The following is a 171,104-nucleotide window of genomic DNA, read 5'->3' as shown; positions in this document are numbered from 1 at the left end:
CCCATGCGAGGAAGCGTGAATATCCGGTATTAGCACCAATTTCTTGGAGTTATCCCAGAGCCGGGGGCAGGTTGCCCACGTGTTACTCACCCGTTCGCCACTAATCCACCAGCAAGCTGGCTTCATCGTTCGACTTGCATGTGTTAAGCACGCCGCCAGCGTTCGTCCTGAGCCAGGATCAAACTCTCCGTAGATGAATTTCGATCCAAGGCCGAGAACCAAGAGTTGGCACTCTCGATATCAATCAACCCAACACCCACCCCCCAAAGGAGGCGGGAATCAAACATATGGCACTGACTTTCGGCACGCTGTTGAGTTCTCAAAGAGCGGACGCGCAAGAACCCCAGCCTCACGGCCTTCGATGTCTTGGCTTGTTGTCACGCTTCGGCGCTTCGGGCCCGGCCTCGCGGTCGTCCCCGGCGCAGAAAGAAAGTTACGCCCCCGGTTGCGGCTCGTCAAACCCGGGGGGTCCTCCGAGTGGCCCGTCGGGGTGCCCCGGGGGCACATCGGCGGTGAACGCGCAGGTCGGACGCTTCCGGATCGGCGCCGTCTACGACGCAGGTCACGTGTCGAGGGCTTGTCCCGGGCGTGTCGGGCAGGTGTCGGAGGCGTCCGGAGGCCCCCTCGGCACCGCCCTGCTGGCGATTCAGAGGCCGAGCAGACCGTCGATCCCGATGGTGAGCCCGGGCCGGCGCTGGATCTCGCGCACGGCCAGCAGCACCCCCGGCATGAACGACGCGCGGTCGTAGGAGTCGTGCCGCAGGGTCAGCGTCTCGCCGGTGGCGCCCATGAGCACCTCCTGGTGCGCGACCAGACCGGCCAGGCGCACCGCGTGCACGGGGACCCCGTCGACCTCGGCGCCGCGGGCACCGGGCAGCGACGCGTCGTCGCGTGTGGCGTCGGGGGCCGACCCCATGCCGGCGGCCCGGCGGGCCTGGCCGATCACCTGTGCGGTGCGGGCCGCGGTGCCCGAGGGGGCGTCGACCTTGTCCGGGTGGTGCATCTCGACGATCTCCACCGACGGGAAGAAGCGGGCCGCCTCCGCGGCGAACCTCATCAGCAGGACCGCGCCGATGCCGAAGTTGGGGGCGATGAGCACGCCGAGCTCGGGCTTGGGCGCGAGCCACTCGCGGACGGTGGCGATCTTCTCCTCGTCGAACCCGCTCGTGCCCACCACGCAGTGGATGCCCTGGTCGATGCAGAAGCGGATGTTCTCCATGACCGACTCGGGCCGGGTGAAGTCGACGGCCACCTGGGCGCCGCCGTCGGCGACGTTGAACAACCACTCGCTGCCCTCGACCATCGCGACCAGCTCGAGGTCCTCGGCGGCGTCGACGGCCTTGCAGACCTCCACCCCCATGCGGCCGCGGGCACCGAGCACGGCGACCGACGTCAGCGGCGCCTCGGGCGCAGGGGTGGTGGAGGGGTTGCTGGAGGTCATGCCGGCACTCTCACCGGCACGGGTCACGGGCGCAAGCCCGCCGATCACCCTGCGGGACGGCCTCGGGCGACGGCCACGCGCGCGGCGGCCGCCAAGGCCCCCGCGGCCGGGGCTCCGCGGGCCGGGGCTCCGCGGGCCGGGGCACCGTGGGCCGGGACGCCGCGCCCGACGGACCACGGCGTCCCGGGCCTCACGCCGAGAGCCGGTCCAGGTCCTTCTCCCGGTAGGGCCCGACCACTGCCAGGGCGGTGGGCCGGGTGAGCAGGTCGGCGGCCACGACACGGACGTCGTCCGGGCGCACGGCGTCGAGCCGGGCCAGCACCTCGGGCACGGGGACGTACTCGCCGTAGGAGAGCTCGCTCTTGCCCAACCGGCTCATGCGCGAGCCGGTGTCCTCCAGGCCGAGCACCAGCCCACCCCGGAGCTGGCCGATGCCGCGCCGGACCTCCTCGTCGGTGATCCCGTGCGCGGCGACCTCGCCCAGGCACTCGCGGACCAGCCGCAGGACGTCGGGCACCCGCTTGGGCGCGCAGCCGGCGTAGACGGAGAACACCCCAGTGCCCGCGTAGTGCGTGAGGGAGGACCCGACGCTGTACACGAGCCCGCGCTTCTCCCGGATCTCCTGGAACAGCCGCGAGCTCATGCCTCCGCCCACCGCGGCGTCGAGCACGGCGGCGGCGAAGCGCGCGTCGTCGAGCCGGCCCAGGCCGACCGAGCCCAGCAGCAGGTGCGTCTGCTCGGTGCGTCGGTGGATGAGCCCGGTGGCTCGGTGCGGGGTCGTGCCCGCGCCCGGGTCCCCGGTGCGCAGCGGTTCGGGTCGTGCGCCGCCGGACAGGCGGTCGCCGAACGCCGTGCGCACCAGGTCGAGCACCTGCTGGTGGTCGACGCGTCCGGCGGCGGACACCACGATGGCCGGCGCCACGTACCGGCTGCGGTACCAGCCGTCGACGTCCTCGCGGGTCAGCGCCTCGATGGAGTCGACGGTGCCCAGCACCGACCGGCCCAACGGGGTGTCGCCGAAGAGCGTCTCGGCGAACAGGTCGTGCACCGCGTCGGCGGGCTCGTCGTCGCGCATGGCGATCTCCTCGAGCACCACCGTGCGCTCGGACTCGAGGTCCGGGGCGGTGTTGAGCGCCTCGGTGACCAGGTCACCGAGCAGCGTCACGGCCAGCGGGAGGTCGCTGGCCAGGACGTTGGCGTAGTAGCAGGTGTGCTCCTTGGCGGTGAAGGCGTTCATCTCACCACCGACGGCGTCCATGGCCGTGGCGATCTCGAGGGCCGTGCGCGAGCGGGTGCCCTTGAACAGCAGGTGCTCCAGGAAGTGGGAGGACCCCGAGACGGCGGGGGTCTCGTCGCGGGAGCCCACGCCGACCCAGATGCCCACCGTGGCCGACAGGACGCCGGGCATCACCTCGGTGATGACGCGCAGGCCACCCGGGAGCTCGGTGCGCTCGACGCGCCCGCCGAACTGGTCGACGTCGAGCACCTCGGTCTGCCCGACGGCCACCGGGGTGGGCAGGGCCGCAGCCCCACCCACCCCGGTGCCGTCCAGGCCGGTGTCAGCCGTGGTCACTCACCCGCAGGTGCAGCGGTCTCGGCCGGCTCCTCCGAGGAGGCACCGCCCTCGACGACCGGGACCAGGCTGATCTTGCCGCGGGCGTCGATGTCGGTGATCTCGACCTGCAGCTTGTCGCCGACGTTCGCGACGTCCTCGACCTTGGCGATGCGCTTGCCGTTGCCCAGCTTGCTGATGTGCACCAGACCGTCGCGGCCGGGCAGCAGCGAGACGAAGGCGCCGAAGGCGGTGGTCTTGACGACCGTGCCCAGGAAGCGCTCGCCGACCTTGGGCAGCTGCGGGTTGGCGATCGCGTTGATGCGGTCGACCGCGGCCTGGGCCGAGGGGCCGTCGGAGGCACCGACGTAGATGGTGCCGTCGTCCTCGATGGTGATGTCGGCGCCGGTCTCGTCCTGGATCGCGTTGATCATCTGGCCCTTGGGCCCGATGACCGCACCGATCTTGTCGACCGGGATGCGCACCGTGGTCACCCGGGGGGCGAACGGGCTCATCTCGTCGGGGCCGTCGATGGCCTCGAGCATGACGTCGAGGATGTGCAGCCGGGCCGCGCGGGCCTGGGTCAGCGCACCGGCGAGGACGTCGGAGGGGATGCCGTCGAGCTTGGTGTCCAGCTGCAGCGCCGTCACGAAGTCCTTGGTGCCGGCGACCTTGAAGTCCATGTCGCCGAAGGCGTCCTCGGCGCCGAGGATGTCGGTCAGCGCGACGTACTGCGTCTTGCCGTCGACCTCGTCGGACACCAGGCCCATGGCGATGCCGGCGACCGGGGCGCGCAGCGGCACACCGGCGTTGAGCAGCGACAGGGTGGAGGCGCAGACCGAGCCCATCGAGGTGGAGCCGTTGGAGCCCAGGGCCTCCGAGACCTGCCGGATCGCGTAGGGGAACTCCTCGCGGTCGGGCAGCACGGGCAGCAGGGCGCGCTCGGCGAGCGCGCCGTGGCCGATCTCGCGGCGCTTGGGCGAGCCCACGCGACCGGTCTCGCCGGTGGAGTACGGCGGGAAGTTGTAGTTGTGCATGTAGCGCTTGCGGGTCACCGGGTTCAGGGTGTCCAGCTGCTGCTCCATGCGGAGCATGTTCAGCGTGGTGACGCCCATGATCTGGGTCTCGCCGCGCTCGAACAGCGCCGAGCCGTGCACCCGCGGGAGCACCTCGACCTCGGCCGACAGCGGCCGGATGTCGGTGACGCCGCGGCCGTCGATGCGGACCTTGTCGCGCAGGATGCGCTGGCGGACGACCTTCTTGGTCACCGCGCGGAAGGCACCGGAGACCTCCTTCTCGCGACCCTCGAACTGGTCGGCCAGTGCGGCCTTGACCTCGTCCTTGAGGGCATCGGTGGCGTCGTCGCGCTCGGCCTTGCCCGGGATCGCCTGGGCAGCGGTGAGCTTCTCGGTGGCGTGGGCCTCGACGGCGGCGTAGACGTCGTCCTGGTAGTCCAGGAAGCGCGGGAAGTGGACCTCGGGCTTGGCGGCCTTGCCGGCCAGGGCCGACTGGGCGTCGCACAGCGCCTTGATGAACGGCTTGGCGGCCTCGAGGCCCTGGGCCACGACCTCCTCGGTCGGCGCGGTCGCGCCACCGGCGACCAGCTCGATCGTCTTCTCGGTGGCCTCGGCCTCGACCATCATGATCGCGACGTCGCCGTCGGGCAGCACCCGGCCGGCCACGACCATGTCGAAGACGGCGTCCTCGAGCTCGGTGTGGGTGGGGAAGCCGACCCACTGACCGTTGATCAGGGCCACGCGGGTGGCGCCGACCGGGCCGGAGAACGGCAGACCCGACAGCTGGGTCGACGCCGAGGCGCCGTTGATGGCCAGCACGTCGTACAGGTGGTCGGGGTCCAGCGACAGCACGCTGATGACGACCTGCACCTCGTTGCGCAGGCCCTTGGCGAAGGTCGGGCGCAGCGGGCGGTCGATCAGGCGGCAGGTGAGGATGGCGTCCTCGGACGGCCGGCCCTCGCGGCGGAAGAACGAGCCGGGGATCTTCCCGATCGCGTACATCCGCTCCTCGACGTCCACCGTCAGCGGGAAGAAGTCGAAGTGGTCCTTGGGCTGGCGGCCGGCCGTGGTGGCCGACAGCAGCGTGGTGTCGCCCATGGTGGCGACGACGGAGCCGGCGGCCTGCTTGGCCAGCCGGCCGGTCTCGAAGGTGACGGTGCGGGACCCGTAGGACCCGTTGTCGATCGTCGCGGAGACGGTGTACACGCCGTCCTCGTCGTAGTCGACGGCGTCGGTGGTGGGTGCGGACATCGTGTCCTCTTCCTGCGCCGCATGCGGCGGCGCCCTCTTGGTTCGGCGGCGGTGCTCTGTGGTCCCCGGGACCGGTCGTCGATCGAAGTCCTCGGGTCGCGGGGCTGGTGCCTGCCGCGTCCCGGGGACCACCACCGAGGACCGGGCCGTGCGCCGGAGGGCGCGGCCGGGGCCGGGCGGAGCCGCCTGGGCCCGTGCGGCGGGTGCCGCACGAGAAGAGGGGACCGTCTCCGCGGTGCGGAGCGGTCCCCTCGACGTGCTAGCGGCGCAGACCCAGCCGCTCGATGAGCGAGCGGTACCGGTTGATGTCGGTCTTCGCCAGGTAGTTCAGCAGCCGGCGGCGCCGGCCGACCAGCAGGAGCAGGCCCCGCCGGCTGTGGTGGTCGTGCTTGTGCATCTTGAGGTGCTCGGTCAGGTCGCTGATCCGTCGGGTCAGCATCGCGACCTGCACCTCGGGGGACCCGGTGTCGCTCTCGACCGTGGCGTACTCGGTCATGATCTGCTTCTTCGTCGCGCTGTCGAGCGCCATGTGGTGCCTCCTGGGCAGGTCACGTGTGGCCCCCGGTCGGTGTCACGGGGGCAGCATGCACACGCGTCGGTACGACCGACGCTGGGGCGAGGCTACACGGTGCCCAGGATGCGGCGTGCGTCGAGCACGTCGCGGTCCATCTGCTCGATCAACGCCTCGGGCCCGGTGTAGGCGACCATCGGGCGCAGCCGCTCCGCGAACTCGACGCCCACGTGCTCGCCGTACAGGTCACCGGACCAGTCGAGCAGGAACGCCTCCACCGTGCGGTGGGTGCCCTGGAAGGTCGGGTTGGTGCCCACCGAGACCGCGGCCGGGAACCGCTTGCCGCTGCGGCCGCGGCGGTCGCGGAGCACCAGGTGCCCGGCGTACACCCCGTCGGCGGGGACCGCGGTGTAGGGCGGGGACTCGACGTTGGCTGTCGGGTAGCCCAGCTCGCGGCCACGCTGGTCGCCCTTCACCACGACGCCGTCGACCCGGTGCGGGCGGCCCAGCGCGCGGGCCGCCGCGCCGAGGTCGCCGGCCGCGACGCAGGCCCGGATGTAGGTGGAGGAGATGGTGACCTCTCCTCCGCCGGCGGTGTCGGCCGCCAGATCCAGGCCCTCGACGGCGAAGCCGAACCGACGGCCCTCGCGGGTGAGCGAGGCGACGTCACCGGCGGCGCGGTGGCCGTAGGTGAAGTTCTCCCCCACCACCACGGCGGCGGCGTGCAGGTGCTCGACGAGCACCGTGTGCGTGAACCCCTCGGGGGACAACCGGCTGAACTCGGGGGTGAAGGGCAGCACGCACATGGCGTCGACGCCCAGCTCCCCCACCAGCTCGGCCTTGCGGTCGGCCGAGGTGAGGATGGCCGGGTGGGAGCCCGGCCGTACGACCTCGGCCGGGTGGGGGTCGAAGGTCAGCAGCAGGGCGGGCAGCCCCAGGGCCCGGGCGCGGCTGACCGCCGTGCCGATGAGCTGCTGGTGCCCGCGGTGGACGCCGTCGTACATGCCGACCGTGACGACCGCCCGGCCGAGGTCGCCCGGGGTGGCCTCCAGGCCGCGCCAGCGCCGCACGTCAGCCGGCGGTGACGGTGTGCCGCCAGCCGCGGTCGTCGGCGACCCGCCCGTGCTGGATGTCCAGCAGCCGCTCGCGCAGCGCCATCGTGAGCGTCCCGGGCGTGCCGTCGCCGACGGTGAAGTCCCCGGTGCGGGCCTTGACCTCGCCGACCGGGGTGATCACCGCGGCGGTACCGCAGGCGAAGGTCTCGGTGATCGAGCCGTCGGCCACCCCGGCGCGCCACTCCTCGACGGAGAACCGCCGCTCGGTCACGCGGTGGCCCATCTCCTGCGCCACGGTGATCAGCGACTCGCGGGTGATGCCCGGCAGCAGCGTGCCGGTGAGCTCGGGGGTGACCAGCTCGGCGTCGGGACCGGAGCCGAGGACGAAGAACAGGTTCATCCCGCCCATCTCCTCGACGTACTTCTTCTCCGTCGCGTCGAGCCACACGACCTGGTCGCAGCCGGCGGCGATGGCCTGCTCCTGGGCCAGCAGGCTGGCGGCGTAGTTGCCGGCGCACTTGACGTCGCCGGTGCCACCCGGGGCCGCCCGGATGTAGTCCTCGGACAGGTACACCGAGACCGGCTGGACCCCGCGCGGGAAGTAGGCACCGGCCGGGCTGGCGATGACGACGAAGAGGTACTCGGTGGCCGGGCGGACGCCCAGGAAGGGCTCGACGGCCAGCTCGTAGGGCCGGATGTAGAGGGTCTGGTCGGGGCCGGTGGGGACCCAGTCGCGGTCGGCGTCGACCAGGGCGTCGACGGCGGCGATGAAGCCCTCGGCGGGGACCGGCGGCATCGCCATGCGCACGGCACCGCGGGCCATGCGGGCGGCGTTCTGCTCCGGCCGGAACACCGAGACCGAGCCGTCGGGCTGGGCGTAGGCCTTCAGACCCTCGAAGATCGACTGCGCGTAGTGCAGGGCGGCGGTGCTGGGGTCCAGCTGCAGCGGCGCGTAGCCGGTGACCTTCGCCTCGGTCCAGCCCTGCCCGGCGACGTAGCGGGCCACGACCATGTGGTCGGTGAAGACCTTGCCGAACCCGGGATCGGCCAGCAGCTGCTCGCGGTCAGCGGCCGGGCGACGCGTGGCCTCCTCCACCACGAGCGGCACACCCTCGGCGAAGACCCGGGACGAGGTGCGGCTGTCGGCGAGGATGTCGGTCATGGCTCCCACTCGGAGATCGGGACGGCACCGGGTGTGCACCCGGCGTCCTGCACCCTAGTCCCGCCTGCTGACGGCGCAGGCGGGACCGACCTAGGGTCGGGTGCATGTCACCTGAGGTCACACCCTGGACGACGCCGGGCGTGCGCCGGGTGCGGGTGCGCCTGCACGGCCACGACCTGCACGCCCGCCTCGGCGGCACCCACGGGCCGGTGCTGCTGCTCGTGCACGGCCTGCTCGGGTCCGGCGCCAGCTTCGAACCGGCCCTGGCCGAACTGACGCGGAGCCACCGCGTGGTGGCACCGGACCTCATGGGCCACGGGCAGTCGGAGAAGCCGGCCGGGGACTACAGCCTGGGCTCGTTCGCCACGCAGGCCCGCGACCTGCTCACCGTGCTGGGCGTCGACGCCGCGACCGTGGTCGGGCACAGCCTGGGCGGCGGGGTGGCCCTGCAGTTCGCCCACCAGTTCCCCGCCCTGGTCGAGCGCCTGGTGCTGGTGGACTCCGGCGGGCTGGGTCGCGACGTCAGCCCCGCCCTGCGGGCGGTCACCCTGCCCGGCGCGGAGTACGTCCTGCCCGCCGTGTTCAACCGCTGGACGCGGGCCGCCGGCCGCCAGGTGCTGCGCCCGCTGCAGCGCTGGACGCCACCGGGTACCACGCAGGTGGTGTCGGGCCTGGACACCCTGGCCGACGCCGACTCCCGCGCGGCGTTCGTGCACACCGCCCGGGCCGTGCTGGACGCCGGCGGCCAACGGGTCAGCGCCGCCGACCGGGTCTACCTCGCCGAGGCCCTCCCGCTGCTGCTGGTCTGGGGCGGCGCCGACACCGTCATCCCGGTGTCGCACGCCCACGACCTGCACGCCCTGCTGCCCGGCAGCCGGCTGGAGGTCTTCCCCCGCGCCGGGCACTTCCCGCAGGTCGACGACCCCGCCCGGTTCGCCGCCGTCGTCGCCGAGTTCGTGGCGACGACGGCCGACGACGTGCTGACCCCCGCCGAGCGCGAGGACCGCTGGGCGGCCGCCGTGCGCGGGGCCACCACGGTGGACGACGTCAGCGCTTCGGCGACGCCTGCGTGACCACCTCGAAGGACCACACGTTCGACCCCGTGGCCGCCGGGGCCATCCCCGAGCCACCGCCGGCGTGCCCGCGGGCGAAGTCCTGGCCGTTCTGCCAGGCCTCGAAGTCGGCCTCGCTGCGCCAGCGGGTGTAGACCAGGTAGGAGTCGGTGCCCTCCACGGGGCGCAGCAGCTCGAACCACTCGAAGCCGTCGGAGGCCTCGACGGCCCCGGCACGGTTGCTGAACCGATCCTCCAGCCGCTCGCGGGCCTCGGCCGGCACGGTCAGGACGTTGATCTTCACGACGCTCATGGCCCCAGCGTGCCCGCTCGCCCGGCAGGATGCTCGGGGACGGTCGGCGAGGAGGGGGCTCTGCATGACGGTGGACCGCGCGTCGCGGGTGGTGCTCAGCCCGGACGGCCTCCCGGGGGTGCGGGACGCGGCGGCACGTGCGGTGTCGCGGTGACCCGCCCGGTGGTGGCGCTGAGCCGCCGGCTGCCGGCGGCGGCCGAGGAGCTGCTGGCCGGTGCGGCCGACGTCCGCACGCCCGGGGTCGACCGGCCGCTCGCCGCGACCGAGCTGCGGGAGGCGGTCGCCGGGGCCGATGCGCTGGTCTGCCTGCTGCTGGACCGGGTCGACGAGGCCCTGCTCGACGCCGCGGGCCCGCAGCTGCGGGTCGTGGCCACCGTCGCGGTGGGCTACGACAACGTCGACGTCGAGGCCTGCCGGCGGCGAGGCATCCGGGTCACGAACACCCCCGGCGTGCTCACCGACGACACCGCCGACCTCACGATGGCGCTGCTGCTGGGCATCACCCGGCGGGTGGGCGAGGGCGAGCGGTTGCTGCGCGCGGGCACCCCGTGGCGGTGGGACCTGGACTTCATGCTCGGCACCGGGCTGCGCGGGCAGCGACTGGGGCTGGTCGGGTTCGGCGCCATCGGCCGGGCGGTGGCCGTGCGGGCCGCGGCGTTCGGCATGTCGATCGCCTACGCCGCCCGGCACGACGCACCCGCCGACGTCGCCGGCCCGCTCGGCGCCCGGCGGTCGCCGCTGCCCGAGCTGCTCGCCTCCTCCGACGTCGTGTCGCTGCACTGCCCGCTGACGCGGGAGACCCACCACCTGGTCGACGCGGCTGCGCTGCGGGCGATGCGCAGCTCGGCCCACCTGGTGAACACCGCCCGCGGTCCGGTGGTCGACGAGGCAGCCCTGGTGGCGGCGCTGGACGCCCGGGAGATCCGTGGGGCGGCGCTGGACGTGTTCGAGGAGGAGCCGGCGGTGCACCCCGGCCTGCTCGGCCGGGACGACGTGCTGCTCACCCCGCACCTGGGCTCGGCCACCGAGCAGACGCGGGAGGCCATGGCGGTGCTCGCCGCGCGCAACGTGCTGGCGGTGCTGGCCGGGCAGGACCCGCCGACGCCGGTGGTCTGAGGCGCTCAGGCGGGGAAGCCGACCTCGACCTTCGCGGCCGGTCCGGCGTCGACGACCAGGGCGACCAGCCGGCCGTCGGGGTCGACCGCGGCGTGCAGGCCCGGCGTGCCGGTGGCCGCCACCCGCTTGCCGTGGCCCAGGTCGACCGCCTCGTCGGCGGTCACCTGCCGCACCGGGAAGACCGCCGCGGCGGCCTCGGTCAACGGGACGAACCCCGCTCCCCCACCCGCCAGCAGCGCGTGCGCGGCGTCGGCCACCCCGCAGGCCGCCGACTGGTCGAACGGTCCCGACCGGGTGCGCCGCAGAGCGGTCAGGTGTCCCCCGACCCCCAGGGCGGCGCCGGCGTCGCGGGCGATGGCCCGGATGTAGGTGCCGGTGGAGCAGGTGACGTCGACGTCGACGTCCACCAGGTCCGGGGTCGGCCGCCGGACCTGGTGGACGTCGAGGGCGTGGACGGTCACCGACCGGGGCGCGAGCTCGACGTCCTCACCGGCGCGCACGCGGTCGTAGGACCGCACCCCGCCGACCTTGACCGCGCTGACCGACGAGGGCACCTGCTGCAGCGGCCCGGTCTGCGCGGCCAGCGCGGCCCGGACGGCGGCCTCGGTGACCTCGGCCGCCGAGGTGGTGGTCAGGACGTCGCCCTCGCGGTCGTCGGTCACGGTGGTCTGGCCGAACCGGACCGTGGCCGCGTAGCTCTTGTCGTTGCCGGCCAGGTGGCCCAGCAGCCGCGTGGCGGCCCCGACCCCGAGCACGAGCACTCCGGTGGCCATCGGGTCGAGGGTGCCGGCGTGGCCGACCTTGCGCACCGACAGGGCCCGCCGGGCGATGGCCACGACGTCGTGGGAGGTCATGCCGGGCTGCTTGTCGACCACGAGCAGGCCGGGCGGGACGTCGGCGTCGGGCTTCTTCGGGCTCACCGCACCACCGTGGCAGAGGTCCACCGGTCCCCGGACACCCGGGCCAGGACGGCGACCAACCGCAGGGCGATGAACAGCGTCAGCCCGCTCCAGACCCCGGCCAGGCCCCAGCCCAGCGGAACCGACAGCAGCGACAGCGGCACGAACCCGACCAGCGCGGCGCCGATGGTCACGGTGCGCAGGTAACCGACGTCGCCGGCACCCATGAGCACGCCGTCGAGGGCGAACACCACCCCGGCCAGCGGCTGCATCAGCGCCAGGAACCACCAGACCACCGCGGCCTGGGCCAGCACGGCCGGGTCGCCGGTGAACAGGGGCACGACCCACGGCCGGGCGACCAGCAGGACGGCGGCGACCACGACCCCGGTGCCCAGGCCCCAGGCCACCACGCGCCGGGCTGCGACCCGGGCCTCGTCGGCCCGGCCGGCCCCCAGTGCCTGCCCGACCAGGGTCTGGGCGGCGATGGCGTAGGCATCGAGCACCAGGGCGAGGAACAGCCAGAGCTGCAGCGCGATCTGGTGCGCACCGAGCTCGGCGGTGCTGGAACGGGCCACCACGGCCGCGGCGACGGCGAACGCGCCCTGCAGCACGGCGGCGCGCAGCAGCAGGTCCCGGCCGATGGTGAGCTGGGCGAGCACGGCGGGCAGCCGCGGCCGCAGCGGTACGCCCTCCCGCCGCAGGGTGGCCAGGAACAGCGCGGCGGAGACCGTCTGCCCTGCGACGTTGGCGACGGCGGACCCCTCCAGACCGAGTCCGGCCGGGTAGACCAGCAGCGGGTTGAGCACCAGGCTCACGAGGCTGCCGGCCACGACGAACCGCACCGGCCGGCGCAGCTCGGCCACCCCGCGCAGCCAGCCGTTGCCGGCCAGCGCGACCAGCAGCATCGGCAGCCCCAGGACGGCGATGCGCAGCCAGCCCTCGGCGGCCTGCGCCACCGGACCGGGCCCGCCGGCCAGCAACCGGGTCAGCGGGCCGGCGGCGAACTGGAACGCCAGCACCCCGAGCAGCCCGGTGGCCAGCGCCAGCCAGGTGGCCTGCACGCCCTCGGCGACCGCCCCCGCCCGGTCGCCGGCGCCGGCGCGGCGGGCGGCCCGGGCCGTGGTGCCGTAGGCCAGGAAGTTCAGCAGCCCGACGACCGGGGCCAGCAGTCCCCCGCCGACGGCCAGGCCACCGAGCTCGACCGTGCCCAGGTGCCCGATGACGGCGGTGTCGACCAGCAGGTACAGCGGTTCGGCCGCCAGCACCACGAGCGCCGGCAGGGCCAGGGCAGGGACGGAGCGGTTCACAACCGGGCGCGGATGGCGGCGACGGTCTGCTCACGGTCCAGGTGGGAGGTGAAGCCGGCGGCCATGCGGTGCCCTCCCCCACCCATCGCGATCGCCACCGCGGACACGTCGGTGCCGCCGCGGGAGCGGAGCGAGACGTTCCATGCACCGTCGGGGGTGCCCTTGAGCACGCAGGCGACGTCGGCCTCCTCGGCGGAGCGGACGACGTCGACCAGGGCCTCGAGGTGGTCACCGGCCAGCCCGTGGCCCTCGGCCTCGGCGACGGTGGCCCAGGTCCACACCAGGCCGCGACCGGTCGCCCGCTCGAGGGTGGCCCGACCGGTGGCCAGCGACAGCAGGGCGAGCCACCCGAAGGGGGCGGTGTCGAACAGCCGCTGGCTGATGCGGGCGTGGTCGATGCCGGTGGCCAGCAACCGCGCGGCGAACTGGTGGGTGGCCGGGGAGGTGTTGCCGAACCGGAAGCTGCCGGTGTCGGCGGCCAGCCCGGCGTACAGGCAGGTCGCGATGTCGGTGTCGAGCTCCACCCCGAGCCCGGCGAGCAGGTCGGCGACCAGCACGACGGTGCCGGCGGCCTCGGGGTCGACCAGCTGCACCTGGCCGAAGCCGGGGTTGGAGGCGTGGTGGTCGACCACCAGGGAGGCCGGGGCCGCGGTCAGCACGGCGCCCAGCTCGCCGAGGCGGCGCAGGTCGGCCGCGTCGAGACCGACCACCAGGTCGGGGTGGGTCGGCACCTCGGTGGCGGGGACCAACCGGTCGGCGCCGGGCAGCCAGGCCAGCGAGGCCGGCAGCACGAAGGGGCCGGGGAAGGTCGGGGTCACCCGGGCCCCGCGGCGGCGCAGGCCCTCGGCGAGGGCCAGGGTGCTGCCCAGCGCGTCGGCGTCGGGCTGCACGTGCGCCGAGAGCACGACGCAGGCACCGGCGTCGGCCGCCCGGGTCAGGACGGCGACGGCGGTCTCCAGCGCGCCCACGGGTGCCATGTCGGTGCGGGACCGCTCAGAGGTCGGTGGGACCGCTGTCGGCGTGCGGCACCTCGTCGGGCTCCTCGCCGGGCGCTCCCCCGGCCACCGGGATGGCCGGGCCGCCGTCGGTGGGCTCGTCGGCGGCGATGGAGGCCGCGTTCACGTCGGTCGTGGGGTCGGCCTCGCCGGCCGTCCCGGTCCTGCCGCCGGCGGTGGGGTCGGCGTCGTCCGGGGAACCCGCCTGCGCCCCCGGCACGGTGCGACCACCCAGGGTCGACTCCGGCTGACCCTCCTCGGGCACGTTCGGGTCGGGGTCGACGGCCTCGGTGCCGGTGCGGTCGGTCACGGGGTGCTCCTCGGGGTGTGGGAGTCGAGCTCGGTCAGGTCGCGGGCGCGGCGCACGACGTCGTCCACCCCGTCGTCGTCCGCCCCGTCGTCGTCCTCGGCGTCCGGGCCGTCGTCGTCGAGCTCGTCGTCGTCCTCGTGGGGCTTGCGGTACGGGTCGGCGTCGCCGGCGTAGGCGGCACCGGCACGGGCGCGGGCCAGCTCCTCGTCGGCCAGCCGGGCACGTTCGAGGGCCTCGTCGAGCTCGCGGGCGGTCTCGGGGACCGCGTCGGCGACGAAGGTGAGCGTGGGGACGAACTTGATCCCGGTCTGCTTGCCCACCGTGGAGCGCAGCACACCGGTGGCGCTGGCCAGCGCGGCGGCGGAGTCGGCGACGGCCTCGGCGTCGCCGTAGACGGTGTAGAACAGCGTGACCTCGCGCAGGTCACTGGTCACGCGGGAGTCGGTGATGGTGACCATCCCCAGCCGCGGGTCCTTGATCTGCATCTCGATCGTGGCGGAGACGATCTGGCGGATGCGCACCGCCAGCCGGCGTGCCCGGGCCGCGTCGGCCATGGCTGGACTCCTACTCGTCGGGATGGGTCGTCATGAGTCGTCGCTGCTGGTGAGCTGACGGTGCGTGGACAGCAGGGTCAGCTCGGGGCGCTCGGCCAGCAGTCGTTCGCAGGCGTCGAGGACGTCGCCCACCTGCGCGGCGTCGCCGGCCACGGTGGCGACCCCGATCTGCACCCTGCGGTGCAGGTCGAGGTCGCCGACCTCGGCTGCGGCGACCGAGAACCGCCGCCGCAGCTCGGCGACGACGGGTCTCACCAGGGACCGCTTCTCCTTGAGGGAGTGCACGTCCCCGAGCAGCAGGTCGGCGGACAACGAACCGGTGAACACCGGCCCATCATCCGCCGACCCGCGGGTGCGGGCTACGCGCGGGGCTTCTCGCGCAGCTCGAACGTCTCGATGACGTCGTCGACCTTGATGTCGTTGTACGACCCCAGGCCGATACCGCACTCGTAGCCCTCGCGGACCTCGGTCGCGTCGTCCTTGAACCGGCGCAGCGAGTCGACCGACAGGTTGTCGGCGACGACCGCACCGTCGCGGATGAGCCGGGCCTTGCTGTTGCGCACGATCGTGCCGCTGCGCACCAGCGAACCCGCGACGTTGCCGATCTTGGGCACCCGGAAGACCTCGCGGACCTCGGCCCGACCCAGCTGCACCTCTTCGTACTCGGGCTTGAGCATGCCCTTCAGCGCAGCCTCGATCTCCTCGATGGCCTGGTAGATCACCGAGTAGTAGCGCACGTCGACGCCCTCGCGGTTGGCGAGCTCGGTGGCCTGGCCCTCGGCCCGGACGTTGAAGCCCAGGACGATGACGTCGTCGGCCAGCGCCAGGTCGATGTCGCTCTTGGTGATGCCGCCGACGCCGCGGTGGATGACCCGCAGCGACAGGTCGTCGCTCACCTCGATCTTCATCAGCGCCTCTTCCAGCGCCTCGACGGTGCCGGAGTTGTCGCCCTTGATGATCAGGTTGAGCTCGCGGCTCTCCCTCAGGGCGGCGTCGAGGTCCTCGAGGCTGATCCGCTTGCGCGCCGAGGCGTTCTGCGCGTTGCGGATGCGGGCCTGACGGCGGTCGGCGATCTGCCGGGCCGTGCGGTCCTCCTCCACCACGAGGAACGTGTCGCCGGCGCGGGGCACCGAGGTGAGGCCCACGACCTGCACGGGGCGGGCCGGCAGGGCCTCCTTGAGCTTGTCGCCGTGCTCGTCGAGCAGCGACCGGACGCGCCCGTAGGCGTCGCCGGCCACGATCGAGTCGCCCACGCGCAGCGTGCCGCGCTGGACCAGCACCGTGGCGACGGGGCCCCGGCCCTTGTCCAGCTTGCCCTCGATGACGACACCCTGGGGGTCCTGCTCGGTGTTCGCGCGCAGGTCCAGGGAGGCGTCGGCGGTCAGCAGCACCGCGGCCTCGAGCTCCTCGAGGCCCTGGCGCGTGGTGGCCGAGACGTCGACGAACATCGTCTCGCCGCCGTACTCCTCGGCGACCAGGCCGTACTCGGTGAGCTGCTGGCGGATCTTGGCGGGGTTGGCCCCCTCCTTGTCGATCTTGTTCACCGCGACCACGATCGGCACCTCGGCCGCCTGGGCGTGGTTGAGCGCCTCGACCGTCTGCGGCATGACGCCGTCGTCGGCCGCGACCACCAGGACCACGATGTCGGTCACCTTGGCGCCACGGGCACGCATCGCGGTGAACGACTCGTGACCCGGGGTGTCGATGAAGGTGATCGGCCGCTCGACGCCGTCGAGCTCGGTGACGATCTGGTAGGCGCCGATGTGCTGGGTGATGCCACCGGCCTCCTTCGCCACGACGTTCGTGTGGCGGAGGGCGTCCAGCAGCTTGGTCTTGCCGTGGTCGACGTGACCCATGACGGTGACCACCGGCGGGCGGGAGTCCCAGTCGTCCTCGTCGCCCTCTTCGTCACCGAAGGTGAGGTCGAAGGTCTCGAGCAGCTCGCGGTCCTCGTCCTCGGGGCTCACGACCTGGATGACCCAGTCGATCTCGGCGCCGAGCAGCTGCAGCGTCTCGTCGTTGACCGACTGCGTGGCGGTGACCATCTCGCCCAGGTGGAACAGGGCGGTCACCAGCGCGGCCGGCTGGGCGCCGATGCGCTCGGCGAGGTCGGTCAGCGAAGCACCGCGGGGCAGCCGGACGGTCTGCCCGTTGCCGCGGGGCAGGCTGACGCCACCCATCGAGGGCGCCGCCATGGAGTCGAACTCCTGACGCCTCTGCTTCTTGCTCTTGCGCCCACGGACGGGACCGCGGCCACCGGGACGCCCGAAGGCACCCGCGGTGCCGGCACCCGAGCCACCGCGACCGCGACCGCGACCGCCGCCACCGGGACGGAAACCACCGGCCGGAGCACCGCCGCCGCCACCGGGGCCACCGCCACCGGGACGGAAGCCACCGCCACCACCGGGAGCACCCGGGCGGCCTCGGCCGCCGGGCGCGCCGGGACGGCCGGCTGCGCGGCCGGGCATCATGCCCGGGCTCGGGCGCTGCGGCATCATGCCCGGGTTGGGGCGCGGCCCACCGGGACCGGCCGCCGGACGGGGGCCACCGGGGCCCGACGGCGGGCGCGGACCACCGGCGCCGGGCGCCGGACGGGGACCGCCCTGACCCGGGGCGCCCTGGGACGGCGCGCCGCCACCGGGCGCCTGCGGGCCGGGACGGCCCGGGGCAGCCGGGCGCGGGGCACTGCTGAAGGGGTTGTTGCCCGGCCGGGGGGCCGGACGCGGACCCGGGCGGGGGCCGCCGGGGCGCGGAGCACCCTGGCCGGGGGCCGAGCCGCCGGGTGCGGACCCGCCGGGGGCCGCCGGGCGGGGGGCACCCGGACGGGGAGCCGACTGGCCCGGGCGGGCCGGGGACGGCGCCGACGGAGCCTGCGCCGCCGGAGCCTGGGCCTGGGCCTGGGCCTGGGCCGCCGGAGCCTGCGCGGCCGGGGCCTGGGCCGCCGGAGCCTGCGGAGCCGGGGCCTGCGGGGCCGGAGCCTGGCGCGGGCCCGGACGCGGAGCCGAGCCGGCCGGCGGACCGACCGGTCGCGGACCGGGAGCGGGTGCGGCCGGGGCCGACGGCGCCGATGCGCTCGGGGCCGCGGGGGCCGCCGGTGCCGGGGCAGCCGGGCGGGGGGTGGGCCGGGGGCCCGGGGTGGGTGCGCTGGAGGCCCCGTAGGCCTCACGCAGCCGCCGGGCCACGGGGGCCTCGACGGTGGACGATGCGGACTTCACGAACTCGCCCTGCTCCTTGAGCTTGGCGAGCACGGCCTTGCTGTCGACACCGAGCTCTTTTGCGAGCTCGTGTACGCGGGCTTTGCCTGGCACGGGTCTCCTCAGTGGTGAGGCCGGCGGCTTGCCCGCTCGACCTCGTCGTCAGTGGTGCATGGTCATCGGTGCGACTTCACGGGTGGGTCATCCGAGGACGTCCTGCTCTCGACGAGCGGACCGGCCGGGTGCCGGTCCGACGGTTGGTGCTGTGCGCTGCCGGCCCCCGCCTGGAGGACGTGGTCCAGCAGCACGCCGGTGTCCAACGGAGCGCTGGTGCGCAGCGCCCGCGGGAAGGCCCGGCGACGGTCAGCCGCACGCAGGCACTCGGGGGTGGGGTGCACGGAGGCACCCCGTCCCGGGAGCCGCCGGCGGGGGTCCGGCACGAGCCGGGAGCCCTGCACGACGACGCGCAGCAGTTCCGTGACCGGAGCGCGTCGCCGGCACCCCACACAGGTGCGGACCGGGTTCGGCGTTTCGGCCATCGACGAGTCTAGCGCGCCGACGGCCCGCGGTGTTCCGGACGGCGCACGGGGCCACCCCGCTGGGGGCCGCCGCGCGGTGCACCGCGCCCGGGCAGGCCCCCGGTCTCCCCGGCCGGCCGCGGGGCCGAGCGGAGCGGGGCACGACCCTGGCCCGGGGACACGGTGTCGTCGGTCTCGGGCTGAGCGTCGCTGCGGATGTCGATGCGGCAGCCGGTGAGCCGGGCGGCCAGGCGGGCGTTCTGGCCCTCCTTGCCGATGGCCAGCGACAGCTGGTAGTCCGGGACGACGACGCGCACCGCACGGGCCGCGGGGTCCACCACGCGGGCGCTGGTGACCCGGGCCGGGGAGAGCGCCGAGGCGACGAAGGCGGCCTCGTCGTCCGACCAGTCGACGATGTCGATCTTCTCGCCGTGCAGCTCGCTCATCACGTTGCGCACGCGCTGCCCCATGGGCCCGATGCACGAACCCTTGGCGTTGAGCCCGGGCACCTTCGTGCGCACGGCGATCTTCGAGCGGTGGCCGGCCTCGCGCGCGACGGCGACGATCTCGACGCTGCCGTCGGCCACCTCGGGCACCTCGAGGGCGAACAGCTTGCGCACCAGGTTGGGGTGGCTGCGGGAGATGGTGACCTGGGGGCCGCGGAAGGTGCGGGCCACCGAGACCACGTAGGCCTTCAGCCGGCTGCCGTGGGGGTAGGTCTCACCGGGCACCTGCTCGGTGGGGGGCAGGTTCGCCTCGACCTTGCCGATGTCCAGCAGGACGGTGCCCTCGCTGTTGCGGCGCTCGTGGGCCTGCACGATGCCGCCGACGACGTCGCCCTCCTTGCCCACGTACTCACCGAAGGTCTTCTCGTGCTCGGCGTCGCGCAGCCGCTGCACGATGACCTGCTTGGCGGTGCTGGCGGCGATGCGGCCGAAGTCGGTGGGGGTGTCGTCCCACTCGTGCACGACCTCGCCGTCCTCGCCCAGCTCCTGGGCCAGGACGGCGACCTCGCCGCTCTTGCGGTCGATCTGCACGCGCACGTGCTTGGCGGCGCCCTCGGCGTGCCGGTAGGCGGTGACCAGCGCGGTCTCGATCGCCTGCAGCACGGTGTCGGCCGGGATGCCTTTCTCGCGCTCGACCGCCTTGAGGGCGGTCACGTCGATGTTCACTGTTCTCCTCTGTCCTGGGCCGCCGCGTCGGCGGACCCGTCGTGCTCGTCCAGCTCGTCGTCGACGTCGTCGGCGGTGAGCGATTCGTCGTCGGTCTCGTCGGTGTCGTCGGTGTCGTCGCCCTCGTCGGGGCCTTCGTGCACCAGGTGGGCGTCGCGGTGGCCGGCCGGCCGGTTGAACTCGACCTGCACCCGACCCTCGCCGAGCTCGGCCCAGGTGAGGGTGCGGTTGCCCGCGGCCTTGCGCACCTGGCCCTTCTTCGCCCCGCCCTTCTCCACGGCCAGGGTCACGCCGTCGTCGTCGACGGACACGACCCGGCCGATCAGCTCCTGCCCGTCCACCGCGGTGGTGACCAGCCGCCCCACGTTGCGCCGCCAGTGCCGGGGCAGGGTGAGCGGGCGGTCGACCCCGGGGCTGGTCACCTCGAGGACGTAGGGCGAGCGGCCCGGGTCGTCGTCCTCGGCGTCGAGCACCTCCGACAGCGCCCGGCTGACCTCGGCGACGTCGTCGAGGCTCACCCCGCTGTCGCGGTCGACGACCACGCGCACGACCGACCGGGTGCCGGCGCTGCGGACCTCGAGGTCCTCGAGGTCGTACCCGGCCGCGGTCACCACGGGGGTGAACCACCCGGTGAGGCGCGCGGTGGCGGCGGGACCGGACCGGGACGGCTGCGACGTGGGCACCAGGGTCCTCCTCGGGTGGGACAGTTGTCGGGTCGGCGATCGGGCCCGCAGGGGCCGGAGCCTGGGGCATCGGCCCCCGGACGCCGGCTCCGCGGAGGAGGGGCGGCAGGCGGGGCACCGTGACCGGAGGGACCACGGTACCGCCTGTCGACGACGGCTCGGCGGCCCGGCGCGGCCCGGCGGGCGCACCGGACGGCGGCCGTGCTGCCAGGATGTGCCCGATGTCCCGCCGCCCCGCCCGCCGCCCGGCCGTGCGCCCCACCGTCGTGGTCAGCCGCCGGACGCTCCTGGTCGCCGCCGGGGTGGTGCCGCTGGTGGGTGTGGTGGGCGGGTGCACCGCCGAGGCCCCCGGCGCCGACGCCGTCACCCCCGACCAGGTCGACCTCCTCGCCGACCAGGTCGCGGCGCAGGCGGCCCTGGTCGAGGCCGGCGCGGTGGCGTTCGCCGCGTCGCCCGAGCTGGCGGCCTCGGCCGCGGTGCTCGCCCAGCAGTGGCAGGAGCAGCTCGACCGGCTGCGGGCGGCCGCTCCGTCGGTGGGCTCCTCGGCTGTGCCGACGGCGGCGTCCTCGGGCGCCGCGCCGACCGACGGAGCCGCGGGGACCGACCCCCGCGCCGGACTGCGGGCCCAGGTGGCCGCCACCGCCGACTCGCACTCCTCTGCCTGCCTGGGCTTCACCGGCGCCCGCGCCGCGCTCCTCGGCAGCATCGCCGCAGGCCTGCGCGGCCAGGACGGGCAGCTGGCATGACCGCACCGTCCTCGGCACCGGGTGCCTCCGGCGCGCCGGCGTCGTCGGGTCGGTCGTCGGGTGCCTCCTCGGGCACGGCGTCGGGCACCGCGGAGCCCGGGTCGGCCAGGGCCGAGACCGCAGCCCTGCAGGACGCGCTGGCCGCCGAGCACGTCGCGGTGTGGGGGTACGGCACGGTGGGGGCTGCGCTGCCCGCGGCCGACCGGTCCGCGGTCGGCAGCTCGGCCGAGGCGCACCGCGACCTGCGTGACCGGGTGGCCGCCCTGCTCACCGCGCAGGGTGTGGACCCCGTGCCCACCGAGGCGGCCTACGCCCTGCCCTTCCCGGTGCTCTCCGCCGTCGACGCCGCCGCGCTGGCGGTGGTGCTGGAGGACGGCACGACCACCGCCTGGGTGTGGGTGCTCGACCAGGCAGCGCAGCGCAGAACACGCGAACTGGCCGTCGGTGCCGCGGCCGCGGCCGAGGTGCGGGCGGTCACCTGGCGGCAGCGGGCGGGCACGACGCCGGCCACCTCCGCCACCCCGGGCCTGCCCTGACCTGATCGGCACGACCCGACCGTCCCCGGCGCTCGTCGAGCGGGTCGGCCGCGCCGCGCCCATGATCGACCACATGTCCGCCGAGCCCGGTGCCGTGCCCGCCGACGATCCACTGGCCGCCCAGGAGCCGGGCCGCCGGTTCCCCACGGCCGGGGGTGCGCTGCCGATGCCGGGCACCGCAGACCTGCCCGAACCGCGTCCGCTGCGCAAGGTGCTGGGTCCCGGGGTCATCGGGGCCGGCATCGGCTTGGCGTCGGGTGAGTTCGTGCTCTACCCCTACATCGCCAGCGAGGTGGGGTTGTCGTTCCTGTGGGCGGCGTTCGTCGGGGTGACCCTGCAGCTGTTCATCAACATGGAGATCGAGCGCTACACCCTCGCCACCGGCGAGACCGCGCTGACCGGGTTCTCCCGGCTCTGGCGGCACTGGGGCCTGGTGTTCGGCCTGCTGACGATCCTGGCGAACCTGTGGCCGGGGTGGGCGACCAGCTCGGCCACGGTGCTCACCTACGCCGTCGGGGGCGGCGACGTCACGCTCATCGCGCTGCTGATGCTGCTGTCCATCGGGCTCGTGCTCACCCTCTCCCCCGTCGTCTACACCGCCGTGGAGCGCATCGAGTTCGTCAAGGTCGGCGCTGTGCTGGCGTTCGTCGTCATCGCGTTCGTCGCCGTGGTGGGTGCCGACGACGTCGCCGAGACCCGCCGGGTGGTCACCGACTTCGGCTCGGTCCCCAGCCAGCTCGGTCTGGCGCTCGTGCTCGGTGCGCTGGCGTTCGCTGGCGGTGGCGGCGGGCAGAACCTCGTGCAGAGCAACTGGATCCGCGACAAGGGCTTCGGCATGGGCGCCCGCATACCCCGGCTGGTCTCCCCCGTCACCGGGGAGGACCAGGCCAAGCCCTCGACCGGGTTCCTGTTCCCGGCCGACGCCGAGAACCTGCGCCGGTGGAGGGGCTGGTGGCGGGTCGCCAACACCGAGCAGCTCGTGAGCTTCTGGTTCCTGACCTGGCTGACCATCTCGGCCACGTCGGTGATCGCCTACGCGACCGTGTTCGGCGCGGACACCCCCGGCAACGACATCAGCTTCCTGCAGACCGAGGGCCAGGTGCTGGCCGACACGGTGGGCAGCTGGTTCGGCACCTTCTTCTGGTGGATCGGTGCGGTGTCGCTCTACGCGGCGGCGCTCGGCATCTGCGACTACACCGCCCGGCTGGTGGCCGACACGCTCAAGGTGAGCCACCTGGCCCGGTCGCAGCGGTGGAGCGAGAGCCGCATCTACTCGGCCGTCGTGTGGGGTCTGCTGGTCGTCGGGGCCGGTGTGCTGCTGTCGGGCTTCGACCAGCCGCTGGTGCTGCTGGTCATCAGCTCCGTCGTCGGCGGGTTCATGATGTTCGTCTACTCGATCCTGCTGATCCGGCTCAACCGCACCGCGTTGCCGGCCGCGATCCGGGTGCGCGGCTACCGGCTGGCCGTGATGGTGCTGGCCGTGCTCGTCTTCGGCGGCATCTCCGCGGTCATCGTCGCCAACCAGGTGGTCAACCCGGGCGGCTAGCGGTACCGCTAGCCGGCCAGGCCGGTGAGGAAGGCGTCGGTGACCGCGACGGCGGCGCTGCTGGACTGGCCGGCCTCGACGAGCACGGCGAAGGCGAGGTCGCCCTGCGGGCCGCCGAGCTGGTAGCCGACGAACCAGCCGTGGGAGTCCGGCGGGGTGTTCGACCCGAACTCGGCGGTGCCGGTCTTGCCGTAGACCTCGCCCTGACCGGCCAGCGCCCGGGCGGTGCCGGTGAGCACGACCTGGCGCATCATCGGCCGCAGCTGGTCGAGGACGGCCTGCCCGGGCCCCGCCGGTGCCGCGCCGGACGGGGTGGCACCGACCACCTCGACGGGGGCGGCCGGGGTACCGCTGGCGATGCCGGCCGCGACCAGCGCCATCTGCGCCGGGCTCATGAGCACCTCACCCTGGCCGATGGCGTCGGCCGCCTTCGTGGTGCCGGTGCTGGTGGCCGGCACTGCGCCTGCGAAGATGCCGACCGGCAGCTGCCAGTCCGACCCGACGCCGTAGCCGGCCGCGGCCGCGCTCAACGCGTCGTCGGGCAGGGTGAGGCCCTGCTGGATGAAGGTGGTGTTGCAGGACTGCGCGAAGGCCTCGGTGAAGGGCACGGTGCCGAGGTCGAACTGGTCCTCGTTCTCGAACTCGCGACCGTCGACCGTGGTGGTGCCCGGGCAGGGCACCGGGGTGTCGGGGGTGACCGCCCCGGCCGACAGCAGGGCGGTGGCCGTCACGGTCTTCATGCTGGACCCCGGCGGGAACTGGCCCGAGAGCGCGTTGCCTGCGTTGGCCACCTCGTTCGACGAGACCGCCAGGATCTCCCCCGTGCCCGGACGCACGACCACCACGTGGGTGGCCAGCGACTGGCCGGCCACGGCCGCGTCGGCCGCGTTCTGGACGGCCGGCACGAGCGGCGTCTGCACCGGCGTGCCGGGGACCGGGTCGGCCGAGCCCACGACCACGCCCGCGTCGCCGGTGGAGGCGTCGAGGCTGACCACGCGCACGTCGAACCCGGCCGTGCCGGTCAGCTGCTCCTGGTAGGCGCGCTGCAGGCCGGACAGCCCGAGCTGGTCGCCCGCGGCGTAGGCCGGGCTGCCGTCGTCGCCGGTGGTCTCCTCCAGCACCTCGGCGGTCGCGTCGCCGACCCGACCCAGCAGGGCCGAGCCGAACCGCGCGGTGGGGGCCAGCAGCCGGGTGGAGGTCGGGAAGACCGCGCCGGGCAGGTCGAAGACCTGGGCGCGGATGGCCTCGAAGTCGGGCCGGCGCAGGGTGATCACCGGGACGAACTGGCCCTCGCCGGCCGCCTCGACGTCGGCGGTGATGGTGCCCGGGTCGACGCCGGTCGCCGCACCCAGGGCGGAGGCCAGCGCCGCCAGGTCGGTGACCTGGGCCTTGTCGACGCCGACCGTGACCACCTCGGTCTCGGTGAACAGCGGAGCCCCGGTGGCGTCGGTGATCGCGGCCCGCTCGGGGAGCGACCGCGTGACCTGCAGGTGTTGCCCCTCCCCCAGCTCGGGGTGGACCAGGGTGGGTTCGGCGACCACCTGCCAGGTGTCGTCGGCCGAGGCGCGCACGAGGTCGAGGGTGGCCGTGTAGCTCCAGTCGGGGGCGGCCGACAGCGCCCACGTCGCCGTCCACTCCGCGGTGGCCGCGGTGTCGTCGTCGCCGGTGACGGAGACGGCACCCAGCTGCGCGGTCAGGACCGCATCGGGCAGGTCGGTGGCGGTCTGCTCGAGCAGCGTCGTGGCGGCGGCCGCGTCGTCGGTGTCCCCCGCGGCGGACTCGACGTCGCCGGAGCTCCAGGCGTCGAGGAAGCCCTGCGCGGCGCTGCGTGCGCCGTCGGCCGGGTCGTCGGAGCTGCAGGCGGCCAGCACCGGCCCGGCCAGGACGATCGCGGTGACCAGCAGGACCGTTCCCCGTCGTCCGTTCATGCCCGCACTCTGGCACGGGGCACCGACAGGACTAGAACAGGACCGAGGCGTAGGTGCCCGCGTCGCGGAAGCCCACCCGGTGGTAGGCCGCACGCGCGGCTGCGTTGAAGTCGTTGACGTACAGGCTGACCACGGGTGCGATGGCCCGGCGGGCGTACTCGACGACGGCCGCCGTGCCCGCCTGGCCGATCCCCCGCCCCCGGTGCCGGGGCGCCACCCAGACGCCCTGCACCTGGCAGGCGGTGCGGGAGACCGCGCCCACCTCGGCCTTGAACACGACCTCGGGGCCGCTGGGGCCCTCGGTGATCCAGGCCAGCGACTGACCGGCCCGCACCAGCTCGGTGATGCGTGCCCGGTACCCGGCGCCGCCGTCGACCCGCAGCGGGCTGACCCCGACCTCCTCGGTGAACATCGCGATCGCCGCGGGCAGCAGCGTCTCCAGCTGCCCCAGCCGGACCGGCCGCACCTGCGGCTCGGGGGCCACCAGCGGCGGGCCGTCGATGGCCAGCAGCGGCTGGTCGGGTCGCACGTCGCGGGCCGGACCCCAGTGCGGGGCCAGGCGTTCCCAGAGGGGGGCGACCGCCGCCGCGGGGCCGACGATGGTCGAGCACCGCCGTCCGCCCCGCCGGGCCCGGTCGGCGAACGCCCGGGCGGCCTCGGCCTCGACACCGGGCCGGGTGAAGGGGATCAGGTTGGCACCGGCCAGGCACACCGCGTCCAGCCGGCCCTCGGACCCGATGCCCCACAGCGGGGCGCCGAGGGACGCCGGGTCGACGCCGTGCACCTCGACCCGCCCGGCCACCATGCAGGTGGCCACCGGGTCGGTGTCGAGCAGCTGCCGCACCGCCCGCTCGTCGGAGGCGTCGAGCACCCGCGCCGACCGGGCGCCCAGCACGGTCACGCCGGTCAGGAGACGCTGACGGTGGGCGTGCCCGAGGCCACGCCCTCGTCGGCCTGCTGCTCGGCGATGCGGAAGGCCTCCTCGATCAGGGTCTCGACGATCTGCGACTCCGGCACGGTCTTGATGACCTCGCCCTTGACGAAGATCTGGCCCTTGCCGTTGCCCGACGCGACACCGAGGTCGGCCTCGCGGGCCTCGCCGGGGCCGTTGACGACGCAGCCCATGACGGCCACGCGCAGCGGGATCTCCATGCCCTCGAGCCCTGCGGTGACCTCGTCGGCCAGCTTGTAGACGTCGACCTGGGCGCGCCCGCACGACGGGCAGGACACGATCTCCAGCCGGCGGGGCTTGAGGTTGAGCGACTCGAGGATCTGCAGGCCGACCTTGACCTCCTCGACCGGCGGGGCCGAGAGCGAGACGCGGATGGTGTCGCCGATGCCCTGGGAGAGCAGGGCGCCGAAGGCGACCGCGGACTTGATCGTGCCCTGGAACTGCGGGCCGGCCTCGGTCACGCCCAGGTGCAGCGGGTAGTCGCACTGCTGGGCCAGCAGTTCGTAGGCGCGCACCATGACCACCGGGTCGTTGTGCTTGACCGAGATCTTGATGTCGCGGAAGTCGTGCTCCTCGAACAGCGAGCACTCCCACAGCGCCGACTCGACCAGCGCCTCGGGCGTGGCCTTGCCGTACTTCTCCAGCAGGCGCTTGTCCAGCGAGCCGGCGTTGACACCGATGCGGATCGGGGTGCCGTGCTCCTTGGCCGCCTTCGCGATGTCGCCGACCTTGTCGTCGAACTTCTTGATGTTGCCGGGGTTCACCCGGACGGCGGCGCACCCGGCCTCGATGGCGGCGAAGACGTACCGCGGCTGGAAGTGGATGTCGGCGATCACCGGGATCTGCGACTTCTTGGCGATGATCGGCAGCGCCTCGGCGTCGTCGGTGTCGGGGACCGCGACCCGCACGATCTGGCAGCCCGACGCGGTGAGCTCGGCGATCTGCTGCAGGGTCGCGTTGATGTCGGCGGTCTTGGTGGTGCACATGGACTGCACGCTGACCGGGGAGTCGCTGCCGACGCCGACCCCGCCGACGTCGAGCTGGCGGGTCTTCCTGCGGGGGGCGAGGACGGGGGGCGGGGGCGCGGGCATGCCGAGTGCGACGGTCACGTCGTCCAGTGTCCTCTCTACTGCCGGAGCGTGATGGGGTTGACGACGTCGGCCACCAGGAGCAGGGCCGACAGCGTGATGAACAAGCCGGCCACGACGTAGGCCACGGGCATGAGACGGGCGATGTCGAAGGGGCCGGGGTCGGCCTTGCCGCGCCAGCGGGCCACCGTCGAGCGGGCCTTCTCGTACAGCGCGCCGGCCACGTGACCGCCGTCGAGCGGGTAGATCGGCAGCAGGTTGAACAGGAACAGCACCAGGTTGACGCTGGCCAGCAGGCCGAGGAAGAAGCTCAGCTTCTGCAGCCCGGTGAGGTCGTCGAAGGCGAAGACCTCACCGGAGATGCGGCCGACCCCGACGATGCCGATCGGCCCGTTCGGGTCTCGCTGGTCACCGAGGAAGGCGGCCCCGAACAGGGCCGGGATGCGCTCGGGGATCTCCAACAACCGGTCCACGGAGTTGGCCACGATGTTGCCGAAGTAGCCGGGCACCTCGGTGATCGACTGCCGCGCCAGCGTGGGCGCCGGGCTGACGCCGACGTACCCGGCGGTCAGCGTGCCCTCGCCGTCCAGGTCGGCCACGGTGTTGGCGATCGGGGTGATCTCCACCTGGCGCGACTGCCCGTCGCGCTCGACGGTCAGCGTGAGCTGCTGGTCGGGGGCGGCGCGGACCGCGGTCTGCACCTGGGTCCAGGAGTCCCAGGCGGTGGGGTCGAGCGGGCGGCCGTCGATGGCGGTGATCGTGTCACCGGGCTCCAGCCCCGCCTTGGCCGCCGGGCTCTCGGCGGGGACGGCGCAGTCGGCGCTGCCGGCCTCGCAGAGCTCACCGGCATCGGGCCCGGAGGTGACCAGGGGCGTCGAGCAGCGCTCGGCGTCGGTGTAGTCCTCGGTCAGCGTCGCGGCGTTGGAGGGCACCACGCAGGCCGGCACCGACGCGAGCGTCGTGGTGAGCACCTGCGTGCCGATGGTGGTCAGCGTGATGGTGAACAGGACGACGGCCAGCAGCAGGTTGTGCAGCGGCCCGGCCGACATCACGACGACCCGCTGCCACCAGGGCTTCTTGTAGAACACCCGGTCGCCGTCGCTGGGCAGGACGTCGTTGAGCGCGGCCCCGCGCACCTCGGCGATGAAGCTGCGCATGCGGGTGGCGCGCTTGCTCTCGCCCTCCTCGGCCGGCGGGATCATGCCGACGATGCGGATGTAGCCGCCCAGCGGGATCCACTTGACGCCGTACTCGGTCTCGCCCCGGCGGCGCGAGTACAGGGTCGGGCCGAAGCCGACCATGAACTGCGGCACCCGCATGCCGAACTTCCGGGCCCAGTAGAAGTGCCCGAACTCGTGGAACCCGATGCTGAACAGCAGGCCGAGGAAGAACAGGACGATCCCGAGGACCGTCAGCAGGATCCCGCTCAGCTCAACCTCCGGCGATGGCGGCGCGGGCGTGCTCGCGGGCCCACCTCTCGGCGGCCAGCACGTCGTCGACGCTCGTGGGGACGCCGAGGTCCGGCGCCGCGTCGAGGGTACGCGCGATCACCTGCACGATCCCTGGGAACGACAGGCGCCCGGCCACGAAGGCCGCGACCGCCTCCTCGTTCGCCGCGTTGTACAGCGCCGGGACGACGCCGCCGGCCTCGCCGGCCGCCCGGGCGAGCCGCACGGCCGGGAACGCCTCGTGGTCCAGCGGCGCGAACTCCCAGGACGAGGCCTGCGACCAGTCCAGGGCCGGCTGCACGTTCGGCAACCGGTCGGGCCAGGCCAGGGCCAGGGCGATGGGCAGCCGCATGTCCGGCGGGCTGGCCTGCGCGATGGTCGCCCCGTCGGCGAAGGTCACCATCGAGTGCACGATCGACTGCGGGTGGACGACGACGTCGACGTCGGCGTAGGGCACGTCGAAGAGCAGGTGGGCCTCGATGAGCTCGAGGCCCTTGTTGACCAGGGTCGCGCTGTTGATGGTGACCACCGGGCCCATCGCCCAGGTGGGGTGCGCGAGGGCCTGCTCGACCGTGACGTCGGCGAGCTCGGCGGCCGACCGGCCCCGGAAGGGTCCGCCGCTGGCGGTGAGCACCAGCCGGGCGACCTCGCCGCGGGCACCACCGCGCAGGCACTGGGCCAGCGCCGAGTGCTCGGAGTCCACCGGCACGAGCTGGCCGGGCGCGGCCGCGGCGGTGACCAGGGAGCCGCCGGCCACCAGGGACTCCTTGTTGGCCAGCGCGACCGTGCGCCCGGCGCGCAGCGCCGCCAGGGTCGGGCCCAGCCCGATCGAGCCGGTGATGCCGTTGAGGACGACGTCGGCGGGCCGGGCGGCGAGCTCCTCGGCGGCACGCGGCCCGGCCAGGATCTCGGGCAGCCGGTACTGACCCTGCGCCCACCCGCGCTGCTGGGCGGCGGCGTAGAAGGCCAGCTGGAGGTCCTGGGCAGCGGTCGCCCGGGCCACGGCCACGGTGTGCACGCCGAGCGACAGCGCCTGGTCGGCCAGGAGGGCGACGTCGGCGCCGCCGGCGGCCAGCCCGGTGATGCGCAACCGGTCGGGGTTCGCGCGGGCCACCTCGATCGCCTGCGTGCCGATGGAGCCGGTGGACCCCAGGACGGTGACCGTGCGGGGCTCGTGCTGGGACTCGACCACGGGTCCATCCTCGCCGACCCGCCGTGCTGCCGCGTGCGCCGGGGGCGGGCCTGCCATGATGGGTGGGTGAGCGCGAAGGACCACCTCGGCCAGCAGACCAGCGCGACCGTCGTCGCCCAGTCGAACCGCGAGGAGGCGATCGTGCGGGCCGGCTCCGAGCCGGTGCACGGCACCGAGCGGCCCGAGGACTGGGGCTGGCACGGCGAGACCGGCAAGAAGGGGCGCATCGGCGTCTTCTTCGCCGCGCTGGTGCTGTTCTCGTTCCAGTTCAGCAACCACGAGGGCGACGTCGAGAACATCTGGCTCAACGTGATCGTGGTGATCCTGCTCGGGATCCTCGTGTGGGACTGGCGCCGACGCAAGAACGCCTGGCGCGCCAAGTAGCGGCCGGTCCCGGCCGCCCCGGCGGTCAGGCGTCGGACTCCGCGCCCAGCTCGACGGTCTCCTCCAGCTGCGGCCGGGGCAGGGCCACGCCGGGCACGCCGACGTCCTCGCTGGCGGCCAGCTGACCGCAGGCGCCGTCGATGTCCTGCCCTCGGGTGTCGCGCACCGTCGTCGCCACGCCGTGGGCGCGCAGCCGGGCCACGAACTCGCGCTGCGCGGGCAGGGGGCTGGCGTCCCACTCGCTGCCCGGCGTCGGGTTGAGCGGGATGAGGTTGACGTGGGCCAGCCGCTTGGCCAGCCGGCGACCGAGCAGGTCGGCCCGGAACGGCTGGTCGTTGACGTCGCGGATCAGCGCGTACTCGATGGAGTAGCGCCGGCCGGTGCGGCGGGCGTAGGCGTCGGCGGCCTCGAGCACCTCGGTGACGTTCCACCGGGTGTTGACCGGCACGAGGGTGTCGCGCAGCTCGTCGTCGGGGGCGTGCAGGCTCACCGCGAGCGTGACGTTGAGCCCCTCCTCGGTGAGCCGGTCGATAGCCGGCACCAGCCCGACGGTGGACACCGTGACCGACCGCTGGGCCAGCCCCAGGCCGTGCGGGGCCGGGGTGAGCAGGGCGTCGAGGGTGGTGCGCACCCGGTTGTAGTTCGCCAGCGGCTCGCCCATGCCCATGAAGACGACGTTGGACAGCCGGCCCGGCCCGCCGGGGACCTCCCCGGCCGCCATCGCCGCCGCGGCTGCCACCGCCTGGCCGATGATCTCGGCCGCGGACAGGTTGCGGGTCAGCCCGCCCTGCCCGGTGGCGCAGAACGGGCAGGCCATGCCGCACCCGGCCTGGCTGGAGATGCACACCGTCGCACGGTCGGGGTAGCGCATGAGCACGCTCTCGACCAGGGCGCCGTCGTGCAGCCGCCACAGGGTCTTGCGCGTGCGGCCGCCGTCGGCGCTCTGGTGGCGCACGACCGTGAGCAGCCCGGGCAGCATCGCCTCGACCAGGTCGGCGCGTGCGGCGGCCGGGAGGTCGGTCATCGCCGCCGGGTCGGTGACCCCGGCGTAGAAGTGCCGGGACAGCTGGTCGGCGCGGAAGGCCGGGTGCCCGAGCTCGACGACGGCGGCGCGGGCCTGCTCACGGGTCAGGTCGGCGAGGTGGCGGGGCGGCTTGGCCGCCCGGCGCGGGGCCTCGAAGACCAGCGGCAGCGCAGCGCGGGGGGCAGTGGCGTCGGGGGCGGCATCGGCAGTCATGACCGCACCACTCTCCCACCGGGGTGGGCGTCGCGCCCCCACCGGCCGGGTGAGATGGCTCCCGGTCAGCCCCTCGACGGCCCCGACGTGGCGGCACCTGCCGCCGGGTCGGCCGCCGGTGCCGTCGTCCCCGACGAACCGGGTCCGGCCGTCGGGCTCCCGGGGCCGACGGTGCTCCCGGCGGGGTCGCCCGGGGCCGGATCGCCGGGACCGGCTGCGGAGCCCGGAGCGTCGGCGCCCGGATCACCCGTCCCGGAGGCCACCGTCCCGGGAGCTGCCGAGCCGGGACCTGCCGAGCCGGGAGCTGCGGAACCCGGGACGACGGAACCCGGGTCGACGGAACCCGGGGCGACGGCACCCGGAGCAGCGGGGCCGGCGGCACCGGCCACGGCACCGGATCCGGCGCCGGTCGTGGCCGCCGAGCCGGTGGCGCCCTCGTGCGGCTGCCCCGGCGCCGCGCCCGACGGGCCCGCGGACGTCGGGACGGGCGGGAGGACGCCGCCGCCGTCCGGGGCGGGGGCCGGGACGGCGCCAGCGCCCCCGGCTCCCGAGGTGGGTCCGGCGGTGCCGGGTGCCGGCACCTCGTCGACGGGGTGGGCGGCGGGCGGTCGCCCGGGCGGGGTCGCCGTCGTCGGGGTGGCGACCGCGGTGGACGACGGGTCCGCAGGCGGCGACGACGTGGGGCCGGCGGTCGACGGGGCGCCGGCGGCCAGCGGCGCCCGGGCCGTGCCGGACGCCGAGCTCGACACCCGCTCGGACGCGGCGCCGGACGCCGTGGCGGTCGGGGGTGCAGCGTCGACGGAGCCGGCCACCAGCGGCAGCAGCAGCGCCGCCGTCGCCACCAGGACGGCGACCAGGCCACCCACGGCACGGCGGGTGGCACCGAGCCCTGGCCCGTCGGGCGGCTCCGGCGCCGGCTCCTGCGCGTCCGGCTCCCCCGCCCGCGTGACCCAGTCGGGCAGCCAACCGGCGTCCCAGTCGGGGTCGGTCGGCGGGACGGGCTCGCTCACGGTCGACCTCCTCGTCGGCCGCGACGGCACGGGCCGCCGACATGCTGCCGCGCAGCGGCCGCCGGCTACGGGAGGCGCGGCTGGCCGGTGGGTCCGGTGGGGCTGGTGTGCTGGCGGATCCACCCGTGCATGGCGATCCCGGCCGCGACCCCCGCGTTGAGCGACCGGGTCGAGCCGAACTGCGAGATCGACACGGTCAGGTCGGCGCCGGCGCGCGCCTGCGGGGACAGTCCCGGCCCCTCCTCGCCGAACAGCAGCACGCACCGTTCGGGCAGGTCCACCGTCTCCAGCGGCACCGCGCCCGGGCCGTTGTCCACCGCGACCACCACGAGCCCGGCCGACCGGGCGTGCTCGAGCAGCGCGGCGACGTCGGGGTGGTGACGCAGGTGCTGGTAGCGGTCGGTGACCATCGCCCCCCGGCGGTTCCAGCGGCGCCGTCCGACCACGTGCACCTCGGCCGCCAGGAAGGCGTTGGCCGTGCGCACGACCGTGCCGATGTTCAGGTCGTGGCCGAAGTTCTCGATGGCCACGTGGAAGGGGTGCCGGCGCCGGTCGAGGTCGGCGACCACCGCCTCGAGCGTCCAGTACCGGTAGCGGTCGACGACGTTGCGCCGGTCGCCCTCGGCCAGCAGCTGGTGGTCGTAGCGGGGGTCCTCCGGCCACGGGCCGACCCACGGGCCGACGCCGACCGTCGTCCCCCACTCGGTCGGACCGGGCCCCTCGGGCTCCTCGGGCTCGGTGTCCATCCCGGGCAGCCTAGGTTGGGCGCGTGCTGCTGCACCTGTGCACCGTCGAGGACTGGGCCCACGCCGAGCGGGCAGGGGGCGTCGACCCGCTGCCCGACGTGGGCTTCGTGCACCTGTCCACGCCCGAGCAGGTGCACCTGCCCGCGCAGCGCCTGTTCGCCGGCCGGGACGACGTCCTGCTGCTGGTGGTGGACCCCGCACGGCTGACCGACCCGGTCCGCTTCGAGCCCGGGGTGCCCGGTGACCCGGCGTCGATGCTGTTCCCGCACCTGTACGGGCGACTGCCGGCCACCGCCGTCGTCGCCGTCCTGCTGTGGGAGCCCGACCGCCGGCCCCCCGTCCCGACCGCCGACGACGCCGCGGGCCGGTACGCCGCGCTGGCCCTGTCGCTGCCGGTGCGCCGGGCGCACGCCTGCGGCGACCCGGTCGCCCGTCGCGGCGCCGGGTGGGCGGTCGGTTCGCCCGACCACCCGGTCTCGCGCGACGACAACCGCCTGCTGCTGCCGGTCCCGGTCGACGCGGAAGCGGTGCTGGCCGACGCCGCGCCCCTCGTCCCCACCGCAGCGGCCTCGGTGACCTGGTGCTGGCCCGGCGCACCCGACGACGCCGCCCGGCTGGCCCACGACCTCGAGCGACGGGGCTGGCGGGTGGGTGCCGACCGCGTGCTCGCCCGGGCGGTGCCCGCGGCCGGCGAGCCGACCGGGCCGGCCGAGCTGCTCGCCCAGCGCGAGGTGCACGACCTGTGGGCCGACTCGTGGCGCGAGCTGCTCCCCGACGACCCCGCCGCGATCGCCCAGCTGGTCGGCCGGGAGCACCGCAACGACCTCGCGCTGCGGGTCCTCGACGTCGGCGTGCGCGAGGCCGGCCGCGTCGTGGCGGCCGGGCAGCTGCGGGTCGACGGGGGGACGGCGGCCGTGGAGTCGCTGCAGACCGCCACCGGGCACCGCGGCCGCGGGCTGGCCGGGGCCGTGCTGGACCGGCTGCTGGACGAGGCCGCGGTCGCCGGGTGCGACCTCGCGGTGCTCGAGGCGGCCGCCGAGGACTGGCCCCGCCACTGGTACGCCCGCCGGGGCTTCGTCGACGTCGGCGTGACCCGGACGGCGACCCGGACCACGACCCGGACGGGTCAGGCCGGGACGAGCCAGGCCAGCAGCAGGTAGGCGACCACGGCCGAGGGCAGCAGGGAGTCCATGCGGTCCATGAGCCCGCCGTGGCCGGGCAGCAGGGCGCCCATGTCCTTGATGCCCAGGTCGCGCTTGATGAGGGACTCGCCGAGGTCGCCCAGGGTGGCCGTGGCGGCCATGGCCACGCCGAACAGCACGCCACCCCACCAGGGGCCGTGGAAGGTCAGGGTGATCACCAGCGTGCCGATCGCCACGCAGGCCACCACGGACCCCAGGAAGCCCTCCCACGACTTCTTCGGGCTGATCGAGGCGGCCATGGGCTTCTCGCCGAACAGCTTCTTGCCCAGCAGCACGCCGGCGGCGAACCCGCCGACGTCGCTGCACACCACCGTGGCGATGAACAGCAGCACCCGCGCAACACCGTCGTCGGGCACCAGCAGCAGGACGGCGAACCCGGCCAGCAACGGCACGTACAGGGTCACCAGGACCGCCGCCGAGGCGTCGCGCAGGTAGCCCACCGGACCGTCGCCCAGCCGCCAGAGCAGGACCGCGAGCACCGTCAGCAGGAAGGCGACCACCAGGCCCGCCGCACCGCGGGTCCACGCCAGACCGAGCATGAGCAGGCTGCCGACCAGGACCGGCGCCAGCGGCGGCCGGTAGCCGCCCTTGTCCAGCGCACGCACCAGCTCGGTCACGCTGACGACGACGGCCAGGGCGACGACGAGCAGGAAGGAGGGTCGGTAGAGGAACAGGCTGGCGACGACCACCACACCGAGTCCGGCACCGACGCCGACGGCGGCACCCATGTCGCGCCCGGCCCGGCTGGCGCGCGGCGCGCCGGTGGGGGTGTCCACGGGGGCGGCCCCGGTCGCCTCGGCGCCCAGGGCGTCGGGCAGCGCCGTCAGCGGCGGGACGTCGGGGTCGTCGGCGGGGTCGTCGGCGCGGTCGTCGGGGTGGGCCCCATCCTCCGTGTCGTCCACGTCGGCTGCCGTGTCGTCGTCGGCGACCCGCACCGGTACCGCCGGCGGGAGGGGCGGGCGACCGACCCGCGGCAGCGCCTCGGTGGTCGGCTCGGCGAGCCGGGCAGGCCCACGGCCCGGTCCGTCGGGACCGGGTGGCGGGAGCGGGCTGGCGGCCATCGTGGGCGCGGGTGGCTCGGTCAGACCTCGAGCAGCTCGGCTTCCTTGTTCTTCATCGCGTCGTCGATGCCGGCGATGTGCTGGGCGGTGAGGTCGTCGAGCTCCTTCTCGGCGCGACGCACCTCGTCCTCGCCCGCTTCGCCGTCCTTGTTGATGCGGTCGAGCTCCTCCTTGGCGCGCCGGCGCACGTTGCGGATCGCGATCTTGGCGTCCTCGCCCTTGCTGCGCGCCTGCTTCACGAGGTCGCGGCGGCGCTCCTCGGTCAGCTGCGGGAAGTTGACCCGGATGATCTGGCCGTCGTTGGTCGGGTTGACCCCGAGGTCGGAGTTGCGGATCGCCTTCTCGATGGCCTGCAGCTGCCCGCTGTCGTAGGGCTTGATGACGGCCATGCGGGCCTCGGGCACGGTGATGGAGGCCATCTGCGGCACCGGGGTCATCGCGCCGTAGTACTCGACCACGATGCGGCTGAACATCGACGGCGCCGCGCGGCCGGTGCGCACCGACCCGAGGTCGTCGCGGGCGACCGACAGGGCCTTGTCCATCCGCTCCTCGGCGTCGAGCAGGGTGTCGTCGATCACGGTGTTCTCCTCCTGTGGCCCCGCGGGGCCGGTGGTGCGGGCGGGTCGGGCTGGTGCGTCATGCGGACCGGCTGATCAGGGTCCCGATCCTCTCACCGGCCACCGCCCGGGCGATGTTCCCGTCACGGAGCAGGTTGAACACCACGATGGGCATGCGGTTGTCCATGCACAGGCTGATGGCCGTGGCGTCGGCGACGGCGAGCTGGTCGGTGAGCACCGTGGCGTAGTCGAGGTCGGTGTACATCGTGGCCTCGGGGTGCGTGCGCGGGTCGGCGTCGTACACGCCGTCGACGCCGTTCTTGGCCATGAGCAGCACCTGGCACTCGATCTCCAGGGCCCGCTGCGCGGCGACGGTGTCGGTGGAGAAGTAGGGCATGCCCGCGCCGGCGCCGAAGATGACGACGCGGCCCTTCTCCAGGTGCCGCATGGCCTTGCGCGGGATGTAGGGCTCGGCGACCTGGCCCATCGTGATGGCGGTCTGCACGCGGGTCTCGATGCCGGCCTTCTCGCAGAAGTCCTGCAGCGCCAGGCAGTTCATGACCGTGCCCAGCATGCCCATGTAGTCGGCGTGGCCGCGGTCCATGCCGGCCTGCGAGAGCTCGGCACCGCGGAAGAAGTTGCCGCCGCCGACCACGATGGCGACCTGGGTGCCGGCGGCCACCACGGTGGCCAGCTGCTCGGCGATGTCGCGGATGACCGCGGGGTCGACGCCCACGCCACCGCCGCCGAACGCCTCACCCGAGAGCTTGAGCAGCACCCGGTCGTAGCCACGGGCACTGGCCGCCTTGAAGGCGGTGGGGGCGGAGAGGGGCGGCTGGTCGGTCATCGGCGGTCTCGTCGTCCTCTCGGGGTGGTCCTGCGGTGAATACTGCCCGACCGGCGCCGGACAGACCTCCGGCCCCGTCCCCCTGCGCAGGGGGACGGGGCCGGAGACGGGGTCAGGACTGGCCGACCTCGAAGCGGGCGAACCGCTCGACGGTCAGGCCGGCCTCGTCGATGACCTGCTTCACCGTGCGCTTGGGCTCGGTGATGGAGGGCTGCTCGAGGAGGACGAAGTCCTTGAAGTAGGAGTTGACGCGCCCCTCGACGATCTTGCTGATCGCCTGCTCGGGCTTGCCCTCCTCCTTCGCGGTCTGCTCGGCGACGCGGCGCTCGGTCTCGATGGTCTCGGCCGGCACCTCCTCGCGGGTGAGGAAGCGGGGGCGCGCAGCGGCGATGTGCATCGCCAGCGAGCGGGCGGCGTCCTCGGAGCCGGCCGAGTACTGCACCGCGACACCGATGGCCGGCGGCAGGTCGGTGGACCGCTTGTGCAGGTAGGTCGCGGTGGGGCCGTCGAAGGAGGTGAAGCGCGACAGCACGAGCTTCTCGCCGATGCGGGCGGACTCGCCCTCGACCAGCTTCTCGACGGTCTGGCCCTCGACCTCGGTGGCCAGCAGCGCGGCGGCGTCGGTCGGCTCGGCCTCCAGCGCGATGTCGAGCAGACGCTCGGCCAGCGCGGCGAAGTCCTTGTTCTTGGCGACGAAGTCGGTCTCGCAGTCGAGCTCGAGCAGCGCGCCGTCGCGGCTGACGACCAGGCCGTTGGTCGTCGAGCGCTCCAGGCGCTTGCCGACGTCCTTGGCGCCCTTGACGCGCAGGATCTCGACGGCCTTGTCGTAGTCGCCGTCGGACTCGGTCAGGGCCTTCTTGCAGTCCATCATGCCGGCGCCGGTGGCGTCGCGCAGACGCTTGACGTCGGCAGCGGTGACAGCAGCCATGTCAGTTCCTCTTCTCTCGCGGATGTGGTGGGGACACGCCGCGGCGCCGCCGTCCGTCCTCGCGGGACGGACGGCGGCGCCGTCGGGTCACGCCTGGTCGGTGCTGTTCGCGACGATCTCGGTCACGGCCGGGTCGCCGGCGTTGGGCGCCTGCTCCTGCTCGCTGACCACGGACTCCTGCTCGGGAGCAGCCGGGACCGAGCTGTCGGCCGGCGCGGCGGCGTCGGCGCCCTGACCGCCGGTCAGCAGCTCCTTCTCCCAGTCGGCGAGCGGCTCGGCCTCGGCACCGGCGGGGGCGTCGCCCTCACCGCGGCCGGCGTTGGCCTGCGCGGCCGAGCGGGCCATGAGGCCCTCGGCGACGGCGTCGGCGATCACGCGGGTCAGCAGGGCGGCGCTGCGGATGGCGTCGTCGTTGCCCGGGATCTTGTAGTCGACCTCGTCGGGGTCGCAGTTGGTGTCGAGGATCGCGACGACGGGGATGCCCAGCTTGCGGGCCTCGCCGACGGCGATGTGCTCCTTCTTGGTGTCGACGACCCACACGGCGCTGGGGACCTTCTTCATGTCCCGGATGCCGCCGAGCGAGCGCTCGAGCTTGGCCTTCTCGCGCGAGAGGACCAGCTGCTCCTTCTTCGACAGGCTGACCAGCGAACCGGTCTGCTCGAGGTCCTCGAGCTCCTTCAGGCGCTCGAGACGCTTGAAGACGGTCTGGAAGTTGGTGAGCATGCCGCCCAGCCAGCGCTGGTTCACGTAGGGCATGCCGACGCGGGTCGCCTGCTCGGCGATGACCTCCTGCGCCTGGCGCTTGGTCCCGATGAACATGATCGACCCGCCGTGGGCGACGGTCTGCTTCACGAACTCGTAGGCCTGGTCGATGTAGCCCAGCGTCTGCTGGATGTCGATGATGTAGATGCCGTTGCGCTCGGTGAAGATGAAGCGCTTCATCTTCGGGTTCCAGCGACGGGTCTGGTGCCCGAAGTGGACCCCGCTGTCGAGCAGGTTCTTCATGCTGACGACTGCCACGTGGCGCCGCCTCTCTGTGCACGCGCGGCGCCCGGCCCTCCGGCCGGTGCACCGCACTCCTCGGTTGACGCGGCACACCCCGGTGGTGCGCCGCCCTGGTGCCCTGCGGGCCACCGACCCGCCGGAGCGGGACCGAGGTGGCATCCGCCCCACCGCTCGGCGGTGGGAGGAGGACACGCGAAGTCGACCGGCCGCGAGGCCGGACGCACGGGCGAGCATACGCCCACGGCCCGCGCCGCCGTCCACAGGCCGGTCGGTCGTCCACAGCCCCCGCCAGGAGCACCCGGGACGTCGACGCGGGACGCCATCCTGCCCAGGTGCCCCGGTCCCTGCATGCCGTCCTCGTGCTGGTGATGGCCGGCGTCCTGCTGGTGGGCGCCGCTCCCCCGACGGGCGCCGCGCCGACACCACCAGCACCCGCACCGTCGGGCACCTACGGCTGGCCCCTGGCCGGTGTGCCCACCGTGACCCGTGCCTTCGATCCCCCGGCCACCGTCTACGGCCCCGGCCACCGGGGTGTCGACCTGGCCGGAGCCGCCGGTGACCCCGTGCTCGCCGCCGGCGCCGGGGTGGTCGCCTTCGCCGGGTCGGTGGCCGGGCGGCCGGTGGTCAGCGTCGACCACCCCGACGGGGTGCGCACCACGTACGAACCGGTGCAGCCGGGTGTGGCCGCCGGCCAGGTCGTCGACCGCGGATTCCTCCTCGGCGTGCTGCAGCCCGGCCACGCCGGGTGCCCGGCCGGGGCCTGCCTGCACTGGGGGGCACGGGTGGGTGAGGTCTACCTGGACCCGTTGCTGCTGCTCGCTCCCCCGCGGGTCCGGCTGCTGCCGTGGGGCTGAGGGGTCAGTCGCGGTGCCAGTGCACGGCGCCGGCGGCGCTGGTGGCCAGCACCGCCAGGGACAGCACGGCGCTGCGGGTACGGGTGTCGGCCTTGCGCGTGGCCACGAGCACCGCCGCGGCGTCGACCGCGGTCAGCAGCAGCGTCACCTCCGTGGTCCGGCGGGCCTGCGGCGGCGGGCTCACCAGGAGCGCGGCGCCCATCGCGATGTTGCGGGCGGCGACCAGCCGCACCAGCAGCGGCAGGGCGCGGTCCCGATGCGTCGCCCGGGCGTCGACGCCGAGCAGGCGGGCCATCCGCCGGGGCGCGAACAGCGCCACCGTGCCCAACCACATCGAGAGCGAGCCGATGGACATCCGTGTCGTGGCCCAGGGGTCGTCGGTCATGGGGACCCCGGTGCCCGGCCGGCGCCCGGCCCAACCGGCCCAGCCCCGACCAGCACGAGCACCAGGGCCAGGAAGGGCAGGGTGACGACGCTGGCGACCACGTCGCTGACGGCGGCCACCGCGAACGCACCCACTGCCGGGCTCCCCAGCGGGCCGAGCACGTGCGCGGCACCCAGTGCCCCGATCGACGCCGGCAGGGTGATGACCGCCGACACCGCTCCCCCGGCCGCGACCCCGGCCACGACGGTGCCCGGTGCGGCCCGCACCGCCCGCCAGCCGGTGCGGGTGCCGCGCACGAGCGCCCCGCCCAGGCGCAGCGGGCCGGCCGACGGCAGGTCCACCAGCGCTCCGGTGACCCAGAGCTGGGCGAGCACGGCCGTCGCGACACCCACCACGTCGACGGCCAGGGCGTGCAGCCGGCTCGGGTCCTCCCACACCAGCACCTGCCGGGCGAGGTCGGGCACGGTGTTGACCGCGGTGGCCAGCGCAGCCGCCGCGTAGGCGGCCCGACGATGGCCGACCAGCACGCGGAGGGCCTGCGCCAGCACCTCCCCCACGCGGGTGCTCACCGGCGGGTGGCCACACCCAGCAGCCACCGGCCGCCGACCCGGCTGCGGTGGCGACGGGCGGGGACGTCGAAGCCGGCCCCCTCCAAGCACTCCAGCAGTTCGTCCTCGGTGAACCGGTCGGCCGGGTGCCGGGAGACCAGGCGGAACCAGCGGTCGTCCAGCACCCGGGAGGTGAGCTCGGCGTAGGCCAGCTGCCCACCCGGGCGCAGCACGCGGGCGTACTCGACCACCGCGGCCCGCCAGTCCACGACGTGGTGCAGCGTGTGCAGGGACACCACCAGGTCCTGGGTACCGGCGCCCACGGGCAGCGCGGTGGCGTCGGCCCGCTGGACCACCACCCGGTCCCCCAGGTCGGCCAGCGCGCGCCGGGCCGCCTCGACCGACGCCTGGTGCAGGTCCAGGGCCAGCACCTCGGTGGCCCCCAGTGCGGTGACCGCGACCCGCGCGCCCAGGCCGCGGCGTCCGGTGCCGACGTCCAGGCACCGCTGGCCGTGGGCACCGAGCCGGGCGAGGGTCGCGCCCTCCTCGCGCAGCCCGATCTCGTACCGGGCCCGCGAGTCCACCCACAGCCGGGTGCCGTCCACGACGGTCGGCGGGGGTGACGGGTGCTGCCGGGGGCTGCCTGCGGCCGGTGTGGGTGGGGTCATCACCGGGCGCTACCCCGCCCGTGGGGGGCCTGACGCCCTGGCCGGCGGTGGGTCAGGGGTGCTCGGGCGTGCCCTGGTGGAACCAGATCTGCCATCCCGCAGGCGTGTGCCGCCACACCGAGCTGCACCGGGCCGAGCGGCCCCCCACCTCGGTGCGGTGGGTCAGCTGGACGACGTCGTCGGCCAGCTGCTGCCCGCACCAGTCGGACGTCTCGACCTGCTCTCCCGCCAGGGACAGCTCACCGGCCGTGGCCTCGAGGATCTCCGCCCGGCCCCACCGCCGCCCCGAGGAGCCGAACTCCACGAACCTCGGGTGCACCAGCACGTCGGCCCCGGCCATCCGCACGGCGGGGTCGAGCAGCGCGCGCTCGCCCGCCGTGGCCGCGGCCCCGGCGTCGTCGGGACCGGTCACCGGCTCAGGCAATGTCGGCGAGCTTGGTGCGCAGGTGCAGCACGGCCTTGGTGTGCAGCTGGCAGATGCGGCTCTCGGTCACCCCGAGCACCCGGCCGATCTCGGCCAGGGTCAGCCCCTCGAAGTAGTAGAGGCTGACGACGACCTTCTCCCGGTCGGGCAGCTGCTCGACCGCGCGGGCCAGCAGCTGTCGCGCCTCGCCGTGCTCGGCCATGGCCTGCGGGTCCAGCGCCGAGGTGTCCTTCAGCGTGTCGACCAACCGGGGCGCGCCGCCGTCGTCGTCGCCGAGCAGCTCGTCGAGGGCCACCACGTTGACCAGCGAGAGCTGACCGAGGAACTTGCGGATCTCCTCGACCTCGACGCCCATCGCGTCGGCGACCTCGGAGTCGGTGGGGCTGCGCTGGAGCTTGGTCTCCAGGGCCGCCACGGTGCGCTCGAACTCACGGGCCTTCATGCGCACCGACCGCGGGATCCAGTCGGTGGAGCGCAGCTCGTCGATGATCGCCCCGCGGATGCGGGCCATCGCGTAGCTCTCGAACTTGACCTCGCGCGAGGGCTCGTACCGGCTGATGGCGTCGATGAGCCCGAAGGTGCCGTAGGAGACCAGGTCGGCCTGCTCGACGTGCGCCGGCAGGCCCGATCCGACCCGGCCGGCGACGTACTTGACCAGCGGGGCGTAGTGCAGGATCAGCCGGTCGCGCAGCGCGGCGTCGCGGCCGGCCACGTACCGGGCCCAGAGGTCGGCCAGCGCGGCGTCGGTGGCCTTGGCCGTGTCCTGGGCCTCGGCGTCCCCGTCGACCTGCCCGTCGATCGCCTCAGCCACGGAGTCGTCCCCCAGCAGTGCCCGTCGTCCCCGTCACCGGTGCTCCTCCTCAGGCTCGCGGATGCGCCGTGGCGTGGACCGCCCGGAGCCGCTCGACCGTCACGTGCGTGTAGATCTGCGTCGTGGCGAGGCTAGCGTGGCCCAGCAGCTCCTGGACCGACCGCAGGTCGGCACCCCCCTCGAGCACGTGCGTGGCCGCCGAGTGGCGCAGCCCGTGGGGGCCGAGCTCGGGTGCCCCCGGCACAGCCGCGGTGGCCGCGTGCACCACGCGGCGCACCTCGCGCGGGTCGATGCGGCCACCCCGCACGCCCAGCAGCAGGGCCGGTCCGCTGCCGCTGCGGGACAGCACCGGGCGGCCGGCATCCAGCCAGCGACGCAGGGCCTGCTCGGCGGGGACCCCGTAGGGCACGCTGCGCTCCTTGCGGCCCTTGCCCAGCACGCGGAGCAGACGCCGGCCGTGGTCGACGTCGTCGACGTCGAGGCCGACCAGCTCCCCGACCCGGATGCCGGTGGCGTAGAGCAGGTCCACGACGAGGGCGTCGCGCAGCGCGAGGGCACCGGCCTCGGGCCCGGCGTCCTCGGCGACCGGCCGCGGCGTCTCGGCGACCGCCCGGGCCTGGTCGGCGGTCAGGACGTCGGGCAGGGTGCGGTGCGCGCGCGGGCTGGCCAGCCGGAGGCCGATGTCCTCACCGGTCAGGCCGGTGCGCCGCAGGTGCGCGGTGAAGCTGCGCGCCGACGCGGCCCGGCGGGCGGTGGTGGACCTGCCGTCGCCACGGGTGCGCCCCAGGGCCAACCAGCTGCGCAGGGCGGCGAGGTCGAGGTCGGTGATCCGCGCGCCGCCGCGGCGCACCAGGTGGTCCAGCAGCGACACGACGTCCCCGGTGTAGGCCCGGACCGTGTGGGGCGAGAGGTCGCGCCCGGAGTCCAGGTGCTCGACCCAGGCGTCCAGCGGCTCGGCCAGCGCCGGCGGCAGGGCAGCGCGCATCTGGGCGGTCCGGCTGGTCACCACCCGAGCCTGCGGGAGCCGCCGGGGGCCGGTCAACCGGCCACGCCGCCGGGACGACCCGCGGTCGGGGACCCGGGCCGACCGGCGGACGGGGCGGTCGTCGTGCCCCGCCCCCGTCAGGGCCGCGTGATCCGCCAGCCACCCGTCACCCGCTCGACGAGGTCGTGCAGCTCGAGCACCGGCAGCACCCGCAGCACGTCGAGCTCGGCGCACCCGGCGATGGCGGCCAGCCGTTCGGGCGGCACGCCCACCCGCACCGGGCAGGCGTCGAGCACCCGCCGGGCCACCTCGCCCAGGTCGTCGCGCGCCGTGCCCTCCCCCACCGGCTGCTCGGCCAGGTCGTCGCCCAGCCGGCCGACCGCCTCCACCACCTCGGCCGCCGAGGTCACCAGGCGCACGCGCTCGTCGGCGCGCAGCAGTTGGTGCACCCCGACGCTGGTGGCCGCCGTGACCGGGCCCGGCACCGCCATCACCGGGCGGCCGAGGTCCCGGGCACGGTTGGCCGTCGCCAGCGACCCCGACCGCGCGGCCGCCTCGACCACCACCGTGCCGCGCGACAGCGCGGCGATGAGCCGGTTGCGCACGAGGAAGCGGTGGCCCAGCGGGGCGCACCCGGGCGGCCACTCGCTGACCACGAGGCCGTCGTCGAGGATGCGGGCGAGCAGTCGCTGGTGGCTCTGCGGGTAGGCGCGGTCGATCCCGCACGCCAGCACGGCGACGGTGGGGCTGCCCGCGGCCAGCGCCCCCCGGTGCGCGGCGGCGTCGATGCCGGTCGCCGCACCGGAGACCGTCGTCCAGCCGCGTTCGGCGAGACCGGCGGCCAGCTCGGCGGCCACGTGGTCGCCGTAGGGGCTGCTGGCCCGCGACCCCACCACTGCCACCGACCGGTCGGTGAGCTCGTCCAGGCGCGGTCTGCCCCGGACCCACAGCGCGAGCGGGGGCACCAGGGCCGTCGTGCGGTCGCCGGTCGGGCCGCGCTCGTGCAGCGCGACGTCGAGGCAGTGCAGGGCCGTCCGGGGCCACTCGTCGTCCTCGGGCACGACCAACCGGGCGCCCGTGCGGGCCGCCGCCTCGAGGTCGTCCAGGCTCCGGTCGGTCCCCGCCCGGGGCGCCGCGCGACGCCGGGCGCCCTCGGGTGCCGTGCCGGCCAGCAACGCCCGCACCGCGGCCACGGGCCCGGTGCGCCCGACCCAGCGGACGACGTCGGCGTCGGCGGGCTCGAAGGTGCGCGACAGCCAGGCACGAGCCCGACGCACGAGGTCGGGGTCGGCCGGGTCCCCGGCGAGAGCCGCCGCCAGGGGGCCGGTCATGCCGCGGCCCCCGCCAGCCGCAACCCGAGGGCCTCGCCGACCTCCTCGGGGCCGGGCACCGTGCGCCCGGCCAGGTCGGCGAGGGTCCAGGACACCCGCACGACGCGGTCCAGCCCCCGCACCGACAACGCCCCGCGCTCGAGGGCCAGCTCAGCCAGTGCGAGGGCACCCCGGGGCAGCGGCCACCGCTCGCGCAGCATCCGCCCGGGCACCTGCGCCGTGGTGGTCAGGCCCGTACCGGCCATCCGCTCCCCCGCCGCGGCGCGGGCCACCCGCACGCGCTCGGCGACCACGGCGGTGGACTCCGGCACGGCCAGCCCGTGCAGCCAAGCGGCCCGGGTCACCGGGGGCAGCTGCACCCGGAGGTCGACCCGGTCCAGCAGCGGGCCCGACAGCCGGGCCTGGTAGCGCCGGCGTTCCAGGGAACCGCAGGTGCAGGCCGCGTCACCGGCCGGCGAGGCGCACGGGCAGGGGTTGGCGGCCAGCACGAGCTGGGCCCGGCACGGGAAGGTGGCCGACCCGTGCGCCCGGTGGATGGTGACCGCGCCCCGCTCGAGCGGCTGGCGCAGGGCGTCGAGCACCGTGCGCGGGAACTCGGGGGCCTCGTCGAGGAAGAGCACGCCGCCGTGCGCCCGGGACAACGACCCCGGGCGGATCTGCCCCGAGCCCCCGCCCACGAGGCTCACCGCCGAGGCCGAGTGGTGGGGCGCCTCGAACGGCGGGCGGCGGATGAGCGCCGCACCCGGGGGCAGGGTGCCGGCGACCGAGGCCACCGCCGTGACCTCCGTGGCGACGTCGTCGTGCAGCGGCGGGAGCAGGCCCGGCAGCCGCTCGGCCAGCATGGTCTTGCCGGCACCCGGTGGGCCGGTGAGGAACAGGTGGTGACCGCCGGCGGCGGCCACCTCCACCGCGCGCCGACCGGTGGCCTGGCCGACGACGTCGGACAGGTCCGGGCCGGGGAGCGACGCCGGCGGTGCACCGGGCCGGTGGGCCGGCAGGGACCGCCCCGACCGCCGGAGGTGCTCGACCACGTCGCGCAGGTGGTCGGCGGCCAGCACCGCGACCCCGGGCACGAGCGCGGCCTCGTCGGCGTTGGCCGCGGGGACGACCACGGTGCCGAAGCCGCCCGCCCGGGCGGCCAGGACGCCCGGCAGCACACCGCGCACCGCGCGGAGCGAGCCATCGAGGCCGACCTCCCCCAGGAACACCTGCCGGTCGACGTCGCGCAGCGCCGTGCGGCCGGTGGCGGCCAGGGCGGCGACCGCCAGGGCGAGGTCGAAGCCGGCCCCCTGCTTGGGCATCGCGGCCGGGGACAACGAGATGGTCACCCGGCCGTCGGGGAAGCCCCACCCGCACCGCCGCACCGCGGCGCGCACCCGGTCGACCGACTGCCGCACCACCGCGTCGGGCAGGCCGACGAGGGACAACCCCGGCGCTCCCCGGGCGTCGTCGACGGCGACCTCCACCAGCGCCCCGGCGACGCCGACCAGACCCACGGACCACGTGCGGGCCTGGCCCATCAGAACGCCCCGCGCAGGTGCTCGACCTCGGCCCGCCCGCCGACCAGGAGCACGCCGACCACGTCGAAGCGCAGCCGGGGCGCGTGCTCCCGGTGCTCGTCGAGCCACCGACCGGCCAGGGCCCGCAGCCGGGCCTGCTTGGCGGGCGTCACCGCCTCGACCGGGCTGCCGTACCCGGTGCCCGAGCGGGTCTTGACCTCGCAGAACACGATGGCGTCCTGGTCGCGGGCGACGACGTCGAGCTCGCCGCGGCCCGACCGCCAGTTGCGGTCCAGGACGGTCAGCCCGGCGGCGGTGAGGTGGTCGACCGCGAGCTGCTCGCCGCGGGCGCCCAGCTCGGCGCGCCGTCCAGCAGGGGTGGGGGGTGTCGGGTGCACCGGCCCACCGTCGGCGACGGCGGGCCCCGACGGTGCACCCGGCGACGTTCTGTGGACGACGCCCCCGGATGTGGACGACGGGCAGCGCGCCGGGCCCCGACCTGCTAGGGCATCAGGTGATGCGCGGGTTGTCCGGCAGCTCGAGGTCGGGCTTGTCCAGCTCCTCGACGTTGACGTCCTTGAACGTCACGACCCGCACGTTCTTCACGAAGCGCGCCGGGCGGTACATGTCCCACACCCAGGCGTCGGAGAGCTTCAGCTCGAAGAAGACCTCGCCGCCGGCCTCCCGCACCTGCAGGTCGACCGAGTTGGCCAGGTAGAACCGCCGCTCGGTCTCCACCACGTAGGAGAACTGCCGGACGATGTCCTTGTACTCCCGGTAGAGCTGCAGCTCCATCTCGGTCTCGTACTTCTCGAGGTCCTCGGTGCTCATCGCGGGACCTCCACGGGCGTCGGGGACGGGTGCACCGCACCATCATCGACCATCACCCCGCCGCGGGTCCGGGCGGCGTGCGCATCGCGGGCGCGGGCGACGTTGACGAAGCGGTGCCGGTGCTCGGGGCAGGGCCCGAAACTGTCCAGCGCGGCGGTGTGCAGGTCGGTGATGTAGCCCTTGTGCACGTCGAACTCGTAGTGCGGGAACCGGTGGTGCAGGTCGACCATCATCCGGTCGCGGGTGACCTTGGCCAGCACCGACGCCGCGGCCACGCACGCGGAGACGCGGTCGCCCTTCCAGACGGCGAGCGTGGGCTGGGCCAGCCCGCTCACCGGGAACCCGTCGGTGAGCACGTAGTCGGGGGTCACCGACAACGTGCTGACCGCCCGGCGCAGGGCCTCGATGTTGGTGACGTGCATGCCGCGCGCGTCGAGCTCGGGGACGTCGACCACGACGACCGACCACGCGACGGCCCGGGCGACGACCTCGGCGTAGACGCGTTCGCGGGTGGCCGGGGTGAGCAGCTTGGAGTCGGCCAGACCGGGGACGCGCCCCCGTCTTCCGGCCGGGAGGATGCACGCGGCCGCGACCAGCGGCCCGGCGCAGGCACCCCGGCCGGCCTCGTCGGCGCCGGCCACCGCGGTGAACCCGCGGCGGCGCAGGGAGCCCTCCATGGTCCAGAGGGCATCGGGAGCGCGGGTCGGAGCAGGCTTCGTGGCGGGGCGGGCGGGTGGGGTCATCGCCGTCCGAGCCTACGACGCGGCACGAGCCGGCCCCCGGACGACGGGGACCGGCTCGGGGACCGGGGGGTGAGCGGGAGGGGGTGCGGCCGGGGCGCCGAGGAGGCGGACGCCCCGACCGCGGGGAGGGGGTCAGACGGTGGCGTCCTCGGCGTCGCGGACGGTCTCCGCGGCGTGGCCGTGGGAGCAGGAGCAGGCGCCGCCGTTGCGGGCCGACAGCACCAGCGAGACGGCGTGGGCGCGGTCGCGGGCACCCAGCTTGCGCAGGATGGCCTTGACGTGGCTCTTGACGGTGTCCTCGCTGATGAACAGGTTGCGGCCGATGGCCCGGTTGCTCTGGCCCTGGATGAGCTCGTCGAGGACGTCGGACTCGCGGCGGGTCAGCGGCACGGAGGGGGTGAGCTCCTTGGCGACGACGACCTCGCTGGGCTCGACCCGGCGGATCTGGGGGTCCACCACGGTGCGGCCGGCCCGGGCGGCCAGGACCGACCAGCCCAGCAGCGTGGGCGAGGTGTTCATGAGCAGGTAGCCGCGGACACCGGCCGCGAGGGCCTCGTTGACCACGGCCGGGTCCTCGGAGGTGCCCAGGGCGACGATCGCGACCCGGGGGTAGCGGCGACGGAGGTCGCGGCAGACGTTCAGCGTGGCGGCCCGGCCGGAGCCCAGCTCGACGACGACGGCGTCGGGGCGGGCGGACTCGACGAGGGTGAGCGCCCGGCGCAGCTCGCCGGGGACACCGACGGCCTGCATGCCGGCGGTCTCGTTGATCATGCTGACCAGGCCGCGGCGCAGGACCGGGGCGTCAGCGAGCAGCAGAACGCGGGTGACGCCGCGGGTCGTTCCGGCCGAGGAGCTGGACATTGCGATTTCTCCGATCGAGTGCGATGACTGACAGACCATTCATCGACTCACCCGACCGGGTGCTTGAACACTTCTTGGTGATTTTCTCAGGGATCGGCAGAATCACCATCACCATTCCGGGGAATGGCGGCCGATCAGCGGTGGCGGCGCCGTCGCCGCCGGGCCGCGACCGGGACCGCCCCGGCCAGGCCGAGCAGGAGCGGGGCCGCGGCGACCACGTCGGCCTGCACCGGCGTCACGCTCGCCCCCGCCGCCTGCTGCTGCTGGATGTCGGGGCTGTCCAGGAACGCGAAGCGGGAGAACGGCCACACGATGACCGAGGCCTTGCCGATGACGTCGTCCACGCCGATGGTGCCGGCGTACTGGTCGCCGACGTGGGAGCGGGAGTCCGCCGATGCCGACCGGTGGTCGCCCATCACCCACAGCCGGCCCTCCGGGACGACGACGGGGCCGAAGCTCCGGGACTCCAGCGGGTTGTTCTCGTAGATGTAGGGCTCGTCGAGGGGTTCGCCGTCGACGAGGATGCGGCCCTGCTCGTCGCAGCACTGCACGGTCTGCCCACCGGTGGCGATGACCCGCTTGACGTAGTCGTCCTCGCTGGGCGGGGCCACACCGATGGCCCGGCCCAGGAAGAGCGCGGCGGAGGAGAACCAGTTGTCGGGTTCGGCGACCTGCACCTCGGGGGTCCAGGTGTCGGGGCCCTGGAACACGACGATGTCCCCGGGTTCGGGATCGGAGAACCAGTAGGGCGGCTTGGTGACCAGCACGCGGTCGCCGGTGCAGCCGGTGCAGCCGTGCAGGGTCTGCTCCATCGACCCGGACGGGATGAAGAACGCCTGCACGAGGAAGGTCTTGACCAGCAGCGCCAGCACGAAGGCGACGACGAGCAGCACGGGCAGCTCGCGCAGCAGCGAGCTCTTCTTCTGCTCCTCGCGGTCGCGGCGGCGGGCGCGTCGGGAGAACCGGCCCACCCGCACCTCGTCCGCGCCGCCCTCGGCCCGGTGACCGGCGGTCTCGTCGTCGGCGGGCCCCGTCGGCCGGTCGGTGCTCATCGCCGGTCAGCCTACGGTCCGCCCGGGCGGGCAGCCCACGACGCAGGACGGCCCGGCTGCGTGTCGCAGCCGGGCCGTCCCGGGGGTCGTGCTGGGGCGCTGGGGTCAGCGGGCGACGGCCTCGCGGACCTCGCGCTTCTCCTTGATCTTGGCGGCCTTGCCGCGCAGGTCGCGGAGGTAGTAGAGCTTGGCCCGGCGGACGTCACCGCGGGTCAGCACCTCGATCTTCTCCACGACGGGGGTGTGCACCGGGAAGGTGCGCTCCACGCCGACGCCGAAGCTCACCTTGCGGACGGTGAAGGTCTCGCGGACCCCGCCACCCTGGCGACGCAGGATGACGCCCTGGAAGACCTGGATGCGCGAGCGGGTGCCCTCGATGACGCGCACGTGCACCTTCACGGTGTCACCGGGGCGGAAGTCGGGGATGTCGTTGCGCAACGACTCGGCGTCGAGGGCGTCCAGGGTGTTCATCGCAGCTGTCCTCAGTCCTAGCGGTGTCTGTACTCGGGCTGCCCGCGGCCCGGGGGGCGCAGCGGTGACCTCGGACAGGTGGTCCGGGGCGCCGCGCTCGGAGCAGAGCGGCAGCAGCAGTCCTCTACTCTGCCACATCCTCGGCCGCCGTGGCGCAGCGGCCCTGTGATGTCAGCCGTCGACGAACCGCGGGGGCCCGGTCCACGGCCCGGAGAGCACCTCGGGCAGCAGCTCGGCCAGCTCGCGCGGGGCGAACGCCTCGGCGGAGGCCGCGACCTCGGACGCGCTCCACCAGCGGTGCGGCTCGTCGGCGCGCACCTCGAGCTCGGTGCGGGCGCCGGGCACCACGACGTGCTCGACGTCGCGCAGCACGAAGAAGGTCTCGCGGCTGTCGATCTCCTGGTCGCCGAACCGGCCCACGTGCCGCCGCATCCACACCGGGCCCTCCAGCGCCTCGGGCGCCACGACCAGGCCCACCTCCTCGGCGAGCTCCCGGGCCGCCGCCACGCGCACGGACTCGCCCTCCTCCACCCCGCCTCCGGGGGTGGCCCAGAACAGCACGTCGCCGGGGACGGCGTCCGGGCCGGTCAGGCGGGCGCCGAGCAGCAGCACGCGACCGTCGGGCGCGAGGACGACGACCCGGGCGGTCGGCCGCACCCACGGCGGGACGCCGCGGGGCACGGCGCTCACGCGTCGGCGTCCAGCGCGGCCCGGTCGGCCGCGGTGAGCTCGACCCCGGCCAGCAGGTCGGGGCGACGGTCGGCGGTGCGCCGGAGGGACTCCGCCCGCCGCCAGCGGGCGATCGCGGCGTGGTCGCCCGACAGCAGCACCGGCGGCACCTCGTGGCCCCGCCAGACCGCCGGCCGGGTGTAGGAGGGCCCCTCGAGCAGGCCGTCGGCGTGCGAGTCGAGCTCGACGGACTCGGCGTTGCCCACCACACCCGGGATGAACCGGCTCACCGCCTCGACCATCACCAGGACGGCGGACTCGCCCCCCGCCAGCACGTAGTCGCCGATGCTGACCTCGGACACCGGGCCGTGCGCGGCGGCGTCGTCGACCGCCCGCTGGTCGATGCCCTCGTAGCGCCCGCAGGCGAAGACCAGCCCGGGCTCGGTGGCCCACTGCGCGGCCACGGCCTGGGTGAACGGTCGACCGGCGGGGGTGGGCACGACCAGGCGGGTGCCGGGACGGCGGACCTCGGCCAGCGCCCGGCCCCACGGCTCGGGGCGCATGACCATGCCCGGTCCACCGCCGTAGGGGCTGTCGTCCACGGTGCGGTGCACGTCGTCGGTCCAGCGGCGCAGGTCGTGCACGCCGATCTCCACGAGGCCCTTGGCCGCGGCCTTGCCCAGCAGCGCCTGGCCGAGCGGCGCCAGGTACTCGGGGAAGATCGTGAGGACGTCGATCCTCACAGCTCGAGCAGCCCCTCGGGCGGGGTGATGACGAGGTGCCCGGCGGCGACGTCGACGGTGGGCACGATCGCGGTCACGAACGGCACCAGCAGGTCGTGGGTGCCCGGACGGCGGACCACCAGCAGCTCGGCGGCGTCGTGCCGGACGCCCGAGACGGTGCCCACGACGGCGCCGTCGGCGAGCCGGACCTCCAGCCCCACGAGCTGGTGGTCGTAGAAGGAGTCGTCGTCGAGCTCGGGGAGGTCGGCGACCTCGACCACGAGCATCGTGTTGCGGAGCTCGTCGGCGGACTGCCGGTCGGCGACGCCCTCGATGCGGAGCAGGAGGGTGCCCGAGTGCCACTTGACCGACTCGACGGTCAACGGCCCGCGCTCGGCCGGCTCGGTGGCCAGCACCGCTCCGGGGGTGAACCGGCGGTCGGGATCGTCGGTGCGCACCTCGACGGTCACCTCACCACGAACACCGTGGGGTCGGCCGATGCGGCCGACCACCACGGTGTCGGGAGGGGTGCCCTGCGGGCGCGGGGTGGTGCTCAGCGCCCGTCGGTGTCGACGACGTCGACCCGCAGGCCTCGTCCGCCGACACCGGTCATGACCTGGCGCAGCGCCTTGGCGGTGCGGCCGCCCCGACCGATGACCTTGCCGAGGTCCTCGGGGTGCACGCGCACCTCGAGGGTCTTGCCCCGACGGCCCTCGACCAGGTCGACCGCGACGTCGTCGGGGTTGTCGACGATGCCCTTGACCAGGTGCTCCAGCGCCTCTTCGAGCACTGCTTACTCAGCAGCCGTCTTGCCGGCGGAGCCGTCGGCAGGGGCGTCCTCGGCCAGCTTGGCCTCGGCCTCGGGGGTGGCGTCGGCCTTGACCGCAGCCTTCTTCTTCGGGGTGGTGGCACCGGCGGCCGGCTCGTCGGCGGCGGCGCGGGCGGCCTCCTCGTAGGCGGCCTTCTTGTCGGGCTTGGGGGCCGCGACCTTCATGGGGGCCGGGGCCGGCTCGCCCTTGAACTTCTGCCAGTCACCGGTCACCCGCAGGATGGCGGCCACGGCCTCGGTCGGCTGGGCGCCGACACCGAGCCAGTAGGCGGCGCGCTCGGCGTCGACCTCGATGAAGGAGGGGTCCTCCTTCGGGTGGTACTTGCCGATGGTCTCGATCGACCGGCCGTCGCGCTTGGTGCGGGCGTCGGCGACGACGATGCGGTAGTACGGCGCGCGCATCTTGCCGAGACGCATGAGCTTGATCTTGGTGGCCACGTGGGTGGTGTACTCCTCGTACGAGTTCTCGGGGTGCTGCGCCCCGGCGGACGTGTGGGGTTGCGTCCGGGGGCGGAGCGGCTGGACACGGTCCGCGACGGTGAGAGGGCCGCCGGCAGCGCGTGTTCGACCGCTCATCATGCCAGACGTCAGGAGGACGCCGGATGCTGCTCCACCACGTCGAGCTGTGGGTGCCCGACCTCACCCGCGCCGAGCGCTCGTGGGGGTGGCTGCTCACCGCCCTGGGCGCGGAGCCCTTCCAGTCCTGGCCCGGTGGCCGCTCGTGGCGGCACGGGGACGTCTACGTGGTGGTGGAGAAGTCCCCCGACCTGGCGGGCACCGAGCACGAGCGTCGCCTTCCGGGCCTGAACCACCTGGCGTTCCACGTCGCCGCCGGCCGGCTCGGCGAGCTGGTCGAGGCGGCCCCGGCGCACGGGTGGCGGCTGCTGTTCCCCGACCGGCACCCGTTCGCCGGTGGCCCGGAGCACCGGGCCGCCTACCTCGAGGACGCCGACGGCTACGAGGTCGAGCTGGTCGAGCGGTCACCGAGTGGCGCCTGAGGGTTTCTCCCCGCCCGGTCGACGAGCCCTCATCCGCCACTCGGTGCCGCCGCTACGACCCGCGCTTTTTGCCGGCGTCGTCGCGCTTCTCGCGCCACCGGCCGTCCTTGTTCCGGTCACGCTCCTGCGTCCCGCCGCCCTTCTTGGGCACCTGAGGGGGCTTCGACATGGCACATCACCCCCTCCCCTCGAGCCGCCACGCGGACGCCCCGAAGGTAGGTCGGGGGTATGACAGAACGTGGTCACCGGCGAGGCCGGTAGGGGTATCGACCAGCTCGATGAAGGCCGTCCTGGCTCATCGGGGTCGGTGAGCCAGGACGGCGTCAGCTGAACCCAGCTGATCGGTGCCGAGGTGTCAGCCGCGGACCTCGGCGAGGACCGCCGCGGCCGCGCCCTCGACCGGGATGTCCCGGCGCTCGCCGGTGGCCCGGTCGCGCAGCTCGAGCACGCCCTCGGCCAGCCCGCGCCCGACGGTGACGATGGTCGGCATCCCGAGCAGCTCGGCGTCCTTGAACTTCACGCCGGGGCTGACCTTGGGCCGGTCGTCGTAGAGCACGGTGAGCCCGGCGGCGACCAGCTCGTCGGCCAGCGACCGCGCGGCCTCGAAGACCGCGGCGTCCTTGCCGGTGGCCACCAGGTGGACGTCGGCGGGGGCGACGGCGCGCGGCCACACCAGGCCGAGCTCGTCGTGGGTGGACTCGGCGATCGCGGCCACGGCGCGGGAGACCCCGATGCCGTAGGAACCCATGGTCACCGTGACCAGCTTGCCGTTCTCGTCGAGCACCTTGAGGTCCAGCGCCTCGGCGTACTTGCGGCCCAGCGCGAAGACGTGGCCCATCTCGACCCCGCGGGCCAGCTCCAGCGGGCCCGAGCCGTCGGGCGCGGGGTCGCCGGCGCGCACCTCGGCGGCCTCGATGGTGCCGTCCCAGGTGAAGTCGCGGCCGGCGGTGAGGTCGAAGACGTGCTTGCCGGGCTCGTTCGCGCCGGTGATCCAGCGGGTGCCGGGCACGACGCGGGGGTCGACCAGGTAGCGGATGCCCGAGGCCGACTCCTCCCCCAGCACCTGCGGCCCGATGTAGCCCTTGATCAGCGCGGGGTGCGCGGCGAAGTCGGTGAAGGGCTCGACCTCGGCCGGTGCGACCTGGGCCTCGAGCCGCTTGGTGTCGACCTCGCGGTCGCCGGGCAGGCCGATCACGACCGGCTCGGCGGTGCCGTCGGGGTGCCGCAGCTGGACGACGACGTTCTTCAGCGTGTGCGCGGCGGTGTACCCGGCGTCGGGGAACAGCTCGGCGGCCACGGCGACGAGCGTGTCGATGGTCGGGGTGTCGGGGGTGTCCTCGACGTGCGCGGCCGGCAGCCCCTCGAGCGGGATCGACGCGGGGACGACGGTGGTGACCGCCTCGACGTTGGCCGCGTAGCCACCGGCGGAGCGCACGAAGGTGTCCTCGCCGATCGCGGTGGGGGTGAGGAACTCCTCCGAGCGCGATCCGCCCATGGCCCCGGAGGTGGCCGAGACGATGACGTACTCCAGACCCAGCCGGTCGAACACCCGGGTGTAGGCCTCGCGGTGCGCGGCGTAGGAGCGGTCGAGGCCCGCGTCGTCGACGTCGAAGGAGTAGCTGTCCTTCATCACGAACTCGCGGGTGCGGAACAGACCGGCGCGGGGCCGCGCCTCGTCCCGGTACTTGGTCTGGATCTGGTACAGCGAGACGGGGAGGTCCTTGTAGGAGCCGTAGAGGTCCTTCACCAGGAGCGTGAACATCTCCTCGTGGGTGGGGCCGAGCAGGAAGTCGGCGCCCTTGCGGTCCTGGAGGCGGAACACGTTGTCGCCGTACTCGGTCCAGCGACCGGTCGCCTCGTAGGGCTCGCGGGGCAGCAGCGCCGGGAAGTGCACCTCCTGGGCACCCATCGCGTCCATCTCCTCGCGGACGATGCGCTCGACGTTGCGCAGCACCCGCCACCCCAACGGCAGCCAGGTGAACCCGCCCGGCGCGGCGCGGCGGATGTACCCACCGCGGGCGAGCAGGCGGTGGCTGGGGACCTCGGCGTCCGCCGGGTCGTCCCGGAGGGTGCGCACGAACAGGGTCGACATCGTCAGGAGCACGTGCTGCATCCTCCCAGCCCCGGTGCCGGCCCCCGCCACCGGTTTCCCCCCGGGCGCACCATCACGGGATGGACCTCCCCCGCCCCCTCACCCCGACGACCCTGGTGCGTCGGGCCGTCGCCGACGACCTCCCCGCGCTCGTGGCCCTGCTCGCCGACGACCCCATGGGCCGAACCCGCGAGGACCCGGACGACCTCGCGCCCTACCGACGGGCCTTCGCCGAGGTCGACGCCGACCCGGCGCACCTGCTGGTCGTCGTGGAGCACACCGGCGCCGTCGTGGGCACGCTGCAGCTGAGCGTGCTGCCGTCCCTGGCTGGGCAGGGAGCGCGAAGAGCCCAGCTGGAGGCGGTGCGCGTGCACCGCGACCACCGCTCCGCGGGTCTGGGGTCGGCACTGGTGCGCTGGGCGGTCGACGAGGCCCGGGACCGCGGCTGCGCGCTGGTGCAGCTGACCAGCGACGCCCAGCGCCCCGCGGCGCACGCCTTCTACGAGCGCCTGGGCTTCGCCCGCAGCCACGTGGGCTTCAAGCTGGACCTGGCGCCGACGGCGCGGGGCATCACCGGGACGGCGTGACCACCCGGCCGCGCAGGAGGGTGAGGGACGGCGCGGCCAGGGCGTCGAGGTCGGCGCGCGGGTCGCGGTCGTAGACCACCAGGTCGGCGGGGGCGCCCTCCACCAGGCCGGGCAGGCCCAGCCACGTGCGCGCCGCCCACGAGCCGGCCGCCAGCGCGGCCTCCCGGGGCAGACCGGCGGCGTGCAGCGCCCGGATCTCCTCGGCGATCGTGCCGTGGTCGATCCCGCCCCCGGCGTCGGTGCCCGCGAACACCGGCACCCCGGCCTCGAAGGCAGCCCGCACCACCGCGCCCGACGAGGCGTACAGCCGCCGCATCGTCGAGGCGTAGGCCGGGAACTTCTTCTCCCCCGCCTCGGCGAACCCCGGGAAGTTCTCCACGTTCACCAGGGTGGGGACGACGGCCGTGCCGCGCGCCGCCATCTCGCCGAGCAGCTCCTCGGTGAGCCCGGTGCCGTGCTCGATGCAGTCGATGCCCGCCCGGATCAGCCCGGGCAGCGCGTCGGTGCCGAAGGTGTGCGCGGTGACCCGGGCGCCCTCGGCGTGCGCGGCGGCGATCGCGTCGGCCAGGGCGTCGTCGGGCCACAGCGGGCCCAGGTCGCCGGCGCCGCGGTCGATCCAGTCGCCCACGAGCTTCACCCAGCCGTCCCCGCGCCGGGCCTGGGTGCGCACCTCGTCGGCCAGCGACGTCGGTTCGACCTCGACGGCCAGCCCGGGGATGTAGCGCCGTTCGCGGGCGACGTGCCGGCCGGCGCGCAGGATCCGCGGCAGGTCGGGGTCGTCGTCCAGGGCACGGGTGTCCACCGGCGAACCGCAGTCGCGCAGCAGCAGCACCCCGGCGTCGCGCTCGACCAGCGCCTGCTCGCGGGCGTCGGCGAGGTCGGCCACGTGGCCGCCGCCCCGGGCGATGCCCACGTGGCAGTGCGCATCGACCAGCCCGGGCAGCACGAACCCGCCCCGGGAGACGGTCTCGGCCCGTGGGACCGGCTCGAAGGTGATCCGCCCGTCGCGGACCCAGAGGTCCCGCTGCTCACCGTCGGGCAGCAGCACCCCCGACAGGTGCACGGCTCAGCGGTCCTTGAACTGGCTGAAGTCGAGCTTGGAGAGGTCGGGCATCGCCTGTCCGGGCGGCAGCCCCGGGATCCCGCCCGGGGGCATGGCGGGTCCCGCGCCGATCTGCCGGCGCGCGGGGGCCTTCTTGCCGCCCTTCTTGCCCTTGCGGGCCACCGCTTGCTGCTGGCGACCGCGGGCCTTCTTCGACATCGGGCCCATGCCGGGCATGCCCATCGAGCCCGCCATCTGGCCCATCATCTTCTGCGCCTGGACGAACCGGTCGAGCAGCGCGTTGACCTCGGTGACCGTGACCCCGGAACCGTTGGCGATGCGCACCTTGCGCGACGAGTTGATGATCTTGGTGTTGACCCGCTCGGTGGGGGTCATCGACCGGATGATCGCCGCGGTGCGGTCGAGGTCGCGGTCGTCGATGTTCTTCAGCTGCTCCTTCATCTGCCCGGCCCCGGGCAGCATGCCGAGCAGGTTCGCGATCGGCCCCATCTTGCGGATCGCCATCATCTGCTCGAGGAAGTCCTCGAGGGTGAAGCCGTCGCGGCTGGCCAGCTTGCCGGCCATCTTCTCGGCCTGGTCGGCGTCGAAGGCCTGCTCGGCCTGCTCGATGAGGGTGAGGACGTCGCCCATGCCGAGGATGCGCGAGGCCATGCGCTCGGGGTGGAAGACGTCGAAGTCGGTGAGCTTCTCGCCGGTCGAGGCGAACATGATCGGCTGCCCGGTCACCCCGCGGACCGACAGCGCGGCGCCACCGCGGGCGTCGCCGTCGAGCTTGGTGAGCACGACGCCGGAGAAGCCGACGCCCTCGGAGAACGCGATCGCGGTGGTGACGGCGTCCTGGCCGATCATCGCGTCGACGACGAACAGGGTCTCGTCGGGCTGGACGGCGTCGCGGATCCCCGCGGCCTGGGCCATCAGCTCGGCGTCGATGCCCAGCCGTCCGGCGGTGTCGACGACGACGACGTCGTGCATGGTGCGGCGGGCGTGCTCGATCGACTCGCGGGCGACCTGGATCGGGTCGCCGACACCGTTGCCCGGCTGCGGCGCGTAGACGTCGACCCCGGCCTGCCCGGCGACGATCGAGAGCTGGTTGACCGCGTTGGGGCGCTGCAGGTCGCAGGCCACCAGCAGCGGGGTGTGCCCCTGGCCCTTGAGCCAGCGGCCCAGCTTGCCGGCCAGCGTCGTCTTCCCGGCGCCCTGCAGACCGGCGAGCATGATGACCGTCGGCGAGGTCTTGGCGAACCGGATGCGCCGGGTCTCACCGCCGAGGACGCCGACGAGCTCCTCGTTGACGATCTTGATGATCTGCTGGGCCGGGTTCAGCGCCTGGCTGACCTCGGCCCCGCGGGCACGCTCCTTGACCGCACCGATGAACTCGCGCACGACCGGCAGCGCGACGTCGGCCTCCAGCAGCGCGATGCGGATCTCGCGGGCGGTGGCGTCGATGTCGGCCTCGGAGAGCCGGCCCTTGCCGCGCAGCCCCGTGAAGACCTTGTCGAGCCGGTCGGAGAGGGTCTCGAACACAACACGTCCCTAGCAGCGGTGGACCAGCGGGCTCCCCAGGGTATCCGTGCTCAGTGCCGAGCCGGGTCGGGTGCCGTCCCCGCCGCGGCCAGCAGCAGCGCCCGCTCGACCCGCTCGCGCTGCCCGGCGTCCACCGGGGTGCCCGACGGGTCGGCGAGGTAGAACGCGTCGACGGCGTCGGCCCCCAGCGTCTCGACGGTGGCCCCCCGCACGTCCAGGCCCTCCCCCGCCAGCGCCGCGGTGAGCCGGTGCAGCAGCCCGGCCCGGTCGGTGGCCCGCACCTCGACCAGGGTGTTCGCCGCCCCGGTGGCCTCGGCGTCGAACCAGGCCACCCGGGGCGGGGCGCCGCGCGTGGTGTCCTGGCTGTAGTCCCGCTCGCGCTGGGCCAGCCGCTCGGCCAGGGGCAGCGTGCCCTCGAGCGCCGCGCGCACGCCGTCGGCCAGGATCTCGGGCACCGGCGCCCGCCCGAACCGGGGCCGGACGGCGAACACCGAGGTGGCGTAGCCGTTCTCCACGGTCACCCGGGCCGCCCGCACGTCGAGCTGGTTGAGCGCCAGCACGCCGGCGCACAGGCTGAACAGCCCGGGTCGGTCGGGCGCGCCGATGGTCACCTGCTGGCCGTCGACGACGTCCTCGACGCCCACGGTGACCGGGCGGCTGGGCCCGGGGATCTCCGGGGGCGGGGCCACGACCTGGGCGTCGCCGGGGGCCAGCACCGGCTCCGGCTCGACGCTCGAGCCCAGCCGGGCCGCGACCCGGCCGACCAGGGCCGCGACCAGGTGCGCCTTCCACGGCGACCAGGCCGCGGTGGAGGTGGCCGCGCCGTCGGCCTGGGCCAGGGCGTGCAGCAGGTGCAGCAGGGCCGCGTCCCCGTCGATGGCCTCGACCACCCGGTCGATGGTGGCCGGGTCGTCGGGGTCGCGGTGGGTGGCGACGTCGGGCAGCACGAGGTGGTGGCGCACCATCGCCGCGAGCACGGCGACGTCGGGGGCGGTGAAGCCCATGCGGGTCGCCATCTCGGTGATGACCACTGCCCCCACCTCGGAGTGGTCGCCGGGCCACCCCTTGCCGATGTCGTGCAGCAGCGCGCCGACCAGCAGCAGGTCGGGTCGGTCGACGTCGCGGGTCAGCTCGGCCGCGGCAGCGGCCGCCTCGACCAGGTGCCGGTCGACGGTGAACCGGTGCCACGGGTGGCGCTGGGGCAGCGAGCGCACCCGGTCCCACTCGGGCAGCATGCGGGTGAGCAGGCCCTCCTGGTCCAGCTGCTCGAGCACCGGGACGGCGCTGCGCCCGCTGGCCAGCAGCCGCAGGAACGACCAGCGCACCTCCGCCGGCCACGGCTCGGGCAGCGCCGGGGAGTGCGCGCTCAGCACGCGCAGCGTGTACGGGGACAGCAGCAGGTCTGCGTGGGCGGCCGCGGCGGCACCGCGCAGCACCAGCCCGGGGTCGGCGGCGGGGCGGGCGTCGCGGGCCAGCACCACCTCGTCGCCGTGCCGCACGACCCCCTCGGCCAGCGGCTCGCGGCGCACCCGGCGGTAGCGGGCCCGGGGCCGGCGCACCAGCGCGGCGTCGACCCGGCGCCAGGTCTCGTCGGCGACGAAGGCCAGCCGGCGACCGGCCAGGCTGACCTGCCGCAGCAGGACGTCGTCGTCGGGCAGGCCCAGGGCCGCCGCGACGCCGGGCTGCTCCTGGCGCACGAGGACGTCGGTGCCGCGCCGGGCCCGTCGGCGCAGCTCGTCGCGGACGTCGACCAGCAGGCGGTAGGCGTCCTCGGCGTCGGCGGGCGCGGCGTCGGTCAGCTGGGCCAGCGACAGCGCCCGCAGCACCTGGCCCTCGCGCAGGCCGCCGTAGGCCTCCTTCAGGTCGGGCTCCAGCAGGAAGCCCAGCTCGCCCACCGTGCGGCTGCGGCCCCTGCGCAGGTCGCGCAGCTCAGGCAGCAACCGGCCGGCCGACTGCCGCCACGACGCCAGCGTGGCCGAGCGCAGGGCCGTGGCCAGCTCGGCGTCCCCGGCGACGTGCCGGACGTCGAGCAGGCCCAGCCCGGCCTTGACGTCGGTGCCGGCCACCTGCACGGCCTCGGCGACGGTGCGCACCGAGTGGTCCAGCTTGTGCCCGGCGTCCCAGATCGGGTACCAGAGCGCGTTGGCCAGCTCGGCGATCCCGGCCCGCCCGTCGTGCACCAGCACGAGGTCCAGGTCGCCGTGGGGTGCCGGCTCACGCCGTCCCAGGCTGCCGACGGCGACCAGCGCGACACCGGTGCCCGGCGGCGGGGCCGGCTGGCCGCGTCGGCCGGTCGGGTGCGGGGCCGCGGCGAGGGCGGCGTCCAGCAGGCCGGTGAGCCAGGTGTCCAGCGCGGTCACCCGCTCGGGGCGGGACAGCGCCGCGAGGTCGGCCGGGGACGGGGCGGGGACGGCGGGCGCGGGGACGGCATCGGCCACGGGGCACCTCTCACGGGAGCAGGGGCTGGGGACGAGGTCGGCCGGGGCGGTGGAGGACCCACCACCCCGGCCGACGCCGACGTGCAGAGACCGGCTACAGGGCGTCGGCCCCGCGCTCGCCGGTGCGGACCCGCACGATCTCGTCGATCGTGGTGACCCAGACCTTGCCGTCGCCGATCTGGCCGGTGGAGGCCGACTCGACGACCGCGTCGACGACGCGGGCGGCGTCGTGCTCGCTGACGACGACCTCGATGCGCACCTTGGGCACGAAGTCCACCTGGTACTCCGCACCGCGGTAGACCTCGGTGTGCCCGCGCTGCCGGCCGAAGCCCTGCACCTCGCTGACGGTGAGCCCGGCGATGCCGATGAGCTCCAGGGCGTTCTTGACGTCGTCGAGCTTGAACGGCTTGACGATCGCGGTGACCAGCTTCATCAGTGCGAACCCTCCACGGTCTTGGCGGTGGTGGCCTGGTGGAGGGCGGACCCGCTCCCACCGCTCAGGCTGGTGAAGTCGTACCCGGACTCGGCGTGCACGACCTGGTCGATGCCGGCGACCTCGTCCTCCTCGGTGATGCGGAAGCCCATCGTCTTCTCGATGACGAGCCCGATGACGTACGTGACCACGAAGGAGACCACGAGGACGGCGAGCGCGCCGACCACCTGGCGCCACAGCTGGTCGACGCTGCCGCCGTAGAGGAGGCTCTCGACGCCGGCGGGGGCGTCGGGGTCGGCCAGGAAGCCGATGGCGACGGTGCCCCAGAGGCCACCGACCAGGTGGACGCCGACGACGTCGAGCGAGTCGTCGTAGCCGAAGCGGTACTTCAGGCCCACGGCCAGGGCGCAGAGCACACCGGCCAGGACGCCCAGGATGATCGCGCCGATCGGCGAGACCGCGGAGCAGGCGGGGGTAATGGCGACCAGGCCGGCGACGACGCCGGAGGCGCCACCCAGCGAGGTCGAGTGCCCGTCGCGGATCTTCTCCGTCAGCAGCCAGCCCAGCGCGGCCGCACCGGTGGCGACCAGGGTGTTGACCCAGACCACCGCGGCGGTGTTGTTGGCGGCCAGCGCGGAGCCCGCGTTGAAGCCGAACCAGCCGAACCACAGCAGCCCGGCACCGATCATGACCAGCGGCAGGTTGTGCGGGCGCATGGCCTCGCGGCCGAAGCCGCGGCGCTTGCCCAGCACCAGGGCTAGGGCCAGGCCCGCCGCACCGGCGTTGATGTGCACCGCGGTGCCGCCGGCGAAGTCGATCGCGGCCAGGTTGTTGGCGATCCACCCGCCGACGTGGGTGACGGTGCCGTCGTCGTCGGTCAGGGTGAAGTCGAAGACCCAGTGCGCGATCGGGAAGTAGACGATCGTGGCCCAGACGCCGGCGAAGACCATCCAGGCGCCGAACTTGGCGCGGTCGGCGATGGCACCCGAGATCAGGGCCACGGTGATGATGGCGAAGACGGCCTGGAAGCCGACGAAGGCCATGACCGGGTAGCCACCGGCGTCGGTGGTGAGGTCCTCCATGAGGCCCTTGAGGCCCAGGAACTCGGTGGGGTTGCCCAGCAGACCGGCGCCGACGTCGTTGCCGAAAGCGATCGAGTAGCCGTAGAGCACCCACAGCACGCTGATGAGCGCGGCGGCGCCGAAGCTCATCATCATCATGTTGAGGACGCTCTTGGCGCGGACCATGCCGCCGTAGAAGAGCGCGAGGCCCGGGGTCATCAGCAGCACGAGAGCCGCGCTGGTGAGGATCCAGGCGGTGTCGCCGGTGTTGACCACGGCAACCTCCAGATCACTGTCGTGGGCCCATCGGCCGCGTCGGGGGTGTGCCGATACGGTGCCGACCCCGTGTTTCCGGATGCGGCGCACACGTGTTTCGCACCCGTGAACTCCCGTGCGCGTGTCGCCCTCCTGTGTTGCGGGGCTGTTGCGCGGCCCGGCCGCCGGGGGCTCCCGTGGGCAACTGCAACCTCTTCGCACTAAGGTCCGCCCGTGACCTCCACCCTGGACGCGCCCGCGACGCGGGGGTTCACCCGCCGGGACAAGCGCAGCATCACCACCATGGCCGCGGTCGTCGTCGGCCTGCACGTGCTCGGCTGGGGTGTGCTCGTGCTGGCCGTGGCCCCGCAGCGCCTGGACCTCGGCAGCGCCGGGGTGCTGGGCGTCGGCGTCGGGCTGACCGCCTACCTGCTCGGCGTGCGCCACGCCTTCGACGCCGACCACATCGCCACGATCGACAACACCACCCGCAAGCTGGTCGGCGACGGCACCCCCGCGGTCAGCACCGGGTTCTGGTTCTCCCTCGGGCACTCCAGCGTCGTGCTGGTCGCCAGCGTGCTGCTGGCCGTCGGCGTGCAGTCGGTCGCCGGGGTCATCCAGGACGGCGACTCGAGCGCGGCGCAGGTGCTCGGCCTGGTCGGCACCCTGGTGGCCGGGGCGTTCCTGCTGGTCATCGGCCTCATGAACCTGGTCGCCGTCGTCGGCATCGCCAAGGTGCTGCGCGGCATGCGCTCGGGCACGCTCGACGAGGCCGCGCTGGAGCACCACCTGCACAACCGCGGGTTCATGGCCCGCGTGCTCGGCCGGGTCACCCGCCGGGTGTCCAAGCCGTGGCACCTCTACCCCGTCGGACTGCTCATGGGGCTGGGCTTCGACACCGCCACCCAGGTCGGGCTCCTGGTGCTCATCGCCGGGTCGGCGGCCTTCGTGCTGCCCTGGTACGCGATCGTCGTGCTGCCGGTGCTGTTCATGGCGGGGATGAGCCTGTTCGACACCGCCGACGGCGTGCTCATGACCCGGGCCTACGGCTGGGCGTTGGTGAAGCCCGTGCGCAAGGTCTTCTACAACCTCACGGTGACGGTGCTGTCGGTGACCGTGGCCCTGGGCGTCGGCTCGCTGGTGCTGATCGGCCTGCTGGTCGAGCGCTTCGGGATCACCGCGGGCCCGCTGGCCTGGCTGGCCTCGTGGGACCTGGACTACGTCGGCTTCGGCATCGTCGGCCTGTTCGCCCTCACCTGGGGGGTGGCGCTCGCCGTCTGGCGCTACGGCCGCGTCGAGGAGCGCTACTCCGCCTGACCCGTCACACGCCCGGGCCGACCAGGGCCTCGGCGAAGGCGCGGGGCTCGAAGGGGGCCAGGTCGTCGGCGCCCTCCCCCAGCCCGACCAGCTTCACCGGGATGCCCAGCTCGCGCTGCACCGAGACGACGATGCCGCCCTTGGCGGTGCCGTCGAGCTTGGTGAGCACCACGCCGGTGACCGCGACGGCCTCGGTGAACACCCGGGCCTGCACGACGCCGTTCTGACCCGTCGTGGCGTCGAGCACCAGCAGCACCTCGTCGACCGGGCTCTGCTTCTCCACGACCCGCTTGACCTTGCCGAGCTCGTCCATGAGGCCGCTCTTGGTGTGCAGCCGGCCCGCGGTGTCCACCAGCACGGCGTCCACCCCCGCGGCGCGCCCGGTCTTGACGGCCTCGAAGGCCACCGACGCGGGGTCACCGCCCTCGGCCCCGCGCACGGTGGGCACACCCACCCGCTCGCCCCAGGTCTCGAGCTGGTCGGCCGCGGCGGCGCGGAAGGTGTCGGCCGCCCCCAGCAGCACGCTGCGGCCATCGCCCACCAGCACCCGGGCGATCTTGCCGCAGGTGGTGGTCTTGCCGGCACCGTTGACGCCCACCACGAGCACCACCGCGGGGCGGTCGAGGTCGTGGTCGGTGGCCAGCGAGCGGTCGAGGTCGGGGCCCAGGACCGCGGTCAGCTCGGTCACCAGGAGCTCGCGCAGCGCGGGGCCGTCGCCGGTGGCCAGCACCAGCGACTGGGTGCGCAGCCGCTGCACGATCTGGGTGGTCGCGGCCACTCCGACGTCGGCGGCCAGCAGCGTCTCCTCGATCTCCTCCCAGTCGTCCTCGGTGAGCTTCTCCCGCGACAGCACGGTGAGCAGGCCGCGGCCCAGGGAGGACTGCGAGCGGGCCAGCCGGCTGCGCAGCCGTACCAGTCGGCCGGCCGAGGGCGGCGGGGTCTCGAACACCAGCCCGGGCTCGGGCTGCGCGGGCGGGAGGTCCACCGGCGGGACGGCGACGTCCTCGGTGCCCAGCGGCGGGACCGTCAGCGGGGGCGCGGCGGGGGGTGCGTCGTCCGTGGGCCGGGTCAGCGTGGTGCCCCGGCCGAGCGACTGCGCGGCGTCGTCGTCCAGGCGGGTGGTGCGGCGGCCGCGGCCCACGAGCAGGCCGACCACGGCCAGCAGCGCGACGACGACGATCGCGACGGCGATGATCACGAACTCCATGCCGTCCAGTCTCCCAGCCCGCGTCGGGCACCACCTGCCGCGGTGGGCGAAGCTGTCGGCGTGGACAGGACGACGGCACCCGACGCGCCGCGACTCGTGCTCGGCCCGCTGCTGCGGCACGTCGACCCCGTGTCGGCGACCGTCTGGGTGGAGACCGACCGCCCCTGCACCGTGCGCGTGCTGGACGCAGCTGCGCGCACGTTCACGGTGGGCGGGCACCACTTCGCCCTGGTCGTCGTCGAGGGGCTGGCCCCGGGCAGCACCACGCCGTACGAGGTGCACCTGGACGAGCACCAGGTCTGGCCGCCGCGGCACAGCGCGTTCCCGCCGAGCCGGATCCGCACGCCCGGTGGCGCCGGCGCCTTCCGCATCGCCTTCGGGTCGTGCCGGTACGCCACCCCCGCCTCGGTCGACGCCCGCGACGGCATCCCGCCCGACGCGCTGGACTGCTACGCAGCACAGCTGGCCGGCACCCCCGAGCGCGAGTGGCCCGACGCCCTGGTGCTGCTGGGTGACCAGGTGTACGCCGACGAGACGACCCCGGCGACGCAGGCCTGGATGGCGTCGCGCCGTGACCTCTCGTTGCCGCCGGGCCCCCAGGCCGCGGACTTCGAGGAGTACACGCGGCTCTACCGCGAGTCCTGGGGCGACCCCGAGGTGCGCTGGCTGCTGTCGACCATCCCGTCGGCGATGATCTTCGACGACCACGAGATGATCGACGACTGGAACACCTCGGCCGCGTGGCGGGCGGGCATCGAGGGCGAACCCTGGTGGCGCACGCGGATCACCGGTGGGCTGACCAGCTACTTCGTCTACCAGCACCTGGGCAACCTGTCGCCGGCCGAGCTGGCCGACAACGCCACCTGGCAGGCGATGCAGGGGCACGACGACGCCGGGCCGATGCTCACCGCGATGGCCGAGGGCGCCGACGGCGACCCCACCGCCTTCCGGTGGAGCTACGTGCGGCACTGGGACCACGTGCGGCTGGTCATGGTCGACAGCCGAGCCGGGCGGGTGCTCGCCGAGCACGACCGGCAGATCCTCGACGACACCGAGTTCACCTGGGTCGAGGACGCGCTGCGCGAGGCCGCCGCCGACGGCGTCGACCACGTGCTGGTCGGCACCTCGCTGCCGTGGTTGCTGCCGCACGCCATCCACGACGTCGAACGGTGGGACGAGACGCTGGCGGTGCGCCACCACGGCCGGCTGGTCGGCCGGCTGGCCGAGAAGCTCCGCCAGGCCGCCGACCTGGAGCACTGGGCGGCGTTCGGGCAGTCCTTCGAGCGGCTGGGCCGCGCCCTGGTGTCGGTGGCCCGGGGCGAGGCCGGCCGGGCGCCGGCGACGGTGCTGGTGCTCTCGGGCGACGTCCACCACGCCTACGCCGCCGAGCTGGTCTCCCCCGGCGGGCTGACCAGCCGGGTGCACCAGCTGACCGTCTCGCCGCTGCACAACAAGGCCCCGCACGCCATCGAGGTGGGCTTCCGCATCGGCTGGAGCCGGTGGGCCCGGGCGATCACGGGGTCGATCACCACGGCCGCCCGCGTGCGGCGCACCCGCCTGGAGTGGGCCAAGCAGGCCGGGCCGTTCTTCGGCAACGAGCTCGGCGAGCTGGTGCTCACCGGCCGCGACGCCCGGTTCCGCCTGTGGGCGACCAGCCGGGACGACGAGGGCCGGCCGCGCTTCACCCGGGTGCTGGACACCGAGCTGGCCTGAGGGTCACCCCAGCACGTCGCGCCACGAGTGCTGGGGCTCGTAGCCGAGCAGCCGGCGGGCCTTCTCGATGGAGTAGAAGGTCTCGTCGGGGCCCATCGGACGGCGCTGCTCGACCCCGTCGTAGAACCGCTCGCGCACCTCGTCCGCGGTGGCCGCGACCGACATGTCGGCGTTGGCCACGTTGAACACCTCGTAGCCCAGGCCGTCGGTGGTGAGGCAGCGCTGCACCATCTGCCCGAGGTCGCGGGTGTCGATGTAGGCGAACAGGTTGCGCCGGCGCAGCGCCGGGTCCTGGAGGAACGCCGGGAACAGCTGCTCGTACTCGTGCGGCTCGATCACGTTGTTGATCCGCAGCCCGTAGACGTCGGCACCGCTGCGGGCCTGGAACGACCGGGCCGTCACCTCGCCGGCGACCTTGCTCATGGCGTAGGAGTCCTCGGGCACGGTGGGGTGCTCCTCGTCGACCGGCACGTACAGCGGCTTCCGCTCGCCCTGGGCGAAGCAGATCCCGTAGGTGGTCTCCGAGGAGGCGAACACGACCTTGCCGATGCCCAGCCGGGTGGCCGCCTCGAGCACGTTGTAGGTGCTGAGGATGTTGGTCGCGTAGGTGGTGGCGTCGGGGGCGAACAGGATCGCCGGGATCGCGGCGAAGTGGACGACGGCGTCGTACGCGGGGACGGCGGGGCCCTCGAGCTCGGACGCCCGGGCAGCACCGGCCAGCGCCGAGTACACCTGGCCGAGGTCGGTGAGGTCGACCCGAAGGTCGGCGATCCCCTCGTGGCCCAGCGGGGTGAGGTCGGCGTTGGTGACCTCGTGGCCCTGCTCGGCGAGGAACGGGGCCACGTGGTGGCCGGCCTTGCCCGAGCCGCCGGTGAAGAAGATGCGCATGCCGGCCATGCAACCCGCCCGGCCCGGATCCCGCCTGGGAAGCTGGGGTGTGCCGTCCGTCCGCCTGGTCACGTTCAACATCCACCACGGGGTCGGTGACGACCGCCGGCACGACCTCGAGCGCATCGCCGCCGTGCTCGCCGCGGCCGACCCCGACGTCGTCTGCCTGCAGGAGGTCGACCGCACGTTCGGCCCCCGCAGCCAGGGCGTCGACCAGGCCGACCTGCTGGCCCGCGCGCTGGGCCGCGAGCTCGTGTGGGCCTCGGCCATCGAGAAGCAGCGGGCCGAGGGCCCGGCCAAGCGGTACGGCAACGCGCTGCTGACGCGGCTGCCCGTGGCCGACGACGCCGCGCACCGGCTGCCGGGCGAGGGCGAGCCCCGCGCTGCGCTGCGCGCCGACCTGGTCGTGGCCGGCGGGGCGCTGACCGTGGTGGCCACCCACCTCTCCAGCGACTCCGCCCGCTCCCGGGCCGCCCAGGCCCAGGCCCTGGTGGACCTGCTGCCCGCACCGGGGCGGGCCGCGGTCGTCGCGGGGGACCTCAACTGCGGGGCGGCCGCCGCCGAGCTGACCCCGCTGCGCAGCCGGCTCGCCGACGCCTGGTCCCGGGCCGGCCGACGCCACGACCAGGCCCCGGGCTGGCAGCTGTGGAAGCGCGACCTCGGGCTCACCCACCCGGCCCGGCGCCCCCGGCTGCGCATCGACCAGGTCTGGGTCTCCCCCGAGGTACGGGTGACCGGGGCCGCCGTCCTGGACGGCTCGCGGTGCTCGGACCACCACCCCCTGCAGGTCGACCTCGAGCTGGGCTGAGCCGCCCCGGTCGTGCGACGCTGCACGGACCCCGCGACAGGAGGCACCGCGATGACCGTGCTGGTGTGGACGGCGATCGGACTGCTCGTCGGTGGGCTGCTGCTGGTCGCCTGGTGGTTCGACCGGGATGCGCGCCGCCGCGGTGCCACCCCGCTCAGCGGGGCGACGATGGGTGCCGACGCGAGCTCGCGCCGGTGGGAGGTCCGCCGGCGGGAGAGCCAGCAGCTGCTGGGTGGTGCCACCCCGCGCGGCCAGGACGCCCACCACGGCACCTGGCGCCGCCCGGGCACCTGAGCGCGATCAGGGCCAGACGTCGGGGATGCGTGCGGCCTCGGCCCGCCGCGCCAGGTCGTCGCGTTCACGCGCCAGGTCCGCCTCGGTGCGCTCGCGGGTGCGCCAGGCCTGATCGCGCTCGTCGTCGCCCTCGGCGACCGTGCGGGGCAGGGCCACCGCCCGGATCTCCTCGTCGCTGCACCCGTGGTGCCACAGGGTGCTCAGGATGCCGTCGCAGATCCACCGCAGGTGGTCGGCGTCCAGCGGTTCGCGGTACGCGTGCGGGGTGCGCAGCTCCATCAACGGGGTGAACGACCGGGCACCGTTGCGCCACCCGCCGAGCCTCCCGTCCACCAGCAGCAGGACGACGTCGCCGTCGGGTCCCAGGTCGCCGCGGGGGTCCCAGCTGACCACGGGCCACCCCAGCGTGTCCCAGCGGCGCACTCCGTCGACCACGTGCGGGTAGAGCTTCGGCGAGCGCTGCAGCAGCTGAGCAGCCGCCCGCGCCGCCAGCGGCAGGAGGACGGTGAGCACCCCGACCCGTTCGGGCTCCCACGGCGGGCTGCCGTACCGGTGCACGTACCGCTGGCCGGGCAGCAGCAGTGCGTCCAGGTCGACGCGGCCGCTCCTCATGCCGGGGCCCGCAGCCGCTGGGAGATGACGCCGGTGATCCCGTCGCCGCGCATCGAGACGCCGTAGAGCGCGTCGGCGATCTCCATCGTGCGCTTCTGGTGGGTGATCACGATGAGCTGCGAGGTGCCGCGCAGCTGCTCGACCAGGGTGAGCAGGCGGCCGAGGTTGACGTCGTCGAGGGCCGCCTCGACCTCGTCGAGCACGTAGAACGGTGAGGGCCGGGCGCGGAAGATGGCCACCAGCAGCGCCACGGCGGTCAGCGACCGCTCGCCCCCCGACAGCAGCGACAGCCGTTTGACCTTCTTGCCCGGCGGGCGGGCCTCGACCTCCACACCGGTGGTGAGCATGTCGTCGGGGTCGGTGAGCGTCAGCCGGCCCTCACCCCCGGGGAACAGGGTCTGGAACACCTGCTCGAACTCGCGCTGCACGTCGGCGAAGGCGGCGGCGAAGACCTCGTGGATGCGGTCGTCGACCTCGCGCACCACCGTCAGCAGGTCGCGCCGGGTGGCCCGGAGGTCCTCCAGCTGGGTGGTGAGGAACGCGCTGCGCTCCTCGAGCGCGGCGAACTCCTCCAGCGCCAGGGGGTTCACCCGGCCGAGCGCGGCGAGGTCGCGCTCGGCCGCGGCGGCACGACGCTCCTGCACCCCCCGCACGTAGGGCACCGGGTCGGGAGCCGGGTCGCCGGCCTGCTCGGCGGCGGCCACCTGCGGCGCGCTGGGTGGCACCGGGGCCGCCGGGCCGTACTCGGCGACCAGCTCGGCCAGCTCGATGCCGTGCTCCTCGACCGCCCGGGTCTCCAGCGTCTCGATGCGCAGCCGCTGCTCGGCGCGGGCCACCTCGTCGCGGTGCACCTCGTCGGTCAGCCGGTCGAGGTCGGCGGTCAGCTCGCGCACCCGCGTGCGGACGGCGAGCAGCTCGGCCTCCCGGCCGGTGCGGGCGGCGGCGAGCGCGTCGCGTTCGGCGACGGCCAGCCCGAGCGACGTGCCCAGCAGCGCCAGCGCCCGTTCGGCCCCGGCCCGCACCTCGGCGGCCACCGCGGCGCCGCGGACCCGGGTGCGCCGGGCCTGCTCGGCGCGCTCGCGGGCGGCCCGCTCCTGCCGGGCCTGCCGGCGCAGCGACTCCGCGCGCCCCTGCAGCGACCGGGCGCGCTCCTCGGCGGTCCGCACGGCCAGCCGCGCCTCGGTCTCGGCGGCGCGCAGCGCGGCGACCTCGGCACGCAGCCGGTCGCGCTCGGCCGGGGAGGGCTCCTCGGCCACCGGCTCGGCCTCGGCGACGGCCAGCCGGTCGGCGAGCGCGGCCAGCGCCTCCCCGGCCTGCTCCAGCCCCTGCTCTGCGCGCACCCGGGCGGCGTCGGCGCGCTCGGCCTCGGCCGTGGCGGAGCGGAGGTCCGCGGTGAGGCCGGCGAGCTCGCGCTCACGCGCGGCGCGGGCCCGCTCGGCGTCGCGTCGGGACGCAGCGGCGGCCTCGACCGCGAGCCCGGCCTCGCGGTGCACCTCGCGGGAGCGGGCGAGCTGCCCCGCCAGCTCTGCGGCGTGGGTGGTCGCCCGGGCCAGTTGTGCCTCGGCGGCCTCGACCCGGGCCCGCACCTCCAGACCGGAGGGCGCGTCGGGCTGCCCCCCGAGCGCCCGGTCGGCGGCCAGGACGTCGCCGGTGGCCGTGACGGCCCGCAGCCCCGGCTCGGCGCTCACCACGGCGACGGCGGCGTCGAGGTCGGCGACGACGACGGTGCCCGCCAGCGCCCGCGCCAGCCCGGGGCCCAGGTGCGGCGGGCCGGTGACCAGGTCGAGCGCCCACCGCGCCCCGGCCGGCAGCGCCGGGCGACCCGCCCCCTCGCCTGCCCCGTCCTCGCGTGCGTCGTCCCCGCCGGCCCCGTCGGCACCGGCGACGACGAGGGCCACCCGGCCACCGGAGGTGTCGGCCAGGTGCGCGAGGGCGTCGGCGGCGGCGCGCGGCGCGGTCACGACGACCGCCTCGGCCAGCCCGCCCAGCGCGGCGGCCACGGCGACCTCGTCCCCGGGGTGCACGGTCAGCTGCTCGGCCAGCGGGCCGGCGACCCCGCCGAGCTGGCCGTCCGCGGCACCGGCGAGCACCGCGGCGGCGCCGTCGACGGGCGCCAGGCCCAGCGCCAGGGCGTCGCGCCGGGCCCGGGCGGCACCGCGCTCGCGCTCTGCGACGCGCTCGGCGTCGGCCAGCTCGGCGACCACCCGGGCGGCCTCGACCTGGGCGGCGCGGGCGGCCTCGTGGGCGGCGACGGCCGGGCCGGCGTCGTCGTCCCCACTGCCCTCGAGGGCCCGCTCGGCCGTCGTCTCGGCCGGGTGCGCCCCGGCCAGTGCCTGCTCGGCGGCCTCGACGCGGGATGCCGCGCCGTCGGCTGCCTCCCGCGCCCGCTCGACCTCGGCCTCCCCGGCGCTCACCCGGCTGCGCGCCGCGGCGACCTGGCCGGAGAGCCGGGCGAGGCCCTCGCGGCGGTCGGCCAGTGCCCGGGCCGCAGCGACCAGCTCGCGCTCGGCGACGGCCAGGTCCGCGTCGAGCCCGGTGCGGGCCCCGGTCGCCGCGGCCAGCCGGGCGCGCTCGGCCGCCAGCTGCTCGGCCAGCTCGACCTCGGTGGCCTCGACGCGGCCCGCCTCGGCGTCGAGGGCGTCGGGGTCCCGGCCGCTGCTCGTGGCGACCGGGGCCGACAGGTGGCGGTGCCGCTCGGCGGCCAGCTGCGCGGTGCTGCGGAACCGCTCGCCCAGCGTCGAGAGTCGGAACCACGTGTCCTGGGCCGCGGCCAGCGCGGGTGCGTCGGCAGCGAGAGCGCCCTCCAGGCCCGCCTGCCGACCGGCCGCCCCGGCGAGCTCGGTCTCGACCCGGGCGCGCTGCTCGCGGGCCGCGGTCTCGTCGGCGACGTCGGAGTCCAGCGCCGACCGCAGGGCGACGAGGTCGTCGGCCAGCAGCCGCAGCCGGGCGTCGCGCAGGTCGGCCTGGATGCCCGCCGCCCGGCGGGCCACCTCGGCCTGCCGACCCAACGGCTTGAGCTGGCGGCGCAGCTCGGTGGTGAGGTCGGCGAGCCGGTCGAGGTTGGCCTGCATCGCGGTGAGCTTGCGGAGCGCCTTCTCCTTGCGCTTGCGGTGCTTGAGGACGCCGGCGGCCTCCTCGATGAACCCGCGCCGGTCCTCCGGCCGCCCCGACAGGACGGCGTCGAGCTGCCCCTGCCCGACGATGACGTGCATCTCGCGCCCGATGCCGGAGTCGCTGAGCAGCTCCTGCACGTCGAGCAGGCGCACCTTGTCGCCGTTGATCTCGTACTCGCTCTCGCCGGAGCGGTACATGCGGCGGGTGATCGCCACCTCGGTGTAGTCGATGGGCAGCGCGCCGTCGGCGTTGTCGATGGTGAGGGTCACCTCGGCCCGGCCCAGCGCCGGCCGGCCGGCCGTGCCGGCGAAGATGACGTCCTCCATCTTGCCGCCGCGCAGGCTCTTCGCGCCCTGCTCGCCGAGCACCCAGGCGATGGCGTCGACGACGTTGGACTTGCCCGAGCCGTTCGGGCCCACGACCGCGGTGATGCCCGGCTCGAGCCGGAGGGTCGTCGCCGACGCGAAGGACTTGAAGCCCTTGAGCGTCAGGCTCGACAGGTGCACAGGTCAGAGCTTAGGGACGGGCACCGACATCCCCCGGGGTCAGCACCGGGGGACGGCGTTCAGGCCAGGGCGGGCTCGGCCTCGGGGTGGGCCATCGTCAGCAGCTCGTGGGCGATGCGGTCGTCGCGCTCGGCCCGCAGCTGCGCGACCTCGGCCTCCAGCGTGCGGACCCGGGCGCGCAGGGCGGCGATCTCCTCGGCCGCCCGCAGCTGGCTGGGGGCGACGACGGAACCGAACAGGGCCTTGGCCATGACGACAACGGCCTTTCGAGGTGCGGGGGTGGTCCGGCCGCGTCCGGGCGTGCTGGCCGGGACGGCGGGGCCGGGCTGGTGCTGCCAGGGTGACAGCCCCCCGGTCGCAGGTCAACGGACCGGACGGGGCCGTCACCGCGACGGGGGCGGTCATGTCCGTCACACGGGGACGACGGGCTCAGGCGGTGGTGAAGCCCGTCGACCCGGTCGGGTCGTGGTCGGTGAGGACGACGTCCCGCGGTGCGCCGGGTGCCGACGGACCGGTCAGCGCCTCCAGGACCGCGTGGACGTCGTCGTCCGGGCCCTCCAGCACCACCTCGACGCGGCCGTCGGGCAGGTTCGTCGCCGACCCGGCGAGCCCGCGGTCGCCGGCCTGGCCGCGCACGAACCAGCGGTACCCGACCCCCTGCACGTCGCCCGAGACGAGGGCGACCACCCGCCGGGTCACGACCGCCGCGGGCGCGGGCCGTCCCCACGGACCGCTCGCGGTCGCGGCTGGCACACGGGGCAGCTGTAGCTGGAGCGGTTCATGAACGACTCCCGGCGGATCGGGGTGCCGCACCGCGGGCACGGGCGGTCGAGCTGGCCGTAGACCGCCAGCGACCGCGAGAAGTACCCGCTCTGGCCGTTGACGTCGACGTACAGGGAGTCGAACGAGGTGCCGCCCTGGGCCAGCGACTCGCCCAGCACGTCGCGGATGCCCTCGAGCAGGTCGTCGACCTGGCGGCGGGTGAGCTTGTCGGTGGGCCGGGCGCCGTGCAGCCGGGCCCGCCACAGCGACTCGTCGGCGTAGATGTTGCCCACCCCGCCGATGAGGGTCTGGTCCAGCAGCGCCCGCTTCACCTCGGTGCGGCGCCGGCGGAGGGCCGCGGCGAAGGCGTCGGCGTCGAAGTCGTCGGCGAGCGGGTCGACGGCGATGTGCGCGACCCGCACCGGCAGGCCGTCGTCCCCGGCGTCCTCGGTGGCCAGGCCGCCGAAGGTGCGCTGGTCGACGAAGCGCAGCTCGCGACCGCCGTCGGTGAAGGTGAACCGGGCCCGCAGGTGCTTCTCGCGCGGCTCGGTGGGCTTCTCGACGAGCAGCTGCCCGCTCATGCCCAGGTGGGCGACCAGCACCCGCCCCGTGGCGACGCCGTCGCGGGCCAGCGGGAGCCACAGGTACTTGCCGCGCCGGTGGGCGGCGGTGATGGTGGAACCGGTCAGGTCGGCGACGAAGTGCTCGACCCCCTCGAGGTGCCGGCGGACCGCGCGCGGGTGCAGCACCTCGACGGTGGCCACGGTGCGGCCGGCGACCCAGCGCTCGAGCCCACGGCGCACGACCTCGACCTCGGGCAGCTCCGGCACGGTTCAGCCCCGGCCGGTCGTGGTCGCCGACAGGGCGCGCCAGGCGTTCTGCGCGGCCATCTGCTCGGCGGCCTTCTTGGTGCGGCCGTGGCCGTCGCCCCGGGGACGGTCGGCCAGCAGGACGGTCGCGGTGAAGGTCTTGGCGTGGTCGGGGCCCTCGGCCTCGATGCGGTACACCGGGGCACCCAGGCCCTGGGCCGCGCCGAGCTCCTGCAGGCTGGTCTTCCAGTCCAGCCCGGCGCCCATCGTCGCGGACTCGACCAGCAGCGGGTCGAACAGCCGGTGCACGATCGCCGCAGCGGTGTCCAGACCCAGCCCCAGGTGGATCGCCCCCAGCAGCGCCTCGAGGGCGTCGGCGAGGATCGAGTCCTTGTCCTGCCCGCCGGTCGCCGACTCCCCGCGGCCGAGCAGCAGGTGCGGGCCGAGGCCGCCGCGCCCCAGCGAGCGGGCGACGCCGGCCAGGGAGGTCATGTTGACCACCGAGGCCCGCAGCTTGGCCAACTGGCCCTCGGGCAGGTCGGGCTGACTGCGGTACAGCTCGTCGGTCACCACGAGGCCGAGCACCGAGTCGCCCAGGAACTCCAGGCGTTCGTTGGTGGGCAGCCCGCCGTTCTCGTAGGCGTAGGAGCGGTGGGTGAGGGCCAACGCCAACAGGCCGCCGGGCAACGTGACGCCTAGGGCGTCACGCAGCCAATCGGCGGCCTGGTCGGCGTGCTCGGGCCCCCCGGGGGTGCTGGGGTCGCCGGTCACGACGGTTCGTGCGAGCGACGGTCTCAGACCGCGATGACCTGGCGGCCGTCGTACTGGCCGCAGGTCGGGCACGCGATGTGCGGGGGCTTGAGCTCACCGCAGGCGCGGTTCGGGCACGGCGCGAGCGTGGGGGCCGTGGCCTTCCACTGCGAGCGGCGCGAGCGGGTGTTCGAGCGCGACATGCGCCTCTTCGGGACAGCCACGGTCAGTTCTCCTTCGATGGGGTGAAACGGTCGGCGAGCCCGGCCCAGCGTGGGTCGAGCACCTCGTGCGAGTGGTCCGCCGGGAGGTCGTCGATGCGCTGGCCGCAGTCGACGCACAGACCCGAGCAGTCCGGGGTGCAGGTGGGCGAGAGCGGCAGGGTCAGGACGACGGCGTCCCGGACCAGCGGCGCGAGGTCGAGGTGCTCGCCGTCGATGCGGCGGACCTCGTCCTCCTCGCTGGTGGCTTCGGTGGTGCTGCCCTCGTAGGCGAACAGCTCCTGCACGTCGAGGTGCAGGGTGTCCTCGACCGGCTCGAGGCAGCGGGCGCACTGACCGGCGACGGGGACGTCGACCTCGCCGGAGACGAGCACGCCCTCCATGACCGACTCCAGGCGCAGGTGCAGCTCGACGGGCGCGCCCTCGGGGGCGCCGATCATCTCCACGCCCCACCCGGCCGGGGCCGGCAGGGTCTTCTCCCAGTCGCGCATCGACCCGGCGCGGCGACCGAGCTCGCGCAGGTCGACCTTCCAGGGGTCGCCACCCGGGCGCCGGGCGTCGGTGGACGCGGCGCCTCGGCGGTGCGAGGGGGCAGCAGGCATGGCGGATTCTCTGTGCTCGGGGTCGGGGTCACCGCAGGGCGTGCAGTGCACTGCATGCGGGAGCAGCCCAGGTTACACCGGGGTTCGGTCGCCGGTGGACGGGGTCAGGGCTGGCGCAGCTGGCTGCGTGCAGCCTCGACCGAGCGCACCATGTGGCCCAGCGTGGTGCCGAAGTCGGCCAGGCGGCTGTCCACGTACTCGTCGACCTCGGCCCGCATGCGGGCGACCTCGGCGGCGGTCTGCTCGCCGAGGGCGTCGGAGCGGGCCACCGCGCCGCGGTAGACCTCGGTCTCGGCGATCAGCCGGTCGTGCTCGGCCTGCCCGGCGGCGACGATCGTGGCGTGCTCGGCGCGGGCGTCGGCCAGCAGTTCGGCCTGCTGGCGCTCGGCCTCGGCCAGGATGCGGTCGGCCTCGGCCTCGGCGCGCGACAGCAGGTCCTCGACCTCGGCCTGGGCCTGGGTGATGAGCTCGTCGCGCTGGCGGCGGGCGGTGCCGATGAGCTCGTCGCGCTGGCGACGGGCGGTGGCCACGACCTGCTCGGCCTCGGTGCGGGTGCGGCCGGTGAGCCGCTCGGCCTCGGCCTGGGCCTGCTCGAGGATCTCGGTGCGCTGCTCGACGATCGCGCCGGCCTGCTGCACCTCCTCGGGCAGCCCCTCGCGCAGGTCGTCGAGCAGGTCGAGGACCAGGTCGCGGGGCACCATGCACGAGGAGGACATGGGCACGCTGCGCGCGTTCTCGATCACCGACGCCAGTTCGTCGACGACCTCGTATAGCCGGTACACGACCTCGGTCACGACGCCCCCTGCTCCCCGCGCCGGGCCACCAGCCGGGCGTTGACCGCCGGCGGCACCAGGTGCGACACGTCCCCGCCGAACGCGGAGATCTGCTTGACCAGACTGGAGGACAGGTGCCCGACCTGCGGGGCGGTGGGCACGAAGAGCGTCTCGATGCCCGCGAGCTCGCGGTTCATCTGCGCCATCTGCAGCTCGTACTCGAAGTCGCCGACCGCACGCAGACCCTTGACGATCACGGGGACGTCGTGCGCGCGGCACCAGTCGACCAGCAGCCCGGAGAACGAGTCGACGCTCACCCCCGGGAGGTCGCTCGTCGCCTCGCGCAGCAGCGCCATGCGCTCGTCGACGTCGAACAACCCCGCCTTGCCCGGGTTGACCAGCACCGCGACCACCAGCTCGTCGTAGAGCGCAGCGGCGCGGGTGATGACGTCGACGTGCCCGTTCGTGACCGGGTCGAAGGAACCCGGGCAGACCGCGCGCCTCATGCTGCCCTCACGCTGCGCGACCGTACCGGAGCACGGCCTCCCCGTAGCGGCGGTCGCGCAGACCGACCAGGGGTGTCGGCCACTCCCACGCGGCCTCGCGGGCGGACCGCTCGACCACGAGGACGGCGTCGGGGGCCAGCCAGCCCCCCAGGTGCAGCGCGGTGAGCACCCCGGTGACGACGTCGGCCTCGACGGCGTAGGGCGGGTCGGCCAGCACGAGGTCGAAGGGCGCGGCCGCCGGGCGAGCCACGACCGCGGGCACGGAGCCGGCGACGACGGAGGCGCCGGGCAGGCCGACCGCGGCGACGTTGCCGCGCAGCACCGGCAGCACCCTCGGCCCCGACTCGACGAGCACCACCTCACCGGCGCCGCGGGACAGCGCCTCGAGGCCGAGGGCACCGGACCCGGCGTACAGGTCGAGCACGCGGGCGCCGTCGAGGTCGAGCAGCGAGCCCAGCGAGTTGAACAGGGCCTCGCGGGCCCGGTCGCCGGTGGGCCGCACGCCGCTGGCCGGCACCTTGAGCACCCGGCCGCGGGCAGCGCCGGCGATGATCCGCGTCATGCGCGCTCCAGCCAGTCCGCGCGGTCGCCGGCGTTGAGGGCGGCCACCGCGGCGGCGAGCTCGGGGTGCGCGGCGAGGCCCTGGTCGGTCTCGAGCAGGGCGGCGGCCTCGCTGCGGGCCTCGGCGATGAGCTCCTCGTCGTGCAGCAGCGACAGCAGCTTCACCCCGGACCGGCGACCGGACTGCGCCGCGCCGAGGACGTCGCCCTCGCGGCGGGTCTCGAGGTCGAGCCGGGCCAGCTCGAAGCCGTCGGTGGTGGCCGCCACCTGGGCCAGCCGCACCCCGGTCGAGGACGACGTCGACGCCTCGCTCACCAGCAGGCACAACCCCGGGTGCTTGCCGCGCGCCACCCGGCCCCGCAGCTGGTGCAGCTGGCTGACGCCGAAGCGGTCGGCGTCCATGACGACCATGACCGTCGCGTTGGGCACGTCGACCCCGACCTCGATGACGGTGGTGGCCACCAGGACGTCGACCTCGCGGGCGGCGAAGGCGCGCATGCGGGCCTCCTTCTCCTCCGGGGTCAGCCGGCCGTGCAGCACCTCGACCCGCAGGCCGGCCAGCGGCCCGGCGCGCAGCTCCTCGGCCACGTCGAGCACCGCCAGCGGCGGGCGTCGGTCGGTGGCAGGGTCGGCGGCGGGGTCGGTGCCGTCGGGCGCGCCGTCGGCGTCCTCGGGCTGGTCACCGGCCGCGGGCTCGTCGTCGCCGATGCGCGGGCACACGACGTAGGCCTGGCGGCCCTGGGCGACCTCCTCGCGCACGCGCTCCCACGCCCGGGACAGCCAGCCCGGCTTCTCGGCCACCGGCACGACGGAGCTGCTGACCCCGCCGCGGCCGGCGGGCAGCTGGCGCAGCGTGAGGGTCTCGAGGTCGCCGTAGACGGTCATGGCGACCGTGCGCGGGATGGGCGTGGCGGTCATCACCAGCACGTGCGGTGGCCGGGTGCCCTTGGCGCGCAGGCGGTCGCGCTGCTCGACGCCGAAGCGGTGCTGCTCGTCGACGACGACCAGACCCAGGTCGGCGAACGCGACCCCCTCGGACAGCAGGGCGTGGGTGCCCACCACGATGCCGGCGCTGCCGTCGGCCACCTCGGCCAGCGCCGCCCGCCGGGCCGCGGCGCGCAGCGAACCGGTGAGCAGGGTGACCCGGGTGCCCTCGGGGTCGCCGTCGAGCTCGCCGGCCCGGCCCAGCGGACCCAGCAGCCCCGCGATGCCGCGGGCGTGCTGGGCGGCCAGCACCTCGGTGGGGGCCAGCAGCGCGGCCTGGCCGCCGGCGTCGACGACCTGGGCCATCGCGCGCAGCGCCACCACGGTCTTGCCCGACCCGACCTCGCCCTGCAGCAGCCGGTGCATCGGCTGCTCACGCGCGATCTCGGCGGCCAGGGCCTCGCCGACCTCGCGCTGCCCGTCGGTGAGCTGGAAGGGCAGCACCCGGTCGACGGCGTCGGCCAGACCCCCCGCGCGGCGCGGGCGGGCGATGCCGGGCTCGAGCGCGGCGGCCCGCCGGCGGGCGGCCAGGGTGACCTGCAGGACCAGCGCCTCGTCCCACTTCAGCCGGTGGTCGGCCTGCTCGACGTCCTCGGGGGTCTCGGGGTGGTGCTTGAGCCAGATCGCCCGGGCCAGCGGCATCAGCCCGTGCCGGCGCCGGACGTCGCCGGGCACCGGGTCGGCGTCGAGCAGCTGGTCGGCCGTCTCCGGGGAGCCGAAGACCAGCTTCAGCGACTTCTGCAGCACCCAACTGGAGACGTTCTTGCTGGCCGGGTAGATGGGCAGCATCGCCGAGGCCCACTCGGCGGCGTCGGTGGACTCGTCGAGCAGCTGGCAGTCGGGGTGGTTGAACTGCAGCTGCCCGTGCCAGCTGCTCACCGTGCCGGCGAACAGGCCCCACGCGCCGACCACCATGCGGGCGTGCTTGTGGTTGAAGAACACCAGCCGCATCGAGCCCGCGCCGTCGCCGACCGTGACCTCGGTGATGCTGCCGCGGCGGTTGCGCATCGGGCGGGTGTCGACCTTGCGCACCTGACCCAGCACGGTCACCCGGTCGCCGACCTGCAGGTCGGTGAGCGCGGTCATCTCCCCCCGCCGGGCGTACCGGCTGGGGTAGTGCCGCACCAGGTCGCGCACCACGTGCAGGTGGAGGTCCTCGGCCATGGCCTTGGCGGTGCGGTCGCCGACCACCTTGGCCAGCGGGGTGTCGAGGGTCAGCACGTCACTCGACACCGATCAGCAGGGGGCGCGGCCCCTGCCCGAGCGGGTGGACGGCGACCTCCACGGTGGGGTGCCGGGCGGCCAGGTGGGTGGCGGCGGCCTCGGCGAGCCGTCCGCCCAGCAGCGTGACCAGTTCGCCGCCGCCGGCCAGCAACCGGTCCAGCAGCTCGCAGGTGACCGCCACCTGCGCGGCGCCGATGACGACCACGTCGCCCTCGACGATGCCCAGCACGTCACCGGGGTGGCAGCGCCCGGCGGAGGTGAGCGCCTCACCGGTGGCCAGCACCACCTCGGCCCAGCGGGTGGCCGAGGCGGCCTCGGTCATCGCGATGACGTCGTCGGCGAAGCGCAGCTGGGGATCGGCGACGGCGACGGCGGCCAGCCCCTGCACCAGCGAGCGGGTGGGCACCACCGCGACGTCGCGGCCCTCCTCCCGCACCTGGGCCGCCGCCCGGGTGACCGGACCGACCAGCGACGGGTCGCCGGGCAGCAGCACGAGGTCGGCGGCGCCGGAGGTGAGCGCCGCCTCGCGGACGGCGGCGCGCACGCGGTCGACAGCGGGGGTGTCGTCGGCGTCGACCGGCAACCCGACCGTGAGCACCTCGACGCCCTCGGCGGCGAACAGCTCACCGGCCCCCTCGGCCGCCGGCCCGTCGGGGACCAGGGCGATGGTCAGCCGCGAGCCGGGCAGCGCGGGGGCCACCTGCACGGGGGCGAGCGCGGTGACGGAGATGTGGTGCGGGCGCCCGGCCCGGATGCCCGCCTCGACGGCGGCCCCGACGTCGTGCACGTGCACGTGCACGTTCCACTCGCGACCGGTGGGGGTGTCGATGCCGACGACGACCAGGCAGTCGCCCAGCCAGCCCAGCTCGGCGCGCAGCCGGTCGACGGCGGCCTCGGTGGAGTCGGCCAGCAGGAACTGCACCTCGCTGCCGGCGTCGGGCACCGGGGCGTGCAGGTGGGTGCCGACGCCGTCGTGCTCGTGCCGGTGCGGTCGCCCGGTGCGCCGGGCCAGCGGGGGCCGGTCGGGCTCGGTACCGGTGACCGTCGCGACGAGGGCGTCGAGCACGACGCACCACCCGGCCCCGCCCGCGTCGACCACCCCGGCCGCCCTGAGCGCCTCGAGCTGCTCGGTGGTGCCGTGCAGGGCGCGGCGGGCACCGTCGGCGGCCGCCCGGACGACGTCGGCCAGGGCCTCGCGCCCCTCACGCACGGCGGCTGCGGCCGCCTCGGCGCCGGACCGGGCGACGGTGAGGAAGGTCCCCTCGGCCGGCTCGGCGACCGCCTCGTACGCGCTGCGCGCCGCGTGCTCCAGCGCCCCGGCCAGCGCCGGCCCGTCGACCGCGCGGGGCGCCGGACCGGGGGCCGCGAGCCGGTCGGCCAGGCCGGCCAGCAGCTGCGCCAGGATCGCGCCGGAGTTGCCGCGGGCCCCCAGCACCGCGCCCCGGGCCCACCGGGTGAGCGCCGGGCCCTCGCCGCCGGCGGCCTCGGACTCGGCGGCGGCCTGCGCCGTGAGGAGGAGGTTGGTCCCGGTGTCACCGTCGGGCACCGGGAAGACGTTGAGCTCGTCGAGGCGGCCCCGGGAGGCGCGCAGCGCATTGGCGGCGGCGCGGCTCCAGCGGCCGACCGCGGCCTCGTCCAGCGCCGTGAGCACGTGCCGGAGGCTACCGGTGGGCACCGACACCCCGGACCCGGCGGACACCGCCGGGTCCGACCGGCTACAGTGGACAGGCAATCTGCGCGGGTGACCCGTCCCCGCGCCTTCTGAACGTTCTTCTCTAGGAGTGATCCACCGTGGCTGCCGTCTGCGACGTGTGTGGCAAGGGCCCCGGATTCGGCATGTCGGTGTCGCACTCGCACCGCCGGACGCCGCGTCGTTGGAACCCGAACATCCAGTCGGTCCGGGCCATCATCGGCAACGGCACCCGCCGTCGCGTGAACGCCTGCACCAGCTGCATCCGTGCGGGCAAGCTGACCCGCGCCTGACCGCCGGCCCCCCGGGGCCCGGCACGACTGCACCCTCGACCCCGGTCGCCCCTGGCGGCCGGGGTCGTCGGCGTCCGCGGGCACCTCGTCCGCGGGGACGGCTCCGGTGACCCCGCGGGGGGCCGGCCCACGCGGGGTCCCCAGGTGCGACGGATAACGTGGCGCGGTGCAGTTCCGTCGTGACCCCGAACCCACCGCCGACACCCCGCTCCGCCCCGGCCGGCGCCGCGACCCGGCCGTCGACGAGGCCGTGAAGGGCGTCGTCCTCGAGCTGCTGGCCGAGCGCGGGTGGGACGGCGTGTCCATGGACGCCGTCGCGGCCCGGGCCCGGGTGGGCAAGGCCAGCATCTACCGGCGCTGGTCCTCCCGGGTGCAGATGGTCGCCGAGACGATCGGCGAGCTGAACTCCGGTGAGGTGACCGTGCCCGACACCGGGTCGCTGCGCGGGGACCTGGTCGAGGTCGTCGGCGCGATGGTGGCCACGCTGCGCGGTCCGCTGGGCGACGCCTCGCGTGCGGTCATCGGGGTCCTCGCGCACGAGCCGGACCTGGCCACCGCCTTCCGCGAGGGCTCGCTGGGCGTCTGGCGCGACGCGTTCGTCGCCGTCCTGGGCGCGGCCGTCGCCCGCGGCGAGGTCGATCCGGCCCGGCTGGGCACCGCCGCGTCCGAGGCCGGGCCGGCCGTGGTGATGCAGCGCTGGCTGCTGCTGGGCCGGCCCCTGGACGACGAGCTGACGCGCTCGGTCGTCGACGACGTCATGCTCCCGCTGCTGACCCCCCGCTGATCCCGCGGGCGTGGGCGGCGGCCACCACGAGGTCCACGACCAGGTCGTGGTCGAAGGCGGTGGAGTCCACGACCAGGTGGTAGAGCCGGGCCTCGGCCGGGTCGCAGCGGTGGTAGTGCCGCACGTAGGCGGCCCGGGCCCGGTCGGCGGCCTGCAGCTCGCGCCGGACCTCGTCCTCCGGGCGGCCCAGGTGGGCGACCGCGGCGGCCAGCCGCCGTTCGGGCGGGCCGTCCAGCCGCACGTGCAGGGCGTCGGGCCGGTCGCGCAGCACGATGGCGGCCGCGCGGCCGAGGACCACCCCGCCCGTGCTGTCGGCCAGCTCGGTCAGCACGTGCTCGGTGTGCACCCGGAACGTGCGCTCGTCGGGCACGCCCGCGCCCGGCAGCACCCCGCCGACCGGGTCCGGCATCGTGCCCAGGGACGCCACGACCCGCCACAGGCCGCGCACGACGCTCTCGTCGTTGGCCTCGGCCTCCTCGACCGGCACCCCCATGCGCAGGGCCACCTGGGCCGGGATGGCCCGGTCGTGGAACGGCAGCCCCAGCCGGGCGGCCACCGCGGGCGCGATGTCGGCGCCCCCGCAGCCGAACGTCGCCGACACCGTGACGATCCCCATCAGGCCCCACCCTCCCGGTCCAGCTCCAACGACTTCCCGAGGAACACCGCACCGGGGGCGTCGGCGTAGACGCCGTACCCGGCCACCGGTGTGTACCCGGCGCGGGCGTACAGCGCCAGGGCCTCCGGCTGACGGTCCCCCGTGTTGAGCACGACGCGCCGGTGCCCGGCCGTGCGCGCCGACTGCTCCAGGGCGGCCAGCACCCGGTCGGCGACACCGCGACGTCGGGCCGCGGGCGCGACGTACATGCGCTTGACCTCCACGGTCCCGGCGTCGTGCACCCGCCACGCGCCGCAGCCGACGGCCCGCCCGTCGAGCTCGGCGAGCAGCAGCAGGCCCCGGGGCGGCAGCACCTCCCCCGGGTCGACCTCCATCGCGTCGCGGCCGCCGTAGCGCACGACGTACTCCTGCTGCACGGCCTCCACCAGCAGCTGCACCTGCGGGTCGTCGTAGCCGGCCGGCCGCAGCACCAGCGCGCCCTCAGAAGTGCACATGGCCTGCGCTCTCCCCCAGCCCCTCGGCGACGTCGGCCGCGGCGACGCCATCCACCATGACCCCGGGGACGCCGTCCTCGACGACGCCGATGCGGGTGAAGCCGGCCGGCAGGTCGGCGGCGGCCGGGAAGGTCGCCAGGATCGCGTGGTCCTCGCCGCCGGTGAGCACCCAGGCCAGCGGGTCCCCGCCCAGGGCCGCGGCCACCTGGGCCAGTGGCCCGGCGGGGTCGACGAAGGAGGCCAGCGTGCCGCGGTCCAGGTGCAGCACCGCGCCGGAGGCCGCGGCGATGTGCCCGGCGTCGGCCAGCAGACCGTCGCTGACGTCGCACATGGCGGTGGCGCCCGCGTCCGCCGCGGCCGGACCCGCCGCGTAGGGCGGGGCCGGCCGGCGGTGCGCGGCCACGGCGGCGGCCGGGGAGGTGAAGCCGCGACGGAGCACGGCCCACCCGCACGCCGACCAGCCCAGCCGGCCGGCGACCGCGACGACGTCCCCGGGCCGGGCGCCGTCCCGGGTGACCGGGGTGCGGCCCTGCAGGTCGCCGAGCACCGTCACCGACAGCACGACCGCCGAGCTGTCGGGCGCGCTGGCCACGGTGTCCCCGCCGACGACGGCGGCCCCGTGCGGCGCACACTCCGCCGCCATGCCCACGGCGACGCCCTCGAGCCAGGCGAGCGGGGTGTCCGCAGGGCACGCCAGACCCACCAGCAGGGCGGTCGGGACGGCGCCCATGGCGGCGACGTCGGCGAGGTTGGCCGCCGCGGCCTTGTGCCCGACGTCCTCGGCGGAGGACCAGTCCCGTCGGAAGTGCCGGCCCTCGACCAGCACGTCGGTGCTGGCCACCACGCGGGCGTCGGGCGCCCGGACGACCGCGGCGTCGTCGCCGGGACCAACCAGCGCGGCCGCGGCCGTGCCCGCCCGGGCCAGCACGCGGTCGACGACGCCGAACTCCCCCACCGCCGCCACCGTGTCGCCGTCGTCGGGGGGCGTCCCGGGACGGGGGCGAGTCACCGCCCGCCCCCGTGCGCTGGGGTACGTTGCCGTCCTGTCCGTGCTCCGGCGGCTCGACCGCCGTGCCCGATGGCGGCACCGCCGCCCTGCCCGAAGAAGGTTCTCCCGTGGTCCACGCCTACATCCTGATCCAGACCGAAGTCGGCAAGGCCGCCGCGGTCGCCCAGACCATCAGCGGGATCGCCGGCGTCACCAAGGCCGAGGACGTCACCGGCCCCTACGACGTCATCGTGCGGGCCGAGGCCGGCTCGGTCGACGAGCTCGGCCGCCTCGTGGTGGCCCGGGTGCAGTCGGTCGACGGCATCACCCGCACCCTCACCTGCCCGGTCGTCAACCTCTGAGGTCGAGTGCCCTGAGCGACGAGCAGGACCCGGCCGACGACGGTCCGGGCACGACGCAGACCGACGACGCCGCGCCCCGTGCGGCGGGTGACCCCACCCGCCGCGCGGCGCTGGTGGCGACGGCGGTCGCGGTCCCCGTGGTGGTCGCACTGCTGGTGCTGATCCGCGTCCTCGGGCCCGACGGCTCCGACGCCGGCGACGGCGCGGCCGCCGTCACCGGGGCGACCCCGGCCCAGCGCGACGAGAGCCCGGTCGAGGTGGCGACCCCGCCGATCACGGCCGAGGCCGACGCCGCCTGCCCCGCCCTGATGAGCCAGCTCCCGCTGGACCTCGTCGGTGATCCGTCCCGCCGGGTGGCCTCGGACTCGCCGTACGCCTACGCCTGGGGCGACCCGGCGACGACGCTGGTCTGCGGCATCGACCAGCCGGTGGTCCCCCCGGACGGTCTGCTGGTCACCGTCACCGATCTGACCTGGTGGGTCGACACGTCCGACCCCACGGTCAACGTGTGGCGCACCGTGGGTCGGCAGGCCGCCGTCGAGCTGCGCATCCCGGCGAGCACGGACGGTGCCGCCGCAGCCGTGCTGGGTCCGCTGATCGTCGGCGCCATCCCGGCTGCGTGAGCACGCGCTGCCCGTGCGGCACGGGGCTGCCCCTCGACGAGTGCTGCGGGCGGTACCTCAGCGGGGCCGCCTCCACCGCGCCCACGGCCGAGGCGCTCATGCGGTCGCGGTACACCGCCTTCGTGCTGGGGGACGTCGACCACCTGCTGGCCACCTGGCACCCGGACACCCGCCCGCCGGCCCTCGAGCTGGACGGCGACGTGCGCTGGCTGGGCCTCGACGTGCTCGACGTCGTGGCCGGTGGGCTGCTGGCCGCCGAGGGCGAGGTCGAGTTCCGGGCCTCCTACGTCGTCGACGGCGTGCGCGGCGCGCAGCACGAGCGCAGCCGCTTCACCAGGGTCGGCGGCCGCTGGCACTACCTCGACGGCGTCGCCGCCGGCTGAGCCGGTCAGCCGCGGGGCAGTCGGGCGAGCTGGGCGTCGACGAGCTCGACGACCTGCTGGTGCGCGGTGTCGGTGGAGTCGGCGACCACCGCGACCGACACGGTGAAGGGTCCGTGGGCGCACCAGGCGAAGGCGGCCGGGCCCTGCAGCCCGGTGTCGGCGTCGGGGTCCTCGACGGCGAGGGTGGCGCAGCCGGGCGGCAGGTCGTCGGGGTCGCGGTCGGGGTTGCCGCCGTAGAACCCGGTGTCGTTGCGGGCGAGGTCGGCGGCGTAGGAGGCCGCCCCGGTCGGGCCCTCGAACTGGTCGAGGAACACCGACGTCAGCTGCTGTTCCCGGCCCCAGAACCGCTCCCAGCCCCAGCGGTAGCCGTAGTCGTCGAGCACCTGCGCCTCACGGTCGGCGTCCTCGGCGTAGCCGGCGACGTCCTCGAGGGTCTTGGCCCCGGCCGGTGGGTCGAGCTCCTCGTCGGGCAGCCGGGGCAGGCCCGAGGGCACGTCGGTGACCACGGCCGCGCCCAGGCCCTCGACGTCGGTGGGCAGGTCGGCCACCGACGCGGTGGCGGCGGGGCTGGCCGCGCCCTCGACCGACGAGGCGCACCCGGTCAGCACCAGGATCAGAACGGGGGCCAGCGCGGGGGCCAGCGCGACCGTCCTCCGGGCGGAGCGGCGGATCACCCCCGGGTCAGGGCGCCGGCGACCAGCCGGTCCACCAGCTCCGGGTAGGGCACGCCGCTGGCCGCCCACATGCGCGGGAACATCGAGATCGGCGTGAAGCCGGGCATGGTGTTCACCTCGTTGACCACCAGCCGGTCGGCGCCGGTGGCGGGGTCGGTGCCCAGGAAGAAGTCCACCCGCGCCAGGCCCCGGCAGTCCAGGGCCAGGTAGGCCCGGCGCGAGACCTCCTGCACCGCGGCGGTCTGCTCGGGGGTGAGGTCGGCGGGGACGTCGAAGTCGACGGCGTCGTCGAGGTACTTGGCGTCGAAGTCGTACCAGTCGACCCCGGCCTTGAGCTTGATCTCGGCGGGCAGGCTGGTGTCGGGCAGCCCGCCGTCCACCGCGGCCAGCACGCCGCACTCGACCTCGCGCCCGGCGACGGCGGCCTCGACCACGACCTTGGTGTCGACGGCGGCGGCGGTGGCCACGGCGGCGTCGAAGTCGGCCCAGTCGGCGACCTTGGTGATGCCGATGCTCGACCCGGCTCGGGAGGGCTTGACGAACACCGGGAGGCCCAGGCGGTCCCGCTGCTCCTGCGTGAGGGCGGCCGGGTCGGTGGTGAGGGCCCCGGCGGCGTCGCGCAGCACGACGTGGTCGCCCTGCTCGATGCCGGCGGCGGTGAGCAGCTTCTTGGTGAACTCCTTGTCCATGCTCGCCGCGGAGGCGAACACCCCGGAGCCCACGTAGGGCAGGCCGCTCATCTCCAGCAGGCCCTGGACCGTGCCGTCCTCGCCGTAGGCGCCGTGCAGCACCGGGAGGACGACGTCGACGCCGATCACGGGCGCGTCGTCCCCCAGCCGCAGCAGCCCGCGACCGGCGGGGTCACCGACGAGGGCGACCGACGCCCCCCCGGTGACCTCGGGCAGCCGACCGCCCTCGATGGTCAGCCCGGCGCCGTCGTGCAGCACCCAGCCGCCCTCGCGGGTGATGCCGACGGGGACGACCTCGTAGCGCTCGGGGTCCATCGCGGCCATGACGCTGCCGGCGGAGACGCAGGAGATCGCGTGCTCGGCGCTGCGCCCCCCGAAGAGGACGGCGACCCTGGTCCTGCGTGTCCCGTTCATCGTCCGCGACCCTACTGGCCGGGGTCAGGTCACCGCGTCGAGCGCGGCGCCGAGGTCGGCCACGAGGTCGTCGGTGTCCTCGATCCCGCAGGAGAACCGCACGAACCCGGCCGGGACTGCGTCCCCACCCCACTGCGCGCGGCGGTCGACGCTCGAGTGCACCCCGCCGAAGCTGGTCGCGGCCAGCCACAGCCGGCTGTGCCGCACCAGGGCGTGGACGGCGGCCTCGTCGGCCAGGGTCGCCGAGACGACGCCGTTCATGCGCCGCATCTGCCGCGCCGCGATCGCGTACGACGGGTCGCCCACCCGGCCGGGCCAGCGCACGCCGGTGGCGGCGGGGTGGTCGGCCAGCAGCTCGGCGACGGCGGCCGCGGTCTGCGCCTGGCGGGCCAGCCGCAGGTCGAGGGTGGACAGCGAGCGGTGCGCGAGCCAGGCGTCGAAGGCGCCGGGGCCGTTGCCCGTGCGGTCGCGCCAGCCCTTGAGCCGGGTGTACAGCTCGCGCCCGCGCTCGGTGCGGGCGGTGGAGACGTGCCCCATGAGCAGGTCGCTGTGCCCGGTGAGCGCCTTGGTGTCGGCGGCCAGGGTCAGGTCGGCACCCAGCTCGAGCGGGCGCTGGCCCAGCGGGGTGGCCGTGGTGTTGTCGACGGCCAGGACCGCGCCCGCGGCCCGCGTGGCGGCGGCGACGGCGGCGATGTCGCAGACGTCGAGCTCGGGGTTGGACGGCGTCTCCAGCAGGACGAAGGCCGCGCCCTCGAGGTCACCGCGGGCGGCGACGTCGGCGATCTCCAGCGTGGGCACCTGCTCGACCACGACGCCGAAGCGGGAGAGGTCGGCGGCCCCCAGGGCGCGGGTCTGGTAGTAGCCGTCGCTGGGGATGACGACGCGGTCGCCGGCCCCGACGACCGACAGGACCGCGGCGCTGATGGCCGCCATGCCGGTGGCGAAGACCAGGCAGTCGCCGCGGTCGAGGTCGCCGATGGCCCGTTCCAGCACCCGCAGGGTGGGGTGCCCGGGGCGGGCGTAGAAGTCGGCCGCCAGCGGGTCCTCGCCCAGGTGGTACGGCGCGGCGAACACGGGGCTGGGGCGCAGCGGGGTGCCCGGGACGACCGGTTCGTCGCCGCCGCGCACCACCTGCGTGGCGTCGGACCAGGCCATCGGGTCGTTCACTCGCTCTTCGCCTCCCGGCTCATGATCTCCCGGACCATCTGGGCCGGGGACTCGCCCTCGTGGCACACCCGGACGACGGCCTCGGTGATGGGCACGTCGACGCCGTGGGCGCGGGCCAGGTCGAGCACCGACCGGCACGACTTCACGCCCTCGGCGGTCTGCTTGGTGGCCGCGACCGTCTCCTCGATGCTCATGCCGCGCCCGAGGTGCTCGCCGAAGGTGCGGTTGCGCGACAGCGGCGAGGAGCAGGTGGCCACGAGGTCGCCCAGCCCGGCCAGACCGGCGAAGGTGAGGGGGTCGGCGCCCAGTGCCTGCCCGAGCCGGGCGGTCTCGGCCAGGCCGCGGGTGATGAGCGAGGCCCGGGTGTTGTCGCCGAAGCCGAGGCCCTCGGCGACGCCGGCGGCCAGCGCGATGACGTTCTTGACCGCGCCGCCGAGCTCGCAGCCGACGACGTCGGGGTTGGTGTAGGGCCGGAAGTAGCGGGTGTGGCAGGCCGCCTGCAGGGCCTCGAGCCGGTCGGGGTCGGTGCAGGCGACGACGGTGGCCGCCGGCTGCTGCTCGGCGATCTCGCGGGCGAGGTTGGGCCCGCTGAGCACGGCGACGCGGTCGGGTGAGGCACCGGTGACCTCGCAGACCACCTCGCTCATCCGCCGCGTGCTGCCCAGCTCGATGCCCTTCATCAGCGACAGCAGGGTGGCCTGCGCGGGGATGTGCGCGGCCCAGTCGGCGAGGTTCTGGCGCAGCGACTGCGAGGGGATGCTGAGCACGACCAGGTCGGCACCGGCCAGCGCCTGGGCGGGGTCGGCGGTGGCGGTGATGCGGTCGGGCAGCGCGACGCCGGGCAGGTAGTCGGCGTTCTCGCGGTCGGCGGTGATGGCCTCGGCCAGCTCGGGACGGCGGGCGTACAGCGAGACCTCGGAGCCGGCGTCGGCGAGCACCTTGGCGAACGTCGTCCCCCAGCTGCCGGCGCTGAGCACGGCCGCCCGCACGACGGTGCGGGTCACGCGGCGCCCGCCGCGCCGGGCAGGTCGCCGGCGGTGCGTCCCGGGCGTGGGTGGACGGCCAGCGGTGGCGTCTGCCCGCGCACCTCGCCGAGCTGGGTGCGCACCTGGCCCATGAGCCGGTCGGTGGTCTCGCGCAGCAGGTCCGCCGAGATCGGGGCACCGGCGCGGACGCGGGCGCGCAGGTCGTCGAGCTCCACGGGCTCGCCGACGAGGTAGTCGGCGCGGGTGCGCAGCCGCAGGTGCAGCTTCTTCTCGTGGTAGTCGTGCACCCGCTGCGGGCCCCACTGGGCGAGCGGGACCACGACGGCGTCGGTGGTGAGGGCCAGCCGGGCGGCGCCGCTGCGGGGTTCCATCGGCCACCAGGCGGGGTCGCGGGTCACCGAGCCCTCGGGGTAGATGATCACGACCTCCCCGGCGGCGAGGGCGTCCTCGGCGGCGCCCATCGACGACTGGGCGGCCGACGTGCCGCGGTGGACCGGGATCTGGCCGGCGGCACGCAGGATGGTGCCGGCCAGGCCCTGGAAGACGGCGGCCTTGGCCAGGAAGCGCGGGACGCGGCCGGCGTCGTAGACCAGCATCGCGCAGGCCAGCGGGTCGAGCACCGAGACGTGGTTGGCGACCAGCAGGACGCCGCCGGAGGCGGGGATGCGCTCGGCGTGCCGGAGGTGGAGGTCGTACAGCAGGCCGGTCACGGGCCAGACGACGGCCAGGCACATGCGCAGCGACCAGTCCAGGGAGGGGCGCGGCCGCCACCGCCGCCGGGGCCAGGACGTGCCCGGGGCACAGTCGACGTCGACGCTCACCCGGCCAGTCTGCCCCGTCGCACCACGCCCCCGGCGGAACGGGGTCGGTCAGCTACCCCCAGGGGTGTTGACTCCGGGAGACGGTGCGGCCAGGTTGTCCCGGTGGCCGTCTGGACCGAGCTCAGCCCCCGCACCCCCACCTGGTCGCCGAGCGGCCGGCGACGAGCCGCCGTCACCGCCGTCGTGGTGGCCCCGGCGGCGCTCTACGCCGGGTCCGCGGTGCTGCCGTGGGTGAGCGGGTCCGGGTCGGTCGGCGACGTCGGCCTGGTCGAGTTCCTGTCCCCGGTGCTGGCGCTGCTCGGCGCGCTGGCCGGGTTCGTGGCCAGCTCGTTCGCGCTGCTGTCCTACGCGCAGCGCCGGGACACGGTGTCCCGGGCCGCGGTGCTCACCTACGCCGCCGTGGCCGTGCTGTCGCTGGCCGTGGTGGTCTGGTTCCTCACCCCGGCCGGTGCGGAGCTGAACACCGTCCTGTTCGGCTGACCAGGGATCCAGCACCGGACGACGGCCGGCGGCGTCGAGTCGGCCAGCCGGGCCGTGGGCGGCCGCGTCGCCCCGCGGGCTGTGGGAACGTGGCAGGTGTGCAGCGCTGGTCCGTCGTCGTCCCCGCGAAGGGCCTGACCGGCGCGAAGACCCGCCTCGGCACCCCCGGTCCCCGCCACGAGGACCTCGTGCTCGCCCTGCTCGGTGACACCCTCGAGGCCGTCGCGGCCTGCCCGGCGGTCGCCGACCTCTGGGTGGTCACCGACGATCCGCGTGCCGCCGCCGTGGCCACCGGGATCGGGGCGGGCGTGGTCGGTGGCGCCCCGGCCGGCCTGAACGCCGCACTCGCGCAGGGCGCTGCCGCCGTCCGTGCTGCCGCGGTCCGTGCTGCCGCAGCGGTGGACCCCGCCGCTGCCGTCGGCGCCGCCGTCCGCACCGTGCACGGCGCACGGACCGACGTCCGCATCGCCGCGCTGCACTCGGACCTGCCGGCGCTGCGCCCGGCCGAGCTGGCCGAGGCCCTCGGCCGTGCGGGCGCCGTCCCCCGGTCGTTCGTCGCCGACGCCGAGGGCACCGGGACCGTGCTCCTGGCCGTCACCGCCGGCGAGCTGGCGCCGTCCTTCGGACCGGGGTCCGCGGCGGCGCACGCGGCGTCCGGGGCGGTGCCGCTGGTGGGCGACTGGCCGGGTCTGCGGCGCGACGTCGACACCCCCGCCCACCTCGCGCAAGCCCTCGACCTGGGCTGCGGCCCCCGCACCACGGGTCGTGCACCGCGCGCCTGTGCGTGATCACCAGCTGTTCACCTGGGTAGGCGAGAATGCCGGGGTGTCCGACACCTCGACAGAGACCGCCCTCGCCACCGGCCAGCACCCCGACCGGTTCCTCAACCGCGAACTCTCGTGGTTGGACTTCAACGCCCGCGTGCTGGAGCTGGCCGAGGACGCCGAGGCGCCGCTGCTCGAGCGCGTGAAGTTCCTGTCGATCTTCGCCAGCAACCTCGACGAGTTCTTCATGGTGCGCATCGCGGGTCTCAAGCGCCGGCAGAACACGGGCCTCACCGTGCGCTCCCCCGACGGCCTCACGATCCGCGAGCAGCTGACCCGCATCGCCGCCCGCACGCAGGAGCTCGTCGCCCGGCACGCGGGGGTGTTCGTCGACGACGTGCTGCCGCGGCTGGCCGAGAACGGCATCCGCATCGTGCACTGGGGCGAGGTGGGCGACGGCGAGTCGATGCGGTTGCGTGAGTACTTCCGCGACCAGGTCTTCCCGGTGCTGACCCCGCTGGCCGTCGACCCGGCGCACCCGTTCCCCTACATCTCGGGCCTGTCGCTGAACCTCGCGGTGAGCGTGCGCGACCCCGAGAGCGGCTCGCCGCGCTTCGCCCGCGTCAAGGTGCCCGACAACGTGCCGCGGTTCGTCCCCGTGCACACCGAGGACGACGACTCGGTCTTCCTGCCGCTCGAGGACCTCATCTCCGCCCACATCGGGCAGCTGTTCCCCGGGCTCGACGTCATCGACCAGCACCTGTTCCGGGTCACCCGCAACGCCGACGTCGAGGTGGAGGAGGACCGCGACGAGGACCTCCTGCAGGCCCTCGAGCGCGAGCTGCAGCGCCGCCGGTTCGGCCCCGCCGTCCGGCTGGAGGTCACCGACTCGATGGACCCGCAGATCCTCGACGTGCTCATGCACGAGCTCGAGGTCTCCCCCGTCGACGTGCTGCACGTGCCCGGCCTGCTCGACCTGGCCTCGCTCATGGCCCTGTACGGCCTGGACCGGCCCGAGCTCAAGGACGAGCCGTTCGTCCCCGGCACGCACCCGCGGCTGACCGACGGCGAGGCCCCCAAGAGCTTCTTCGCCACCCTGCGCGAGGGTGACGTGCTGGTGCACCACCCCTACGACTCGTTCGCCACCAGCGTGCAGCGGTTCATCGAGCAGGCCGCCGCCGACCCGCACGTGCTGGCGATCAAGCAGACGCTCTACCGCACCTCGGGTGACTCCCCCATCGTGCAGGCGCTCATCGAGGCCGCCGAGGCCGGCAAGCAGGTCGTCGTGCTGGTCGAGATCAAGGCCCGGTTCGACGAGGAGGCCAACATCAGCTGGGCCAAGACGCTCGAGCGTGCGGGCTGCCACGTCGTCTACGGCCTGGTGGGCCTCAAGACCCACTGCAAGACCGCGCTCGTGGTGCGGCGGGAGAACGGCGTCCTGCGGCGGTACTGCCACATCGGCACCGGCAACTACAACCCGAAGACCGCCCGCATCTACGAGGACCTCGGCATCCTCACCGCCGACCCGCGGGTGGGGGCCGACCTCACCGACCTGTTCAACACCCTCACCGGCTACTCGCGGCAGACCACCTACCGCTCGCTGCTCGTGGCCCCGCACGGCATCCGCGCCGGCCTGCTGGAGAAGATCCGCCGCGAGGCCCGGCACGCCGCCGAGGGCCGCCCGTCCGGCATCCGGATCAAGGTGAACTCGCTGGTCGACGAGCAGCTGATCGACGCCCTCTACGAGGCCTCGGCCGCCGGGGTGCCCGTCGAGCTGTGGATCCGCGGCATCTGCGCGCTGCGGCCGCAGGTCCCCGGGCTGAGCGAGAACATCAAGGTGCGCTCGATCGTCGGCCGTTTCCTGGAGCACTCGCGGGTGTGCAACTTCCTCAACGACGGCTCGCCCGAGTGGTGGCTGGGCAGCGCCGACCTCATGCACCGCAACCTCGACCGCCGCGTCGAGGTGCTGCTGCGGATCAGCGACCAGCACGCCCAGGACCAGCTGCAGCGCATGTTCGACGGCGCGATGGCCGACGACGTCCGCAGCTTCCAGCTCGGTGCCGACGGCGCGTGGACGCAGACCGGCCAGCACGACTTCCAGGCGCGGGTCATGGCCGGTGAGCTCGCTGGCTGAGCGGGTGCAGCCGGCCGCCGGCGGGGCGGTCTGGCGCCGGGGCGAGAGCGGGGTGCTCGAGACCGCCGTCGTGCACCGGCCCAAGTACGACGACTGGTCGCTGCCCAAGGGCAAGCTGGACGCCGGTGAGCACGCCCTGCAGGCCGCCGTCCGCGAGGTCGGCGAGGAGACCGGGCTGGACGTCGCCGTCGGACGGCGCAGCGTGCAGACCCGCTACACCCACCGGCACGGCCCCAAGCGGGTCGACTACTGGACGATGCAGCACGTCGGGGGCGACTTCGTGGCCAACGACGAGGTCGACGAGCTGCGCTGGCTGCCGGTGCCCGAGGCGTCGGCGCTGGTCACCCACCCGCACGACGCGGCGGTGCTGGCCGACCTGGCGCGCACCGACGTGCCCCGCACCCCCACCCTGGTGCTCGTGCGGCACGCCAGCGCCGGCGAGCGCTCCGACTTCGACGGCCCCGACGACCTCCGCCCCCTCGACGGCCGCGGGCGCACCCAGGCCCGCCGGCTGGCCCAGGTGCTCACCGCCTTCGCCCCCACCGAGGTGCTGGCGGCTCCCCCGCTGCGCTGCCGCCGGACCGTGGCTCCGCTGGCGGAGCAGCTCGGCCTGCCCGTGGCCGAGGTGCCCGAGCTGGGCGAGGACGGCTTCGGCGACGACCCGCAGGCCGGCATCGACCTGGTCGAGGGCTGGTTGGAGCCGCGACCGAGCCCGGGGGTCACCCTGGTGTGCAGCCAGGGCGGGGCGATCCCGTCGGTGCTGATGGCGCTGGGGGTCCGCTACCCGGGGACCGCGGGCACGCTGTGGCCGCCGTCGGCGAAGGGCAGCGTGTGGGTGCTGGGCGGGCGCCCCGGCGCACTGCTGGCCGACTACTACCGCGAGTTCCCCGCCGACCCCGACATCTGACCTGCGGGGACGCCCCGGGACCGACGAGGCCGCCGCCCCCGGGTGGGGACGGCGGCCGCGGTGGGTCGGGCCTCAGGCCAGGGTGCGGGGCTTCCAGCTGGGCCTCGCTGCCTCGAAGGCGTCGATGTCGGCCAGGTGCCGCTCGGTGAGGCCGATGTCGTCGAGCCCCTCGAGCAGGCGCCACCGGGTGTAGTCGTCGATCTCGAAGGCCACCGCCCGGTCGGCCCAGCGGACCTCCCGCGCCACCAGGTCGACGGTCACCGGCAGCGCCGGGTCGGTCTCGCAGGCGTCCTGCAGCGCCTCGACGTCGGAGGGCGGCAGCACCACGGTGAGCAGCCCGGACTTGGTCGAGTTGTTGCGGAAGATGTCGGCGAAGCGGGCGCTGATGACCACCCGGAAGCCGCCGTCCAGCAGCGCCCAGTTGGCGTGCTCCCGGGAGGAACCGGTGCCGAAGTCCGGCCCGGCGACCAGGATCGAGGCACCCGCGTACTGCGGCTGGTTGAGCACGAAGTCGGGCTCGTTGGTGCGCCAGGCGACGAACAGGCCGTCCTCGAACCCGGTGCGGGTGATCCGCTTGAGGTACTCGGCCGGGATGATCTGGTCGGTGTCGACGTTGCTGCGCCGCAGCGGGGCGGCGGTGCCGGTGTGGGTGGTGAAGGCGTCCATGCTCAGGCTCCTGCGGGGACGAGGTCGGCCGGGGCGGTGAGCTTCCCGGTGATGGCGGTGGCCGCGGCGACGGCGGGCGAGACCAGGTGGGTGCGGCCGCCCTTGCCCTGCCGGCCCTGGAAGTTGCGGTTGGACGTCGAGGCCGACCGCTCACCGGGGGCGAGCTGGTCGGGGTTCATGCCCAGGCACATCGAGCACCCCGCGCCGCGCCACTCGGCGCCGGCGGCGGTGAAGACGGCGTCCAGGCCCTCCTCCTCGGCCTGCTGCTTCACGAACACCGACCCGGGGACGACGAGCATGCGGGTGTCGGCGGCGACGTGGTTGCCGCGCAGCAGCTCGGCGGCGACCCGGAGGTCCTCGATGCGGCCGTTGGTGCACGACCCCAGGAAGACGGTGTCCACGCTGATCTCGCGCAGCGGCGTGCCCGCGGTCAGGCCCATGTAGGCCAGCGCCGACTCCGCGGCGTCGCGCTCGGACTCGTCGGCGAACGAGGCCGGGTCGGGCACCGCGGCACCGATCGGCAGGCCCTGGCCGGGGTTGGTGCCCCAGGTGACGTAGGGGGTCAGCGACGCGGCGTCGATGACGACCTCGCGGTCGAAGACGGCGTCGTCGTCGGTGCGCAGCTCGCGCCAGGCGGCGACGGCGGCGTCCCACTCGGCGCCGGTCGGGGCGTGGTCGCGGCCCTGCAGGTAGGCGAACGTCGTCTCGTCGGGGGCGATCAGCCCGGCCTTGGCACCGGCCTCGATGGACATGTTGCAGATCGTCATGCGCGACTCCATCGACAGCTTCTCGATGGCGCTGCCGCGGTACTCGATGACGTGCCCCTGCCCGCCACCGGTGCCGATCTCGGCGATGACGGCCAGGATGACGTCCTTCGCGCTCACGCCCACCGGCAGCTCGCCGTCGACCCGCACCGACATCTGCTTGGCCGGGCGCTGGGTCAGCGTCTGGGTGGCCAGCACGTGCTCGACCTCGCTGGTGCCGATGCCGAAGGCCAGCGCGCCGAACGCTCCGTGCGTGGAGGTGTGGCTGTCGCCGCACACGATGGTCATGCCCGGCTGGGTGAGCCCCAGCTGCGGACCGATCACGTGCACGATGCCCTGGTCGCGCGTGCCCATGGGGGCCTGCCGGATGCCGAACTCGGCGGTGTTGCTGCGCAGCGCCTCGACCTGCGCCCGGCTGACCGGGTCGGCGATGGGGGCCAGCAGGTTCGTCGTCGGGACGTTGTGGTCCTCGGTGGACATCGTCAGGTCGGGACGGCGGACGGTGCGCCCGGCGGCCCGCAGCCCGTCGAAGGCCTGCGGGCTGGTGACCTCGTGCACCAGGTGCAGGTCGATGTAGAGAAGGTCGGGCTCGCCCTCGGTGCGCCGCACCACGTGCTGCTCGTAGACCTTCTGCGCCAGGGTCTGCCCCACGGCTGCGCCTCCTCAGGCTCGGTTGCATCTCATGGAGTGGGATGCAAGTATCAGCTCGTGGGACAGCCTAACCCCGTCGGCGTGCTGGACAAAGCGGTCTCGATCCTGCACGCCGTGGCGGGCGAGCCGGCCACCCTCGCCGAGCTCGTCGAGCGCACCGGCCTGCCCCGCGCCACCGCCCACCGGCTCGCCGTCGCGCTCGAGGGCCACCGTCTGGTGCGCCGCCTCCCCGACGGCTCCTGGGCCCCCGGCGCAGCGCTGGCCGAGCTCGGCCGCGGCGGTGCCGACCTGGCCGACCGGCTGGCCGACGCCGCCACCCGGCACCTGGTCACCCTGCGCGACGCCAGCGGCGAGAGCGCCCAGTTCTACGTGCGCGACGGCTCCACCCGCGTGTGCGTCGCCGCAGCCGAGCGCCTGACCGGCCTGCGCGACACCGTCCCGGTCGGCGCCCGGCTGCCGATGACCGCGGGGTCGGCCGCGCACGCGCTGCTCGCCTTCGCCCCCGCCGACGAGGTCACCCCGCTGCTGCCGGCGTCCTCGTTCACCGCCCGCACGCTGCTGGACGTCCGTCGGCGCGGCTGGGCGCACAGCGTCGCCGAGCGCGAACCGGGCGTGGCGTCGCTGTCGGCCCCGGTGCGCGACGCCACCGGCGGCGTCCTCGGTGCGGTGTCGGTGTCCGGCCCGGTCGAGCGCCTGGGCCGACGTCCCAGCCCCGAGGTCGTCGGCGCGGTGCTCGACGCCGCCGTCGCCATCGGCCGCGCCGTCCGCTGAGCGCCCTCCCCCGGCGCCGGACGGCCCGGGTCAGGCCGGACGGCGGGCGACGAGCAGGGCCTGCGGGCTGCCTCCCCACAGCGGGGGGAAGCGCAGCTCGACCACCGGTTCCAGCCCGGCGCCGGTGAGCACCGCGGCCATGTTCTCTGGCTGCCACCGCACGGTCGTCCACGACACCCCGTCGACCCCGTAGGCGTCGGTGCGGTGGGTCTCGCCGTCCCCCACGTGCGTGCCCCACACCAGCTGGCCGCCGGGCACCAGGGCCCGGGCGAGGGTCCCCACCACCGCAGGGACGTCGGCGCGCGGCAGGTGGAACAGCGACCACCACGCGAGCACGCCGCCCAGCGAGGCCTCGGCCGGTCGCAGATCGGTGGCCGAGGCGACCTCGAAGCGCAGCTGCGGGTGAGCCCGGCGGGCGTGCTCGACCATCCGCGGCGACAGGTCGACCCCGGAGACGTCGACGCCGAGACCGGCCAGGTGCGCCGACACCTGCCCCGGCCCGCACCCGACGTCCAGCACCGGCCCGAGGTCCCGCACCTCCTCGGCGAAGGCGCCCAACGCGGCCCGCAGCCACGGGTGCCGGCCCAGGTCGCCGGCCCGCATCCCGACGTAGGCGTCGGCCACGCGGTCGTAGGAGGTCCGCAGCGCGTCGAGCCCGGTCACGCGCCCCACCGTGCCGCCCGGCACTCAGTCCTCCGCGTCGGCCGACCGGGACGGCGGGTCCACGACGACCGGGCGCAGCCGGGCCCACAGCGCGAAGGCGGCGGCGAAGACCAGCATGCCGATGCCGGCCCACAGGTTGGCCGCCAACCCCCCGGTGCGCTCGGCCTCCTCGGCGGTGTCGTGGAACAGGCCCATGAGGACCAGGACGACGCCGTAGGCGCCGATGAGGGCGGCGATGACGTTGCGGACGTCGAAGGCCCCGGCGGTGTGCTTGTTCTGCTCGCTCACGACGGGCCTCTCAGTCGAAGATCACGTTGAGGGCGACGACCATGACCAGCGCGATGCCGGCCAGCTTCGTCGGCGACTGGTACCAGGGCAGCCGATGCGCGTCGGGGTCGGTGCGCACCTCCTTGGGCGTCTCGGAGTAGACCAGCCCGGCCAGCTCGGACACCGGCTTGGGCTGGGTCACCATCGTGACCGCCACGCTGACCACGATGTCGACCACGAACGCCGTCCCCGCGGCGACGAACGCCGCCCCCTGCCCCGGCAGGGTGAACACGCCCACCTGGTTGGCCACGAACACCACGATGGCCGAGAGGGTGCCTGCGACCAGCCCGACCCACCCGGCGGTCGGCGTCATCCGCTTCCAGAACATGCCCAGGATGAACGTGGCGAACAACGGGGCGTTGAAGAACCCGAACAGCGTCTGCAGGTAGTCCATCAGGTTGGAGAACCCGGCGGCGATCAGCGCCGTGCCGATGGCGATCACGGTGGCGCCCAGGGTGGCCCACCGGCCGACGGCGAGGTAGTAGCCGTCGGGGCGGTCCTTCTTGATGTAGGTCTGCCACAGGTCGTAGCTGAAGACGGTGTTGAACGCGGAGATGTTGGCCGCCATGCCCGCCATGAACGCAGCCAGCAGGCCGGCGATCGCCACGCCCAGCAGGCCGTTGGGCAGCACGTCGCGGATGAGCAGCAGGATCGCGTCGTTGTACTCGACGCCGGAGTCCTCCCCCGCCTTGAGCGCGACCACCTCCGACACCGCGACGCCGGCGATCATGCCCGGGATGACCACCACGAACGGGATGAACATCTTCGGGAACGACGCGATGATCGGCGTGCTGCGGGCCGCGGACATCGACTTCGTGGCCATCGCCCGCTGCACCTCGACGAAGTTCGTCGTCCAGTAGCCGAAGGACTGCACGAAGCCCAGGCCGAACACGATGCCGACCACCGACCAGATCGGTGAGGAGAACCCCGACAGCTCACTGCCCGGCCAGCTGTTGAGCTGCTCGGACCCACCCGACTCGGTGATCCGGTCGACCAGGCCGCTCCAGCCACCGACCTTGGACAGCCCGATCCAGGTCAACGGCACCAGCGCGGCGACGATGACGAAGAACTGCAGGACCTCGTTGTAGATCGCCGCCGACAGCCCACCGAGGGTGATGTAGCTGAGCACGACCGCCGCAGCGACGATCAGCGACACCCACAGCGGCCAGCCCAGCAGCACGTTGACCACGGTGGCCAGCAGGAACAGGTTGATGCCGGCGATGAGCACCTGGGCGACGGCGAAGCTGATCGCGTTGACCAGGTGCGCCCCGGTGCCGAACCGCCGGCGCATGAACTCCGGGACGCTGCGCACCTTCGACCCGTAGTAGAAGGGCATCATCACCACGCCCAGGAAGAGCATGGCCGGCACGGCGCCGATCCAGAAGTAGTGCATCGAGGGCAGCCCGTACTGGGCCCCGTTGGCCGACATGCCGATGATCTCGACCGCACCCAGGTTGGCCGACACGAACGCCAGCCCGGTCACCCAGGCCGGCAGCGACCGCCCGGACAGGAAGAAGTCGATGGAGTCGCTGACCCGACGCCGGGCCGCGAAGCCGATGGCGATGACCACCGCGAAGTACATCGCGACGAGCAGGTAGTCGACCAGGTTCGCGTCGAGGCGGAACGTGTCGTCCGCAGCGGTGAGGAGCACGTCGTGATCATGGTGGGGACGGTTGCGTTCCGCACCTCGACGGCGACGGTCAGCCGTGTGCCGGGCGCACGTCGACGAGGTGGGCCAGGCCGGCGAGCTCGAGCGGGCGGCGGACCGCGCGGTGCTCTCGAGTGCGACAAGGGCCACCTTACAGTGTAGAGAACATGTTTCCCCATTGAGTTGCGGGGCACCGAACTGCTGCGCCCGGATCGCCGGGGCCCATGCCGGGACCCCGGGGTGGTCTGCACCTCACGAGGGAGATCCATGAACGACGTCGGCCAGTCCACCCGCGATGCCCTGGGCACCGTCCTGCAGTTCGTGCCGCGCCTGCTGCTCTTCCTGGTCATCCTGGCCATCGGGTACGTCGTCGCGAAGGCCCTGGAGAAGGTCGTCGTGAAGGTCCTCGAGCGCGTGGGCTTCGAGCGCGCCGTGGAGCGCGGCGGCATCAAGCGGGTGCTCGCGAACTCGCAGTACGACGCCGCACAGATCCTCGCCCGCATCGTCTTCTACGCCGTGATGCTCTTCGTGCTGTCCACCGCGTTCGGCGTCTTCGGCCAGAACCCGATCAGCGACTACCTGTCGGCCGTCATCGGCTACCTGCCGCGCGTCTTCGTGGCCATCCTCATCCTCGTGATCGGCGCGGCCATCGCCGCCGGCGCCAAGCTGCTGGTGCAGAACGCGCTCGGCTCGCTGTCCTACGGCCGGGTCCTGGCCAACGCCGCCTCCACGGTGATCCTGGCCCTGGCCGTCATCGCGGCGCTGAACCAACTGCAGATCGCGCAGGACGTGGTCAACGCCGTCCTCTACGCCGCGCTCGCCGCGGTGGTGGGCATCGTCGTGGTGGCCGTCGGCGGTGGCGGCATCGTCCCGATGCGCGCCCGCTGGGAGAAGGTGCTGGACAAGGTCGAGTCCGAGGCCCCGGCCGCCCGCCGCGAGGTGGCGAACACCGGCGACCCGGTCGACGCCGTCCGCGACGAGGCCCAGCAGTACCGCAGCTGACCGGACCCCGACCGCGCCGGACGTCCCGGGTGGCCCAGCGCCCACCCGGGACCTCCGGCGTCCGGGGCGCGGGCGACCGCCCGAGCTCGGGTCAGGAGACCCGGTGCGCCCCGGACGAGGGGACGGCGACGAAGGTCCGGTAGCTGCCACCGACCGGCTGCACGGCAGTCGCCACGCGGTCGACCTCGTCGGCGTCGACCAGCACGACCGCGCTGCCGCCGAAGCCGCCGCCCACCATGCGGGCCCCGTGCGCGCCGTGCGCGAGGGCGGTGTCGACGACGGCGTCGAGCTCGGGCGTGGAGATCTCGAAGTCGTCGCGCAGCGAGACGTGACCCGCGGTCAGCACCGGCCCGATCGCGCGCGGGTCGCCGCCGCCGGTGAGCAGGTCGACGACCGTGAGCACCCGGCCGTTCTCCGCCACGATGTGCCGGGCCCGGCGGCGCAGCACCTCGTCGGCCAACGTCTCGACGTCCTCGGCCGTGGCGTCGCGCAGGGCGGGGACCCCCAGGGCCTCGGCGGCCGACTCGCACTCGCGGCGACGGTCGCCGTAGCCGCCGTCGGCGTGCGAGTGGGCGTGCCCGGTGTCGACGACCAGCAGCGCCGTCCCCGCCGCCGCGAGGTCCAGCGGCACCTGACGGCGCGTGCGGTCACGGGTGTCGAGGAACAGCGCGTGCCCGGGCTCGCAGAGCAGGGACGCCGACTGGTCGAGGATCCCGGTGGGTGCCCCGACGAAGTCGTTCTCGGCCCGCCGGGCGACGTCGACCAGGGCGTCGGTGGGCAGGTCCGGGCGCAGCAGGTCGCGCAGGGCCAGCGCGACCGAGCAGGTGACCGCGGCCGAGGACGACAGGCCGGCACCGGCCGGCACGTCGCCGTCGACGAACACCGAGAGACCGCCCGGCAGCTCGAACTGCTCGGCGACGCCGGCCACGTAGCCGGCCCAGCCCGCGGGGTTGCCCGCCCGCACCTCGGTCATGGGCAGCTCCACCACCGCACCGGGCTGCTGGGCCGAGGCGACGCGCAGCAGACCGTCGGTGCGCCGGGCGACCGAGGCCAGCACGCGGTGCGGCAGCGCGATGGGCAGCACGTAGCCGTCGTTGTAGTCAGTGTGCTCGCCGATCACGTTGGCCCGGCCCGGGGCCAGCCAGACGCCCTCGGGTGCGGCACCGAAGACGTCGGCGAACCCGGTCACGGGAGGACCACCGCGCGCAGCGCCTCCGCGGCCCCCTCGGGCGAGGTGTCGGACACGAAGGCACCCATGCCCGACTCCGAGCCGGCCAGGTACTTCAGCTTGCCCGGGGCCCGCCGGAAGCTGAACAGCTGCAGGTGCAGCCACCAGTCCTCGCGACCGTCGTGCACCGGGGCCTGGTTCCAGCAGGAAATGTAGTTCATCGGCTCGTCGAAGCGGTGCGCGAAGCGGCCCAGCACGTCGAGGTAGACCTCGACGAAGGCGTCGCGCTCGGGCCCGGTGAGGGCGGCGACGTCGGGCACCCGGCGGTGCGGGAACAGCTGCAGCTCGTAGGGCCAGCGCGCCGCGGCCGGCACGAACGCCGTCCAGTGCTCGTTGGCCGCGACCACCCGCGGGCCCGACCGCTCGGCGGCCAGGACGTCGGCGAAGAGGTCACCCTCGTACGCACCGACCTGGCCCAGGATCTTCTGCACCCGGGGCGCGAGGAACGGGTAGGCGTAGACCTGCCCGTGCGGGTGGGCGAGGGTCACCCCGATCTCCTCGCCGTGGTTCTCGAAGAGGAACACCTGCTCGACGCCGGGCAGCGCGGACAGCGCCGCCGTGCGGTGCGCCCAGGCGTCGACCACCAGCCGGGCCCGCGCTGCGCCCAGGTCGGCGAAGGACCGGTCGTGGTCGCTGGTGAAGACGATGACCTCGCAGCGCCCCTCACCCGGGCGCAACGCCACCAGCGGGTTGCCCTCGGCGTGCGCCGGCACGTCCCGGTCGACCTCGGTGGACAGCGACGGGAAGCGGTTCTCGAACACCGCGACCTCGTAGTCGGCCTCGGGCAGCTCGGTGGCCCGCTCGGGCGTGGAGGGGCACAGGGGGCACTGGTCGGCCGGCGGCAGGAAGGTGCGCGTCTGCCGGTGCGCGGCGATGACGACCCACTCCCCCAGCAACGGGTCCCAGCGGACCTGCGAGGCGGTCGCCACCGGGGGGAGCTCGCGCGGGTCGACCGCATCCCGCGCCGTGGGGACGCTGTCGAAGTAGACGACCTCACGCCCGTCGGCCAGGTGTCGCGTGGTGCTGATCACGATTGTGAACGTTAACAAAGTCCGATCGTGCGGCGGGCCCCGACGCGTCGTGACGTGGGGGACCCGCCGCGAACCGCTCAGATGGTCTGGACGCTGCCGCTGTCGACGCGGTAGTTGCTGCCGTTGACGAAGCTGGCGCGCTCGGAGCAGAGGAACGCGATCACCGAGGCGACCTCCTCCACCTGGCCGCGTCGGCCCAGCTCCATGCCCGGCCGCTCCTCCTCGAGGAAGGACTCGACCGCCTCGTCGAAGCTCGTGCCGTTCTCGTCGGCCCGCTTCTCCATCATCGCGTCGGTCATCGGGCTCTCGATGAAGGCCGGCGAGACGGCGTTGACCAGCACACCCTCGGAGCCGTAGGTCTTGGACAGGCCCTTGACCAGGCTCAGCACCGCGGCCTTCGCCGCGCAGTAGGGCAGCTCGTCGACGTAGGGCTGGACGGCGTCCTCGCTGGCCAGCAGGACGACGCGCCCCCACCCGGCCGAGCGCATGCCGTCGACGAAGGCGCGCACCACCCGCACGGCGGCGAAGAAGTCGACCTCCAGCGTGTCCCGCCAACCCTGCTCGTCGATCTCGTGGAACAGGCCCTGCGCGCCGGTGATGCCGGCCGCGTGCACCAGGATCGCCGGGTCGCCGATCGCCTCGGAGACCGCCGTCCGCAGGCGGGCGACGTCCTCGGCGTCGGTGAGGTCGGCGGCCACCGCGGTGACGTCGCCCCCGAGCTCGGCGGCGGCCTTCCCCAGCGCCGCGGCGTCCTGGTCGGTGATGACGACCCGCACCCCCTCGGCCAGCAGCAGGCGGGCGGTCTCCTTGCCGATGCCGGAGTCGGCCCCGGTGACGAGGGCGGTGCGGCCGGCGATGCCGAGGTCCATGCGTGCTCCTTGCGTCGGAGCACCCGGGGTTGGATGCGTCCGGGGGACGTGGTCCCCCGGACGCCGGGGGCTCAACCCTTCGCTGAGACCTCCTGCTGGTACCGCTCGGTCATGGTCGCCACGGCCTGCAGCTGTGCCGCGGCGTAGTCCTCGCGCTTGCCGGCCGCGCGCTCCTTCGCGCCGAGGGTGGCCTGCGCGTGGGTGACCTGGCCGCCCTGGAAGTGCGGGAACACGTGCTGGGCGATGAGCTCGTACGAGCGCTTCGTGGCCTCGGGGTTGGCCCACTCGTGGGCCAGCAGCAGCATCGCGCCGAAGCCACCGGACTGGTCCCAGAGCTTCTGCACCTGCTTGCGTGCGTCCTCGACGGTGCCGATCGCGCCGATGCCGGCCTCGTTGATGAAGTCGATCATCTCCTTGACGTCGCCTCCCTCGACCGCCATCTGCGGGAACGCCGCCGTCTTCTGGAAGTAGCGGAACCACTGCTCGATGCCGAACTGCACGTCGGCGTAGGCCTGCTCGCGGGTCTCGGCGACGTGCATGAGCCCGACCAGCCGCCAGTCGGCGCGCGACACCGTCGTGCCGTTGGCCTCGGCGCGCTCCTCGACCACGCCCCAGTGGTGGGCGAGGGCGTCGAAGCCGTCGGGGCTCAGCGTCGCGCCGATCGACAGCAGCCCGATGCCGTGCGTGCCGGCCTGCTTGGGGCCGGTCGGCGACGCCACCGCGGCGACGGCGACGTCGAAGAGCGGCTCGCTGTAGGGCCGCAGATGCAGCCGGGCGTCGACCAGGGTGTGCGTGCGCGTCGTCGCGGTGACCGTCTCGCCGTGCAGCAGACGCATGATGATGTCGAGGTTCTCGGCCAGCAGCTCGCGGGTGGCCGTGGGGTCCAGGCCCAGCATCATCGAGTCGGTGGGCAGCGAGCCCGGCCCGCACCCCAGCATGACCCGGCCGCGGGTGAGGTGGTCCAGCAGCACCATGCGCTCGGCCACCCAGAGCGGGTTGTGGTAGCTGATCGAGGTGACGCCGGTGCCCAGCTTGATCCGCTTCGTGCGCTCGGCGGCCGCGGCGATGAAGATCTCCGGCGAGGCGATGATCTCGCTGCCGGCGGAGTGGTGCTCACCGATCCAGGCCTCGTCGTAGTCCAGCCGGTCCAGGTGGGCCACCAGCTCGAGGTCGCGCTGCAGCGCCGTCGTGGGGTTCTCCCCCGCCGGGTGGAACGGGGCCAGGAAGATGCCGAACCGGAGCCTGCTCATGGGTGCCTCCGCACTGAGGGGATGAGACCCCGATCACAGCCCACGGTGCGGCGCCCGGTCAACCGTTGCAGCGCGCTGCTCAGTGGCTGCGGAAGGCCTCCTCGAGCCACCACGACGGGGCGGCGTCGACCACCTTCGCGTCGACCAGGAACGGCCGGTCGCGCGGGCCGGCCAGCCACTCGGCGACCGGGGCGAGGTCGGCGGCGGTGCGCACCGTGACGGCCCCGAAGCCGAGACCGCGGGCCCAGGCTGCGAGGTCGGCGTCGGGGAACCGGGCCAGGCCGACGTCGTACCCGTCGGGCCCGAAGTGGTGCACCTCGGCGCCGTACGCCGCGTCGTCGTAGACCACCACGAGCATGCCCAGGCCGAGCCGGACGACGGTCTCCAGCTCGCTGGCCCCCATCAGCGCCCCGCCGTCGCCGAGCGCCGCGACCGGCAGCCGGTGCGGCTGGGCGACCGCCGCGCCGATGGCCGTGGCCAGGCCCAGCCCGACCGACTGGAAGGCCTGGGTGAAGCAGAACCCGCGCTCGTCGGGCACGGACAGGTACATCGACGGATAACCCATGAAGTTGCCCGAGTCGACGGCGACGACCCGCTCCGCCGGGAGCAGGGAGTCCAGCTCGCGGCTGAGCACCCGGGGGTCGATGCGGTCGGCGGTGGAGGTGTCCGGGGTGGCCACGTCGGCCCACCGGCCCTCGGCGGCGATGCGTGCGCCGACGGCATCGGTCCGCCAGCCGGTGCGCGCGGGCCCGACGAGCTCCCCCACGGCCGCGGCGGTGGCTGCCACGTCGCCCAGCACGCCGACGTCGACCGGCCGGTGCCGACCGATGGCCTCGAGCTCGACGTCGACCTGCGCCAGGACGGCGTCGGGGTGCAGCAGGCGGCCGTGCCGCGTCGTCCAGCCGTTGAGCGCGCAGCCCCACCCGACGACGAGGTCGGCCTGCCCGATCAACTCGGCGGCGAGGTCGGTGGCGAACCCACCGGAGACGTCGAGCGACCAGGGGTCACCGACGAACAGGCCGCGGGCCACCGCGCTGGTGGCCAGGAGCGCACCGCAGCGGGCGGCCAGCGCACGCAGCGCGTCGCGGGCGTCCGGCCCGCGCGCACCGCGACCGGCGACGAAGACCGGCCGGCGGGCGGCCTGCAGGGCCGCGGCGAGGGCGGTCGCCGCCTCGGCGGTCGGCTCCGGCACCGGGACGGCCACCGGGGCGGGCACCTGCACGTCGGCCGGTGCGTCGGCGGCCTGGACGTCGAGCGGCAGGTCGAGCACCACCGCCCGGCGCTCGTCGCGGGCCAGCCGGTAGGCGGCGACCGCCTGCGCGACGGCGGTGTCGGCGGAGGTGGCCGTGCGGGACTCGGCCCCCACCGCGCGGGCCAGGGCCGGCTGGTCGACGAAGAAGTTCGCCCGCGGGTCGACCACCGCGGCGGCCAGCACGAGCAGCGGTGTGCGGCTCTTCGCGGCCTCGGTCAGACCGGTGAGCGTGTTGGTGAACCCGCAGCCCTGGTGGACCGTGACGACGCCGACCTCGTCGGTGGAGCGCGCCCAGCCGTCGGCCATGGTCGTGGCGCCGGCCTCGTGCCGCGCGGCCACGAACGCCGCGCCCGCGTCGACGAGGGCGTTGGTCAGGTGGAAGTTGCCCGACCCCACGACGCCGAAGACCTGGCGCACGCCCTCGGCCGCGAGGGCCCGCCCGATCGCCTCCGCGACGCGCACGGCGCCTCCTCGCTGGTGTGGACGTGCCGGAACGACGAGACCCCCGGCCCTGGTGGGCCGGGGGTCTCGTTGTGTGTAGCCCCGAAGGGATTCGAACCCTCGCTACCGCCGTGAGAGGGCGGCGTCCTGGGCCGCTAGACGACGGGGCCAGAACTGCAGTGCAGATAGTACAAGAGGAGGTGGAGCGTTCCTCGCTGGGGTACCAGGACTCGAACCTAGACTAACGGAACCAGAAACCGTCGGGCTGCCAATTACCCCATACCCCATGGGCTGTGCTGTTGTGTGCGGGCCTTGCGGCGCCGTCGAAGACACTACCCGATGCCCTCCGACGGTTCACGCACCCCCCTCCCGGGACCACCGCGCGTCGGGCTGGGGCGCCACCGGCGGGGCGCTCCGCGACCCCCACGGGGTGGGCACCCACGACGGCCGCCACGCCGTGGGTGGGTGGCGCAGGTCGACCGCGGGGCTCACCAGCTCCGGCCGCAGCGTGCCGCGGGCGCGCGCGACGACGGCCACGTAGGCGCCCATGACGACGACGTCCAGCAGCACCACGAGCAGTGCGGTGCCGAACGAGGGCAGCGCCGTCGCGACGCCGCCGCCCAGCGCCCCGGCCAGCACGAACACGACGACGTTGTTGACCGCGTGCAGGACGATCGCCGCCTCGAGCCCCCCGGTCAGCCTGGTCACCCACGAGGCGGCCAGGCCGAAGAGGAAGCGGTCGAGGAAGGTCAGCCAGTCCGGCGGGGCGTGCGCGGCGGAGAACAGCGCAGCGGTGAGCACCGCGGCCACCACCGCACCGGTGCGCTCGGTCCGGAACCAGGCCGCGATCGTCTGGCTGAGGTAGCCGCGGAACACGAACTCCTCGGCGGCCGACTGCAGCGGGGTGGTGAGCAGCACGACCACCAGCAGCCACACGTAGCTGCCGTCGGGGCCGGTGACGCTGACCGGCCCGTCGGTCAGCGAGATGCCGATCGTCGCGGCCACGCCGACCCCGATCGTGGCCAGCGCACGCCAGGTCAGCGGGACCAGCAGCCGCCAGCGGATCCCGCCCAGCACCGACCCCGACCAGCCGCGGCCCAGGCCGTGCGCGACCGCCCAGGACGCCCACACGATCGGGATCGCCACGATCAGCGACGCGTTGGTCATCAACAGCACACCGGGGTCGGTGAGGTCGAGCAGGTCGGCCACCGGCACGACCCCGGTGACCGCGACCGCGAACACCACCAGGACGGCGGCCACCGCGTACAGGACGGCGAACATCAGCAGACCCAGCAGCGGGCGCCACCACGCCCAGTCGCGCGCCCGCATCAGCCACGCGTAGGGCTGCGGGGTGTCGAAGGGCGCCGCACCGGGCGGCGTGACCGGGCGGCCGGGCGCCAGGGGCGGCCCCGGCGGCAGGGCACCCGGCGGCAGAGCACCCGGTGGCAGGACACCGGGCAGCAGCGCACCCGCCGGGGCGCCGGCGGACGGAGGTGGCACGGTCCCGGGGGACAGCACCCAGCCCCGCGGCGCCTGCTCCCCCGGCGCGGCGGGACGGGTGACCGGGGGCCCGGCGTAGGACCACCCGCCCTGGCTCCGGTCCCCGGCCCACCCCGGCCCGCCACCGGTCACGCGCCTGCGACCTCCCGTGCCCGGGCGAGCCGGGCCAGCGAGACCTCGCGCCCGAGCAGCTCCATCGACTCGTAGAGCGGGGGGCTGACGGTGCGGCCGCTGATGGCCACCCGCACCGGCCCGAAGGCCTGCCGCGGCTTGCGGCCCAGGTCCTCGACCAGCGCCTGGCGCAGTGCGGCCTCGATCGCCTCCGTCGTCCACCGCGGGAGAGCGGTGAGCGCCGCGGTGGCCGCGTCGAGCACCTCGACGGCGTCCGGGCCGGTGAGCTGCTTGGCCACCGCCGCCTCGTCGAAGGCCACCTCGTCGACGAACAGGAAGCCCAGCAGGCCCACGGCCTCGGACAGCACGACCATGCGCTCCTGGGCCAGCGGCGCGATGGTGTCGAGCACCCGCTGCTGCTCGTCCGTCGGGGTGGCCTCGACCAGCCCGGCGGCGGCGAGGTGGGGCGTCACCCGGGTGACGAACTCCTCGACCGGCAGCGCGCGCAGGTGGGTGGCGTTGATCGCCTCGGCCTTCTTGAGGTCGAAGCGGGCCGCGTTGGGGCTGACCCGCCGCACGTCGAAGGCCTCGACCATCTCGGCCGGGGAGAACACGTCGCGGTCCTCCGCGATCGCCCAGCCCAGCAGGGCCAGGTAGTTCACCAGGCCCTCGGGCAGGAAGCCGCGTTCGCGGTAGAGGTCGAGGTTGCTCGTGGGGTCGCGCTTGGAGAGCTTCTTGTTGCCCTCGCCCATGACCAGCGGCAGGTGCCCGAAGCGGGGCGCGCCCTGGGCCAGGCCCACGTCGGTGAGCGCCGAGTAGAGCGCCAGCTGGCGCGGGGTGGAGGAGAGCAGGTCCTCCCCGCGCAGCACGTCGGTGATGCCCATCAGGGCGTCGTCGACCGGGTTGACCAGGGTGTACAGCGGCTGGCCGCCGGCCCGGGCGAGCACGAAGTCGGGCACCGCGCCGGCGGCGAAGGTGACCTCGCCGCGCACGAGGTCGTCCCACGAGAGGTCGGTGTCGGGCATGCGCAGGCGCAGCACCGGCTGGCGGCCCTCGGCACGGAACGCGGCCTTGGCCGCCTCGGTGGTCTCGCGGTCGGCGCCGTCGTAGCCCTGCTTGGGGTCCTGCCCGGCGGCGACGCGGCGGGCGGCGACCTCCTCGGGGGTGGAGAAGGACTCGTAGGCGTGCCCGCCCTCGACCAGCTTGGCCAGCACGTCGCGGTAGATCTCGCCCCGCTCGGACTGCCGGTAGGGGCCGTGCGGCCCGCCGACCTCGGGGCCCTCGTCCCACTCGAGCCCGAGCCAGCGCAGGCTGTCGAGCAGGTGGCGGTAGGACTCCTCGGTGTTGCGGGCCTCGTCGGTGTCCTCGATGCGGAAGACGAACTGGCCGCCGGTGTGCTTGGCGTAGGCCCAGTTGAACAGCGCCGCGCGCATGACGCCGACGTGCACCGTGCCCGTGGGCGAGGGGCAGAACCGGGTGCGGACCGGGCCCGGGGTCGCTGCGCTCATCGGGCGGTGGAGGTGGTGTCCGCGCCCGTCACGGAGTTGGTCAGCTCGCCCAGGCCCTCGATGGCGACGGTCACCGAGCCGCCGGCGCGCAGCGGACCGACGCCTGCCGGGGTGCCGGTGAGCACGACGTCGCCGGGCAGCAGCGTCATGACCTGCGAGATGTAGGAGATCAGCGTCGGGATGCCGAAGAGCAGCTGGCTGGTGCGGCCGTCCTGGCGCAGCTCGCCGTCGACGGTGCACGTGACCTGCAGGTCGGCGGGGTCCTTGCCGATGCCGGGCAGGTCGGTCTCGATCCAGGGGCCGATGGGGCAGAACGAGTCGAAGCCCTTGGCCCGCGTCCACTGGTTGTCGGCGCGCTGCATGTCGCGCTCGGTGACGTCGTTGCCGATCGTGTAGCCGAAGATGCTGGCTGCGGCCTGCTCCTCGGTCACGTGCCGGGCGCCGCGGGCGCCGATGACGACGGCGAGCTCGGCCTCGTGGTGCACGTTGGTGCTGCCCGGCGGGATGCGGATCGCGTCGCCGGGCCCGATCACCGAGGTGGAGGGCTTGAGGAACAGCAGCGGCTCCTTCGGGGCGTCGCCGGTCTTCATCTCCGCGACGTGGTCGGCGTAGTTCTTGCCGACGCAGACCACCTTGCTCGGGAGGATGGGCGACAGCAGCCGCACGTCGGCCGCGGCGTGCCGCTGGCCGGTGAAGTTGATCTGGCCGAACGGGTGGCCCTCGATCTGGGCGACCTGGCCGTCGCCGTCGAGGACGCCGAAGGACATGCCGGTGGGTGAGGCGTAACGGACGATGCGCACGGGTCGAGGCTACTGAGGTGGCCGGACCCCCCGCTCGAGGGCCAGGATCACGCGCATGGCCTGCCGCTTGACCTCGGTCGTCGTCAACTGCACCGACCCCGCCGCGCTCGCCGGGTTCTGGGCCCAGGTGCTCGGCTGGCAGGTGCACGAGGACCCCGACGGCACGGAGGACGGCGACCTGGTGACGATCGGGCCGGTCGGCGCGCCGGACGCCCGGCCGGTCATGGACTTCATCGAGGTGCCCGACCCGACTCCTGGACGTCGGCGCCTGCACCTGGACGTCAACCCCGTCGACCGCGACCAGGACGCCGAGCTCGCGAGGCTGCTCGAGCTCGGCGCCGTGCGCGTGGACGTCGGTCAGGGTCCGGTCACCGAGGACATGACCTGGTACGTGCTGGCCGACCCCGAGGGCAACGAGTTCTGCCTGCTGCGCTCGCAGGTCAGCGGCTGACCACCGCGTAGGTGAGGGCGTCGACCAGGGCCAGCCAGGAGGCCTCGACGACGTTCTCGTGCACGCCGACCGTGGTCCACTCCCCGGCCTTGTCCGTGGTGTCCACCAGCACGCGGGTGGTGGCGCTGGTGCCGCCGGTCCACCCCAGGATGCGCACCTTGTAGTCGCTGAGCGCCACGTCGGCCAGCTGCGGCCAGCGCGTGACCAGCGCAGCGCGCAGCGCGTTGTCCAGCGCGTTCACCGGGCCGTTGCCCTCACCGACGGCGACCACCCGCTCGGTGCCGCCGTCGCCGTCCGGGAGCCCGACCTTGACCACCGCCTCGCTGACGACGGCGCCGTCGGTGCGGTGCTCGACCGTGGTGCGCCAGCTCTCCAGCTCGAACAGCGGTGCGGGGGCGCCCGGCAGCTCGCCGCGCAGCAGCAGCTCGAACGAGGCGTCGGCCGCCTCGTAGGACCAGCCGCGGGCCTCGCGCTCCTTCACCGCGGCGACCACGCGGCCCACCGCGTCGCCCTGGCCGGTGAGGTCGACGCCCAGCTCGCGGCCCTTCAGCTCGACCGAGGCCCGGCCGGCCATCTCGGTGACCAGGATGCGCATGTCGTTGCCGACCACCGCCGGGTCGAGGTGGTTGTACAGCTCGGGGCTGACCTTGATGGCGCTGGCGTGCAGGCCGGCCTTGTGGGCGAAGGCCGAGGCGCCCACGAACGGCTGGTGGTCGTCGGGCGTGAGGTTGGCCAGCTCCGCGATGGCGTGGCTGACCCGGCTGAGCTCGGGCAGGCACTCGGCGGGGACGACGGGCAGCCCCATCTTGGTCACCAGGTTGCCGATCAACGTGAACGTGTTCGCGTTGCCCGCGCGCTCGCCGTAGCCGTTCGCCGTCCCCTGCACCTGGGTGACCCCGGCCTCCACCGCGGCCAGGGAGTTGGCGACGGCGCAGCCGGTGTCGTCCTGGCAGTGGATGCCCAGCTGGCCGGTGACCCGGCCCCGCACCTCGGTGACCACCCGGCTGATGCCCGAGGGCAGCATGCCGCCGTTGGTGTCGCACAGGACCCCGACCTCGGCCCCGGCGTCGAAGGCGGCCTGCAGCACGGCGACGCCGTGGTCGGGGTCGGCGGCGTACCCGTCGAAGAAGTGCTCGCAGTCGACGAACACCCGCCGGCCGTGGCCGACCAGGAAGGCCACGGTGTCGGCGACCATCGCCCGGTTCTCCTCGGGTGTGGTGCGCAGCGCATCGCGCACGTGCCGTGGATCGCTCTTGGCCACCAGGCACACCACCGGGGCCTGCGAGTCCAGCAGCGCGCGCACCTGGGCGTCGTCCTCGACCCGGACGCCGGCCTTGCGCGTGGCGCCGAAGGCCACCAGCACGGCGTGCTGCAGCTGCAGCTCGGTGCGCGCACGGGCGAAGAACTCGGTGTCCTTGGGCAGCGCGCCGGGCCAACCGCCCTCGATGTAGGAGACCCCGACCTGGTCCAGCAGCCTGGCCACGGCCAGCTTGTCGGCCACGGAGTAGGTGATGCCCTCGCGCTGGGCGCCGTCGCGCAGCGTGGTGTCGAAGACCTCTACACGGGGGTGGTTCACGGGGGGGCTCCTCGCAGGACGGTGCCGGGCACAAAAAAACCTCCCGGGGTACGGGAGGCGGGCGCGCAGTCGGGGGGTGACTGCGCGCTAGGCGATGATGATCGTGCCGGTGGTGTGCATCGCCGCAGATGATGACACCCCCGTGCCGCGCCGGGCAAGCGGCGCGTGTGCGCCACGTCGCGGGGCCCGACAGCCGCGTGGGCGCACACCCAGCCGACGGGTGCGCGCCCACGCGGGTGCTCGGCCCGCCCGCCGGGGCGGGCCGCGGGGTCAGCTCGCCGGAGCGGGCCGAGGGATCAGCCGCCGGCGAGGGCGGCCAGGCGGTCGCCGACCTCGGCGGTGCGCAACGGCTGGCCCGCGTCGCGGGTGGACAGGTCGAAGGCGACGGCGGCGTTGACCTTGCGGGCCTGCTCGGGGCGGCCCAGGTGGTCCAGCAGCAGCCCGACCGACAGCACCGTGGCGGTGGGGTCGGCGATGCCCTGGCCGGCGATGTCGGGGGCCGAGCCGTGCACGGGCTCGAACATCGAGGGGTTCGTGCCCGAGGCGTCGATGTTGCCGCTGGCGGCCAGGCCGATGCCCCCGGTGACGGCGGCGGCGATGTCGCTGATGATGTCGCCGAACAGGTTGTCGGTGACGATCACGTCGTACCGGCCGGGGTCGGTGACGAAGAACATCGACGCCGCGTCGACGTGCTGGTAGGCCACGGTGATCTCGGGGAACTCGGTCGAGACCTCCTCGACCGTGCGCGACCAGAGCGACCCGGCGTGGGTGAGCACGTTGGTCTTGTGCACCAGCGTGAGGTGCTTGCGCGGGCGGGCCACGGCCTTCTCGAAGGCGTAGCGCACGACCCGCTCGACGCCGAAGGCGGTGTTGAGGCTGACCTCGGTGGCCAGCTCGTGCGGGGTGTCGCGGCGCAGCACGCCGCCGTTGCCCACGTAGGGCCCCTCGGTGCCCTCTCGGACGCACACCATGTCGACCTCGCCGGGCGCGGCCAGCGGTCCGGTGACGCCGTCGTAGAGCTTGGCCGGGCGCAGGTTGACGTGGTGGTCGAGCTCGAAGCGCAGCTTGAGCAGCAGGCCGCGCTCGAGGATGCCCGAGGGCACCCCCGGGTCACCGACCGCGCCGAGCAGGATCGCGTCGTGCCCGCGCAGCTCGTCGAGCACGCTGTCGGGCAGCAGCTCGCCGGTGCGCTGCCACCGGGCCGCGCCCAGGTCGTAGTGGGTGGCCTCGACGTCGGGGGCGACCTCGCCCAGGACCTTGAGGCCCTCGGCCACCACCTCGGGGCCGATGCCGTCTCCAGGGATCACTGCCAGGCGCATGGGACGAGAGGTTAGTGCCCCGCTCCCGGCCCACCGGCACCCGGACGCACCGGCACCCCCCGCAGGTGGTGCGTCGCGGGGGGTGCCGGTGTGCCGTGCGGTGGATCAGCCCGCAGGTGCCCCCTCGGGGGCGTCCGAGGCCGGGTCGTCCGAGGCCGGGGCATCCGACACCGGGGCATCCGAGGCCGGGGCATCCGAGGCCGGGGGCGCCGGGGGCTCGGTCACCTGCTGGTCCGGCGGCGTCGTCGGCTCCACCGGGGTGGTGTCCGCCGGCGGCGCCGTCGTCCCGGTCGTCGTCGCGTCCGCCCCCGGGGCGACCGGCACCGACTGGTACCGACCGGCCTCTCCCGAGTTCTGGTGCAGCACGACCATCGCGCCCTTGTCGCCGCCGACCGCGGTGTCCGCGGCGTAGGAGGCGGCGTCCTGGGTGACCGCCAGCTGCGTGCCGTCGGTGGCCGGGACCACGAGGGCGGTCTCGCCGTCGGCGGTGAACGACAGACCCGGCGCGGTCGGGTCGAAGCTCATCGCCTGCGGCGCGAGCTCGACCTGGCCGTCGGGGCCGGTGACGGTGCCGACGTCGTCGACGGTGCCGGCGTAGCTGGTGGTCCGGACACCGAAGGTGATCCGCCCGGTCACCTCCGGCAGCGCCGAGAGCGACACCCCGAACACCTTCACGTCGGAGTCGAAGACGTTCGTGTCCACGAGCCCGTCGTAGACGTTCAGCGGGGCCACGAACGGCTCACCACCGGGGCCGACCAGGTTGCCGTCGCGGTCGGCGACGACCACCAGGGGCAGGTCGTAGTCGGTGATGCTGGTCGTGGTGACCAGGTAGTCCCAGACCCGGTCCCCGGTCGCGTCGATCACGATGCTGGTCGAGATGGGGGCCAGCGGCGTGGTCGCCGTGCCGTGCGAGGCGACCGCGAAGTAGAGCCCGGCGTCCTCGTACTGCAGGGCGTCGGAGGCCACCCCGACGGCGGCGAGGTCGACCGAGCGCTCGAGCTCGCTCTTGTAGCAGGTGCTGGCCGGCTCGGCGGTGCACTTCGGCATCTCCGGGCTGGTGCCCAACTGCTCGAACCCGCTCACCAGCGAGGTGTAGCTGGTGGGGTCGAACAGGTCGCCGTTGGCCACACCCTCACCGGCGAGGCCGATGGTCGAGCCGTCCTCGGACGGCGTCGCCTGCAGGGTCGACGACGGCTTGGGATTGGCGTGCACCGGCACCCGCAGCACCTCGCCCCGGTTGTTCGTCGGGGAGAGCACGACGCGGCCGCTGGCCTCGCCGATGAACTGCCGGCCGTCGTCGGTGACCACGGTCGGGTCGGCCACCTTGAGCAGCTGGTCCTGGGTGGCGGTCATCGTGACGGTGACCGTGCGGCTCTGGCCCGGGGGGATGGTGAGCCGCTGCGCCGACAGGGCGTAGCGGACGCCGGGCTGGGCCGCCAGCGACTCGTAGCTGACCCGGTAGACCGCGGCGTTGCCGCCCTTGTTCTCCACGGTGATGGTCTTGGTCGCGCTGACCTGCTCCTGGTCGACCTCGACGACGCCGAAGGACGCCGTGACGACGCCCGACCCGGCCTCGGCGTACGCGAGCACCTCGTTGCGCAGCGCGGACGCCGCGTCGATGCGGCCGGCCCCGACCCGGTTGGGCCCGTACCGGTCGCCGGTCTGCCCGGCCTCGGTGTACACGTCGTGGGTCGCGGTGTTCATGAGGTTCGCCTTGACCTCCTCGGTGGTCCAGTCCGGGTGCGCCGCGCGGATCAGCGCGGTGACACCGGCGGTCACCGGGGTGGCCATCGAGGTGCCCGACAGGCTCGCGCCGCCGGAGCCCTGGCCGACACCGGCCGAGAAGACCGTCACGCCGGGGGCGGCGACGTCGGGCTTGGCGCCGTCCTCCTGGCGCGTGCCCCGCGAGGAGAACGAGGCCAGCAGGTCGACCTGCTCGGGGTCGGTGTAGGTCGAGGCGTCCTTCAGGCTCGGCCCGAAGGTCACGGTGACCGTCTGCCCGCCGGCGACCGCGTCGCGCACCGTGCCGCCGTCGGTGGCCGGCACGAGGATGCCGGGGATCGCGGCGACGCCGGTGATGCCGGTCTCGAGCAGGTCGTCGTCACCGATGATGACGAACCCGATCGCACCGGCGTTCGTGGCGTTGGTGCCCTTGGCGACCGAGCCGCAGGTGAACCCGTCGGCCTCGATGAGCAGGACCTTCCCGGCGGCGTACCCGGCCGGGAGCGCGGCGCAGGCCGACTCGTTGCCGGCCGGCGGCAGCAGGAGGTCGCCGGTCACGTCGGGCTTCACCGTGCCGGCCTCGTCGACGTCGCTGTAGGCCTGCGACCGCAGCCCCGGGCGGGTGCCGTCCACCAGGCCCGCGGGCGAGGTGACCTGCCAGCCGTCGAAGACGCCGTATCCGTCGTTGGTGGCCGCGACGCCGATGCCGCGCGGGGCGTTGCCCGGCGAGCCGCCGATGTCGTAGCTGTCCCCGGCGTTGCCGGCCGCGAGCACGGTCAGCATGCCCAGCTGCATCGCCTGGTCGATGGCCAGGGAGTCGGCGTCGTCGGCCAGGCCGTAGTCCGAGCCGAGCGACAGGTTGACCACGTCGAGGTGGTCACTGGGGTCGCCGTCCTGGTTCGGGTCCAGGGCCCACTCGATGGCCTGCATGGTGACGTCGGTCGAGCCGTCGCAGCCGAAGACCTTGAGCGCGTACAGGTCGGCCTCCGGCGCCATCCCGGGGCCGATGCGCAGGTCGGCCGGGACGCCGTCGGCGTAGCCGCCGGTGTAGGTGCTGCCGTCGGCGTTCACGCCGTAGCCGGCCGACGTACCGGCGACGTGGGTGCCGTGGCCGTTGCAGTCGAGCGGGTTGGGGTCGGGCATGGCGACCGGCTGGTAGGCCGGGCTGGTCGGGTCGGCGTTGTAGCTGTCGCCGACGAAGTCGTAGCCGCCGACCACCTTGGCGTTGGGGAAGATGCCCGCGGGGGCGGGCTGGGCCTCGTAGGACTGCAGCGTGTCGAACTGGTCGACGCTGCCGCTGCCGCCGAAGTCGGTGTGGGTGTAGTCGATGCCGGTGTCGATGATGCCGATCGAGACGCCTGCGCCGGTGTTGCCGAGGTCCTGCCAGGCCTGCACGGCCTGGACGACCGAGGCAGCGCCGGTGTTGCTGATCTGCTTGGGCGTGATCGGGTGCACCGCGACGACGTCGGGCAGGGCGACCAGGGCCTCGTAGTCGGCGGCGTCGGCCCGCACGGCCACACCCGACAGCACGGTCGAGGTCGTGTAGAGCACCTGGGCAGCCGGGACGGCGGCCGGCACCTGGGCGGCCACCTCGGCCGCGGCGGCCTCGGCGGCGGGCTGCGCCGCGGCGGCAGCCGCCCCGGCAGCCGCCTCACCGCTGGGCAGGGCCTCGGTGAAGACCTGGGACGTCGACGGCGTCGCGGTCTCCACGAAGAAGGAGGTCGGGCCGCTCTCGGGCAGCCCCGCAGGCCGCTGGCCGGCGAGCTGGGCTGCGACCTGGTCCTGGACCTGCTGGAGCTGGTCGGGGCTGAGCGAGACCGGGTCCTGGCCTGCCCGGGCGGCGACGTCGGACGGTGCGGCCGAGGCGAGGCCGGACCCTCCGGTCATGGTGAGGGCCGCCGCGATCGCGACGATCCCGCCCCGGGCGAGGACGCGGTGGCGTCCCTCCGGGGGTGTGGTGGTGGTCCTGGGTAGCACGTGCACCCCTGTTCGACGGTGAACTGGATCGGGAGGACGGCGCCGGGTCCCCGCCTGCACGACCGGCGCCGAGGATGTCCACGCTGGTCGTGAGCAACGCTTCGGACCATGACCCGTTCGGCCCAGTTGGGTGCGGCCGTTCGGCGCAGATGACCGATGCACGTGACGGATGCGTGACGGACTGCGTCGGACCCGTCCACCCGGAGCAACCGGTCACGCAGATGGAGCAACCAGGTTGCTCCGGACGCAGAGTGCCTCACCGCTGAGCGATGTCCCCCTGGCAGTCACCTGGCCGTCGGCCGCCCGTCCGCTGGGCCCACCGACGACGACGGCGCCGACCCCCGGGGTGGGGGTCGGCGCCGTCGTCGGCGTGCAGGTGGGGTCAGACCGGGTTGAGGTCGGCCGCCCGGGCCTCGCGTGCACCGATCTGCGCGGCGATGTCGGCCAGCAGCTCACCGCTCACCTCGCTGTCGACGGTGACGGCCATCAACGCGTCGCCGCCCTGGGTGGTGCGGCTGACCTGCGCGCCGGCGATGTTGATCCCGGCGGCACCCAGCGCGGCGCCGACGGTGCCGACCACGCCGGGCCGGTCGGCGTAGGTGAAGAACAGCAGGTATCCCTTGGCCTCGAGGTCGATCTCGAACCCCATGACCTCGGTCAGCTTGGGCACCTGGTTCTTGCCGTAGAGCGTGCCGGACACGGTCACCTCGGTGCCGTCGGCCATCGCGCCCTGCACGCTGATCAGGTTGCGGTAGTGCGGGCTCTCGACGTCGGCGGCCAGGGCGACCTCGAGACCACGCGCCTCGGCCAGCAGCGGGGCGTTGACGTAGGTGACCTGCTCCTCGACCACGTCGGAGAACACCCCTCGCAGCACGGCCAGCTGCACGACCGACACGTCGTACTCGGCGATCTTGCCCAGCACGCGCACCGACACCGACTGCGCGAGACCGCCGGCCACCGCGGTGAAGACCCGGCCCAGCTTCTCGGCCAGCGGGAGACCCGGTCGCACGTCCTCGGCGACGACCCCGCCGGCCTGCACGTTGACCGCGTCGGGCACGAAGTCGCCCTGCAGCGCGAGCCGCACGCTGCGCGCGACCGCGGTGCCGGCCTTGTCCTGCGCCTCGGTGGTGGAGGCACCCAGGTGCGGGGTCACCGCGACGTTCGGCAGCCCGAAGAGCGGGCTGTCGGTGCAGGGCTCCTTGGCGTACACGTCGATGCCCGCGGCGCCGACCTGACCCGAGCGCAGCGCGTCGGCCAGGGCGGCCTCGTCGACCAGCCCGCCGCGGGCGGCGTTGACGATGATCACGCCCTTCTTCGTCGTGGCCAGCTCCTCGGCCCCGATCATCCCCAGCGTCTCGGGGGTCTTGGGCAGGTGGATGGTGATGAAGTCGGACTCGCGGAGCAGCTCCTCCAGCGACACCAGCCGCACACCGAGCTGGGCGGCGCGCCCGGGCTGGATGTAGGGGTCGTAGGCGATGAGGGTGACGCCGAAGGCGGCCAGGCGCTGGGCCACGAGGACGCCGATGCGGCCGAGCCCCACGACGCCCACGGTCTTCTCGAAGACCTCGACGCCGCCGAACTTCGACCGCTTCCACGTGCCCTCGCGCAGCGAGGCGTCGGCGGCCGGGATGTGCCGGGCGGCGGCCAGCAGCAGGGCCACGGCGTGCTCGGCGGCGCTGACGATGTTCGAGGTGGGGGCGTTGACCACCATCACGCCGCGGGCGGTGGCCGCCGGGACGTCGACGTTGTCCAGCCCGATGCCGGCCCGGGCGACGACCTTGAGGTTCGGCGCTGCGGCCAGGGCCTCGGCGTCGATCGTGGTGGCACTGCGCACCATCACGGCGGCGGCGTCGGCGAGCGCGGGCAGCAGCGCGGAACGGTCGGCACCGTCGACGTGCCGGATCTCGAACTCCGACCCGAGCACCTCGAGGGCACTGGGGGCGAGTTCCTCCGCGATGAGGACGACGGGCGCAGGGGTGGTCACGGCTGCACAGCCTAGGACCCGCTGGTGGGGCCCTCCTTGCCCCTCCCCCGGCGGGCCGCCATCCTGGCGGTCCACCACCGGCGCGCACCCGCGCCGGTGACCCATGCGCGGAGGAGACCAGTGAGCGACCACCAGGGCGACCACGGCCGGTCGGAGACGACCCCCTACGGACCGAGCTCGTCGGAGGGGTCCTCGTGGACCGGGCAGGACGCCCAGCAGTCCTACGGCTCGGCCCAGCCCGACCCCTACGCCCAGCCCGACCCCTACGCCCAGCCGCAGCAGTACGGCTACGGCCAGCAGAGCGGGTACCCGCAGGGCGGCCACCAGCAGGGCGGGTACGTGCAGGGCGGGTACGCGCAGGGCGGGTACCCGCAGGCGGGCTACGCCCAGCCCGGCTACGCGCAGCCCTACGGCTACGGCCCGACCGCCCCGGCCAAGCCCGGCGCCGTCATCACCGCGTCGGTCTTCGGGTTCATCTTCGGCGCCATCGGCGTCCTGGTCTCCGGCGCGCTGATCATCTTCGGGGCCATCCTGGCCGGTGCGGGCAGCGGCGCCCGCAGCCTGGACGACGAGGTCCCCGGCCTCGGCAGCTTCCTGGGCGGCGCACTGGGTGCCGCCGTCGGCGCCGTGGTCGTCGTCGGCATCCTGGCCCTGGCCTGGACGGTCATCACCATCTGGGGCTCGGTGTGGGCGCTGACCGGCCGCAGCCGCGTCATGCTCATCGTCGCCGGGTCCATCTCGATCGTCACGACCGGCTTCGGCCTGGTGGGCAACCTGTCCAACCTGGGCAACGAGTTCGGCTCGACCAGCGGCGGCGACGTCGTCCTGAGCCTGGTGTTCTTCGGTGCCGCCGTCGCCATCGTGGTGCTGCTGTGCCTGGCCCCGTCGAACCAGTTCTTCGCCGCGCACCGCGCCGCACGCGGCCGGTGACCCCGCCCCCCGGCTCCCCCGGGCGGGTGCCCCCCGCCGCGGTCGCCGTGGTGGCCCTGGCCGGCCTGCAGGCCGTCTTCTGCCTGCTGCCCGGCCTGAACGGCCTCACGCTGGGGCTGAACGGCAGTGTGACCGCCTTCGTGATCGGCGGCCTGTACCTCGTGCTGTCCTCGGCGACGGTGCTGGGCTCGGTGCGCCTGTACCGCGGGGTCGAGGCGCGCACGCTGTCGGTCGTGTCGCTCGCGCTCTGCGCGGTGTGGCTGGTCAACCTGGTGCTGGCGATCGTGCTGGCCGGGCAGTTCGACGTCCTGTCGGTGCTGCTGCTGACCCTCGCGGTCGGGGTGGCGGTCGGCGTCCGGCGTCCGGAGGTCCGCGCCTGGGCGGGCTGAGACCCACCACGCAGAACGGCCCCGCACCCTCAGGGTGCGGGGCCGTTCGCGTGCGTGGATCAGGAACGCTGGGCGGTGCCGGTGTAGTCGTCCGAGGCCGAGACCCAGCTCATCAGCCCGCGCAGCTGGCGGCCGGTCTCCTCGATCGGGTGCGCCTCGGCGGCGGCCCGCTTGGCCTTGAAGTCCGGGGCGCCGGCGTCCTGGTCGGCGATGAACTTCGCGGCCCAGGTGCCGTCCTGGATGTCCTTGAGCACCGCGCCCATCGTCTCCTTGACGCGGGCGTCGACCACGCGCGGGCCGGAGGTGTAGTCGCCGTACTCGGCGGTGTCCGAGACCGACCAGCGCTGCTTGGCGATGCCGCCCTCGTACATGAGGTCGACGATCAGCTTGAGCTCGTGCAGGCACTCGAAGTAGGCGATCTCGGGCTGGTAGCCGGCCTCGGTGAGGGTCTCGAACCCGGCCTGGACCAGCGCGGACATGCCGCCGCAGAGCACGGCCTGCTCGCCGAACAGGTCGGTCTCGGTCTCCTCGGCGAAGGTGGTCTTGATGACGCCGGCGCGGGCGCCGCCGATGGCCTTGGCGTAGGACAGGGCCAGGGCCTGGGCCGAGCCGGAGGCGTCCTGCTCGACGGCGATGAGGCAGGGCACGCCCTTGCCGTCGCTGAACTCGCGGCGCACCAGGTGGCCGGGGCCCTTGGGGGCGACCATGGCGACGTCGACGCCGGCCGGGGGCTTGATGTAGCCGAAGCGGATGTTGAAGCCGTGGCCGAAGAACAGCGCGTCGCCGTCCTGCAGGTTGGGCTCGATCGACTCGGTGTAGAGCGTCCGCTGCACGTGGTCGGGCGCGAGGATCATGATCAGGTCGGCCTCGGCGGCGGCCTCGGCGGGGGTGACGACCCGCAGGCCCTCGGCCTCGGCCTTGGCGCGGGACTTGCTGCCCTCGGGCAGGCCGACGCGGACGTCGACGCCGGAGTCGCGCAGGGACAGCGAGTGGGCGTGACCCTGGCTGCCGTAGCCGATGACGGCGACGGTGCGCCCCTGGATGATCGAGAGGTCGGCGTCGTCGTCGTAGAAGATCTCGGCGGCCATGCGGTGGAGCTCCTTCGTTAGGTGGTGGAGGTCGTAGGGGTTCAGGAGGCGGAGCGCAACGTACCGGCGCCGCTCATCGAGCGCGGTCCCCGGGCCAGGGCGACGGTGCCCGACTGGGCCATCTCCTTGATCCCGAGGGGGGCGAGGACGGCGAGCAGCGCCTGCAGCTTCTCCGGGGTGCCGGTGGACTCGACGGTCACCGTGTCGGTGTTGACGTCGATGACCTTGGCCCGGAAGAGCTCGACGGTCTGCAGCACCTGGGCGCGGTCGGCCAGCGGAGCGCGCACCTTGACCAGCAGCAGCTCGCGCTGCACCGAGGCGCCGTCCAGCTCGACGATCTTGATGACCTCGACCAGCTTGTTCAGCTGCTTGGTGATCTGCTCCAGCGGCGCGCTCTCGACGTCGACCACGATGGTCATGCGCGAGAGGTCGGGGTTCTCGGTGGGGCCGACGGCGAGGGACTCGATGTTGTAGCCGCGGCGGCTGAAGAGGGCCGAGACCCGGACGAGGACACCGGACTTGTTCTCGACCAGGACCGACAGGGTGTGGCGCGGCATCAGACCGGACCTTCCGTGAAGACCGGGCGGACGTCCCGCGCGGCGAGGATGTCGTCGTTGCTGGCGCCGGCGGCGACCATGGGCCAGACCTGGGCGTCGGAGCCGACCACGAAGTCGATGACCACGGGGCGGTCGGTGATCTCCATCGCCGCGGCGATGGTGGCGTCGACGTCCTCGGGGCGCTCGCAGCGCAGCCCGACGCAGCCCAGCGCCTCGCCCAGCTTGACGAAGTCGGGGATGCGGATCGGCTCGATCTCGCCGCCGCCGGAGCCGCGGTTGTGCAGCCGGGTGTTGGAGTAGCGGCCCTCGTAGAACAGGGTCTGCCACTGCCGGACCATGCCCAGGTTGCCGTTGTTGATGACGGCGACCTTGATCGGGATGCCCTCGATGGCGCAGGTGGCCAGCTCCTGGTTGGTCATCTGGAAGCAGCCGTCGCCGTCGATGGCCCAGACGGTGGCCTCGGGCCGACCGGCCTTGGCGCCCATGGCGGCGGGCACGGCGTAGCCCATCGTGCCCAGGCCGCCGCTGTTGAGCCAGGTGCGCGGCTTCTCGTACTGCACGAACTGCGCGGCCCACATCTGGTGCTGGCCGACGCCGGCGCAGTAGACCGCGTCGGGCCCGGCGATGGCGCTCAGCCGCTCGATCACGTACTGCGGCGACAGCGCACCGTCCTCGGGCAGGTCGTAGCCCAGCGGGTAGGTCTCGCGCCAGCGGTCGAGCTGGGCCCACCAGCCCGAGAGGTCGGGACGGCCCTGCTGCTCGTGCAGCGCGGTCAGCGCGGACACCAGCTCGGTGATCGTCTCCTTGGCGTCACCCACGATCGGGACGTCGGCCTTGCGGTTCTTGCCGATCTCGGCCGGGTCGATGTCGGCGTGCACGATCGTGGCGCCGGGGGCGAAGCTCTCGAGCTTGCCCGTCACCCGGTCGTCGAAGCGGGCACCCAGGGCGACGAGCAGGTCGGCCTTCTGCAGCGCGGCGACCGCGGTGACGGTGCCGTGCATGCCGGGCATGCCCAGGTGCTGGGCGTGGCTGTCGGGGAACGCACCGCGGGCCATCAGCGTGGTGACGACGGGCGCGCCGGTCAGCTCGGCGAGCTCCCGCAGGGCGTCGCTGGCCTCGGCCTTGAGGACGCCGCCGCCGACGTACAGCACCGGCTGCTCCGCGGCCTGGATGACCGCGGCGGCCTCGCGCACCTGCTTGCCGTGCGGGCGGGTGGTCGGCTTGTAGCCGGGCAGGTCGATGCGCGGCGGCCACTCGAAGTCGGTGGTCGCCTGCAGGACGTCCTTGGGGACGTCGACGAGCACGGGACCGGGCCGGCCGGTCGAGGCCAGGTGGAACGCCTCCGCGATGCGCTGCGGGATCTCCGCCGGGTCGGTGACCAGGAAGTTGTGCTTGGTGATCGGCATCGTGATGCCGCGGATGTCGGCCTCCTGGAAGGCGTCGGTGCCGATGAAGCCGCTGGCCACCTGGCCGGTGATGGCCACGATCGGCACCGAGTCCATGTACGCGTCGGCCAGGGGGGTGACCAGGTTGGTGGCACCGGGGCCGGAGGTGGCCATGCAGACCCCGACCCGGCCGGTGGCCTGGGCGTAGCCGGTGGCCGCGTGCCCGGCGCCCTGCTCGTGGCGGACCAGGACGTGGCGCACCGAGGAGTCGAAGAGCGGGTCGTACAGCGGGAGGATCGCCCCGCCCGGGAGCCCGAAGACCAGGTCGACGCCCACGGCCTCGAGCGAGCGCACGAGGCTCTGCGCGCCGGTGATGCCGCGGTGCTCGCGGGCCGGGTCCACGACCGACCCCTCGGTGGTCTCGACGCCGATGGTGGCCTCGGCGGCCACCTGGGTGGGGGTCTCGGGGGCGGTGGTGCTCATCTGGTGCGGGTCTCCCTGGACGAGGGGTGGGTGTGCGGGCGGACGCGGCCAACAAAAAACCCCTCGTGCCAGCAGGCACGGAGGGGTGAGCGCGACGGTCGGTGGACCGACGCGCTAGTCGATGACTACGAGGAGGACGGGGCGCAGCACGGGGCTACTGTGCGCCGCCGGCACACGAACCGTCAACCACCACTTCCCACTGAGTGGGACGCAGCTTGGGACGGGGGTCGAGACGGGGGTCGGGACGACGGTCAGGCCGTCCCGACCCGGCCGACCTGCCCCGGCCACAGGTGGCCCCCGTCGCCGTCGAGCAGGGCCACCAGCGCCGGCAGCGTCAGCGGCCGGGACAGCAGGAAACCCTGGGCGTAGGCGCACCCCATGGCACGCAGCGCGGTCAGCTGGCTCGGGGTCTCGATCCCCACGGCGACGACGTCGATGCCGAGGTCGCGCCCGATGCCGACCACCGAGGCGCACAGCGCCCGTGCCTGCCGGTCCTTGTCGACGCGGGCCAGGAGCCCGCGGTCGAGCTTCACGACGTCGACCGGGGTGCCGGTGAGCTGGACCAGCGACGAGGAGCCGGCGCCGAAGTCGTCCAGGGCCAGGTGCACGCCCATGAGGCGCAGGGCGGCGTGGTCGGCGGCGACGGCTGCGCCCTCGACGGGAGCCGCGGAGCCGGTCAGCTCGACGACGAGGCGCTGGGCCGGGAAGCCGCTGGCGCGCAGGGCGCCCGCGACGTCGCGCACCAGCGTGCCGCTGGCCACGTGCACCGGCGAGACGTTGACGCCCAGCTGCAGGGGGACGCCGTGCTCGGGCAGGGCCGCCGCGGCGGTCATCGCCTCGGCGAACACCCAGCGCTGCAGGTCCCCCACCAGGCCGGCACGCTCGGCCAGCGGGATGAACTCCTCGGGCTCCAGCTCGCCGAACTCGGGGTGCTGCCAGCGGACGAGCGCCTCGACCCCGGTGACCCGCTGCGCGGTCAGGTCGACCACGGGCTGCCACACCAGAGTCAGCTCACCACGGGCCCGGGCACCGACGAGGTCGGCGCGCAGCCGTTCGCGGCGGTCTCGGGCGGCCCCCAGCGTCGGGACGTAGCGCTGCACCTGCCCGGGGCCGGCGAGCCCGGCCGCCCGCACGGCCAGCTCGGCCCGGTCCTGGACGGTGTCCACCGTCAGCCCGGCGACCAGGGGCACCAGGCCCACGGCCGCGCTGAGGTCGACGAGGCCCAGCTCGGTCACGACCGGCTGCTCGACCACGGTCAGGCAGCGGGCGGCGACGCGGTCGGGCTCGTCGCCCTCCCCGTGGGCGAGCACGGCGAACACCTCGGCGCCCACCCGGGCGACCAGGTCCTCGGCCCGCACCGTGGCCCGCAGGCGCCGGCCGACCTCGACCAGCGCGAGGTCGACCACGTGTCGCCCCATGTTCTCCCGGGCGTCGTCGAGGCCCTCGACCTCGAACAGCAGCAGCGACACGGCCGGCTGGTCGCCGGCTGCGGCGAGCTCCTCGGTCAGGGCCATGACGTGGGCGGCCCGGTTGGGCAACCGGGTGACGGGGTCGGCGTAGGCCAGCGAACGCAGCTGGTCCTCGGCGTGCAGCCGCACGGTGACGTCGCGGCAGTGCAGCACGAGCGCCCCGACCGAGGGGTCCGAGCGCAGATCGGTCACGCCGGCCTCCCATGCCCGCCAGCTGCCGTCGGCGGCGGGCAGCCGGAAGCTGCACAGCCCACCGGGCCCGCGGTGGTCGCCGTCGGCCAGCCAGGCGCGCACGGTCTCGACGTCCTGCGGGTGCACGCGGTCGGTGACCGGGCGCCCGAGCAGCGGCCGGCCGGCCGCCTCGGCGGGGTCGGCCAGGGCAGGGGCGGCCCACGTGACGACGCGGTCGTCGTCGAGCACCAGGACGGCGTCGCTGCTGGCGCGCACCAGGTTGCGGAACCACGCCTCGCTGCGGGCGAGCCGACCGGCGAAGCGGACCTCCTCGCCGACGACGACGGCACGGTGCACGGCCGTGAGCAGCAGACCCAGCGCGACGGCGACGAGGGCCGCCGGCGTGGGCGTGCCCACGAGGAAGGACGAGGCGAGCAGGGACACGGCTGCGGTCAGCATCACCGCGTGCGGCAGCAGCTGGCCGGCCAGGGTGATGCCGAGGACCAGCCTGCCCTCGCCGGCGGCGTCCGCGGTGGCGTCGGGGGCGGCGGGGCCCTGGTGCGGGCGCTCACCGGGGTCGCCGGCGGCGGCCAGGCACAGCAGGGCCAGACCGACCACCGTCAGGGCGCGCCCGGTCAGCGAGACGGGGCCGAAGGCACCCGCGGAGCCGACCAGCCCCAGGCAGCTGGACACGGCCAGCGCCCCGAGGCCGGCCAGCGTGGTGGCGCCGGTGGTGCGACGGCGGTGGCCGGCCGCGGCGACGAAGGTGAGCCCGGAGCCGAGCAGCAGCGTGGCGGCCAGGCAGCTGGCCTCCAGGGCCCACCGGGACGCCGGCCCCGGCGACAGCTCGCGGACCAGCGGGCCCACCACGAGGACCTGGGCGAGGACGAAGGCAGCGGTGCAGAAGAGGGTGCTCTCCACCAGCAGCCGCACCCCGCCGGCGCGCAGCCGGGTCCGGCCCAGCAACGAGAGCACGGCGCAGGCGCCGACCAGGTGGGGCAGCACGGAGGCGGCGGTGCGGGCGGGGTCGGCCCCGCCCGGGTGCGGCGAGACCACCTCGGCGGCCACCGTGGCGGCCACCCCCAGGGCGATGGCCAGGGCGACCAGCCGCCAGCCCCGCCCGACCCGGCAGGTGCGCCGTCCGGCCCGGGCGACGCCGACGGCGGCGAGCACCGCGGCGACCAGCACGACCGCGTCGGCGACCGGCCGGCGCAGGTCGGCGGGCAGCAGGGCGACGCCGCAGAGCGCGAGGAGCAACAGCACTGCCACGAGTGCTGTCCTGCGCCGGATGCGGTCCACGCGGTCGAGATCGGCAGCAGGCGGCGCCGGCCACAGCCCGGCGCCGCCGACCTCACCCCATCGGGGCGAGCGGCGGTCAGCCGCAGACGGCCCCGCCGGCGGCCGACCCGACCAGCTTGGCGTACTTGGCCAGCACGCCGCGGGTGTAGCGGGGCGCCGGGGGCGCCCAGCCCTCGCGCCGGCGGGCCAGCTCCGCGGCGTCGACGTGCAGGTCGAGCGTGCGGGCGGCGAGGTCGAGGACGATGCGGTCGCCGTCGCGCACGAAGGCGATCGGTCCGCCGTCGGTGGCCTCGGGGGCGATGTGGCCCACGCACAGGCCCGTGGTCCCGCCGGAGAAGCGGCCGTCGGTGAGCAGCAGGACGTCCTTGCCGAGGCCGGCGCCCTTGATCGCGCCGGTGACGGCGAGCATCTCGCGCATGCCCGGGCCGCCGCGGGGCCCCTCGTAGCGGATGACGACGACGTCGCCGGGGCGCAGCGTGCCCTCGGTGACGGCGTCCATCGCCCCGGCCTCGCCGTCGAACACCCGGGCGGTGCCGTCGAAGACCTCGGCGTCGAAGCCCGCGCTCTTGACGACCGCACCCTCGGGCGAGAGCGACCCGCGCAGGATCGTGAGCCCGCCGGTGGGGTGGATCGGGTCGTCCATCGCGCGGATGATCGCGCCGTCGGGGTCCTGCGGGCCGATGTGCGCCAGGTTCTCGGCCATCGTGCGCCCGGTGACGGTCAGGCAGTCCCCGTGCAGCAGACCGGCGTCCAGCAGCGCCTTCATGACGACCGGGATGCCGCCGATGCGGTCGATGTCGGTCATCACGAACCGGCCGAAGGGCTTCACGTCGGCCAGGTGCGGCGTGCGGTCACCGATGCGGTTGAAGTCGTCGAGGGTGAGATCGACGTCGGCCTCGTGCGCGATGGCCAGCAGGTGCAGCACCGCGTTGGTCGAGCCGCCCAGCGCCATGACCACGGTGATGGCGTTCTCGAAGGCCTTCTTGGTCATGATGTCGCGGGCGGTGATCCCCCGGCGCAGCAGCTCGACCACGGCCTTGCCCGACTCCACGGCGTAGCCGTCGCGGCGCCGGTCGGGGGCCGGCGGGGCGGCGCTGCCCGGCAGGCTCATGCCCAGCGCCTCGGCCACGCTGGCCATCGTGTTGGCGGTGTACATGCCACCGCACGCACCCTCGCCGGGGCAGGTGGCCTTCTCGATCTCGGTGAGCTCCTCGCGGGTGATCTTCCCGGCCGCGCAGGCGCCGACGCCCTCGAACACGTCGATGATCGTGAGGTCGCGGTCGCCGAGCTTGCCCGGCATCGTCGCGCCGGCGTACAGGAACACCGCGGCGAGGTCGAGGCGGGCGGCGGCCATGAGCATCCCGGGCAGCGACTTGTCGCAGCCGGCCAGCAGCACCGAGCCGTCCAGGCGCTCGGCGAACACGACGGTCTCGACCGAGTCGGCGATGACCTCGCGGGACACCAGCGAGGCACGCATGCCCTCGTGGCCCATCGAGATGCCGTCGGAGACGGAGATGGTGCCGAACTCGAGCGGGAAACCACCGGCCTCGTGCACGCCGGTCTTCACGGCCTTGGCCAGCCGGTCCAGGCTGAGGTTGCAGGGGGTGATCTCGTTCCAGGACGACGCGACGCCGATCTGCGGCTTGGCGAAGTCGTCGTCGCCCATGCCCACGGCTCGCAGCATCGCCCGGGCGGGGGCGCGGTGGTCGCCCTCGGTCACCTCGTGCGAGCGGGGCTTGATCGACGGGGCGGGGGCGACGTCCTCACTGGTCACGGCCGCCGATGGTAGGCCGGTCTGGGACCATGGCCGGCGTGGCCACCGCACGGATGAGGATGAGCCGGGTCGCCCTGCTCCCGGTGCTGGTGTTCGCCGCCTGCACGTTGCCCGTCGCCGCGGCGGCCTGGTGGGGCCCGGTGGTCCTGCTCCTGCCGGCGCTGGCCGCGGCCTGGGTGCTGCGGGTCGGGGTGGACGTGGGGCCGGCCGGCATCACGCCGCGCACGCTGCTGCCGGGCAGCACGGTTCCGTGGGACGAGGTCGCCGGCCTGCGGGTCGGCGAGGGGCAGGAGCTGTACGTGGTCCGCACCGCGGGCACCGAGACCAAGCTGCCCGTCGTCCGGGCCCGCGACCTCCCGCGCCTGGCCGCCCTCTCCGGCGGCCGCATCCCCGACCCCACCGCCTGATCCGGCGCCGAGCGCCCCGCGCACGGTCGTCCTGCGGCCCCGCCCGGGGTCCCGGACCGCGGGCAGCGGGACGGCGGGGTCCCCCTAGTAGGCGTCCACGACGTTCTGCAGGGGGCCGCCGTCGAGCACGCGCTGCAGCTGGTGGGCGACCGCGGCGAACGCACGGTCGCCGGTGTCGGGCACCGAGCCGGCCACGTGCGGGGTCAGCAGCAGCCCCGGGGCCGACCACAGCGGGTGCCCCTCGGGCAGCGGCTCGGGCTCGGTCACGTCGAGCGCGGCGCGCAGCCGGCCGGCGGTCAGCTCGACGAGCAGGGCGTCGGTGTCCACCACGACCCCGCGGGCGGCGTTGACCAGCAGGGCGTCGTCCTTCATGGCCGCCAGGAACGCGGCGTCCACCAGCCCGACCGTCTCGTCGGTGACCGGGACGAGCACCACCACGACGTCGGCGTCGGGCAGCAGCTCGGGGAGCTCGGCGGTGGACCGGACGTCGTCGCGGGCGGTGCGGGCGACGTAGGTCAGGTCCACGTCGAACCCGGCGAGCATGCGGCCCACCGTGCGGCCGATGTCACCGGCACCGACCACGAGCACGCGGGCGCCCACCATCGAGTGCGCGGTGCCCGGCGTCCAGCGGCCGGCGTCCTGCTCCCGGGTGAAGTGCGGTAGGCCCCGCTGCGCGGCGAGCGCGGCCGCGACCACCCACTCGGCGGTCGCCGGGGTGTGCGCGCCACGGGCGTTGCAGAGCACGACGCCCTCGGGCAGCCGGCCCACGAACCTCTCCGCCCCCGCGCTCATGAGCTGCACCAGCTGCAGGTCGGGCAGGCCGCCGAGGAAGCCGTCCGGGATGCCCGACCCGCCGGCGGGGACCCAGACCTGCGCCCGCGCGGCGTCGCCGGTGGGCGGCCCGTCGGCGGGGTCGACGCGGTGCGCCCGGACGCGCGGGGACAGCTGCTCCAGGTGCGCGCCCAGGGACCGGGAGGGCACCAGCACGTGCAGGTCGGCGTCGGCGGGCAGGTCGATCACGGGGTTGTCGGGCACGGCTCCCGACGGTAGGGGCGCACCCCTCGCACGGCGATCCGGGGCGCCCGCAGTCGGTACCGTGGGACCGGTGACCCCGCGGACGCGTGCACTGGTGGCGGCCGCGGCGTGCCTGGTCCTCACCGGGTGCGGCGGCGGCTACACCCCCAGCGGCCCGTTCCGCGCCCAGCAGGAGGAACCGGGCCCCCAGGTCGGCCCGCCCCCGGAGGACGCACCGGCGCCGCGCCCGGGCGACCCCTCCACACCCGGCACCGACCAGCAGACCGAGGGCGACCCGAACGTGCTGGCCACCGGCCTCGCCGTCCCGACCGGGATCGTCCTGCTGCCCGACGGCACCGGCATCGTGGCCGAGCGCGAGACCGGCCGGCTGCTCCAGGTCTTCCCCGACCGCTCCCCCGCCCGCGAGCGGATGATCGTGCCCGGCGTCGACACCTCCGGCGAGGGCGGTCTGCTGGGCCTGGCGCTGTCGCCCACCTACGCCGAGGACGGCCTGCTCTACGCCTACCTGACCACCGCCACCGACGCCCGGGTGGTGCGCTTCCCGCTCGGCGGCACGCCCAACCCGGTGGTCACCGGCATCCCGCGCGGCGAGGTGCACAACGGCGGCGGCCTGGTGTTCGGCGTCGACGGCACGATGTACGTCGGCACCGGCGACACCGGGGCGACCACCACGGCGCAGGACCCGGCGTCGCTGGCCGGCAAGGTGCTCGCCTACGACGTCTTCGGCCAGCCGGTGGGCGCCACCCCGGTGTACAGCTCGGGGCTGTCCGACGTCCGGTCGCTGTGCCTGGGTGCCGACGGCACCGTCTACGCCACCGACGACTCAGCCACCGGGCCCGATGAGCTCAACCGGCTGACGCCCGGGGGCGACTACGGCTCCCCCGTGCCGCTCGCGGGCAGCACGGCCGCCGTCCTCACCGTCCCCGGCGAGACCGGCGGGCTGGCCGGCTGCGCCATCTCGGGCAGCTTCGTGTTCCTCGGCGCCCTCGAGGGCCGGCAGGTCGTGCTCACCCAGCTGGGTCCCGACGGCGTCCCCGTGGGCGACCCGGAGCCGTTCCTGGCCGACCAGTACGGCCGGTTGCGCACCGTCGTGATCGACGCGGAGGGCGCGCTGTGGATCACCACGTCCAACACCGACGGCGCCGGGACACCGGCCGCCGACGACGACAAGGTGCTCCGCATCCAGCCCCCGGCGTCGGACCAGAGCAGCCCGCTGTAGCACGGTCGCCCGGTTCGGTGCAGTGGCTGCACCGAACCGGTCAGCCGAGGACGCGCTCCTCGAGCATCCGGCGGACGGTGGCTGCATCGGCCTTGCCGCGGGTCTCCTTCATGACCGCGCCGACCAGCGCCCCGAGCGCGGCGACCTTGCCGCCGCGCACCTTCTCCACGACCTCGGGGGCGCCGGCGATGGCGGCGTCGACGGCGGCGCCGAGCTCGTCGGACTCCCCCATCACGGCCAGGCCGCGGCTGTCGACGACCTGCTGCGGCGAGCCCTCGCCGGCCAGCACGCCGTCGAGCACCTGGCGGGCCAGCTGGTCGTTGACCGTGCCGGCGACGACCAGCGCGCACAGCTCGGCGACCTGGGCCGGGGTGATCGCCAGCTCGGCCAGCTCGACGCCGTCGTCCTTGGCCCGGCGGGAGAGCTCGCCGAGCCACCACTTGCGGGCGTCGGCCGGGTCGGCGCCGGCGGCGACGGTGTCGGTGACCAACCCGAGGGCGTCGGCGTTGACCAGCCAGGCCATCTCGGTGTCGGACAGGCCCCACTCCTCGCGCAGCCGGGCGCGTCGGGCCGCCGGCAGCTCGGGCAGCGCGGCGCGCAGCTGCTCGACCCACGCGGCGTCCGGGGCGATGGGCACGAGATCGGGCTCGGGGAAGTACCGGTAGTCGGTGGCCTCCTCCTTGCTGCGCCCGGCCGAGGTGGACCCGGTGTCCTCGTGGAAGTGCCGGGTCTCCTGCAGGATGCGAACCCCGTCGTCGAGCAGGGCGGCCTGGCGGCGCATCTCGTAGCGCACCGAGCGCTCGACCGAGCGCAGGGAGTTCACGTTCTTGGTCTCGGTGCGCGTGCCCCACTCCAGCGACCCGACCGGGGCCAGGGAGGTGTTGACGTCGCAGCGCAGGTTGCCCTGCTCCATGCGCACCTCGGAGACGCCGAGGGCGAGCAGGATCTCGCGCAGCTCGGCCACGTACGCGCGCGCGACCTCGGGGGCCTTCGCGCCGACGCCGGGCACCGGGCGGGTGACGATCTCGACGAGCGGGATGCCGGCGCGGTTGAAGTCGACCAGCGAGTGGTCGGCCCCGTGGATGCGCCCGGTGGCACCACCGACGTGCAGGTTCTTGCCGGTGTCCTCCTCGAGGTGCACCCGCTCGATCTCGACCCGGTAGGTCTCGCCGTCGACCTCGACGTCGAGGTGCCCCGCGGTGCAGAGCGGCTCGTCGTACTGCGAGGTCTGGAAGCCCTTGGGGATGTCCGGGTAGAAGTAGTTCTTCCGCGCGAACCGCGACCAGGTGGCGATCCGGCAGCCCAGGGCGAGCCCGATGCGGATCGTGTCCTCGATGGCGGTGGCGTTGGCCACCGGCAGCGCGCCGGGCAGGGCCAGGCACACCGGGCAGGTCTGGGTGTTGGGCTCGGCGCCGAAGGTGGTGGCGCAGCCGCAGAACATCTTCGAGGCGGTGCCGAGCTCGACGTGGGTCTCCAGGCCGAAGACCGGCTCGTACCGGGCGACGACGTCGTCGAACTCGAGCAGACGGTCGGTGCTCACTGCAGGTCCTTCTTCCGCTGGGTGTCCCGGGCCTCGGCCCGACCGGTGACGACGGCGCCGACCGCGGTGAGCACCCCCAGGACGATGAAGACGGCGAACACGGCGCGGCCGGTGGTGGCCCACAGCACGACGCCGGCGAGGACGACGAACGCGGTCAGGCCCCACGCGGCCTTCAGCGCGCCGCTCACGACCGGGCCGCCAACTGGTCGAGGAACCGACCGCCGCGGGCGGCGTCCTGGGCGGCCTCGAGCGCGGCGGCGACCCGGTAGCAGCGGTCGTCGGCCATGGCCGGGGCCATGACCTGCAGGCCGACCGGCAGGCCCTCGCTGAGCCCGCACGGCACCGAGATGGCCGGCAGGCCCGCCAGACTGGCCGGCAGGGTGCACAGGTCGGCGGCGTACATGGCCAGCGGGTCGTCGACGCGCTGGCCGATCGGGAACGCCACGATCGGCGAGGTCGGGCTGACCAGGACGTCGACGTCGGCGAAGGCCGAGGCGAAGTCGCCGCCGATGAGCGTGCGCACCTTCTGCGCCTGCCCGTAGTAGGCGTCGTAGTAGCCGGCCGACAGGGCGTAGGTGCCCAGGATGATGCGGCGCTTGACCTCGGGCCCGAAGCCCTGGGCGCGGGTCGCGGCCATGACCTCGTCGAGGTCGCGGCTGCCGTCGTCGCCGACCCGCAGGCCGTAGCGCACGCCGTCGAAGCGCGACAGGTTGCTCGACGCCTCGCTGGGGGCGATCAGGTAGTAGGCCGCCAGCGCCAGGTCGAAGCTGGGGCAGGAGACCTCGCGGACCTCGGCGCCCAGGGCTCGCAGCTGCTCGACCCCGGCCCGGAAGGCGGCCAGCACACCGGGCTCGTAGCCGTCGGTGTGGCCGTCGCCGCCGAGCTCGCGGACGACGCCCACGGTGACCCCGGACAGGTCGCCGGTGGCCCCCTGCCGGGCGGCCTCCACGTAGGGCGCCGCGGGGGCGTCGATGGAGGTGGAGTCGCGGTGGTCGTACCCGCCGATGACCTCGTGCATGAGGGCGGCGTCGGCGACGGTGCGCGTCATCGGCCCGGCCTGGTCGAGGCTGGAGGAGAACGCGATCAGCCCGTAGCGGGACACCGAGCCGTAGGTGGGCTTGTGGCCGACCAGCCCGGTGACCGCGGCCGGCTGCCGGATCGAGCCGCCGGTGTCGGTGCCGATCGACCAAGGCGCCAGGAACCCGGCGACCGCGGCGGAGGACCCACCGGAGGACCCGCCGGGGATGCGGTCGTGGTCCCACGGGTTGCGGGTCGGACCGTAGGCGGAGTTCTCGGTGGAGGAGCCCATCGCGAACTCGTCCATGTTGGTCTTGCCCAGCAGCACGGTGCCGGCGGCCTTCAGGCGCTCGGCCACGGTCGCGTCGTAGGGCGGTCGCCAGCCCTCGAGGATCTTCGAGCCGCTGGTGGTGGGTACGCCGTCGGTGACGACGACGTCCTTGAGCGCGACCGGGACCCCGGCCAGTGCACCGAGCTCCTCGCCCGCGGCTCGGCGTCGGTCGACGTCGGCGGCGGTGGCGAGCGCGGTCTCGCCGTCGACGTGCAGGTAGGAGTTCAGCGCGCCGTCGCGGGCGGCGATGGCGTCGAGGTGGGCCTGGGTGACCTCCACGGCGCTGGTGCTGCCGTCGGCGAGGGCGGCGCGCAGCCCGGTGACGTCGAGGCGGGTGAGGTCGGTGCTCATGCTTCTTCCTGCAGGATGCGCGGCACCCGGAACCGGTCGTCCTCCGCCGCCGGCGCACCGGCGAGCACCTGCTCGCGGGGCAGGCTGGGGGTGACGACGTCGGGGCGGTGCACGTTGGTGAGCGGGACGGCGTGCGTGGTCGGCGCGACGTCGGCGGTGGGGGCGTCCTGCACACGGGCCACGGCCCCCAGCACGACACCGAGCTGACCGGCGTAGAGGTCGAGCTCCTCGTCGCTGACGGCGAGGCGGGACAACTGCGCCAGGTGCGCGATGTCGTCCCGGGAGAGGCTGCTGCTGTCCGTGCTCATGCGGCTGTGGCGCTCCGTCGCTGATCGGGGGCGGTGCGGGGGTGGTCGGCGGGGCCGATCCCGACCGTCCACTCTACGGGGACCGTGCGTGACGCCCCGCCGCGCACGGGATTGGCTTCCCGGGCCCGGGATGGGGCAGGCTGTCGGCGTCCCTCGATCGACGGCGATCGGCACCCGGTCGGCCCCCGTGCTCCGACCACGTCTGCGGAGGATTGCCGTGTCCTACCTGTTGCGGCTGGTCGTGCCCGACCGCCCCGGCATCCTGGGGGCCGTCGCCACGGCCCTGGGCCGGGCGGGCATCGACATCGTGTCGGTCGACGTGCTCGAGCGCGGCAACGGCGTGGCCGTCGACGACATCGTCGTCGAGCTCGCCGAGGACCGGGTGGCCGACAGCCTGATCACGGCGGTCACCACGGTGCCGGGGGTGGTCGTCGAGTCGCTGCGCCCGTTCGCCGGTCAGCTGGACACCTACCGCGAGCTCGAACTGCTGGAGTCGTTGGGCCGGGCCGACGGCGGCACCCAGCAGCTGCTGGCCGACGGGCTGCCCCGGGTGCTGCACGCCGGCTGGGCCGCGGTGCTGGTCGGCAGCGGGGACGGCGCCGCCGTCGTGGCCGCCTCCCCGGCCGCACCGGGGCTGGACGGGGTGCCCCTGCCCTGGCTGCCGCTGGCCGCACCGGCCCTGCTGCCCAGCGAGGGCGCGTGGGTGCCCGAGCTGTGGCGGGACATGGCGGTGGAGATGATGGCCGTGCCGTACGACGGCGACGCGGCGGTGCTGCTGGGTCGCTCGGGCGGGCCGGCGTTCCGCCGGTCCGAGCTGGCCCGGCTGGCCCACCTGCTCGGCATCGCCGCGACCGTCACCCGCCTGCCCCCGACCTGAGGGTCAGGCCCCCTCCCGCGCAGCCGGCTCGGGCCCGGCGACCTTCTCGGGCTCGGACCCACCGGCCTTCTCGGGGGCGGGCCCGGCGGCCTCCCCGGCGCCCTCGGGGTCTGTCTCGGCGGGCGGCTCGGTGCCGTCACCGATGGTCGCGACCTCGCGGGCGGCGTCGGGGCCCTGCTCGAGCAGCACGGCGAAGCCGTCGTCGTCGAGGACCGGCGCCTTGACCTGCACGGCCTTGTCGTACTTGCTGCCCGGGTCGGCGCCGACCACGACGAAGCCGGTCTTCTTCGACACCGATCCGGTGACCTTGCCGCCGCGCTGCTGGATGGCGGCGATGGCCTGGTCGCGGCTGTGGTCGCGCAGCGAGCCGGTGACGACGACGGTGACACCGGTCAGCGGGCCGGGGCCGGCGTCGGAGGCCTCGTCCTCCATGCGCACGCCGTCGCGGCGCCACTTCTCCACGACGCCCAGGTGCCAGTCGACGGCGAACCAGTCGCGCACGGCCGCCGCGATGGTGGGGCCGACCCCGTCGGCCGCGGCCAGCTCCTCCTCGGTGGCCGCCATCAGCCGGTCCATCGAGCGGAACTCGCGGGCCAGCGCCTGTGCGGCGGTGGGGCCGACGTGCCGGATGGACAGCCCGACCAGCACGCGCCAGAGCGGGACGTCCTTGCGGGTCTGCAGGTTGGTCAGCAGCCGCTGGCCGTTGGCCGACAGCGAGCCGTCCTTCTTGGTGAAGAAGTCGGCCTGCAGCAGTTGCTCGGCGGTGAGGGAGAAGACGTCGCCCTCGTCGGCCAGCAGCCCGCTGGCCAGCAGCGAGGTGGCCGCCTCGTAGCCGAGCACCTCGATGTCGAAGGCCCCCCGGCCGGCGACGTGGAACACGCGCTCGCGCAGCTGGGCCGGGCAGGACCGTGCGTTGGGGCAGCGGATGTCGGCGTCGCCCTCCTTCTCGTGCCGCAGCTCGGTGCCGCACTCGGGGCAGTGCGAGGGCATGACGAACGGGACCTCGTCGCCGGTGCGCACGTCGACGACCGGGCCGAGGATCTCGGGGATGACGTCGCCGGCCTTGCGGATGACGACGGTGTCGCCGATGAGCACGCCCTTGCGCTCGACCTCGCTGGCGTTGTGCAGAGTGGCCAGCTGCACGGTCGACCCGGCGACCTTGACCGGCTCCATGTAGCCGAAGGGGGTGACCCGGCCGGTGCGCCCGACGTTCACCCGGATGTCCAGGAGCTTGGTGGTGGCCTCCTCGGGCGGGTACTTGAACGCGATCGCCCACCGCGGGGCCCGGCTGGTGGAGCCGAGCCTGCGCTGCAGGGCGACCTGGTCGATCTTGACCACGACGCCGTCGATCTCGTGCTCGACGGAGTGCCGCTGCTCGCGGTAGCGCTCGATGTAGGCCCAGACGGCCTCGAGGTCGGGCACCACCTCGTAGCGCTCGCTCGTGGGGAGGCCGAACGCCTTGAGCTTCTCGTAGGCCTCGGACTGGCGCTCGAGCTCGAAGCCGGTGCGCGCACCGATGCCGTGCACGAGCAGGCGCAGCGGCCGGCTGGCGGTGACCCGGGGGTCCTTCTGCCGCAGCGACCCGGCTGCGGCGTTGCGCGGGTTGGCGAACGGGGCCTTGCCGGCCTCGACCTGGGCGGCGTTCACCTCGGCGAACGCGGCGACCGGGAAGTAGACCTCGCCGCGGACCTCGACCAGCTCGGGCACGTCGTCGCCGGAGAGCTGCTGGGGGACGTCGGCCATCGTGGCGACGTTCGCCGTGACGTCCTCGCCGGTGGTGCCGTCGCCCCGGGTCGCCGCCCGCACGAGCCGACCGTGCTCGTAGACCAGGTCGATGGCCAGGCCGTCGATCTTGAGCTCGCAGAGGTACCCGGCACCGGCGGCGCCGTCGCGGTCGGCGCGGGCGGCCCAGGCCGACAGCTCGTCGGAGCTGAACGCGTTGTCCAGGCTCTGCATGCGCTCGAGGTGGGTCACCGGGGAGAAGGTGGCGCCGAAGCCGCCGTTGACCTTCTGGCTCGGCGACTCGGGCGTGACCAGCGCCGGGTGCTCGCCCTCCAGCGTCTTCAGCCGGCCCATCAGCTCGTCGTACTGGCCGTCGCTGACGAGCGGGGCGTCCTTGACGTAGTAGGCGAACGCCAGCCGGTCGAGCTCCTCGGACAGCTCGCGGTGCTCCTCGCGGGCGGCCTCGGGCACCTCGGTGACGTCGGCGCGCTCGGTCGCGGCCGTGACGTCGGGGGTGTCGGTGGTCTCGACGTCGCCGGACTCGGCCTCGGTGCTCACGGTCGGAGACGGTATCCGGGCCCACCGACAAGAAAACTCAGTCCGGCAACAGGTACCTGGCCGCCTCGCGGACGTGGGCCATCGCCGCTCGGGCGTGGGCCGGGGACGCCCCGGCCAACCCGCAGGTGGGGGTCAGCGTCACTGCGGTGTGGAGCTGCTCGGCGGGGAAGCCCAGCTCGCTCCACCAGGCCTGCAGCCGGGCCGCGGTCACCTTGGGCGCGGGCAGCACGGCGTCGGTGCCGGGCACGACGCCGAGCAGCAGGTGCGTGCCCCCGTCGACCGCGGTGCCGATCGCGTCGAGGTCGCGCACGAGCGAGTGGTCGAACGAGAGGGCCTCGGCGCCGGCCGCCCGCAGCAGGGTCAGCGGCACCCGCGGCGCGCAGCAGTGCACCACCGTCGGGCGGTCGAGGTCGGCGAGGAAGCGGGTGGTCTCCTCCAGCACGACCTGCTCCTCGACGGCCGGCAGCTTGCCGAAGCCGCTGGCGGTCGGCAGCCCGCCCTGCAGCACGGCCGGCAACGACGGCTCGTCGACCTGGACGACGACGGTGGCGCCCGGGACACGGGCGGCGACCGCTGCGGCGTGCGCCCGCAGGCCCTCGGCGAGGGACTGGGCCAGGTCCCGGCGGGCCCCGGGGTCGACGACGGCCCGGTCGCCGCGGCTGCGCTCGAGCGATGCGGCCAGCGTCCAGGGGCCGGCGGCGGAGACCTTGAACGGGCCGGTCCAGTCACCGGCGACGTCGTGCAGCGCGTCGAGGTCGCGGGCCAGGAACTCCTGCGCACGGCGCAGGTCGTGACCCGGGCGGGGCACCAGGCGCCAGCCGGCCGGGGTGAGGTCGACCGCGACGTCGACCAGCAAGGCCGCCGTGCGACCCACGATGTCGGCACCGGCGCCACGCGCAGGCAGCTCCGGGAGGTGGGCGAAGCCGGGCAGCTCCCCCACGACCAGCCGCACGGCCTCGGCCGGGTCGACGCCCGGCAGCGAACCGACGCCCGAGGCCGGCCCCCACGGTGACGTGGGGACCGGCCTCGGGTCGGTGGTGCCGGAGGTGCTGTCGTGCTCGGGACTACCGGGTGACGCCACGCCCGCGACGGTAGCCCGCCGCGGTGGCGACCCCGCCGGCCAGCAGCAGGCCGACGCCGAGCACGGTCAGCTGCCCGGTGGCGGCACCGGTGTTCGCCAGCTGCCCCGCGGCGATGCCGTTGCCCGGGTGCGCGACCGGCTGGGTGCCCGGCGCAGGCGTGCCCGGGGTGCCGGTGCCCGGGTCAGGCGTGCCCGGGGCAGCGGTGCAGGTGTACCCGGCCGCGGCGACGCCGAGGGCGCCGCTGATCCCGGTGGCGGTGGCGGTCCCGCCGTTGTCGCCACCGCTGCCCCCACCGGCCGGCGGCGCGAGCGGCGCGGTCGCCCAGGTGCTGTTGTCCACCTTCGTCGCGTGGACGCCGTTCGGCGTGCCGGCTGCGCCCGAGACGGGCACGTAGTTCGGGTTGCGGTCGAGGAAGTCGATGAAGGTGTCGACGTCGACCGGGCCGGTGACCGGCTCGGTCCCGAGCGTGAAGGCGGAGAAGCTGTCACCGCCGGTGGCCAGGAACGAGTTCATGACGACCCGGTAGGTGGCGGTTGCGCTGACCGTGGCGAAGTCCTGCGCCGGCGTCGCGGGGTCGTCGATCTGGATCGAGGCGGGGTCGACGCGGTCGTAGGGCGCCCGGGCCAGGTCGTAGCTGTAACGGAACCCCTCCGACGTGCCCATGAACAGCTGGGTGCTGCGGGCCGGCGTGATGAACTGCTGCTCGAGCACGAGCCGCAGCTGCTCACCGGTCAGCGTCACGGCGTTCACGTAGTTGCCGAAGGGCTGCACGGTGAACGCCTCGTTGTAGGTGACCGGGCCCTGGTCGATGTTCGCCCGCACCCCGCCCGGGTTCATGAACGCGACGACGGGCGCCCCGCCGTAGCTGGCTGTGCCGTCCTCGTAGGCGCCGGACGGGTCGTCGCGCAGTGCCTCGAGCTGGGCCTGGGCGATGGTGTTGGCCAGCGGGGACTCCGACGTGCGGGCGGAGTCGCGGTTCAGCGGGGCGGACGTGCTGCCGACCTGCTGGTTGCCGACCGTCGCCGCCTTCGCCACCCAGTAGTCGACGATGGCCTGGGTCGGCGCGTCGTCGGGCAGGGACTGCAGGACCGGCACGTTGGTGGCGGTGTAGGTGCCGCAGAGCCGGTCGACGTCGCCGGTGGCGCCGTCGATGACGAACCGGATGTCACCGAGCTCGCGGCCGTAGAAGCCTGCCTGGGCGACCAGGCGGGGCTGGCCGGCCGGGTCGGCGAGGTAGCAGCTGTAGTTCTGGTGGGTGTGCGCCGAGAGCACGATGTCGACCGCAGCGCTGGTGCGGTTGTTGATGTCGACGATCGGGCCGGTCAGCTGACCGCACCCGGACACCTGTGCGGGCGTCTCGGGGGTACCGCCCTCGTGCACCAGGGCCACGATGGACTGCACGCCCTGACCCTGCAGCACGGCCGCCCACCGGTTGATGGCCTCGGCCTCGTCGATGAAGTCGACGTCGGCGATCCCCGTGGGCGCGACGATGGTGTCGGTGGTCTCGGTGACCACGCCGATGACGCCGACCCGCTGGCCGCCACCGACCTCGAGGATCTCGTAGGGCGGCAGCATCGGCGTGGTCGTGCCCTTGACCACGACGTTCGCGGCCAGGTAGGGGAAGTCCGTGCCGGCGAACCGCTGGCCCTGGCTGTCGGGGAAGCAGTAGTCGGAGGGCAGCCCGACGTCGGCGCACGCCTGGATGCCGTCGGTGTACGTGCCGTCGGTGGCGCCGGAGATGCGGCGCAGCTCGTCGGTGCCGCGGTCGAACTCGTGGTTGCCGACCACCGAGACGGCCATGCCCATGGAGTTGAGGACCTCGATGGTGGACTCGTCGCGGAAGGCCGCCGACTCGAACGGGGACGCGCCGACGAGGTCACCCATGCCGATCAGTGCCGACGAGTCCGCCGTACCCCCGGCCGCGGTGAACGAGGCTCGCGCCTGGCCGACGGCGGTGGCGATGTTGCCCGCGCCGCCGACCAGCGTCGCCTGGCCGTCGAGGGTGATCTGGCCGTCGCGGTTGTCGGCCGCGGGCGTCGCGATGCGCCCGTGGAGGTCGTTGACCGTGAGGAACTGGACCGGGACGTCGGCCGGGGCCGGCGCCGCGGATGCCGTCCCGGGAAGGACGACGAGGCCGGCGGACGCGATGAGCGTCGCGGCGAGGGTGAGGCGCGTTCGGCGCAAGGGTCCTCCAGGGCCCGGAGCCCCATCTCGACCCTGGGTGACGGATCGGTCACGGAGCATGACTAAGTAGCTCGGCGAACCATCTCGCCGTTCGCGAACCTAGCCCGGGCCCGTGACGAAACCAAGGGGCTGCTGTGAACCGATGCCCGTCGTTCACCGGATGGAAATGCGGCCCGCCCGCACCGCCCGCGTCCGGGCGCACGGGACCAGCATTTGCGGACCCGCGCGGACCCGCGCGGACCCGCGCGGACCCGCGGTGTCGTGGTGTCGATCTGTCGACTTCTCGACTCAGACGGTCGAGCGGGCCCCGGCGCGCAGCACTGCGGCCTGACCCAGCACCCGGTCGCCGCGCTCGGCGTCGGGCTCGTACAGCACCGCGGACTGCCCGGGGGCCACACCGCGCTGGGTGGTGTGCAGGGCGATCACCAGCCCGCCGTCGTCCTCGGTCACCGTGCACGGCACCGCCGCCCCGTGGGCGCGCAGCTGCACCTGGGCCTCCAGCGGCCACGCCGGGACCGGGCCGGCCCAGGTCGGGGTGCCGGTGCGGACCTCGTCGACCCCGGTCTGCTCGGCCGTGCCGACCGTGACCGTGCGCGTCACCGGCTCGATGCCGAGCACGTAGCGCGGACGCTGGTCGCCGACCGCGATGCCCAGGCCCTTGCGCTGCCCGATGGTGAAGCCGTGGGTGCCCCGGTGCTCCCCCACCACGGCTCCCGTACCGGCGTCGACCACCGGTCCGGGCGCCTCGCCCAGCCGGCGGTCGAGGAACCCGCGGGTGTCGCCGTCGGGGATGAAGCAGATGTCGTGGCTGTCGGGCTTCGTCGCCACCGCGTAGCCGCGCTCGGCCGCGATCTCGCGCACGCGGTCCTTGGTCATCGAGCCCAGCGGGAACACCGCGCCGGCCAACTGCCGCGCCGTGAGCACGCCGAGCACGTAGCTCTGGTCCTTGGCGGCGTCGACCGAGCGCCGCAGCTGCCCGTCGGCCAGCCGGGCGTGGTGGCCGGTGACGACCGCGTCGAAGCCCAGCGCCTGCGCCCGGTCCAGCACCGCGGCGAACTTGATCTTCTCGTTGCAGCGCAGGCAGGGGTTGGGCGTCCGGCCGGCGGCGTACTCGGCGACGAAGTCGTCGACGACGTCCTCGGCGAACCGGTCGGCCATGTCCCACACGTAGAACGGGATGCCGAGCTCGGCGGCGACCCGGCGGGCGTCGTCGGCGTCCTCGACGCTGCAGCAGCCCCGCGAGCCGCTGCGCAGCTGGGCGCGCTGCTGCGAGAGGGCGAGGTGCACGCCGGTGACGTCGTGCCCGGCCTCGACCGCCAGCGCGGCGGCCACCGCGGAGTCGACACCGCCGCTCATCGCGGCGATCAGCCTCACGCCGACCGCCGCCCCAGCCCGGCGCGGCGGGCGCGCTCGACCACCGGGGCGATGACCGCCAGGACGGCGTCGACGTCGGCGTCGGTGGAGGTGTGGCCGAGGCTGAACCGCAGCGAGCTGCGGGCGCGGTCGGGGTCGGCGCCGGCGGCCAGCAGCACGTGGCTGGGCCGGGCGACACCGGCGCTGCAGGCCGAGCCGGTGGAGCACTCGATGCCGTTGGCGTCGAGCAGCATCAGCAGTGCGTCGCCCTCGGCGCCGGGGAAGGACAGGTGCGCGTTGCCGGGCAACCGCCCCGGTCCGCCGGCCACGACGGAGTCCAGCGCCGGGCCGTTGAGCTGCACGTCGGGCACCAGCTCGACCACACCGGCGACCAGGCGGTCGCGCAGCGCGGCGACCCGGGCCGCACGCTCGACCCGGCCGGCGACGCTCGTGGTGGTGGCGACGGCGAGCGCGGTGATGGCGGCGACGTCGAGGGTGCCCGAGCGGACGTCGCGCTCCTGGCCGCCACCGTGCAGCAGCGGGGTGCAGTCGGCGTCGCGGCGCAGCACGAGCACCCCGGCACCCATCGGCCCGCCCAGCTTGTGGCCGGTCATCGTGAGGGCGTCGACGCCGCTGGCCGCGACGTCCACCGGCACCTGCCCGACGGCCTGCACGGCGTCGGTGTGGATCGGGACGCCGACCGCGTGCGCGGCCGCGGCCAGCGCGGTGAGGTCGCTGACGGCACCGATCTCGTTGTTGGCCCACATGACGCTGGCGACCGCGACGTCCTGGCCGTCGCCCAGCGCCTCGGTGAGCGCCGCGGCCGTGACCTCGCCGGTGGGCGCCACGTCGAGCCAGGTGACCTGCGCGCCGTCGTGCTCGACCAGCCACTCGACGCTGTCCAGGACGGCGTGGTGCTCGGCCGGGCTGACCACGATGCGGGTGCGCCGGGGGTCGGCGTCGCGCCGGGCCCAGAACATGCCCTTGACCGCGAGGTTGTCGCTCTCGGTGCCCCCGCCGGTGAACAGCACCTCCGACGGCCGGGCGCCCAGCGCCTCGGCGAGCTGCTCGCGCGCCTGCTCGGCCGTGCGGCGTGCGGCGCGGCCGCTGGCGTGCAGCGAGGAGGCGTTGCCGACCCGGGCGAGCTGCTCGGCCATCGCGGCGATCGCCTCGGGCAGCATCGGGGTGGTCGCCGCGTGGTCGAGGTAGGTCATGACGCCGCCAGGGTAGTCGCGCCCGCCCGCGCGCCGGCCCCGTCGTCCACCGCACGGCAGCGCCCGGCCACCAGGGCGCCGAGCACGGCGACGCCGGTCAACCCGCCGACCGCGGCCAGGACGGCGGCGGTGAGCGGCAGGGACCCGGCCGTCGCGGCGGCGAGCAGGACGCCGACGGCGCCGATGCAGACCGCGCTGCCGGTGACGTCGGCGATCTGCAGGGACGCCGAGTCCGCACCCCGCCGGTGCTCGGGCGACTGCTCCAGCAGCAGCACGCCGACGCTGCTCATGCCCAGCCCCATGCCGGTGCCGGCCACCGCCCAGGTCACGTAGGTGGCCCAGCCGTGCAGCCCCGGGACGGCGACCAGCGCGGTGCCGGCCACCCCGACGGTGACGAGCACGAAGCCGGCCTGCAGCAGCCGCACCCGGGAGAGGTCGGGCCGACGCCCCTGCAGCGCCGAGGCCAGCGACCAGCCGAGGGCCGCAGCGGTCAGCGGCACCCCGGCCGTCGTGGCCGGGTAGCCGTGCAGCGTGGTGAGGGAGAACGGGATCAGGGACTCGACCCCGAAGAACGCCCCGGCCAGCAGGCCCCGGGACGCCACGACCGAGGGCAGGCCCCGGGCGGCGCGGCCCGTGCCGCGCGGCAGCAGCCGGCCGAGGCCGACTAGCAGCGCGGCCAGCCCGACCACCGCGATCGGGACGGCGACCAGGTCCAGCCGCTGGCCGGCGTACTGCAGCGCCCCGACGCCGACGCCGCTGAGCACCGCCCACCACCGCCGCCCGGGGCCCCCGCCGCCGGGTGCCGACGGCGCAGTGAGGCTCCGCAGGGCCGGGAGCACGAGCGCCAACCCGACGACCACCAGCGGCAGGATGCCCAGGAACACCAGCCGCCAGGTTGCCGCAGCGGTCAGCACCCCGGCGACGAGCGGCCCCACCAGCGCCGGCACCACCCACGCCGCGGACAGCGCGCCGAACAGCGCCGGCCGCAGCCGGGCCTCGTAGGCCGCGCCGGCCACGACGTAGATCGAGACCGAGATCAGCCCGCCGCCGAGGCCCTGCACCGCCCGGCCGAGCACGAACAGCGCCATGTCCGCCGCCAGGCCCGCGGCCAGCAGACCGGCTGCGAACACCGCGACACCGGCCAGCAGGGCAGCGCGGGGGCCTCTGCGGTCGCCGACCTCTCCCCCGACCACCATGCCCACGACCTGGGCGACCAGGAAGGCGGTGAACGGCCAGCCGTACCAGGCCAGCCCGTCGAGCTCGGTGACCGCGGTCGGCATGGCCGTGGCGACCGCCATCGCCTCGAAGGCCACGAACGTGACCAGCACCAGCAGCCCGGTGGTGGTCGACCGGTGCCGCCGGTCGAAGACGCCCGGTCCGCTCACCCCGGGGGCAACCCGCCGGCTGCCGGAGACCTTCCCGGCAGCAGCGCCCGGACGGCGTCGATCGTGTCGGCGTCGGCGGGGCCCCTGTCGGGTCGGTAGCGCAGCACCCGGGCGAACCTCAGCGCGACACCACCCGGGTAGCGGGGGCTGCGCTGCACGCCGTCCAGCTCGATCTCGACCACGAGCTCGGGGCGCAGGGTCACCGCGCCCCCGTCGGTCGCGGTGACGAGGTCGGGGAAGGTGCGGGTCTGCCACGCGAGCAGCTCGTCGGTCATGCCCTTGAAGGTCTTGCCGACCATCACGGGCTCGCCACCGTCGGGGTCGCGCGCGCCGAGGTGGATGTTCGACAACGAGCCGGTGCGCCGGCCGTAGCCCCACTCGGCCCCGATGACCACGAGGTCCAGGGTGTGCACCGGTTTGACCTTGCGCCAGGCGCTCCCCCGCCGTCCCGCGGCGTAGGTGCTGGACAGCGTCTTGACGACGACGCCCTCGTGCCCGGCGGCGAGCGCGTCGGCCTGGAACGCCGCGGCTTCCTCGGGGGTGGGTCGGGGGACCCCGGGCATGCGGTGCGCCGCCGCGACCCGGGCCAGCGCCTCGTGCCGGGCCGACAGCGGCTCGTCGACCAGGTCGGCGCCGTCGACGTGCAGGCAGTCGAAGAAGAACGGGCGCAGCAGCAGCTGCCCGGCGTCGGCGCCGAACCGGGCAACGGTCTCCTGGAACGGGCGCGGGCGGCCGTCGTCGGTGAGCGCGAGCGTCTCGCCGTCGAGCACCAGCCGCCGGGCGGGCAGCCCCCGGACGACGGCGACGAGCTCGGGCACCCGCGCGGTGATCTCCTTCAGGCTGCGGGTCCACACGCGCACGTCGTCGCCGTCCTTGTGCACCTGGATCCGGGCGCCGTCCATCTTCTGCTCGACCACGACGTCCCCCTCACCCAGCGCGTCGGCGAGGTCGTCGGCCGGCGAGGCCAGCATCGGCCGCAGCGGGCGGCCGACCTCCAGGCGGACGGCCTCGAGCGCGAGGACGCCCCCGCCCAGGGCGAGCTCGGCGACCGCGGGCAGCTCGCCGGACAGGAAGAAGGCCCGGCGGACGACGGCCGCGGGCGCGTCGGCGGCCGCGGCGACGGCGTCGAGCACGACGCCCTCCAGCGCCCCGTGCCGCAGCTCGCCGCCCAGCAGGCGGAGGAGGAACGACTGCTCGTCGGCGGTGGCGGCGCCGAACAGGTCGGCCAGCAGCCCGCCGCGACGGGCCGTGGAGCCGGCGCCGGAGACGGCGGCGAGCTCGTCGAGCGCGGTCTCGACGGCGACGACGGCGAGGGTGGGCTCGGCGGCGGGCGGGGCGTCGACGCCGGACAGGGTGCGCCAGCCGGCGCCGAGCTTGCCCTGGCGCGGGGCACCCGAGAGCCACGCGGTGACCGGGCCGACCTCGTCGGGGGCGGCTGCACGGAGCAGCTGGGCCACCGCGGCGCTCTTCGCCGTCCGGGCGCGGGTGGCGCCGACCGCGGCGGAGGTGGACACGACGTCGGCGAGCAGCACCGGCCCATCGTCGTCCGGTGCGGCCCGGAACGCAGAAGTCCGTCCTGGCTCACCGGTGCCGGTGAACCAGGACGGACCCGTGACTCGCTGGAACGGCCCCCTCGCAGGGTCCCGGGCCGCGCGGAGCGTGGTCTGGGGGGCGAGGGGGTCCTTCTCCTATTTGCGCGCGGTGATCTGCTGCGTCGCGGCGGGGACGACGGTGTTCAGGTCGCCCACGACGCCGAAGTCGGCCAGCTCGAAGATCGGCGCCTCGGGGTCCTTGTTGACCGCGACGATGTTCTTCGAGGTCTGCATGCCGGCCCGGTGCTGGATCGCCCCGGAGATGCCCACCGCGATGTAGAGCTGCGGCGACACCGTCTTGCCGGTCTGCCCGACCTGGAACGAGTGCGGGTAGAAGCCCGAGTCGACCGCCGCGCGCGAGGCGCCGACGGCCGCGCCGAGGGAGTCGGCCAGGCCCTCGATGACGGAGAAGTTCTCCGCCGAGGCCACGCCACGGCCACCGGAGACCACGATGGCGGCCTCGGTGAGCTCGGGGCGGTCGGACTTCTGCTCGACCACCCGGTCGACCACGCGGGTCTGCTTGGCGGCGTCGGAGATCGAGACCGTGATGGCCTCCTCCTCGGCCGCGCCGGCCGCGGGCTCGGGAGTGACGGAGTTGCCGCGCAGGGTGTAGATCGGGGTACCGGTGGTGACCTTCGAGTGCACGATGGTCGCGCCGGCGAAGGCCACCTGGGTGGCGGTGCCGTCGGCGGCGATCTCGGTGACGTCGGTCAGGAACCCCGAGCCGGTCTTGATCGCCAGGCGACCGGCGACCTCCTTGCCCTCGGGCGTGGAGGGGATGACCACGGCGGCCGGGGCCTTGTCCGCCACCAGCTGCGCCAGCACCTCGGCCTTGGGGGCCACCAGGTAGGCGTCGATCTCGTCGGACTCGCCGACGTAGACCTTGGCGGCGCCGTACTCGGCGAGGGCGTCCTTCACCGTCGCCGCGGTGCCGGGCGCACCGAGGACGACGGCCGAGGGCTCGCCGAGCGCACGGGCGGCGGTGAGCGCCTCGAGGGTGGTCTTGCGGACACCGGAGCCGTCGGGGGCGACCTCGACCAGGACCAGGACTTCAGCCATTGCTCTTCTTCTCTCCTTCGTCGCTGGTCGGGGTCAGACGATCTTCTGGGCGGCCAGGTAGCCGACCAGCTTCTCGGCGCCGTCGCCCTCGTCGGTGACCTTCACGCCCTCGCCCTTGGGCGGGCGGCCGGCGAAGTCGAGCACCTGGCTGGTGGCGGTGGCCAGGCCCACGGAGCCTGCGTCGACGCCCAGGTCGGCCAGCGACTTGGTCTCCACCGGCTTCTTCTTGGCGGCCATGATCCCCTTGAAGGAGGGGTAGCGCGGCTCGTTGATGGTGTCCCAGGTGCTGACGATGGCCGGCGTCTGCGCCTCGAGGGCCCAGAAGCCGCCGTCGGTCTGCCGCTCGACCTTGAGGGTGGACCCCTCGACGGTGAGCTTGCGGGCACCGGACAGGTGCGGGACGCCCAGGCGCTCGCTCAGCAGGGCCGGCATGACCGAGACCTGGCCGTCGGTGGACTCGGCGCCGCAGATCACCAGGTCGTACTCCATCTGCGCCAGCGCCGCGGCGATGACCGCCGAGGTCTGCACCGCGCACGACCCGTGGATCGCGTCGTCGGTGACGTGCACGGCCTTGTCCGCACCCATCGACAGGGCCTTGCGGATGGCGTCGGTGGCGCCGGCGGGGCCGACGGTCAGCACGGTGACCTCACCGCCCTGCGACTCCTTGACCGTCAGCGCCTCCTCGATGGCGTACTCGTCCATCTCGTTGATGACGTTGTCGGCGCTGGCACGGGCGACGGTGTTGTCCGAGCTGTCCAGCGCACGCTCGCTGCCGGAGTCGGGGACCTGCTTCACAAGAACGACGATGTTCATCGCACCTCCGCGGGTGGTCTCGGGGTTGCGGGCGCGGGGCCCGCACACGCACTGATCGTCCACGTTACTCGTGGGTAACGTGGACCCGTCAGACCGGTTCCGAGTGAGACCAGTCACCACTGACCGCGAACCGCTCGAGGGTGCGGCGGTACGGGTCGAGGTCCATGCCCTGGTGGGCCAGCCAGGCGTCGGAGTAGTAGGTGTGGGCGTACCGCTCGCCGCCGTCGCACAGCAGCGTGACCACGCTCCCCCGCCGTCCGGCCGCGACCATCTCGGCGACCAGCTGGAAGGCACCCCAGAGGTTGGTGCCGGTGGAGCCACCGGCCCGGCGTCCGGTGGCGACCTCCAGGTGCCGCATCGCCGCGACCGAGGCGGCGTCGGGCACGCAGAACATGCGGTCGACGATCGTGGGCACGAACGAGGGCTCGACCCGCGGGCGGCCGATGCCCTCGATGCGCGAGGGCCGGCCGGTCGCCGCGGGGTCGCCGTCCCGCCAGCCGGGGAAGAACGCCGAGCCCTCGGGGTCGACGACGGCCAGCCGGGTGGGCAGCCGGCGGTAGCGCAGGTAGCGGCCGATGGTCGCGCTGGTGCCACCGGTGCCGGCGCCCACGACCACCCAGTCGGGCACCGGGTGCTCCTCGGCGGCCAGCTGCTCGAACACCGACTCGGCGATGTTGTTGTTGCCCCGCCAGTCGGTGGCCCGCTCGGCGTGGGTGAACTGGTCCAGGTAGTGCCCGCCGGTCTCGGTGGCGATCCTGCGGGCCTCGTCGTAGACCGTGCCCGCGTCGGCGACCAGGTGGCACCGGCCGCCGTGGAACTCGATGAGGGCGATCTTCTCCGGGCTCGTCGAGGCCGGCATGACGGCGACGAAGGGCAGGCCGAGCATGCGGGCGAAGTAGGCCTCGCTGACCGCCGTCGACCCGCTCGAGGCCTCCACCACGGTCGAGCCCGCACCGATCCACCCCGAGCACAGCGCATGCAGGAACAGCGAGCGGGCCAGCCGGTGCTTGAGGCTGCCCGTGGGGTGGGTCGACTCGTCCTTGAGGTAGAGCTGCACGCCCCACTCCGGCGGCAGCGGGTAGACCAGCAGGTGGGTGTCGGCGCTGCGCCGGGCGTCGGCCTCGACCAGCGCGACGGCGCGCTCGACCCAGGCCCGCCCGGCCTCGTCGCAGCGGTCCAGCTGGGCGGGCCGGTCGCTCATCGGCGCTCGCTCATCGACCGGTGAAGGTGGCCTTGCCCGGCCCCTCGGCGAGGAAGGAGGCCATGCCGGTCTTCTGGTCCTCGGTGTCGAACAGCCCGGCGAACAGCTCGCTCTCCAGGGCCAGGCCGTGGTCCAGGGTGCCGTCGAGGCCCTCGTCGATCGCCCGCTTGGCCGCGGCCATCGCCAGCGGCGGGCCGGCGGCGAACTTGCGGGCCATGGCGACGCTGGCGGCGTAGACCTGGTCGTCGGGGACGACGGCGTCGACCAGACCGAGCTCGAGGGCCTCCTCGGCGCCGACGTGCCGGCCGGTGAAGACGAGGTCCTTGGCCTTCGCCGGGCCGACGAGGCGGGCCAGCCGCTGCGTGCCGCCGGCACCCGGGATGACGCCGAGCAGGATCTCGGGCTGCCCGACCTTGGCCGACTCGCCCATGACCCGGAAATCTGCGCACAGCGCCAGCTCGTAGCCACCGCCCAGCGCGTAGCCGGTGATCGCGGCGATGACCGGCTTGGGCACCCGGGCGACCTCGCGGAACGAGCTGGTGAGCTCCCGGCCCCACGCCACCATCGACGAGCCCGTGAGCTGGGACATGGCCTTGATGTCGGCGCCGGCGGCGAACACCCGCTCACCGCCGTAGACGACCACGGCCCGGACGTCGGCCCGGCTGCCGGCCTCCTGCGCAGCGGCGCGGACCTCCCAGTGCAGCTGCTCGTCGATCGCGTTCATCTTCGGGCGGTCCAGGCGGATGGTGCCCACGCCGTCCTCGACCTGCAGCGTCACGAACTCCGGCTCGGCCATGCGTCGTCCTCCAGCGTCGTCGATGGGTCTTCGCCGACCCTATGCAGGCTCAGCTGTCGGTGGCGCGGCGGGCGGTGAAGCGTCCGCGCACCCGGCCCAGCGCGAGCGGCAGGCCGAAGGTCTCGCCGAGCAGCTCGGCGGTCACGACCTCGTCGACCGGCCCGGCGGCGACCACGCCGCCGTCGCGCAGCAGCATCGCGTGGGTGTAGCCGGGCGGGATCTCCTCGACGTGGTGGGTGACCAGCACCTGCGCCGGGGCGTACGGGTCGTGCGCGAGGTCGGTCAGCCGGGACACGAGGTCCTCGCGGCCGCCGAGGTCCAGGCCCGCACCGGGCTCGTCGAGCAGCAGCAGCTCGGGGTCGGTCATGAGCGCGCGGGCGATCTGGGTGCGCTTGCGCTCACCCTCGCTGAGCGTGCCGAAGGGCCGGTTCGCGTAGGGCGCCACGCCCCACTGCTCCATCAGCATGCCGGCGCGGGTCAGGTCGTGGACGTCGTAGCGCTCGCGCCACCGCCCGACCACGGCGTAGCCGGCGGAGACCACCACGTCGCCCACCCGCTCGGCCGGGGCGATGCGCTGGGCCAGCGAGGCGCTGGTCAGCCCGATGCGGGGGCGCAGCTCGAAGACGTCGACCGACCCCAGGGTCTCCCCCAGCAGCGTCACGGTGCCGCGCGTGGGGTGCATCTGCGCCGAGGCCAGCTGCATGAGGGTGGTCTTGCCCGCACCGTTGGGGCCCAGCAGCACCCAGCGCTCGTCCTCGTGCACCGTCCAGTCGACCCCGCGCAGCAGGTGCGCGGTCCCCCGGACGACGTCGACACCGGACATCTGCACCACCGCGGTCGTCACGACCCCATCCAACCAACCGCGCCGCGCAGCTCCGCCGCCCGCACCCGGGTGTCGGGCAGGATGGCCGGGTGGATCTTCCAGCTGGTCGCCCGTCCGAGGTCTGGCCCGGCAGTCCCGCCCCCCTGGGCGCGCACTGGGACGGCACCGGCACCAACGTGGCCCTCTGGTCGGCCGGGGCCACTGCGGTGGACCTCTGCCTGTTCGACCCCGACGGCACCGAGCACCGCCAGCGCCTGCAGGAGACCACCCACCAGGTGTGGCACGGCCGGCTGCCCGGCGTCGGCCCCGGCCAGCGCTACGGCTACCGCGTGCACGGCGGGTACGACCCCTCGTCGGGGGCCCGGTACAACCCCGCGAAGCTGCTGCTGGACCCCTACGCCCGAGCCGTCGACGGCGAGCTGACGCTCGACCCGGCGCTCTTCGGCTACGCCACCGGGCACCCCGACTCGGCCACGGCCGACGCCCAGGACTCCGCGCCCTTCGTGCCCCGCGGCGTGGTCATCCACGACTCGTTCCCGTGGGCCGGCGACGCCCCGCCGCGCACCGCGTGGTCGGACACCGTCATCTACGAGGTGCACGTCAAGGGCGCGACCATGCGCCACCCCGACATCCCCCCGGCGCTGCGCGGCACCTACGCCGGGCTCGCGCACCCGGCGTTCGTCGAGCACCTGGTCTCGCTCGGGGTGACCGCGATCGAGCTGCTCCCGGTGCACCACTTCGTGTCCGAGCCGCACCTGCTGCGTCGCGGGCTGACCAACTACTGGGGCTACAACACCCTGGGCTACTTCGCCCCGCACGCCGCGTACTCCTCCGCCGGCACCGGCGGGGCGCAGGTGACCGAGTTCAAGGCGATGGTCAAGGCCATGCACGCCGCGGGCATCGAGGTGATCCTCGACGTCGTCTACAACCACACCGCCGAGGGCGACCACACCGGCCCGACCCTGTCGTTCAAGGGCATCGACAACGGCGGCTACTACCGGCTCGGCGCCGGCCAGCCCGACCGGTACACCGACTACACCGGCTGCGGGAACACCCTCGACGTGCGGCGTCCGCAGGTGCTGGCTCTGCTCATGGACTCGCTGCGGTACTGGGTCACCGAGATGCACGTCGACGGCTTCCGCTTCGACCTGGCCTCGGCGCTGGCCCGCTCCTTCCACGACGTCGACCGGCTGTCGGCGTTCTTCGACGTCGTCCACCAGGACCCGGTGGTCAGCCAGGTCAAGCTCATCGCCGAGCCCTGGGACATCGGCGAGGGCGGCTACCAGGTGGGCAACTTCCCGCCGCTGTGGACCGAGTGGAACGGCAAGTACCGCGACACGGTGCGCGACGTGTGGTCCGGCCAGCACGTCGGGGTGCGCGACCTGGCCTACCGGCTCACCGGGTCCAGCGACCTGTACCGCTCCGACGGCCGCCGTCCGTTCGCGTCGGTGAACTTCGTGACCGCGCACGACGGCTTCACCCTGCGCGACCTCTACACCTACGAGACCAAGCGCAACGAGGCCAACGGCGAGGACAACCGCGACGGCGAGAGCCACAACCGCGGCTGGAACTGCGGCGTCGAGGGGCCCAGCGACGACCCCGCCGTCGCCGAGCTGCGCGCCAAGCAGGTGCGCAACGTGCTGGCCACGCTGCTGCTGTCCACCGGCGTGCCGATGCTCACCGCCGGCGACGAGCTGGGCCGCACCCAGGAGGGCAACAACAACGCCTACTGCCAGGACTCCGAGCTGTCGTGGCTGGACTGGGGCGCCATCGACGCCGACCTGTGGAGCTTCACCTCCCGCCTGGTGGCGCTGCGCCGCAGCTCCCCCGCACTGCGCCAGGAGGCCTTCTTCGACGGCACGGAGGTGCCCGGCTCCGGCGGCACCCGCGACCTGGCCTGGTTCGCCCCGCGCGGGGGGCAGCTGACCACCGAGGACTGGTACGACACCGGGCTGCAGACCGTCGGCATGTACCTCGACGGCCGTGGCATCCGGCACCGCGACGAGCGGGGCCGCCCGGTCCGCGACGACTCCTGGCTGGTGTGGGTGCACGCCGGGCCCGAGGACGTCGAGGTGCACCTGCCCGGCGCCCCGTGGGCCGACGGCTACGAGTTCGTGGTCTCCACGGAGTGGCCCACCGGCGCCCCGACGAGGCCCACCGTCGTCTCCCCCGGCCCCCTGGTCATGCCCTCACGGACGGTCTGGGCGCTGCGCGTGCTCCGCCGTCCGTAGGACGTCGACCGGCCGGGCGACGGCGGATGCCGGGCTGCTCAGCACCGGGACCGGCCAGCTGCCCTCGGCGGCCGGCGCCGTGCTGGCCTGGGCGAGGACGACCACGTCGACCCCGTGGTCGACCCCGTGCACCACCTGCTCGACGACGGACCGCACCTCGGCGGGCCCGTCCGGCGTCGAGCAGGTGCAGACGATCGTCGCCGCACCGGCGGCCTGCACCAGCCGGTCGAAGGTGGGCACGTGCGTGCCGGAGGTGTGCAGGAAGCCGATGGACGGCGAGGCTCGGTCACCCGGGCGGCCCGTTCAGCAGCAGCGTTCGTGGGCGTGTGCGGCGGCGACGTCGGCGCGGTGCCGCTCGAAGGCTCGGCGGGTCATCGGGGTGCGCCCGTCGGCCGCGCAGGCCGCGAGGTGCCGGTCGTAGCGGTCCTCCCCGGTGAGCGCCCGCAGCCACCAGCGGACGCCGGCGGCCCAGCGCCGGATCACTGCTGCCCCGACGGCGTCCGTTCGGCCGCCAGCCGCTCGCGCTCGGCCTCGAGCAGGGCGCGCTCCTCGGCCGTCGGGAAGAAGCCGGAGGGCTCGACGATGCGCGAGGGCTCGGCCGGCACCTCGGTGGTCGGCAGACCGCCGGCCCGGATCGCCCGCACGCAGACGACGGCGGCGTTGGCCACCACGACGAGGGTCAGGACGGCGAAGAGCGACTGCAGCACGCCGTTCACCGTGGAGTTGGTGATGACCTTCTCCATCGCCGCGGCGTCGGCCGCCGGGGCCAGGACGTCACCCCGGTCGAGGGCGTCGGCGTAGAGGGACCGCTGGGCGAAGTAGCCCACCTTCGGGTCGCCGGAGAAGACCTTCTGGAACGACGCGGTCATGGTGATGACCAGGACCCAGGCCAGCGGGACGCCGGTGACCCACACCCAGCGCAGCTTGCCGTGCTTGACCAGCAGCGTGGTGCACAGCGTGAGGGCGATGGCGGCCAGCAGCTGGTTGGCGATGCCGAACAGCGGGAACAGCTGGTTGATGCCGCCCAGGGGGTCGGTCACCCCGACGTAGAGGATGTAGCCCCAGAGGCCGACCACGACGGCCGAGGCGGTCCAGCTGGCCGGCCGCCAGGTGAGGTCGCCGAACCGCTTCCACACGTTGCCGACGGTGTCCTGCAGCATGAAGCGGCCCACGCGGGTGCCCGCGTCGACGGCGGTGAGGATGAACAGCGCCTCGAACATGATCGCGAAGTGGTACCAGAAGGCCTGCAGCCCGCCGCCGAACGCGGTCTGGAAGATCTCCGAGATGCCGTAGGCCAGTGTCGGGGCGCCACCGGTGCGGGAGACGAGCGTGGCCTCCTCGATGGTGTCGGCAGCGGCCTGCAGCTCGGCCGGGCTGATGCTGAACCCGAGGTTGGCCACGAACGCCGATGCACCCTCGACGGTGCCGCCGGTGGCCCCGGCCGGGGCGTTCATCGAGAAGTACAGCGCCGGGTCCAGGATGCAGGCCGCGATGAGGGCGCTGATCGCGACGAAGGACTCCATGAGCATGCCGCCGTAGCCGATCACCCGGACCTGGCTCTCCTTGGCGACCATCTTCGGCGTCGTGCCCGAGGAGATCAGCGCGTGGAAGCCCGACAGCGCGCCGCAGGCGATGGTGATGAAGACGAAGGGGAACAACGAGCCGGCGAACACCGGACCGTTGCCGGCGAGCGCGAAGCTGGAGACGGCGTCGTTCTGCAGCACCGGCATGGCGATGACCAGGCCGACCGCCAGCAGCACGATGACGCCGATCTTCATGAAGGTCGACAGGTAGTCGCGCGGGGTGAGCAGCAGCCACACCGGCAGCACCGAGGCGACGAACCCGTAGACCACCAGGGCGATGACCAGCGTCGTCTTGTCGAGCGTGAGGGCGTCGCCGAGCGCGGTGCCGTCGATCATCCCGCCGCCGATGATGGCGGCCAGCAGCGCCACGACGCCGATGGCGCTGGCCTCGAGCACCCGGCCCGGCCTGAGCACCCGCAGGTACACGCCCATGAACAGGGCGATGGGGATGGTGAGGGCGATCGAGAAGACGCCCCACGGCGACTCGGCGAGGGCGTTGACGACGATGAGCGCCAGCACGGCCAGGATGATGATCATGATGGCGAAGACGGCGATGAGCGCCGCGGTGCCGCCGACGACGCCGATCTCGGCGCGGATCATCTGGCCCAGGCTCTGCCCGTTGCGGCGCATGGAGAAGAACAGCACGACCATGTCCTGCACGGCCCCGGCGGCGATGACGCCGACGATGATCCAGACCGTGCCCGGCAGGTAACCCATCTGCGCGGCGAGCACCGGGCCGACCAGCGGGCCCGCGCCGGCGATGGCGGCGAAGTGGTGGCCGAAGAGCACCCGGCGGTCGGTGACCTCGAAGTCGCGGCCGTTCTCCAGCCGCTCGGCCGGGGTGGCCCGGCGGTCGTCGACCTGCAGGACCTTCCTGGCGATGAACTTGGAGTAGAAGCGGTACGCGATCGCGTAGCTGCTCAGCGCGGCGAACAGGATCCACAGCGCGCTGACCGACTCCCCCCGCGAGAGCGCCAGCACCGTCCAGCAGGTGGCGCCCACCAGCGCGACGACCGTCCACACGACGACGTCGCGCAGGGAAGGACGACGACGTCCGGTACCGGGTTCGGGGCGCAGCGTGTCCGTGGTCACGGGCGGACCCTAGCCCTCCGCACAGCCCGCACACAGCACCGTCGCCCGAACGCGACGACCGAAAGCCCCCGCCCCCGAGGAGGGGGCCCGAAGGGTCCCCGAGGAGGGGCTCACCCCGACGGCGGACGCCGGGGACGAACGAGCGAGCGGACGACGCGCCCCAACCGAGGCGACCCCGACGAGGGGGCCCGAAGGGTCCCCGAGGAGGGGCTCAGCGGCTCAACGGCCGTCGGGGACGGCCGTTGGCCGCGGTGTGGTCCGGAGGACCACCATCAACACAGCCGCGGTGTGGTCCGGAGGAACCACCATCAGTACAGCTCTACTCCGGCTGCTCGAAGGTGATGACGGTCCAGCCGAGCAGGAGCCGGTCGCCGTCGGAGAGGGCGTGCGCGACGCCGGGCTCGAGCTGGGTCCACTCGGTGGCCTCGGGACCGGCGACGTGGGTGCCGTTGAGCGAGCCGAGGTCGACGAGGGAGACCTCGCGGCCGGCGCGCTGGATGGCGGCGTGCGCGGAGGACAGCACGTTCTGGGTGTCGGCGATCGGCACCGGCCGGGCGGTGCCGGAGGTGACGAGCTCGTGGCCGTCGGGGCGCCGGCCGAGCACCAGGTCGTTGTCGACGTCGACGACCATGCCGTCGTCGAAGCGCAGCACGGGGGCGGCCGGCGGGTCCGGCTGCCAGAAGGCGGTGGCCGCCCCGGGCTGGGCGGCGGGCTGGGGCTCGGAGACGGGTGCGGCGGCGGGCGCGCTGAAGCCCGCGTCGGAGTCGGCGGAGAAGCGCTCGGCGGCCGGGGCGCTCTGCGGGGCAGGGACGGCGACGGACACGGGGGTGGCCGCGGCCAGCTGCAGGGTGGCACCCCCGCCGGGCACGGTGCCCTCGACGAGGTCGTAGGCCACACCCGGCGGCACGGGCGACGGCGAGGAGCCGGGGCCGACGTAGAGGCTGGAGCCCAGGTCGAAGCCGCTGGCCAGGGTGCAGCCGCCCTCGGTGGGCCGGCCGCCCACGGGGACGCCGTCGACGGCGGGCTGGCCCTTGCCCGACCAGAGGGCCACGCCGGCACCGGAGCCGTCGGCGGAGTCGGTGAGCACGAGCGCGAAGGAGGCACCGCCGGGGGCCAGCGCGGCGACCTGGCCGGCGACCGCGGTGAGCACCCGGTCGGCGCCGGGCCCGGCCACCCCCAGGCAGGCGTGCAGCGTCGCCACCAGGGCGGGCGAGCCGGGGGCGTCGACCCACAGCAGGCCGCCGGCACGGCGGGCGACGACGTTCTCTCCGGGGAGGACCTCACAACGGTCGGGCATGCCGGTCACCCTAATGATCGACGGCGACCCCAGCCCGTCACGAACGTCAGCCACGCCGGAGAGTGACGACCGACATGGTCCGATCGTCACCACCAGTCACCGCAGTCCCACGGTCTGGTCATCTCGGGGGTCACGCGTCCACCGCGACCCGTCCGCGCTGCCGCACGGCTGGACGATCCGCGCACGGACCGTCCAGCCGCCGGGCTCACGCGGTGGTGACGACGCCGAGCTCGGCCGGGGTGGCCAGCGCCGGCGAGGAGGGCAGCACGCGCACCGTGTACCCGAACGCGCCGGTGCGCTCGAGCGGGACGGTGGCGGTGAACCAGTGCCGGCTGCCCTCGGTCGCCTCGTGGGTCATGGGCACGGCCGTCACGTCGTGCAGGCCGTCGGTGTCGTCGACCCGCCCGTAGGCGGCCTGCACCTCGACGTCGCCGGGCACCAGGCCGGGCAGCTCGACCTCGGCCCGCAGGTCGATGGTCGACCCGATCTGCGGGGTGTCACCCACGCCGGTGGCCTCGACGTGGGCCACCCGCACGCTGCCCCAGTTGCTGACCAGGTGCGAGCGCCAGGCGGCCTGCTCGCGGGCGACCCGGTAGCCGCCCTCGGCCAGCGCACGGGCCGAGCCCGCGGCCGGCACGTACAGCTGCTGCACGTAGTCGGCGACCATGCGGCTGGCCAGCACCTTGGGGCCGAGGTCGGCCAGCGTGTGCTTGACCATCTCGACCCAGCGGGTGGGGACGCCGTCGCGGTCGGTCTCGTAGAACCGCGGCAGCACCTGGTGGTCGAGCAGCTCGTAGATCGCCGCGGCCTCGACGTCGTCGCGTCGCTCGGGGTCCTCGACGCCGTCGGCCGTCGGGATCGCCCAGCCGTTCTGGCCGTCGAACCACTCGTCCCACCAGCCGTCCTTGATGGACAGGTTGAGGCCGCCGTTGAGCGCGGACTTCATGCCCGACGTGCCGCAGGCCTCCAGGGGCCGCAGCGGGTTGTTCAGCCAGACGTCGCAGCCCCAGTAGAGGTAGCGGGCCATGCCGATGTCGTAGCCGGGCAGGAACGCGATGCGGTGCCGGACCTCGGGGTCGTCGGCGAACTTCACCATCTGCTGAATGAGCTGCTTGCCGCCGTCGTCGGCGGGGTGGCTCTTGCCGGCGATGACCAGCTGGATCGGCCGCTCGGGGTCCAGCAGCAGCGCCTTGAGCCGCGCGGGGTCGCGCAGCATCAGGGTGAGCCGCTTGTAGGAGGGCACACGGCGGGCGAAGCCGATGGTGAGGACGTCGGGGTCGAACACGGAGTCGGTCCAGCCCACCTCGGCCTCCGACGCCCCGCGCGACAGCGCCGTCTCGCGCACCCGGCGGCGCACCTCGTCGACCAGCCGGCCGCGCAGCAACCGGCGGGTGCTCCACAGCTCACCGGCGTCGATGCGGTCGACCCGGTCGAACCGGACCGCACCCCCGGCGCCGCCGACGTCGGCCGGGGCGCCCTGGGCGGAGGTCTGGGTGCCCAGCTCGACCAGTTCGCGGGCGGTCCAGGTGGCGGCGTGCACCCCGTTGGTGATGGAGGAGATCGGCACCTCGTCGGCGTCGAAGCCCGACCACAGGTAGCCGAACATGTCGCGGCTGACGTGCCCGTGCAGTTCGCTGACGCCGTTGGCCCGCTGGCCCAGCCGCAGGCCCAGGTGAGCCATGTTGAACTTGGTCGGGTCCTCCTCGGCGCCCAGCGGCAGCAGGTCGTGCACGCCCACGCCGAACCCGGCGAAGTACCGCTCGACCAGCGCCTTCGGGAAGCGGTCGATGCCGGCGGGCACCGGGGTGTGGGTGGTGAACACCGTGCCGCCGCGGACGGCCTGCAGCGCCTCGGCGAAGGACAGGCCGTGGGACTCGGTGAGCTCGCGGATGCGCTCGATGCCCTGGAACCCGGCGTGCCCCTCGTTGGCGTGGAACACCTCGGGCTGCGGGGTGCCGGTCAGCGCGCAGTACGCCCGGACGGCCCGCACGCCGCCGATGCCCAGCAGCATCTCCTGGCGCAGGCGGTGGTCCTCGCCGCCGCCGTAGAGCCGGTCGGTGACCCCGCGCTCGGCCGGGGTGTTCTCCTCGATGTCGCTGTCGAGCAGCAGCAGCGACACCCGGCCGACCTGGGCCCGCCAGACGTGGGCGTGCAGCGTGCGGCCCTCGGGCAGCGGCACGGTGATGACCACCGCGTTGCCCTCCGCGTCGCGCATGAGCTTCACGGGCAGGCCGTGCGGGTCCAGCGCCGGGTAGTGCTCGAGCTGCCACCCGTCGGCCGACAGCCCCTGGGAGAAGTAGCCGGCGCGGTAGAGCAGCCCCACGCCGATGAGCGGGACACCGAGGTCGGAGGCCGCCTTGAGGTGGTCGCCGGCCAGGATGCCCAGGCCACCGGAGTACTGCGGCAGCACCTCGGTGATGCCGAACTCGGCGGAGAAGTAGGCGATGGACGCGGGGGCCTCGGGGCCCAGCGACTGGTACCAGTGCGGGGCCTCGAGGTAGTCCTGCAGGTCGTCGGTGACGTCGGAGAGCCGGCGCAGGAACCTGCGGTCCCCGGCCAGGGTGGCCAGCCGCTCGGCCGACACCTCGCCGAGCACGCGCACCGGGTCGTTGCCGCAGCTGACCCACAGGTCGGGGTCGACGGCCTCGAACAGGTCGCGCGTCTCGGGGTGCCAGGACCAGCGCAGGTTCATCACCAGCGGGGCCAGCGGGAGCAGCGCCTCGGGGAGCGCTGCGCGGACGGTGAGTCGTCGGAGTGCTCGCACGGCGCCGACCCTAGCGACCGGGGACGACGATCCGGGGGGTCGTCGGACCCCGCGGACGGGGCCCGGCCGGCCGATGTGCCCAACGGGCCGGGCGCCGATAGCGTGACGGGGGTGACTGGCCGCGCTGACCTCCGTCTGGGCATCACCGACATCGCACCCGTCGTCTCGTGCGGCGCGTTCTCCGCCCGTGCCGTCGTCGGCGAGCACGTACCGATCACCGCCACGGTGTTCCGCGAGGGGCACGACGCCGTGGCGGCCAACGTCGTCTGGAGCCCGCCGGCCACCCCCGGCAAGCGGGCCCCGAAGGTGCCGCTGCGCCGCATGCAGCGCTACTCCGACCAGCCCGACCGCTGGACCACCACCGTCGTCCCCGACCGCGAGGGCCTGTGGACCTACCAGGTCGAGGCCTGGGACGACCCGATCGGCACGTGGCACCACGCCGTCGAGGTCAAGGTCGAGGCCGGCCAGGGCGCCGCCGACCTCGCCAACGACCTCGAGGACGGCGCCCGGCTGCTCGACGAGGTCGGCCGCACCGTGCCCAAGGAGCACCGCTCGGCGGTGGCCGCGGCCGCGGTGGCCCTGCGCGACGAGACCCTCGAGCTCACCGCCCGGCTGGCCCCCGCGCTGGCGCCGGCGATGACCGACCTGCTGCACGCCCACCCGGTGCGCCGCCTGGTCACCCGCTCCCCCCGCTACGAGGTGTGGGTCGACCGCCAGCGCGCCCTCTACGGCTCCTGGTACGAGTTCTTCCCCCGCTCGGAGGGCCCCGTCGTCGACGGCGTGCCCACGCACGGCACCTTCGCCGACGCGGCGCGGCGGCTGCCGGCGATCGCGGCCATGGAGTTCGACGTCGTCTACCTGCCGCCGATCCACCCCATCGGCACGGTGAACCGCAAGGGCAAGAACAACACGCTGACCACCGTCGAGGGCGACGTCGGCTCGCCGTGGGCCATCGGCAGCGCCGAGGGCGGGCACGACGCCGTCCACCCCGAGCTGGGCACGATGGCCGACTTCGAGGCCTTCGTGGCCCGCACCCGCGAGCTGGGCATGGAGGTGGCGCTGGACTTCGCGCTGCAGGCCGCACCCGACCACCCGTGGGTCACCGAGCACCCGGAGTTCTTCACCACCAAGCCCGACGGCACCATCGCCTACGCGGAGAACCCGCCGAAGAAGTACCAGGACATCTACCCGATCAACTTCGACAACGACCCGGCCGGCATCTACGCCGAGGCCCGCCGCGTGCTGCAGGTGTGGATCGACGCCGGGGTGAAGGTGTTCCGGGTCGACAACCCGCACACCAAGGCCATCAACTTCTGGCACTGGATCATCTGGGACGTCAAGAAGACCCACCCCGACGTGCTGTTCCTGGCCGAGGCGTTCACCAAGCCGGCGATGATGCACCAGCTCGCCCGCGTCGGGTTCACCCAGAGCTACAGCTACTTCACCTGGCGCACCGGCAAGCAGGAGATCGAGGAGTACGGCCGCGAGCTGGCCGGCACCGCGCACTACATGCGGCCCAACTTCTTCGTGAACACCCCGGACATCCTGCACGCGTCGCTGCAGTACGGCGGGCCGCCGATGTTCAGGATCCGGGCGGTGCTGGCCTCGATGATGAGCCCCACCTGGGGGGTGTACTCGGGCTACGAGCTGTTCGAGCACGTGGCGCTCAAGCCCGGCAGCGAGGAGTACCTGGACACCGAGAAGTTCCAGCTGCGCCCGCGCGACTGGGCCGCCGCCGAGGCCGAGGGCCGCTCGCTGGCGCCCTACCTCACCCGGCTCAACCAGATCCGGCGCGAGCACCCGGCGCTGCAGCAGCTGCGCACGCTGCACTTCCACGGCGTCGACAACGAGAACCTGCTCTGCTTCTCCAAGACCGACCCGGGCTCCGACGACGCCGTCCTCGTGGTCGTCACCCTGTCCAGCCAGCACACCCAGATCGGCACGACGGCGCTGGACATGTCCGCCCTCGGCCTCGAGTGGTCCGACCGGTTCACCGTGACCGACCAGATCACCGGCGCGCAGTACGAGTGGGGGCAGTTCAACTACGTCGAGCTCGACCCCTACCGCGAGCCCGCCCACGTCTTCACGGTCACGCGGCACGCCCCGCTCGGCTGACCCTTCCCACCCCGAGAACCCGAGGACCTGAGCTCCCCATGACCGTCCCCGCACCGCACGCCGACCGCCCCGGCCTGCCCGCCCCCGGCGCCGACCCGGAGTGGTACAAGCGTGCCGTCTTCTACGAGGTGCTCGTCCGGGGCTTCGCCGACTCCAACGCCGACGGCATCGGCGACCTGCGCGGCATGATCGGCAAACTGGACTACCTGCAGTGGCTGGGCGTCGACTGCCTGTGGCTGCCGCCGTTCTTCGCCTCGCCCCTGCGCGACGGCGGCTACGACGTCGCCGACTACACCGCGGTGCTGCCCGAGTTCGGCGACATCGAGGACTTCCAGGAGCTGGTCGCCAAGGCCCACGAGCGGGGCATGCGGATCATCATCGACTTCGTCATGAACCACACCTCGGACCAGCACCCGTGGTTCCAGGCCAGCCGCAACGACCCCGACGGCCCCTACGGTGACTTCTACGTCTGGTCCGACGACGACACCAAGTACGCCGACGCCCGCATCATCTTCGTCGACACCGAGGTCTCGAACTGGACCTTCGACCCGGTGCGCAAGCAGTACTTCTGGCACCGGTTCTTCAGCCACCAGCCCGACTTGAACTTCGAGAACCCCAAGGTGGTCGAGGCGATCCTCGACGCCCTGCGGTTCTGGCTCGACCTGGGCATCGACGGCTTCCGCCTCGACGCCGTGCCCTACCTGTTCGAGGAGGAGGGCACCAACTGCGAGAACCTGCCCAGGACCCACGAGCTGCTCAAGACCGTCCGCAAGGTCGTCGACGCCGAGTACCCCGACACGGTGCTGCTGTGCGAGGCCAACCAGTGGCCGGCCGACGTCGTCGAGTACTTCGGCGAGGACGGCGACGAGTGCCAGATGGCCTTCCACTTCCCGGTGATGCCGCGGTTGTTCATGGCCGTGCGCCGCGAGCAGCGGTTCCCGATCTCGGAGATCATGGCGCAGACGCCCGACATCCCCGAGAACTGCCAGTGGGGCGTCTTCCTGCGCAACCACGACGAGCTGACCCTCGAGATGGTCACCGACGAGGAGCGCGACTACATGTGGGGCGAGTACGCCAAGGACCCCCGCATGAAGGCCAACATCGGCATCCGCCGCCGGCTGGCGCCGCTGCTGGACAACGACACCAACACCCTCGAGCTCTTCAACGCCCTGCTGCTGTCGCTGCCGGGCTCGCCGGTCCTGTACTACGGCGACGAGATCGGCATGGGCGACAACATCTGGCTCGGTGACCGCGACGGCGTGCGCACCCCGATGCAGTGGACCCCCGACCGCAACGGCGGCTTCTCCACCGCCGACCCGCAGCGCATGCACCTGCCGCTGGTGGCCGACCCGGTCTACGGCTACCAGGTCACCAACGTCGAGCAGCAGATGCGCAACACCACGTCGATGCTGCACTGGATCCGGCGCATGATCGCCGTCCGCAAGGAGCACCCGACCTTCGGCGTCGGCACCTTCACCGAGATCGGCTCGCGCAACCCCACGGTCCTGTCCTTCGTCCGCGAGTTCGGCGACGACGTCGTGCTGTGCGTGAACAACCTGTCGCGCTTCCCGCAGCCGGTCGAGCTCGACCTGCGCCGCTTCGAGGGGTGCACGCCGGTGGAGCTGACCGGCCGGGTGGAGTTCCCCGAGATCGGCGTCGCGCCCTACACGCTCACCCTGGCCGGGCACGGCTTCTACTGGTTCGAGCTGTCCAGGCCGGCTGCCCCGGCCACCGAGGAGGACGACGAGGCCTGGGACACCGCGACCAGCTCCAGCGTCGCCCAGTCGCTGCTGGAGGCCGGCATCGTCGGGTCCACCGAGGACCCACCCGGCGGCAGCGGTGGCCTCGGCGTCGAGGGGAGCACCCGATGAGCGCGCTGACCGACCTGCTGGCCGAGTGGATGCCGCACCAGCGGTGGTTCGGCGGCAAGGGCAGGGAGTGGTCCTCGGTCACCGAGGACGGCTTCTTCCTCGACGAGAGCACCCCGGCGGTCTCCGTCCACCGGGTGCGCGTCACCTACACCGACGACGTCACCGAGACCTACCTGGTGCCGCTGTCCTGGCGCGCCACCGCCGACGACGACCTCGCGCACGCCTACGTGGGCGCGGTCGGGGACAACCACGCCTACGACGGCATGCGCGACCGCGAGGCCACCGTGCCGTGGCTGACCCACCTCGTGGCCGCCTCGACCGTGGGCCCGATGCACTTCCACCCGGCGGGCGTGGCCTACATCCCCGAGGGCGTGCCCGGCGACGTCATCTCCGGCGAGCAGTCCAACACGTCCCTGGTCTACGGCGAGACGGCCATCATGAAGCTGTTCCGCCGACTCGAGCCCGGGCTCAACCCCGACGTCGAGGTGCACGACGCACTGCGCACGACGGACAACCCGCACATCGCCCCGCTGCTGGGCCACGTCGAGGTCGACGACGCCGACGGCGCCACCTCGACCGTGGCCTTCCTGCAGGCCTTCGTGCCCAACGCCAGCGACGGCTGGCGGTTGGCCACCTCCAGCGTGCGCGACCTCTACGCCGAGGCCGACCTGCACGCCGACGAGGTGGGTGGCGACTTCGCCGGCGAGGCCGCGCGACTGGGCGAGGCCACCGCCAGCGTGCACCGCGACCTGGCGGCGGTGCTGCCCACCGCGACCGTGGGCCCCGAGTGGTACGCCGAGCTGGCCACCCAGCTCACCGCCCGCCTGGACGCCGCGCTGGGCATCGTGCCCGACCTGGCCGAGCACGCCGACGGGCTGCGCGCGCTCTACGCCGACGTCGGCCGGCTGACCGACCCGACCACGGTGCAGCGGGTGCACGGCGACCTCCACCTCGGGCAGGTGCTGCGCACCACCACGGGCTGGATCGTGCTCGACTTCGAGGGCGAGCCGGCCCGCTCGCTGGCCGCCCGCCGCGAACCGGACTCCCCGCTGCGCGACGTCGCCGGCATGCTGCGCTCCTTCGACTACGCGGCCCGGCACATGCTCGTCGAGCAGCCCGGTGACCCGCAGCTGGCCTACCGGGCGCAGGAGTGGGCCGAGCGCAACCGCACCGCCTTCTGCGCCGGGTACGCAGGGGCCAGCGGCACCGACCCCGCCACCTCGCCCCTGCTGCGTGCCTTCGAGGCCGACAAGGCGGTCTACGAGTGCGTCTACGAGGCGCGCAACCGCCCGCACTGGCTGATGATCCCGTTGGCCTCCCTGGCCCGCTCGGCTGCGAGCTGACCGACCCACTACTCCGCGCCCCTCCGGGGGCGCACCGGCAGGACGGAGCGCTCCATGACGACCCAGGACTCCCCGCACGACCCGCTCGACCCCGACGACCTGCAGCGCGCGGTCACGGAGAAGACGGAGGCCTTCCAGGCCGAGCTCGAGCAGGCCGAGCGCGACAGCCCGAGCAACCCCGGTCAGGGCATCACGGCGACCCCCGTGGTCGCCCCGGCCCCGATCGCCGAGCCCGGCAACCCCGCCGCACCCTCGGCGCCGCAGCCCGAGCCGCCGGACGGCGACCCCGCCGAGCCCGGTCACCCGGAACCGCGCGAGGACGGCCGGCAGGCCGGCACCGGGGGCGACTCCCCCGCCGAGACCACCGAGCTGAGCCCGGCCTCCACCAGCCCCGACACCGGCGGGTCCCCGACGCCGTCCCGGGGCGGGTCCGCCGACGACGCGCCCCAGGGGGACGACCACCCCCCGCCGGCCGGTCTCGCCTCCCCCGGCCGCACGCGCTCGGCCAGCCCCGCCGCACCCCAGGAACCCGCCCACGTCGAGGGCGCCCCGGTCGACCCCGAAGCCGTCCGCGCCGTCGTCGAGGGCTGGTCGCACGAGCCGCACGCCGTGCTCGGCGCGCACCCGGTCGGCGACGGCTGGGCGGTGCGCACGCTGCGCCCGGACGCCGTGTCGGTCACCGTCGTCGACCAGGACGGCACCCGCTACGAGGCCACGCAGCTGCACGGCGGCGGCGTGTACGAGGCCCAGCTCCCCCAGCAGCCGGGTGACTACCGCGTCGAGGTCGTCTACGGCGACGGCCAGGGCGGTACCAACACCGTGCTCGCCGACGACCCCTACCGCTGGCTGCCCACGCTCGGCGAGGTCGACCAGCACCTGATCCGCGAGGGTCGGCACGAGCGCCTGTGGGAGGTCCTCGGCGCGCACGTGCGCAGCTACGACACCCCCGGCGGCGAGGTCAGCGGGGTGTCCTTCGCCGTGTGGGCGCCCAACGCCCGCGGCGTGAAGGTCACCGGCGACTTCGACTGGTGGCAGGCCCGGGCCCTCCCCCTGCGCTCCCTGGGCTCCTCGGGCGTGTGGGAGCTGTTCGTCCCCGGTGCCGAGGTGGGCCAGCGGTACCGCTTCCACGTGCTGGGCGCCGACGGCGAGTGGCGCGAGAAGAGCGACCCGATGGCCTTCGCCACCGAGGTCCCCCCGCTCAACGCCAGCGTCGTCACCGACTCGCAGTACGAGTGGGGCGACGACCAGTGGCTGGCCGACCGCGCCGAGGGCAACTGGCACGAGCGGCCGATCAGCGCCTACGAGGTGCACCTCGGCTCCTGGAAGCAGGGGCTGTCCTACCGGCAGCTGGCCGACGAGCTGGTCGAGTACGCCGTGCACGCCGGGTTCACCCACCTGGAGTTCATGCCGGTCGCCGAGCACCCGTTCGGCGGCTCGTGGGGCTACCAGGTCAGCGGCTACTTCGCGCCCTCGGCCCGCTTCGGGGTGCCCGACGACTTCCGCTACCTCGTCGACAAGGCCCACCAGGCCGGCCTCGGCGTGCTCATCGACTGGGTGCCGGCGCACTTCCCCAAGGACGCCTGGTCCCTGGGCCGCTTCGACGGCACGGCGCTGTACGAGCACGGCGACCCGCGCCGCGGCGAGCAGATGGACTGGGGCACGTTCGTCTTCGACTTCGGCCGGTCCGAGGTGCGCAACTTCCTGGTCGCGAACGCCCTCTACTGGTGCAAGGAGTTCCACGTCGACGGCCTGCGGGTCGACGCCGTCGCCTCGATGCTCTACCTGGACTACTCGCGCAAGGAGGGCGAGTGGGAGCCCAACGTGCACGGCGGGCGGGAGAACCTCGAGGCCGTGGCCTTCCTGCAGGAGATGAACGCCACCGTGTACCGCGAGGTGCCGGGCGTCATGACCATCGCCGAGGAGTCCACCGCGTGGCCCGGCGTCACCCGGCCCACGTACCTGGGCGGTCTGGGCTTCGGCTTCAAGTGGAACATGGGCTGGATGCACGACTCGCTCGGCTACGTCGAGAAGCAGCCGGTGCACCGCGTCTACCACCACAACCAGCTCACGTTCTCCCTCGTCTACGCCTACAGCGAGAACTACGTGCTGCCGATCAGCCACGACGAGGTCGTCTACGGCAAGGGCTCGCTGCTGCGCAAGATGCCCGGCGACCGCTGGCAGCAGCTGGCCAACGTGCGCGCCTACCTCGCCTACATGTGGGCCCACCCCGGCAAGCAGCTGCTGTTCATGGGCCAGGAGTTCGCCCAGGACGGCGAGTGGGCCGACTCCCGGTCGCTGGACTGGTGGCACCTCGACGACCCCGCGCACCGCGGGGTCCTGTCCCTGGTCGCCGACCTGAACGGCCGGTACAAGGAGACCGAGGCGCTCTGGAGCCAGGACGTCGACCCGGCCGGTTTCCAGTGGATCGACGCCAACGACGCCGCGGGCAACGTGCTGAGCTTCCTGCGCTACGGCAAGGGCGGCCAGGCGCTGGCGTGCGTGGCGAACTTCGCCGGCGCCCCGCACTCCGGCTACCGCATCGGGCTGCCGCGCGGTGGCCGGTGGCGCGAGGTGCTCAACACCGACGCCGAGGGCTACGGCGGCTCCGGGGTGGGCAACCTCGGGGGCATCGACGCCGTCCCCGAGCCGTGGCACGGCCAGCCGTTCTCGGCGACGGTCAGCGTGCCGCCGCTGGCGACCACCTGGTTCCTGCACGAGGGGTGAGGGTGACGGCGAGGTAACGCCTCGTCGCGTTCCGGGCCCGGGTCGGCCATGATGTGCAGGCCGCCCGGGCCCGGAACGGGCGCAGGAGAACGGGAGCCCATGCCCTCGACGTCGCGACCGGTGGCCCTGGCCAGCGGTGTCCTCGCCCTCGCCCTGGTGCTCGCCGGCTGCAGCGCAGCGATCGTGCCCGGTCAGGCCACCCCGGCCGGGCCCCCGATCACCGACGTCTCACCGGCGGACTTCCCGATCACGGGCGCCGCCGAGACCGAGGCCGACGTGACCTCGCGCAACGCGTTGGCCGACCTCAACGACTACTGGTCGCAGACCTTCCCCGAGGTCTACGGCGAGGACTTCCCGGCCCTGGCCGGCGGGTACTTCTCCGTCGACCCCGGCGACGTCGACGAGTCGCTCTACCCCGACGGCGAGATCGGCTGCAGCTCGGCCCCCGAGGAGGTCGAGCAGAACGCCTTCTACTGCCCGCCCGACGTCGGTGCCTCCAACGAGGACTCGATCAGCTACGACCGGGCCTTCCTGCAGCAGCTCAGCGACGAGTACGGCCGCTTCCTGCCCGCCCTGATCATGGCCCACGAGTT

At 74.4% G+C, this 171,104-nt stretch carries 159 protein-coding genes, 2 tRNA genes, 1 rRNA gene and 1 pseudogene (1 of these 163 running past the window's edge); 37 read left to right on the top strand and 126 right to left on the bottom strand.

What is annotated here, in order from left to right:
- The 7 genes from BLP29_RS14370 to BLP29_RS14340 form a co-directional block, all read right to left on the bottom strand.
- Positions 1–194, bottom strand: a 16S ribosomal RNA gene (locus BLP29_RS14370); the annotation flags it as partial.
- A gap of 452 nt (positions 195–646) precedes the next feature.
- Positions 647–1,441, bottom strand: a complete 795-nt coding sequence (gene dapB, locus BLP29_RS14365) for a 4-hydroxy-tetrahydrodipicolinate reductase (RefSeq protein WP_092805575.1) — start codon at positions 1,439–1,441, stop codon at positions 647–649.
- A gap of 190 nt (positions 1,442–1,631) precedes the next feature.
- Positions 1,632–3,014, bottom strand: a complete 1,383-nt coding sequence (locus BLP29_RS14360) for a M16 family metallopeptidase (protein ID WP_243469973.1) — start codon at positions 3,012–3,014, stop codon at positions 1,632–1,634.
- Positions 3,011–5,260 (bottom strand): polyribonucleotide nucleotidyltransferase, encoded by a 2,250-nt coding sequence (locus BLP29_RS14355; protein WP_092805573.1) that lies wholly within the window; start codon positions 5,258–5,260, stop codon positions 3,011–3,013. Before BLP29_RS14355 ends, BLP29_RS14360 begins: the two co-directional genes overlap by 4 nt.
- Positions 5,261–5,519: 259 nt before the next feature.
- Positions 5,520–5,789, bottom strand: a complete 270-nt coding sequence (gene rpsO / locus BLP29_RS14350) for a 30S ribosomal protein S15 (RefSeq protein WP_091242986.1) — start codon at positions 5,787–5,789, stop codon at positions 5,520–5,522.
- Positions 5,790–5,881: 92 nt separating this feature from the next.
- On the bottom strand, positions 5,882–6,841 hold the full coding sequence (locus tag BLP29_RS14345) for a bifunctional riboflavin kinase/FAD synthetase (protein ID WP_092805571.1): 960 nt from the start codon (positions 6,839–6,841) through the stop codon (positions 5,882–5,884).
- 1 nt (position 6,842) lies between these two features.
- Positions 6,843–7,988 carry a branched-chain amino acid aminotransferase gene (locus tag BLP29_RS14340; RefSeq protein WP_092805569.1) on the bottom strand — a complete coding sequence of 382 codons (1,146 nt, stop codon included), beginning with the start codon at positions 7,986–7,988 and terminating at the stop codon, positions 6,843–6,845.
- Positions 7,989–8,092: 104 nt separating this feature from the next.
- Here BLP29_RS14340 and BLP29_RS14335 point away from each other — a divergent pair, with 104 nt between their 5' ends.
- A complete protein-coding gene (locus BLP29_RS14335) occupies positions 8,093–9,061 on the top strand; it encodes an alpha/beta fold hydrolase (protein WP_092805567.1) in 969 nt (322 codons plus the stop codon).
- Here the strand turns inward: BLP29_RS14335 and BLP29_RS14330 are convergent.
- The gene (locus BLP29_RS14330; RefSeq protein WP_092805565.1) at positions 9,036–9,353 is read right to left on the bottom strand and encodes an antibiotic biosynthesis monooxygenase family protein; all 318 of its coding nucleotides are present in this window, start codon (positions 9,351–9,353) and stop codon (positions 9,036–9,038) included. The genes BLP29_RS14335 and BLP29_RS14330 overlap by 26 nt on opposite strands.
- Before the next feature lie 150 nt (positions 9,354–9,503).
- Here BLP29_RS14330 and BLP29_RS14325 point away from each other — a divergent pair, with 150 nt between their 5' ends.
- Entirely contained in the window at positions 9,504–10,469 is a 966-nt protein-coding gene (locus BLP29_RS14325) for a 2-hydroxyacid dehydrogenase (RefSeq protein ID WP_092805563.1), read from the top strand.
- Between the two features lie 5 nt (positions 10,470–10,474).
- Here BLP29_RS14325 and truB read toward each other — a convergent pair whose 3' ends face one another.
- The 11 genes and pseudogenes from truB to rimP form a co-directional block, all read right to left on the bottom strand.
- Positions 10,475–11,389, bottom strand: a complete 915-nt coding sequence (gene truB / locus BLP29_RS14320) for a tRNA pseudouridine(55) synthase TruB (RefSeq protein WP_092805561.1) — start codon at positions 11,387–11,389, stop codon at positions 10,475–10,477.
- Positions 11,386–12,675 (bottom strand): MATE family efflux transporter, encoded by a 1,290-nt coding sequence (locus tag BLP29_RS14315; protein ID WP_092805559.1) that lies wholly within the window; start codon positions 12,673–12,675, stop codon positions 11,386–11,388. Before BLP29_RS14315 ends, truB begins: the two co-directional genes overlap by 4 nt.
- The gene (locus BLP29_RS14310) at positions 12,672–13,643 is read right to left on the bottom strand and encodes a DHH family phosphoesterase (RefSeq protein ID WP_243469972.1); all 972 of its coding nucleotides are present in this window, start codon (positions 13,641–13,643) and stop codon (positions 12,672–12,674) included. Before BLP29_RS14310 ends, BLP29_RS14315 begins: the two co-directional genes overlap by 4 nt.
- 25 nt (positions 13,644–13,668) lie before the next feature.
- A complete protein-coding gene (locus BLP29_RS14305; protein WP_092805555.1) occupies positions 13,669–13,980 on the bottom strand; it encodes a hypothetical protein in 312 nt (103 codons plus the stop codon).
- Entirely contained in the window at positions 13,977–14,534 is a 558-nt protein-coding gene (gene rbfA / locus BLP29_RS14300) for a 30S ribosome-binding factor RbfA (RefSeq protein WP_092805553.1), read from the bottom strand. Before rbfA ends, BLP29_RS14305 begins: the two co-directional genes overlap by 4 nt.
- Positions 14,535–14,564: 30 nt before the next feature.
- Complete coding sequence (locus BLP29_RS14295) at positions 14,565–14,861, bottom strand: DUF503 domain-containing protein (protein WP_092805551.1); 297 nt, start codon at positions 14,859–14,861, stop codon at positions 14,565–14,567.
- Between the two features lie 32 nt (positions 14,862–14,893).
- Positions 14,894–16,729: a translation initiation factor IF-2 gene (gene infB / locus BLP29_RS21625; RefSeq protein WP_243469981.1), complete on the bottom strand. Its 1,836-nt coding sequence runs from the start codon at positions 16,727–16,729 to the stop codon at positions 14,894–14,896.
- A gap of 966 nt (positions 16,730–17,695) precedes the next feature.
- Positions 17,696–17,842, bottom strand: a pseudogene (locus tag BLP29_RS21815) (translation initiation factor IF-2 N-terminal domain-containing protein); the annotation flags it as partial.
- 62 nt (positions 17,843–17,904) lie between these two features.
- Positions 17,905–18,267: a YlxR family protein gene (locus BLP29_RS14285; protein WP_092805547.1), complete on the bottom strand. Its 363-nt coding sequence runs from the start codon at positions 18,265–18,267 to the stop codon at positions 17,905–17,907.
- An 8-nt stretch (positions 18,268–18,275) separates the two neighbouring features.
- Positions 18,276–19,418: a transcription termination factor NusA gene (nusA, locus tag BLP29_RS14280; protein WP_092805545.1), complete on the bottom strand. Its 1,143-nt coding sequence runs from the start codon at positions 19,416–19,418 to the stop codon at positions 18,276–18,278.
- Positions 19,415–20,101 (bottom strand): ribosome maturation factor RimP, encoded by a 687-nt coding sequence (gene rimP, locus BLP29_RS14275; protein WP_207798499.1) that lies wholly within the window; start codon positions 20,099–20,101, stop codon positions 19,415–19,417. Before rimP ends, nusA begins: the two co-directional genes overlap by 4 nt.
- Positions 20,102–20,322: 221 nt before the next feature.
- Between rimP and BLP29_RS14270 the strand changes: the two genes are divergently transcribed.
- The 3 genes from BLP29_RS14270 to BLP29_RS14260 all read left to right on the top strand — a co-directional run bounded on the left by BLP29_RS14270 (position 20,323) and on the right by BLP29_RS14260 (position 22,929).
- Complete coding sequence (locus tag BLP29_RS14270; protein ID WP_092805543.1) at positions 20,323–20,847, top strand: hypothetical protein; 525 nt, start codon at positions 20,323–20,325, stop codon at positions 20,845–20,847.
- Positions 20,844–21,383, top strand: a complete 540-nt coding sequence (locus tag BLP29_RS14265) for a DUF4439 domain-containing protein (protein WP_092805541.1) — start codon at positions 20,844–20,846, stop codon at positions 21,381–21,383. The genes BLP29_RS14270 and BLP29_RS14265 overlap by 4 nt, the downstream gene beginning before the upstream one ends.
- Before the next feature lie 73 nt (positions 21,384–21,456).
- On the top strand, positions 21,457–22,929 hold the full coding sequence (locus BLP29_RS14260) for an Nramp family divalent metal transporter (protein ID WP_165839387.1): 1,473 nt from the start codon (positions 21,457–21,459) through the stop codon (positions 22,927–22,929).
- An 8-nt stretch (positions 22,930–22,937) separates the two neighbouring features.
- On the opposite strand, the gene BLP29_RS14255 is transcribed toward BLP29_RS14260, so the two are convergent.
- From BLP29_RS14255 to dxr, 5 genes are read right to left on the bottom strand one after another with little or no spacing between them, the layout of a single operon-like run.
- A complete protein-coding gene (locus tag BLP29_RS14255; RefSeq protein ID WP_092805539.1) occupies positions 22,938–24,857 on the bottom strand; it encodes a penicillin-binding transpeptidase domain-containing protein in 1,920 nt (639 codons plus the stop codon).
- 31 nt (positions 24,858–24,888) lie between these two features.
- A complete protein-coding gene (locus tag BLP29_RS14250; protein ID WP_243469971.1) occupies positions 24,889–25,758 on the bottom strand; it encodes a GNAT family N-acetyltransferase in 870 nt (289 codons plus the stop codon).
- Positions 25,759–25,763: 5 nt separating this feature from the next.
- Positions 25,764–26,918: a flavodoxin-dependent (E)-4-hydroxy-3-methylbut-2-enyl-diphosphate synthase gene (gene ispG, locus BLP29_RS14245; protein ID WP_092805537.1), complete on the bottom strand. Its 1,155-nt coding sequence runs from the start codon at positions 26,916–26,918 to the stop codon at positions 25,764–25,766.
- A 17-nt stretch (positions 26,919–26,935) separates the two neighbouring features.
- Positions 26,936–28,276, bottom strand: coding sequence for a M50 family metallopeptidase (locus BLP29_RS14240; RefSeq protein ID WP_279385453.1), 1,341 nt, complete (start codon positions 28,274–28,276; stop codon positions 26,936–26,938).
- Between the two features lie 52 nt (positions 28,277–28,328).
- Positions 28,329–29,537, bottom strand: a complete 1,209-nt coding sequence (gene dxr, locus BLP29_RS14235; protein ID WP_092805533.1) for a 1-deoxy-D-xylulose-5-phosphate reductoisomerase — start codon at positions 29,535–29,537, stop codon at positions 28,329–28,331.
- A 66-nt stretch (positions 29,538–29,603) separates the two neighbouring features.
- Here dxr and BLP29_RS14230 point away from each other — a divergent pair, with 66 nt between their 5' ends.
- Positions 29,604–29,921: a DUF2631 domain-containing protein gene (locus tag BLP29_RS14230; protein WP_092805531.1), complete on the top strand. Its 318-nt coding sequence runs from the start codon at positions 29,604–29,606 to the stop codon at positions 29,919–29,921.
- Between the two features lie 25 nt (positions 29,922–29,946).
- Here the strand turns inward: BLP29_RS14230 and rlmN are convergent, their stop codons facing one another.
- The 3 genes from rlmN to BLP29_RS14215 all read right to left on the bottom strand — a co-directional run bounded on the left by rlmN (position 29,947) and on the right by BLP29_RS14215 (position 32,914).
- Positions 29,947–31,158, bottom strand: coding sequence for a dual-specificity RNA methyltransferase RlmN (gene rlmN, locus BLP29_RS14225; RefSeq protein ID WP_092805529.1), 1,212 nt, complete (start codon positions 31,156–31,158; stop codon positions 29,947–29,949).
- Positions 31,159–31,223: 65 nt separating this feature from the next.
- Complete coding sequence (locus BLP29_RS14220) at positions 31,224–32,168, bottom strand: hypothetical protein (RefSeq protein WP_092805527.1); 945 nt, start codon at positions 32,166–32,168, stop codon at positions 31,224–31,226.
- A 65-nt stretch (positions 32,169–32,233) separates the two neighbouring features.
- The gene (locus BLP29_RS14215) at positions 32,234–32,914 is read right to left on the bottom strand and encodes a TrmH family RNA methyltransferase (RefSeq protein WP_092805525.1); all 681 of its coding nucleotides are present in this window, start codon (positions 32,912–32,914) and stop codon (positions 32,234–32,236) included.
- A 23-nt stretch (positions 32,915–32,937) separates the two neighbouring features.
- On the opposite strand from BLP29_RS14215, the gene BLP29_RS14210 reads away from it, so the two are divergent.
- Positions 32,938–34,074 carry a GNAT family N-acetyltransferase gene (locus tag BLP29_RS14210; protein ID WP_092805523.1) on the top strand — a complete coding sequence of 379 codons (1,137 nt, stop codon included), beginning with the start codon at positions 32,938–32,940 and terminating at the stop codon, positions 34,072–34,074.
- On the opposite strand, the gene BLP29_RS14205 is transcribed toward BLP29_RS14210, so the two are convergent.
- The 5 genes from BLP29_RS14205 to rpsB form a co-directional block, all read right to left on the bottom strand.
- A complete protein-coding gene (locus tag BLP29_RS14205) occupies positions 34,041–35,018 on the bottom strand; it encodes a phosphatidate cytidylyltransferase (RefSeq protein ID WP_243469970.1) in 978 nt (325 codons plus the stop codon). The genes BLP29_RS14210 and BLP29_RS14205 overlap by 34 nt on opposite strands.
- Positions 35,019–35,197: 179 nt before the next feature.
- The gene (gene frr, locus BLP29_RS14200) at positions 35,198–35,755 is read right to left on the bottom strand and encodes a ribosome recycling factor (protein ID WP_092805518.1); all 558 of its coding nucleotides are present in this window, start codon (positions 35,753–35,755) and stop codon (positions 35,198–35,200) included.
- 58 nt (positions 35,756–35,813) lie between these two features.
- Positions 35,814–36,581 carry a UMP kinase gene (gene pyrH / locus BLP29_RS14195; protein ID WP_092805516.1) on the bottom strand — a complete coding sequence of 256 codons (768 nt, stop codon included), beginning with the start codon at positions 36,579–36,581 and terminating at the stop codon, positions 35,814–35,816.
- Between the two features lie 112 nt (positions 36,582–36,693).
- Positions 36,694–37,509, bottom strand: coding sequence for a translation elongation factor Ts (gene tsf, locus BLP29_RS14190; protein WP_092805514.1), 816 nt, complete (start codon positions 37,507–37,509; stop codon positions 36,694–36,696).
- A gap of 87 nt (positions 37,510–37,596) precedes the next feature.
- Positions 37,597–38,529, bottom strand: coding sequence for a 30S ribosomal protein S2 (gene rpsB / locus BLP29_RS14185; RefSeq protein WP_092805512.1), 933 nt, complete (start codon positions 38,527–38,529; stop codon positions 37,597–37,599).
- A gap of 317 nt (positions 38,530–38,846) precedes the next feature.
- On the opposite strand from rpsB, the gene BLP29_RS14180 reads away from it, so the two are divergent.
- On the top strand, positions 38,847–39,368 hold the full coding sequence (locus tag BLP29_RS14180) for a M23 family metallopeptidase (RefSeq protein ID WP_243469969.1): 522 nt from the start codon (positions 38,847–38,849) through the stop codon (positions 39,366–39,368).
- 4 nt (positions 39,369–39,372) lie between these two features.
- Here the strand turns inward: BLP29_RS14180 and BLP29_RS14175 are convergent, their stop codons facing one another.
- The 19 genes from BLP29_RS14175 to rpsP all read right to left on the bottom strand — a co-directional run bounded on the left by BLP29_RS14175 (position 39,373) and on the right by rpsP (position 52,635).
- Positions 39,373–39,753: a DUF4267 domain-containing protein gene (locus tag BLP29_RS14175; protein WP_133379172.1), complete on the bottom strand. Its 381-nt coding sequence runs from the start codon at positions 39,751–39,753 to the stop codon at positions 39,373–39,375.
- Entirely contained in the window at positions 39,750–40,322 is a 573-nt protein-coding gene (locus BLP29_RS14170; protein ID WP_092805508.1) for a hypothetical protein, read from the bottom strand. The genes BLP29_RS14175 and BLP29_RS14170 overlap by 4 nt, the downstream gene beginning before the upstream one ends.
- Entirely contained in the window at positions 40,319–40,969 is a 651-nt protein-coding gene (locus BLP29_RS14165) for a class I SAM-dependent methyltransferase (protein WP_092805506.1), read from the bottom strand. Before BLP29_RS14165 ends, BLP29_RS14170 begins: the two co-directional genes overlap by 4 nt.
- A 52-nt stretch (positions 40,970–41,021) precedes the next feature.
- Entirely contained in the window at positions 41,022–41,381 is a 360-nt protein-coding gene (locus BLP29_RS14160; RefSeq protein ID WP_207798498.1) for a nuclear transport factor 2 family protein, read from the bottom strand.
- Positions 41,382–41,385: 4 nt separating this feature from the next.
- Complete coding sequence (gene whiG, locus BLP29_RS14155; protein WP_092805503.1) at positions 41,386–42,204, bottom strand: RNA polymerase sigma factor WhiG; 819 nt, start codon at positions 42,202–42,204, stop codon at positions 41,386–41,388.
- A gap of 49 nt (positions 42,205–42,253) precedes the next feature.
- Positions 42,254–43,210, bottom strand: coding sequence for a tyrosine recombinase XerC (locus BLP29_RS14150; RefSeq protein ID WP_243469979.1), 957 nt, complete (start codon positions 43,208–43,210; stop codon positions 42,254–42,256).
- Positions 43,211–43,326: 116 nt separating this feature from the next.
- Positions 43,327–44,520 (bottom strand): DNA-processing protein DprA, encoded by a 1,194-nt coding sequence (dprA, locus tag BLP29_RS14145; protein ID WP_092805501.1) that lies wholly within the window; start codon positions 44,518–44,520, stop codon positions 43,327–43,329.
- Positions 44,517–46,016 (bottom strand): YifB family Mg chelatase-like AAA ATPase, encoded by a 1,500-nt coding sequence (locus BLP29_RS14140; RefSeq protein WP_243469967.1) that lies wholly within the window; start codon positions 46,014–46,016, stop codon positions 44,517–44,519. The genes dprA and BLP29_RS14140 overlap by 4 nt, the downstream gene beginning before the upstream one ends.
- 23 nt (positions 46,017–46,039) lie before the next feature.
- Positions 46,040–46,417, bottom strand: a complete 378-nt coding sequence (locus BLP29_RS14135) for a YraN family protein (protein WP_092805497.1) — start codon at positions 46,415–46,417, stop codon at positions 46,040–46,042.
- A 112-nt stretch (positions 46,418–46,529) separates the two neighbouring features.
- Positions 46,530–46,850 carry a DUF2469 domain-containing protein gene (locus tag BLP29_RS14130; protein ID WP_092805495.1) on the bottom strand — a complete coding sequence of 107 codons (321 nt, stop codon included), beginning with the start codon at positions 46,848–46,850 and terminating at the stop codon, positions 46,530–46,532.
- Positions 46,847–47,593, bottom strand: coding sequence for a ribonuclease HII (locus BLP29_RS14125; protein ID WP_092805493.1), 747 nt, complete (start codon positions 47,591–47,593; stop codon positions 46,847–46,849). Before BLP29_RS14125 ends, BLP29_RS14130 begins: the two co-directional genes overlap by 4 nt.
- Positions 47,594–47,725: 132 nt before the next feature.
- Positions 47,726–48,454 (bottom strand): LuxR C-terminal-related transcriptional regulator, encoded by a 729-nt coding sequence (locus BLP29_RS14120; RefSeq protein ID WP_092805491.1) that lies wholly within the window; start codon positions 48,452–48,454, stop codon positions 47,726–47,728.
- 134 nt (positions 48,455–48,588) lie between these two features.
- Positions 48,589–49,506, bottom strand: a complete 918-nt coding sequence (gene lepB, locus BLP29_RS14115; RefSeq protein WP_092805489.1) for a signal peptidase I — start codon at positions 49,504–49,506, stop codon at positions 48,589–48,591.
- A gap of 105 nt (positions 49,507–49,611) precedes the next feature.
- Positions 49,612–49,977 carry a 50S ribosomal protein L19 gene (gene rplS, locus BLP29_RS14110; protein ID WP_092805487.1) on the bottom strand — a complete coding sequence of 122 codons (366 nt, stop codon included), beginning with the start codon at positions 49,975–49,977 and terminating at the stop codon, positions 49,612–49,614.
- A 171-nt stretch (positions 49,978–50,148) separates the two neighbouring features.
- Positions 50,149–50,667 (bottom strand): NUDIX hydrolase, encoded by a 519-nt coding sequence (locus BLP29_RS14105; RefSeq protein WP_243469965.1) that lies wholly within the window; start codon positions 50,665–50,667, stop codon positions 50,149–50,151.
- On the bottom strand, positions 50,664–51,389 hold the full coding sequence (trmD, locus tag BLP29_RS14100) for a tRNA (guanosine(37)-N1)-methyltransferase TrmD (protein WP_092805485.1): 726 nt from the start codon (positions 51,387–51,389) through the stop codon (positions 50,664–50,666). The genes BLP29_RS14105 and trmD overlap by 4 nt, the downstream gene beginning before the upstream one ends.
- Complete coding sequence (rimM, locus tag BLP29_RS14095; protein WP_279385451.1) at positions 51,386–51,880, bottom strand: ribosome maturation factor RimM; 495 nt, start codon at positions 51,878–51,880, stop codon at positions 51,386–51,388. Before rimM ends, trmD begins: the two co-directional genes overlap by 4 nt.
- Before the next feature lie 41 nt (positions 51,881–51,921).
- A complete protein-coding gene (locus BLP29_RS14090) occupies positions 51,922–52,158 on the bottom strand; it encodes an RNA-binding protein (RefSeq protein WP_092805481.1) in 237 nt (78 codons plus the stop codon).
- A gap of 3 nt (positions 52,159–52,161) precedes the next feature.
- On the bottom strand, positions 52,162–52,635 hold the full coding sequence (gene rpsP, locus BLP29_RS14085) for a 30S ribosomal protein S16 (protein ID WP_092805479.1): 474 nt from the start codon (positions 52,633–52,635) through the stop codon (positions 52,162–52,164).
- Positions 52,636–52,799: 164 nt separating this feature from the next.
- Between rpsP and BLP29_RS14080 the strand changes: the two genes are divergently transcribed.
- Entirely contained in the window at positions 52,800–53,195 is a 396-nt protein-coding gene (locus BLP29_RS14080; protein WP_207798497.1) for a VOC family protein, read from the top strand.
- Positions 53,196–53,550: 355 nt separating this feature from the next.
- Here BLP29_RS14080 and BLP29_RS14075 read toward each other — a convergent pair whose 3' ends face one another.
- On the bottom strand, positions 53,551–55,308 hold the full coding sequence (locus BLP29_RS14075; protein WP_243469963.1) for a proline--tRNA ligase: 1,758 nt from the start codon (positions 55,306–55,308) through the stop codon (positions 53,551–53,553).
- A gap of 59 nt (positions 55,309–55,367) precedes the next feature.
- On the opposite strand from BLP29_RS14075, the gene BLP29_RS14070 reads away from it, so the two are divergent.
- Complete coding sequence (locus BLP29_RS14070) at positions 55,368–55,874, top strand: GNAT family N-acetyltransferase (protein ID WP_092805471.1); 507 nt, start codon at positions 55,368–55,370, stop codon at positions 55,872–55,874.
- Here the strand turns inward: BLP29_RS14070 and BLP29_RS14065 are convergent.
- The 5 genes from BLP29_RS14065 to BLP29_RS14045 form a co-directional block, all read right to left on the bottom strand.
- Positions 55,858–56,937: an amidohydrolase family protein gene (locus tag BLP29_RS14065; protein WP_092805469.1), complete on the bottom strand. Its 1,080-nt coding sequence runs from the start codon at positions 56,935–56,937 to the stop codon at positions 55,858–55,860. The two genes, BLP29_RS14070 and BLP29_RS14065, sit on opposite strands and share 17 nt — an antisense overlap.
- A gap of 3 nt (positions 56,938–56,940) precedes the next feature.
- Entirely contained in the window at positions 56,941–58,461 is a 1,521-nt protein-coding gene (gene ffh / locus BLP29_RS14060) for a signal recognition particle protein (RefSeq protein ID WP_092805467.1), read from the bottom strand.
- A gap of 50 nt (positions 58,462–58,511) precedes the next feature.
- A complete protein-coding gene (locus tag BLP29_RS14055) occupies positions 58,512–60,899 on the bottom strand; it encodes a [protein-PII] uridylyltransferase (protein ID WP_092805465.1) in 2,388 nt (795 codons plus the stop codon).
- A 94-nt stretch (positions 60,900–60,993) separates the two neighbouring features.
- Positions 60,994–61,332 carry a P-II family nitrogen regulator gene (locus tag BLP29_RS14050; RefSeq protein ID WP_091066026.1) on the bottom strand — a complete coding sequence of 113 codons (339 nt, stop codon included), beginning with the start codon at positions 61,330–61,332 and terminating at the stop codon, positions 60,994–60,996.
- Positions 61,332–62,669, bottom strand: a complete 1,338-nt coding sequence (locus BLP29_RS14045) for an ammonium transporter (RefSeq protein ID WP_092805463.1) — start codon at positions 62,667–62,669, stop codon at positions 61,332–61,334. Before BLP29_RS14045 ends, BLP29_RS14050 begins: the two co-directional genes overlap by 1 nt.
- Before the next feature lie 213 nt (positions 62,670–62,882).
- On the opposite strand from BLP29_RS14045, the gene nicT reads away from it, so the two are divergent.
- Entirely contained in the window at positions 62,883–63,965 is a 1,083-nt protein-coding gene (gene nicT, locus BLP29_RS14040) for a Nickel transporter NicT (protein WP_243469962.1), read from the top strand.
- Positions 63,966–63,969: 4 nt separating this feature from the next.
- Here the strand turns inward: nicT and ftsY are convergent, their stop codons facing one another.
- On the bottom strand, positions 63,970–65,172 hold the full coding sequence (gene ftsY / locus BLP29_RS14035; protein WP_092805460.1) for a signal recognition particle-docking protein FtsY: 1,203 nt from the start codon (positions 65,170–65,172) through the stop codon (positions 63,970–63,972).
- 60 nt (positions 65,173–65,232) lie between these two features.
- Between ftsY and BLP29_RS14030 the strand changes: the two genes are divergently transcribed.
- Positions 65,233–66,885, top strand: coding sequence for an alkaline phosphatase D family protein (locus tag BLP29_RS14030; RefSeq protein ID WP_092805458.1), 1,653 nt, complete (start codon positions 65,233–65,235; stop codon positions 66,883–66,885).
- A gap of 3 nt (positions 66,886–66,888) precedes the next feature.
- Here the strand turns inward: BLP29_RS14030 and BLP29_RS14025 are convergent, their stop codons facing one another.
- On the bottom strand, positions 66,889–67,773 hold the full coding sequence (locus tag BLP29_RS14025) for an NAD-dependent epimerase/dehydratase family protein (protein ID WP_092805674.1): 885 nt from the start codon (positions 67,771–67,773) through the stop codon (positions 66,889–66,891).
- Between the two features lie 49 nt (positions 67,774–67,822).
- Here BLP29_RS14025 and BLP29_RS14020 point away from each other — a divergent pair, with 49 nt between their 5' ends.
- Together BLP29_RS14020 and BLP29_RS14015 are read left to right on the top strand one after the other, a co-directional pair.
- The gene (locus BLP29_RS14020) at positions 67,823–68,581 is read left to right on the top strand and encodes an endonuclease/exonuclease/phosphatase family protein (protein WP_243469961.1); all 759 of its coding nucleotides are present in this window, start codon (positions 67,823–67,825) and stop codon (positions 68,579–68,581) included.
- A 51-nt stretch (positions 68,582–68,632) separates the two neighbouring features.
- Entirely contained in the window at positions 68,633–68,875 is a 243-nt protein-coding gene (locus BLP29_RS14015) for a hypothetical protein (RefSeq protein ID WP_092805456.1), read from the top strand.
- A gap of 6 nt (positions 68,876–68,881) precedes the next feature.
- On the opposite strand, the gene BLP29_RS14010 is transcribed toward BLP29_RS14015, so the two are convergent.
- From BLP29_RS14010 to BLP29_RS13950, 13 genes are all read right to left on the bottom strand, one after another.
- Positions 68,882–69,487 (bottom strand): hypothetical protein, encoded by a 606-nt coding sequence (locus tag BLP29_RS14010; protein ID WP_092805454.1) that lies wholly within the window; start codon positions 69,485–69,487, stop codon positions 68,882–68,884.
- The gene (gene smc, locus BLP29_RS14005) at positions 69,484–73,107 is read right to left on the bottom strand and encodes a chromosome segregation protein SMC (RefSeq protein WP_092805452.1); all 3,624 of its coding nucleotides are present in this window, start codon (positions 73,105–73,107) and stop codon (positions 69,484–69,486) included. The genes BLP29_RS14010 and smc overlap by 4 nt, the downstream gene beginning before the upstream one ends.
- Before the next feature lie 59 nt (positions 73,108–73,166).
- Positions 73,167–73,358 carry a hypothetical protein gene (locus BLP29_RS14000; RefSeq protein WP_092805450.1) on the bottom strand — a complete coding sequence of 64 codons (192 nt, stop codon included), beginning with the start codon at positions 73,356–73,358 and terminating at the stop codon, positions 73,167–73,169.
- Between the two features lie 178 nt (positions 73,359–73,536).
- Positions 73,537–73,806, bottom strand: coding sequence for an acylphosphatase (locus tag BLP29_RS13995; RefSeq protein WP_133379170.1), 270 nt, complete (start codon positions 73,804–73,806; stop codon positions 73,537–73,539).
- The gene (mutM, locus tag BLP29_RS13990) at positions 73,803–74,699 is read right to left on the bottom strand and encodes a bifunctional DNA-formamidopyrimidine glycosylase/DNA-(apurinic or apyrimidinic site) lyase (protein WP_092805448.1); all 897 of its coding nucleotides are present in this window, start codon (positions 74,697–74,699) and stop codon (positions 73,803–73,805) included. Before mutM ends, BLP29_RS13995 begins: the two co-directional genes overlap by 4 nt.
- A 3-nt stretch (positions 74,700–74,702) precedes the next feature.
- A complete protein-coding gene (rnc, locus tag BLP29_RS13985; protein ID WP_092805446.1) occupies positions 74,703–75,449 on the bottom strand; it encodes a ribonuclease III in 747 nt (248 codons plus the stop codon).
- 23 nt (positions 75,450–75,472) lie between these two features.
- A complete protein-coding gene (gene rpmF / locus BLP29_RS13980) occupies positions 75,473–75,652 on the bottom strand; it encodes a 50S ribosomal protein L32 (RefSeq protein WP_091242789.1) in 180 nt (59 codons plus the stop codon).
- Positions 75,653–75,654: 2 nt separating this feature from the next.
- Positions 75,655–76,251 (bottom strand): YceD family protein, encoded by a 597-nt coding sequence (locus BLP29_RS13975; RefSeq protein ID WP_092805444.1) that lies wholly within the window; start codon positions 76,249–76,251, stop codon positions 75,655–75,657.
- Between the two features lie 104 nt (positions 76,252–76,355).
- The gene (locus BLP29_RS13970) at positions 76,356–77,045 is read right to left on the bottom strand and encodes a flotillin family protein (protein WP_092805442.1); all 690 of its coding nucleotides are present in this window, start codon (positions 77,043–77,045) and stop codon (positions 76,356–76,358) included.
- Positions 77,042–77,530, bottom strand: a complete 489-nt coding sequence (gene coaD, locus BLP29_RS13965) for a pantetheine-phosphate adenylyltransferase (protein WP_092805440.1) — start codon at positions 77,528–77,530, stop codon at positions 77,042–77,044. The genes BLP29_RS13970 and coaD overlap by 4 nt, the downstream gene beginning before the upstream one ends.
- A gap of 7 nt (positions 77,531–77,537) precedes the next feature.
- A complete protein-coding gene (rsmD, locus tag BLP29_RS13960; RefSeq protein ID WP_092805438.1) occupies positions 77,538–78,092 on the bottom strand; it encodes a 16S rRNA (guanine(966)-N(2))-methyltransferase RsmD in 555 nt (184 codons plus the stop codon).
- Complete coding sequence (gene recG / locus BLP29_RS13955; RefSeq protein WP_092805436.1) at positions 78,089–80,308, bottom strand: ATP-dependent DNA helicase RecG; 2,220 nt, start codon at positions 80,306–80,308, stop codon at positions 78,089–78,091. Before recG ends, rsmD begins: the two co-directional genes overlap by 4 nt.
- Entirely contained in the window at positions 80,298–81,950 is a 1,653-nt protein-coding gene (locus BLP29_RS13950) for a DAK2 domain-containing protein (RefSeq protein WP_092805668.1), read from the bottom strand. The genes recG and BLP29_RS13950 overlap by 11 nt, the downstream gene beginning before the upstream one ends.
- 140 nt (positions 81,951–82,090) lie before the next feature.
- On the opposite strand from BLP29_RS13950, the gene rpmB reads away from it, so the two are divergent.
- Both rpmB and BLP29_RS13940 read left to right on the top strand, forming a co-directional pair.
- Positions 82,091–82,282: a 50S ribosomal protein L28 gene (rpmB, locus tag BLP29_RS13945; protein ID WP_092805434.1), complete on the top strand. Its 192-nt coding sequence runs from the start codon at positions 82,091–82,093 to the stop codon at positions 82,280–82,282.
- Positions 82,283–82,448: 166 nt separating this feature from the next.
- Positions 82,449–83,066, top strand: coding sequence for a TetR/AcrR family transcriptional regulator (locus BLP29_RS13940; RefSeq protein WP_092805432.1), 618 nt, complete (start codon positions 82,449–82,451; stop codon positions 83,064–83,066).
- Here BLP29_RS13940 and BLP29_RS13935 read toward each other — a convergent pair.
- From BLP29_RS13935 to BLP29_RS13925, 3 genes are read right to left on the bottom strand one after another with little or no spacing between them, the layout of a single operon-like run.
- Positions 83,038–83,682, bottom strand: coding sequence for a cytidylate kinase-like family protein (locus BLP29_RS13935; RefSeq protein ID WP_092805430.1), 645 nt, complete (start codon positions 83,680–83,682; stop codon positions 83,038–83,040). The two genes, BLP29_RS13940 and BLP29_RS13935, sit on opposite strands and share 29 nt — an antisense overlap.
- Positions 83,682–84,176: a GNAT family N-acetyltransferase gene (locus tag BLP29_RS13930; RefSeq protein ID WP_092805428.1), complete on the bottom strand. Its 495-nt coding sequence runs from the start codon at positions 84,174–84,176 to the stop codon at positions 83,682–83,684. The genes BLP29_RS13935 and BLP29_RS13930 overlap by 1 nt, the downstream gene beginning before the upstream one ends.
- Positions 84,163–85,185 carry a thiamine-phosphate kinase gene (locus tag BLP29_RS13925; protein ID WP_243469960.1) on the bottom strand — a complete coding sequence of 341 codons (1,023 nt, stop codon included), beginning with the start codon at positions 85,183–85,185 and terminating at the stop codon, positions 84,163–84,165. Before BLP29_RS13925 ends, BLP29_RS13930 begins: the two co-directional genes overlap by 14 nt.
- A gap of 107 nt (positions 85,186–85,292) precedes the next feature.
- Between BLP29_RS13925 and BLP29_RS13920 the strand changes: the two genes are divergently transcribed.
- From BLP29_RS13920 to BLP29_RS13910, 3 genes are all read left to right on the top strand, one after another.
- Positions 85,293–85,526 carry an Lrp/AsnC ligand binding domain-containing protein gene (locus tag BLP29_RS13920; protein ID WP_091065957.1) on the top strand — a complete coding sequence of 78 codons (234 nt, stop codon included), beginning with the start codon at positions 85,293–85,295 and terminating at the stop codon, positions 85,524–85,526.
- A 140-nt stretch (positions 85,527–85,666) separates the two neighbouring features.
- Positions 85,667–86,149 carry a DUF3515 family protein gene (locus BLP29_RS13915; RefSeq protein WP_243469959.1) on the top strand — a complete coding sequence of 161 codons (483 nt, stop codon included), beginning with the start codon at positions 85,667–85,669 and terminating at the stop codon, positions 86,147–86,149.
- Positions 86,146–86,532 carry a YchJ family protein gene (locus BLP29_RS13910; RefSeq protein WP_092805422.1) on the top strand — a complete coding sequence of 129 codons (387 nt, stop codon included), beginning with the start codon at positions 86,146–86,148 and terminating at the stop codon, positions 86,530–86,532. Before BLP29_RS13915 ends, BLP29_RS13910 begins: the two co-directional genes overlap by 4 nt.
- Before the next feature lie 5 nt (positions 86,533–86,537).
- Here the strand turns inward: BLP29_RS13910 and BLP29_RS13905 are convergent, their stop codons facing one another.
- Genes BLP29_RS13905 through BLP29_RS13885 form a run of 5 tightly spaced genes read right to left on the bottom strand, consistent with a single transcriptional unit; the run spans position 86,538 to position 91,283 of the window.
- Positions 86,538–87,206, bottom strand: a complete 669-nt coding sequence (locus tag BLP29_RS13905; RefSeq protein ID WP_092805420.1) for a DUF7373 family lipoprotein — start codon at positions 87,204–87,206, stop codon at positions 86,538–86,540.
- Complete coding sequence (locus BLP29_RS13900) at positions 87,203–88,309, bottom strand: D-alanine--D-alanine ligase family protein (protein ID WP_092805418.1); 1,107 nt, start codon at positions 88,307–88,309, stop codon at positions 87,203–87,205. The genes BLP29_RS13905 and BLP29_RS13900 overlap by 4 nt, the downstream gene beginning before the upstream one ends.
- 24 nt (positions 88,310–88,333) lie before the next feature.
- The gene (locus BLP29_RS13895; RefSeq protein ID WP_092805666.1) at positions 88,334–89,464 is read right to left on the bottom strand and encodes a cystathionine gamma-lyase; all 1,131 of its coding nucleotides are present in this window, start codon (positions 89,462–89,464) and stop codon (positions 88,334–88,336) included.
- A gap of 8 nt (positions 89,465–89,472) precedes the next feature.
- Positions 89,473–90,480: an NAD(P)H-dependent glycerol-3-phosphate dehydrogenase gene (locus tag BLP29_RS13890; RefSeq protein WP_207798496.1), complete on the bottom strand. Its 1,008-nt coding sequence runs from the start codon at positions 90,478–90,480 to the stop codon at positions 89,473–89,475.
- Positions 90,477–91,283, bottom strand: coding sequence for a lysophospholipid acyltransferase family protein (locus BLP29_RS13885; protein ID WP_243469958.1), 807 nt, complete (start codon positions 91,281–91,283; stop codon positions 90,477–90,479). The genes BLP29_RS13890 and BLP29_RS13885 overlap by 4 nt, the downstream gene beginning before the upstream one ends.
- Positions 91,284–91,385: 102 nt before the next feature.
- On the opposite strand from BLP29_RS13885, the gene BLP29_RS13880 reads away from it, so the two are divergent.
- The 4 genes from BLP29_RS13880 to BLP29_RS13865 all read left to right on the top strand — a co-directional run bounded on the left by BLP29_RS13880 (position 91,386) and on the right by BLP29_RS13865 (position 95,568).
- The gene (locus BLP29_RS13880) at positions 91,386–91,763 is read left to right on the top strand and encodes a hypothetical protein (RefSeq protein ID WP_092805416.1); all 378 of its coding nucleotides are present in this window, start codon (positions 91,386–91,388) and stop codon (positions 91,761–91,763) included.
- 98 nt (positions 91,764–91,861) lie between these two features.
- Positions 91,862–92,551, top strand: a complete 690-nt coding sequence (locus BLP29_RS21295; protein WP_092805414.1) for a CofC family guanylyltransferase — start codon at positions 91,862–91,864, stop codon at positions 92,549–92,551.
- Between the two features lie 37 nt (positions 92,552–92,588).
- Positions 92,589–94,661, top strand: coding sequence for an RNA degradosome polyphosphate kinase (locus tag BLP29_RS13870; protein ID WP_092805412.1), 2,073 nt, complete (start codon positions 92,589–92,591; stop codon positions 94,659–94,661).
- A complete protein-coding gene (locus tag BLP29_RS13865; RefSeq protein WP_092805410.1) occupies positions 94,645–95,568 on the top strand; it encodes an NUDIX hydrolase in 924 nt (307 codons plus the stop codon). The genes BLP29_RS13870 and BLP29_RS13865 overlap by 17 nt, the downstream gene beginning before the upstream one ends.
- A 72-nt stretch (positions 95,569–95,640) precedes the next feature.
- Here BLP29_RS13865 and leuD read toward each other — a convergent pair whose 3' ends face one another.
- Positions 95,641–96,234 (bottom strand): 3-isopropylmalate dehydratase small subunit, encoded by a 594-nt coding sequence (leuD, locus tag BLP29_RS13860; protein ID WP_092805408.1) that lies wholly within the window; start codon positions 96,232–96,234, stop codon positions 95,641–95,643.
- A 2-nt stretch (positions 96,235–96,236) separates the two neighbouring features.
- The gene (leuC, locus tag BLP29_RS13855; protein WP_092805406.1) at positions 96,237–97,649 is read right to left on the bottom strand and encodes a 3-isopropylmalate dehydratase large subunit; all 1,413 of its coding nucleotides are present in this window, start codon (positions 97,647–97,649) and stop codon (positions 96,237–96,239) included.
- Between the two features lie 81 nt (positions 97,650–97,730).
- Between leuC and BLP29_RS13850 the strand changes: the two genes are divergently transcribed.
- The gene (locus BLP29_RS13850) at positions 97,731–98,420 is read left to right on the top strand and encodes an IclR family transcriptional regulator (protein WP_243469957.1); all 690 of its coding nucleotides are present in this window, start codon (positions 97,731–97,733) and stop codon (positions 98,418–98,420) included.
- Between the two features lie 30 nt (positions 98,421–98,450).
- On the opposite strand, the gene BLP29_RS13845 is transcribed toward BLP29_RS13850, so the two are convergent.
- Genes BLP29_RS13845 through BLP29_RS13835 form a run of 3 tightly spaced genes read right to left on the bottom strand, consistent with a single transcriptional unit; the run spans position 98,451 to position 101,061 of the window.
- The gene (locus BLP29_RS13845; protein WP_243469956.1) at positions 98,451–99,083 is read right to left on the bottom strand and encodes a class I SAM-dependent methyltransferase; all 633 of its coding nucleotides are present in this window, start codon (positions 99,081–99,083) and stop codon (positions 98,451–98,453) included.
- Between the two features lie 24 nt (positions 99,084–99,107).
- Positions 99,108–99,371 carry a hypothetical protein gene (locus BLP29_RS13840; RefSeq protein ID WP_092805402.1) on the bottom strand — a complete coding sequence of 88 codons (264 nt, stop codon included), beginning with the start codon at positions 99,369–99,371 and terminating at the stop codon, positions 99,108–99,110.
- Between the two features lie 10 nt (positions 99,372–99,381).
- Positions 99,382–101,061, bottom strand: a complete 1,680-nt coding sequence (locus BLP29_RS13835) for a sodium:solute symporter family protein (protein ID WP_165839385.1) — start codon at positions 101,059–101,061, stop codon at positions 99,382–99,384.
- Positions 101,062–101,325: 264 nt separating this feature from the next.
- Between BLP29_RS13835 and BLP29_RS13830 the strand changes: the two genes are divergently transcribed.
- On the top strand, positions 101,326–102,060 hold the full coding sequence (locus BLP29_RS13830) for a mechanosensitive ion channel family protein (RefSeq protein WP_092805400.1): 735 nt from the start codon (positions 101,326–101,328) through the stop codon (positions 102,058–102,060).
- A gap of 91 nt (positions 102,061–102,151) precedes the next feature.
- On the opposite strand, the gene galK is transcribed toward BLP29_RS13830, so the two are convergent.
- The 10 genes from galK to BLP29_RS13780 all read right to left on the bottom strand — a co-directional run bounded on the left by galK (position 102,152) and on the right by BLP29_RS13780 (position 112,050).
- The gene (gene galK / locus BLP29_RS13825; RefSeq protein WP_092805398.1) at positions 102,152–103,249 is read right to left on the bottom strand and encodes a galactokinase; all 1,098 of its coding nucleotides are present in this window, start codon (positions 103,247–103,249) and stop codon (positions 102,152–102,154) included.
- Positions 103,246–104,319 carry a galactose-1-phosphate uridylyltransferase gene (gene galT, locus BLP29_RS13820; RefSeq protein ID WP_092805396.1) on the bottom strand — a complete coding sequence of 358 codons (1,074 nt, stop codon included), beginning with the start codon at positions 104,317–104,319 and terminating at the stop codon, positions 103,246–103,248. Before galT ends, galK begins: the two co-directional genes overlap by 4 nt.
- Before the next feature lie 77 nt (positions 104,320–104,396).
- Positions 104,397–105,188 (bottom strand): SDR family NAD(P)-dependent oxidoreductase, encoded by a 792-nt coding sequence (locus BLP29_RS13815; RefSeq protein WP_092805394.1) that lies wholly within the window; start codon positions 105,186–105,188, stop codon positions 104,397–104,399.
- Between the two features lie 71 nt (positions 105,189–105,259).
- A complete protein-coding gene (locus tag BLP29_RS13810) occupies positions 105,260–106,438 on the bottom strand; it encodes an LLM class flavin-dependent oxidoreductase (protein ID WP_092805392.1) in 1,179 nt (392 codons plus the stop codon).
- A 79-nt stretch (positions 106,439–106,517) separates the two neighbouring features.
- Positions 106,518–108,152: a thiamine pyrophosphate-binding protein gene (locus tag BLP29_RS13805; RefSeq protein WP_092805390.1), complete on the bottom strand. Its 1,635-nt coding sequence runs from the start codon at positions 108,150–108,152 to the stop codon at positions 106,518–106,520.
- 76 nt (positions 108,153–108,228) lie between these two features.
- A tRNA-Glu gene (locus tag BLP29_RS13800) sits at positions 108,229–108,301 on the bottom strand.
- Between the two features lie 45 nt (positions 108,302–108,346).
- Positions 108,347–108,418: transfer RNA gene (locus BLP29_RS13795), tRNA-Gln, on the bottom strand.
- Between the two features lie 67 nt (positions 108,419–108,485).
- Positions 108,486–109,763 (bottom strand): CPBP family intramembrane glutamic endopeptidase, encoded by a 1,278-nt coding sequence (locus BLP29_RS13790; RefSeq protein WP_133379169.1) that lies wholly within the window; start codon positions 109,761–109,763, stop codon positions 108,486–108,488.
- Positions 109,760–111,250: a glutamate--tRNA ligase gene (gltX, locus tag BLP29_RS13785; protein WP_092805388.1), complete on the bottom strand. Its 1,491-nt coding sequence runs from the start codon at positions 111,248–111,250 to the stop codon at positions 109,760–109,762. The genes BLP29_RS13790 and gltX overlap by 4 nt, the downstream gene beginning before the upstream one ends.
- Positions 111,247–112,050 carry a fumarylacetoacetate hydrolase family protein gene (locus BLP29_RS13780; RefSeq protein WP_092805386.1) on the bottom strand — a complete coding sequence of 268 codons (804 nt, stop codon included), beginning with the start codon at positions 112,048–112,050 and terminating at the stop codon, positions 111,247–111,249. Before BLP29_RS13780 ends, gltX begins: the two co-directional genes overlap by 4 nt.
- A gap of 55 nt (positions 112,051–112,105) precedes the next feature.
- Here BLP29_RS13780 and BLP29_RS13775 point away from each other — a divergent pair, with 55 nt between their 5' ends.
- Positions 112,106–112,501 carry a VOC family protein gene (locus tag BLP29_RS13775; RefSeq protein ID WP_092805384.1) on the top strand — a complete coding sequence of 132 codons (396 nt, stop codon included), beginning with the start codon at positions 112,106–112,108 and terminating at the stop codon, positions 112,499–112,501.
- Here BLP29_RS13775 and cimA read toward each other — a convergent pair.
- The 4 genes from cimA to serA form a co-directional block, all read right to left on the bottom strand.
- Positions 112,491–114,077, bottom strand: a complete 1,587-nt coding sequence (cimA, locus tag BLP29_RS13770) for a citramalate synthase (RefSeq protein ID WP_092805382.1) — start codon at positions 114,075–114,077, stop codon at positions 112,491–112,493. The genes BLP29_RS13775 and cimA overlap by 11 nt on opposite strands.
- A gap of 296 nt (positions 114,078–114,373) precedes the next feature.
- Positions 114,374–115,396 carry a 3-isopropylmalate dehydrogenase gene (locus BLP29_RS13765; protein ID WP_092805380.1) on the bottom strand — a complete coding sequence of 341 codons (1,023 nt, stop codon included), beginning with the start codon at positions 115,394–115,396 and terminating at the stop codon, positions 114,374–114,376.
- A 105-nt stretch (positions 115,397–115,501) separates the two neighbouring features.
- Complete coding sequence (locus BLP29_RS21810; RefSeq protein ID WP_133379168.1) at positions 115,502–119,005, bottom strand: S8 family serine peptidase; 3,504 nt, start codon at positions 119,003–119,005, stop codon at positions 115,502–115,504.
- A gap of 472 nt (positions 119,006–119,477) precedes the next feature.
- Positions 119,478–121,079 carry a phosphoglycerate dehydrogenase gene (gene serA / locus BLP29_RS13755; RefSeq protein ID WP_243469955.1) on the bottom strand — a complete coding sequence of 534 codons (1,602 nt, stop codon included), beginning with the start codon at positions 121,077–121,079 and terminating at the stop codon, positions 119,478–119,480.
- Positions 121,080–121,199: 120 nt separating this feature from the next.
- On the opposite strand from serA, the gene BLP29_RS13750 reads away from it, so the two are divergent.
- The gene (locus BLP29_RS13750; RefSeq protein ID WP_092805374.1) at positions 121,200–122,009 is read left to right on the top strand and encodes a hypothetical protein; all 810 of its coding nucleotides are present in this window, start codon (positions 121,200–121,202) and stop codon (positions 122,007–122,009) included.
- Positions 122,006–122,398 carry a hypothetical protein gene (locus BLP29_RS13745; RefSeq protein ID WP_092805372.1) on the top strand — a complete coding sequence of 131 codons (393 nt, stop codon included), beginning with the start codon at positions 122,006–122,008 and terminating at the stop codon, positions 122,396–122,398. The genes BLP29_RS13750 and BLP29_RS13745 overlap by 4 nt, the downstream gene beginning before the upstream one ends.
- Positions 122,399–122,457: 59 nt before the next feature.
- On the opposite strand, the gene ilvC is transcribed toward BLP29_RS13745, so the two are convergent.
- The 5 genes from ilvC to ilvD form a co-directional block, all read right to left on the bottom strand.
- Positions 122,458–123,486, bottom strand: coding sequence for a ketol-acid reductoisomerase (gene ilvC, locus BLP29_RS13740; RefSeq protein ID WP_092805370.1), 1,029 nt, complete (start codon positions 123,484–123,486; stop codon positions 122,458–122,460).
- Between the two features lie 41 nt (positions 123,487–123,527).
- Positions 123,528–124,043 (bottom strand): acetolactate synthase small subunit, encoded by a 516-nt coding sequence (gene ilvN, locus BLP29_RS13735; protein ID WP_092805368.1) that lies wholly within the window; start codon positions 124,041–124,043, stop codon positions 123,528–123,530.
- Positions 124,043–125,911: an acetolactate synthase large subunit gene (locus BLP29_RS13730; protein ID WP_092805366.1), complete on the bottom strand. Its 1,869-nt coding sequence runs from the start codon at positions 125,909–125,911 to the stop codon at positions 124,043–124,045. Before BLP29_RS13730 ends, ilvN begins: the two co-directional genes overlap by 1 nt.
- A gap of 251 nt (positions 125,912–126,162) precedes the next feature.
- Complete coding sequence (locus tag BLP29_RS13725) at positions 126,163–128,820, bottom strand: putative bifunctional diguanylate cyclase/phosphodiesterase (RefSeq protein WP_133379167.1); 2,658 nt, start codon at positions 128,818–128,820, stop codon at positions 126,163–126,165.
- A 106-nt stretch (positions 128,821–128,926) separates the two neighbouring features.
- Positions 128,927–130,624 carry a dihydroxy-acid dehydratase gene (gene ilvD / locus BLP29_RS13720; protein ID WP_165839384.1) on the bottom strand — a complete coding sequence of 566 codons (1,698 nt, stop codon included), beginning with the start codon at positions 130,622–130,624 and terminating at the stop codon, positions 128,927–128,929.
- A gap of 38 nt (positions 130,625–130,662) precedes the next feature.
- Here ilvD and BLP29_RS13715 point away from each other — a divergent pair, with 38 nt between their 5' ends.
- A complete protein-coding gene (locus BLP29_RS13715; protein ID WP_207798495.1) occupies positions 130,663–131,031 on the top strand; it encodes a PH domain-containing protein in 369 nt (122 codons plus the stop codon).
- 84 nt (positions 131,032–131,115) lie between these two features.
- On the opposite strand, the gene BLP29_RS13710 is transcribed toward BLP29_RS13715, so the two are convergent.
- Positions 131,116–132,066, bottom strand: coding sequence for a 2-hydroxyacid dehydrogenase (locus tag BLP29_RS13710; protein ID WP_207798494.1), 951 nt, complete (start codon positions 132,064–132,066; stop codon positions 131,116–131,118).
- Positions 132,067–132,136: 70 nt separating this feature from the next.
- Here BLP29_RS13710 and BLP29_RS13705 point away from each other — a divergent pair, with 70 nt between their 5' ends.
- The gene (locus BLP29_RS13705) at positions 132,137–133,285 is read left to right on the top strand and encodes a PQQ-dependent sugar dehydrogenase (protein ID WP_243469954.1); all 1,149 of its coding nucleotides are present in this window, start codon (positions 132,137–132,139) and stop codon (positions 133,283–133,285) included.
- 40 nt (positions 133,286–133,325) lie between these two features.
- Here the strand turns inward: BLP29_RS13705 and gatB are convergent, their stop codons facing one another.
- From gatB to gatC, 4 genes are read right to left on the bottom strand one after another with little or no spacing between them, the layout of a single operon-like run.
- Complete coding sequence (gatB, locus tag BLP29_RS13700) at positions 133,326–134,825, bottom strand: Asp-tRNA(Asn)/Glu-tRNA(Gln) amidotransferase subunit GatB (protein WP_092805359.1); 1,500 nt, start codon at positions 134,823–134,825, stop codon at positions 133,326–133,328.
- Positions 134,822–135,013, bottom strand: coding sequence for a hypothetical protein (locus tag BLP29_RS13695; RefSeq protein ID WP_092805357.1), 192 nt, complete (start codon positions 135,011–135,013; stop codon positions 134,822–134,824). Before BLP29_RS13695 ends, gatB begins: the two co-directional genes overlap by 4 nt.
- A complete protein-coding gene (gatA, locus tag BLP29_RS13690; protein ID WP_092805355.1) occupies positions 135,010–136,524 on the bottom strand; it encodes an Asp-tRNA(Asn)/Glu-tRNA(Gln) amidotransferase subunit GatA in 1,515 nt (504 codons plus the stop codon). Before gatA ends, BLP29_RS13695 begins: the two co-directional genes overlap by 4 nt.
- Positions 136,521–136,832: an Asp-tRNA(Asn)/Glu-tRNA(Gln) amidotransferase subunit GatC gene (gene gatC / locus BLP29_RS13685; protein ID WP_092805353.1), complete on the bottom strand. Its 312-nt coding sequence runs from the start codon at positions 136,830–136,832 to the stop codon at positions 136,521–136,523. Before gatC ends, gatA begins: the two co-directional genes overlap by 4 nt.
- Positions 136,833–137,049: 217 nt before the next feature.
- Here gatC and BLP29_RS13680 point away from each other — a divergent pair, with 217 nt between their 5' ends.
- Positions 137,050–137,709 carry an ACT domain-containing protein gene (locus tag BLP29_RS13680; RefSeq protein ID WP_092805351.1) on the top strand — a complete coding sequence of 220 codons (660 nt, stop codon included), beginning with the start codon at positions 137,050–137,052 and terminating at the stop codon, positions 137,707–137,709.
- Positions 137,710–137,712: 3 nt separating this feature from the next.
- Here the strand turns inward: BLP29_RS13680 and ligA are convergent, their stop codons facing one another.
- The 12 genes from ligA to BLP29_RS13620 form a co-directional block, all read right to left on the bottom strand.
- On the bottom strand, positions 137,713–139,989 hold the full coding sequence (ligA, locus tag BLP29_RS13675) for an NAD-dependent DNA ligase LigA (RefSeq protein ID WP_092805349.1): 2,277 nt from the start codon (positions 139,987–139,989) through the stop codon (positions 137,713–137,715).
- 37 nt (positions 139,990–140,026) lie between these two features.
- On the bottom strand, positions 140,027–141,070 hold the full coding sequence (locus BLP29_RS13670; RefSeq protein WP_092805347.1) for a methionine synthase: 1,044 nt from the start codon (positions 141,068–141,070) through the stop codon (positions 140,027–140,029).
- Entirely contained in the window at positions 141,054–143,255 is a 2,202-nt protein-coding gene (locus BLP29_RS13665; protein ID WP_092805345.1) for a bifunctional metallophosphatase/5'-nucleotidase, read from the bottom strand. The genes BLP29_RS13670 and BLP29_RS13665 overlap by 17 nt, the downstream gene beginning before the upstream one ends.
- A 288-nt stretch (positions 143,256–143,543) precedes the next feature.
- Positions 143,544–144,629: a tRNA 2-thiouridine(34) synthase MnmA gene (gene mnmA, locus BLP29_RS13660; protein WP_207798493.1), complete on the bottom strand. Its 1,086-nt coding sequence runs from the start codon at positions 144,627–144,629 to the stop codon at positions 143,544–143,546.
- Positions 144,626–145,822, bottom strand: a complete 1,197-nt coding sequence (locus tag BLP29_RS13655) for a cysteine desulfurase family protein (protein ID WP_092805343.1) — start codon at positions 145,820–145,822, stop codon at positions 144,626–144,628. The genes mnmA and BLP29_RS13655 overlap by 4 nt, the downstream gene beginning before the upstream one ends.
- Positions 145,819–147,207 (bottom strand): MFS transporter, encoded by a 1,389-nt coding sequence (locus BLP29_RS13650; RefSeq protein ID WP_092805341.1) that lies wholly within the window; start codon positions 147,205–147,207, stop codon positions 145,819–145,821. The genes BLP29_RS13655 and BLP29_RS13650 overlap by 4 nt, the downstream gene beginning before the upstream one ends.
- Entirely contained in the window at positions 147,204–148,739 is a 1,536-nt protein-coding gene (locus BLP29_RS13645) for an ATP-dependent DNA ligase (protein WP_092805339.1), read from the bottom strand. The genes BLP29_RS13650 and BLP29_RS13645 overlap by 4 nt, the downstream gene beginning before the upstream one ends.
- A 156-nt stretch (positions 148,740–148,895) precedes the next feature.
- Positions 148,896–149,858 (bottom strand): electron transfer flavoprotein subunit alpha/FixB family protein, encoded by a 963-nt coding sequence (locus BLP29_RS13640; protein ID WP_092805337.1) that lies wholly within the window; start codon positions 149,856–149,858, stop codon positions 148,896–148,898.
- A 33-nt stretch (positions 149,859–149,891) separates the two neighbouring features.
- Positions 149,892–150,719, bottom strand: coding sequence for an electron transfer flavoprotein subunit beta/FixA family protein (locus tag BLP29_RS13635; RefSeq protein ID WP_243469953.1), 828 nt, complete (start codon positions 150,717–150,719; stop codon positions 149,892–149,894).
- Positions 150,720–150,759: 40 nt separating this feature from the next.
- A complete protein-coding gene (gene cds1, locus BLP29_RS13630; protein WP_207798492.1) occupies positions 150,760–151,872 on the bottom strand; it encodes an L-cysteine desulfhydrase Cds1 in 1,113 nt (370 codons plus the stop codon).
- Between the two features lie 10 nt (positions 151,873–151,882).
- Positions 151,883–152,668, bottom strand: coding sequence for an enoyl-CoA hydratase/isomerase family protein (locus BLP29_RS13625; RefSeq protein WP_092805332.1), 786 nt, complete (start codon positions 152,666–152,668; stop codon positions 151,883–151,885).
- Between the two features lie 49 nt (positions 152,669–152,717).
- On the bottom strand, positions 152,718–153,512 hold the full coding sequence (locus BLP29_RS13620) for an ABC transporter ATP-binding protein (RefSeq protein ID WP_243469952.1): 795 nt from the start codon (positions 153,510–153,512) through the stop codon (positions 152,718–152,720).
- 68 nt (positions 153,513–153,580) lie between these two features.
- On the opposite strand from BLP29_RS13620, the gene glgX reads away from it, so the two are divergent.
- The gene (gene glgX / locus BLP29_RS13615; protein ID WP_092805330.1) at positions 153,581–155,722 is read left to right on the top strand and encodes a glycogen debranching protein GlgX; all 2,142 of its coding nucleotides are present in this window, start codon (positions 153,581–153,583) and stop codon (positions 155,720–155,722) included.
- On the opposite strand, the gene BLP29_RS21290 is transcribed toward glgX, so the two are convergent.
- From BLP29_RS21290 to glgP, 5 genes are all read right to left on the bottom strand, one after another.
- On the bottom strand, positions 155,681–155,962 hold the full coding sequence (locus tag BLP29_RS21290; protein WP_092805328.1) for a hypothetical protein: 282 nt from the start codon (positions 155,960–155,962) through the stop codon (positions 155,681–155,683). The two genes, glgX and BLP29_RS21290, sit on opposite strands and share 42 nt — an antisense overlap.
- A 63-nt stretch (positions 155,963–156,025) precedes the next feature.
- Complete coding sequence (locus tag BLP29_RS13605; protein WP_092805326.1) at positions 156,026–156,205, bottom strand: CstA-like transporter-associated (seleno)protein; 180 nt, start codon at positions 156,203–156,205, stop codon at positions 156,026–156,028.
- Positions 156,202–158,397: a carbon starvation CstA family protein gene (locus tag BLP29_RS13600; protein WP_207798490.1), complete on the bottom strand. Its 2,196-nt coding sequence runs from the start codon at positions 158,395–158,397 to the stop codon at positions 156,202–156,204. The genes BLP29_RS13605 and BLP29_RS13600 overlap by 4 nt, the downstream gene beginning before the upstream one ends.
- A gap of 319 nt (positions 158,398–158,716) precedes the next feature.
- Complete coding sequence (locus BLP29_RS13595; protein ID WP_092805640.1) at positions 158,717–159,694, bottom strand: FHA domain-containing protein; 978 nt, start codon at positions 159,692–159,694, stop codon at positions 158,717–158,719.
- A gap of 205 nt (positions 159,695–159,899) precedes the next feature.
- Positions 159,900–162,458: an alpha-glucan family phosphorylase gene (glgP, locus tag BLP29_RS13590; protein WP_092805324.1), complete on the bottom strand. Its 2,559-nt coding sequence runs from the start codon at positions 162,456–162,458 to the stop codon at positions 159,900–159,902.
- 111 nt (positions 162,459–162,569) lie between these two features.
- Between glgP and BLP29_RS13585 the strand changes: the two genes are divergently transcribed.
- The 5 genes from BLP29_RS13585 to BLP29_RS13565 all read left to right on the top strand — a co-directional run.
- Entirely contained in the window at positions 162,570–164,573 is a 2,004-nt protein-coding gene (locus tag BLP29_RS13585) for an alpha-1,4-glucan--maltose-1-phosphate maltosyltransferase (RefSeq protein WP_092805322.1), read from the top strand.
- 38 nt (positions 164,574–164,611) lie between these two features.
- Positions 164,612–166,444, top strand: a complete 1,833-nt coding sequence (gene treS, locus BLP29_RS13580) for a maltose alpha-D-glucosyltransferase (protein WP_092805320.1) — start codon at positions 164,612–164,614, stop codon at positions 166,442–166,444.
- Positions 166,441–167,787 (top strand): maltokinase N-terminal cap-like domain-containing protein, encoded by a 1,347-nt coding sequence (locus BLP29_RS13575; protein WP_092805318.1) that lies wholly within the window; start codon positions 166,441–166,443, stop codon positions 167,785–167,787. Before treS ends, BLP29_RS13575 begins: the two co-directional genes overlap by 4 nt.
- Before the next feature lie 54 nt (positions 167,788–167,841).
- Positions 167,842–170,511 (top strand): 1,4-alpha-glucan branching protein GlgB, encoded by a 2,670-nt coding sequence (glgB, locus tag BLP29_RS13570; protein WP_092805316.1) that lies wholly within the window; start codon positions 167,842–167,844, stop codon positions 170,509–170,511.
- A gap of 99 nt (positions 170,512–170,610) precedes the next feature.
- Positions 170,611–171,104 carry the start of a neutral zinc metallopeptidase gene (locus BLP29_RS13565; protein ID WP_092805314.1) on the top strand. Its footprint extends 913 nt past the window's final position, so 494 of the gene's 1,407 nt are visible here — the first part of the coding sequence; the start codon lies at positions 170,611–170,613; the stop codon falls past the right edge of the window.

This window comes from Klenkia marina (genome assembly GCF_900101025.1).
GTDB lineage: Bacteria > Actinomycetota > Actinomycetes > Mycobacteriales > Geodermatophilaceae > Klenkia > Klenkia marina.
The sequence above is the reverse complement of the archived record's forward strand: the minus strand, read 5'-3'. Positions and strand labels throughout refer to the sequence as shown.

What these genes read in the sequence shown, in the direction of transcription:
- gltX (WP_092805388.1), bottom strand. Translation starts at nt 111,250, where the DNA reads ATGAGCGCAGCGACCCCGGGCCCGGTCCGCACCCGGTTCTGCCCCTCG.
- BLP29_RS14070 (WP_092805471.1), top strand. Translation starts at nt 55,368, where the DNA reads ATGGACCTCCCCCGCCCCCTCACCCCGACGACCCTGGTGCGTCGGGCC.
- BLP29_RS14130 (WP_092805495.1), bottom strand. Translation starts at nt 46,850, where the DNA reads ATGAGCACCGAGGACCTCGAGAAGTACGAGACCGAGATGGAGCTGCAG.
- ilvN (WP_092805368.1), bottom strand. Translation starts at nt 124,043, where the DNA reads ATGCCGCGCCACACCCTGTCGGTCCTGGTCGAGAACAAGTCCGGTGTC.
- BLP29_RS14175 (WP_133379172.1), bottom strand. Translation starts at nt 39,753, where the DNA reads ATGACCGACGACCCCTGGGCCACGACACGGATGTCCATCGGCTCGCTC.
- gatC (WP_092805353.1), bottom strand. Translation starts at nt 136,832, where the DNA reads ATGAGCACGGACAGCAGCAGCCTCTCCCGGGACGACATCGCGCACCTG.
- BLP29_RS14080 (WP_207798497.1), top strand. Translation starts at nt 52,800, where the DNA reads ATGCTGCTCCACCACGTCGAGCTGTGGGTGCCCGACCTCACCCGCGCC.
- gatA (WP_092805355.1), bottom strand. Translation starts at nt 136,524, where the DNA reads ATGAGCACCGACCTCACCCGCCTCGACGTCACCGGGCTGCGCGCCGCC.
- leuD (WP_092805408.1), bottom strand. Translation starts at nt 96,234, where the DNA reads ATGGACGCCTTCACCACCCACACCGGCACCGCCGCCCCGCTGCGGCGC.
- BLP29_RS13775 (WP_092805384.1), top strand. Translation starts at nt 112,106, where the DNA reads ATGGCCTGCCGCTTGACCTCGGTCGTCGTCAACTGCACCGACCCCGCC.
- BLP29_RS14025 (WP_092805674.1), bottom strand. Translation starts at nt 67,773, where the DNA reads ATGCGCATCTTCTTCACCGGCGGCTCGGGCAAGGCCGGCCACCACGTG.
- coaD (WP_092805440.1), bottom strand. Translation starts at nt 77,530, where the DNA reads ATGAGGCGCGCGGTCTGCCCGGGTTCCTTCGACCCGGTCACGAACGGG.
- BLP29_RS13655 (WP_092805343.1), bottom strand. Translation starts at nt 145,822, where the DNA reads ATGACCTACCTCGACCACGCGGCGACCACCCCGATGCTGCCCGAGGCG.
- BLP29_RS13810 (WP_092805392.1), bottom strand. Translation starts at nt 106,438, where the DNA reads ATGAGCAGGCTCCGGTTCGGCATCTTCCTGGCCCCGTTCCACCCGGCG.
- BLP29_RS13900 (WP_092805418.1), bottom strand. Translation starts at nt 88,309, where the DNA reads ATGAACGGGACACGCAGGACCAGGGTCGCCGTCCTCTTCGGGGGGCGC.
- BLP29_RS14340 (WP_092805569.1), bottom strand. Translation starts at nt 7,988, where the DNA reads ATGACCGACATCCTCGCCGACAGCCGCACCTCGTCCCGGGTCTTCGCC.
- rlmN (WP_092805529.1), bottom strand. Translation starts at nt 31,158, where the DNA reads ATGACTGCCGATGCCGCCCCCGACGCCACTGCCCCCCGCGCTGCGCTG.
- BLP29_RS13895 (WP_092805666.1), bottom strand. Translation starts at nt 89,464, where the DNA reads ATGGCCTGGTCCGACGCCACGCAGGTGGTGCGCGGCGGCGACGAACCG.
- BLP29_RS14265 (WP_092805541.1), top strand. Translation starts at nt 20,844, where the DNA reads ATGACCGCACCGTCCTCGGCACCGGGTGCCTCCGGCGCGCCGGCGTCG.
- cds1 (WP_207798492.1), bottom strand. Translation starts at nt 151,872, where the DNA reads ATGAGCGACCGGCCCGCCCAGCTGGACCGCTGCGACGAGGCCGGGCGG.
- BLP29_RS14330 (WP_092805565.1), bottom strand. Translation starts at nt 9,353, where the DNA reads ATGAGCGTCGTGAAGATCAACGTCCTGACCGTGCCGGCCGAGGCCCGC.
- BLP29_RS13935 (WP_092805430.1), bottom strand. Translation starts at nt 83,682, where the DNA reads ATGGGGATCGTCACGGTGTCGGCGACGTTCGGCTGCGGGGGCGCCGAC.
- BLP29_RS13640 (WP_092805337.1), bottom strand. Translation starts at nt 149,858, where the DNA reads ATGGCTGAAGTCCTGGTCCTGGTCGAGGTCGCCCCCGACGGCTCCGGT.
- BLP29_RS13625 (WP_092805332.1), bottom strand. Translation starts at nt 152,668, where the DNA reads ATGGCCGAGCCGGAGTTCGTGACGCTGCAGGTCGAGGACGGCGTGGGC.
- BLP29_RS14215 (WP_092805525.1), bottom strand. Translation starts at nt 32,914, where the DNA reads ATGGACACCGAGCCCGAGGAGCCCGAGGGGCCCGGTCCGACCGAGTGG.
- treS (WP_092805320.1), top strand. Translation starts at nt 164,612, where the DNA reads ATGACCGTCCCCGCACCGCACGCCGACCGCCCCGGCCTGCCCGCCCCC.
- BLP29_RS14125 (WP_092805493.1), bottom strand. Translation starts at nt 47,593, where the DNA reads ATGACCCCACCCGCCCGCCCCGCCACGAAGCCTGCTCCGACCCGCGCT.
- BLP29_RS13815 (WP_092805394.1), bottom strand. Translation starts at nt 105,188, where the DNA reads ATGGACCTCGGCATCGCCGGCCGCACCGCCCTCGTCACCGGGGCCGAC.
- BLP29_RS14075 (WP_243469963.1), bottom strand. Translation starts at nt 55,308, where the DNA reads ATGCAGCACGTGCTCCTGACGATGTCGACCCTGTTCGTGCGCACCCTC.
- BLP29_RS13575 (WP_092805318.1), top strand. Translation starts at nt 166,441, where the DNA reads ATGAGCGCGCTGACCGACCTGCTGGCCGAGTGGATGCCGCACCAGCGG.
- BLP29_RS14270 (WP_092805543.1), top strand. Translation starts at nt 20,323, where the DNA reads ATGTCCCGCCGCCCCGCCCGCCGCCCGGCCGTGCGCCCCACCGTCGTG.
- BLP29_RS14335 (WP_092805567.1), top strand. Translation starts at nt 8,093, where the DNA reads ATGTCACCTGAGGTCACACCCTGGACGACGCCGGGCGTGCGCCGGGTG.
- pyrH (WP_092805516.1), bottom strand. Translation starts at nt 36,581, where the DNA reads ATGACCGACCAGCCGCCCCTCTCCGCCCCCACCGCCTTCAAGGCGGCC.
- BLP29_RS14120 (WP_092805491.1), bottom strand. Translation starts at nt 48,454, where the DNA reads ATGTCCAGCTCCTCGGCCGGAACGACCCGCGGCGTCACCCGCGTTCTG.
- BLP29_RS13765 (WP_092805380.1), bottom strand. Translation starts at nt 115,396, where the DNA reads ATGCGCCTGGCAGTGATCCCTGGAGACGGCATCGGCCCCGAGGTGGTG.
- dprA (WP_092805501.1), bottom strand. Translation starts at nt 44,520, where the DNA reads ATGACCGGCCCCCTGGCGGCGGCTCTCGCCGGGGACCCGGCCGACCCC.
- BLP29_RS13975 (WP_092805444.1), bottom strand. Translation starts at nt 76,251, where the DNA reads ATGCCTGCTGCCCCCTCGCACCGCCGAGGCGCCGCGTCCACCGACGCC.
- BLP29_RS13830 (WP_092805400.1), top strand. Translation starts at nt 101,326, where the DNA reads ATGAACGACGTCGGCCAGTCCACCCGCGATGCCCTGGGCACCGTCCTG.
- ftsY (WP_092805460.1), bottom strand. Translation starts at nt 65,172, where the DNA reads ATGGAGTTCGTGATCATCGCCGTCGCGATCGTCGTCGTCGCGCTGCTG.
- BLP29_RS21810 (WP_133379168.1), bottom strand. Translation starts at nt 119,005, where the DNA reads ATGACCGGAGGGTCCGGCCTCGCCTCGGCCGCACCGTCCGACGTCGCC.
- BLP29_RS14255 (WP_092805539.1), bottom strand. Translation starts at nt 24,857, where the DNA reads ATGAACGGACGACGGGGAACGGTCCTGCTGGTCACCGCGATCGTCCTG.
- rplS (WP_092805487.1), bottom strand. Translation starts at nt 49,977, where the DNA reads ATGAACACCCTGGACGCCCTCGACGCCGAGTCGTTGCGCAACGACATC.
- BLP29_RS14260 (WP_165839387.1), top strand. Translation starts at nt 21,457, where the DNA reads ATGTCCGCCGAGCCCGGTGCCGTGCCCGCCGACGATCCACTGGCCGCC.
- BLP29_RS14010 (WP_092805454.1), bottom strand. Translation starts at nt 69,487, where the DNA reads ATGAGGAGCGGCCGCGTCGACCTGGACGCACTGCTGCTGCCCGGCCAG.
- infB (WP_243469981.1), bottom strand. Translation starts at nt 16,729, where the DNA reads ATGGCGGCGCCCTCGATGGGTGGCGTCAGCCTGCCCCGCGGCAACGGG.
- BLP29_RS13595 (WP_092805640.1), bottom strand. Translation starts at nt 159,694, where the DNA reads ATGCCCGACCGTTGTGAGGTCCTCCCCGGAGAGAACGTCGTCGCCCGC.
- BLP29_RS13930 (WP_092805428.1), bottom strand. Translation starts at nt 84,176, where the DNA reads ATGTGCACTTCTGAGGGCGCGCTGGTGCTGCGGCCGGCCGGCTACGAC.
- lepB (WP_092805489.1), bottom strand. Translation starts at nt 49,506, where the DNA reads ATGAGCACCGACCGGCCGACGGGGCCCGCCGACGACGAGACCGCCGGT.
- tsf (WP_092805514.1), bottom strand. Translation starts at nt 37,509, where the DNA reads ATGGCTGCTGTCACCGCTGCCGACGTCAAGCGTCTGCGCGACGCCACC.
- rsmD (WP_092805438.1), bottom strand. Translation starts at nt 78,092, where the DNA reads ATGACGCGGATCATCGCCGGCGCTGCCCGCGGCCGGGTGCTCAAGGTG.
- BLP29_RS13730 (WP_092805366.1), bottom strand. Translation starts at nt 125,911, where the DNA reads ATGAGCACCACCGCCCCCGAGACCCCCACCCAGGTGGCCGCCGAGGCC.
- rpsO (WP_091242986.1), bottom strand. Translation starts at nt 5,789, where the DNA reads ATGGCGCTCGACAGCGCGACGAAGAAGCAGATCATGACCGAGTACGCC.
- ilvC (WP_092805370.1), bottom strand. Translation starts at nt 123,486, where the DNA reads ATGGCCGCCGAGATCTTCTACGACGACGACGCCGACCTCTCGATCATC.
- BLP29_RS14285 (WP_092805547.1), bottom strand. Translation starts at nt 18,267, where the DNA reads ATGGCCGAAACGCCGAACCCGGTCCGCACCTGTGTGGGGTGCCGGCGA.
- BLP29_RS14050 (WP_091066026.1), bottom strand. Translation starts at nt 61,332, where the DNA reads ATGAAGCTGGTCACCGCGATCGTCAAGCCGTTCAAGCTCGACGACGTC.
- dapB (WP_092805575.1), bottom strand. Translation starts at nt 1,441, where the DNA reads ATGACCTCCAGCAACCCCTCCACCACCCCTGCGCCCGAGGCGCCGCTG.
- BLP29_RS14000 (WP_092805450.1), bottom strand. Translation starts at nt 73,358, where the DNA reads ATGGCCAAGGCCCTGTTCGGTTCCGTCGTCGCCCCCAGCCAGCTGCGG.
- BLP29_RS14355 (WP_092805573.1), bottom strand. Translation starts at nt 5,260, where the DNA reads ATGTCCGCACCCACCACCGACGCCGTCGACTACGACGAGGACGGCGTG.
- BLP29_RS14015 (WP_092805456.1), top strand. Translation starts at nt 68,633, where the DNA reads ATGACCGTGCTGGTGTGGACGGCGATCGGACTGCTCGTCGGTGGGCTG.
- glgB (WP_092805316.1), top strand. Translation starts at nt 167,842, where the DNA reads ATGACGACCCAGGACTCCCCGCACGACCCGCTCGACCCCGACGACCTG.
- BLP29_RS14165 (WP_092805506.1), bottom strand. Translation starts at nt 40,969, where the DNA reads ATGACCCCACCCACACCGGCCGCAGGCAGCCCCCGGCAGCACCCGTCA.
- rbfA (WP_092805553.1), bottom strand. Translation starts at nt 14,534, where the DNA reads ATGGCCGACGCGGCCCGGGCACGCCGGCTGGCGGTGCGCATCCGCCAG.